Genomic DNA, 225,087 nt, shown 5'->3' with positions numbered 1-225,087 from the left:
TCAGATGGGCCAGGATCGCCTCGGCGATCACCCGGTCGTGGCGCATCACCAGCGGCAGGTCGGCCGCCGCGAACAGGAGCGAATCGCACTCGCGGTTCTGGCGTCCGACCATGAACAGCTCCGGGTTCAGCTCGCGCGCGGTCATCACGATGGACAGGTTGTAGTCGTCGCGGCCGGTTCCGGCCACGATCCCGGAGGCGCTCTCGATGCCGGCCTCGTGCAGGGTGTCCGCCTCGGTGCCGCGGCCCTTGATGCAGTCGGGCGGACAGTCCGCGCCCTCGGGGTCTGTTTCCACCAGGGTTATCTCCACGCCCTCCTGGATCAGCCCGGCATGCACGGCCTTGCCGAAGCGCCCGAAGCCGCACAGGATCCAGCGACCGCAGGGCGGGTCGATCGGCATCGGCAGCGGGCTCCCGGGGATGCTCCCAAGCCACTCGTGCAACAGGTGATGCGCGGGGGAATGCAGCGCGAGGGCGAGGCGCTGGCCGAAGATGTCGAACGGGTTGATGACCTGGTCAGTCCCGAACGAGGCCATGTTCTTCTCTGTGTCGTGGCTCTCGGCACGGCAGATCACGGGGCGCTCCGGGTTAAGGAGTTTGGCGGCAATGGCGATCCGCAGGTTCACCGCATCGTCGCTGGTCAGCGCCACCACACCCTGGCAGTGCGGGTTGAGGAGCCCGGCATCAAGCAGGCGATTGGCGATGCTGGCATCCGCGCACAGACCGGGGATCTGCAGCGGGTAATCCTCCAGAACCAGCTCGTTGATGCGGTCCGGGTTCCGGTCGATCACCACGGCAAAGCCATTGCGCCCGAGCAGGGAACGCACCACCAGGGCCCCGGTGTCGCCATAACCGCACACGATATGGAACGGTCGCTGCAGCTTGCGGATCGTGCGGTCGAACGCATGCTGGCTGACGGCCAGGCGGAAGGCCGGGTCCTGGATCAGTGCGAGGATCTTGCCGATCGCATACAGCCAGGCCACCACCGACAGGTAAACGGCAAACACCGTCCACATCCTCTGCGCCTCGGTGAAGGCGTGGGGGATCTCGCCGAAGCCGATGGTGGTGGCCATGTAGGTCACGAAGTAGAAGGCATGGAAGAAGTCCATGCGCCAAGGCTCCCCCTGATCGTCCACGCCGGGTATCAGCACCAGGCCGAGAACGGAGATCGCGTAGGCCGCCGTCAGCGCAAGCAGGGGTGCCCGCATGCGCCGCAGGAACAGGAACAGCACCTTGTTGATCGTGGGACCCACGGCTCGTGGTGTCTGTAGCGCTCGCGGCCGCCGTCAGCGGCGCAGCGCCACCGTATCCGCGATCAGCAGCAGCACGGAGATCAGGTTGGCCACCATGGCCCCGCCCGCCAGGGAGACGATGCTGGCCATGAACATCGCATCCATGCCCCCGGCATGCACGTGGCTCGCATAGGCCCATACCGCTGCGGCCGCAATCAACTGCAGCACCGCGACCAGCGAACTGGCCAGCAGCAACGCCCCGGTCTGCGTCCGGTCTCCCAGCTTCAGGGCCGTCGCGATGACGTTTACCACGATGGCTGCGAACAGCTCGTACACATTGTGGTGCGCCGGATCATCAATCTCGCCGAGGAAGAACCCGAAGTTCAGCGTGAACGCCAGGATGATGAAAAAGCCGAAGATCACCTTCTCCAGGTTCATGCGCATGCTCCTTGTCGTTCGAGGTAACGGCTCCTGCCCGGCGCCGCGACACGGGCCCCGTCTTCATCCGCCCGCAGCATGGAGCATGGCCCAACAAGCCCCGGATGGCGAGGGCAGGGCGCGGATCTCCCCACGTGCCGAAACGCCAGGGGCCTCGTCATTGCGAGGCCTCGCAGAGGCCGTGGCAATCGGCCGAAGTGCCACGGTTGCGGACCGCTCGTGATTGGGCAGGGAAAAAGGCAAGACGGGACCCCAAATATCTTGCTCCGCCGGCCCCCGGGGCCGCTAATCCCAGAGGTGGCCCCAGCGTTTCCACCAGTCGCGGGCGATCGCGCGGTTGGCCGCGTTCTCGCGTTCGTCGAGGACGGTTCCCAGGCGGATGTACTCGCCCCCGGTTTGCGAGGTCACCGTCGGATCCTGCGAAGCCAGCATCAGGGCGTACAGCGCGAGTTTCAGTTCCCACGGGTCATCGGAATCGAGGTAGGGCACGAGATGCGGGACCGCCGGCGCACCGATCCGGCCGAGCGCCTCGGCCGCGGTGTACCAGGTACGCGGATGCTCCTCGCCCCCGTAGGTCTCGGTGAACGCGCGATCCGACAGGCGTTCGAGGTAGTAGTGGATCTCGTCCCGGAGGCTGGCGAACCCCTCCGCGGGTCCGTCTGCCGCGGCGGCGGGCTGCTCCTGCGGCGCGGCACCCGTGGCGGCGGGTGACTCCGCCGATGGCGGCCCGCCGGCGCAGCCAGCAAGCAGCATCCCGCCGGCCAGCCATGCGGTCAGCCACCAGGCAGAAGAGGGGCAAAACGGCAGGGGTTTGTCTTTCAAATGCCTTCCGATCCACGTATTGCCGAGGGTTTATCCGCACTCAATTTTCGGGGTCCTGTCCCCGATAATGAGCCCCTTGCCGGGAGCCGGCCCCGCCTTGGCACATCGGTACGGTCACTCTACGGTAAACGGCCACGTATGCGACGTCCTGTCGCGGGGCCGCGGCAATCGGTTGGCGTGCTACGGGTGGGGGCCGCTCGTGGTGGAGCAGGGGCATGGGAAAGACCTGCCCCTGAATTGACTCGGAGCTACTTCTCGCCGATGCCAAGGCCGCTATCGACACCGGTCACGGGCACGATGCGGTCGTTCGGATCAAGGAATCGGTCGCTGTTGAATGCGCTTTCCCCGTCCTCGGTCGGCTTCTCGGCCAGTTGGGTGTCGAGGGTATCGGCGGGGCGCCCGTAGAGCCGCTGGACTCCGCGCAGATCGCCGGGCTGCAGGTCGGCGAAGTCCTCGGTGTACCTGAATCCCATCACCTGCCCGGATGGCCCGGGATGGTCCAGGCCGATGGCGTGACCGATCTCGTGAGTCAGCGTATAGCGGATGTCGTACACATCCTTGTTGCCGTCGAATCCGACCTTCCACTCGTGTGCTGGATTCAGGCACACCAGCGACTGTTCGATGGTGCGCACATCCACTTCCGCATCGGGCGAGTAGGAAACGTTGGAGAAATCGTCCGAATCGGGTGCGTAGGCTACGTTGGCGAATGCCCGTCCACGCGGCTGCCCCTGGGCGCCGAGGATGATATCCGCCTCCCGGGTATCGCTTACCTTGTGGAATGACAGACCGGCCGCGCGCTCCCAAACCCGAAACGCCGCCGCGGCCTCGCGATCCAGCGTCTCCATGGAGAGGGCTTCGCCCAGAAGCTCGTCAATCGGTGCCAGATCGCGGCAGTTGTGCGCATCATCGAACCGTAGCGCCTCCCCGGCAAAGGCATAGCTGATGCTGGCCCCCACCCCTAACTGCTGCTCTCCCCACTTCACCTTGTAGCCATCCAGCTTGAGCAGCCGATACCCACCGTCGTCGGCAAGGGCCGGCAGCGGGAGTGCCAAGGGCAGAAAGCCGGCCATTACCAAGGCCAGCGCGGGAAGGTGTGCATGCGTGACTGATCGCACCGCAGTCTCCTGGTCGGGCCCCGTCAAGAGCGCCTTCAGGGCGCGCGAGGCTCCCGCGCAGCGTAACATAACGGACGACTAACGCTTAGGTGTGACACCGAACCGACGAAGCAGTCGGTCACACCCAGAGTCCGAGCGGGGCGTCCTGCGGTCAGCGCACCGTACTCGGCTCAATCTGCGGCGTGGACCCGCGCAGGCGAGACGGGGCGCGTATCCAAAGCCGAGACAATAAGCCCGCAGTGCCGTGTCATTGCGGGCCTCGAAGAGGCCGTGGCCATCGGCTGAAGCCCCACGAATCCGGCTCGCTGGCGCGGGCGCAGGGGTATAACCGAAGCCCTACGGGGGCAGACCTTGCCCTTTGCCCGCGCCTACTGCCCGTGCCGGAAAGCCAGACTGGATTGGAGAGACGCGTTTGATGAATCGATCGTGGCCCGTGCTGGGCCTTTGCATCTCCCTGGTTTTCGCCGGCGCAGCCTGGGCGGACACCACGGAGCTGGACGGCGACTGGGCCTGTCCTGCCGTAATGCAACTGGCAGCCATCGGCTCGAGCCAACTGAATCTGCAGCTCGATACGCGCTCCCGTCTGCATCCGGACGGGCGGTACAAGAGCGAGGGCGATGCCGTGGCCCAGTTCGGCCTGTGGCCGCTCACGCTGATCGCGACCAGCGAGGGGCAGTGGCAGCGCGAGGAGCAGCAGCTCACGCTCACCGTGGAAGCCCTGGACCTGTCGCCCGGCTCCCCATCAGGTGTCGAACTCCAGCGCCACCTGATCCGGCAGATCACTACGCGGCTACCGGAACTCCCGCATACGGAGGTCACACGGATCGTCACCGAATCACCCACGCGCCTCGTGGTCGAGCACGCGTCCGGCGAACAGTACACCTGCCAACGACTGTGAGCCCTCGCGCGGGCGCAGACCGAGATATGCCCCGTCTTCCCCTTTCCTGATTAACCACGAGGGTCAGCCAGTCACGGGGATCCTCCGGGGACGACAATGGCCCGTCGCAGGTCGCTTTAGTCCGGGCCCTTTGGGAATGTCACTCTCCCCGGGGCCCTTGCCCCTGCACTGTCATCCCGGCCGGAGCGAAGCGAAGAGCCGGGATCTCCCCCGTCGGGGCAACCCCAGCCATCGAGATCCCGGATAACCGCTACGCGGTTTCCGGGATGACGAAAAAGAAGGCGCGTGGAGCCGCTGGGCGCGTACCGCTGCGCTGCAGGGCCACCTTCGGCCGCCAGGTGCTGTACACACCGGTCCTTGGACCTGGCTGACGCTCGTGGCTAATCAGTGTTTCTTTAAGGCGGGGCAACGGGCAAGGTCGGAAAATCCGAAGCTGGACCCCCAGACCGTCCGGTCGTCAGGCGGAGCTCTCCGAGGTGTCGTTTGCCTTCTGGTAGGCGCGCAGTCCCCCGGCGATGGACTGGACATTGGTATAGCCCAGATCCTCCAGCTGGGCCGCCGCCAATGCCCCGCGGTTGCCACCATTGCAGAAACAGACCATGGGCGCGCCCTTGTCTGGTGCGACTCCCTCGATCTGACGCGTGATGGAATCCAGCGCTACATTGCGGGCGCTCGGCAGGCTGCCTTTCTGGTACTCCCCGGGCTCGCGCACATCGATGGCCACCGCACCGGATGCCAGGCTGGCGTCTACCTGTTGCGGCTCGATCTCCTTGATGCGAGCGCGCGCGGCTTGCGCCCGACGGAGAAACTCTTCGTCGTGATGATCCATAATGGTTTTCCTTTCGGCGATGGTTTTTCGCGAGGTCAGTGCTGAGAGCAGCCCATCCTCGCCTCGTCGCGAATCAGGTACGGGGCACAAGACCAAGTTCGACCGCGTTCTTGCCCGTGGACAGGAGGTGATCACGATGGGTTTGAGCCAGTGGTGGCCGTTCGGCCGCGTGCCGGAAATGAGCCCCGAGGAACTGGCGCAGGCGATGGAGAACGCCCAGGTGCAAGTGCTGGATGTGCGCACCGGAGTCGAGCATCGTCGGAGTCGTATCCCGGGCGCGCGGCACCTCCCGATCACGCAGTTTTCCAAGCGACGCCTGGCGGACCTGGAACTCGATCCCGATCGTCCCGTGGTGGCCATCTGCCTCAGTGCACACCGCAGCATCCCCGCCGTGCGCAAGCTGCGGGCCCGCGGCTACGAGGCCCGCCAGCTTCGCGGCGGCATGCTCGCCTGGTGGCGGGCCGGGCTGCCATGCGAGCGAGGCCGCGCGGACGCCGGGGACTGAAAGCCGCCCGGCGCGGCCCTTCCGATCAGGAACCGCTTTTCAGGTCCGTTCGCTGCGGGCGGCCGGCCCCGGGCACTTCAATCGGCGTCGTCATCGTCCTGTTTGCCGCCCGGGGTGACGGCGCGTCCCACCGCCCCGGCGGTCTTGCCGGTCGCCTTTACGGTGCCGGTGGTGACACTGACAGCGGCGCTCCCGGCGGTGCCGGCCACCTTCACGGCCGTGCAGCCGGTCGTCAGCGGCAGGATGACGGCAAGCAGCAGGAGCGGGCGGGCGTAGGCAATCATCGGCGGAAGACCTTGTTGATGGTTGCCCACAAGGGTACGCATGACATGCCCGCGAGGCCATGGCAGGCGCGGACGGGCGCTTCGGCCCGGCGGCTGTGCGACTGCATCGCGATCCCAGCCTGGCCGTGACCCACCGGCCTTCCGCAGAACCCGAAGGCACGCCGGTGGTCTGACCGTGGAGACCCCGTGGAGATGTGTCATGTCCCGTTTCGCGCCCCTGTTCGCCTCCCTGTTTCTGGTGCTGCCGATGGCCTGTGCAAGCGCCACGGAGCCGGATACCGAAGCGCTGTTCCATCACGAGCTGGGTCGCCTGCATTCGTCTGAAGTGATCAACCTGCAGGAACGCTTCCAGGGCCATCCGCTGCTGATCATCAATACCGCCAGCCACTGCGGTTACACCGACCAGTTCGGTGGGCTGGAACAGTTGCACCAGGACTATCGGGACCAGGGGCTGAAGGTGGTGGGCTTCCCTTCCCATGACTTCAACCAGGAGGCCGACGACGAGGCCGAGACCGCCCGGGTGTGTTTCGAGAACTTTGGCGTCACCTTCGACATGTTTAGGCCGATCGGTGTGCGCGGCGCGGACGCCCACCCGATCTTTCGCGAACTGGCCCGCCAAGCCGCCGCCCCGCGCTGGAACTTCTACAAGTATGTGGTGGACCGAGAGGGGCGGGTGGTTGCGCACTTCCCCAGCCAGGCCGGCCCCGGGTCCGCCGAGCTGCGCCGCGCGATCGAGAGCATCTTGTAGCCCATCGCGCTGCGGCGCCGCCTGCGGAAAAATAGCGGGAGACTATCTCGCTCATGGTGAATATCAACTGGCACTAATGGCTCGTGGGGCCTAGCTTCAAGGGCAGGTGGACAGTGCAGCCCACCCTGGCCGAAGGTGGCCCTGGGTCGGAACGGCTTGCGGTCCCTGAGGAAAGCCATCGATTACACATGGATGACGGCTTCCGAAACACGAACCAGCTGAACGCAGCGAAAAATGGAGAACGATATGGGTGAGCATCAGAGCATGGGCAAATGCCCGGTCATGCATGGCGGCGAGACCGCCGCTGGCCACTCGGTCATGGACTGGTGGCCGGAAGCGCTAAACCTGGACATCCTCCATCAGCATGACCGCAAGACCAACCCGATGGGCGAGGACTTCGACTATCGGGAAGAGGTCAAGAAGCTCGACTTCGACGCCCTGAAAAAGGATATGCACGCGCTGATGACCGAGAGCCAGGCGTGGTGGCCGGCCGACTGGGGCCACTACGGCGGGCTGATGATCCGCATGTCCTGGCACGCGGCCGGCACCTACCGTATCGCCGATGGCCGGGGTGGTGGCGGCACTGGAAACCAGCGCTTCGCGCCGATCAACAGCTGGCCGGACAACGCCAGCCTGGACAAGGCGCGCCGCCTGTTGTGGCCGATCAAGAAGAAATACGGCAACAAGATCAGCTGGGCGGATCTGATCATCCTGGCCGGTACCGTGGCCTACGAGAATATGGGGCTGAAGACCTTCGGCTTCTCGTTCGGTCGCGAGGATATCTGGCATCCCGAGAAGGACACCTACTGGGGCGCGGAGAAGGAGTGGCTGGCCCCCTCCGACGAGCGCTACGGCGACGTCGACAAGCCCGATACGATGGAGAACCCCCTGGCAGCCGTCCAGATGGGCCTGATCTACGTGAACCCGGAAGGGGTCAACGGCAAGCCCGACCCGCTCAAGACCGGCGAGCAGGTCCGCGAGACCTTCGCCCGCATGGCCATGGACGATGAAGAGACCGCGGCGCTGACCGCCGGCGGACACACCGTGGGCAAATGCCACGGCAATGGCGATGCCGGTGCGCTGGGTCCGGAGCCCGAAGGGGCCGATGTCGAGGAACAGGGCTTCGGCTGGAACAACCCCAACATGCAGGGCAAGGCCACCAACGCCATTACCTCCGGCATCGAGGGTGCCTGGACCAAGAACCCGACCCAGTTCGACATGGGCTACTTTGAGGCCCTTCTCGACCACGAGTGGGAGCTGAAGAAGAGCCCGGCCGGCGCCTGGCAGTGGGAGCCGGTGGACATGAAGGAGGAGGACAAGCCGGTCGATGCCACGGATCCGTCCATCCGCCATAACCCGATCATGACCGATGCGGACATGGCGATGAAGATGGACCCCGTCTATCGCAAGTACATGGACGCGTTCCGCAAGGATTCCGAGTACTTCAGGGATTGCTTCGCCCGCGCCTGGTTCAAGCTGACCCACCGCGACATGGGCCCGAAGACTCGCTACATCGGTCCGGAGGCGCCGCAGGAAGACCTGATCTGGCAGGACCCGGTGCCGGCCGGCAGCACCGACTACAGCGTCGAGGCGACCCGCCAGAAGATCGCCGAGAGCGGCCTCACCATGGCCGAGATGGTCGCCACCGCCTGGGACAGCGCCCGCACCTTCCGCGGCTCCGACATGCGCGGCGGCGCCAACGGCGCCCATATCCGCCTGGACCCGCAGAAGGACTGGGAAGGCAACGAACCCGAGCGCCTGGCCCGGGTGCTCAAGGTCTACGAGCAGCTCTCCGCCGAGACCGGCGCCAGCGTGGCCGATTTGATCGTGCTGGGTGGCAGCGTGGGCATCGAACAGGCGGCCCGGGCGGCCGGATACGATGTCCTGCTGCCGTTCATCCCGGGGCGTGGCGATGCCCGCGCCGAGATGACCGACGCCGACTCCTTCGCGCCGCTGGAGCCGCTGGCCGATGGCTTCCGCAACTGGCTGAAGAAGGACTATGTGGTCAAGCCGGAGGAGATGCTGCTCGACCGCGCCCAGCTGATGGGCCTGACCGCGCCGGAGATGACGGTGCTGCTCGGCGGCATGCGCGTGCTCGGCACCAACCATGGTGGCAGCAAGCACGGTGTCTTCACCGACCGTGAAGGCCAGTTGACCAACGACTTCTTCGTCAACCTGACCGACATGGCCAACACCTGGAGGCCCGCAGACAACGGCGTGTACGAGGTGCGTGACCGCCAGAGCGACCAGGTGAAGTGGACCGCCAGCCGCATCGACCTGGTGTTCGGCTCCAACTCCATCCTGCGCAGCTACGCCGAGGTGTACGCCCAGGACGACAACGAGGAGAGGTTCGTGCAGGACTTCATCCGGGCCTGGACCAAGGTGATGAACGCCGACCGCTTCGATCTGGAGCAATACCAGCAGTAAGCACGGCCTGAACCGGGCAGTTTGCCCGGCATGCAGACCAGGACGCCCGGGACCATCCCGGGCGTTTTTTTGTGCCGGGGCTACGGCTACCGGTGCGCGAATTCCGGGTCGCCCCGACCTTCGGCTCCCGCGACCGCCGGAGGGCAACCGCCCGCGCCTGATCCTCCAGGCCTTTCTGGTCCCTGCGAGCCCGCACCCACTCGGCCTCCGGGTGGTAAACGTCGTCCGTCCTTCACCCAACGCCGGTTTCGACGCTCAGGTCGGGCCGTCCAGCACCTTCAACGAGCCCTTCGAGCCCGGACAAGCTCGTCAAGCCAATCGGTTGCCGGGGTCCGGCCGCGGCAGTTCGGTAGCTAACCGTAACGCCCGTCGATGCGCGGTTTGACCAGCATCGGGGCATAAACCCAGAGAAACCCGGCGAAGGCCGCGATCCACAGGAGTTGCGAGGCGCTCATCCAGCTGGCGGTCAAGGCCGGCCAGAGCAGGGGGCCGGCCACCCGTACCAGCGCCCCGATGGCCAGCAAGCCGAAGAGCAGCCCGAGGACCCGCGGAGGGTCAAACACGTTACGTCCGGTATGGCCCAGGGCGACGCGCGTCATCATCCCCAGGGTCATCATGCCGATGCCCCCGTAGGTGAAGGCGTGCAGCGCGGCAATCGGGCTGAGGGGCGTGAATTCGGCCACGGCCCGCAGGGCAAAGCCGACCACGATCCAGCCGTAGGCCATCATCAGCACCCAGAGCAATGGCTTGCGCCACAGCGCCGGCGTATGCCAGCCCGCCCAGCGCATGCCATGCGCCACGGCCAGCCCAGCCGCCAGCCCCGCCGCGACCGGGGCCCATGGCAGGAACACCTCCACCAGCCAGAAGGCGAGCAACAGCACCAGGGCGAGGCGGTCCAGCCAGTCCCGGTTCACCGGCGTAAAGGCACCATCCAGCCCGCGCTCGATAAAGAACGGGATGACCCGGCGCCCCATCATCAGGATCAGCGACAGCACCAGATAGACCCCGGAGTAGAGTCCCAGGCGCTGGCCGCCATCCAGCAGATCGAAGGCGCCCAGGTAGAACAATCCGTTGCTGGCCCCCAGCAGCGCGATCTTGCCGATCACGGCGAGCTGGGCCCATTGGCGCGTCTGCCATACCGGGCGGGCCAGGGCGGCCAGCAGCCACAGGGTAAAGCCGAGATCGAACAGCGCCATGGCCACCAGGCCGGGGTCCCCGAACAACGCCGCCACCCGGCCGCCGAGCCAGAGCCCGGCCAACACCAGCAGCGCGGGCCCGTGGGTCGTCTGTACCCCGGTCCAGTTGCGCACAGCCGTGAGCAGGAACCCGGCGACCACCGCCATGGCGTAGCCGAAGATCAGGGTATGGCCGTGCCAGGCGAAGGGCCCGCCAAAGGCGGCCGTGGGCAGCGCCGCCATGTCGAATGGGTAGAGCCAGGTCCACAGACCCACGACCAGCACGGCGTACACCCCTGCCAGCAAGAAGAACGGGCGAAAGCCCAGATGGCTCAGGGCAAACCGATACGGTCCCGGCTCTTCGATATTCCGCTTCAACATCGCCCCCTTGGCCCCGCCGGGCTGGTACCCGTCATCTCTACGCGAACCACCCAGCATTCAGGTTCGCACCCGCTCATATAATGCATACGGGTTAAAGCTTTTTGCGAGCCTGGGTTCTTCGTCATTGCGCGGCCTCGAAGAGGCCGTAGCAATCGGTCGGAGTGGCCTGGATGCCGCTCGATTGCCACGGGACCAAAAGCCAGGGATTGACCCCGCGCCTCGCTATCCCGTCGCGCGCATGCCGCCGCCTCCCCCTCCGCCGGGCGGGGGTGTCCAGACGTTGCGAAAGGCCTGATGCGTCTTCGGTGGGAGGTGGCGGGAGAAGCGCAACTCGACACCCCGGTCGGTGCGCACGGCCTGGATCCGGCCCTGCTTCAGCCCGTATTGTCGAGCGACGTCCTCGCAGCCCCTCACGAACCCGGACGGCGGCTTGCCGCGCCGCACGCGGGCAGCGCCATCGCGCAGCTCCACCGAAAACACCAGCCGGGCATGCCAGAGCATCAGCGCAACGCCAAGCCCCAGCAGGGCAAACAGGATCAGGAACGTGAGCAGCATGATGGATTGCGGGACAAGGGTGCGCCCCAGTGTAGCGCACCCCATCCGCGGTTCTTCGCCTCCGCTCGTCGGCGACTCGTCAACGCAATAGCCCATTTACGGGCCCAAAAGCCCCGTTTAAGCCCTGGAAATAGCCCTTCACATTCGCAAAGCCGCGTTAACTCAGTCCGTTACCGTGGTCCGACCCTGTCATTGGCGACACGCTCAACAATTGTTTCGCATATTCAAAGCGTTCCTCTACCTTCTGGCGGTCCTCTACTTCGGGCTGTCCCTCACTAGCCCCACGGGCAATCATTTCAGCGTGCCGTAACAGCGCAGCGCGATCCTCTGGCCGCTGTACGAATCTCGCGACCTCGGCGATCGTTTCCAGCAGGCGGACAGTAACCGCGGTGTTCGAGCGGGACATTTGTCGGATCTGGTTGAAGGCCGCATCTGTGACGTCCACAAAAGTAGACCCTGGAGCAATCACCCTCAGCTGATCCGTACTGTCATAACGATAGGGCGATGGCATGTCTCGCGTAGCCAAACGACTCAACGCGGACGCCAGGTGGTCTACGCACGTAATTGCCGTGAACGGGTCATTCACTCCCGAGGAGAGGGCACGCAGAGCGACCTCTACGAGTTGGGTAACCGCGAACTCGATGTCCTGGCCCGAAGTCCGCTGGTTACCCAGGGCGAAGGTGTTGTTGACCTGATCCGCGGGCACGTCGGCCGCCCTCTCTCCCGGCCAGACCAGCATAAGCGGGCCACCGGAGACCACATAGTCGCCGGGTACTCGCTCCAGTCGAATGACCACATCCTTTTGCATCGCCAACTCGATCAAGGCGTCCGTGTCGATGAACTGAATGTATCCGTCCGCGCTCGCTGGAATGGGACGAGCCTCCCGGTCAAATGCGTCCAGAAATGCCGACTCGGGGGGTGTTGCCGACGTCCGAGACGTCCCCCGCCCGATTTGTTCCGGAAACAGGCGGTCCACCCCGGCGATCAACTCGTCGCTCACGCGCGCCACGATTTCGTTGGCCTGCATCGAAACAGACACGTGGTGAATGAAGTAGATCAGCACCCCCACGCTCGCGACCGCAAAGAGTACGCCGAGCGCGATCGATACATGAGGAACGAAAGCAACCTCCTCCGCGCGCCGGATAGTAAGGAGGACGAGCAAGCAATACAGGAAGGTGGCGACGAACGTGCCCAGCACGACCTGAGTCGTCGTATCGCGCAGGAAATTGCGGAGCAAGCGCGGCCCCAACTGCGACGTCGCCAGCGACAGGGCGACCAGCGTCATCGAAAACACAACTCCAGCGATGGTGATCATTGATCCGGCGATGATCCCCAGCACGGCGCTGGCCCCCTCGGCTCCAGCGGTGAATGTCCAGCCCCACGAACGCAACAACCAGTTCGTCACCGGTCTATCCAGGGCGACGCTTATGAAGGCCAAAAACACCGCGCCCAGGGCCATCATGGTGGGGATGAACCATAAGCTGGATCGAATGCGGTCCCAATACCTGAAAGTCAGTGTTTTCACTATGACGCCTCATTCACTCACATGCTGTCCGCCGGGTTACCGTGGTCCGACCCCGTCTTCCTCCATTCTCCCGACCCCGGGAGATCCTATCTTCCGTGGAGGATGACCAAGGCCGTTAGAAGCATCACGTTCGCGGCGAGGGATGCCCATAGGACGATCGTCTTCCAGTCTGGACTGGGTGGGGCCCCAGTTGTCGAGTGCGACGTCTGAGCCGGGCGAGTCCGGCGGGCGTCAGCACCAGGTTTGGATGTCCCCCCGGTTCGATCACCCCTCGCTTTCTTGTTATGGGGCGTTTGTTTCTCCTGGACATAGTCGCGATCGTAAATCCCCATCTCTGTCTCCTTTTTTGTGCTACTCCGTTTCTACAGCAGAGTACGCCGCGTGTCGTCAGGACCGGAAGGGGCGGGGGAAAAGGGTGAGATGGCGTCATTGCGCGGCCCCGCAGAGGCCGCGCCAATCCGTCGAAGCGGCCCGAGACCCTACCGGTCCCTTCGCGCTGCCGCAGCTGGACCCGATTTCAGAGTAAGAGCCCATTTGTGGCGCGGAATACGCCATTTAAGGCCCTGAAACAGCTATCTATCTTCAGAAAGTCCAGTTAAGACCGTCAGTTACCGTGGTCCGACCCCGTCCTTTTCCATGCAGAGTAAGAGCCCATTTATGGGCCGCAATGCGCCGTTTAACGCCCTCAAACAGCCCTTTGGGTTCAGAAAGCCCCGTTAACACGCCTAGTTACCGTGGCCCAACCCCGTCGATGTGACCTGGTCGAGGTCCTTCACCCGTGCACGCGTCAGAACCCTTTACACCCGATGATCGCGCTTGCGACCGCCCCCCCGTCGGGCGCGTGTAACCTACGGTTTTCCAACGTCAATATAGAGCGGCATCCAGCGGGCATGGATGTTGCAGATTCGTGGGTGAGCGCAGACCCCAAACCAAAACCTGCCTGCGCAGACCCACGAGGTAACAACCATGACTACAAAGACTGTACGGGGCGGAACCCTCGCCCTTCTGCTCGCGGGAGGCATGATTGCCGCCGGCTCGGCCTCCGCCAGCGTCATCAACTGCTCCGATCTCGACGGCAACTTGGGCGACAAGGTCACGCCCAACCAGGGCTGCCAGGTCCTGGAGCCGCTTGACGGCAACGTGAATACCAGCCTCACAGTCGTCAACAATGCCGAGTTCTTTGGCTACTCGGACTGGCTGTTCGACGGCAAGTACGAGGACACCAACGGCAACCTGATCAACGACCCCAATGATCCGGCAACCATCGTGAGCTTCAGCGGCGATGCCCAGAGCGGGACCTGGGAGCTGGTGGTCCTCGACTTCTGGAGCAATTTCGAGAACCTGATGTTCGCGTTCAAGGATGGCGCCGACACCAACATCGTGGCCTACGACATGCTGAACGGCGCCCTGGGCGGGACCTACGCCACCCCGTTGACCGACCCCCCGTTCGATTTGTCGGGCGCGGGCGAGGATCGCGACATCTCGCACATCTCGGTGTACTACCGCGGTAACGGAAATAACGAAGTACCGACCCCCGGCTCGCTGCTCCTGGTCGGCGTCGGCCTCGTGATGCTCGGCTGGACCCTGCGCCGGCGCAAGGATCCCGCCGCCCCGGCCTCGACGGCGTAAGCCACCGCAGCACCCTGTCCGAAGAGGCCGCGGAAGCGATTCTGGGGCCTTTTTCCTGGCGGCCGGCGCAGATCTGCCTCCGGCGGGAGGGGTGCCGGTTTCCCCGCGGCACAAGGTTGTGCCGCCAGAACCGCCCGCCGCAGGTGGGTGAGCCTGATGCAGGCTGCAAAGCCCCTTGCTATCGCAAAGGCAATCAAACCGGTGCAGCGCAGCGTGCGCTGCAAATGCCGGGATTCCATCACCGTCGTCCGACCTGGTCATGTTTCTCCGAGGGCCGAAGACGAGGACTAGACTCCGTAGACACGGGAGCAAAGCGCAACGGCTGACTCCAGTGATCTGATCTAGCGTTCGAACGAAAAACGGGGCCGTCTTGGCCCCGAAAAATCGGCGTCACATATGACGCTCACCTATTCTCACTTTGCCTGAGAATCAGAACGCGACGCGCATACCCCCGCCTACCGCGGTGTAGCTGGGATCGTTCACATTGTCTTTTTCCTTGGTGTAGGCCACCCCCCCAAAGATTCGTACACGATTGCTCAGGTGATGGGTTACTGCAATTGCGGCTGAGTCGGTTTTCTCGGTGTCATCCGGAACTGTATTGCGCGTATGGCCCAAGCTAAGCGTGAAGTCGGTTTCGCCCATGCGATACGTCCCCGCAGCAAAGTAGGTGTTGCCGTCAAACACTTCAACACCGTCTGCATCGTCCAGCACCGCATCCTCGGCCTCGAAATTCAAGCGCCAAGGGCCCTGGCGCCAGTCAGCCCCCAGCTTGGCCACCCGGAGGTTGTCGGCAAAAGCGTCGTTGAAACCATCGAGTATGGATAAGCCTTCGGTCTGGTTGTTCTCGTCGCCTCGCTGATATGCGCCATAGATCTCTGTAGCACCCAAATCAAAAGCGAGTCGTGCAGCAAAAGCCGAGTTGCTATCGTCTTCGTTATCAAGAAATGTTGCGATATCGAAATAAACAGGGCCGAAGTCATTTGTATAGCGGATACCACGATCAAGATAGGATCCGTTTACAAATCCGCCCCAGCCATACCCACCCGGGGAAAGGCGGCCGCCGAGGACCCGCTGCTGCATGAAGGTAGCATTCAACGGGTCCTTGCCCGCCGTGCTGTAGGGGGACGTCAATCGACCGACAATCACACGACCGAAATCGCCAGAAAGGCCAACGTAAATCTCGCGAGGCCCTGAACCGAATCCGGACACGGTGTTGGCATCCTGCTCCATCTTGGCGAGCGCGGTAAGCCCGTTACCGAGATCGTGCCGGACCAATACGCCCAGTCGACCAGGGTTGGACCCATTGGCGGCCTGTCGTGCTCCTCCTCCATCGTACTGGCGGAATCCGCTGTCGAAGCTGTCATCGCCAGACGCGCTCTGGTAGACAATTTGCGGCTGCAGTTGACCGAATAGGGTGACGGACGAATCGGCAGCGGCCATGGCCGGGAACGCGAATACACTAGCCATAGCGGCCACAAGGGTCTTCCTATTCATATAATTATCTCCTTATCTCTTAATGCGTATATACGTATGTCCATATACCTGACGAGGGGCCTGCGAGTTATAGACGAAGAAAAATAGGGTTGCAATGTCTAGTGGCTAACCAGGCCGAATGACTCAACAGTCGCTCACGACGCCTCGCGTTAACGCACGATCGGCCGTTCCTGGTGTGTTAGATTTGGAAGGGATTACGTATCTAGCTGTTCCTGCGCGGTCTTTGCAATCGAGCGGAGTTCCCGTTATCCCCCGGCGTCCTGCGCTCGGCGAGCACCTGGGGGTCGTGGCGGGCTTCGATCGATTTGTTGGTGCCACCCTTTGGCGCGCAGAAATGGCAAGCGAGGGGTGCAAGTGGATCCAGTTTTTAGGGTGGGAACGGCGACATTTGCACCTGTTGTGGTTCAGAGGGTTACCGTGGTCCGATCCCGCTATTCTTTCGAGGGAGGCATTCCGGGTGAGTGACCCTTGGAGGCAGGCGCGAACCCCGGGTGCTGTGGCGCTATGGGTGGTCTTGGCATTCGCGTCGGGCGCAGGCCTGGGCGCGGCCCTTTCGACCTCGGGTGATCCGCAGTACAAGTCCTATGAGCACTGTTTGCTGGAGAACCTGAACGGGCAGTCCGGCGTGCCCGCGTTCGAGGTGATGCGCGCCTGCCGTCGGGTGACTGGCACGGCGGATTAACGCACGGCCTGCTGGCGCGCTGGGTTCGGATGCGCACGGCCTCGATCTCGCCGTATGTAAACTCCATCGCGCGATCGCGCAGAGGCCGTGGCAATCCGCCGGATCGGCCCGAGACCTTACCTTCCCCATTTGTGGTTCCGGACCCTGGACGTAAGGTGGGTGTCGTCTTTCGTCTGGCCTGTCTGGTCATCCCGGAAACCGCACAGCGGATAGCCGGGATGATGGCGTGGCGCCTGGAAGCAGGTGGATGTCTTTTCTCTTCTTGCGCCGGCCCCGCCATCTTTGCGCCCCCAGGAGCAGCGAGGGTGCCATAAAGGCCGCCTTTCGGGCGTGAAATGCCACGTTTAAGGCACAGAAACCGCGCTTCGGGGCAAGAAAGCCTCGTTCCTGCAGAGAGTTACCGTGGTCCGACCCCGTCATGAGTCCGCAGGGCCGAACTGCTTTGCTTGGCTATGCGCTGTACGTGTAGACATACCATGCGCTCTTTTTTGTATTAAGAGAGTCGTAAAGTTTTTGAGCCGGATGATTGTCTTGGGCTGTAAGCCATTGAAGTCTTGCTGCACCCTTTTCCCGGGCGAACTCCAAGCAATGATTGATCAGCCGCTTACCTATCCCGTTTCCTCTATGGGCTGGCAATGTATAAAGGTCGCTCATAACGCCGACCCGAGCTGGAATACTGGATACATACGTAAAATATACAGTAGCAAAAGCCACGGCGTCTCCGGCTTTGCTCCTGAACAGGAAAATGCAGCCATTATTTCCATTTTCGCTGAACTGCGAGAAGAACACTCGATTCTTCTCATCATCAATTTCCTGAACCTTGTAGAACTCCTGGTATTTCCTAATCAGCGGGAGTGCTTCTTCGATGTTCTTACTTGACACTGCTTCTATCACTTGACGAGTCCTCTAAAAGCATAACGCCAACAGCACGCGCGGCTGCGGAATGGAGGCGAAGACGCACGGGACTTCGGGGTCAGACCTTGCCTCTTGCCCTTTTGTGGATCGGCGGGCACGCTAACAACAGGGCGCGGCGGCACCGGACGAGGGTTGTCGACTGGCGCCATGACGAGGTTGAGCCCGAGCCCGGTCGAGGCCTTCCTCAACGCTGCTATCACCATGCGCTACATTGGGCAGAGCGACAAGAGAATGCCAGGGTCGTCGGGACCAAGGCGGGAGTCTGAGAATGGAACTTCGCGAAGGGCGCCGCAGGGCCGTCCGTATGACAGCGGTTGTGGAGGGTCTTTCCGGCGACCCCGAATATCGGACAAGTGGACGAGTGCGAGATGTCAGCCTTAGCGGGCTGTATGTGGAGCTTCCCGACTCAGGTCTCTCCAGGAATACAAGACTGCGACTGATCGTGAGCCCGGAGGAGTGGGGGGATGACCGGGCCCATGTCTGGCATTGCATCGTGATGCGACTGGATGAGCAAGGCGCGGGAGCGATGTTCGAGCCCGACCATCCGTCTGCGGTTGATGGCTTGCTGGATCTGATGCGCGAGAGCATCGGGCTTCCACCCGATTCGCGCTAGCCTGCGTCCTTCCGCGAGCCTATACCTGCGATCGGGTTGTTCCTTCGCCTTGGCAGGGGCGCGAGGTCAGGCTGCCCCCCGGTCCACGGTTTCCCGATGGTACTGCGTCAACGGTGGGGCGTGTAAACATAGGTCTCCTCTATATGAGGGTTGATTGCCGAAGCGCGGTGATTGGGGGGCTGGAAGAGGCCGCGGCAATCGGCTGGAGCGGCACGGTTGCCGATCGACTGTTATGGCCACAGAAGGTAAGGTTTGATCCCCGAGGCACCCTCCGCCAGGGACCGCCTGATCTACTGCTTCGACGATCACGCGATCTACATCTTCGCCATCGGCGGCCACTACGACAGGCTCTGAACCTCTGACGTCCCGTATCGTGGGAGCCGTACGGTCGCTGGCGCGAAAGGCCATATCGAGCCCAAAAATGGCCATATAAGGCCCTAATTCAGCGTTCCAGCACCTTAAAGTATCTTTATTCCAATCGGTTACCGTGGTCCGACCCCGTCACGTGGTAAGGCACCGTCATTGCGAGGCCTCGAAGAGGTCGCGGCAATCCGTCGGAGCGACCCGAGACTCTACCGATCCCCTTTGCGGTGCCGGAGTGGGGTCTAATCTCAGAGCAAGAGCCCATTTATGGGCCGGAATGCGCCGTCTAAGGCCCTGAAACAGCCCTTCAGATTCCACCATCGGTTTAAAGTCAGTCTGTTCCCGTGGTCCGACCCGTTATGTGGGTTATGTGACCGCGCTTCATGGGCAACAGGCAGGGTCTGACCCCGAAGCCGCTTGGAAATGCGGAGATTGATCCGCATAATCTACGCATATATTGCGGAGAATGTCGTGCAATACATCTGGGAACTGACCGGCTGGCCCCACTGGCAGTGGGACGCGGAACATATCGCGCCGATGCTGGCTGCGGCCGCGCGCGAGCAGGGTCGGCTGCTCGGAAGGATGCAGGGATTGGGATTCGCACTGCGCGAGGAAGCGTCGTTTCGCGTGCTGTCGGAGGATATCGTGGATTCCGGCGCGATCGAAGGCGAGCGACTGCCTCTGGATCAGGTGCGCTCCTCGCTTGCATGTCGCCTCGGCCTGGAGGCGGGTGGACTGACCGCTTCAGGGCGGGACGTCGACGGCATGGTCGAGCTGATGCTGGATGCCACGAAGTCCTTTGACCGTGAACTGACAGTGGATCGGCTGTTCGACTGGCATGCGGCCCTGTCTCCGACGGGACGTAGCGGGATGACGCGGATTCCGGTCGCGCGTTGGCGGGATGACGATGAAGGGCCGATGGAGGTGGTGTCGGGTCCCGTTGGTCGGGAGACGGTGCACTTCTCCGCGCCACCGGCCGAGCGAATCCCGGGGGAGGTCGACGCCTTCGTCGCGTGGTTCAAGGCGCCCGGCCCTCTGGATCCGCTAGTGGTGGCGGGGCAGGCCCATCTCTGGTTCGTGACCATTCACCCGTTCGCGGATGGAAATGGGCGTATCGCTCGGGCAATCGCCGATATGGCGCTGGCACGAGCGGATGGTTCGGCGGAACGTTTCTACAGCATGTCCGGGCAGATCCTTCGGGAACGCAGTGACTATTACGCCATCCTAGAGCGGACTCAGAAACAGGGGGACCTGGACATCACCCTGTGGCTGGAATGGTTCCTGGGCTGCCTGCAGCGTTCGCTGAGCAACGCCCAGGATGCACTCGAGCACGTGCTGTTCAAGGCCCAATTCTGGGAGCGCTTCGCCACGGAGCCGCTCAATGCCCGACAGATCAAGGTTCTCAATCGCCTGCTGGACGGATTCGAAGGTGGGATGACCTCTTCACGTTGGGCCCGGATGGCCAAGTGCTCGCAGGATACGGCGCAGCGCGACATTGCGGACTTGGTGGCTCGAGGCGCATTAAAGAAGAACCCGGGCGGGGGACGCAGCACGAGTTACGCCTTGCCGGACACGCTCCGATGACCCGTCTCGTCGCACCCGGTCGACAAGGAATGCGGTAGGGGGCAAGCACCGTGCATGCGCCGTGCGCTCAGGCATCCGCAGGAATCCGGCTGTTACCTTTATTCAGGGCCCTGAACCACGTGCGCCACACCCTCGCGGGCTACGAACTGAGGAGTCATGGGTCAGACCTTGCCTTTTGCCTGAGAAAATAAATCTGTCCCCATTGTTTCATTGGATGCAAAGATACAAAAACTTGTATAGGCTATGAGTATGTCCGGTTCAGGCCCCAAGCCAGTCGTGTTCCGAGCGACGGCACTGGACGATCTCCGTGCTTTCCCCTTGTCGGCTAGACGGGAGGCCGGGCACCAGATCGACCAAGTCCAGCATGAAAGAGACCCCGACGACTGGAAGCCGATACAGTCCGTGGGGAAGGGTGTCAGAGAAATCCGGATCCGAGACGAGGCCGGAGCATTTCGGGTCCTCTATGTCGCCAAGTTCGGGGATGCGGTTTACGTGCTGCATTGCTTCTGGAAGAAGACACAAAAAACCCGCAAGAGCGATCTGGACTTGGCCGCTCAGCGTTATCGCGATTTGCTGCAGGAGATAGGCCAATGACCGAGCACCGATTCGACAGCGTGTGGGATGCGATTGAGAACACCCCGGAAGAAGCGGAGAACCTGAAGCTGCGTTCCGCTCTGATGAGGGCCCTCAAGGACCATCTCGTTCGCTCGGAAATGAAACAGGGCGAGGCCGCGAAACTCTTCGGAGTCACGCAGCCGCGAGTCTCTGATCTGATGCGAGGAAAGATCGACGTGTTTAGCCTCGATGCCCTGGTGAACATGGCAGCGGCCGCCGGGTTGCACGTTGAGTTGCGGGTCCTCGACGCCGCGTAGCTGTGTCCGCATCTCCTGATCGCAAAAGTTCTAGCGTCGGCCTGCCGTGTTATGGGTGGGTAGTCCAGCGATCCATGGGGTAGGTCGCTCTCGTGGAATCACGGGGTCACACCTTGCCCTTTGCCTCTCCCCTGATGCGGGGGCAAAAGGCAAGGTCGGGCAAAAGGCAAGGTCTGACCCCGACCCCCGTCCGGGGGCAAAAGGCAAGGTCTGACCCCGACCCCCGTCCGTCGTTGATGCGCGAGGCGTTGCAGCGCGGCCAACTCACCGGCAACCAGCGTTTTGTGGATGAGGTGGAGCAGATCATCGGCTGTCGCGTTGAGCGGCGGCATCCTGGCGGTCCGCCGTCACGTCAGCCATGAGAAAATAAATCTGTCCCCGTTTTTCTTTCATGGCCAAAGGCAAGGTCTGACTCCGGAGCCCTCGCGTAGGAGCTTGCTTGCAAGCGAAGCTCCTGCCCGCGTCCGGCTTTGGCTGGCGCTTCGCTTGCAAGCAAGTTCCTACAGGGCTTTCGGTGTTCTGAAACGGCCGTCGTCCCGGGAACCGCGCAGCGGTGATCCGAGATCGTGCAGCCGGGTTACTCGTAGTGGCTCCATAAGCGGATCACCTTAACCACTCGCTCGTCTTCGAGCACTTGGTATACCAACCGGTGTTGAATGTTGATGCGCCGCGAGTACGCGCCGGAGAGATCACCCAACGGCTTCTCGAAAGGTGGGGGCTTTCGATACGGATCTTCCGCGATCAGCGTCAGCAGTTCCTGTGCCTTCGGTTTCAGGCCGCTGGCAGCCAGCTTCTTCGCATCCTTTTGAGCCTGCCGGGTGTAGACCAACTTCCATGTCACCAATCCAGCTCCTCGTGGCATTCATCCGCCGGGGTATCCATGCCCTCGCGGATCGACTCGCGCATACCCGGCACCGACAGCAGGTACAGGGTCTCCTGAATCGCCGACCAGTCCGACTCGGATAGCAGGACCGCGTTGTTCCGCTTGCCGGTGATCACAATCGGCTCGTGGGATTCCGCCGTTTCGTCGATCAGCCGGTAGAGGTTGCTGCGCGCCTCTGTAGCCGTAATTCCCGTCATGGCGCACCTCGCAAGTGTGTGGGCTTAGATCAAGAGTACGCCTTGGCGTACGTTCCGTAAACCGTACGGGTACCCCGTCACTGCCAGACACCGCAGAAACTGCGACAACGGGTCGGATCGTTCCAGGAATTATCCTTTCGCCCAGCCTGGAAGGTCATCCCGGAAACCGCGCAGCGGTTATCCGGGATCTCGAGCGCCGGGGCAGGAGCGGACACCAGAGATCCCCGCTCTACGCTTCGCTCCGGCCGGGATGACGGTCTGCCGCCAGGGAGAAGATGGGTGTCCTCTTTCTCCTTTATTGATGGAGTCATGCTTGCGCCGCAGAGAATGCCCACACAGAGACACGCAGGCGATCGCCGAGTGCTGGATCCATGCAGAAGCCAAAAGATTCAATTCCGCCGTTGCTGGCTTGGCGCTGATCTTGCCCGGGAGTTCCTTCGAGCGCCGTGCTGGCCGCGTCCGCCAGTCCGATCTGGAAGCGTTCGGGACCAGTCGTGATAATCACGTAGCAGATGGTTACCGTGGTCCGACCCCGTCCTTTGTTCAATCGGCCGGACTGGCCCGAGACCTTCCCAGGCGCATTGGCGTTGCCGGATCTTACCTGAAAGGTCGGTGTCCTCTTCCTCCGGTACGTCATGTGGGAACGGTGCGCCGGAAGACGCAATTGAACCGAACCTGAAGGATGTCTATAGTTGTACGGTACTTCCGTACGTTTGAGGTCCGGCATGGAAACAGTCAGCGTCAACCGGTTTCGCGAGAACCTGAAGGCCTTCGTGGAAGAGGCCGTCACTACGCACACGCCGCTCAAGGTCACGCGCCGAGCGGGTGAGGCCTTTGTGGTGATGAGTGCGGATGACTGGGAGCGGGAGCAAGAAACGCTCTACGTCCTGCAGAACTCCAGCCTGATGCAGCAGATCGCCAATTCGGCCGCTACCCATCGGAAGGGAGAAGGCTACCGTCCCACGGAAGGGGAGATGGATGAGATCACTGGTATTCGAGGGTAATACCTGGGCCGCCTACGAAACGCTCCGGGAGCGCGACCCAAAGCTGCATCGAGCCCTGCGCCGGATCCTCAAGGAAATGCTCCGGAACGATCCAGCTACGGGAACGGGTAAGCCGGAGCCCCTTCGGCATTCGCTGTCGGGCTTCTGGTCCCGGCGTCTCTCTGCCCGGGATCGCCTGATCTACCGCTTCGACGATCAAGCCATCTACATCTTCGCGATCGGCGGCCATTACGACACGTTGTGACCCGAGCCCATGTTGCCCCTCGCTCGGGGCATCATGGGCAACAGGCAGGGTCCGACCCCGAGCCCCGTTCGTGCCGGGAAGTCCCATTTCGGGTGCGAAATGCCTTGTCGAAGGCTCAGAAACTACCCTTGAGCGCACGAAAGTCCCTTTTCTACAGCGCGTTACCGTGGTCCGACCCGGTTATGTCCTTGTTGGTAGTATTCGCGGTGCCGGATCGGATCGGAAAGGTGGTGTCCTCTTTCTCCGGCTACGTCCCGCGCCCCGCCTTGAGACCATACATCGCGCGGTCGGCTCGCCCCAGCAGTTCGTCTGGATCGCCGTCTCCCGGACCGTAGGCCCAACCCAGAGTCATCGCCAGCGTGACCTCGCCCGCAGCAAGCTGGACCGGCCGGGACACCGCCGCCTGTAGTCGCTTCCCCTCGGCTTCGGTTGAATCCTCGCCAAACAACAGCACCGCAAACTCGTCACCCCCGACCCGGGCCACACAGGCCGGCTCGCTGAGCGCCTCCTCCAGCCGGCGGGCGACCACCCCCAGCAGTTCGTCGCCGGCCGCGTGTCCGAACCGATCGTTCACCGGCTTGAACTGGTCGAGATCGATGAAGCCCACGGAGAACGCTTCGCCGGTCCGTTGGGACCAGGCGATTGCGTCCTGCAGGCGCTTATAGAAAGCACGCCGGTTGGGTAGACCGGTCAGCGGGTCGTGGCTAGCCTCGTGCTGCAGCTGGCGTCCGGCCTCGTCGAGCTGTGACGCCTGCTCGCGCAAATCATGGTGCATGGTCACCAGGGTCCGCCGGGTGAGCAGAATCAGAGCCAACGCGAACACCACGCCGCCCCCACCGAACACCAGCATGAAACGCTGCGTGTGCGCCCCGACTTCGCCTGCGCGCTCGGCTGCCGCTTCCATCTGTGCGCGTTCATGTGCTCGCAACGCCTCGATGGAGCTGTCGAACTCCCGATCAAGATCAAACAGACGCTCGCTCAGGATCGCCATTGCCGGCGCGATCTCCTCGCGGGCCGCCAGGTCCACCACCTGGTCCTGCAGCCTCACGATCTCCGGGATCAGGGCATCCTGTTCCTCGAGTCTTGCCCGCGCCGCATCCTCGGTCACGCGCTCATTGAGGGCCGCGCGCACCTCGCCGACCCGGTTTCCCCAGCGGTGGTACGCCATCATCAGGTCATCACGCTCGAAGGGGTCGTCGGTGATGACCTGATTCACCATGGTCTGGTGGCGATTGTAGGCGGCCTCCAGCAGATCGGACGCCAGCTGGATGCGCTGTCCTCGCTCCTCCGTGATGTGACGCAGCTCGTCCAGCAGGCGCTGGTTCTGCCACAGGCTGTTGCCCACAATCACAATCATGCCCGCCAGCAGGACCACGAAAGCGACCGTGATGGCGTTCAACAACCGCCCGCTGATCCGCTGCACCTTTTGCGAGAACTGCATCGACTACTCCTTCCAAGGGGCGAGTATGGGGAGCCGCCCTCTCATGGGCCAAGCGCCCCGCACTGTCGCGCGGATTCCGGATAGTATCGGATCAAACCGTGATTTCTTACTCGAATGTGAGGCGGAGGGCCAAAGCAACGTCTCCCCCGTCATTCCCCGCCGTTATTGCGAGGCCTCGAAGAGGCCGCGGCAATCCGTTGAAGCGGCCCGAGCCTCTACCGATCCCCTTTGCGGTGCCGGAGTGGGATCTAATCTCAGAGCAAGAGCCCATTTATGGGCCGGAATGCGCCGTTTAAGGCCCTGGAACAGCCCTTCAGATTCCACAATCGGTTTAAAGTCAGTCTGTTACCGTGGTCCGACCCCGTGATTGGGCTCCCTTCAGTTTCCATAATCGGTTTAAAGTCCGTCCGTTACCGTGGTCCGACCCCGTCATGCGGCGCTATGCGCGGTTCGTGGAGCAGGGCGTCCCGGAGCAGGAGCTGTCGCTGATGCGCGAAGCGCTGCAGCGTGGCCAACTCACCGGCAGCCAGCGTTTCGTGGATGAAGTGGAGCAGATCATCGGCTGTCGCGTCGAGCGGCGGCGTCCAGGCCGTCCGCCGGCACGTCAGGCATGAGAAAATAAATCTGTCCCCGTTTTTCACGTTTCCGTCCCCGTCCCCGTTTCCGCGCACCGTCATTCTTTCGTCGCGGCGCCTCGCCCGAATCAATCAGTCCGTGTTTCTCACGTGACTTCCGGCGGCACTGGCGTCCTGATACTATCTACAACCACAATCGACCGACATCCCACTGGTCAACACTATGAACCACTACCCTGGCCGTTATTATACCACTGAGCCATCCAGTTCCCTATTAGTCGATGGCATCGATACCGCCTGCCCGTCCACCCTAATCGACCTTGGGTTCGGATCAGGCTCGCTAACAAAAGCCGCTATCAATCGATGGCCAGAAATAAGGGCCACATGCGTCGACTTAGCCCCAGAGAGGGACATAATCTTCCCCGGTGTTCCTCTATCTAAATACAGATACACCCAAGTTGACGTCCTGACGCCACGGTTTGAGAACCTGTCCGCGCAGAATGATCTAGCGCACGACGTAATTATCAGCAACCCACCTTTCCATCGGCGGACTGTGACCGCCTACATTCGGGATGTCCTCGATAGTGCAGGCCTCTCGAGCGTATTGGAAAGAAGTTCAACCACCTTTGCTTCACATTGTGGATTTCTAGCTCAATCGTTACGAAATCTAAACGAAAACAACGAAGTCGCCATAATTCTTCCCGAAAGCTTCGTTAGCGGCGAATCATACTCTCGAGCCCGCGCTGCGCTCTTGGATCAATATCATCTTCGGAAGGTCACCGAACTCCCGCCGAATTCGTTCTGCGATACTGAGGCGAAGTGTTACGCCCTTTATATTAAAGCTAAGCGTGACCAAGATGGAGTTCACTTACAACGAGCCGGTTCGTTCGAATGTATCCGAATAAGTCCGCGCCAAGGAGCTCACAGGTTAGATTACAAATATTATGAGGGGCTTCCGAATGCACCGATTACTCGTGCCCATCTTGAAGTTTGTACACTAGAGTCAGCGGGATTCGAGGTTCAGCGAGGTCGGCTGTCGGCCAAAGATGCACCAAACCACACCCACGTTTGTCACACCAGTACCATCCGGTCGGCGCAGATCGACACGCACAAGCGTCTGTTCCTCTCCCGGGCCACCGGGTCCCGCCCTAAAGGCACGATGCACATTATGGCCGAACCAGGTGACATTGTAGTCTCTCGCGTAGGCAGCCGCGTCGTTGGCGAAATGGCGCTCGTCACGAGCGGTCAAGCGATACTCACGGATTGTGTGTTCCGAGTCCGCCCTTCGACGGCGTCGGCACTGACCTTGGCCGGGTCCATTGTGAGCGGGGATATAGCTTCGTACCTAAGGCGGATCGCTCGAGGTACATGTGCACGCTACCTCACCAAAGATGACATACGCCATGCCCCTATTGTAAGGCCTTTATCATGACTGAAGAGGACGATGCCACTAAGTACGCTGAGCGAGCTGACTTCCTCGAGGGCGACGAATTATATGGATGGACAGTAGATCACGAATACTTCAGGTCAATCCAGCGAAAGATCATACAGTCTGGTGCGAAGCTTTTGGTTGGGCCCCGAGGGTCAGGAAAAACGCATCACTTTCGGTATGCACATCTCTCCTGTAAAGACAACAAAGGCGGTCCATTAACCGTTTATGTGTCGTTCACACGGTACTACAATTTGGAGCCATACCTCCGAGATTCACGAGAGGCTCTACAGATTTTTCATTCTTGGGTTCTCGCCAAAATTCTGATTGCCGTCCATGAGGATTTTCCTGATAGCTATTTAACCGCATCCGAGGGTCAGCCGGCACTAAATCCCGGTTCACTTCGCGAATTCATTGCGGAGGCAGAGCGTGGGGCAGACCCCTCGGTCATGAACAAAGCTCATCGTTCGCTTTCGATCAGCCAGGTCACTGCGCTATTAGAAACGGTCATGGTGAATCAGCGGCGCAGGCGAGTGGTGTTGATGCTTGATGATGCCGCACTTGTTCTAACCCCTGAGTACATGGTTGAATTTTTTGATATCTTTCGCAGCCTAAAGACCTTAAAGATTTCGCCCAAAGCATCGGTCTATCCGGGGACCACCGAGTATGGACCGAGATTCCACGCAGACCATGATGCAGAGAAGGTGCAGGCTTGGTTAAACGTTAATGATGAGAAATACGGCGTCTTCATGGAAAGGATCGCCCGCGACCGCCTCGGCCTTACCGGGGATCTTCTTGGCGCAGATGTATCTAAATTGCTGGCGTATGCGGCGTTTGGAATTCCCAGAGCGTTCATTACAATGTGCCGGCAATTCATCGATGAACAGTCACAGTCCGTTCAACAGCGATTCAATAAGGTTATCAATGGGCATGTGGGCTTTAGAAAGAGCGAATACTTTTCGTTGGCAGACAAGACGCCTCAGTACCGCGACATCATCAGGGTCGGGTGGGACGTGTTCGAGGGAATGGTAGAAGAGGCAAAACGGCATACAGAAGAATCTATACCCGAACGTAAGGCGACAATAATTGGGCTAGTTAAAAACGATGATCAGAAACGGGAACGTATGATCCGGTTTTTGGTGGAGGCGGGTCTGCTATACGAACTTCCTCCTGTTTCGCATGGACCAGATCGGGATTACGGGCGATTTATGCCGCACTATGGCTTTTTGATAGACCGCCGAGCTTTCGTTAAGGGCCGCGGTTGGAGTCCAGCGAAAATAATCAGTGGGATTGAGGCGCCTGAAAAAAAGCATCCAATAAGGCGAAAAATGGAGAGCATCTTAGATGCCGATTCGCTCCGCAGGATTGAACTAAATCTCCCAGCTTGTAAAGACTGTGGGACAGAGAGAATCTCGGACCATCAAAGCTATTGCCATAATTGTGGTGCGCGGCTGATAGATCCTAGCATATTTGAGGAATGCATGAAGATCCCGGTAGATGAACTGCCTATTACTGAAAAGCAGAAGGAAAGGATAAAGTCCCAGACAGATATTCGGACGCTGGGGGATATTGTTTCGAGCGCGGACCCGGCAAGTGAGCTTCGAAAGGCGCGACATATCGGTGAAAAAAGGGCAAACAAGATCTATCGTCTAGCGAAGTCAGTCGAAGAAGAGTTTTTCTCATAATTTATGAATCTTGTTCATGAGCAAACTTCGCCGCAACTGGCGATAGAGTTCTGTTTTTCGGAAGAAGAGCCGCGTGCCGCGCTGTCGCCAGTGGACGAGTTTATTCGTTCGATTATAAGCATAAACAAATTATGTGAAGATCCGCTTTCAATGCCTAATGAGCTTGGGCACTTGATGGTATTGGGGTATGTGTCAGCCGTAGAGAGTTATATCCGTTCCTTGCTTGTGCGCATAATTGGCGTGGATGAAGCGTCAAACGTTGCATCTGCCAGAGAGCCCATTCCGTTCTCGTCTGCACTAAACCATGATAGGGAGATCATGACAGAGGCGCTATTCGAAGATTTGACGTTTCTGAATGTGAAAAGCATTTCCGAATCTTTGGTGCGTTACTTGGGGTTTAAGCGGGGGCCAGCTGAGCGGATGGTAAAGAATATTGCAACTCAGTACATAAGGGTTTGCCAGGTGCGGCATTGCATTGTACATCGCTTTGGGAAGCTGGGCTCTAAAAATGCGTGGGCGCTTGGTTTTGAGGATCACAAGGAAAATGTTGAAAGGACTATTATTCTGAAATACGACAAAATTCAAGAGATGGCGACTATTTGCGATAACTTTGTACGCTCGCTCAATAATTATTGCTATGGCGTGGTGTTGTCGCGCACCCATCACGACGGCTGGGTTAGGTGGTCAGGCGATCTTAGGAAGGATCGCTCCCGTTTTTCTCAGTATCACGAAATTTTCGCTTCGTGTCGACATCGACCGGCCTCACCGGGAGTCCGTGATGCCTATAATGAATTTCGAGATAAAGTGCTGTCACTACATCCGGAACCGGGTAGCTTCCAGTCGTAGTGCAGGATTGGACGGATGTATAAATAGAGTTGGGGTCTGTGTTCAGATGAGTCGCCAGTGGTCGTTGTCGGTCGTGGCCTGGCCCAGGATCTGGAGGGCGGCGAGGACCTGGGTGATCGACTTAGTGGGTTTGCGCTTGAAGTGGGTGGCCAGGGCGTCGGGGGTTTGGGGGCCGAAGGCGAGGAGGCGGCGGACGGCTTCGACCTGGTCGGGCATGGATTTGGGCCAGGTGGGCTTTTTGGCCGGTTCGGTCGGGGCGTCGGCGGCGGCCTCGGGTTTGGCTTCGAGTGTGGCGGTGGTCTGGGTGGTTTCGGGGGCCTGGTAGTCGGGGCGCAGCCAGCGGATGTGGCCCTGGGCTTCTTCGGCGGCGCGTTCGGCGTTGAGGGCGACGAGCCGGTTGAGGAGTTCTTCTTCGGCTTCTGCCTGGTCGGCGGGCTTGTCCGGCAGCGGGGTGGTGGCGCCGGGGCGGCTTACGAGGCGGTCGGCGAGGTCGTTCCAGCCGTAGGCGTTGAATACGGCGCGGTCGAGCTCGTCGTGCAGTTCACGTAGCAGGGAGACGAGGCCCTGTTCGTGGATAGTGTGTTCCTTCTCGTTCAGTGGCTGTTGGGCGCGCAGTTTTTCCAGCACGTTGTACATGCCGGTGAGGGTGAGGTCCGTGTGTTCGGCCTGGCGCGCCTTGCGGTGGGCGTCGATGCGTTCGGCGAGGTCGCCGATGGTGGCGGCCTGCTGGTCGTCGAGTTCCGGGAAGGGGAAGGTCTCGAAGCAGCGGGATTTGTTGTAGCGGGCATCGTTGCCCATGCCCAGGCGTCCGCCTGCCGCGAGCGCCCAGGCGGCATGGATGCGGCTGGACAGGACACCCAAGGTGGCGGGCCGGTCGATGGCGATGTTCACCAGCATGTTGTCGGGCAGGATGTCCGCGTCGAGGAACTGGAAGACGCGATGCTTCGTGGTTTCGACGGTGGCAATGTAACGTGGCAGTCCGGCAGCCATGGTCCGCCAGTCTCGGCGTGCTTCCCCAAAAAGCCACCAGTAGTCACGGTACGTGGCGCGCTTGTTCTGGTCGCGCTCGGGTTTTACACGTTGGAGCACCCACTGATAGATCGCCGGGAATTGGTCCCTTACCTCGTCGGAAGTGAGACGAAACAGGTCGATGACCCTGACGCCGCGCGGCCTCTGGGTGAGGTCCCGGCCGTTGCGGTACTCGCGGATGACGCGGGCGGTTTGGGGTGTTTTGCCCAAACCGAGTTCCGCTGCCTCGTCCGGCGTCACGATGAAGCCGGCACCGTGCAGTTTTACGCCGGGGCTGCTGATGCCCTGATTGGCTTGCAGGGTGATGGCACCTGCTACGTTGGCGCCGATGGTGAGGTCCGAGAATAGCTTTCCCGGCCTGTGGCTCAGTTCCACGGTGCGGGCGTCGTCGCCGGCGTCCCGTTCGTTGACGACATGGCGCAGGGTGCCGGGCTGGTCTCCGGGTACGCCGACGGTCATGGCAATGCGCACGGCGGCACCGTCGGCGCTGTCCACCCAGGGGTGGTCGGGAATGGCGAAGGCGAGCGACAGGGGCTTCTTGCTGTCGCTCAGATGCGGTTCGAGCACGCGGCGGTTGAAGGTCTGGCGCAGGCTGTTGGTGGTGATGAAGCCGAACCGCCGGGCCTCGCCCTTGCGCACCTTCTCGGCGGCGATGTGCCACCAGTACATGACGAAGTCGGCGGAGTCCGGGACGATGCCCTTGAAGACCTTGCGCACGGCGTCCACGTAGCCGTCGCCCAGGGCGCGGCGCATGGTGGAGGCGCCGATGAACGGCGGGTTGCCGACGATGAAGTCAGCCTCGGACCATTCGGCGCGGCGGGGGTTGCTGTAGTGGTAGACGGGGGTGCGGCCGGTTTCGTCGGGGATGAGTTCGCCGGTGACGGGGCTTTTCTTGTAGCTGATGCCGTCCCAGATGGTGACGGGTTCGCCGTGCTCGTCGGTCATGGGTTCGCGGGCATCAAAGTCGATGAGCGCGTCGCGGCATTCGATGTTGTGGAAGTCGCGCAGGATGGGTTCGGGCAGGCTGAGGCGGCCGTGCAGGCGGTAGTGCCATTGCAGGTAGCCGATCCACAGCACGATTTCGGCGATGGCGGCGGCGCGCGGGTTGATCTCCAGCCCGAGGAACTGGTGCGGGTCCACGGTGAGGCCTTCGGTGTCGAAGGTGGCCTGGCCGGCGCTCAGGTCGCGGATCAGGTTGAGCACTTCGCCTTCGAGGCGCTTGAGGTGTTCCAGCGCCACGTAGAGGAAGTTGCCCGAGCCGCAGGCGGGGTCGAGCACGCGCGTTTCGCACAGCCGGTGGTGGAAGCGGTGCAGTTCGTCCAGGGCCTTGTCGGGCTTGTTCTGCTGCAGCCAGGCCTCGGCGGCGACCTGCACGGTGTTCCATTCGGCGCGCAGGGGCTCGATGAGCGTGGGCATGACCAGGCGTTCCACGTAGGCGCGCGGGGTGTAGTGGGCGCCGAGCTTGTGGCGTTCGCGCGGGTCCAGCGCGCGTTCCAGCAGGGTGCCGAAGATGGCGGGTTCGACGAAGCGCCAGTCGGCCTTGCCGGCCTGGATGAGCAGGCCGATCTGGTCGGCGTTGAGCGGGATGGGGTCGATGTTCTGGAACAGGCCGCCGTTGAAGCGCTGCACCTTGTGCATCAGCTGGCCTTCGTAGCCGCCGGTGTTCATCGTCTCCCATAGGGAGCGCATGGCGTCGGGGAAGTGTTCGGGGTTTTGCTGCAGGCGTTCCAGCAGGGCGGTGAAGCTGCCCTTGGGCAGGAGCTCGACGTCCTCGCTGAACATGGTGAACAGGCAGCGCTTGAGGAAGTGGGCGACGCGTTCCACCTCGTAGCCGTGCTGTTCCAGGGATTTGGCGAGCTCGGCCAGGCGCGCGCTGACCTCGCGGGTGACGCGGGCGGCGTGCTTGCTGGCGTCGAGCTGGTCCGGCGCGAGCCACAGGTGGTGCAGGCGCTGCTGGATCTCGGGGTCGCGCAGGTCTTCCAGGCGGATGCGGTGGCGGCTCGGGTCCGGGTAGGGGACGTAGGTGCCGCCGGAGCGGGAGAACTCGGAGTAGAGCTCCAGGCTGCGGCCGACATCGGTGACCACGATGAACGGCGGGCGGCCTTCGTCTTCCGGCAGGGCGCGCACGTACTGGTCGGCCTGGTTCTGCGCGGCGAGCATGGCCTTGTCCCAGCCCTGGGTGTGCAGGCCCTTGCCGGTCTGCTTGGCCTCCAGTACGAAGCAGCCGCGGCGGTAGAGGTCGATGTAGCCGCGGTTCTCGCTGCCATCCGGGTTGCGGATGGTGACGCGGCGTTCGAACACGTAGGCGTTGTCGGCGGTGTCGTCGCTGGCCGGGTCGGGATGGGGCAGCTCCAGCAGCTTGCACAGCTCGGTGAGGAAGAGCTGGTAGTTGGCGCGCTCGGAGCCGCCGGTGTCGCGCCAGCGCTCGATGAACGCCTCGACCTGCTCGGGGGCGGCCAGGGGCGTTGTGGTGTCGTGATCGAAGAACGCGGCGTGGGCCGGGTTGCCCGGGGTGACTTCCATGTGACGAAGGTCCGTTTTCGTTTGGGGGCTACCTTACCGATCCGTGGCGGTGTTGTCGTCTGTGGCTTCGGTTGGAGATCGCCGCGGCCGCGTTGCGGCCTCGCGATGACGGGGTTTGTGGGGTTTGGATGGTGCGGGTGGGGTGGCTGGCGTGGGAGATCCCGGCTCTTCGCTGCGCTGCGGCCGGGATGACAGGGTGTGGCGCGGCGGCCGGGGTGTTTGGCGAGGCCGGGGAAGACGGTGGGGCGGTAGTCGTGTGGCAGCGGGGCGCGGCCGCGTTGCGGCCTCGCGGTGACGGGGTTTGTGGGGTTTGGATGATGCGGGTGGGTGGCTGGCGTGGGAGATCCCGGCTCTTCGCTGCGCTGCGGCCGGGGTTTGGCGTTGGGGCCTGCCAAATGTGGGGCAGCTGTCCCGTCATCGTGAGGCGCGAAGCGCCGTGGCGTCCGGTGCCCTGGGCACTCGCCAACCCTGAACCTTCCGGTCTGCGTGTCTTCCTGTGAATGCATTCTGGTTCTGGCACGAAGCTCGGGCGCGCGGTTCGCCCTGGCGGGCGCATGATCTTGTTTTCCGCGTGGGCGGTGTGGCGTTCTGACCCGGTCGCGATAACCCATGTGTCGTTTTGCATCATTCCGGAGTGGAGTGTTGCGGTGTGAGCCAGCGGAATCGATCACACTTTGTTTCGATGATGAGACCTTCGTCAGTAGAGGTCATGTTTGGCATCCCCCTTGCTCCTTCTCTGGCGCAGTCAATTGAAAGCCTGACTGGCCCGATTCGGTTGGCTGTGACTCGATTCCAACTTGAAGGAGAGAACCATGATGTCGACTTTCCAGAAAACTGCGATCGCGATGGTGCTGGGTTCCATGTTTGCGCTGGGCGGCCTTGGCGCGGCGCACGCCCAGGCGGGCGGCGACGCCGGCGCAGATACCGGTGCCCCGGAGGCCGGTGCCGGTGCTGAAGGAGGCGCTGGCACTCCCGAAGGCGCTGCCGGTGGCGGCGCGGGTGCTCCGGAAGGGGGTGCTGGTGGCGCCGGTGGCGGCGGCACCATGGGCGGCGGTGGTGCCGAAGGTGGTGCGGCCGGTGGCTCCATGGGTGACCACGACGACGAAGAAGACGACGACGATGACGATGACGAAGGGGCCCCTGACTGGTAACAAGCCCCAGTGCCCTCAACAAGCCGGGCTCCCCGCCCGGCTTTTTTGATTGTCTCCCATCGCCCCGGTGCTTCCTCCCTATAGCCCGGCCGGGCGAGGCCTCTAACCCGTTATCGCGGTCCGACCCTGCCGTTGTTCCCGGTCGGTCGTTGGCTTTGTTGCTCCGGAAGCCGCTCTTTGTCCCAGTGTCGTCATCCCGGAAACCGCGAAGCGGTTATCCGGGATCTCGGGCGTTTGGGGGTTGGGCTGGCGTTGGAGATCCCGGCTCTTCGCTGCGCTGCGGCCGGGATGACGAGGAGTGGCGTTACGGCCGGGATGACGGGGTGTGGGGCTGCGGCGGGGGTGTTTGGCGAGGCCGGGGAAGACGGTGGGGCGGTAGGCGTGTGGCAGCGGGGCGCGGCCGCGTTGCGGCCTCGCGACGACGGGTGGGGTGTGGGGGTTGTTACAGCCAGCCGCGGCGGCGGAAGAGGTAGAGCATGACGGCGACGACGGCGAGCATGATGCCGAGCAGGATGGGGTAGCCGTAGTAGGTGTAGAGCTCGGGCATAGACCAGGGGCTGTCGGGGTGTTCGAAGTTCATGCCGTAGATGCCGACGATGAAGGTGAGCGGGATGAAGATGGTGGCGATGATGGTGAGCACGCGCATGACGTCGTTGGAGCGCTGGTTGATGGCGGACATGTAGGCCTCGATCAGGGTGGCCGCCATCTCGCGGTAGGACTCCAGCAGATCCATGATCTGGATGGTGTGGTCGTAGGCGTCGCGCAGGTACGGGAACAGCTCCGGGGTGAAGGGCTCGAGGTCGTCGCGCATGAGGCGGGCGATCACGTCACGCGTGGGCCAGAGCTGGCGGCGCAGGACGAGGAGCTCGCGGCGCAGGATGTGGATCTCGTTGAGAGTGTGGCGGTTGGGCTGGTCGAGGACGGTCTCTTCCAGTGTCTCCAGGCGTTCGCTGATGTGTTCCAGCACGGGGAAGGCCTGGTCGATCACGCTGTCCATCAGGGCGTAGGCGAGGTACGCGGCGCCTAGACGGTTGAAGTTGCGGTTGGCGTTGCGCATCCGTTCGCGGACCGGCCCGAAGGGATCGGCCGCGCCGCTATGGACACTGATGACGAGGTGGGTGCCCACCACGAACAGGTTGAGCTGGTCGAGTTCGATGTTGCCGTTGTGATGGCGCGGCTGACGCAGGATGGCGACCATTTGCGCGTCGAAGAAGTCCACCTTGGGGCGCTGGCCCTGGTGGCGCACGTCTTCCAGCGCCAGCGGGTGCAGGTCGAAGGCCGCGCCCAGGTCGTGCAATTGGCGCGGGCTGGGGGCCCCCTGCAAGTGCAGCCAGACGAATCCGCCGTCGACGGTCTGCACGCCTTCGCGCAGGGTGCGCTCCGGGTCGAGTTCGACGAGCTGTTCGCGATGGTAGTGCCAGGCGGAGACGGTGGCGTCGTCGGCGTGCGGGTGTTCGGTGGCGTGGGCGCCGTGGCCGGGGGCGGCGCCGGGCTTAAGGTAGGTCTTTTCGAACAGGCGGGTCATCGCGGTTCCTGTGCGGATTTTCTGCCCAGTATAGGGTGCTGAAAAGTGCTGCGCGCGGGGGGCAACTCTGGCAGTCTGGGCGGCGACTGAACGGCCCGGAAGCGGCTGGGTCCCACGGGGTGAGGAACAAGGAGCGCGGTATGGAACTGAAGACCATGTTGGTGCCGGTGGATGGTTCCGCCAACGCCTGGCGGGCGGTGGAAGTGGCCGCGGATCTGGCGTCCAAGTATCACGCCCGGGTGGTGCTGGTCAGCGTGCTGCTGCAAGGCGAGGTGCCGCCGCATATCCGCCAACTCTCGGACCTGCCGGACCCGAACGATCCGCCGCTGGCAGCGGGCGGTGCGGCCGTGGGCGCCGCGGTGCCGCCGAAGGTGCTGCGGGATATCGCGAAGAAGCTGATCGAGCAGGCCCACGGATACTTCACCGATCTGGGCGTGACCGACATCGAGCACCATGTGGAAGACGGCTCTCCGGCCAAGGTGATCCTGCAACAGGCCGAGTATCACGACGTGGACATGGTGGTGATGGGCTCGCGCGGCCTTGGGGGCCTGCAGGGGCTGCTCTCCGGGAGTGTCTCGCACAAGGTGCAGCAGCTGGCGCGCTGTATCGTGGTGACGGTGAACTGAGCCTCTACTCGCGGGGTTCGCGATGTCGCGGTTGTCGATCGATCTGCACGAGTGCTTCCGCAATGGCCGCCGGATCGACGCCGAGCTGAACGGCGCGATCGAGCAGGCCTGCGACAAGCGCATCAAGACGGTGGAGATCATCCACGGCAAGGGCAGCGGGCAGCTGAAGAAGCGCGTGCTGCGCTTTTTGCAGCAGCCCGAGGTCAAGGCGCGCTATCACCGCCTGGAGAAGGATTCGAAGAACCACGGGCGGCTGTTCGTGCACTTCAAGCATTGATCCGTGGCCTCCTACAGTTCTTCGGGGTGCTGTCGGCGCGTGCCTGCATCCGACTTTGGCAGGGGCTTCGCGTGCAGGCACGCTCCCACAGGGGGGCTCCCACAGGGTTGATTGATGTTTCTGGCGGCCGGGAAGGGGCTGTCATCCCGGAAACCGCGAAGCGGTTATCCGGGATCTCGGGCGTTGGGGGTGGGCTGGCGTTGGAGATCCCGGCTCTTCGCTGCGCTACGGCCGGGATGACGTGGTATGGCGCGGCGGCCGGGATGACTTGGTGGGGGCGCTGGCCGGGAGGATATGGGTTGGGGTTCTGTAGGAGCGTGCTTGCACGCGAACCCCACGCCCGCGTCCGACTCTGGCAGGGGCATTCGCGTGCAGGCACGCTCCCACAGTGATATTCCCACCGGGGGGCAACTAAGGCTTCTGGTGGCCTAGTTTGCGGTCGGCGAGTTCGTAGCCGAGGTCGATCATCTCGGCGGCGCGGTGGAAGTCGAATATGCCGCAGGCGTTGACCGGGATCTCGATCAGGTGCTCCGGGTTGTAGGCGGCGATGCGAAAACGCGCGATTGTGCCCTGCATGGCCTCGATGGAGTGGGAGACGATGTCGATCAGGCCCAGCGCGCGGGCCTCCTGTTCGCGGCTCAGGCCGGGGTCAGTCTCGCCCAGGCCCAGCTTGTCCTGCCAGTCCAGCAGCCAGCTGCCGACGCGATCCGGCAGGGCATCTGTCAGGCGATGGTTGAGGAACCCGCTGTCGGGTTCTTCCCGGTCCGGGTCGGGCGCCTTGGCGCGCTCGGGACGGATCAGCTCTTCGCCGACGCGGCCGTTCAGGCTGACGGCCAGGGTGATGTCGGTGTCGTCGGTCAGGGTCGGGGCGATCGGGACCGGGTTCAGCAGGCCGCCGTCCACCAGCAGCCGGCCCTTGTGGCGCACCGGGGTGAACACGGTGGGGATGGCGATGGAGGCGCGGATGGCGTCGAACAGCGAGCCGGAGTTCAGCCAGACCTCGCGTTCGCGTTCGATATCGGTGGCCACGGCGGTGAACGAGATCGGCAGGTCCTCGATGTCCATGTCGCCGAGCATGTCGCGCAGCTTCTCGATCAGGCGGTCACCACGGATCAGCCCGGCACCGCGGAAGGAGAAGTCCAGAAGTCGCCAGACGTCCTGACGGCGCAGGGACTTTACCCAGTCCTCGTAGGCATCCAGCTGGCCGGCGGCGTAGATGCCGCCGACGACCGCGCCCATGGAGGCACCGGCAATGGAGCGGATGCGGTAATCCGAGTGTTCCTCCAGCCAGCGGATCACGCCGATCTGTGCCAGACCGCGGGCGCCGCCGCTGCCGAGGACCAGGGAGATGGACTGGGGCTTTCGCGTCATGGTGGTCGGTGTGCCTGGGTGGAGTATTGGGAAATCGACGGGCGTGCGCTGCGGTTTTCCGTAGCGCGCCCATCATCGATTCGCGGAGCGGCCGGATTCGGTTGGCTTCAAGGATATGTTGGGGGTGTGATCGGGTTTTTCCAGCCTGAAGGCCCGGTTCCAGCGAATGGGTCTCACGCTCCTACCAGGGCGGATGGTATGCGGCGATGCGTGCTATTCGGGGGAGCGGTTCGGGTCGAGCAGGTGGTCGTGCAGGGCCTGGGCGGACTCGCCGGCGGGTTCTTCCACCCGCAGCTGCCAGACGGCGGCGGGGTGATCCGGCGACCATTCGCTGAAGACTACGAGGCCGGCGTATGGGCCGTACCCGCGGATGGTGCCCAGCGTCAGGCGGCCGTCCGGGTCGCCGTACAAGTGCACTTCGAACTCGGGGGCGGGTGGCGGCAGCTTCCAGTAACCGTCGCGACCGGTCTCGCGGAAGGTGGCGTCGGAAGGCTCGGCGTCGTCGCCGAAGTGGCGGCGCAGCAGCGGTACCGACAGTCGGTGCGGCAGCCCCAGGACGGTCTCGATGCCCGTGCGGCCATGGTCAACGGCCTGGGCGGCGGATGCCAGCGGATCCCGCCGGCCCAGCCATTTCTTCAGTAGCTTGCGCATGCGCGGATCATCCGTGTGCCGTCCGCGGTCTGCAAGCGCCGTCCTTCACGTATTGGCTTGGAGACCGTCGGCCGGCGGCGTTACCGTGCGGGTAGGTAATGCAAAGGAGTACGTCATGGGTTTTGCACTGTCCGCGATGCAGCTGTCGAGTTCCGCCTTTGGCCCTGGCCAGCCGATCCCCAAACGCCACAGCGGCGAGGGTGAGGACACCTCCCCGGCATTGCGGTGGCGGGACGTGCCGCAGGGCACCCAGTCCCTCGCGGTGATCTGCCATGACCCGGATGCGCCGCTGATCCAGCCGGGCACCTACGGCTTCGTGCACTGGGTGCTGTACAACCTGCCGCCGGATCTGGATGGCCTGTCCGAGGCAACCGATCTGGGCGCGACCGGCCAGACGGACTTCGGTCGCACCGGCTACGGCGGGCCGATGCCGCCCGAGGGCCATGGAAAGCACCACTACTTCTTCTGGCTGCTGGCGCTGGACGCCGACCTGCAGCTCCCACCCGGCCTGACCCTGTGGCAGTTCCTGGAGCACGCCGAGCCCCACGTGATCGGCATGAACCGCCTGGTGGGCACCTACCAGCGCGACTGAGGTCTTGTAGGAATGCCTTGTGGGAGCCGGCTTGCCGGCGAAGCCCCTGCCAGAGTCGGACGCGGGCAGGGGCTTCGCGTGCAAGCACGCTCCCACAGTGACGCCCCCACCGGCGGGGGCCAAGGCTGGCGGCGGTCTGGAAGACGGCGTCATCCTGGAAACCGCAAAGCGGTTATCCGGGATCTCGGGCGTTGGGGATGGGCCTGGCGTTGGAGATCCCGGCTCTTCGCTTCGCTACGGCCGGGATGACGGGGTATGGCGTTGCGGGCGGGATGACGGGGGCAGCGGTTGGTGCGGGCAGGGGCTTCGCGTGCAAGCACGCTCCTACTGGGCCCTGATCCCGCTTCGGGCCGTTTGGTCTTGACCGGGTGGGGCGGTGGGCGCACGATATGTACCACTTTATGTACGTTTCGGGTGACTGGCGATGACGACGCTGACGGCTACCGAGGCTCGCAAGGGTCTGTTCGATCTGATCAAGGGCGTGAACGAACAGCACGCGATCTACCATATCCGGCATCGCAACGGCGATGCGGTGCTGATGTCGGAAGACGAGTACGCCAGCCTGATCGAGACCCTGGAGCTGCTCTCCGAGCCCGGTTTCCGGCAGGAATTCGAGCAGGGCCGCCGCGAGGCGGATGAGGGCGATACGCTGGGCTTCGAGGAGGTGTTCGGGGAGAAGCAGTGACCTGGACCATTCGGTTCACCCGTCAAGCGGAGAAGGATTTGCGGCGTCTGACGCCGAAGCTGCGTGACAAGGTGAAGCAGATCCTGCGCAACCGGGTGGCGGTTGACCCGTACTGCGGCAAGGCGCTGGTTGGTGATCTGCGCGGGTACTACTCCCTGCGGATCAGCTACAAGGACCGTCTGCTGTACACGATTCGGGACGAGCAGTTGCTGGTGATCGTGATCCGGGCGCGTACGCACTCCGGCGAATAGCCTTGCAGGAATGTCTTGTGGGAGCCGCCTTGGCGGCGAAGCCCCTGCCAGAGTCGGGCGCGGGCAGGGGCTTCGCGTGCAGGCACGCTCCCACAGTGATGCCCCCCGCGGGTGGGGGCCAAGGCTTGTGTCGGTCTGGAAGAGGGCGTCATCCCGGAAACCGCGAAGCGGTTATCCGGGATCTCGGGCGTTTGGGGGTGGGCCTGGCGTTGGAGATCCCGGCTCTTCGCTTCGCTACGGCCGGGATGACGAGGTATGGCGCTACGGGCGGGATGACGGGGGATGGCGCTACGGCCGGGATGACGGCGTATGGCGTTGCGGGCGGGATGACGGGGGGTGCGGTTGGTGCGGGCAGGGGGTGGCGGCGTTGTTGGCTCCATCCACAAAAAAGGCCCGGGCCGAGCGAACTCGGTCCGGGCCTTTTGCGTTCCCGGGCGAGTGCCCGGGGCGGCGGCGTTGCTTAGTAGCGGTAGCCGAAGGCCTTTTCGAACTTGTCGGCGAACTCTTCGGCGGTGAAGTGGTGGTTCTGGGTGCCGGAGTGCGCGATCTTGATCGAGCCGATCAGCGAGGCGATACGGCCGGTGGTCTCCCAATCAAAGCCCTTTTCCAGGCCGAACAGGATGCCGGCGCGGTAGGAGTCGCCACAGCCGGTCGGGTCCTTGATCGCGGCCGGTTCGACCGACGGGATGGTGATCTTCTTGCCGCCGGTGTAGATGTCGGAGCCCTCGCCACCGCGGGTGACGATCATGGCGTCGACCATTTCGGCCAGCTGTTCCAGGCTCAGGCCGGTACGGTCGGCGGTCAGCTGCGCTTCGTAGTCGTTGAACGCGGCGTAGGTGGCGTTCTCCATGAAGCGCTTCAGGTCGTCGCCGTCGAACATTGGCAGGCCCTGGCCCGGGTCGAACATGAACGGGATGCCGGCGTCGGCGAACTGCTGGGCGTGCTCGATCATGCCGTCACGGCCGTCCGGGGATACGATGCCGACCTTGATGCCGTCGGCGTCGGTGACCTTCTGCTGGTGCGAGAAGCCCATCGCGCCCGGGTGGAAGGCGGTGATCTGGTTGTCGTCCTGGTCGGTGGTGATGAAGGCCTGACCGGTGTAGGTGTCCTTCAGCTCCTTGACGAACGTGCGCGAGATGGCGTGCTTGTCCATCCAGTCGGCGTACGGGGTGAAGTCGCCGCCCACGGTGGCCATGATGGTCGGGTCCGCGCCCAGCAGCTTCATGTTGTAGGCGATGTTGCCGGCGCAGCCGCCGAACTCGCGGCGCATGTCCGGGACCAGGAAGGACACATTCAGCATGTGCACCTTGTCCGGGAGGATGTGGTTCTTGAAGCGATCGGGGAACACCATGATGGTGTCGTAGGCCATGGACCCACAGATCAGTGCGGACATTGTTGCTCCTTAGCGTTGGCTGAAATCGTTGTCGTGCGCGCCTTTGCAGGCGGCACAGGACGTCCCGTGGCGCGCGCTGGAAGCCATGATTGCGCGCCGATGGCGGGTCGTGCGATGTGCATAGGGTAAGTATTTGGGCGCAAAACAACAAATCGGGGGGCGATGGAAGCAGGGGTCGCGCTGGTATTTCACCCCCTGTCATCCCGGCCGAAGCGAAGCGCAGAGCCGGGATCTGTGACGTCAGCGGTGCCACCGTGGGAGATCCCGGATCACCGCTGCGCGGTGTCCGGGATGACGGGGATGGGGCGCACCACATGACGCAGATCCCGGCTCTACGCTTCGCTTCGGCCGGGATGACAGAAGGTTGGGGCGGGGTGTCCGGAAGCGCCTCGTTGCGGGGCGCCGCAGGCCGCCCCGAAGGGCGAGCGCAGCGAGTAACCTCCTGAAGCTGAGACCGAAGGCGGATCTTGGAGGCACTGCCAGCTTTCGGAGGTTGCTTCGTCGCTGCGCTCCTCGCAATGACGGGGGCAAAAGCACCGTCATTGCGAGGAGCCGCAGGCGACGTGGCAATCGGGTGAAGCTGGCGGTGCGGCGGGCTCGGGTGGTTCTGGGTGGAGATCGCCACGGCGCTACGCGCCTCGCGATGACGGTGATTGTTGCCTCGTCATCGCGAGGCGCCGAAGGCGACGTGGCGATCATCCGGATGGAACCCCGACGTTCGGCCGATTGGCGCCGGGACGGCCCCGAAGGTCGCGGCGGTGCTGCACGCCACGCAATCACGCTGCGTGCGGTGCCGTTGTGCCGGGGGCTTTGTGGCAGCATGGGGTCATTCCCGCGAGCGAGGGCGTGACTGATGAATCCGCGCGTACTGATACCGATCCTGATCATCCTGCTGTTGTTGCTGAGCCTGTGGTCCATGAGCCTGGACGGCGACGGGGGTATCCTGCCCGGCGCGCCCGATACGGGTGCGGCACCGGCGGCCGAGCGCCTGGCCGCTGGATCAGGATCGGTTGCGCCCCGGGCGGCATGAATACAGCCACGGCGCCCGCCCCGGATGCGCCGCACGCCGGGCGCGAAGTGATCTTCCGCGCCGCCGGGGTGACCAAGGTCTACCGCATGGGCGAGGTGACCATCCACGCCCTGCGCGGGGTGGACCTGGAGCTCTACACCGGCGAGCTGGTGGTGATGCTGGGGGCCTCGGGCTCGGGCAAGTCGACGCTGCTGAACATCATGGGCGGGCTGGATACCGCGTCCGAGGGCGAGGTGCGCTACCGCGACCAGGATCTGGCACAGGCCTCAGAGCGCACGCTGACGAACTTTCGCCGGGACCATGTCGGCTTCGTGTTCCAGTTCTACAACCTGATCGCCAGCCTGACCGCGCGCGAGAACGTGGCGATTGTCACCGAGATCTCGCGCGACCCGATGCCGCCGGAGGAGGCGCTGGCGCTGGTCGGGCTGGAGGACCGCATGGACCACTTTCCCTCGCAGCTCTCCGGCGGCGAGCAGCAGCGGGTGGCCATCGCCCGCGCGATCGCCAAGCAGCCGGCGGTGCTGCTGTGCGACGAGCCGACCGGCGCGCTGGATTCGAAGACCGGTATCCGCGTGCTGGAGGTGCTGCAGCACATCAACGAACGGCTGGACACGACGGTGGCGATCATCACCCACAACGCGGTGATCGGCGAGATGGCCGATCGCGTGATCCATCTGAGCGACGGGCGCGTGAGCGAGATCCACGAGAACGCCACCCGCCAGCCGCCGTCCGCACTGCACTGGTAGCGACGGCGCTCCTGCCCTGTGCGTGCCCTCAACCGCAAGATCCTGCGCGATCTCGGCCACCTGAAGGGCCAGGCGGCGGCCATCGCGCTGGTGATCGCCAGTGGCGTGATGACCCTGGTGATCGCGGTCACCAGCCTCGACGCCCTGACCATCACCAAGGAGCGCTTCTACTCCGAATACCAGTTCGCCGACGTGTTCGCGGAGATCACGCGCGCGCCGGAGAGCGCGGCGGAGCGCTTCCGCGATGCGCCGGGTATCAACCAGGTCGAGACCCGCGTGCAGGCCCCGGTGCGCCTGGAGGTCGCCGGTTTCGACGACCCGATCCGGGGCACCATGCTCTCCCTGCCGGACGGGGGCGAGCCGCTGCTGAACCGGCTCTACCTGCGCGAGGGCCGGCTGCCCGAGCCGGGCCGCGCGCGCGAGGTGGTGGTCAGCGAGGCCTTCGCCGAGGCGCACGGGCTGGGCGCCGGGGATGCCCTGCGCGCGATTATCGACGGGCGCCTGACCGACCTTCAGATCAGCGGCATCGCGCTGTCGCCGGAGTTCGTCTACCAGATCAGCCCCACCGACCTGCTGCCGGACTACGAGCGCTACGGCATCCTGTGGATGAACCGCCGCGCGCTGGCGGCCGCCTACGGCATGGAGGGGGCGTTCAATTCCGTCACCGTGAGTCTGCAAGCGGGCGCCGACCCGGAGCCCGTGATCGAGGCCATGGACCGCGCGCTGGCCCGCTACGGCGGCCTGGGCGCCTACGGGCGCGAGGACCAGTTCTCGCACCGCTTCCTGTCCGAGGAGCTGACCCAGCTGCGCGCCCAGGCGGCGATCCTGCCCACCATCTTTCTCGCGGTGGCGGCGTTTCTGCTGAATGTCGTGGTCGGGCGCATCATCCGCTCGCAGCGCGAACCCATCGCGGTGCTCAAGGCCTTCGGCTATGGCAATGGCGCGATTGCCGCGCACTACGGCCTGCTGACCGGCGGCATCGTGCTGGTGGGTTGTGCGCTTGGGCTCGCGTTCGGGGCTTGGGCCGCGCAGGGCCTGGCCGGCATCTACGCCGAGTACTTCCGCTTCCCGGCGATGAGCTTTCGCCTGCAGCCCTGGGTGATGGTGCTGGCGGTGGCCGTGGCGATGGGCGCGGCCATGCTCGGCACCTTCCGTGCCGTCTGGCAGGCGGTGCGCATGGCCCCGGCCGAAGCCATGCGCCCCCCGGCGCCGGAGCACTTTCACCGCGGCTGGCTGGAGCGGTCGGTGGCCTGGCGCGCAATCGACCAGCCGACCCGCATCATCCTGCGCAACCTGGCCCGCCACCGACTCAAGTCCGTGCTGTCGGTGATCGGGATCGGACTGTCCGGTGGCCTGCTGTTGATGGGCGCCTACCAGCTGAACGCGGTGGACCAGATGCTGGATACCCAGTACGGGCAGGTGCTGCAGATGGACATCGATCTGCAGTTCACCGATCCGGTGCCGGCGCGCGTGGCCGGGGAGCTGCGCCACGAGCCGGGCGTGCTGGCGGTGGAGACCTTCCGCGCGGTGCCGGTGCGCCTGGTCGGCGTGAACCGCGAGGAGCGCGTGCGCCTGCTGGGTCTGGACGCGGAACCGCGTCTGCGCCAGTTGCCGATGGCCGGCGGTCGCGGCCGCCTGCCGGAGGAAGGCATCCTGCTGACCGACTACCTGGCGGAGCAGCTGGGGTTGCGCGTCGGCGACCCGGTAGAGCTGGAGATCCTGGAGGGGCGCCGGCGCACCGTGTCGGTGCCACTGGCCGGGGTGGTGGAGGAGCCGATCGGCGTCGGCGCCTACATGCACCGCCCGGCGCTGAATCGCCTGATCGGCGAGGGGCCGGCCGTCTCCGGGGCCTGGCTGCTGACCGACCGTGCGCAGGAGGCAGCCCTGTTCGCGCGGCTGTCCGATCGCCCGCGCGTGGCCAGCGTGGGGCTGATCGCGGAGGCCGAGCGCAATATCCGCGAGTACATCGGCGAGACCATCATCGTGTTCGCCCTGGTGTTCGTGGCGCTGGCCGTCTCCATCGCCTTCGCCGTGACCTACAACAACGCGCGCATCACCTATGCCGAGCGCGCCCGGGATCTGGCCACGCTGGAGGTGCTCGGCTACTCGCGCGGCCAGGTCAGCTGGATCCTGCTGGGCGAGATCGCCGTGCTGACACTGGCGGCGATCCCGGTCGCCTGGCTGACCGGTACCGGTTTCGCCTGGCTGCTGAACCAGGCCTTCGCGATGGATTTGATGCGTGTGCCGCTGGTGATTACGCCGCAGGCCTACGGCTTCGCCGCGCTGGGCATCCTGGTGGCGGCCAGCCTGACCGCCTTCCTCGCCTGGCGCCGCCTGCAGAGCCTCGACCGCGTGCAGGCCCTGAAGGCGGCGGAGTAATGGCCACGGCACCACTCAATCACCACGTAGGATGTGATGAGCGGAGCGAATCGCATCATCTGGAAGCCGCGGGAATCCACCGATGCAGGAATGTGGCGAAACCGTGGATGCCGGCCATTCGCGAGGCTTCCCGGCGCCGTCTTGATGCGATTCGCTTCGCTCGTCGCATCCTACGTGTGGGGGGCGTGTTGCCCGGGGGTGGCCCCGGGCGCGTCGAGGCGGGATTTGCGAGACTGAAGGCATGGCGATGAAGAAGCGGATCACGATCGGGCTGGTGGTGCTGGCGGGGGTGGCCGCGCTGGTGTGGGCGCTGCGCCCGCAGCCGGTGCCGGTGTCGCTGACCGAGGTGCAGGCCGGGGCGTTCGAGGAGACCGTGCGCGAGGAGGGGCGTACCCGGCTGCGCGAGACTTACACGGTGTCGGCGCCGATTGCGGGCTATCTGCATCGTGTGGCGCTGGAGGAGGGCGACGCGGTCGCGCTGGGCGATACGCTGTTCCGCCTGGAGCCGTTGCCGACGCCGGCGCTGGATGCGCGCTCGCGCGAGCAGGCGCGCGAGAACCTGGCCGCCGCGCGTTCGCGGCTGCAAAGCGCGGAGGCGAATCTGGAGAACCTGCGGGCCGAGGCGCGGTTTGCCGAGTCCGAGTATCGCCGCCACCAGGAGCTGTTTGACCGCGGGGCGGTGTCCGCGACCGAGATGGAGCGCATGGAGACGATGCGTGATCGGGCGCGTTCGGCCGTGCGCGCGGGCGAATCCGCGGTGGAGGTCGCCCGCAGCGAGATCGAGAGTGCCCGGGTGGTGCTGGATATCGCCAGCGGCCAGATGCCGGAATCCGAGGCGGATACCCTGTCCGTGCGTTCGCCCGCCGAGGGCGTGGTGCTGGAGCGCTACCGCTGCTGCGAGGGCACCATCGGCGCCGGCGAGCCGGTACTGGTCGTCGGCGATCTGGACGACCTGGAGGTGCAGGTGGACCTGCTGTCGATGGATGCGGTGCGCGTGGTACCGGGCATGCGCGTGCGCCTGACCGACTGGGGTCGCGATGCGGAACTGGAGGCCTCCGTGCGCCGCGTGCAACCGTTCGGCTTCACGAAAATCTCCGCGCTGGGCGTGGACGAGCAGCGTGTGCCGGTGATCCTCGATCTGGATGCGGTCGAAGCGCGCCTGGCCGGGCTGGCCGTTGGCTATCGCGTGGAGGCCGAGTTCCTGCTGTGGGAGGGTGACGACGTGCTGCAGGTGCCGACCAGTGCGTTGTTCCGCCACCGTGGCGAGTGGTCGGTGTTCGTGGTCGAGGACGGGCGTGCGGAGCCGCGACGGGTCGAGGTGGGCCGCCGTTCCGGGTTCACCACGCAGATCCTTGAGGGCCTGGAGGGGGGCGAGCGCGTAGTTACCCGTCCGGGCGACCGCGTGCAGGCCGGTACCCGCGTCGTCGAAAACTGACCTGCCCATGGCCGAACCCCCGAATGCCTCGCCCGAGGCGCTGGATGACCTGCTGAGTCCGCTGGATGCCGCGCTCGCCACGCGCGGTGCGGCCGTGCTGGTGGCCGAACCGGGGGCGGGCAAGACCACGCGGGTGCCGCTGCACCTGGCGGATTCCGTATCCGGGGGGCGGGTCATCGTGCTTCAGCCGCGCCGCCTGGCCGCGCGCATGGCGGCCACGTTCATGGCCGGGCAACGCGGCGAGCCGGTCGGGCAGACGGTGGGTTACCGCGTGCGCGACGAACAGAAGGTCTCGGCGCAAACCCGCGTCGAGCTGGTCACCGATGGCCTGTTCCTGCGCCGCATCCAGGCCGACCCGCTGCTGGAGGATGTCGGCGCGGTCGTGTTCGACGAATTCCACCTGCGCCGGCCCGAGGCCGAACTGGCGCTGGCCTTCGCGCTGCAGGTGCGCCGCCTGCTGCGCCCGGAGCTGCGGATCGTGGTGATGTCCGCCACCCTCGACGACGAGGCCGTGGCGCGGCTGCTTGCGGGGCCGGAGGCGGACCCTGTGCCCGTGCTGCGGGCTCGCGGGCGACAGTTCCCGGTGGAGGTGCGCTACGCGCCGCCGAAGAAGGACGCCCCACTGGCCGACGTCGTGGCGCAGGCCGTGCGCGAGGCACTGGAGGCCGAGCCGGGTTCCGCCCTGGTCTTTCTGCCCGGCGAGCGCGAGATCCGCGAGGTCGCTGCGCGCCTGGGGGAGACCCTGGAGACGCTGGTCGGCCCCGCGCGGGTGGCGCCGTTGTTCGGGCGGCTGTCGGCGGAGGAGCAGAACCGCGCGGTGCGCCCGGCCCCGCAAGGCGAGCGCAAGGTGGTGCTGGCCACCGACATTGCCGAAACCAGCCTGACCATCGAGGGCGTGCGCGTGGTGATCGACGCGGGACTGTCCCGCGAGCCGCGTTTTGATGCCGCGACCGGGCTGTCGCGGCTGGTGACGGTGCCCGCCTCGAAGGCCGCGGCGGAACAGCGCGCCGGCCGTGCCGGGCGGACCGAACCCGGCGTCGCGATCCGGCTGTGGGCGCGCGCCGAGGAGGTGCAGCGCCCGGACTACGCGACGCCCGGCCTGCAACAGGTCGACCTGCTGCCGCTGGCCCTGGAGCTGGCGGGTTGGGGCGAGGCGGTGGCCGAACTCGACTGGCTGGAGCCGCCACCGGCGCACGGCATGGCCGCCGCGCAGGCGATCCTCGCGGAGCTGGGCGCGGTGGATGCCGAAGGGCGGATCACTGATCACGGCCGCGGCCTGCTGCGCCTGCCGACGCATCCGCGCCTGGCGCACATGCTGCTGCGGGCGCGCGAGCGGGGCCTCTCGCGTCTGGCCTGCGAGCTGGCGGTCGTAGTCGAGGAGCCGGGAATGGCCGGGCCAGGTGCCCCGCTGGAACTGGGGGAACGCCTGGTGCAGGCACGGCGTGCGGGCGGCCGCGCCTGGAAGTCCGGGCTGCGGCGGCTGGAGCAGGCCCTGGCGCGGCTGGAGGACAGGCCCGACGCAGCGGAATCCGCCATGGACGAAGCCACGGCGCTGGGCGTGCTGGCTGCGCTGGCCTGGCCCGAACGCATCGCGCGGCCACGCGGCGGGCAGGCCGGGCGCTTCGTGATGGGCAATGGCCGCGGGGCGTTGCTGCCGGAGCGCGAGCGCCTGGCGCATGCCGAGTACCTGGTCGCGGTGGACTGCACCGACGCCGAGCGCGAGGCCCGTATCCGCTGCGCGGTGGCGCTGGACCTCGCCGTGCTGGAGCGCGAGGCGCCGGAGCTTTTCCACCGCGAGACGCGTTGCGACTGGGTGGAGGACGGGGCGCGGCTGGAGAACGCGCGCATCCGCCGCATTGGCACGTTGGTGGTCGAGCGGCAGATGGTCGCGCTGGACGACCCCGCGTCCACGATCCCGCGCTGGTGCGAACGGATGCGCCGCGAAGGGCTGGCGCTGCTGCCGTGGGATGACGCGGCGACCCAGCTGCGTGCACGCATCCAGCTGCTGCATCAGGCGATGCCGGAGGCAGGCTTTCCCGACATGGATGACGCTGCGTTACTCGCCGGTCTCGAGGACTGGCTGGGGCCGTACCTGGCCGGGATGACGCGGCTGCGCGATCTGGACCGGCTGGACCTGGCGGCGATCTTGCGCGCGCGGCTGGACTGGGGGCATCAGCAGCAACTGGAGCGCGAGGCGCCGGCCCGTATCGCGGTGCCCTCCGGTTCCGCCCACCGGGTGGACTACACCCAGGATCCGCCGGTGCTGGCGGTGAAGCTGCAGGAGCTCTTCGGCCTGGCGGAAACGCCCGCTGTGGCCGGAGGCCGTGTGGCGCTGGTGCTGCACCTGCTGTCGCCGGCGCGGCGTCCGGTGCAGGTCACCCAGGATCTGAAGAGTTTCTGGGAGAACGGCTACCCGGAGGTGCGGCGCGAACTGAAGGGGCGTTACCCCAAGCACCCCTGGCCGGAGGATCCGTGGAACGCGCCGGCCACGCGGCATGCGAAGCGGCGTGGGTAGGCAGTTCAGGTTTGGCGGGGGCTTCGCCTGCAAGCCGGCTCCCACAGGGGGCAGGACAATACGGGACGCCGGGCGTTCTTCCCTGGGTCGTCATCCCGGAAACCGCGGAGCGGTTATCCGGGATCTCGGGCGTTGGGGTGGCCATGGCCGCGGAGATCCCGGCTCTTCGCTGCGCTGCGGCCGGGATGGCGCCGGGGTGATGGGCGCCAGGCAGCATTGGGGCGCGGGGTGGTGTGGACGATGCGGCGGCGGGCGTTCTCCGGTAGTGTCGCGTTCAGCTCTGTTGCGAGTCCCGTGCGAGGAAGCAAACCCCGATGCTGAAGTTTCTGACCGTGATCCTGATCCTGCTGTTCGTCTGGTGGCGCGTCTCGCGCTGGATGGATGTGCGCCGCCGCCGCGCGCGGGGGGAGGATGTGTCCTATCAGGTGGACGTGAAGGGGTTTCGCCCGATCACGGTGCTCAGTGTCATCTTCTTGCTGCTGTACGGCGGCTACGTGATCTGGTTTGCCCTGAACGAGTGGTTCGATCTCCTGTAGATCAGCGTCTCCCTAGTCGATCCCGAGTTTCTTCAGGCGATAACGCAACTGGCGAAAGCTGAGGCCGAGCAGGCGTGCGGCGGCCGTGCGGTTGCCGCCGGTCTGCTGCAGGGCGGTAGCGATCGCCTGGCGTTCCTGCGCGGCGAGCTGGTCGTCCAGGGCGCTCTCCGCGCCGTCGAGGCCGTTCTCGGGTTCGCCGTGGTTCGTGTTCGGGGTGGGTTCGGTGCCCAGACCGTTCGCCGGCAGGTCGATGTTGCCGGCGCGGATCAGCGGCCCTTCGCACAGCGTGGCGGCGCGTTCCAGGATGTTCTCCAGCTCGCGGACGTTGCCGGGGAAGCCGTGCCCCTGCAGGGCCGCGAGGGCGTCGGGTGCCAGCTCCAGGTCGCCGGTCTGCCACTGCTCGCCGATGCGTTGCAGGATGCGCGTGGCCAGGCGTTCGATGTCGCCGCGGCGCGCGCGCAACGGCGGCACCTTCAGTTCGATCACGTTCAGGCGGTAGTAGAGATCCTGGCGAAAGCGGCCCTCGCGCACGGCCTTTTCCAGGTCGTGGTGGGTGGCGCTGAGGATGCGTACGTCGACCGGGATCTCGCGGGTGCCACCGACCGGTTTGATGGCGCGTTCCTGGATGGCGCGCAGCAGCTTCACCTGCATCGGCAGCGGCAGGTCGGCGACCTCGTCGAGGAACAGCGTGCCGCCGTCGGCGGACTGGAACAGACCGGTATGGTCCTGGGTGGCCCCCGTGAACGCGCCCTTGCGGTGGCCGAAGAATTCGCTCTCCATCAGCTCGCCGGGGATGGCGCCGCAGTTGACCGGCACGAACGGACGTTCGGCGCGCGGGCCGAGGCGGTGGATCTCGCGCGCGACCAGCTCCTTGCCGGATCCGGACTCTCCGGAGATGAACACCGGGGCCTGGCTGCGCGCCAGCTTGTGGATGGTGGCGCGCAGACGCTGCATGGGCTCGGACCGGCCCAGCAGCGGGCTGTCATCGGGGGTGGCCGGGATGGCGTCGTCGCCGGGCTCTTCCGCGATCGAGGCAGCCGGCTCCAGGCGCAGGGCCGCGTCAATCAGTTCGCGCAGCTGTTTCAGGTCCACCGGCTTGCTGACGAAGTCGAAGGCGCCCAGCTTCAGGGCCAGGACGGCGGTATCCACGCTGCCGTGGGCGGTGATGACGGCCACGGGGAGTTCCGGGCGTTCGCTCTGGATGTGGCGGACGAGGTCCAGCCCGTCGCCGTCCGGCAGGCGCATGTCGGTCAGGCACAGGTCAAAGTCGTGCTCGGCGATCAGGGCGCGGGCCGGCTCGAGTCGGGTGGCCGTGGTGGCCTCAAGGCCCATGCGGGCCAGGGTGATCTCGAGAAGTTCGCAGATGTCGGGCTCGTCGTCCACGACCAGCACGTGGCGGATACTCATGCGCCTTGTTCCTTTGGCGAATCGGTTTCCAGGGGGGCGAACAGGATCCGGAAGCAGCCGCCGATGGGTGTGTGGACGTATTCCAGCGACGCCCCGTTGTTTTCGCACAGCATGCGCGAGATGTACAGGCCAAGGCCGGTGCCCCCGGCACGCCCGGAGACGAACGGTTCGAACAGGTCCTTTTCCTGTTCGGCAGAGATGCCCGGGCCGGCGTCGATCACGTCCAGACTGACCACTCGCGCGACCTGGCCGGCGCCGCCGCGCAGCACGATGGGCGGGCTGTCGGGCTGATCGTGGCCGCCATGGATGCGCGCATTGCTGCACAGGTTCCACAGGATCTGGTTGAGCTGGGAGGGGTCGAACTGGATCTCGGAATCGGCCGGCTCGATGCGCGCATGCAGGGTCTCTCGCGGCAACTGCAGCGCACCGCAGAACTCCTCGGCGAAGCGATCCAGGGTCTCCTGAAGGTTCAGCCGCTCGCGTCCTCCGGCGTCCCTGCGTGACAGGCTGAGGACGTTGGAGATCAGTTCGTTCACGCGCTTGCTCTGGTTGTTGATGATGTCGAGCAGGCGCTGGTCGTGAGGCTTGAGATCCGGCGATTCGCCGAGCAGCTGTGCGCTGTGGCTGATGGCTCCCAGGGGGTTGCGGATCTCGTGGGCAATGCTGGCGGTCAGGCGGCCGAGGGCCTGCAGCTTGCCGGCCTGGGCCTGACGCTGGAGTTCGGCGGCGTCCTCCAGGATCAGCAGGCTGCCCTGGTCGCCGCGGTCACCCAGCGGGGCCAGACGGATCCGCAGGGCCGGCTGGTTGCGGTCGCCCGGCAGCTGCTGGCTGGTCGTGGGCATGCCGTTGCGCTGCCAGTCGCGGATCACGCGTGCCACCGAGGGCGACAGGGACGACAGGTGGCGTCCCGGCCGTGGGGGGAGCAGGCGGCGCGCGGCCTCGTTGATGGAGCGGATGTACCCCTCCGGGTCGACCGCGATGACACCGGCGCTCATGCGCGCGATGATCTGCGCGTTCAGTTCGGCCAGGTTGGCCAGATCCGCCTCCTGGCGTTCCACCTGGGCGCGGGTCTCGCCGGCCCGGCGGGCGAACTGGCGGGCCAGCAGGCCGGCCGCAAACAGGGTGGCACCCAGCAGCCCCGCCTGGGTGATGGCGGTATCGGCGGGGTGCAGGAATAGTGCGCTCACGCCCTCGGCCAGCAACAGGGCCAGGGTGGCGATCGCGGCCAGGGTCAGGGCGAAGCGTGCGCTGGAGAGCAGCACGGCTGCCACCAGGGCCGGGACCAGCAGCAGGCCAATGCCGGTGCCAACCCCTCCGGAGACGATCAGCAACGCGATCAGGCCGATGCCGTCGCCGGCGCCGCCGATCAAAGCGATACGGGTGAGGCTGGTGGTTTCCGGGTTGTGGGTGCAGCGCCAGGCGAAGGCGGCGGCGACGAGTGCAAAGGCGAGATAGGCGGTGGCGATGACCGCGTAGAACTGGGGGGTGACGAGATGCAGCCCCAGCGGGGTATCCGGGAACAGCCCGAGCAGTAGCAGGACCGCCGCGACAAAGACCCGGTAGAGCGCGAAAAGCCAGGCGGAACGCCGGGTGTCGGCGTCGATCGGCGTGTTCCCCCCGGACTGGTTATCCATGGACGAGGGTCAGTCGTCTTCGGTGCGGGAGTCGGCGTCCGAGCGGTTGCGGTCGACCTCGGCGTGCTGCGGCGAGCAGTAGAGGCGGTCGCCGTCGCGGTAGGCCTCGGCCTCCGGCACGTGCACGCCGCAGAAGGCGCAGCGGATCACCGCGCCGCCCTCTTTCAGGCGTTCGGGCCGTTCATCCTGGTGGACCTGCTTGCGGTTGCTGGTGGAGCGCACGAGGGTGCGCACCGCAAGGAACACGGCGACGATGGCGACGATCAGTAGCAGCAGGCGCATGGCGTGATTCTAGGGAGACGCTGATGAATTTGCACGTCCGCGTAAACGCCCCGTTGTACCGGCAGGATGACGATCGCGGACCCCCGTCGTGGGAGGCCCGCGAGCCCGTTGGCTTTAGCCGGTGTTGCGCATGCCTGCGGCGATCGCGTTGATCGAGCGCAGCAGGGGCGACAGCCACGGGTTTTCGTCGGTGTCGTCGTCGGCCTCGGCGTCGAACTGGCGAGACTCGCGCAGCAGGTGAATCTGGATGCTGTTGAGCGGGTCCAGGTACGGGTTGCGCCGTTGCAGCGAACGCGCCAGCAGGGGCGTTTCGTCCATCAGTCGGTCCAGTTGTGCCACGCGCAGCACTTCGGTGACGGTGCGGCTGTGTTCCTCACGCACCAGGACGTAGATGCGTTCGGCCAGTTCCGGGTCGCTGCACAGGCGGGCGTACTCCGCGGCGGTGCGCATGTCGGCCTTGGTCAGGGCCATCTGGCAGTTGGACAGCAACGAGCGGAAGAACGGCCACTCCTGGTACATGCGCTGCAACTGGGCCAGGCGTTCGGGGTCGTCGCCGCGCCACTGTGCCAGCGCGGTGCCGATGCCGTACCAGGCGGGCAGGGTGTGGCGCGCCTGGGCCCAGCCGAAGACCCAGGGGATCGCGCGGATCGAGCTCTTGGAGCGGTCGGTCTTGCGCCGGTGCGATGGCCGCGAGCCGATATTCAGGAAGCCGATCTCCTGTACCGGGGTGATCTCGTAGAAGTAATCGAGCACGCGCTCGGTGCGGTCGATCAGCTCGCGGTAGGCATCCTCGCCAGCCTGCGCGAGCTCGTGCATGGTGGCGCGGTAGTCGTCGCGATCCTTGCGCGGCGGCCGGATCAGGCTGCGCGAGGCGAGCATGACGCCGGTCGCACCCATGCCCAGCTCGTACACCGCGGTCTCCACGTTGGAGTACTTGTACGACAGGACCTCGCCCTGTTCGGTGAACTTGATCCGGCCCTGCACCGTGGCCGGGGGCTGGGCGAGGATGGATTCATGGGTCGGGCCGCCGCCGCGCCCGACGGTGCCGCCGCGGCCGTGGAACAGCTGGCAGCGCACGCCGAAGCGGTCGGTAATGCCGACGATCTTCTTCTGTGCCTCGTAGAGGTTCCAGCTGGAGGCGAGGATGCCACCGTCCTTGCAGGAGTCGGAGTAGCCGAGCATGACGTCCTGGATGTTGCCGGAGGCGGCCAGCAGTCGTGCATACACCGGGTTGGACAGCAGGCCCTCGAGGACGTCCTCGACATGCAGCAGGTCCTCGATGGTCTCGAACAGCGGCGAGATGCGCAGATGGCAGAACGGGTTGCCTTCTTCGTCGTTGCCCGCGAGACCTGCCAGGCGGCCCAGCAGCAGGACCTCCAGTACATGCGAGGCGGCGTGGGTCATGGAGATCACGTAGGTGCCGATGCCGTCCGGACCGACCTCGCGGCGCATGCTCTGGATCACCTCGAATACGCGCAGGGTCTCGCGGGTGCTCTCGCCCAGGGCCTTGCGGTCCACCTCGGGCAGGTTCTCCACGGCGATCAGTTCGCTCAGCGCCTGCTGGCGGCCGGTCTCGTCCAGCGCGGCGTAGTCGGTGTCCGGTGCCAACTGGCCCAGCAGTTCCGCGATCGCGTCGGAGTGGACGGTGGACTCCTGGCGCACGTCCAGGTGGTGCAGGTGAAAGCCGAAGGTCTCGACCAGGCGGATCAGGTCGGTCAGCGCGCCGCTGGCGATGTTGCGATCACCATGGCTGACCAGCGAGTCGCGGATCAGCTTGAGATCGTTCAGGAAGGCCTGGGCGTCGGCATAGGCGCTGTTGGTCGGCAGCACGGCGGCCTCGCCGCGGACCCGGCGCACCACGGTGTCCAGGGTCTCGCGCAGACGGTAGCGCATGATGTAGAGCTTGCGCCGGTAGGGCTCGCTCTCGAAGCGGTCGGAGGCGCCCTGGAACACCGCGTTGGCGATATTGGAGTCGGCGTCCAGGCTGTCGAGGAATGCCTGCGACGGCTGGCACATGAAGGACGAGTGCGTCAGCACGTTGCGCAGGTGGTTGACCCGCTTGAGGTACTCGCGCAGGACCTGTTCCATCGCCAGGCGGCAGGACAGCTCGGTGACCTCGGGGGTCACGTTCGGGTTGCCGTCGCGGTCGCCGCCGATCCAGGAGCCAAAGTGCAGGAAGGCCGGGATGCGTACCGGCAGGCTGCCGTCCGGGTTGACGCCGTAGATCCGGCGGATGGCCTTCTCGAGGAAGCGGTAGGACTGCGGGATGGCCTCGAACAGGCTCTCCTCGAAATAGAACAGGCCGTACTTGATCTCGTCCTGAACCTGCGGCTTTTTCACCCGCACCTCGTTGGTGCGCCAGAGGATCTGGATCTGGGTCTCCAGTTCCTCGGTGATCAGGCGGCGCTCTTCCTCGCCCAGCCCCGGCTGGTTCAGCCGGTCGGCGGTCTCGAACACGCGGCGCTGGTTCTCCATCGTGGTCCGGCGGCGGGCCTCGGTGGGGTGGGCGGTGAACACCGGCTGGTAGTGCAGCTCGTTGAGCAGGCGTTCCAGCTCCTCGGCGGTGACGCCTTCGCCATGCAGCTCGCGCAGGGTCTGGTCGAAGGAGCCGGTCCACAGCGGCTCGCCGCTGGAGACCTGGGCTCGGCGCCAGCGGTAGAACAGGTCTTCCTCGGCGATGTTGACCAGGCTGAAGTAGATGCTGAAGGCGCGGATCACGCGCTCGGTCAGCGAGGCGTCGAAGTGCGTGATGTCGGCCATCAGCTGGCGGCGCAGGTCCGGATCCTCGTCCTTGCGCAGGCTGACGAAGCCGCGGCGCAGCTTCTCCACCGCGTCGAACACGGCCTGGCCTTCCAGGTCGTGAATCACGTTGCCCAGGAGTTCCCCGAACAGCCGCACGCGGGCGCGCAGTTCCTTGTCCTTGGGGAGGAATCGGTCGTGTTGATCGCTTCGAGTCATATCGGGCCTGTGCGCGCAGGACGACGATCGCCGCTGCCTGGGCTTGCCGGTTGGGGTTCGGGAGGTCGCGAAAAGGACGCGATTATAGCGCAGATGCCGCCTTCGCACGCCGGCTGCGGCGCGGAAGCTGTTCGCGGTACAGGGCGAGATAGGCATCGGCGCTGGCGGTCCAGCCGAAGTCGCGCGCCATGCCGTTGTGCATCAGCTGTTCCCAGTGGCCGTCGCCGCGGGCGGTATACAGCGCCAGGGCGCGCTCCAGGGCGGCGCCGAGGGCGGCGACGCTGTCCGGGGTGAAGCTGAAACCGGTCGCGGTGCCCGCCTCCAGGTTCTCCGGCGTGGCATCCACCACGGTGTCGGCCAGACCGCCGGTGGCGTGGACCACCGGCGGGGTGCCGTAGCGCAGGCTGTATAGCTGGTTGAGCCCGCAGGGCTCGAAGCGCGACGGCATCAGGAACAGGTCGGACCCGGCCTCGATCTGGTGGGCCAGCGGCTCATCGTAGCCGATGTGCACGCCGACCTGGCCGGGGTAAGCGCGGGCGAGGGCGCCGGTGGCGTGTTCCAGGTCCTTCTGGCCGGAGCCGACCAGCGCCAGCTGGATGCGCCCGGCCTCCAGCAGCGGCGTGCAGGCGGCATGCAGCAGATCGACACCCTTTTGTTCGACCATGCGGCCGACATGGCCCAGCAGCGGGGTCTCCGGGTTGGTCTCCAGGCCCATGCGGGTCTGCAGCGCGGCCTTGTTGGCGGCCTTGCCCGCGAGGTCCTCGGCGCTGTAGCGCGCGGCGATGTGGCGGTCGCGCGCCGGATCCCAGTCGCTGTAGTCGACCCCGTTGAGGATGCCGTGCAGGTCGGCGCCGCGGGCGCGCAGCACGCCGTCCAGCCCCATGCCATTTTCCGGTTCCTGAATCTCGCGTGCGTACGTGGGCGAGACGGTGGTGATCGCGTCGGCGAACACCAGGGCCGCCTTCATGAACGAAAGCTGGTCGTGAAACTCCAGAGCCTCCGGGTGCCACAGCTCCGCGGGCAGGTTCAGATCCTGCACGGTGTTTGCCGGGAACAGGCCCTGGTAGGCCAGATTGTGGATGGTGAACACCGTCCGCGGGCGCTCAACGCCGGTGCGCTCCGGGTCCAGCAGCAGTGGCACGAGACCGGTCTGCCAGTCGTTCAGGTGAATCAGCTCCGGCGCCCAGTCCAGCCCGGCCTCGTCGCGTGCCAGGGCCACGATGGCGCGGGCGAAACCGGCAAAGCGCTGGGCGTTGTCCGGCCAGTCCATGCCGTTGCTGGCGCTGTAGGGGTTGCCGGCGCGCTGGAAGTATTCCGGCCAGTCGATCAGGTAGACCGGGAGCCGGGTCCCGGGCAGGCGGCCCTCGAGGATCTGCCAGGGGGCGCCGTCCGGGCCCGGGCGCGGGGTGGCATCCACCAGGTTGCGACAGGCCTCGGGGTAGCCGGGCAGCACCAGACGGGCATCCTGGCGCCGCCGGCGCAAGGCGGCGGGCAGGCTGGCGCTGACGTCGGCGAGCCCACCGGTCTTGACCAGGCCGTGGGCCTCGCTGCTGGCGAACAGGATGCGCATGCAAAAAACCCCCAAGTGCGGAACCGGCAGCGCCGGATGACTTTCTGTTAATTGTAACGCAGGGGCCGGGGCGGCACTCTGGGCTTGGGACAATCGAGGAAACAGGATGACGGCAGGAATGGGTGCGGTGATGGAGAGTGCCTTGCGGGTCGAGGCCCGACGGCTGGCGGACGAGCCCCTGCGCGAGCTGTTCGCGCGCGATCCGGATCGCGTGCAACGGGACGTACAGGAGGTCGCCGGGTTGCGCCTGGACTGGACGCGCCAGCGCCTGGACGGTGCGGCCTGGGATGCCCTGTACGAGCGCGCTGCGGCCTGTGAGGTATCGGAGGCGGTGCGCGCGCTGTTTGCCGGCGAGCGGGTCAATACCACCGAGGGACGGGCGGCCCTGCACACGGCCCTGCGCCTGCCGCGCGACGCCCACTGTGAAGTGGATGGCGCGGACGTGGTTCCGCAGGTGCATGCGCAGCTCGACCGGGTCGAGACGTTCGTGCGGCGGATCCACGACGGGGCCCACCGTGGCTACAGCGGGCGTCCGATCCGTCGCGTGGTGAATATCGGCATCGGCGGCTCCGACCTCGGGCCGCGCATGGTCTGCCGGGCGCTTGCGCCGCATGCACAGGCGCCGGCCGACGGCGTGCCGCTGACCGTGCAGTTCGTCTCCAACGTGGATGGCGCGGCGCTCTCCGCCGTGCTGCGCGAGGCCGATCCGGAAACCACGCTGTTCATCGTCGCATCGAAGACCTTCGGCACCCAGGAGACCCTGACCAACGCCCGTGCGGCCCGCGCCTGGCTGCTGCGGCATGCGCCGGACGACACGGCCGTCGCGCGCCACTTCGTGGCGGTCTCCACCGCGCGCGATCGGGTAACGGAGTTCGGTATCGACCCGGACAACATGTTCGGCTTCTGGGACTGGGTCGGGGGGCGCTATTCCGTGTGGTCCACCATCGGGTTGCCGGTGGCGCTGCTCCTCGGCATGGACGGCTTCCGTGCGTTTCTCGGCGGGGCCCATGCCATGGACGAACACGTGCTCCAGACGCCGGTCTCCAGCAATGCCGCAGTGCGCATGGCGTTGGTGGATTTGTGGAACCAGAACCTGCTGGGGGCGCAGTCGCGCGCGGTACTGCCCTACGACGAACGCCTGTCGCTGCTGCCGCCGTACCTGCAGCAGGCGGAGATGGAGAGCCTGGGCAAGCGCGTGGGGCTGGACGGGCAGGTCGTGACGGATGCAACCGGCGCGGTGGTCTGGGGTGCGGTGGGCACCGATGGTCAGCACGCCTTCTTCCAGTTGCTCCACCAGGGCACGCGCTTCATCCCGGCCGAATTCATCGGCGTGGCCCGTCCCGAGCACGACCTGCCGGCGCAGCACCCGTTGCTGCTGGCCAACCTGGTGGCGCAGGCCGAGGCGCTGGCGATGGGCAAGGACGAGGCCGCGGTGCGCGCCGAGATGGCGGCGGCCGGGCAGTCGCCGGAGGCGATTGATGCGCTGGCGCCGCACCGGACCTTCCCCGGCAATCGGCCGAGCACGCTGATTCTGCTGGAACGCCTGGATCCGGCCACGCTGGGCGCGTTGATCGCGCTGTTCGAGCACAAGATCTACGTGCTGGCCACGCTGTGGGGGATCAATGCCTTCGATCAGTGGGGGGTGGAGCTGGGCAAGCAGCTGGCCGGTCAGGTGCTTGAGGATCTGGCGCCCGGCGCGACCGCCGGCGAGCACGATCCGGCAACCACCGCCACGCTCGACTGGCTGCGCCCGCGGCTTCCGCCGCGGGACTGACCCGCGTCCGTTCCGGCTCTGCTCAGACGGTCAGGGCGTCGTCGGACTCCTCGATCTCGGGGACGTCCGTGGGCAGCGTGATACTGCGGGTCTCGCCATCCAGCCAGTAGCGGATTTCGGCTGGCTCGCCCTCCGGTGTGGCGGAGATCGCCTCGAGGAAGTCCATCGGGGTGGTGGGCGTGCGCCCGTTCACTTTCAGAATCAGGGCGCCGTGGGTCAGGCCCGCGGCGGCGGCGCGGCCCGCGGCACGGCTGACCAGCACGCCGGATTCGTCCGGCAGCTGCAGGGCTTCGCGCAGGTCATTGCGGGCCTCCACAACGGTGATGCCGAGGGCGGTGACGACCTCGTCCTCGCCCGGCGGGGTGTAGTCGAAGGTGACATCGGCCTCCAGGATTTCCGGCGCGACATGGATGGCGGCCCCGCTGCGTACCGCCAGGGCGAGCCCGTCGCTGGGGCGGGTGTCGATCAACCGGGGTTCGGTCTCGCCGGCGATCCGTACCTCCAGCCAGCCGAGATAGGTACCGTTCTCCAGGCCGTCAATGATCACCCGTTCCAGGCGCGCATCCATCTGCTCCAGCAGGTTGATCATCAGGTCGTGGGTCTGCGGGCGCGACAGTGTTATGTCGTGCATGGCCAGCAGGATCGCGCGGGCCTGGTCGGTCCCGATCACGATCGGGACCACCTCGCCGGACGCCGGGTGTCGCAACAGGGCGATGGGCGTGCCGGAGCCGGCATCCACCCCGACGGTGGCCAGTTCGACCGGCAGCAGGCGCTCCGGGTCGGTCGCCATGTCGCGGGCCAGCGCCTCGCCGCCCATGACCAGCAACAGGACGAGCAGGGCGGGCAGGAACAACCGGAAGCGGGGTGTCATCAGGGCAGCCTGGAAATAGGGTGTGTCCCGATCATGGCAGTGCGGTTGCGGGGCGTCCAGAATACCGCCTTGTCCCCCGTGAACGGATCGCTGCGATGACCTCCGACAAGCCCTATGCCCCGGCCGCGGATCAAAACCGCGCGCCGATCCTGGCCCAGCTGCGCGAGCAGTTCCTTGCGCATGGACGGGTGCTGGAGATCGGCGCCGGCACCGGGCAGCACGCGGCGCATTTCGCCGCGGCTTTGCCGCATCTCGACTGGTATCCCAGTGACGTGGCAGAGAACCTGCCGGGCGTGGAGGCCTGGCGACGCGACGCGGCCCTGCCCAATCTGCGGCCCCCGCTGGAACTGGACGTGCTGCGGGATGCCTGGCCGGAGGGACCGTTCGAGTACGTCTACAGCGCGAATACCGTGCATATCATGCACTGGCCGGCGGTGGAGGCGCTGTTTGCCGGCGTGGCCCGGGTACTGGCGCCGGGTGGGCTGTTCGCGCTGTACGGCCCGTTTGCCCACGACGGTTCGCATACTGCCGAATCCAACGCCCGGTTCGACCAGATGCTGCGGGCGCAAGATCCGGGCATGGGCGTGCGCGACCGCGCCGACCTGGATGCCCTCGCCACGGCCGCCGGCCTCGAGCCCGCGGCGGTCATCGACCTGCCGGCCAACAATCAGATCCTTCTCTGGCGCAGGGCTTAACGACCACGAAGGCACGAAGAAAAGTCCGGGGGCTGAAGCGACGCAAGTCGCGCCCCGTACTTGTGGCTCTTTCCAGATCGTTCTTCTTCTCCGTGCCCTCTGTGACCTCCGTGGTGAATACGGGGGGTCAGCAGTCGCCGATGCGCTGGCTGCGCATCTCCATGCGCACGTTCATCGGGCCCATGGGGGTGTCCATCTCGCTGGTCATTTCGCCCTCGGCGCGGTCACCCATGAAGCGCATGCTGCCGTCCATCTGCATGCGTCCGCCCTGCGGGCCGGGGCAGCTCATGGTGTAGTCCATGCGGTCGGCCGTCATGTCCATCTGGTCCAGGGTGCAGCCTTCCGGCGCTTCTATGATGTTCTCGCCGCGGTCGATGTCTTCCTGGGTGACGCACTCGGTGCTGGTCTCGGTCTGGTCCGGCATGCCGCCCATGCCTTCCATGATCATGGTGGTCTGGTTTTCCCAGAGACCGGGCTGGATGTTCGGGGTCTCGGCCTGGACGACGAGCGGCAGGGCAACGAGCGGCAGGGCGGCAAGAAGGGTGCGCAGCATGGCAGTCTCCTGAATCGGGGGTATCGAATGGGTTCAATGGTGCCTGGCGCGTCATGACGGGGCAAACGCGGGTGGCGGTGCCCGCTGGCTGGTACCTTGGGTGTGTGCGAGGGAGGAACTGTAATGGCAATACCGTTATGGCTGGTCGGCGGTGTCGGGGCGCTCGCGCTGGGCGGTGTCCTGTGGCAGGAGGGGCAATTGTCGGGCGGCTCCGCGGGGCATGCGCACTTGGCCGCGCCGCGCTGCGAGGTGCCCATCACCCTGCATCTGGAGGCTGTGGACCCGCGCTTCCGGCTGGAGCGTGACGCGGTGCAGGCGGCCCTGGATGCGGCCGTGAGCATGTGGGACGGGCAGACGCCGGAAACACTTTTCCGTCAGCGCGAGGGCGAGGGCATGCCGGTCCGGCTGGTGTTCGACGAGCGCCAGGCGGGTGCCGAGAGCCGCGACCGGGCGCGCGCGGAGCTGGACCGGCTCAAGCGGGGGATCGCCGAGCGCGAGGAGCGTCTGGATCACCGTCACTCGGCGCTGGCGGCGGATGCCGCGGGCTACCAGCGGCGCCTGGAGGACCTTCAGGCGCGCCAGCGCGAGTACGAAGAGGCAGTGGCCGCCTGGAATGCCGGACGCATGGCGCACAGCGCGGGGAACCGCGAGCGGCTGGAACGGCAGCGCCGGGCGCTGGATGCGGCGCGGGACGACCTGGAGCAGCGCCGCCGCACGCTGGAGCGTCGGCGCGACGAGCTCAACCGCGAGATCCGCGACCTCGAGGGCCAGATCGATGGCTTCAACGAACGGGTCGCGGAACTGAACCGCGAGATCGGCGCGACCGGTGCCTTCGACATGGCGGTCTACGAGCAGCAGGGCGCGCGGCGCTCCATCACCGTGTTCAAGGCCAGTGACGCGGACGAGCTGCGCCTGACGCTGGCGCACGAGCTGGGGCACGCCCTGGGGATCGAGCACGTGGACGACCCGGCCGCGGTGATGCACGCGATCCTGGGCGAGGCCAACGCCGGGCGGCGCGATCTGAGTGACGCCGACCGGCGCGCCCTGGCGGCGGCCTGCGAAGTGGAGCTGGAGCGGTGATGAACGGGGCGGGGCGTATGCCCGGCCCCGGATTCGGCGCTAGAAGTGGTAGCGCATGGCGGCCGACAGGACGTGCACGTGACCCTTGGTCGTCCCCTGCATGTTGATGTCGGTCCCGTTAAAGCTGCGCGTGATGTCGAGATCCTCGCTGGCGATGTGGATGTAGCTGTAGCCCAGGTCGAAGGTGAAGCGCTCGCTGCGGGCGTAGCTGGCGCCGAAGGAGAACCAGGTGCGGTCGCCATCCGGGGTGCGCGTGCCGCGCCCGTTGGTCTGCGTCGGGGTCTGGTCGTACTGGATGCCGCCACGCAGGGTCCAGCGCGGGTTCATCGCGTACTCGGCCCCCACCGCCAGGGCGTAGCTGTTGCGGTAGTTCTGTTCCAGCACCTGCTCGTTGCCCTGGGGCAACTGAATCCGGATCTCGTCGAAGTTCGACCAGTTGAACCAGGTGTACTGGGCCAGGCCCGTCCAGCGATCGCTGAAGCGATGACGAATGCCGATCGAGGCGATATCGGGCAGCTTCAGGTCGGCCTGGCCACCTTGAACGATGGTGTCGCCTACTTGGGCGCGTAGGGGGTCGTTTGTCGATAGCGTCGCGGTGGCTGTGCCCTGGAGGGTATGGGTGACGCCTTCACGGTAATGGATGCCCAGGCGGGTCGCATCGCTCAGGTCGAACAGCATCCCGATGTTGAAGCCGACATCCCAGTTGTCGCCCTCGAGTTCGAATTTCCCGTCGGTGTCCGGATTGAGACCGGCCGGGTCCGGTGTCGCGCTGCGCAGGGTGGCATCGGCGTACTGCAGGTCGAGGCCGCCGCCGATGGAGATCCGGTCGGTCAGCTCGAACGCGATGCTCGGTTGCAGATTGAGCACGCGCAGGTCGGATTCCAGTGAGTCGTAGCGGGCGAAGAAGTCGTCGTTGTACTCATTCTTCAGGCCGAACGGGGCGCTGAGGCCGAAGCCCAGCCAGACTCGGTCGGAGTACTGCTGTGCCCAGTACAGGTTGGGCACCGGGGTCGGGTCGTAGGGGTTGCTGCTGTCGCGCCCGGGGATCTGGGTGCTGCGCTGATTGACCTCGGAGTTGGGCATCAGCAGATGCACACCGGCCTGGAGTTCGTTGCCCTTCAGGCGGGTCATGCCGGCCGGGTTGAAGTAGATGGTGGAGGCATTTGAGGCGACGGCGACATCCCCCGCATGGGCCCGGCCGAGGCCGGACGCGCCCTGCGTCTGGATGTAGAAGCCGGCGGCCATCAGGGTTGCGGGGGCGGCAAACAGGGCGGAGCTAACGGCGATCGAGAGCGCCAGGCGGCGCGACGGTGTCAGAGTCATGCGGTCTCCCCTCGTTTTTTGTTCCAGGGGGCCGCAGCGATGCCGCGTCCGGTGTCGGTCGCAGGCTCCCCCGAGGCGGACCCTACCGCCTCGGGAAGATCACGCCAACCGCATCACATTTTCGAGGTCATCAGGATCAGGCCGATCAGCGCGGCCACGCCGCCACCGATAAGCAGCGCGAGGGTGCGCCGGGTGAAGCGGCCAAGGAACAGCCGCGCCGCGCGCTCGCGCATGCCGAAGGCGTCCTGAACACCGACCAGGGCGGCGATCAGGCCGCCAACCAGCAGGATGATGCCGAGGATCTGGATCATGAGAACTCCTTGGATCGGGTGGATCAGGCCTTTCGGATCAAGCGAAGCAGACCGAGCAGCAGCACGGCGCCCACGGTGGCGGCGGCAAGGCTGCCGATCAGTCCGCCTGCCTGCACCCCGAGCTGGGTGAACAGCCAGCCGCCGAGGAAGGCGCCGATCACGCCAACCACGATATTCAGCAGGATGCCCTGCCCGGACCCGTGTACCAGCAGGCCTGCGAGCCAGCCGGCAATGCCGCCGATGAGCAGGAGGAGGAGAAGGGATTCCACGGGCATGTTGTTGCGCTCCTGGCAAGTGACGGGCGATTGGATCGTGCGGATGTCGAGGTGTTCCCCCTGGGCGTCACCGATCAATTCGCACGCCCGCGCTCGAGTTGTTGATCAGTGTCGCCCTGGGCCTCAAGGATGCCCGCTGGGTTTGGCGGGGCCTTGGGTCTTGTTCCGGGCCGCGGTCGTTCGCTCGGCGATGGGCCGGACTTCGACTGTACAGGGCGTGTCGCCCTTGTGCCCACCGGCACGGGTGAGCCGAACATCCGTGAACGGATACTTGGTGATTCTGCAACCCCTCGAGTGTGGGTATTTTTGAGAACCATTCCGCAAAACCCTAGTCTCGGTATCGGACATTCATGGATCCGTCATGGAATCGGTTGGCGTTTGACGCCGGCTGCCGACGGGAAGGAAACCGGTATGACCGAAGAATCGAAGCGCAAGGGACGGGTCACTCGCTCCGCGCGCTGTGGGCGAGCCTTCCGGGCATTGATCCCGGCGGCCCTGCTGGCGTTACTGGCCGGGTGTGGTTCGGAGAACGGGCAATCCGGAACGATGGTTTCCAACGCGGCTGCGGGCGATCGCCTGGCCTCCGTGGAGGAGACCGGGACGCTGCGCGTGGTGACCCGCAACGCACCCACCACCTGGTACTTTGACCAGCATCTGGAGACATCCGGCACCGAGCACGACCTGGTCGAAGGCTTTGCCCTGGCGCATGGCTGGAAGGTGGAATGGGTCATGGCCGACTCGGTTTCCGGTGTCCTCGAGTCGCTCGAATCCGGCGCGGCGCACATGGCGGCAGCGGGTCTGACCCATCTGCCGTCGCGTGACGAGCGCTTTCGCCGCGGTCCGCACTACATGGAGGTGAGCGAGCAGGTGGTCTGCCATCGCGACTTGTCCGGCCTGCCGGGTTCGACGGACGAGCTGGAGGGCGTCGATCTGGTCGTCTCGGCCGGCAGCAGCTACGTCGAAACCCTGGAGGAGGCGCTGCCGGAATCGGTCGAGTTCGAGGTGCGCGAGATCGGCACCGAGCGCCTGATGGCGCAGGTCGCCCGGCAGGAGATTGGCTGCACCGTGGCTGATTCGCACATCGTGCGCTACAACCGCCGCTCCTTCCCGCATCTCGACATCGCCTTCGATCTGTCCGCGCCGCGCGCGCTGGGGTGGTATGTCGATCCGGAACACGCCGAGCTCGCCGAGCTGGCCGCGACCTGGATGCAGGGCGCCGGTGGCCGCGAGCTGCGCGACCTCGTGGACGAGCGCTATTACGCCTACATCAACCAGTTCGACTTCGTCGACCTGCGCGCGCTGAACCGGCGCATAGAGGATCGCCTGCCCCAGTACCATCCCCACTTCGAGGAGGCGGCCGAGCGCACGGATCTGCCCGCGGATCTGCTGGCTGCACTGGCCTATCAGGAGTCGCACTGGGATCCGGAGGCGCGCAGCCCGACGGGTGTGCGCGGGCTGATGATGCTGACCCGTCGCACCGCCGAGTCGCTGGGCGTGGATCGCCTGGACCCGGTGGAGAGCATCGACGGCGGGGCCCGCTACCTGCAGCGTCAGCACGGGTTGCTGCCGGATGACATCGTCGAACCGGATCGTACCTACCTGGCGCTGGCGGCCTACAACATCGGCCGGGGCCACCTGCTGGATGCGCGCCGCCTGGCGCGCGAGCTGGGACGGGACCCGGATCGCTGGGCCGACATGCGCGAGATCCTGCCGCTACTGACCGAGGAGCGTTATTACAAGGATCTGCGCTACGGCTATGCGCGCGGGTATCAGCCGGTGTACTACGTGCAGCGCATCCGCAATTACCGCGACGTGATCCGCCCGGTGTTCGTGGCCGAGGACGAGATGTCGGATCGGGTCGTCGTCAGCCGCGATTGACCCGTGATCCCTTGCGGTCGCCCATAACGAGGTCGTCCAGCATCCCTTTCCAGTCCGGCTCCAATCGCCCCGGCGTCCACGCGCGGACGTCGGGTGCGGGCGGGGGCCCTTGTTGCAGCCATGCCTGCAGGCGCTCCGTCAGCGTGTCTACATCGCCTTGCGGGTAGCGACAGGCATCGGGGTATTGTTCGCGGTAGGCCAGGGCATCTGGGACCAGCGGTGTGGCACCAGCGGCGCTGGCCTCCAGCACCGCCAAGCCCTGGAACTCGTGCCGGGCGGTACTGACGACGATCCCTGCGCGGCCCAGTAACGCGTCGTATTCGCTGCGGGGCAGCTTGCCATCGGCGATGATCCGGTTCCCCAGGGCCTCGCGCAGCTTTTGCAGGGGTTCGGGGGCGTTCGCCGGCCGCGGCCCCAGCAGGGCAAGACGGAAATCCACGTCCGACCCGGCCAGCGTCAGCATGGCCTCGGCAAAGACCTCCGGGGCCTTGTCGTATTCCCAGCGGTGATTCCAGAGGATCAGGCCCGGATCGCGAGTGCCGCCGGTCACGGCCGTTGGCTGGATCGGCACCGGGAGGATCGCGCTGCGCTCCGTCAGTCGGTCCCGTATCCCGGGAGGTACCGCATCCGGCATGCGCCCGAGCAGGGTCGCCATCCCTTCCAGGAACGAGTCGCGGTTGAACGCCGAGTTGAAGGCGATGCGGTCCGCGGCCAGCGCCGCATAGATCTGCACCATCTGCGGGTCCACCGAATCCACCTGTTGCGGGCCCAGCGGATAGGCAAACTGGTTCTCGTGCACATAGTAGAGCGTGGGCAGGGCGGCGAGGTGGGGCTGGAGTCCGCGCAGGGTGGCGAGATCCACCATCGAGGTGGCGATGACCGCGTCGACTTCCGTGGTCGCCAGTTCGTCCAGCCAGGAGATTGGGTTGCCGCGGATGCGCCAACGGAAGTGGCGCCCCGGCAGTTCCAGTAGCCGCCAGTCGAACGCATCGAAGGTGCTGGTTAACCAGTCCGCCCAGGCCGCGTGGCTGTCGGCGCGATAGGCGGACAGCAGGAGGATGCGCTTGCGATGGTCCGGCACGCCCCTGTACGCCTCCGGTCGGAGAGGGGCCACCGGTGCGGCCCCTCGTGTGATTACCAGGTCAGGACTTTGCCGGCCGACCCCAGCGAAGGCAAGGCCTGCGAGGGCGTAAGCAAGGGGAGGTCCGAGTAGGCCAGATCCGCTTCATCCATTCCGTTCAGCTCAAGCGATTGCCGGCAGCCCATCATCTGGACGCCGTTGTCCATGGCGTTCTTCATGAAGTCGGCGATGCTCTTGCCGCCCTCCATGGGATGGATGTTCTCGGCGACGCCGGTTTTCAGCAGTTCCGTGGCCGGCCCGGTGATCATGATGACAACAAGATCGGCGGTGTCTTCGCTCATGTTGGTTTCTCCTTCGGGGACGTTGGGACGGCGCGGTTATGCGCCCGGTGCCGTCCAGCGCTCGCCGGCCATGGGCTCGTCGACCGGGGTGCCGGCGATGTGGTTGGTGTAGTTGGACAGGGTCTTCAGGCCGATCGCCAGGATCACCTCCAGCATCTGTGGATGCGTGTAGCCGGCGTCCAGGAAGGCCTGCTGGGTGGCCTCGTCGACCCAGCCACGCTGTTCGATCATGGCGCGGGTGAACTGGCGCAGCGCTTCCAGCTTCGGGTCCTCGATCGGCCGGTCCTCGCGCAGCGCATCGACCACGCCGTCCGGAACGCCGGTCATGCGGCCGGTCATGCTGTGCGCGGCCATGCAGTAGTCGCATTCGTGATAGCGGCTGACCGTCAGCAGCAGGGTGCACTGCTCGGTCGGGCTCATGGAGGTCTGCTGCAGCAGGGTATTGAGGGACAGATAGGCCTCCGCCAGGGCTGGCGCACTGGCCATCTTGCGGATCAGGTTGGGGACCATGCCGAAGGTCTGTTCGGCCTGGTCGAAGGCCGGCTTCGCGTTGGGGGCGCTGGCGGCGTCATGCAGGGGGAAGTGTTCATCGCTCATGGTGGACCTCCGGGGGCGGGTTGAGCAGGAGCGCCCCGAGCGCGGGGCCCAGGCGCAGGATCGTGGCCGGATCCTGATCGGCCTTGGCCATCACCAGGATCCCTTCCATCAGCGCCAGCCACTGTTCGGCGGCGGCCGCGGTGTCGGTTTCGGGCGGAAGCTCGCCGTTCTGTACGGCCGCGTCCAGCACGGCGCGAAAATGTGCGGTGACCGCATCCAGGTGCTTCCGGATCGCCTGGCGCAGGGCCGGGTTGTGGGTACCCATCTCCACCGCCAGGTTGCCGAAGGGGCAGCCGGGCAGCTGTCCGGATTCCGTCTGCATCCGCGCCTCGAAGGCATGGATCGCATGGACGAACGCGTCGATGCGAGCGCGGAGCCCGTTGGCGCCCGACAGCCCGGGGATCAGCACGTCGCGCTCGAAGTCCGCGTAGAGCGCATCCAGCATCGCCAGGGTGAGCGCCTCCTTCCCGGGGAAGAAGTGGTACAGACTGCCCTTGCGCACGCCCGCCTGCGCGCAGATCTCGGCAATGCCGACGGAGGCGTAGCTGCGCGTGACGATGAGGTCGCGGGCGGCCTGCAGCAGGGCTTCGCGGCTTGCACCGCGGGTGTCGTTGGGTGTGTTGGCTTCCATGTCTTTGCACCCTAGTTGACCGGTCGGTAAAGTGCAAGGACGACACCTTGAACGGAGAGGAGCCAATGACGCGCGAACGGGGCATGCAGGATGGGGGCGAGGGTGGCGTGGCCATCCCGGTGCACTACGCCGAATCCTGGGAGGATGGCTTTGGGGTGCGTGGCTGGAAGCTGGATCTGCCAGGACGCGGCGCGGACGTGATCGCGGCGACGCCCTTCGCCGGCGAGCGCATCCCGACGTCGGTGTTCGTGCACGACATCGTGGACCATCACTTGTGCGGGTTTGCCCTGTCCGGTTATCGCGACGAGGCCGGGGCATTGATCCAGCTGGCGGAACGCACGGGTTCCGACCCGGTCCCGGACTTCGTTCAGATGATCGACGAGGATTTGATGCCAGGCGCTTTCGAGAGCGATGACTGGCGCGAGCTGTTGCCCGCATCGCTGGTCGCGACGGTGGCGGCGGCCGCGGATACGCGTTCCGGGATGGCGCAGTTGCGCCAGCAGTGGGGTGACGGGGTGCTGCGCGCGCTGTGGATTGCCGGGTTCGTCGAGACCGGCTGGAGACTGGCGGATGCGGCCCGTGCCGGGTGGGAGCGCCACGGCCTGGAATACGCGGCCCGGGGTGCCACTGCGTTGGCGCTGCAGCGGCTGTTCGAGCGGGTCGATGCGAGCGTCCTGGAACAGGGCTGGATACAGGCGGAAGGCGAGTTCCGGGTCGCGACGGATGCCGTCGGCTTTCGTTTCGAGGGGGGCGGTGCGGAGCTCGTTGAGCGTGTCGAGATGATGCGCTGAGGCGCCTCCCGCGACGCAGCCCCGGGTCTAGTCCGGCTCACCCCGTTCGCGGGGGATCTCCAGGGATGGCCGGTGCAGGTGATAGCCCTGCGCCATGTCCACGCCCAGTTCGGCCAGCATCGCGAGGGTCGGGCCGTCTTCCACGCACTCGGCGACGGTGCGTTTGTCGAGACCGCGGGCGACATCGACCATCGCGCGGATGAAGGCCTGGTTGTCGCGGTTGTTGGGCAGGTCGCGCACGAACATGCCGTCGATTTTGAGGATCTGCACGCCCAGGTACTTGAGATAGGCGAAGGTGGAGAAGCCGGAGCCGAAGTCGTCCAGGCACACCGTGCAGCCGGTCTGCTGCAGCGCCTCGATGAAGCGCTGGGCGTCCTGCATCTCGGACACCGCGGCGGTCTCGGTCAGCTCGATGATCAGCCGGCGGGGTTCGACCGCATGCTGTTCCAGCTGCTGGGCGATGTACTGCGGAAGGCTGGGTTCGTCGAAGCTGCGCCCGGAGATGTTGATCGCGATGCCGGCGATCGTCGGGTCGCCGGCCAGGCGGGCGATGCTCTCGCGGATCACCCAGCGGTCGATATCCAGGATCTGGCCGGTCTTCTCCGCGATCGGGATGAACTGGCCGGGCATGGCGATCTCGTCGGGTTTGGTCGGGTCGCGCATGCGCACCAGGGCCTCCAGGTGGTGCAGGTGGCCGTCATCGATGGCGTAGATCCCCTGGTAGTGCAGCTCCAGATGACCCAGTTCCAGGGCCGAGGCGATGCGCTGGCTCCAGGACATCCGCTCCAGCATGTGCTCGGCGGTGTTGCGGCTGCGGTCGAATACCGCCCAGGTGTTCTTGCCCAGGTCCTTGGCCTGGTACATCGCGGTGTCCGCGTGGGCCACCAGATCTTCGACGTTGTCACCGTGCTCGGGGTAATGGGCGATGCCGATGCTGGCGGTGAGCCGGTAGTTCTGGCCGCGGAAGCGGAACGGGATCGAGGCGATCGCGCGACCGACGCGTTCGGCCAGCTCGATCGGTTCCTGATCCGATTCGCGGTCGACCAGGATCGCGAACTCGTCGCCGCCCAGGCGGGCGAAGATGTCCTGGCTGCGCACCAGTGCCGCGATCTCGCCGGCGGCGCGTACCAGCACGGTGTCTCCGGCGCGGTGGCCGAAGGTGTCATTGATGGTCTTGAATTCGTCGAGATCGAAATACAGCAGGGCAAAGCGGCCGTTGCGGCGGCGTTCGCTGTGGATCATGTGTTCCAGGTGCTTCTGGAAGTGATGGCGGTTGTAGAGCCCGGTCAGGGCATCATGCTCGGCCAGATAGACCAGCTGCTGGGCGGTCTGGCGCTCGTGGGTCACGTCCTCGTACAGCCACAGGCGGCCGATGGTGCGCTCGTCGGTATCGTGCACCGGGTAGGAGACCTGAGTCAGGATGCGCCCGTCGTACAGGTCGACCTCGAAGCGTTCGCTGATCTCGTGGGTGTCCAGCACGTGCAGCACATGGCGCGAGGCGTGGTCCGGCCGGGCGAAGCGGTGGGTGGAGTGCTCCAGCACCTCGCGTGAGGCCCGTCCCACCAATTCCAGTTGGTTGTCGATGGCCCACATCCGGCGGAAGGCCGGGTTCACGTATTCCACTCGCCCTTCGCGGTCCTCGAACAGGATGCCGATGCTCATCGCGGAGAGCAGGGCGGCCATGCGCCCCTGTTCGCGCTGGGTCAGTTCCAGCAGGCGGGATTGTTCGTCGCGCGAGGTCTCCAGCTCGGCCAGGGCCTGCAGCAGCGCCTCTTCGTTGCGCTTGCGCTGGGTGATGTCGTGCGAGATCGCCACATACCGGGCCGTCTCGCCGCGGGGTGCGACCAGCTGCAGGGAGATTTCGACCGGCACATCGAAGCCGTCGCGATGCCGGTGGCTGGTATCGAAGCGGAGCTGGTCGCGTATGCCCCGGCGCAGCGGCTCGATCAGCTGACGAAAGCGGCCTTCCGGGAAGTCCGGCTTGATATCAAAGGGGTGCAGGGTCAGCAGTTCCTCGCGCGGGATGCCGGTCTGGTCCACCGCCCCCTGGTTCACGTAGATGAAGCGCAGGGTCTCGACATCGAACAGGAAGACCGCGTCCAGGGTCAGATCGAGGGTGGACCGAAAGGCCTCCAGTTCGTCGGTCTTGGCGCGCAGGCTCTCGCTGGTGGTGACCAGTTCGTCGGCATCGATCACGTGGCCCTGGATGTACCGAAGCCGGCCCCGGTCGTCGTAGGTGCCGGCCCCACGCTCGAAGACCCAGCATACGCCCCCATCCTGCCGCATCATGCGCCACTGGATCTGAAACTGACCGGAGCGCTGAAGGCCCTCCGAGACCTCGCGCCATACCCGTTCGCGATCATCCGGATGGACCAGGTCGCCGAACGTCATGCCGCCCTCGACAAAATCCCCGCGCCGGTATCCGGTGAATTCCTCGAGTGCGCCCTCGGCATTGATCACGTCCCAGGTCGGGTTGTTGCGGCAGCGATAGACGAAGCCGTTGAGGGTGTCGAGGATGCGCAGCAGGTCGTTGCCCTGCTGGGTGCCCAGGGTGCGGGTCAGGCTCATCAATGCGATGCCGGCGAGGAGGGCCGTGAACATGCGCAACAGCTGTACCGGCAGCCCGGTCGCCTCGAGGAAGTCGCCATAGGTTGGCAGCCAGCCGGGAAGCCCCGGATCGACGATCCCCGGGAACGGGGTCAGCAGGGCATAGCCGAGGAAGGCCAGTGCGAGGGTGGCTACGGCCGGATAGTGGCGGCCATGATCGCCGGGTTGCGGGGCGCGCAGGGCGGGGCGCCGCAGCAGGAACCAGAAGGCCAGGCCGACGAGCAGTGCGCCGGGGACGCCGACCAGGTAGCGCCCGCCATTGGCGAGGCCGCGGCCCGGATCCTCCGCCATCCCGATGACGAGCAGCAGCCCGGCAACGATGACCGGGTACAGCCACAGGGCATCCAGGCGGATGCGCGTATGGCTGGCGATCAGGGCGCGCCGTCCGAACTCCAGCAGCGGCACATAGGAGAGCAGTTGCCAGGTGGCGTTGAGCCACAGGTCCCGGGCGGGCGGATAGTGCAGGCCTGCGGCCTGCAGGAATTCGTAGGTGCCATGGACCAGACCGAACAGGGCCAGGAGCCAGAAATGCCGGGCAAATGGCAGCGTGCCATCGCCCCGCGGCAGGATCAGGGCGACCACACCCAGCGAGAAGAACGCCAGGCCGTAGACCAGGTAGAGGATGGTGAAAGCGGCGGGCGAGGGGTCCATCAGCGGCCGACTCGCGAGTCGGGGCGTGGGTCGCCGGAGGCGATGCGGCGAGACGGCCGGGATGAGTGGTCAGGCACGCACATTCCTTTCGGCCACGTTCGGCAAGAGTGAGGCCGGTTTACGGAATTGAGGGTCTAGCTTGCGGGGTGGTGCGGCGGGGATGCAAGTCGCAGCGGGGGAGTGCTGCGGGAGGCCAGCGTCCGGCCCGGATACCCGGGCCGGACAGAGGTGTCAGGATCAGGCCCCGACGTACTCGTCACACCAGCCAGAGGCGTTCACCTGAACACCCTGGAAGTCGGCGTGGAAGCACTGGCCCCATTCGGCGTCGCCGCCGCCCCAGAAGGCGCAGTTCTTGCACTTCTCGCCTTCCGAGTAGTCCTCGTGACCGGCAGCGTCTGCTGCATTGTTCACGTAGTCGTGGCGGTGGCCGTCCTCGGCCTTAGGGTTGTCGGCCTTGGCCGTGGACATCCCAGCCAGACTGATCACCGGGATGGCCGCCACGGCCGCGGATGCCTGACGCAGGAACTTTCGACGGTTTGCATTCGGTTGGTCGGACATGAGGTCCTCCGTTTGCTTCTGAGTGGATGGGTCTTCTTGTTGCTTGGAACAGCGAACTTCGCCCTTTCCGGGTTGGGCGGGTTCACCCCCTTCGAGGTCTTCGGCCGCCGAGGGTTCCCCTGAATTTTTCAGGGATCAGGAAAACCCTTCCGGGGTCGAGCTTCGGCTGAGAGATGCAACTGCGGGGAGGAAAATTCCATTCCGGGCCACGCGTTCCGTGAGCGCGTGATGAAGATCACGCCATGCTGGTCTACCATTAGCGTCTGCTTATTCATGTCGATCAGGAGGTGTGCGATGCAGCACAAGAAGACGATGTCGATGTTGGCCCTGGGTGCATTGGTGCTGGTGCCGTTCGCGCAGGCCAGCGCGGTCGAGCGCGGCATGGAGCCCAGCGTGGCCCTGCTGGGCGGGGTGGTTTCTCCGGACCTCTCCGATGCCAGTTCCGATGCGGCCTATGGGGTCGAGATCGGTGCCAACTGCCAGTTGTTTCAGCCGGCCACCGGGGTGCTGCGTCATCACTTCAGCGTGAGCCGCTACAGCGACGACCCACTGAAGATGACCAGCGCCGAGATCAACAGCCACTGGATGTTCGAGCCGAACGAACGTCTGTCGCTGGGCTTCGGTCCGGGCATTGGTTACGTGCGGGCCGAACTGGACGACGAGACGAACGGCCTGTGGGCGGCCCAGGTGGGCGGCAGCCTGAAGTACCAGCTGGATCGCCAGTGGTTCCTGGGGCTGGAGGCGCGCTACCAGTTCACCGAGAACGACCGTTTCGACGGCCGCCGCGCGGATGCCGACAACATGCGCGTGATGGGCAAGGTCGGGATGCAGTTCTGATCCGTTCGCCGAGGCGACAGGCAGGCATCCAGGGATACACCGATCAGGGTTTCCCTGGGGCTTGCCGTCCCCCGGGTGCCGGGGGACGATAGGGCAACGCTGACACGCGAATGGGTTGCCCATGGCCGAAGTTTCCGACCCCCAGTCCCCCCGTGCGGATCGCGATGTCCCGGCATGGCACAGCCAGAACGCGGATGCCGCGTTCGAACACTGGGGGACCTCGCGCGAGGGGCTGACGGCAGAACAGGCCGAGGAGCGCCTGGCGCACTACGGCCCCAATCAGTTGCGTCCGCCCGAACGGGCGGGTGTTCTCCGGCGCTTCCTGCGCCATTTCCACAATGTCCTGATCTACATCCTGCTGGTAGCCGCGCTGGGGACGGCGCTGCTGGGTCACTGGGTGGATACCGGTGTGATCCTGGCCGTGGTCCTGATCAACACGCTGATCGGGTTCGTCCAGGAGGGCAAGGCGGAGAAGGCCCTGGACGCCATCCGCCGCATGCTCTCCCCGCGCGCGCTGGTGGCGCGCGGCGGCGAGCGGCGCGAGATCCCCGCGGAGCAGCTGGTCCCGGGGGACATCGTGTACCTGCAGGCCGGGGACCGGGTACCCGCGGACCTGCGCCTGTTCGAGACCAAGAATCTGCGCCTGGAAGAGGCCGTGCTGACGGGTGAGTCGGTGGCGGTGGAGAAGGACGCCGCCGCGGTAGAGCCGGAGGCGGACCTGGGGGATCGCCGCGGGATGGCCTTCTCCGGCACGCTGGTCGCCTTTGGCCGCGGTATGGGCGTAGTGGTGGCGTCCGGTGAGCATACCGAGATCGGGCGTATCTCCACCATGCTCGGCGAAGTCGAGGGGCTGGAGACGCCGCTGGTGCGCCAGATGGAGCAGTTCGGCCACTGGCTGGCCGCGGTGATCGTGGTGCTTGCGCTGGCCACCTTTGCCTTCGGCTACTGGGTGCGCAGCTATCCGCTGGACGAGATGTTTCTGGCTGCGGCCAGCCTGGCGGTGTCCACCATCCCCGAGGGATTGCCAGCGATCATGACCATTGCCCTGGCCATCGGGGTGCAGAAGATGGCGCGGTGCAATGCCATTATCCGCCGCCTGCCGGCGGTGGAGACCCTGGGTTCGGTCTCCACGATCTGTTCCGACAAGACCGGCACGCTCACGCGCAACGAGATGACCGCCCAGACGCTGCGTACGGCCACCCGCGAGATCCTCGTCAGTGGCGTGGGTTACGCGCCGCAGGGTCAGTTCTCCGAGGACGAGCGGGACATCGACCCGGATGACGACCCGCTCTTGAGCGAGGTGCTGCGCGCGGGTCTGTTGTGCAACGACGCCCGGCTTTACGAGAAGGATGGCGACTGGGTGATGGAGGGTGACCCGACCGAGGGCGCGCTGATTACCCTGGCGCGCAAGGCTGGGCTCGACCTGCACCTGGAGGGCGAACGGTTGCCGCGCACCGATGTGATCCCCTTCGAGTCGGATCATCGCTACATGGCCACCCTGCACCACGACCACGAGGGGCATGCGTGGATCTTCCTGAAGGGCGCGCCCGAGCGCGTACTGGAGCTTTGCAGCGAGCAGCAGGTGGATGGCGAGACCCGCGAGGCGCTGGATCCGGATCACTGGCACGCGGCGATGGAGGCGGTGGCGGCCCGCGGCCAGCGCCTGCTGGCGGTCGCGGTGCGCGAGGCCGAAGCGGACGGTGGCGAGCTGCGCTTTGACGATGTCGAGGCCGGTGGCTTCACCCTGCTGGCGCTGGTGGGCATTATCGACCCGCCGCGCGAGGAGGCCATCCGCGCGGTGGCTGACTGTCGCGCGGCGGGGATCGACGTGAAGATGATCACCGGGGACCACCTGGCCACTGCGCGGGCGATCGGCGAGCAGCTGGGCCTGGGGCGGGAGGCCGAGGCACGCGCCGGTCACGAGCTGGATGCGCTGGACGATGCCGCGCTGGCGGAGATCGCGGAGCGCACGGATGTCTTCGCGCGGACCTCGCCGGAGCACAAGCTGCGTCTGGTGAAGGCGCTGCAGACGGGCGGACGGATCGTCGCCATGACCGGCGATGGGGTAAACGACGCCCCGGCGCTGAAGCGCGCGGATGTGGGCGTGGCCATGGGCGGGAAGGGTACCGAAGCGGCCAAGGAGGCCTCGGAGATGGTGCTGGCGGACGACAACTTCGCGTCCATCGCCCACGCAGTCGAGGAGGGCCGCACGGTCTACGACAACATCCGCAAGGCCATCCTGCACATGCTGCCGACCAACGCCGGGCAGTCGCTGACCATCATGATGGCCATCCTGATGGGCCTGGCGCTGCCACTGACCCCGGTGCAGGTGCTGTGGGTCAACATGGTGACGTCGGTGACGCTGGCGATGGCGCTGGCCTTCGAGCGCGCCGAGCCGGGGGTGATGCAGCGCCCGCCCCGCGCGCCGAATGCCCCGTTGCTGTCCGGCTTCCTGCTGTGGCGCATCCCGTTCGTTGCCTTGCTGCTGTGGGTCGGCACCTTCGGTCACTTTGTCTACATGGAGAGTCTTGCCGGGGTCGCCGACGAAGTCGCGCGCACGGTGGCGATCAACACTCTGGTGGCCGGGCAGGCGTTTTACCTGCTGAATCTGCGGCTGATCCACCAGCCGGTGCTACCGGGCGGGGAGCTGTTCCGCTCGCGCGCGATGTGGCTGGCGATCGGGGTGCTGGTGGTGCTGCAGCTGGCGTTTACCTATGTCCCGCTGATGCACACGCTGTTCGGGACCACCGCCATCGGTGCGGACGACTGGGCGCGCATCCTGGCATTCGGGCTGGCGGTGTTCGTGATCGTGGAGCTGGAGAAGCTAGTGGTGCGTCAAGTGATCGCGCGCCGGCGTGGGGTGGCACCGCAGGCCGTGTGACAGGTGCCCCATGCTTTTCCGAGTCCATGCAGCCGTCGGTCGTTCTACCGACAGCCCACCAGGGCATCGCCGGAAAGCAGGGCCGTGGCGTTGGCGGCGTCCACCGGTGGGGAATAGTAGTAGCCCTGGGCCAGGGTGCAGCCGAGGGCGCGCAGCGTCGCGGCGTGGGTATGGCTTTCGACGCCCTCGGCCACGGCCTCCAGACCCAGGTTGCGGGCCATGTGGATTACGGTCTGAACCAGGCGCTGGCTGTATTCGTCGTGGTCCAGCCCGGAGACGAAGCTGCGATCGATCTTGAGGATGTCCAGTGGTAGCCGGTGCAGGTAGCTGAGTGACGAGTAGCCGGTGCCGAAGTCGTCCATTGCCAGGCTGATGCCCAGGGCCTTGAGCCGGTGCAGGGTCTCGATTAGTTCGTCGAGATTGCCGAGCGTCGCGGTCTCGGTGATCTCCAGGCGCACCTGGGAGGCCGACACCCCGGTGCCGGCAAGAATCGTCTGCACCTCGTCGACCAGTCCCGGGCGCGTGAGCTGCCGGGCGGAGAGGTTGGTGCTGATGGTCAGCGGCATCTCGGGGTGGTCGATCCCCCATTGCACCAGCTGACAGCAGGCCGTGTAGAGCACCTGCATGTCGATCAGGTGGATTTGCCCGGTGTCCTCGGCGATGGGGATGAAGTCGTCCGGCGCGACCAGCGCGCCGTTGCGCTGCCAGCGCACCAGGCCCTCGAAGCCGGTGATGCAGTCCTCGCCGAGTGACACGATGGGCTGGAAGTGGACGATGAAGTCGCCGCGCTCCACCGCATGGCGCAGGTCGGTCTCGAGGGCCAGACTTTGCAGCGCCTGGGTCTGCATGCCGGGGTCGCAGAACTCGCAGCGGGCCTTGCCCAGTGACTTCGCGCGGTACATCGCCATGTCTGCCTCGCGCATCAGGTCGTCCGGCGTGGCCGGGCGCGCGGGGTCGTCCGCCGCGTTGGTCTCGCGGGCGGGGCAGCTCTGGCCGTAGGGGCGGGTGGCAATGCCGATGCTGACGGTGACGTAGATATCCTGCCCGGCGATGGTGAACGGCTCGTGCAGCACGGCCTGCAGACGTTCGGCCACGCGCAGGGCGTCCACCGGCTCGTGCAGGCCCTCCAGCAGGATGGTGAATTCATCGCCGCCCAGGCGCGCGAGGGTGTCGTCCGGGCGGTTGGCCTCGTCCCCCTTGGGCCGCGAGACGGTGTCGTTCTGGCGCAGGGCGTTCAGCAGGCGCCGCCCGACCCGCACCAGCAGTTCGTCGCCGGCCGGGTGCCCGAGGCTGTCGTTGACGACCTTGAAACGGTCGATATCCACGAACAGCACGGCGAACAGGTTGAAGGGTTCGCGGGTGGCCCGGGCAATGGCATGGGCCAGGCGGTCGTGGAACAGGCGGCGGTTGGGGAGCCCGGTCAGCTGGTCATGGGAGGCGTTGTGGAGCAGGTGTTCTGCGTGGCGGTTGCGCTCGATCACGCGGCCCAGTTGCACGCCGATCTGCCACATCAGCCACAGCAGGTCGGGGTCGGTGGTGGTGGGCTCTGTGGCAAAGAACTCGAGGACGCAGGCGACCTCCTGGCCGACCATGACCGGGAACGCGAATCCGGACCGCAGGCCGCTGGCGGCGGCCTGCGGTGCCCGCGGAAAATTGTCGTCCGCGGCCAGGTCTTCGATCCATGCCGGTTCGCCGTGCGCCAGTACCCGGCCGGGTAGCCCGTGGCCACTGGCAAAGGGCATGTTGTCGGTGTTCTCGCGGAACTCGGTGAATGGCTCGGAGGCGGCGAGGTGCCAGATGCCGGTGGGGTTCAGCTCTCTGTAGTCGCTGTTTTCGTCGTGTCGGGTCAGATAGGCATGCCCCACCGGCCAGTCGAGGTACTGCCCGATGGCCGCGAGGGCCGAGCGCAGAACATGCGCGATGGAGTCCGACTGGTTGGCCGTCGAGGCAATGGTGTTGAGCAGCTCGATCTGTTTCTGCTTGGCGTAGACGTCCTGCAGCCGGGTCTCGGCCAGGGTCTCGGCGCGGCGCCTTGCCTGGCGTTCCTGCTCGACCAGGCCTTGCAGACGGGCTTGTTCGCTAACCGCCGCGAAGTCGTTGGCGCGTCGATTCACGCGCACCCCCGGTGCTCGTTGTGACACGCGCGCTGTTTGGCGTCATGCATGGGCCCCTCCCGGCCGTCCTTGTTTTACTGCATTCCCTGCCATGCGGTGACCGCGCAGCGTCTCATTCGAATGACGCCGGTACAGGCCGACTCATTCCGTGTGCATTGTATCGGGGCTGCGCGGCGGTGTGCGTATGGCTCGGCGTCGGGTTAGCCGTCGGGGTGGGTCACCCAGGGTTCGCCCATGGCCTCTTCCCAGTCGGCCTGGGTGGGGTGGTTGCGGTCGTAGCGTGTCCAGGCCTCGAAGATCTCGTCCGGCCAGTGCGACTGCAGCCAGGCGATGATCGCCTCGACATCCGCCTCCGAGAGCGTGTCTTCGAAGCTGGGCATGGCGCCGCCACGCGCCTCGGCGCCAAAACGGATCATGTCCTTCAGTTGCCAGTACGGGTGGTGCCAGGTATGGGCGCTGCCATCCAGCGGCGGCGGGGGCAGGGTGCCGTCGGGGTTGCGCTGGCGCCAGTCCTCGGCGCCCTCGCGCTGCGCCCCGTGGCAGGCGACGCAGTGCTGCTGGTAGAGGCGCTCACCGCGCTGGAGGACCTCCGGATCGGTGGTGCGCTCCAGGTGGTCGGGGGTCCCGGACGCGCCGCCGAACCCGTCGCAACCGGTCAGGCTGGCGGATGCGAGGATCAGCGCCGCGCTGCCGATCCAGGGGGTGAGCGATGGGTGTCGCCGCATCAGTCCTGAACGTCCGGCTCGCCCGCATTCCCGGCCGGTTCGTCGTCGCCGCGGAAGGCGTCACGCACCGAGCCCCAGGCCTTGCGCGAGCCGTCGCGCACGCCGCCCCAGGCGTCCTTTGCCCCGTCGCGAATACCGCCCCAGGCGCCGGAGGAGCGCTCGCGCATCTCGCTCGACCATTCGGCCAGGCGGTCACGTTCCTCTACCAGTCCGTCGTAGGCGCGTTCGCGGCGCTCGCGAGTCGCGTCGCTCAGGTCATCCCAGCCCTCGCGGAGGTTGTCGCCCAGGCGGCCGAGTTCGCGGTCCATCGCGTCCAGGGTCTCGCGGGTGCGCGAGCGGGTGGCCTCACCGGCCTCGGTGCTTTCTTCCTGGATCTCCTCGCGGGTCTCGGCCCAGGATTCGCGCAGTTCTTCCATCTCGCTGGCGGTGGTGTCGTCCTCTGCGGCGGGCGCATGCTCGTCGGAGTGGAGCGGGCTTGCGGCCAGCAACAGGGCGCAAAGGCTCGTCATCAGGATGTGGCGCAGCTTGAACAGTTTCATGGTGTCTTCCTCCCGGTCCGCGCAGGGCGGCGGACTGATCTGGTCTTTCTGCCATGGTAGGACGTTTGGTGGTCCGGTATGTTCGAGCGCAAGGAAATTTTTGCGAGAGGAACCACGGGATGCGATGGGGATGGCGGGTTGCATGGGGGTGTCTGACGGTACTGCTGGCGGGCTGTGCCACGTCCGCTTCGGCCCCGAAAGCGGGCACTGCGCCGGACGGCTGGGAGTCGGCGCCTACCGCCTTCGAGGCGCAGGCGGTGCCTTCGCAGGCGCCCACGGTGATGCCCGGTGCCGCGGTGATGGCGTGGCTGGCGGCCAGCCCCTGGCATTCTGGACTGGCGGTTGACTACGCCGGGCTGGAGATCGACCAGCCGCGTCCGGAGCGCGCCGAGGTCCGCCTGACCGGGTTGCGCGACGATGCCGTCAGCGCCTACGAATTCCGCCTGGAGCTGGACGAGGTCGAGGCGGGCTGGGTGGTGCAGTCAGTGGAGCGCCGTGCCATATGCCGCCGTGGCCTTGGCGACAGCGGCCTTTGCCTGTAAAGGCTTCGTGGAGGATTCGCCCTTGACCTGGTCCTTCTCGATGCGCTCCGGAGGCTTTGTGCTGAATCCAGGGCAGCCTCTGCTTCAGCGGCGGCGGGCCAGGGTCAGGCCGTCGCCGATGGGGGCCAGCGAGAGGTCGATGCGCTCGTCGGGATGCAGGGCGTCGTTGAAGGCGCGGATCGCGCGGGTGTCGTCGCGCTGGTCGTCCGGGTCGGCGACGGTACCGTGCCACAGGGTGTTGTCGATCAGGATCAGGCCGCCGGGGCGTACCAGGCGCAGGCAGTGTTCGAAATAGTCGGGGTAGCCGGTCTTGTCGGCATCGATGAAGGCCAGATCGAAGCGACCGGTCTCGCCGGCGGCCTCCAGCGCCTGCAGCGTGTTGCGCGCCTCGCCCAGCTCGAGCCGGATGCGTCCGGCGACCCCGGCGCGCTCCCAGTAGCGCCGGGCCGTGGCGGTCCAGTCCGCGCTCTTGTCCAGGGTGACGACCTCGCCGTCCTCTGGCAGGACGAGGGCGATGGCCAGCGCGCTGTAGCCGGTGAAGGTGCCGATCTCCAGATAGCGCTGTGCGCCCATGAGCTTCGCCAGCAGCGCCATGAACTGTCCCTGCTCCGGGGCGATCTGCATGTTCGCCTCCGGCAGGCCGGCCGTTTCGGCGCGCAGCTGCGCCAGTACCTCGGACTCGCGCAGCGAGTGCTCCAGGAGGTAGCGGTACAGCGGTTCATCGAGTCCGATGGAACGATTGGACATTCACGCGCTCCGCGGCTGTGGGTGAGGGATCAGGCGGTCCAGCCACCGGCGCAGGACCGGTGTGGCCAGGACGATCAGGATGACCAGGGTGCTCCACTCGAGCCAGGCGGGCAGCAACTCGCCGGTGGCGCCCATCTGGGTGGCGACGTCGACCCCGGTGCGGGCCAGTCCGGCGTCCAGGGCGAACCCCAGCGCGATGGTGGTGGCCGCGATTCCGGCCAGGTAGAGCACTAGCGCCGGGGTGCCGAGTTCGCGGCGGAACACGCCCAGCGTCGCCAGGCTGGTGATCGGCGCGGCCAGCAGGAACACCAGCACGGTGCCGGGCGAAACGCCGGCCGCGATCAGACCCACGGCGATGGGTGTGGCGGCGGTCGCGCAGAGGTACATCGGGATGCCGATGACGGCCATCACCAGCATCGCCGGCAGGCCCGAGCCCCAGGCGGCCAGAGTGGCCGGCGGGACCAGGGCGAGCAGGGCGCCGGCGACCAGCAGGCCGATCACCAGCCACAGGCGGATATCGTCGAGGACGTCGTGGAAGGCGTAGTGCAGTCCGCTGCGGAGCCGTGCGGAGAGGCGTTTTGGGGCTTCGGGCGTGGCGCAGTCCGTGTCGTTCGCGCAACATCCGCCGCAGGTGTCGGGTTCGGCCCCGGTCGCCTCCGGGTGGTCCGTCGCGGCGCGCGTGCGCCCCACCAGTAAACCTGTCGTGATGGCCGTGACGATGGCGCCAAGGGCGCGGGCCACGGCCATTACCGGGCCCAGCAGGGCGTAGCTGATGGCCAGCGAGTCCACGCCAACACCCGGCGTTCCGATCAGGAAGGCGGTGGTGGGCCCGCGTCCGGCACCGCCGCGATGCAGGGCCAGGGCGGTGGGGATGGCCCCGCAGGAACAAAGCGGCAACGGGGCCCCGACGACGGCGGCGCGCGCCGTGGCCGCCAGGCCGGCGCCGCCGAGCCAGCGTTGCAGGGCGGCCTCCGGGATCAGGGCCTTGACCGCGCCGGCGGCCAGCAGACCCAGCAACAACCAGGGCGCCGCGGTGAGCGCGACGCTTAGTGTTTCGTTGAGGATGTCGGCGATCATGCCTCGATCTTCCGTTGCGCACGGGGCGCCTGCAAGAAGCCCGCCCGCCGGGTGGCGGATCAGCGGCGGCGTTGCGTGTCAGCCGCGCTGGCGCGAGATGCGCAGGACGTCGGACAGCCGCCGCAGGCCGCGCATGATCTGGGCCAGGTGCTGGCGGTCACGTACGGTCAGCAGGAAGGTCATCGCGGTGGAGTGGCCGTCCTGCTCGTTGAACGAGATGTGCTCGATGTTGGAGCCGTGATCCGCGATGACCGCGGCCATGTCGGCCAGCGCCCCGCGGCGGTTGGCGGTGCGGGTGCGTACGGCGGCGGTGAATTGCAGCTGGGGCTCATGCGACCACTCCAGCGCGATGGTGCGGTCGGACCGGTCGCGGCTCTCGTGCAGGACGTTGCGGCAGTTCTCGCGGTGGACCACCAGGCCGCGCCCGGCGCTCAACTGGCCAATGATCGGGTCGCCCGGGATCGGGTGGCAGCAACGGGCGTAATTCAGCACCAGCCCTTCGGTGCCGTTGACCGCGAGCGTGGTCGTAGTGGCGGGCTCTGTGGCGGTCGGGTCGGGGCTTTCCTTGCCGACCATCTGGCGGGCCACCAGCGAGGCCATGCGATTGCCCAGGCCGATATCGATCAACAGCGCGTCCAGGTCTTCCAGCTGCATCGCGTCCAGCATCTGGTCCAGGCGGGCCGGCGAGATGCGGGGCAGGCTGGTATCCATGGATTCCAGCGCCTTTTCCAGCATGCGCTCGCCGAGGGTGCGGGCCTCCTCGGACTGCATGGACTTGAGGCAGTGGCGGATGCCGGTGCGCGCCTTGCCGGTGACCACGAAGGACAGCCAGGCCGGGTTGGGGCGGGCGCCGGGCGAGGTGACGATCTCCACCGTCTGGCCGCTTTGCAGGCGTACCGACAGCGGGGCGAGCTGGCGATCGATCTTGGCGGCCACGCAGCGGTTGCCGACGTCCGAGTGCACGGCGTAGGCGAAGTCGATCGGGGTGGCGTCGCGCGGGAGCACGAGGATGTCGCCCTCGGGGGTGAAGGTGTAGACCTCGTCGGGGAACAGGTCGACCTTGACGTTCTCCAGGAACTCGATGGAGTTGCCGACGCTGTTCTGGATCTCGAGGACATCCTTCAGCCATTCACGTGCCCGGCTCTGGGCCGTGCGACTGGATTCGCTGCCGGCCTTGTACTGCCAGTGTGCGGCGATCCCGCTCTCGGCCACGCGATCCATCTCGGTGGAGCGGACTTGCACCTCGATCGGGGCGCCCTGCGGGCCGAACAGGATGGTGTGCAGCGACTGGTAGCCGTTGGACTTGGGGATCGCGATGTAGTCCTTGAAGCGTCCCGGCACCGGCTTGTAGAGGTTGTGCACCACGCCGAGGGAGCGGTAGCAGGTGTCCACGTCGTCGACGATGATGCGGATGGCAAAGACGTCGAACACGTCTTCGAACGAGTGGTGCTTGTCGCGCATCTTGCGGTAGATGCTGTACAGGCTCTTCTCGCGCCCGGAGATGCGCCCGATGATCCCGGAAGCCTCCATGCGCGAGCAGATCGCCTGTTCGATGTTCTTCATCGGCTCGCGGCGGTTGCCGCCGGCCCGGTGTACTGCGCGTTCCAGTACCGCGGCGCGCCAGGGGTGCTTGGCCGAGAAACCGAGTTCCTCCAGCTCGCGGCGCATGGCATTCATGCCCAGGCGCTGTGCGATCGGGGCATAGATCTCGAGGGTTTCCTTGGCGATGCGGCGGCGCTTGTCCGGGCGCATCACACCGAGGGTGCGCATGTTGTGCAGGCGGTCGGCCAGCTTGATCAGAATCACCCGGATGTCGCGGGTGATCGCCAGCATCATCTTGCGGAAGTTTTCCGCCTGCGCCTCGGCCTTCGACTGGAACTGCAGGTGCGTCAGCTTGGACACGCCGTCCACCAGCTCTGCGACCTCCTCGCCGAACTCGGCGCGGATACGGTCCTTGCTGGTGGCGGTGTCCTCCATCACGTCATGCAGGATGGCGGCGCTGATCGCCTGGTGGTCCATCCGCATCTCGGCCATGGTGCGAGCCACGGCGAGCGGGTGATAGATGTAGGGCTCCCCGGTCTTGCGGGTCTGGCCCTCGTGCGATTCCGCGCCCAGGAGATAGGCGCGATAGACCTCCTCGACCTCTTCCGGCTCGAGGTAGGACTCGAGCTCGGAACATAAATCGCTGATCAGGAATCGGGTCGAGTCGCCCGGTACCGAGGAGGGGGCCCCGGGCGAAGCTGGCTGCCCAGCGGCCATTCAGAAAATCTCCTAGCGCTCGTCGGCTTCCAGCTGTTCCAGATGACGGATGGTGCTGAAGTCCAGCATCTGGTTCTGGGGCCGTTCGTCGTGTTCGTCGAACACCTCGATACCGACCACGCCGGCGGCGATTTCGCGCAGGGCGATGACCGTGGGCTTGTCGTTGTCCTCGGGTACGCGGGCTTCCTTCCCGTGGGCAATGTGGCGGGCCCGGCGGGCAGCCATCAGCACCAGCTGGAAACGGTTTTCGACATTTTCGAGGCAGTCCTCGACGGTGACGCGTGCCATCGGATACTCCGGTCAGTAAATTCTTGAAACTTGCATGTTACGCCGACCCATGCGCGCCCGCCAACAGATTCCCGATCGTGGATGCGGATCGGATCTCCTGTTCCACGGTGCGCAGGCGGTTGGCGCGGAAGATACAGGCCAGATCGCGCACGGCCTGGTCGAAGTCGGCATTGACCACGGTGTAGTCGTACTCGCGGAAATGCGTGCAGTCGGATTCGGCATCCCGCAGACGGCGCTGGATCACGTCTTCCTCGTCCTGCCCGCGGCCGCGCAGGCGGCGTTCCAGCTCGTCGCGCGAGGGCGGCAGGATGAAGATGGAATGCGCATCCGGCACGGCGGCGCGCACCTGGCGCGCACCCTGCCAGTCGATCTCCAGGATCACGTCCACGCCGGCGTCCAGGCGTTCGTCGACACTGGCGAGCGCGGTGCCGTAGAAGTTGTCGAACACCTTGGCGTGTTCCAGCAGCTGGCCGTCCTCGATCATCCCGAGGAAGGTCTCGGCGCTGACGAAGTGGTAGTGCTGTCCGTCGACCTCGCTGGCGCGCGGCGTCCGTGTGGTATGCGAAACCGAGACCTCCACCGCCGTCACCGATTCAAGCAGGGCGGCGACCAGGCTGGTCTTGCCGGCACCCGAGGGCGCGGAAACGATATAGAGGGTGCCGCGAACGGCCGGGGTATTGGCGGTCATGGACGTGTCCGCAGGGCCTGAACGTGATCGGGATCTGGCCGCTTCCGGATGGGCCGCTTGAATCGGGCCACAGGCCGGAAGACCAGGGTCAAGAAGAAGGTTGGTCGGAGTGAAAGGATTCGAACCTTCGACCCCTGCCTCCCGAAGGCAGTGCTCTACCAAGCTGAGCTACACTCCGAACCGAGCCCGCTATTATGCCGAGCCTCCCGGGGCGTGTCCATGCCCCGGGCGCTGAAAATCCTATCGGTAACGGTCGACCCGCCATGCGGCGTGGGTCGCGCCGCGTCAGTGGTCGCGCCCGACGGCGAAACGGGCGAGATCGATCAGGGCCTGACGATGGGGCGAATCGGGCAACGTGGAGATTGCCTCGATCGCGGCGTCGGTTTCGGCCTCGGCGCGAGAGCGGGTGTAGGCCAGGCCGTCGGTTCCGTGTACGGCCTGCAGCACGGCGTCGACCTGATCGCGGCCGCCTTCTTCGATCGCCCGGCGCACGACGGCCTGCTGATCGAGGGAGCCCACGCGCAGCGCATGGATTAGCGGCAGCGTGGGCTTGCCCTCGGCGAGGTCGTCGCCCATGCGCTTGCCGGTCACCTCGTCATCGGAGGAGTAGTCCAGGACGTCGTCGATCAGCTGGAAGGCGGTGCCCAGGTGCATGCCGTAGCGGGCCAGCGCCTGCTCGTCGTGTTCCGGGCGTTCGCCCAGGATGGCGCCCAGCTGGCAGGCGGCCTCGAACAGCTTGGCGGTCTTCGACTGGATCACGTGCATGTAGCGCTGCTCGTCGACGTCGGCGTCGTGGCAGTTCATCAGCTGCATTACCTCGCCCTCGGCGATCACGTTGGTCGCGTGGGAGAGGATCTCCATGACCCGCATGGATCCGACTTCGACCATCATCTCGAACGCGCGCGAGTAGAGGAAGTCGCCGACCAGGACGGCGGCCTCGTTGCCGAAGATGTGGTTGGCGGTCTCGTTGCCGCGGCGCAGTTCGGAGGCATCCACCACATCGTCGTGCAGCAGGGTCGCGGTATGGATGAACTCCACCACCGCCGCCAGGGTCACCGGATCCTGGCCCTGCACATGGCAGGCCCGCGCTGACAGGGTGGCCAGCAGCGGTCGCAGGCGCTTGCCGCCCGAATGGATGATGTAGTGTCCGAGCTGGTTGATCAGCACCACCGGCGAGCTAAGGCGCTCGCGGATGCACTGGTCGACGGCCTGCATGTCGTCGGCCGCCAGTTCTCGGATTGCTTCAATGGGCATGGGGGTAGGCAAGCAGGCTCATGTGAGGTGGTCGTGAGGGGCGAAGGCATGCTAGGGAAACGCTGCCTAATGTACAAGTTCGGGCGCGCGTCGGAGCGGTTTGCGGGCAGGGTGGGCCAAGGGCTGTTGCCGCGCGCCCCGGATCGAAAAAACGGGGTGTCCGCGTGTACCCGTCCAAGAGCGTTCCCGCGGCCTGGCCGCTTCCGGCATTGACCCGAGCGAGAAGCGCTGCTAGCATTTCCGCCCTTTCGCGAGACCAGCTCCCAGTCAGCTGGTCCACACAAGGTATCGCAACGGAGTCCCAGGGAAATGTACGCGATCATCGCAACAGGTGGTAAACAGTACCGCGTCGCCGAAGGCGACGTGATTCGCATCGAGAAGCTCGAGGCCGAGGCCGGTTCCGAGGTCGAGTTCGACCAGGTGCTGATGGTCGGTGCGGGTGACGATGTCCGCGTCGGGGCCCCGCTGGTGGACGGTGGCAAGGTCACCGCCAAGGTCGAAGACCATGGCCGCGCCAAGAAGATCCACATCATGAAATTCCGGCGGCGCAAGCACTCCCAGAAGCAGATGGGACACCGCCAGCATTACACCACCGTGCGCATCACCGGCATCGCCGGCTGATCGCCGCAGGCATTCAGGAGAGCTGAACCATGGCACATAAAAAGGCAGGCGGCAGTACCCGCAACGGGCGCGATTCCGAGAGCAAACGCCTGGGCGTGAAGCGCTTTGGCGGTCAGGTCGTGCGCGCCGGCAACATCCTCGTTCGTCAGCGCGGGACGCAGTATCATCCCGGCGAGGGCGTGGGTTGTGGCAAGGACCATACGCTGTTCGCCAAGGTTGACGGCCAGGTCGTCTTCAAGGTGGGCGGTCCGCACAACCGTCGTTTCGTGAGCATCCAGCCGCAGCAGTAAGCCGGCCGGACAGCGAAGCGTTCGCGAAAAGCCCCGTTCGACGGGGCTTTTTTTGTTCTGTACTTCGGGAAGCAAGCAATGAAGTTCATCGACGAGGCCACCATTACCGTAAAGGCCGGCGACGGCGGGAATGGCTGTGTCAGCTTCCGCCGCGAGAAATACATCCCCTTTGGCGGGCCCGACGGGGGTGACGGCGGAGATGGCGGCTCCGTATGGCTGGTGGGCGACGAAGGCCTTAACACCCTGGCCGATTTTCGCTACCAGCGCCGGTTTGATGCCGAGCGTGGCGAGAACGGCAAGGGGCGCAATCGTACGGGGTCTTCCGGCGAGGATCTGGAGATCGCAGTGCCGATCGGCACTCAGGTGCGCGATGCCGAGACCGACGAGATCCTGGGTGATGTGACCCACGAGGGTCAGCGTCTGCTGGTCGCTCAGGGTGGTTTCCACGGGCTCGGCAATACCCGGTACAAGTCCTCCACCAACCAGGCGCCCCGTCAGAGCAAGCCGGGCACCCCGGGCGACCTGCGCAAGCTGTCGCTGGAGCTGATGGTGCTGGCCGACGTCGGTTTGCTGGGCCTGCCGAATGCCGGCAAGTCCACGCTGCTGGCGCGGGCCTCGGCCGCGCGCCCGAAGATCGCCGACTACCCGTTCACCACCCTGATCCCGCAACTGGGCGTGGTGCGCATCGGGGTCAACCAGAGCTTCGTGATCGCCGACATCCCCGGGTTGATCGAAGGCGCGGCCGAGGGAGCGGGTCTGGGTACACGTTTCCTCAAGCATCTGGCCCGCACCCGCTTGCTGCTGCACGTGGTGGACGTGTCCCCGCCGGACCCGGAGGCCGATCCGCTGGTGGACCTGCGCACCGCGATCACCGAACTGGAACACCACAGCGACAAGCTGGCGGCCCTCCCGCGCTGGATTGTGCTGAACAAGAAGGAACTGCTGGATGCCGAGGAGCTTGCGGCGCTGGGCGAGCGCGTGCGTGCGGACCAGGGCGAGGCGCATCCGGTGTTTACCATCTCCGCGGCGACCGGCGAGGGCGTGGACGCCCTGCTGCAGGCGGTGATGCGCCATGTCGAGGAGGCCGCGCAGGCGGCGGCCGAGGCCGATCGGCGGGGTGCGATGGGGACGCCGGAGGACAAGCCGGAGGACCCCGCGTGACAGCGTCTGCCACACGGGCGCTCCCCGCCATTCGCCGGGTCGTCGTCAAGATTGGCAGCGCGCTGATCACCGCCGATGGTGCCGGGCTGGACCGCCCGGCGCTGGAGTCCTGGGCGCACCAGATCGCGGCGCTGCGCCGGCGCGGGCTGGAGGTGATCCTGGTCTCCAGTGGGGCGGTGGCCGAAGGCATGCGCCGGCTGGGCATGACCGAGCGCCCGCACCAGTTGCACCACGTGCAGGCTGCCGCCGCGGTCGGGCAGATGGGCCTGGTTCAGGCCTACGAGCGCGAATTCGCCAGCCACGATCTGCATGCGGCGCAGGTCCTGCTGACCCACGATGACCTGGCCGACCGCTCGCGCTACCTGAATGCCCGCAGCACCATGCTGGCCCTGCTCGAGATGGGGACGATCCCGGTAGTCAACGAGAACGACACCGTGGCCTACGAGGAGATCCGGCTCGGCGACAACGATACCCTGGCCGCGCTGGTGGCCAACCTGGTGGTGGCCGACCTGCTGCTGATCCTGACCGACCAGGATGGCCTGTTCGATCGCGATCCGCGCAAGCATGCGGATGCCCGCTTGATCCAGGAGGGCCGGGCCTCGGATACCGGGCTTCACCGCTATGTGGCAGCCGATTTCGGTCGCCTGGGCCGGGGTGGCATGGCCACCAAGCTGCTGGCTGCCGAACGCGCGGCACGTTCCGGCACGCATACCGTGATTGCCTCCGGGCGCGAGGCGCAGGTGATGGGGCGGGTACTGAAGGGCGAAGCACTGGGCACCTGGCTAAAGCCGGACCGCGAACCGCTGGCGGCGCGCAAGCGCTGGCTGGCGGACCAGCTGCACTCGCGCGGGCAGTTGCAGCTGGACGCCGGGGCCGCACGCGTGCTGCGCGAATCGGGCAGCAGCCTGCTACCGGTGGGTGTGGTCAGCGTCGAAGGGGATTTTCGCCGCGGCGAGGTTGTGACCTGCGTGGATCCGGACGGGATCGCCGTGGCGCGGGGGCTCACGAACTACGCGGCCAGCGAGATTCAGCGTATCCGCGGCCAGCGTGCCGATCGCATCGAGGCCGAGCTCGGCTACCTGCTCGAGCCGGAGCTGATCCATCGGGACAATCTCGTCCTGCTCTCCTGACCGACGCTGGATGCTGCTGTCCTGCGCGGGCCTGTGGAACGACAGTTGTAGGAGCGTGCTTGCACGCGAAGCCCCTGCCCGCGTCCGACTCTGGCAGGGGCTTCGCGTGCAAGCACGCTCCTACGGGATTTGGGGTGTGCTGACCAGGTATCCGGGTTCCCGGCGGTGGGGGCGGGCACGTTGGTGGGGGTGTGCGTGACGCAGGCCATCCCGGCTCTCCGCCGCGCTGCGGCCGGGATGGCCTTGCAGGTGCTGACCCCAGGCTACCCACTTCCTTCTTACCCCTTCGCGCGCTTCCCGTCTTCCTGTTACACGCGATTGTCTGTGTGCCGTCGGTGGTTAAAGGCCGGGAGACCGCGCTTCAGTTTTCGCCGTGTGTGGCGGTGACTTCCAGGTCCAGGCGCCCGCGCGCCAGACGTGCATGCACGCGTTCGCCGCTGGCGGTCTGATCCGCGGCGCGCAGGACTTCGCCCTCTGTGGTCTGCAGGATCGCGTAGCCGCGTTCCAGCACCGCCTCCGGGCCCAGTGAACGCAGCTGGCGCGCGGTGGCGTCCAGCTGCCGCTGGCGGGCGACGAGGGCCTGGTGGGTGGCCGTTTGCAGTTGGCGTTGCAGGCGGGCGAGGGCCTCGCGCCGCTGCAGGATGTCGTGGTCCGGGCGTACCCGCACCAGGCGCTGGCGCAGGTGATCCAGGCGCATGCGGGCGGATGCCAGGCGGGTGCCGGGCGAGGCGCCGGCCAGACGCAACCGGGCGTGTTGCAACCGCACCCGGGCGCGTTCCTCGATGCGCGACCAGGCGCGCTGCAGGCGTTCGCGCTGGTCGTCCAGGCGTTGGGCATCGCGTTCCAGCATTTGCCGCGGGTGGCGGCGTTCCAGGCGCGTATGCAGGGCGGTCAGCGTCTTCTGGTGGCGCGCCACGCGCTGGCCCAGCAGCCCGCTCAGGCGTTCGCGGGCCCGCGCTAGCTGGTGGCGCAGGGTCGCGGCATCCGGGCTGACGGCCTCCGCCGCGGCGGTGGGCGTGGAGGCGCGCAGGTCGGCGACGAAATCGGCGATGGTGGTGTCGGTCTCGTGCCCCACGCCGCTGACCACCGGGATCGGGCAGGCGGCGATGGCGCGCGCGACGCTCTCCTCGTTAAAGGCCTGCAGGTCCTCCAGGGAGCCGCCGCCGCGGGCGAGGATGAGCACGTCGACCCGGCCCTCGGCCGCGGCCTGTTCCAGGGCCGCGACAATCTGGCCGGCGGCCTGGGCACCCTGCACCGCGGTGGGGTAAAGCGTGACCGGTAGCAACAGCGGGAAGCGCCGCGCCAGGGTGCGCTCGATGTCGTGGCGCACATCGCCCTGGGTGGAGGTGATCACGCCCAGGCGGTGGGTCCAGGCGGGCAGTGGCTGCTTGCGCTCGGCGTCGAACAGCCCCTCGGCGGCGAGCTTTTCCTTCAGGCGCTGGAAGGCGGCCAGCAGGCGGCCCTCGCCGGCCGGTTGCAGGGCCTCGACGATCAGCTGGAACTGCCCGCGGGCGCCGTAGATCCCGGCACGTCCCTGGATCTGTACGGCGTCGCCGTCGGCAAAGCGGGCGGCCTGGCGGGAGCGTCCGCGGAACAGCACGCAGCTCACCGAGGCGTTCTCGTCCTTCAGCGAAAAGTACTGGTGCCCGGATGCGTATTGACGCAGGTTCGATACCTCGCCCTCCACGCGCACGAGGCCGAGCCCGTCACGCAGCAGGCCGTCGGCACACTGATTGAGCTCGGTTACGGAAAAGACGGGGGCGTCGCTCATGGGGGGCTCGATGGTTACAGACGGGTGAAGACGCGCTGGAAGACATCGGTGCCGCGCCCGACGGGGTCGACCCGCAGGCGGGCCTCTTCTTCCGCGAGGGCGTGGAACAGGCCGTCCATGGTGTGGTCCAGCACATGCTCGGCCAGGTCCAGGCGGACGTTTGCCAGAAACGGGATGTCGCGCATCCGCGACTCCAGCTCGCGGTGGGTCGTCATGGCCTCCACGGCGTCCAGGCTGTGCTCGATCGCGGGACGCATGGCCTCAGTCAGGCGCGGCCGCATCTGTGTTTCCAGATGGCGGGTGGCGGCATCCTCGGGCCCCAGCAGGATGCCGCGGGCATCGTCGAGATCGAGCGCGAAGATCGCCCGGATGAAGGGTTCCCGGGCCTGCCATACCGCATCCTCGGCCGCGCGGTTCATGCGCTCCTCCAGGGTGTCCAGCGGCGCGGCCATGCCGAGCCGGCCCAGCGATCGCCGTGTGGTGGCGAGCACCTCGGGCAGGGGGATGCGCACGTCCGGGTTGCCGTAGAAGCCGTTGCGCCGGCTGAGGGTCTCGGAGGCGGCGTGGGTCGCGATGACCAGGGCCTCGTGCACCGCCTCGATCAGCTCGGCGGTCGACAACCCGGCGAATTCCGGTGGCCGGGTGATCAGCGAGCGGAACATGTCCTGACCGAAGCGCCACCAGTCGGCGCGAGCGCTGGACGCAGTGGCCAGGCCGAGGCCGGGGGCCAGCAACAGGGCCAGCGCGGTGCGTCGGGTGATGCGGGCCGTAGGCGCGCGCTCGGACATGGGTCTCGCCTGGCAGGGGGCTCGGGATGGATTCGCATCCTATCAGGGTGCTGTCCGGGCGTCTGCGCACGGCCCTTGCTTGTGTGTCTGTGCTTGTCCCGGAAGGGCCCGAATTCTATACTGAACGGCTATTTATCCGCCCCCGGGGTTTTCTCCCTTGCGTCCCGGCGGGCCTGGCCTGGAGTGGTGCATGCGGATACTCGGTGAAGCCCTTACCTTTGATGATGTACTGCTGATCCCGGGGCATTCGAATGTCGTTCCGCGTGATGTCGACCTGAGTACCCGGATTACCCGCGAGATCACGCTGTCCGCCCCGGTGGTGTCGGCCGCGATGGACACGGTCACCGAGGCCAATCTGGCGATCGCGATGGCCCAGGAGGGCGGGCTCGGGATTGTGCACAAGAACATGTCGGCGGAGGCCCAGGCCGCCGAGGTCCGGCAGGTCAAGAAATACGAAAGCGGCGTGATCAGCGAGCCGATCACCATCGGGCCGGATGCGAGCATCGGCGACGTGGTTGCGCTGACCGACGCCAATCACATCTCCGGCGTTCCGATCGTTTCCGGCAACGACCTGATGGGCATCGTGACTTCCCGCGATCTGCGCTTCGAGACCCGCATGAACGCCCCGGTCTCGGAGATCATGACCCCGCGCGAGCGCCTGGTTACCGTGCCCGAGGGTGCCGACCGCGAGCTGGTGCTGGAGCTGCTGCACAAGCACCGCATCGAGAAGGTGCTGGTGGTCAACGACGACTTCCAGCTGCGCGGGATGATCACGGTCAAGGATATCCAGAAGTCCACCGAGCACCCGAATGCATCCAAGGACGAGCGGGGCCGTCTGCGCGTGGGTGCCGCGGTGGGTGTGGGTGAGGGCACCGATGAGCGCGTGGCCGCGCTGGTCGAGGCCGGGGTGGACGTGCTGGTGGTGGATACCGCGCACGGGCATTCCCAGGGCGTGCTGGATCGCGTCGCCTGGGTCAAGAAGCACTACCCGGACGTGCAGGTGATCGGTGGCAACATCGCCACCGCCGATGCTGCCAAGGCGCTGGTCGCGGCCGGGGCTGACGGCGTGAAGGTCGGAATCGGGCCGGGCTCGATCTGCACCACCCGCATCGTGGCCGGCGTGGGCGTGCCGCAGATCACGGCGATCTCCGATGTGTCCGAGGCGCTGAAGGGCACGGGTGTGCCGATGATCGCCGACGGGGGCGTGCGCTTTTCCGGGGACCTGGCCAAGGCGATCGCCGCGGGCGCCGATTGCGTGATGCTGGGCTCGATGTTCGCCGGGACCGAAGAGGCCCCGGGCGAGGTCGAGTTGTACCAGGGCCGCTCCTACAAGATCTATCGTGGCATGGGTTCGCTGGGCGCCATGCAGCAAGGGTCCTCCGATCGCTACTTCCAGGATCCGAACAGCTCGGCCGACAAGTTTGTGCCCGAGGGGATCGAGGGCCGGGTGCCGTACAAGGGCTCGATCGTCGCCATCATCTACCAGCTGATGGGCGGGCTGCGCTCGTCCATGGGCTATGTCGGCGCACACAACATCGAAGAGATGCGGACCAAGCCGCATTTCGTCCGCGTGACCGCCGCCGGCATGCGCGAGAGCCATGTGCACGACGTGGCGATCACCAAGGAAGCCCCGAACTACCGCATGGACTGACCCGGCCACGATGGCCGGGTATCCCCTCTGACAGCCTCCCGGCCCGCAGGCCGGGATACCGGATGACCTCATGACCCAGGATCTTCACGCCCACCGCATTCTGGTGCTGGACTTCGGTTCCCAGTACACCCAGCTGATCGCCCGCCGCGTGCGCGAGGCCAGGGTCTACTCCGAGGTGCATGCCTGGGACATGCCGGCGGCCGACATCCGTGCGTTCAATCCCACTGCGATCATCCTCTCCGGCGGCCCCGAGTCGGTGAATGTCGACCAGCCCCCGCGCGCCGAGGACGCGGTGTTCGAGCTGGGGGTTCCGGTACTGGGCATCTGCTACGGCATGCAGACCATGGCCGCGCAGTTGGGTGGTCGGGTCGAGCCGTCGGAGCGTCGCGAGTTTGGCTATGCCCAGGTGCGCGCCCGTGGCCATACGCCGCTGCTGCGCGACATCGAGGATCACACTACGCCGGAGGGCTATGGCCTGCTGGACGTGTGGATGTCGCACGGCGACCACGTGACCGAGCTGCCGCAGGGCTTCCGCTTGATGGCCTCCACCGATTCCGCACCCATCGCCGGCATGGCCGATCCGGATCGTGGCTTCTACGGCGTGCAGTTCCACCCCGAGGTGACCCACACCACCCAGGGCCAGCGCATCATCGAGCGCTTCCTGCACGATATCTGCGGCTGCGAAGCGTTGTGGACGGCCGACAACATCATCGACGACATGGCCGCGCGGGTGCGCGAACAGGTCGGGGACGATCACGTGGTACTGGGCCTGTCCGGCGGGGTGGACTCCTCGGTGGTGGGCGCGCTGCTGCACAAGGCGATCGGGGACCAGCTGACCTGCGTGTTCGTGGACACGGGCCTGCTGCGCGAGGGCGAGGGTGACCAGGTCATGGCGACCTTCGCTCGCCACATGGGTGTGCAGGTGATCCGCGTGGATGCGGAGGAGCGCTTCATGAGCGCCCTGGCGGGTATCCAGGACCCGGAGGCCAAGCGCAAGATCATCGGCGGGCTGTTCATCGACGTGTTCGACGAGGAGGCCGCGAAGCTCGACAACGTGCAGTGGCTGGCCCAGGGCACGATTTACCCGGACGTGATCGAGTCGGCCGACTCCAAGACCGGCAAGGCCCACGTGATCAAGTCGCACCACAATGTGGGCGGCCTGCCGGAGAACATGAAGCTGGGGCTGGTCGAGCCGCTGCGCGAGCTGTTCAAGGACGAGGTGCGCAAGATCGGTGTCGAGCTGGGCCTGCCCACCGAGATGGTCTATCGCCATCCGTTCCCCGGGCCGGGCCTGGGCGTGCGCATCCTCGGCGAGGTGAAGAAGGAATATGCCGACCTGCTGCGCCGCGCCGATGCGATCTTCATCGAGGAGCTGCGCAAGGCCGATCTCTACGACAAGACCTCGCAGGCCTTCGCGGTCTTCCTGCCGGTGAAGTCGGTGGGTGTGATGGGCGACGGCCGGCGCTACGACTACGTGGTGGCCCTGCGCGCGGTGGAGACCATCGACTTCATGACCGCCCGTTGGGCCCACCTGCCGTACGACTTCCTCGACCACGTCTCGCGCCGCATCATCAACGAGATCCCCGGCATCTCGCGCGTCACCTACGACATCTCCGGCAAGCCCCCCGCCACCATCGAGTGGGAGTGAGTGGAAAGACCCGCAATGGCGGGTGCTGACCGGCGTCATAGCGGAGGCGTCAGGATCCTGCGTTGCACTCCTTGCCGGTAGCACCACTACCGGCCGTGGGCTATGCCTTGTCTCGGAAGACACGGCGCACTAACGCGAGCGTGTACATTGATCGGCGTTTACCTAGACTGTGCCGAGGTGGACTTCCTGGAATAAACGGATCCCATGTTCAGACGCATCAGGGCGGGTGACTGGATTGTCGTGGTGTTGCTGCTGCTACCGGTGTTGGCGGCATGGCCACGTTGGTGGCCGCGGCCGGGGGCCGGCGCAGCGGAGGTGCTCTCGGCGCTTGGTCACCTGGCCGGGGTGCTGGGTCTGAGCGCGCTGCTGGTCGGCGCCATGCTGAGCGTGCGCCTGCCGGGCCTGGATCGCTGGTTTGGCGGTTTGCCGCGCATCTGGACCCTGCACAGGATACTGGGTTTCTCGGCCTTCATCCTGATCATGCTGCACGTGGTGTGGCTGGCCTTCGGGGCGCTGCCCATTTCCCCGGAAGCGGCCGCCCGGGTGATCTTTCCGCCCCTTGAACACGGGGCGGTATGGATGGGCTGGGGCGCACTGGCGCTGATGGTGATCTTTCTCGCGCCCACCTTTCAGTTCTTCGGCAGGCCGCATTACCAGCGCTGGAAGCGCCTGCACCTGTTGTCGGTGCCCGCGTTCCTGCTCGCGTTCGCGCACGCGGTCATGCTGGTGGAGCATGCGCTGCTCTGGTGGGGGCTCGCGGCCCTGGCGATCGCCGCAGTGCTCTGGCGCAAGCTGCTTTCCCCCCGGCTGGGGCGCCATGATTATATCGTCGAGGCCGTGACCGCCCTTGCGTCCAACGTGGTGGAGATCACCCTCGCCCCGAGGGGCCGGGCCATGTCGCATGCCGCGGGACAGTTCATGTACCTCACTCCCCACGACCCGGGCCTGGAAGCCGGCCGGGGGGAAGAGCACCCCTACACCATCTCTTCGGCGCCAGGCGAGGACGTTGTCCGGGTGGGCATCAAGGCCCTGGGCGACGCCAGCCGGGCATTGCAGACGGTGACACCGGGAACCGCCGTGCAGATCGAGGGCCCCTACGGACAGTTCTTCGAGCGATGCGAGCCGCAACGCAGGCAGCTCTGGTTCGGTGGCGGCATCGGCATTACGCCCTTCGTGTCCGGCGCCCGGGCCCTCCAGCGGGAGCCCGGGGCCGGGCCGGATGTCACCCTGATCTACCTGGCCAATCGACCGGACCGCGCCTATTACATGGACGAGCTTCGGGAGATCGCGCAGGGGCACCCGCATTTCGATGCGCAGATCCATTATTTCCAGGATTGCGGCCCCGTGGACGAAGCGTTCATCCGCGCCCATTGCCCGGACCTGGTGGAACGGGAGATCTACATCTGCGGGCCGCCCGGCATGGTGCATCACCTGAGGGGGCTTCTAAGCCGCGCCGGTGTACCCAGGGGCCGCATTCATACGGAGGCGTTTGATTTCCTATGACCGTGAACAAGATTGCCTACACCGCGTTCGTGGCCTTCTGCGCCGTGATCATCACCCTTTGGGCCGTCAGCGCGCTGGTCGCGGAGACTCGCGAGACCCACGACGATCAGCGCCTGGTGACGGAACCCGAACTCGCTGCCCACGACAGTGCCGAGAGCTGCTGGAAGGCCATCGACGGCCAGGTGTACGACGTGACGGACTATATTCCGCGTCACCCCAGCTCCGAGGACGTGATGCTGGAGTGGTGCGGCCGTGATGCCACGAAAGGCTGGTACAACAAGACGCCCGGGCGTCCGCACAGCCCCAGGGCCGCCGCCACGCTGGAACAGTACCGGGTCGGGCAACTTGCCGATGCCCCGGCACCCCAGGCACGGCCCGAGGCCCCAGCACCCACGCGGCAACCCGCCACCCATCCGCCGGGCCGGGTGCTGCTCGGCCTGTCACCGGGGACGTACCTGGACGGGCGCTATCGAGGCGTGTTTTCGGACCGGGGTGCGATGCAGGTCAATATCCAGTTCGATCTGCGGGACGATCATTTCCACAACGTCCGGTTCCGGTACCTGAGCTACCAGGGGGTGGATTATCTGGCGCTTGAGGAGCACGAGGAACTTCATGCCGTGATGCGCCAGCACCGTCAGGCCATCGATTACCTCGAAGGCCGGCCGCTATCGGCCCTATTCGATCTCTATGCGCCGGAGGAGGTGGTGGACGACATCGACGCCTTTACCGGCGCGACGCTGAGAGGCAACAAGCTGATCTCGGCCATCCGGGACGCGCTCAATCGCGGTGTCTATCAGTGGCCGTGATAGGGCCGGCATCCCCCAGGGCAGGAGTGCGTGCCGCCGGCCATTTGTAGCGCTCCCGCCAGGCCCATGAACCACAGCGGGTAGAGCCCCCGTGAGCGAAGTCCTGGGTCTTGCATGTCAGCCCGGTGTGCGGTCGGCAGTGTCCCCCGAGATTACCCACACCACGCGCGACCACGGTACATCCAGCGCAGTCAGGTGTGCCTGGTTCAAAGAAGGTGGTGGATCTGGCGCTTTTGTTCGCTACCGCGCAGACGGGTGGAGCCATTTCCGAGAAACTTTCCGTTGCTTGTCGGTGGATGCTGATCGGCATCCACCTTTATCCCACCACAGCAACGGGAAATAGCCATGAATACACCAGGCAGTAGTGAACACGCCACCACCGATCGCATCTCGGAGCGCGCTCACGAGACTGTAGACCAGGCCGCCAGGGGCGCCGGCAAGGCCGAAGAACGGATCCGCCATGGGGCGGCGAGCGCGGAGGAGAAAGCCAAGGAGGCCGGGGCGAAGGTCAAGGAGCACTCCGAAGAAGCCCTGCAATCGGTGAGTGGCTTCGTGCGGGAAAATCCTTTGCTTTCCCTGGGTCTCGCATTCGCGGCGGGGACCTTGGTGGCTGCTTTACGGCGCCGTTGATCGTGTTCCGTGGCCACCAGTTAAGGCAGGAGGCCGCGCATTTGCGCGGCCGAATTGATCACGGTGCCGGCCTTGTTCGCTGGCGGATCGACCGCTTGCTGCACCGGGCACGGGCCCTGGCCCGCCGGCCTGCTGTGCTGGCCATTGCCTTTGGGTGTGGCTTGTTGGCCGGTCGCCTGGATATGCCCGGCATCAAATATACCTATGGAATCCTGGCAGGCCAGATGAAAGCCTGGCGGATTGCCTCCAGTCTGATCGGCTCGCCGCTTCGCTGACCGCGACCTATTTCTCGGGGCGCTGCGGTTCTGCTTCCGGGGGTTGCTGCTCTGCAGCGTCAACGAGCGATCTCGCCTGGACGAGCAAGCTGTTCACGCTCGCCCTGCTTTCACGGAACGTGAGGTCCCGGGTGATGTGCCGGAGTCGCCAGAAGGCCAGCGCCGCCAGCACCAGATGTGCCAGCGTTACCGTCAGCAGCGCGCCCGTCAGGCTGAAGGCCTGCAGGCTGGCCAGGGCGACCACCAGACTCGCCCCGGCAAACAGCCAGCCGCCCACCAACAGAAGCGCAATCATCACGGTGAGCCCGAGCATCATCAGCACCGTGTGTCCGAACAGCCGCGCCTCTACCGCAAGAAGGCGAGTGATGTCCGCCGCCAGGGTCTTCAGGATTTGCGTGATGTCCTGGCTGCGGTCGTGACCGCCGTCCTCGTCCTGACTGGGATCCGTTTCCTTCATGGTCGTGCGTCCTCCCGGCTACTCAGCGCGTGTTTCAGGCTGGTCTTGATCTCGCCCCAGATGGCCACAAAGAACGCCGTCAAAGGAATCGCGAGTACCATCCCGATCATACCGTTCAGGGCTGTCCCCCAGAAGAACAGGGAAATAATGACGAGTGCGGGGTGCAGGCCAGAGCGGTTGGACATGATCTTCGGCGTCAGCAACCAGCTTTCGATCAGTTGTATCACTGCGAACGCCAGTACGGTCAGCATCAATAGCTCAATGCCGCCATCCGGCTGAAGGTAGGCCAGGGGCAGAATCACCAACAGTCCGATCAGGGTTCCCAGGAAGGGGACGATATTCAGCAGTCCCAGCACGAGCCCGGCAAGCACGCCGTACTGCAGGCCGATCAGCGTAAAGCTGAGCGCATACAGGGCACCCATGATCATGGCGATCAACAGTTGGCCCTGGAAGAAGGCGGTGATGTATCCCACGAAAACATCCATGAAATAGAGTATTTTCTGCTGAGTGCGCCCTTGGAATATGGATAACAGTTCCGATGCCTTTCCCCGCAGCGAGTCACCCGAGAGCAGCGCGAAGAAGAGAAACAGCGGAACGAAGCTGATACCCGCCAACATCCCCAAATAGGACATAACGGTCTCTCCGGTGACTTCCAGAGAAGACTCGGACTCCCCCCCTTTGCCGGCTTCCAGGCGTTCCGAAATCATCGCGCTAATTTCTGGAAAGTAAAAAGAAAAATGATCCTCCCAGCGCGCCAGGGTCTCGGGCAAGGCGGTTACCAGCTGAACGATCTGGGCGGTCAGGGTGGGGACAAGAAAGAACAACAGGGCGCCGACCCCAAGAAAGAAGATCGCCATCAGCAGCATGATGGCCAGCCATCTGGGCAAGCGAAGCCGGGTCTCGAGAAAATTCACCACTGGATGAAGCACCAGCGCCAGGATGCCTGCGAGCGAGAGCGACAGCAGGAGGTTGTAGAACGTACTCAGTATCCAGCCTAGAGCCCACGCAACAACCGCAATCAGCGCGGTCAACGCCACCAGGGACAGCAAGACCGCCGTATAGCGGAACAAGCGAAGCTCGGCCGCGTTGAACAGTCGTTTATGCGGGCGTAACCCGGCGCGGTCCTGAGCAGCCCTTCTGCCCCCTTCATCGAGGGATTCCTCCGTGTCGTGGGGCATTGTGGGGGCCTGGCTCAGGTCCTTGACGATTTGCCGAAGAAGAACAACCCGACACCGGCCGCTGCGGAGGCCGCGCCCAAGACCAGAAACCAAATCGTGGAGTCCGTGAAACGGCCGGTAACGGCCTCGGTCACCTGGTCGCCGAGGCTTTGGGAGGAACGATACGCAAAGAACAGCAGGATCAGGCCCACAACAATCAAAACAACTGCCAGGATCTTGTTCAGTGCCAGAGTTTTATTAGTCGCCATTTTCAATCGTCCTAATGGATGAGGGGTCGTTAATCCGTTATTCAATGATGGCGTTCGGGAAAAGTCGCGGTGCTGGAAACCGCAACCGTTAATAGTGTCCACCATGTATGGGAGCGTCTACACGGCTAAGCTGGGTCCAAGGTTCCATCGGTACCTCGCGCGATCACCCTGCAGCGTGATCCCTGGCGTAGTAGGAATCCACGGTTGAATGCCAGGTGGCGTCGGCCATGTTGGGCCATTCATCCTTGGGAAACCCTGGTGCGTTCTTTAGCCACTCGGGATCGGCGTCAAGCAAAAATCGCTTGTGCTCCTTGTCGTGCTTCAAGGCCTTCCACGGGATCGCGAATAAACGGTCACCCATGCCTAGAAAACCGCCTGAGGCCAGGACCGCATACCGTATTTCGCCCTCGCTGATGTCAAGCATCACGTCCAGGATCTTGCCGAGCTTTTCTTCCCGCAGGTTGCAGACCTCGTCACCGGTAATGGTGCTGGCGCTCACTAGCGTGGGTCCGACATGCGTGTCGTTGGAGGCTTCTTGGCCACTTTCCGAGCCGGGTGCAGAGCCGATCATTCGGTTTTCTTCTTGGCGTCGCTCTTGAGGTCCCCGTACTTGGCTTGCGCCTTGCCGGCATGCTTTTCGGCCTTACCCTTGACCTCGGTGCTCTTGTCGCCGGTAGCCTTGCCAGCAACTTCTTTTAGCTTCCCTTTGGCTTCTTTCCCATGACCTTTGGTTTGATCCTTGTTCATCCGATGATCTCCAGCTAGTGGTACCGCTCGTTGTCGGCCTCTTCCACGCGGTCAGTAGAGGCAGCTTGAAGCTTCCAAACTAGGGCAAGCCCGGGGATGGGTCTGTGCGCTGCCCAACATATACAGAGGCCCTGGAAGGCCTTGGGATCAAGAGCGCGTGTGCAAGGATGCTGGAGGCGAAGTGGACAGACATTCGCGCTTGTCGCGTTGTCGGAGATCGCCGACAAGGCGCTGTCGCCTGGCACCAATGATCGGGGGACTGCGATCAATGTAACCGGATCAATGGTCCGGCTGTTTACACTTTGGGTATCACCGCTGGAGAAGGACAGGGTGGCGGAAATCACCTATGACCGGGTATTCGTGCCGAGCTTGGAGGTCGACGACTTGTTCGACGACGCATGTACGGCTCTGGCTCGTGACGGTGCCGGTTTCGTTGAAGTTGCGATCCGACTGCAGAAGGCTTTTTGTGCGTTGGCCGAGACCGATGACCAGGCGATGATCGCGGTCGCCAGAAGGCATCCACGCATGGCACTGGCCCGCTCCGAACACGCCATGTCATTGCAGGACGATATCGAGGCAGTGCGCAGGGCAGCAGCATTTTCGGCCGTGTAGTACAGGACGAGCAGAACGCGGCCGGGCGGAAATCGATACAGCGAACACTATCGCGTGCAGGTATGTGGTACTGGAGCTGTGGAGTCCAGGCATAAAAAAGGCAGGGGCTTTCGCCCCTGCCGTCTGGTCATCCCACTAGATCTGGGTTGTGCTTGCGATCAATCGCGGCGTTCGAACTCCGGCGCAGAGCGCAGCTCTTCACGGGTTACGTCAACGCGAAGCTCCCGATCATCCGCCGAGCCGGAGGTGGTCACGTGACCCCAGCCAATGGCGACGTCTTTCTCGCCCATGCCCAGGAATCCGCCAACACCGATCACAATAGCGACGACCTGGCCGTTCTCGTCAATGATCAGGTCATCGACCGAACCGAGATCTTCATCGCTCGTGGTTTTAACATCAGTGCCGATCAGCTCGCTCACGTGCATGCTGTTGGCCGGTGAAGAGTCCATATAGCCGCGGTGTTGCATGCGAGCCTCGTCGCGGGTGGCACGGTAATCTTCCGCACTTTTCGAGTCAGACTGGCCGGCGCGCTGGCCCTGTTCACTCTGGGTGCTCTGCGCTTCGCGATCAACGTCCTGCTCATCGTACTGCTGTGCCAGCACAGAACCTGCGCCGAGGGTGATGGCTGGGGTGACCAAAGCGTAAAAGGCAAATGAATGTAGCTTGTTCATGTGAATCTCCTTCGAAACGGATATCCCGGCTTGGAAAAATGTCCGTTTTAACGGCTTCATCAAAACCTGTCCTTCCTGGCGACATTGCCGGGAGGGGACTGAATCGCCACGTTGCAGCGGATTCAGGATGAGGGTTCAAAATAGGCGCAGGACGTTAACGGGTCTGTTCGCTGGCACACTGACGGCGGCCGTTCGCCTTCTTTGTGGTCGCTGAGTGTTGAAAATGTGAAGGGATTTGCGGTTCTAAAAAGCGATGGGTCAAGGTGCCCCGGCGTGGCGGGTCGGACGACAGGACCTGAACGTACCCGGGAGGGAGCGTGAAGCACCATGGAAATGGCTCTTGCGGACTGCGTATTCGAACGCCGCGAGCCGGTGGTGGGGTGGACCGGGGGCCTTGGCAATAGGTGAGGTGCGTGCGCCAATCCCGGGGTTGTATGCGCGCGGGGTGCATGAAGGCCGGGCGAAGGGCGCCATCGGGGTGGGTTCCGAATGCGCGCATCTCGCGAGCGACGAGCGCGCGCGAAGTGTTTCCCTAGGTGGCCAGCAGCAGGTAGGCGGCAGCCCCGATCACGCCGGCCAGAATCGCGACTGCGATCAGCCCAACGCCGAACAACAGGCGATTGGTGCGGCGGGCGGCGTCTTGGGGACTGGCCGGCGCCGGTCGCTCGGGTTCGGCGTGCGCGGTATCTCGCCCGTGGCGCAGGAGGTCCAGCATCGCGTCGATGCGGTCGTTGTCGAAGGCGAAGGGGTCGAACCGGCGTTGGCCGAAGCGTTGCAGCAGTTGGCGAACGTCCACGGCCGCCGGGACGTATTTCATGGACCATTCGCCGAATCCCGGGGTATCCAGTGACTGCTCGCGCAGCACCCGGACCTCTTCGTGGCGACGATCACGGCGGATGCGGTCGACGGTTTCGCGCACTGCATCCGGGGCACCCTCCAGGCACTGGAAAAAGTGCCCGTCGCCGTAATAGAGCGCGCCGACAATCCCGCTGCGCGGGTTGTTCTGGCGCGACTGCATCAGGATGCGACTGACTTCGGGCTCAATGCCCTGGTTGGACGTGTTTTCGCGAAACGTGGCGCGCGAGGCGTAGACGAGCTGGAGAATGGCGGGCATGCGGACGTCCTTCCTGGGAAGTAAGGAGAAGACCGCCCCCGCTGCGTGGGGTTCACTCAATCATCTGGTTTACGTGTTCCAGACCGATCGCGTCGTCTTCCCAGTTCAGCTGGGTCGTGCCGGGCTTGGCGGCCAGGCGGCGGATGGCGGCAACCGCGTTGCGGTCGATGGAGGCCAGGCGATGCCGCGTGGCGCTGTGACTCTCGATGTTGGCCGCCTGCAGGATGTCGCTGTAGTTGACCGGTTCGCCATCCTCCGGCTCGCGCTTGAGGTTCTCGTGTTCGGCCACTGCGCGGATGATCTCCGGCTCGAAATTCCAGTTTTTCAGCATCGCGCGGCCGATGGGGACATGCGCGGCGTCGGCGGCGGCCTGCAGGGCGCGCGGGTCCTCGTAGATCTCGGGTGTCTTCTCCGCGCGGCGCAGGATCGGGATCATGCCGATGTCGTGCACCAACCCGGCGAGCAGCGCGGTATCGGGGTCCAGGTGCGGGTGTCGGCGGGCTAGCAGATAGCTGATGATCGCCACCTCCAGGCTGTGGTGCCACAGTTCTTCCATGCGTACGCGGATCATCTCGTTCCCGCTCTGGAAGACCTCCTTCATCGACAGCGCAATGATGGTCTGGCGGGCGCGTTCCATCCCCAGGCGCGTGATGGCGGAGCGAATGGTCGCGCAGCGCGTGAGCCCACGATAGGCCGGGCTGTTGGCGTGCCGCACCAGGCGCGAGGCCAGGGCCGTGTCGCGCGAGATCAGGTTGACCAGATCAACAATGGAGCTGGACTCGTCCTGGGTGATGAACAATGCCTGCACCGAGACATCGGGCAGGGTCGGGATCTCGATCTGGTGACGTTCGAGGTCCTCGCGCAGGCGCTCCAGAAACTTTTCGACTTCCGCTCGGGTGGCCAAGGGCAATCCATGTCCGGCTGGGAAATGACGCGCTGATTATGCCATACCCGTCCTCGCGGACGGGGGATCCGCGCCGGTTGACGGGCCGCTGGCCCCTGCCGATGATGAAGGGAGCCGACAGGAGGTCGTGATGCGCCGATTCGTGCTGGATACCAGTGTCTTTACCAACCCGCATGTGGCCGGGCAGTTCGGCGAGGATGCCGAAGACATCCTGCGGACCTTCCTCACCCTGGCGCGCCATTGCCCCGCCGAGTTCTACATGCCGTTGTCGGTGTACGAGGAGTTTCGCGGCATGCGTGACCTCGAGGCCATGGCGGCCGATTTCGAGACCGTGGTCTGGGTGCGTTCGCCGCGGCGCTTCGCCCTGATGCTGCCGAGCGACATCCTCTACGAATTCATCGACGAGGTGCGTACGCGGATTGACCGCGGCCTGCGCATTGCGGAGGAGCATACCCGCCAGGCGGGGGCGGCCGAATCGCTCAAGCCCGAGCTGATCACCCAGCTGCGCGAGCGTTTCCGCGAGGCGATGCGCAAGGGGCTGGTGGATTCGCGCGAAGACGTCGATGCCGTGCTGCTGGCGATGGAGCTGGACGCCGAACTGGCCAGTGCCGACGAGGGCATGCGCAAGCTGGGCAACCGCATGGGCATCAAGCTGGTCACCGCCGACTACCTGCGTCGGGTGATGGAGAATCTCTCCGAGTCGGGCATCCCCGGTCAGGGCGGCGCATGAGGCCGCAAGTCGGGGACTTTCCCGTGTTCGCCTGCAAGCAGGCTCCTACAAAGTAGAACCCGTAGGAGCCTGCTTGCAGGCGAAGAGCTCAGTCGTATTGGCGGTCGCCGGCCAGGGCCGAGGCCAGGGTGCCGGTGATCCGGTCGAACAGGCGCTCGAACTCCAGCAGCCAGTAGCCGTTTTCCTCCTGGCGCGGCGTGTCCGGCAGGAAGCGCACATGGCGCCCGCCGGTGGCCTGCATGTGATCGATGAAGCGCTGGGCCCCGGCGTGTTCGCGGAAGCGACAGCGGTAGGTGTGGCCGACGCGTCCCTCGCGCCGGCTCTTGTCCACCGCGGTCGCCAGCCCGGACAGCAGGGCCGCGCCCAGTTCGCGTTCCACGGCGACGCGCTCCGCGGGTGGGTGTTCGGCGAGAAAGATGGCCAGGCGGGTCAGACGGTTGGTGAAATACTCCGGCGGCAGGTCCAGCAGCTGTTCGGAACACACGCGGATGTCGTTGATGCAGGAACCCCCGGCCACGTACTTGGCGCGGTGCTCGCCATCCGCGGTCTTCAGTACCAGGCCCTCGGCACCCTCGGCATCCAGTTGCCGGATCAGGCGGCCCAGGGCCTCGGTGTCTGCGGGCGTGAACCGTCCATGCAGCGGCGCCGGTGGCAGGTCATGGCGCTCCATCAGTGCAAACTTTTCGTCCTGCGGCACAAAGCCCGGCTGGCCGAGCCGCATCAGGTCGAACACGAACAAGCCGACGTCGTCCGCGACGCGCGGGGTGGAGCCCTCCAGATAGGGCGTGTCCGGCCCGGCGATTTCCGTGCAGAGCACCAGATCGGGTTCCGCCTCGAACACCGCGAGGTCCACGAAATCCGGCACCCGGTCGGTACTGAATGCACAGACAAACCCGCCCCGGCTGAAGGCGACGACCCGGCCTTCCCAGCGCAGGATGCGCACGTTGAAGCCGTCGATCTTCTCCTCCGCCCAGAACGGCTGATCGAACTGGCGCGGCAGCCCGGCCTCCAGCGACTGGATGCGCCCGATGGCCGGGTAGCCGGGGACCACCGAGCCATCCGGAAGCACCACGGAACCGCGCGGGTAGTGATTCACCGGCTCCAGCAGCCGGGCGTATTCCAGCCCGTCGAACGTCAGGGCCTCGGCCCGGTGGTTCGCGATGGCGTCCTGCAGGGTTTCGCCGTCGATCATGCGTTCTCCGGTTCCAGCGTCTTGCGCAGCCCTTGGATCTGGTCCTCCAGGGCCTCGGTGTGGCGGCGGGCCTTGTCGGCCTGGGTGACCAGCCGTCGCGCCATACTGATGATGCGGAGTTGGCGTTCCATCTCGGTCATGCTCAGCGAGCCGAAGGTGCCTTCGCGCAGCAGGGCTGCCTTCAGTTCGGCATAGGCCGTCTCCACCGTGCTTACGGCCTCGGTGGCCGCCAGGTCTCTGCCGTTCTCGCTTTCCAGGTTGGCGAGATCCAGGGCGCGGATCGCTTGCTCCTGCCAGGCGCGGCGCTGTTCGCTGACGATCGGGCGTTCCTCGCCGGTCGAATGGCGGCGAAGCTCGGCGATCTGGTCGGCCAGCACCGCAGTCTCGCGATGATAGCGCGCGATACGTACCGCCTCGGCGATGCCGTGCCCGACCGCCTCGGGCATCGGGTGGTTGGCCGTGCGGGCGGCGAAATCGCTGATGGCAGTAGTCAGCTGTTCCACGGCGGCGCGCCGTGCGTCCAGGGTGCCTGCGGCCGGCGGGTCCGGGCGCAGGGCCTCGCGCGCCATGGAGTGGCTGATGTCGGCCAGGCGCTCGGTTTCCTGCAACAACGACTGCAGCGCCAGATCGGGGACGCCCCCGCTGTGCTTGTCGAGAAAGCGCGGCTGGGCGATATCTTCCTCCCGGGTACGGAAGCGCGTCTGCAGAAAGCGGATCATCGGCGGGGCGACCGGGACCATCAGCGCCACGCCCAGCAGGTTGAAGGCGGTGTGGAACAGCGCCAGCAGCACCGCGGGGGCCGGGGCCTCGCCGGTGCTGCCCCAGATCCAGGCGATCGCGGCCAGGAACCACGGCAGGATCAGCAATGCGACGATCGCGGTCAGGCCGTTGAAGATCACGTGTGCGGCGGCCACGCGTTTGGCGTTCGGGGTGGCGCCAATGACGACCAGCAGGGCCTTCACCGTGGTGCCGAGGTTGGCGCCGATCACTGCGGCGGCTGCGGCCTCCAGCGGTACCGCACCGCTCATCGCGGCGGTCAGGGCCATCGCCATGGAGGCCGAGGAGCTCTGCATCAGCACGGTCAGCAGCGCACCGATGCCGACCATGATCAGGAGCCCGACAAAGCCCGGTCGCGCCAGGGCGGAGAGGTCGAAGGTCGCGCTCAGGCCCTCGAAGGTCTCGCGCAGCACGTCGATCCCGAAGAACAGCAGGCCGAAACCGGCCAGGGCCAGACCCAGGTAGCGCGGGCGTGCGGCCTTCATGAACAGGTAGAGCAGGGCGCCGATGCCGATGGCCGGCAGGGCGAAGGCCTCGATCCGGATATTGAAGCCAATCAGGGCGACCAGCCAGCCGGTCATGGTGGTGCCGACGTTGGAGCCGAAGATCACCCAGACCGACTGGCCGAGGGTCAAAAGCCCCGCGTTGGCGAAGCCGATGGTGGCGACGGTGACCGCGCTGGAGGACTGGACCAGGGCGGTCACGCCCATGCCGGAGGCGAGCGCGCGCGGGCGAGTCCGCGTCCAGACGCCCAGGATATGCTGCAGGGCCTTGCCGCCGGCGGTCTTCAGGCCGTCGGTCAGCAGCGTCATGCCGAGGAGGAACAGCCCGAGCCCGCCGAGGAAGCCGGCGATCAGGGCGTAGGTGCTGACGGCTTCGGCCTCCGGCATGCGAGCGGATTACAGCGTGATGGTCTCGCCAAAGGCCGGCACGTGGGCCTCGGCGCCCAGCTCGTCGCGCAGTCCGGCAGCCAGCGCATCACGCGCCTCCGGCTCGCCGTGAACCAGGTGGAACATCGGCTGGTCGCGGAAGCCGCGTGCCCAGTCCAATAGCTGAGTACGCCCGGCATGGGCGGAGAAGCCGCCCAGGGTGTGGACCTTCGCGTTGACCGCGACCTCGTCGCCCAGCAGCTTGACCCGCTCGGCGCCATCGACCAGCCGCCGTCCCAGCGTACCCGAGGCCTGGAAGCCGACGATGACCAGGTGCGCCTCGCGCCGCCACAGGTTGTATTTCATGTGATGACGGATGCGCCCGCCGTTGCACATGCCGGCCCCGGCGATGATGATCGCGCCGCCGGTGATGCGGTTGATCGCCATGGATTCCTCGACCGTGCGACAGACCTGCAGCCCGGGCAGGTAGCCACTCGGGTCGCCGTTCGCGGCCTTGTGCAGGCGCTCCATATCCTCGCTCTTCAGCGACTTGTGCAGCCGCGCGTAGAGTTCGGTCACCTTGATCGCCATCGGGCTGTCGAGGAATACCTTCTGCTGCGGCAGGCGCCCGGCGTGGTGCAGCATGCCCAGGTGGTAGAGGATCTCCTGGGTGCGCCCGACCGCGAAGGCCGGGATCATCACGTTGCCACCGCTGGCGGCGGCCTCCGCGAGGATCTGCGCGAATTCCTCGATGGTCTCGTCCATCGGCCGGTGGTCGCGATCGCCGTAGGTGCTTTCCAGCAGCACGTGATCTGCGTGTTCCATCCGCGCGGGTTCGTGCATCAGCACGGCGTCGGGGTTGCCCAGGTCGCCGGAGAAGACCAGGTGCCGGTCGCGCCCGCCGGACGGCACGATCAGGTCGACGATCGCGGAGCCGAGGATGTGCCCGGCATCCCGGAAGGTCAGCCGGATGTCGCCGGCAATGGTTTGCGTGTCACCGTAGGGCACGGCCTTGCAGAGTCCCAGAGTGGTCGCGACGTCGTCGATGTCGTAGACCGGCTCGACCAGGGGCTTGTCCGCGCGCCGGCGCCACTTGTTCTCCCACTCGATGTCCTTGCTCATCACGAAGGCGGCGTCCTCGAGCATGATCTCGAGCAACTCCTCGGTCCCCGGTGTGCAGTAGATGGGGCCGTGGTAGCCGTCGCGCACCAGCTTGGGCAGGAGCCCCGAGTGATCCAGGTGGCCGTGGGACAGGACGACGGCGTCGAGCTGACCGGCGAGTTCCGCGAGCGGTTCGCGGTTGGCCTCGTCGGCGTCATTGCCGCCCTGATGCAGGCCGCATTCCAGCAGGATGCGGGCGCCGTCGGTCTCGAGGAGATAGCGCGACCCGGTGACCTCGCCGGTCGCGCCCTTGAAGGTGAGCTGTGCCATGTCTCGAAGTGTACGCACGGAGCGGGCTCTGTGTGCAACCGTGCGGGGTTGGTTCGTTGACCGGGAGCAATTCCGGTCGCGATCCGGTCTCGCGGCGGTTGACCCGCTGGCGGCGGCGGGGGAGGCTGAGGATCTGTGGATACAGGAGACGAGGGGATGCGGCTGATCAGTCCTGCCTTCCGTGACGGCGAAGTGATGCCGACCGAGGTGTCGGCCCGCGATGCCAACGAGCTGCCACCACTGGAGATTCATGAGGTTCCGGATGGCGCACAGAGCCTCGCGCTGATCCTCGAGGACCTGGATTCGCCGCTGGGCGAGGTGACGCACTGGCTGGTCTGGAACCTGCCGCCAGACACGCATCGGGTGGACTCGCTGCATCTGCCGAGTCAGGGGCGCGTGGGCCTGGATGCCTTCGGCAAGGCCGGGTATCTGGGCCCGATCCCGCCGGAGGGCTGCCACCACTATCGTTTCCGCCTGCTCGCCCTGGATGAGGCGCTGGATTTGGCGCCGGGTGCGACGCGTACGCAGTTCGACGTCGCGGCCGAGGGGCATGTGCTGGCCAAGGCCGATCTGACCGGCGGGCTTTGTGCGGGCACCCCGGACTCCGACGCGTCGAACTGATGCCCATCCCCGGACTGAAGCCAGGCCGTTCATCATGAGCCAGTACCGCCCGGAAGCCTTTTTCTCCACCGTCAACCCCACCGTGTTCACCGCCTCCGGGATCATGGTGGTGGTGTTTGTTGCCTTCGGGGTGGCCTTGCCGTCCACCGCCAGCATGGTGTTCGACGGCATCCACGGATTCATTACCGAATACCTCGGCTGGGGCTACCTGCTGGTGGTCACGTTCTTCCTCGGGTTCCTGGTCTGGCTGGGGTTCAGCCGCTACGGCGCGATCCGGCTGGGGCAGCCGGACGACCGGCCGGAATTCGGGTTCGCCGCCTGGTTCGCGATGCTGTTCTCGGCCGGCATGGGCATTGGCCTCGTGTTCTGGAGCGTGGCCGAGCCGGTCCTGCACTATCAGAACCCGCCGACCGGTGATGGCGAGACCGCCGAGGCCGCGCGCCAGGCGATGGTCTACACCTTCTTCCACTGGGGGCTGCATGCCTGGGCGGTGTACGTGGTGCTGGGGCTGTCGGTGGCGTACTTCAGCTTCCGCCACCGCCTGCCGCTGACCATCCGCTCGATCTTCTACCCGCTGCTGGGGGATCGCATCTACGGCCCGATCGGGCACGTGATCGACATCCTTGCGGTGTTCGGCACGTTGTTCGGGCTGGCCACCTCGCTGGGTTTCGGCGCGATGCAGCTCAACACCGGGCTCAACGTGCTCGTGGACATGCCGGTCTCGCACTGGTACCAGGTCGGCATCATCACAGCGATCACGGCGGTGGCCGTCTTGTCGGTGCTCTCCGGACTGGATCGCGGGCTCAAGTGGGTCAGCGTGTTCAACCTGGTGCTGGCGATCAGCTTCATGCTGTTCGTGCTGTTTGCCGGGCCGACGCTGTTCATCCTGCGCTTCCTGCTCGACTCCACCGGCGGCTACTTCCAGCAGCTGATCGAGCTGAGCCTGTACACCGACGCAATCGGCGGCTCCGAGTGGCAGAAGGACTGGACCATGTTCTACTGGGCCTGGTGGATCGCCTGGTCGCCGTTTGTGGGCATCTTCATCGCGCGCATCTCGCGCGGGCGTACCATCCGCGAGTTCATCGTCGGCGTGCTCGCGCTGCCCACGCTGTTTGTGTTCGCCTGGATGGCGATCTTCGGCGGGACCGCGCTGCACATGGAGCTGTTCGATGAAGGCGCGGGCATCGCCGCTGCGGTCGCCGAGGACACCACCGTAGCCCTCTACGCGACCCTGGCCCAGCTGCCGTGGACGACCCTCGCCTCCGGGATCGCCACGCTGCTGATCGCGACCTATTTCATCACCTCCTCGGCTTCGGGTACCTTCGTGGTGGATGCGCTGATCTCGCGCGGCTCGAAGCACTCGCCCAAGCGCCAGCGTGTGATCTGGGGCATTATCGAGGGCGCGGTGGCTGCCACGCTGCTGATCGTCGGCGGCGAACGCGCGCTGGACAGCCTGCAGACCGGCTCGCTGACCGCCGGGCTGCCGGTCGCGATCATCCTGGTCTTCTGCTGCTTCAGCCTGATGCGCGCCCTGCGCCGCGAATACCGCGTCGAGGGCGTGGAGCCGCCCTGGCGTTGAAGGCTACGCGGGGCCGTCCGGGAGCGTGCGCAGCAGGTGTTCGATCTGCTCCGGCTTGATCCCGGCGATGTCCTTGATGGGCAGGGTGACGGCAAAGCCGTTGCCCAACTGGCTCAAGTCCAGTTCCGTGTCCAGCCGCTCCAGCATGCGTCGGGCCAGTCCGGCCTCGAGGACCATCAGTAACACCTTGCGGCCGGACGAGTCTTTCAGGTCCATCACCGGGTTGCGCCGCAGCTGGGCGATGCCCTGACCGTCCAGCAGGGTCAGTCCGGCGGCTCCGACACGCTGAACAATCTCGATGGCGCGATCGGCCTGACTGCGAGGGACTACGGCGACGAGCAGAACGAATTGCATGGCGAAGTCTCCGGCGTTCGGAACGTGTCAGGGCGTATGCGTCAGGTGGCCGACGAATTCCATGCCCTGCAGCGCGGCGGTATCCAGGGTAAAGGCAAGTCCGTTGTAGGGCTGAAACAAGTCCATCTCCAGGTTCAGACGGCGGGCGATGCGTTCGGCCTGCTCGGTCTCCAGTTGCCATACACAGACCGATTCGTTGCCCTGGTAGGTCACACCGAGGAAGGTCATGTGCTCGGGGAAGCCGAGGCCCGAGCCGTGCAACACCGTGCCGTCCGCGCCGCCTTCTTCGTCGGCGATGGCCAGGGCCTGTTCTTCGCGGTCCTGGTCGATGATGGCCACCAGAAAGGTCTCCGCCATGAGGCGTCTCTCCCTGCTGCGGTTCGCGTCAATTACCGAGGTAGCGGCGCAGCACCCGCTGCCACTCGTCGGATTCCAGAATCTCGAGGATAGCCACGTTCATCGGGGCGCGCAGCGGCGAGCCCTGGGGCAGGGCCAGGGCATAGTCCTGGCGCAGGAACTCGACGGGTAGCACCTCCAGTTGACCGGCGAAGTGTTCGCGCACCTGGTAACGCAGCAGCGGGGCGTCATAGACCATCGCGTCGGCGTGCCCGTTGGCGACCGCGTCGAGGGCGGAGCTCAGGTCCGCGTGGTCGCGGTAGGCGAAGCCCTGGTCGTCCAGCCAGGCGGCGGCACTGGAGCCGCCGATGGTGGCGATGCGCTGGCCCTCCAGGTCGGAGACATTCTGGATGCCGGTATCCAGTGAGCTGACGGTCAAGGTGGTGGCGATTGCGGCGGTGAAGGTGGAAACCAGGATCAGGGCCGCGAACATCCAGACCAGCGCGATCGCGCGGCCGGGCAGGGTGCGCGGGGCCTTGTCGCCGTAGCCGACCGTGGTCATGGTGACGGCGGCCCACCAGAAGGCCGAGCCCAGCCCCTGTGCGGAGCTGCCGCCGAACTCGTCGGCGTTGCGGTGACGCTCGAACAGCCACAGCAGTGCGCCGACCAGCAGGAGCAGGCCGGCGAGCGCGAGGATGACCATCAGGAATGGCATCGAGATGAATGCCCGCAGGGCGCCGGCGACCGGGTTGCCCTGCTGGGGCACGGCAATGGACAGCCCGGTGCTGTAGTACGGATGGGTGAAGTCGACGCGCTCGGCGCGCTCGGCGGTCGCGGTGAGGGCCGCGACCGAGACATCGATGCGGTCGTCCCCCAGGCCTGTGATCAATGCCTCGAGGCTGACCTCCCGGTACCCGTAGTCCAGTTCCAGGCGTTCCGCTACCCGTTCCCAAAGCTCGATCGCGATGCCGGTCGGGGCCGCGTCGGCCGCGTCCGGGGCGATCACGAACGGCGACACAAAGCGGGTGCCCACGCGCAGGTTGGAATCGAGGTCGGCGGCGCTGGCCCCCGTCTCCTGGGCCTGGGCGGCGGGGATCGCCAGCAAGGCGGCGAGCAACCAAAGGGCCGTGGCGAGCAGTGCGGAGGGCGCGATCAGGGAGCGGGGCATGCGAGCTTCCGGTGCGGGCTTGGTCGTACCATAACCGGTACGCTGTCACCGTGGCAGTCCGTGTTGCCGCGTCAGGAGAGAGCCCATGCGGGACCCGTTTGCCAACTGGATCGAGGCGCCATCCCGGTCGAACCCGGGCGACGTAGCGGATATCGGGTTCATGCTGGACTGGGCGAGTGACGAGGCCCGTCACCGCGAATGTCTGTTTCTGCCGAGGCTGTTGCCGGAGCGGGACCACTGGCCGGGTGATCTGGGCGCCGCCCTGCACGGGCTGGGAGTGGGGGCGGTACACGAGGCCTCCCGGGCGTCAGCCGCGGCCCTGGTCCCGCCGTCCGAGGTGGATCGGGTGCGGGAGCTCCCGGCGTCGGCGTTCAATCGTGGCCTGCGCAGGCATCGCCGGGTGGAGCCCCGTGCCGGTCGTTTTTACCCGAGGGCGTTCATTGCCGGCCATGCGGGCATCGATGCCGGGGATCGCGAGTTGTTCCGGGTCGGGGCGCTGGAGGAGGACCGCCTGGTGGCGGATCTGAACCATCCACTGGCGGACCATGAGCTGCGGTTGCAGGCGCGGGTCATGGCCCGCCACGCCCACGGGCGTGATGACGACCACTCGGTGGATGTGGCCCGGCTGCTGACGGCCCGCGGGCCGGGCATGCAGGCCCGCTGGCGCGGACGGCCGACCGACTTCTGGACCGACGGCGCGCTGGAACGCGAGGATCCGGACCCCGATGCCGCGTTTTATGCCGAACCCCGCCGGGTACACCACCTGGATGCCACCGCGCGCGCCGAGATCGCCGCACTGTATGGCGCCTGCATCCCGCCCGGTGCGCGGGTGCTCGACCTGATGAGCAGCTGGGAGTCGCACCTGGACCGGGTGGAGACGCCGGAAGCGGTGATCGGGCTGGGTATGAACACGCAGGAGCTGGCGGACAACCCCTGCCTGGCGTCCGCGCATGTGCAGGACCTCAATGTGCAGCCCGAGTTGCCGTATGCGGCGGGGAGCTTCGACGCCGTGGCCTGTACCGCGTCGGTCGAGTATCTGACGCAGCCGGAGGCGGTGTTCCACGCGGTCCGCGAGGTGCTGCGCCCGGGCGGGGTGTTCGTGGTGACGTTCTCCAACCGCTGCTTCCCGACCAAGGCGGTTGCGGTCTGGGAACGCCTGTACGACTTCGAGCGCATGGGGCTGGTGCTGGACCTGTTCCTGCGCGCCGGTTTCGCGGGTCTCGCGACCTTTTCCCTGCGCGGCCTGCCGCGGCCGGCGGATGATCCCTATGCCGGCCGGCTGAAGCATGCGGACCCAGTGTTTGCGGTATGGGGTTATCGATGGGACTGAGGGATGGGCCTTTGCCGACACGGGCGGGGGCTTCGCGGGCAGGCCCGCTCCTGTAATGGCAGGGCTCGCTGAGCCGAGGCAGCCTGCCGGAAAGCGATCGGACCGGACTCGGTTCTCAGGCTGGGCAGGTCTGGCCCCCCGAAGAACGTTTTAACCGGTAAACTGCGCGATGATCCCGGGAAACGCCGATTCATCGGCGTTTCCCGGCGGCACAAGGAGGTGCCGCCGCAATCGACCACCGCAGGGGGTTGATTGTGAAGCAAGCTGCAAACCGCGTTTGCAGTGCAGCGTGCGCTGAGAAAGCCAGGATGGCTTTATTCAGCGCTTCCTTGAAAAGTTGCCCGCGCCGCGGGCCGGACCAGTGGGGAGCGCATGGCCGCAAGCAAGGCCAAATCCGGGGGCAAGGGTGCCAAGGGCAGCAAGACGGCAGAGCCGGCCGCACCGCCGAGCCTGAGTGGGCAACTCCTGCGTGGGCTGCGCGAGGGTGCGCTGCTGATCTTTGGCATGCTGGCGCTGTATCTGCTGGTGGCGCTGGCGAGCTATCACCCGGGCGATGCCGCCTGGTCGACCACCGGCGACGGCGAGGGTCTGCGCAATCTGGGCGGCACCACGGGCGCCTGGTTCGCTGATATCGCTTTTCATCTGCTCGGCTATCTGGCCTACCTGATCCCGCTGGCCGTGGGTGGTATTGGCTGGTGGCTGTTCCGGCATCGCCGCGAGGCGCAGATCGCCAGCCCCATGGAGCTCACCGTGCGCGGGCTGGCGTTGATCGTGGCGCTGATCGCCGGCTCGGCCCTGGCCGCGCTGCACCTGTTGCCGGGCGGGATGCCGGTCCATGCCGGCGGCATCCTCGGCGACCTGTTCGGCGGCTGGGCGGTCGCCGGGCTGAGCCTGGTGGGCGGGACACTGGTTCTGCTGGCGCTGTTCCTGGCCGGGGTGACCCTGTTTACCGGGCTTTCCTGGTTCCTGCTGATGGATCGTCTCGGCCAGCTGGCCGTGCGCGGCTGGGAGCGTGCCCGCGTGGCGATCGACTCGGCCCGCGACCGCCGCATCGGTGCCCGCGAACGGGCCGAACGCGAGACCCGGGTAGAGAAGGAACGCAAGCGTACCGAGAAGCGCATGCCCTCGCGGGTGGAGCCGCGTATCGAGGCGCCGCCACCCAGCCCGCGGGTGCAGAAGGAGAAGCAGGTCCCGCTGTTCTCCGAGGGGACGGGCGCGGATCCACACCCGCCGCTGGCCCTGCTGGACGAGGCGCCGCCGCCGCCCGACGGATTCTCCGAGGAGTCGTTGCAGGCGCTCTCTCGCCTGGTGGAACTGAAGCTGAAGGACTTCGGTGTGGAGGTCGAGGTGGTTGCGGTGCAGCCGGGGCCGGTGATCACCCGCTTCGAATTGCAACCGGCGGCCGGGGTGAAAGCCTCGCGCATCTCCGGGCTGTCCACCGATCTCGCGCGTTCGCTGTCGGTGATGGCGGTGCGCATCGTCGAGGTGATCCCGGGCAAGTCCACGGTGGGGCTGGAGATCCCCAACGAGAACCGCGAGATCGTGGCCCTCTCGGAGATCCTGCGTTCGGATCTGTTCGACTCGAACAAGTCGCCGCTGACCATGGCGCTGGGCAAGGACATCGGCGGCGGGCCGGTGATCGCGGATCTGGCGAAGATGCCGCATCTGCTGGTCGCCGGGACGACCGGTTCCGGGAAATCAGTGGGCGTCAACGCGATGCTGCTGTCGCTGCTGTACAAGTCCACGCCGGAAGACGTCCGCCTGATCCTGATCGATCCGAAGATGCTGGAGTTGTCGGTCTACGAGGGCATCCCGCATCTGCTGTGTTCGGTCGTCACCGACATGAAGGATGCCTCCAACGCCCTGCGCTGGGCGGTGGCGGAGATGGAGCGGCGCTACAAGCTGATGTCGGCGATGGGCGTGCGCAACATCGGCGGCTTCAACAAGAAGGTGCGCGATGCCCAGGCCGGTGGCGAGCCACTGAAGGACCCGTTGTTCAAGCCGGAGGAGGCGATCACCGAGACCGAGGCGCCGGAACTGGAGCCGTTGCCGTTCGTTGTGGTTGTGGTCGACGAATTCGCCGACATGATCATGGTGGTGGGCAAGAAGGTCGAGGAGCTGATCGCCCGGCTGGCGCAGAAGGCCCGCGCCGCCGGCATCCACCTGATCCTGGCCACCCAGCGTCCGTCGGTGGACGTGATTACCGGGTTGATCAAGGCGAACATCCCCACCCGCATCGCCTTCCAGGTCTCCTCGCGCGTGGACTCGCGCACCATCCTCGATCAGATGGGTGCCGAGCACCTGCTGGGTCACGGCGACATGCTCTACCTGCCGCCGGGCAAGGCGATGCCCGAGCGCGTGCACGGCGCGTTCGTCAGCGACAACGAGGTGCATCAGGTGGTCGAGTACCTCAAGTCCACCGGCGAGCCGGACTACAACGACGCAATCCTCGACGAGCCCGAGGCCGGTGCGGCCAGCATCCCGGGGTTGGAGTCGCCCGAGGGGAACGGCAACGAATCGGACCCGCTGTACGATCAGGCCGTGCAGGTGGTCATCGAGTCACGCAAGGCCTCGATCTCGTTCGTCCAGCGCCGGCTGAAGATCGGCTACAACCGCGCCGCGCGCATGGTCGAAGACATGGAGGCCGCCGGCCTGGTCAGCCAGGTACAGTCGAACGGCAATCGCGAGGTCCTGGTTCCCGGCCCGAACGACTGAGCGCCCCGAACCCGAGGGCGTGGTTGGTGTCCATGTCCCTGATCGCGTGACGCGGTTCGTCATCCCTGTGCGACACATTCACGCCGGGTTAAGCCTCGCGGCGCATCATGAATCGCATACTCATCCATCCTGGAGACTGCATGAACGCTCGTCCCCTTACGTGTCCGGGCGCCCTCTGGCGGGCCCTGTCCCTTGGCCTGGTACTGGCCTTGACCGCCGTTCCGGCCCTGGCCGCCGACCGCGGTATGGAGGATGCCCGCGCGGCGCTGGATCGCTTTGTCGATGGCCTGGAAAGCTTCTCCGCCGAATTTACCCAGACCGTGCGCGACGACACCGGCTACGTGCTGCAGGAGTCCGATGGCCGCATGCAGCTGGGGCTGCCCAATCGCCTGCACTGGGAGGTGACCGAGCCGTTCCCGCAGACCATCGTCTCCGATGGGCAGGATCTGTGGATGTACGACCCGGACCTGTCGCAGGCCACGGTGCGCCCGCTGGGGGATGCCTTCGACGCCACGCCGATCGCCGCGATCACCCAGCCGGAGCGTCTGGACGAGCACTTCCGCATGTCACTGCGCCCGGTGCCGGGCGGCGATGCCTTGCGCCTGGTGCTGGTGCCGCGCAACGAACAGGCCGACTTCACCAGTCTGGACCTGGACCTGACCGCGGATGGCGACCTGACCCGCATGGCCTTCCGCGACATCTTCGGCCAGGAGACCGTGATCCTCTTCCACGAAACCGAACGCAATGGCGAACTCGACCCGGGCGTGTTCACCTTCGACCCGCCGGCCGGGACCGACATCTATCGGCCTTGAGCGAGGTCCGCTCGCGGGTTATCTGCCACAAAGCGCACAGAGGCCACGGAGAAAACAAAGGCTTTCAGGGAGCGTAGGATGCGTTGAGCGCAGCGAAACGCATCGGTCGGAAGGCGGCGATATTCCGGGTGATCGATGTTGATGCGTTTCGCTTCGCTCAACGCATCCTACCCATGGGCTGTGATACCCCCTTGGGTTGTCTCCGTGCCCTCCGTGGTTCAATAGCCCTTCTTCGTACCTTCGTGCACTTCGTGGTGAACAAGGCTCTTCGGCTCGAGGGGTTACAATCCCTCCATGAGTGATTCCCCCGAAGGCGATCTGTTCGGCCCCGATCCGGACGTGGCCTCGCCCGAACCCGAACCGGCCCCGGTAGCCCCGGATCCCTCGGCGCCGCTGGCCGAGCGCATGCGTCCGGCGCGTCTCGACGAGATGGTCGGCCAGGACCACCTGGTCGGCGCCGATGCCGCGCTGCGCCAGGCGATCGAGCAGGGCCAGACCCCGTCGATGATCCTCTGGGGCCCGCCCGGCTGCGGCAAGACGACGCTCGCGCGGCTGGTGGCGGCGGCCGGAGCCCAGCGCCTGGTCACGCTGTCCGCCGTGCTGGCGGGGGTCAAGGACGTCCGTGCGGTTGTCGAAGCCGCGAAGGCCCGCCGCCGCAATGGTGTCGGGACGCTGCTGTTCATCGACGAAATCCACCGCTTCAACAAGGGCCAGCAGGACGCCCTGCTGCCGCACATTGAGGACGGTACGCTGACCTTCGTCGGCGCGACCACCGAGAATCCTTCGTTCGCACTCAACAGCGCGCTGCTGTCGCGCGCGCGGGTCTATCGCATGGAGGCGGTCGGGGCGGAGGCCATCGAGGCCCTGATCGACCGGGCCCTCAATGACCCCGAGCGCGGTCTGGGCGGGCGTGGCCTGACGCTGGACCCAGAGGAGCGTCAGCGTCTTGCACGCGCCGCCGATGGCGATGCCCGGCGTGCCCTGAACTGGCTGGAGACCGCCTCGGACCTGGCGCGCGATGGCGCCATCACCGGCGACGCGCTGCGCGCGGTGATGGGGGCGCAGTCACTGGCCTTCGACCGTCAGGGCGATGCCTTCTACGACCAGATCTCCGCCCTGCACAAATCCGTGCGCGGGTCCGATCCGAACGCCGCGGTGTACTGGCTCACCCGCATGCTGGATGCGGGCTGTGACCCGGACTACCTCGGTCGTCGCCTGCTGCGCATGGCCTACGAGGACATTGGCCTGGCCGCGGTTGGCCTCGGTGCGCGGGTGCTGGCGGCCTGGCAGACCATGGAACGTCTGGGCCGGCCGGAAGGCGATCTGGCGCTGGTACAGGCAGTGATCGAACTGGCCTCCGCACCCAAGAGCAACAGCGCCTATGCCGCGCTGAACGGCGCGCGGGCCGCGATCCGCGACAGCGGCAGCGCGGGCGTGCCCCTGCACCTGCGCAATGCCCCGACCGAGCTGATGCGTGCCGAGGGCTTCGGTGCCGGGTATCGCTACGACCACGACGAACCGGACGGGTTTGCGCGTGGACAGGTCTATCTGCCCGAAGGGCTGGAAGAAGCGCGCTTCTACAGTCCGCGCCGGGATGGTACCGAGCGCGCGCTGGCGGAGCGTCTGGAGCGTCTGCGCGCCGGCGGTGAAGATCCCGGGGACGGGGGCTGACGGGGTGACATGAGGATTCGACATCACAAGAGCTGGCTGACGGTCGCGGCGATCCTGTTCGGGATCTCGCTGGCGTGGATCCTGTTGACCACCGAGTGGCCCAGCCTCGGCGTTCCGCTGGGCGAGCTGGAGGTCTGGCTGCTCAGCTGGGGCCCTGGGGCCTACCTGGTATTCGTGCTGGCGTTTGTCGTGCTGGCCCTGTTCCCGCTGCCGAGCACCTTCTGGATCCTGCTGGGCGGCGCCTTGTTCGGCCCCTTCACCGGTGGCGCCCTTAGTCTGCTGGCGGCCACCGTGGCGGCGGTCATCGCCTTCATGCTGGCCCGCACCTGGCTGCAACCCTGGCTGGTCCCGCGCATGGGGCCGCGCAGTACCCGGCTGCGCGAGGATGTAGAGGCCGAGGGCTGGCGTGTGGTGGCCCTGACCCGGCTGGTGCCGGTGTTTCCGTTTGCGCCCACCAACTATGCCCTGGGACTGGTGCGCCTGCCGCTGCCCGTGTTTGCACTGACGACGGTGGTGGCGCTGATCCCGGGCCTGTTCGCCTATGCCTGGCTGGGGCATGCCACCCGCGAGGTGGCCAGCGGGGCCGACAGCGGGGTGCAACTGGGTCTGGCGCTGCTCGCGGTGCTGGCATTGCTGCTGTTGCTACCGCGCCTGGTGCGGCGCATCTGGCTGGGACAGAAGATGCTGCGCTCGGAGTCAGACCCAGGCGAGCAGGACTCCGAGGCCCAGGGCGAAGAACAGCAGCGCGGCGAGCGCGCGTAGCAGCCGCAGCGGCAGGTGGCAGGCGAAGCGCTGTCCCAGCCATACGACCGGCGCATTGGCCACGACCATGCCGATGGTCGAGCCGATCACGACCAGGATCAGGTTGTCGAAGGTCGCGGCCAGCGCGGCGGTAGCCACCTGCGTCTTGTCGCCCATCTCGACCAGGAAGAACAGCACCGTGGTGGTCCAGAACACGCCGTGTTTCGAGGGGGCTGGCAGCTCGTCCTCGCTATCCGGCACCAGCACCCAGGCGGCCATGACGATGAAGCCGAGCCCCAGCCCCCAGCGCAGCCACGCGTCCGGCACGCTCGCGCCGATCCAGACGCCGGCCAGCGCGGCGAGGAAGTGATTGGCCAGGGTCGCCACCACGATGCCCCAGATGATGGGCCAGGTCTGCTGGTAGCGGCAGATCAGGAGCAGCGCGAGGAGCTGGGTCTTGTCGCCCATCTCGGCGATGGCGACGATGACGGTGGAGACGAGCAGGGCTTCCATGATGGTCTTCCGGGCCAGGCGGCCAATGCGGGCAGCGGTGAGGCCAGGGGGTTCCCGGGCCTGCCGCGTCGCGCCCCCCTGAAGCAGGCAAAAGTGTAGAAGGCGGCCCCGTTACCGGCAAGAACGGGCTGCGCCGTGCGCGGGCCTTGGGTAGGATGCGCGCGATGAAAGCCTTCGTACGCTGGGTCGATCGCGCACCGCTGTGGCTGTTTGCCCTGCTGGTGGCCACGCTGGGCCTGGCCCCCTGGATCCCCGAGCCGCATGTCGCGGAGAAGCTGCGCTGGCTGTTGGCCGGCGAGCTGAACCGGTTGTGGGACATCCTCGACCTGGTCATGCACGCCATCCCCTGGCTGCTGATGGCCTTCAAGCTCTACCGGACCAGCGTTACGGCGAGGGGCAGGCCCTGATCCGAGTGTTTCTCCGCGGCTTGTGGGAAATCGACGCCGGGCGTGCCTGCCGCTACGGTTGCAGCACGTTTCAAGCACTCAGGAGAACCCCATGCGCTTTATTGTTGCTGTCACCGCCGGTACCGACGACCCCACCCGTGCGACGCTCGGCATGATCGCCGCCAACGTGGCCAAGCAGCAGGGCCATGACGTGACCGTCTGGCTGCAGGGCGAGGCCGTGAACATCGCCAACCGCAATGTCTACGACAAGATCGTCGGCCACAACATGCCGGCAATGAAGGACATCGTCGATTCACTGGTCAGTGAAGGCGTCCCGTTCTGGGCCTGCGAGGCCTGCGCCAAGGGCCGCGACGTCGGCGAACACAACTTCCTGCCGAACGCCGAGATGGCCGGCATGGGCCAGTACGTGCAGGCCGTCGCCGAGTTCGACCGCTCGATGAGCTTCTGATCGTTCATCGTTGCTCGCGGGCGGGGGTGTGATCCCCCGCTCGTTCTGATCTCCCGCCCCTGCCAGTGCCCCGAACTGGCACATCGCGTGCTTGTTTGTTCCGCGAGGCATCCGCGGATCATGAGCATGAGTCAGAATCTCCCCCAGAATACCCCGTCCCCGAGCGTTTCGTATGAAGAGGCTATTGGCGATTTCCTGGTCGCCTCGCGCAAATGCGAGGTAGTGAGCCTGGAGCGCCTGCTGGAGGCCGTGCAACTGGTCGGGCGCATCCGTGCCCTGGTGCATCAACTGCAGCGTGAACGCGGCGCTTCCAGCCTCTGGATCGGCTCGGCTGGCCAGCGTTATGCCGAGGAGCTGGGGCAGTATCGAACCGAATCCGACACCACGGCGGCGGCCTTTCGCGAACACCTTGATGGCTGGTTACAGCCGGGGGCCTGTGCCCATGCACGCGGCCGGTTGCTGGGACGCATGGCACTGGCCTTGCACGGACTGTCCGGGCTGCCCAGCCTGCGCGAGGAGGTCAACGAGCGCACGCTTTCGCCAATGGAGGCGATGCGCGGCTTCAGCGAACTGATCCGTTCGCTTCTGGGCGTGGTATTCGAGGCTGCGGACTCGGCTACCGACCCGGAGGTCTCCGGTGCACTGGTCGCTCTTTTGAACTTCATGCAGGGCAAGGAGCTTGCGGGTCAGGAGCGTGCGATCGGCGCGGCCGGCTTTGGCCAGGGCGTGTTCGACGGCGAGTTGCGTCAGGCCCTGCTGCACCGCATCGATGCCCAGGAGCGTTCGTTTCACATCTTCTCCGAGTTTGCCCCGGAATCGGCCTGCGGTGCCTGGCGTCAGTTGCAGGGCGCGAGCTTCGCGGCCGAGGTCGAGCGCCTGCGCCGTCAGGCCTGCACCCAGGCCGATGGCCAGCCGGACCCGGCGCGGGCCGAGGCCTGGTTTGCCTGCGCCACCGCGCGGATCGACGCGATGAAGGAGATCGAGGACCGGCTGGAGATGCATCTGAACGAGTGCTGTTCGGCGCGTATCGCGGCGGATCGCGCGGACCTGGGTGCGGTGCGTGACCGTATCGCGCAGCTGGCCGAGTCGGAGCTGCGTGACAGCGTGCCGTATGCGGTGTTCTTCGGTGCGCCCGAGGGGCTGGATTCCGACGGCGTGGGCGGCGATAACCCGCTCAATGTGCCGATCGTCGGACATTCGGTGATGGACCTGGTGCAACGCCAGGCCAGTCGTCTGCAGTCGGTGGAGGACGAGCTGCAGGCGGCGCGCCAGGCCTTGGCCGAGCGCAAGACGATTGAGCGAGCCAAGGCACTGCTAATCCAGCATCGCGGCCTGACGGAGGACCAGGCCTACAAGCTCCTGCGCCAGACTGCGATGAACCAGAACCGGCGTCTGGCCGAGGTGGCCGAGGCGACCGTCGCCATGTCCGACCTGCTGGGGAAGGGCCTGTAGGAGCCGCCTTGGCGGCGAAGCCCCTGCCAAAGTCCGGCGCGGGCAGGGGCTTCGCCGCCAAGGCGGCTCCTACGGCGGGTTAGGTCGCCCTCTGGCAGCGCACTATTGCAGGTCAACTGCACCGCAAGTGCGCCCCAGGCTGGTGCCTTAGGGATCGGCTTCCGGACTTCGGGCTTCCCGCAAGCGTTCGACCCGGTGTTCGAAACCATCCGATTTTTCCGCGCCACGTGGCGATTGTTTCCCGCATGGTCGCCTAGCAACGGCTAATTGGCACACCTCCTGCAGGAGTATGGGCAAGACGAGCCAACGGCGGTTCGTCGCCTGACAACAGGGAGACCCGATGACCGGGGCTCCCGTGAGACTGGACAAAGGCGTCCATCACCCGGCTGCACAAGCGGCCGGGCTGATGCGACGCCTTTTGTCGTTTTTGGGATGTGTTTGCTGACAAGGGGAGTGAACCCGTAATGACCGATCAAACGAACGACACGAAGAACACCTCCGGCCTGTCGCGCCGGCGTTTCCTGGGCGGCATGGCCGCCGGAATCGGCGCCACGGCAATGGGCCTTTCGGGCGCGGCGCCCTGGGGCTATGCGAAGGCCGGCAATGGCAAGCCGGAGACCACCGAGGCGAAGCTCGGCTTCATCGCGCTGACGGATGCCGCACCGCTGTTCATTGCGCTGGAGAAGGGCTTTTTCGCCGCTCACGGCATGCCCGATGTGCAGGTGCTGAAGCAGTCCTCCTGGGGCACGGTGCGCGACAACCTGGATCTGGGGTCGCAACGCGGCGGAATCGATGGATCGCACATTCTCACGCCAATGCCCTACCTGATCCATCGCCGGGGCACGCCGATGACGATCCTCGCGCGACTGAACCTGGCCGGGCAGTGCATCTCGGTCGGGGACGAGTACGCGGACCTGAAGGTCGGCACCGACACCACGGAGTTCAAGGGCGCCCTGGCCGAGAAGGCCGCCGGCGGTGACGACATTCGTGCGGCGATGACCTTCCCGGGCGGGACCCATGATCTGTGGATCCGCTACTGGATGGCCGCCGGCGGGATCGATCCGGACCGCGACATCGCCACCATCGTGGTCCCGCCGGCGCAGATGGTTGCCAACATGCGCGTCGGGTCCATGGACACCTTTTGTGTCTGCGAGCCGTGGAACATGCAGTTGATCAATCAGGGCATCGGCTACACCGCCAACACCACCGGCGAACTGTGGCACAACCACCCGGAGAAGGCGCTGGGCATGCGTGCCGACTGGGTGGAGGCTCATCCGAACGCGGCGCGCGCCCTGACCATGGCGGTGATGGAGGCGCAGATGTACTGCGAGGACCCGGCGAACAAGGAGGAGGTCGCCGAGATCTGCTCGCGCCGGCGCTACATCCACGCCCCGTACGGCGACATCATCGACCGCATGCAGGGGAACTTCGACTACGGCACCGGCCGCGTGGTCGAGGACCACCCGGACCAGATGCGCTACTGGAAGGACCACGCCTCCTACCCGTTCAAGAGCCACGACCTGTGGTTCCTCACCGAGGACATCCGCTGGGGTTATCTGCCGCCGGATCTGGACATGCCGGCGCTGGTGGACGAGGTCAACCGCGAGGACATCTGGCGCGAGGCGGCCGCCGAGCTCGGTATCGACTCTGCCGACATCCCCGCGTCCACCTCGCGCGGCAAGGAGGCCTTCTTTGACGGCAAGGTCTTCGATCCCGAGAACCCGCAGGCCTATCTCGACAGCCTGGACATCAAGGCGATCGCGTCCTGACGCGGTGGCCCGACGACACCCGAAAAAACGATTCAAGAGGATTCCGCCATGAGTGCCATTCTCGACCGCACCATGACCTTCGGCTCCGGGCGCGAGCGCCCGGTGGTCGAGGCATCGCCCACCCGGCCCGTGGCCCGGAAGGCCACCACCATTGCGGCCAGACCCCAGCCGCGCCCCGGGGCAGATCCCGGGGCCTGGGCCCGGCGCCTGCGCAATACTGCCGCGGTCGTGGTGCCGCCGGTGGTCGTCACAGCGCTTTTTTTGCTTATCTGGGAGATGATGGCGTCCTCCCCGGGAGCCGTGTTGCCCGCCCCGAGCCAGGTGATTACCGACACCTGGGAACTGATCGTCAATCCCTTCTATGACTACGGCGGCAACGACGTCGGCATGGCCTGGCAGTTGCTGGCCAGCCTCGAGCGCGTGGCCTATGGCTATGCGCTGGCGGTGGTCGCCGGCATTGGCCTGGGCGTGCTGGTGGGTCAGTCCACCTGGGCGATGCGCGGTCTGGACCCGTTGTTCCAGGTGTTGCGCACCGTGCCGCCGCTGGCCTGGCTGCCGATCTCGCTGGCCGCGTTCCAGGCCAGCAATCCGTCGGCGATCTTCGTGATCTTCATCACCGCGATCTGGCCGATCATCATCAACACCTCCGTCGGTATCCGGAACATCTCGCAGGACTACGTGAACGTGGCCCGCGTGCTGCGCCTGAACGGCTTCGAGTACTTCACCAAGATCATGCTCCCGGCCGCCGCGCCGTATGTCTTTTCCGGTTTGCGCATCGGGATCGGTCTCGCCTGGCTAGCGATCGTGGCCGCCGAGATGCTGATCGGTGGTGTTGGTATCGGCTTCTTTATCTGGGATGCCTGGAACGCCTCCATGCTCAGCGACATCGTGCTCGCGCTCGTCTACGTCGGCCTGGTCGGGTTCTTCCTCGACCGTCTGGTTGCCATCGTCGGCAACTGGGTTACCCGTGGCACGCAGGCCGGCTGAGCCGGCCCCTTACAGGAGAAACATCATGACCAGCTATCTCTCCATTGAACACGTCCACAAGACCTTTGGCGAAGGGCCTTCGGCTACCGAGGTGCTGCGCGACGTCGACCTGCACGTGGACCGCGGCGAGTTCATCTCCATCATCGGCCACTCCGGCTGCGGCAAGTCGACGGTGCTCAACATCGTCGCCGGGTTGCTGGAGACCAGCACCGGCGCGGTGATCCTGGACGGGCGTGAAGTGAGCAAGCCGGGACCGGATCGCAGCGTGGTGTTCCAGAACCACTCGCTGCTGCCCTGGCTGACGGTGCGCGACAACGTCGCTCTGGCGGTGGACAAGACCTTCAAGGGCACCAAGTCGGCGGCCGAGCGGCGCGAGTGGATCCTGCAGACGCTGGAGATGGTCGGCATGGGCCATGCACTGGACAAGCGCCCGGACGAAATCTCCGGCGGCATGAAGCAGCGTGTCGGCATCGCCCGGGCACTGGCGATGGAGCCGAAGGTACTGCTGATGGACGAGCCGTTCGGGGCGCTGGATGCGCTGACCCGGGCCCACCTGCAGGACGAGGTGATGCGCATCCAGTCGGATCTTGGCAACACCGTGCTGATGGTTACCCACGACGTCGACGAGGCGGTACTGCTGTCCGACCGCATCGTGATGATGACCAACGGCCCGGCCGCGACCATCGGCGAGATCCTGGAGATTGACCTGCCCAAGCCGCGCGAGCGTCTGGCGATGGCCGACAACCCGCAGTACAACCACTACCGGGCCGAGGTCCTGCGCTTCCTCCACGAGCGTCACAAGAACCCGGAAGCGGAGGCTGCGTAATGAACACGTCAAACGACAAGCCGCGGCTGGTCCTGATCGGCAATGGCATGGCCGGGATGCGCACGGTCGAGGAGCTGCTGAAACTCAAGCCCGACATGTACGACATCACCGTGTTCGGGGCCGAGCCCTGGGGCAACTACAACCGCATCATGCTCTCGCCGGTGCTGGCCTCGGAGAAGACCGTCGACGAGATCATGCTGAACGACGATGCCTGGTATGCCGAGCGCGGGATCACCCTGCACAAGGGCAAGCGCATCGAGCGGATCGACCGCGTAAGCCGCCGGGTGATCGCCGAAGACGGCACCGAGGCGCCGTATGACCGGCTGTTGCTGGCGACCGGCTCGGATCCGGTGATGATCCCGGTACCGGGGGCCGACCTCGACGGCGTGGTGGGCTTCCGCGACATCCACGATGTTGAAGCGATGCAGGCCTCTAGCCGTGAGCACAAGCGCGCGGTGGTCATCGGCGGTGGCCTGCTGGGGCTGGAGGCCGCCAACGGCCTGATGCGCCAGGGCATGGACGTGACCGTGGTGCATCTGATGGATCACCTGATGGAGCGCCAGCTGGACCCCGCGGCGTCCGGCATGCTGCGCGCCTCGCTGGAGGAACGCGGCCTGCAGTTCCGCATGGCGCACCAGACCCAGGCCATCCTCGGGAACCAGCGGGTGACCGGCGTGCGCTTTGCCGATGGCAGCGAGATCGCCACGGATCTGGTGGTGATGGCGGTCGGCATCCGCCCCAACACCGCGCTGGCCGAGTCCGCCGGGCTGCACTGCGAGCGCGGCGTGGTGGTGAACGACACCATGCAGACGTATGACCCGGCGATCTACGCGGTCGGCGAGTGCGTGCAGCATCGCGGTACCACCTATGGCCTGGTCGCGCCGCTGTGGGAGCAGGCCAAGGTCTGCGCCAATCACCTCGCGGAATACGGTATCGGGCGTTACGAGGGCTCGATGACCTCGACCAAGCTGAAGGTGACCGGGATCGACCTGTTCTCCGCCGGCGACTTCACCGGTGACGAGACCACCGAGGATCTGGTGTTCCAGGACGCCGCGCGCGGCGTCTACAAGCGCCTGGTGCTGAAGGACAATCGCATCCAGGGCGCGGTGCTCTACGGCGACACCCTGGATGGCTCCTGGTACTTCCAGTTGATGCGCGACGGCACGCCGGTCGCCGACATCCGCGAGAACCTGCTGTTCGGGCAGGCGCATATCGGCGACTCCGGCCACGGCGACGAGGCCTCGCGGGTGGCGGCGATGCCGGACAACGCCGAGATCTGCGGCTGCAACGGTGTGTGCAAGGGCGAGATCGTCCAGGCGATCAGCGAGCACAAGCTGTTTACGCTGGAGGACGTGCGTGCCCATACCAAGGCCTCGAACTCCTGCGGCTCCTGTACCGGGTTGGTGGAGTCGCTGCTGGCGACCGCGCTGGGCGGCGACTATTCCGACGCCCCGGCGAAGAAGCCGGTCTGCGCCTGCACCGACCACAGCCACGACGAGGTGCGCGCGGCGATCACCCGCGACGGCCTGAAGACCATGGACGCGGTCTTCCAGGCCCTCGACTGGCGGACCCCGAACGGCTGTCACGTCTGCCGCCCGGCGCTCAACTATTACCTGCTGGCGGCCTGGCCGAAGGAGTACCAGGACGACGCCCAGTCGCGCTTCATCAACGAGCGCGCCCACGGCAACATCCAGAAGGACGGGACCTACTCGGTGATCCCGCGCATCTGGGGCGGGGTGACCACGCCGGCCGAGCTGCGCGCGATCGCCGAGGTGGCCGAGCGTTACGAGGTGCCCACGGTCAAGTTCACCGGCGGCCAGCGCATCGATCTGCTGGGCGTGGAAAAGAGCGACCTGCCAGCCATGTGGCGCGATCTCGGCAAGGCCGGGTTCGTCTCCGGCCATGCCTACGGCAAGGCCCTGCGCACGGTGAAGACCTGTGTTGGCTCCGAGTGGTGCCGTTTCGGCACCCAGGACTCCACCGGCCTTGGCATCCAGCTGGAACGGATGAGCTGGGGCTCGTGGACCCCGCACAAGTTCAAGATGGCCGTTTCCGGCTGCCCGCGTAACTGCGCCGAGGCGACGATCAAGGACCTGGGTGTGGTCTGCGTGGACTCCGGCTACGAGCTGCATGTCGGAGGTAACGGCGGGGTGAAGGTTCGCGCGACCGACTTCCTCTGCAAGGTGGAGACCGAGGCCGAGGTGCTCGAATACGCCGGGGCCTTCATGCAGCTCTACCGCGAAAGCGCCCGCTACCTGGAGCGCACCGCGCCCTGGATCGAACGTGTCGGGCTGACGCAGGTGAAGGACCGCCTGGTGGACGACGCCGAGAACCGTGCCGCGCTGTACGCCCGCTTCCTTCAGTCGCAGGAGGTGGCGCAGGTGGACCCCTGGGCCGAGCGGGCCGCCGGCCATGCGGCGCACGAGTTCATTCCCATCCGGCCGGTGGATGGCCCGCCGAAGGGCCCGCGCCCGGAGGTGTCGGCATGAGCTGGATCGCGATCTGCCATCTCGCCGAGATCCCGCCGCTGGGCGCGCGGGTCGTCGCCGGCCCGCAGGGTGACATCGCCGTTTTCCGCACCGCGGACGACCGCGTCTTCGCCCTGCGCGACCAGTGCCCGCATAAGGATGGGCCGTTGTCGCAGGGCATCGTCCACGGCGAACGTGTGACCTGTCCGCTGCACAACTGGGTGATCGACCTGCAGTCTGGCGCGGCCACGGGCGCGGATTCGGGCTGCACACATGCCTTCCCGGTCCGTGTGACCGAGGGCCAGGTGTGGCTGGACCTGGCCGCCTCCGCCACCGATTCGGACGCGGCGCCGGTGGTTGACTGCCGCGAGGCGGGCTGAGATGGCCACATCCGACGCCGTGACGCGCACCACCTGCCCCTATTGCGGGGTTGGCTGTGGTGTGGAGGTGACTGCGACACCGGGAGCCGAGTTTCCGGTGGCGGTGCGCGGCGACGCCAGCCATCCGGCGAACGCCGGGCGCCTGTGTTCCAAGGGGGCTGCGCTGGCCGAGACCCTGGGGGACGAGGGGCGGCTGTTGCACCCGGAAATCGAGGGGGTGCGGGTCGACTGGGACGCAGCACTGGATCATGTCGCGGGAGGCTTTCGCGACGTGATCGACCGGTATGGGCCCGACGCGGTGGCGCTGTACGTCTCCGGGCAGATCCTGACCGAGGACTACTTTGTTGCCAACAAGCTGATGAAGGGCTTCGTCGGCTCGGCTAACATCGATACCAACTCGCGGCTTTGCATGTCCACGGCCGTGGCCGCACACACCCGGGCCTTTGGTGTGGACGGCGTACCGGGTAGCTACACCGACTTCGAACAGGCGGACCTGGTCGTGGTGGTCGGCTCGAACATGGCCTGGGCGCATCCGGTGCTGTTCCAGCGCCTGCAGGCCGCCCGCGCGGCGCGCCCGGAGATGAAGCTGGTGGTGATCGATCCGCGGCGCACGGCCACTGCCCAGGCGGCCGATCTGCACCTGCCGCTGGCGCCGGGCACGGATGCCTGGCTGTTCAACGGCCTGCTGGATCACCTGCGCCGCGAGGATGCGCTGGACCCGGCATTTCTCGAACGCCATGTCGATGGCTTTGCCGACGCCCTGGCGGCGGCCCGCGCCTCCAGCCCGTCGATTGCCGTGACCGCCGAGACCTGCGAACTGGACCCCGAGGCGGTGGCCACCTTCTTCCGCTGGTTTGCTCGAACGGAGCGGACGGTTACCGCGTTCTGTCAGGGCATCAACCAGTCCGACAGCGGCGTGGACAAGGCCGGGACGATCCTCAACGTGCACCTGGCCACCGGCCGCATCGGCCGCCCGGGCATGGGCCCGTTTTCGCTGACCGGTCAGCCCAATGCGATGGGTGGGCGCGAGGTTGGCGGACTGGCCAGCCAGTTGGCCGCGCACATGGGCTTCGACGAAGTGTCCCTGGATCGCGTAAGCCGCTTCTGGAATGCACCGAATCTCGCCCGCAAGCCGGGGCTCAAGGCGTTGGATCTGTTCCGCGCGGTCGAGTCGGGGCAGGTGAAGGCGATCTGGGTCATCGGGACCAACCCCTTGTTCAGCCTGCCCGAAGCCGAACGCTTCGAGCGGGCCCTGCGCGACTGCCCGCTGGTCGTGGTCTCCGACTGCGTGCGCGAGACCGAGACAACCCGCGTAGCCGACGTGCTGTTGCCGGCGACCACCTGGGGCGAGAAGGACGGCACGGTGACCAATTCCGAGCGGCGCATCTCGCGCCAGCGCCCGTTCCGGGAACCCCCGGGCGAGGCGCGTCACGACTGGTGGGCGCTGGCCGAGGTCGCCCGCCGCCTGGGCTTTGCCGAGGCCTTCCCCTATACGCAGCCGGTGGAGATTTTCCGCGAGCATGCGGCCCTGTCCGCGTTCGAAAATGACAGCACGCGGGACTTCGATATCGGCGCGCTGGCCGCGACCGACGCGGCCGTCTTTGAGGCCCTCGAACCGGTGCAGTGGCCGCTGCCCGCCGGAGCCGAGGCGGGAACGGCGCAGCTCTACGCCGATGGCCGCTTCTTTACGGCCAACGGTCGTGCGCGGCTCGCCGCCGTGACCCCGCAATCGCCGACCGACACGATCGATGCCGAATACCCTTTGCGCCTGAACACCGGCCGCATCCGTGACCAGTGGCACAGCATGACCCGCACTGCGAGTACCCCGCGCCTGAGTGCCCACCAGCCGGAACCCTTCGTCGAGATCCATCCGGTGGATGCCGGCCTGTTCCGTGTGCAGGCGGGTGATCTGGCCGAGGTGACCAGCCGACATGGGCGTTTACTAGCGCGGGTGCAGGTGAGCCGCGAGCAACGCCCCGGCAGCGTGTTTGTGCCGATGCACTGGAGCCGCCCGATCGCCCGCCTGGCGCGGGTGGATGCCCTGGTGCCCGCGCATGTCGATCCGGTCTCCGGGCAGCCGGCGTTCAAGCACACGGCCGTCTCGGTGCGCCCAGCGGCGATGGACTGGCACGGCTTCGTGCTGAGCCGCGAGCCGGTGAGTCTCCCGGAGGCCGACTACGCGGTGACTGCGCGCGGCCCGCGGCATCTGCGCTTCGAACTGGCCGGACGCGGCGCGCCACCCGAGATCGCCGACTGGCGGGCACGGCTGGATGGCCCCGGCGAGTGGCTGGAGTTCGCCGACCCCGCGGGCGGGCGCTACCGCGCCGCGCGCATCCACGAGGGCCGGCTTGCCTGCGTGCTGTTCGCGGGTCCCGACCGGGGCCTGCCCGAGCGCGAATGGCTGGGCGGTCTGTTCGCGGCCGAGTCGATCACCGATGACGAACGCATGGCCCTGCTCACGGGCCGTCCGCCGAATGGACAGGCCGCGCGCGGGCGCCTGGTCTGCGCCTGTTTTGGCGTCGACGAGACGCGCATCCGCACGGCGATCCGCGAGCAGGGGCTGGCGAGCTGCGAGGCCGTGGGTGCCTGCCTCGAGGCCGGCACCAACTGCGGCTCCTGCCGCCCCGAGATCCAGACCCTGTTGAATGAAGAATCCGAGGCGCCCACGGATCCCGTGGCGCGGGAGGGATGAGCATGGAACACCTGCCGATCTATATGCAGTTGCACGGCCGCGAGGCCCTGGTGGTCGGGGCCGGTCCGGTGGCCACACGCAAGGCGGCGCTACTGCTGGAGGCTGGGGCGCGGGTGCGCCTGCGGGCCCCTGAGTACAGTGATGCCGCCGAGCGCTTGTTGCGCGAGCACCCGGAGTCGATCACCCGCGAGCCGGGTGCCTACCGAACCGAGTACCTGGGGCAGGTGGCGATCGTGATCGCCGCGACCGACGACGAGACGGTGAACCGCCAGGTCTCGGAGGACTGTGTTGCGCGCTCGATCCCGGTGAATGTGGCGGACCAGCCCCACCTTTGCAGCTTCATCCTGCCGGCCATCGTCGAGCGCGGCCCGCTGACCATCGCAATCGGCTCCGGTGGCCGCGCCCCGGTCCTGGTGCGTCTGCTGCGCGCGAAGATCGAGAGCCTGATCCCGGCCGGCTACGGGCGCCTGGCGGAGCTGGCCGGTCGCCTGCGTGACCGGGTGCGCGCCCACTTCGACAGCGTGAACGCGCGGCGCGCCTTCTGGGAGCGGGCGTTTGCCGGGCCGGCCACCGAGCTGGCCCTGGCCGGGCGCATGGACGCGGCGGCAGAGCGCTTGGAGCTGGAATTGAATGAGGCGGATGCCGCCACGCCGGGCGAGGTCTACCTGATCGGCGCCGGGCCGGGCGATCCGGATCTGTTGACCTTCCGCGCGCTGCGCCTGTTGCAGCAGGCGGACGTGGTCGTCTATGACCGGCTGGTGTCCTCCGAGGTGGTGAACCTGGCCCGGCGCGAGGCCGAGCGTTTCTATGTCGGCAAGGAGCGCGATCACCACTGCGTGCCACAGGCGGAGATCAGCGCGCTGCTCTCGCGGTTGGCGCGCGAGGGCAAGCGCGTGGCTCGGCTGAAGGGCGGCGACCCGTTCGTGTTCGGCCGCGGCGGCGAGGAGCTGGACGTGCTCGCCCGCGACGGCGTGGCCTACCAGGTGGTGCCCGGCATCACCGCGGGCAGTGGCTGTGCCGCCTATTCGGGCATCCCGCTAACCCACCGTGATCATGCCCAGTCGGTGCGCTTCATTACTGGCCATACCCGCGATGGCCGGCTGGACGTGGACTGGTCGCAGCTGACGAACACCCGCGAGACGCTGGTGTTCTATATGGGCCGCAAGGGCGTGGGCGAGATCTGCCGGGGCCTCAAGGGTGCGGGCCGTGCCGGGCGGACCCCGGCCGCGATTATCGAGAACGGCACGACCGCCCGTCAGCGTGTCGTGACCGGCACGTTGGATACCCTGGCCGCCCGCGCCGAGCGCGAACAGGTCGGCTCGCCCAGCCTGATCGTGATCGGCGAGGTCGCCGCCTGCCACCAGCGCCTGGCCTGGTTCCGGCCGGATGCCGGGTCGGCCACGACGTTCCCGCAGCTGATGCCGGCATCCGGTGTCGTGACCGCGAGCGCGGCGTGAGCGGATTGGAGGATCGTACGCATGCGGTCTCTGGCGAGCTGGCCGGCGTCCGAGTCGCGCTCCCGGAGAGCCGTGCACTGGAGGTGTTTGCCGGGCTGCTGGAGCGGCGCGGGGCCGAGGTGTGGCGCTGCCCGCTGGTCGCCATCCACGACAGCCTCGACCAGGCGGCCATCGAGTCCTGGCTGGCAACCGCCATCGATGCCCCGTTCGATCGGCTGATCTTCCTGACGGGGGAGGGGTTTACTCGGCTGACCGGCTTTGCTCGGCGCGCCGGGTGCGAGGCTACCTGGCTGACGGCCGTGGCCGGAACCCCGACGCTGGTACGGGGCCCCAAACCCGGCCGCGCGATGAAACCGTTCGGTGTGCGGCCCGACGCGGTGGCGGCGGCACCGACCACCGAGGGGATCATCCAGACCCTGTCCAGTCAGGACCTGCACGGAGAACGTATCGGTGTGCAGCTCTACGGTGCGGAACCTAACCGTCGTCTGCTGGATTTCCTGGAGCAGGCGGGTACGGAGGCGTTCCCGGTCTGGCCCTACCGCTACGCGGATGCCGCCGAGACCGGGCGCGTAAGCGAACTGATCGAGGCCCTGATCGCAGGGGAGGTGGATGCGATCGCCTTTACCAGCCAGGCCCAGGTCCGGCGTCTGCTGCGGGTCGGCCAGGCCGAGGATCGTCAGGATGCATTGCGGGAGGCGTTGCGGCGCATCATCGTCGCGGCGATTGGCCCCGTGGTGGCGGATGAACTGCACGCTCACGGTATTACCCCCACTGTGGTACCGGATGGTCGATACTTCATGAAACCGCTGGTCTCGGCGCTGGCCCGGCACCTGCAGGCCGTCGTATAGGGAACTTGTGGTGCGGCCGGATGGCCCACGGATGGAGTCTTCTTCGGTGATCACGTGCCATGAAACATCCATTTCCGCGGCGTTCACGCCGATCCTTCCTGCGCTGGATGGCCGGGTCCGCGGTGGCGGTCGGCGCGGGGTGGCCCCTTGTCGGTGGGACCGCCGAGGGGCGTGAGCCGCAGCGCAAGCCGATCCCCTCTTCCGGGGAGGAGATCCCGGTGATCGGGATGGGAACGTGGATTACCTTCAATGTGCCGGAGGATCCGGAAGCGCTGGCGGTGCGTACCCGGATCCTGGATACCTTTGTCCGCCGTGGCGGCGGGATGATCGACTCCTCGCCGATGTACGGGCGCGCGGAGGCGGTGGTCGGTCACGGCCTGCGCGAGCTGGCGCATCCCGAGGGTGTGTTCTCGGCGACCAAGATCTGGACGCGCAGCACCTCGACCGGCCGCGACCAGCATGCGGAGTCGCGGGATCTGTGGGGTGTCGACACCCTGGGCCTGCAGCAGGTGCACAACCTGCAGAACTGGGAGGCGCACCTGGAAACCCTGCGCGAGCGCCGTGAGGCGGGGGAGGTTCGCTATATCGGCGTGACTACCTCGCACGCGCGGCGCCACGATGAGCTGGAGCGCATCCTGCGGCGCGAGGACCTGGACTTCGTGCAGCTCACCTACAACATCCTGGATCGCGAAGCGGAACAGCGCCTGTTGCCGCTGGCGCGGGAACGCGGGGTGGCGGTGATCGCGAACCGCCCGTTTCGGCGCAAGGCGCTGATCAACCAGTTCGAGGGGCATCCGCTGCCGGACTGGGCGGCGGAGATCGAATGCGAGAACTGGCCGCAGCTCCTGCTCAAATTCATCGTCTCGCACCCGGACGTGACCTGTGCGATCCCCGCGACCTCGGTGGTGGCCCACATGGAGGAGAACATGGGCGCGCTGTACGGCCCCATGCCGGACGCCGGGATGCGCAGCCGCATGGTCGCGTATGTGCAGGACCTGTAGGGTTGGCCTCCGAATCCTTGCGACCGGGGAGCCGACATGCTGCCGTTTGAGGCCTCGACCTGGCTGGCTATCCTGGGCCAGTACAACACCGCGATCTGGCCCCTGCACGGGATCGGTGCACTGCTTGCCCTGGTGGCTGTGGGGCTGGTGATTCCGGGTTCGCGTGCGGCTGGTCGTGTCATTGGCCTGCTGCTGGGCGTGCTGTGGATCTGGACCGGGGTGGCCTTCTTCGGTGGTTCGCTGGCGCCGTTCCACTTCGCCTCCGAGTGGCTGGCCGGAGTGTTCGTGGCCCAGGGCCTGATGCTGGTGTTCGCGCTGACTCTGATGGGCCAGGCCCGCTTCGGCTGGCCCGGCAGGCTGGGGGGAGGGGCCGCGATGGTGGTGATCGCCCATGCCTTCGTGGGGTACCCACTTCTGGACGCCGCGCTGGCCGCAACGCCCTGGACGCAGCTGCAATATGTCGGCGTGGCCCCGGGACCGGTGATGCTGCTGACCCTGGGACTGCTGTTGCTGGTGCCGTCGCGTCCGCCCCTGGTGCTGGCGATCATCCCGCTGCTGTGGGCGCTAGTCACCGGCTACATGGCCTGGGGCCTTGGCCAATGGCTGGAATTCCTGCCGGCCGCCCTCGGCGTGGGGGCGTTCGTGCTCCTGCTGCTGCGGCGCTTCGGAGGTGCGGCTCGGGCAGGCCCGCGCCCGGGTGTTTGACCGGGCCGCCGGTTGGTCTGCGAACGAGTTGGGTTTAGGCTCGCGTGCTCTCGGTATTGAGGAGGCTGTCATGTCCATCGAAGTGATTCATCGCCCGGACCACGACCACCTGGAACGCCTGGGGGTGTTCGACTGGCCGGTCTGGGAGAAGGAGGTCTCGACCTTCCCCTGGCGCTACGACGAGCGCGAGGTCTGCTACATCCTGGAGGGGCAAGTCACGGTGACCCCGGACGGTGGCGGCGAGCCGGTCACGGTCGGCGAGGGCGACCTGGTCACCTTCCCCGAGGGCATGGACTGCACCTGGGAGATCCACCGCGACATCCGCAAGCACTATCGCTTTGGGTGAAATGACTCTGGCCTGCGCTTGGGCCGGGGTCCCTGCGAGATCGCCACGTCGCTGCGCTCCTCGCGATGACGACGAGTCTGAGTGCTGTGGATGAGGGACGCGGCGCATGGCCCGTTGAAGGGTTGTCGCCAACCGGTCAGCGGGCGAGCCAGTGGGTGTCGAGGGGGGTGTTGAAGGTCTCCTCGACGCGGCGGAGGTAGTAGAGCATGTCGACGGGCAGGTTGATGCCGTCGTGCATTTGTAGCGGGTAGAGGTCGGCGGCGATTACGCAGTCGGCGATCGACGGGTGGCCGAGGTAGAAGCGGTTGGCGGCCAGGTGCTTGGCCAGTTCCGGCAGGTGGCTCAGTTTGGCGAGCTGGTTGTAGCCGTCGTAGCGGTCGTTGGCCAGCTCCTCCAGCGACAGGCCGAAGCGGTGCTGCACATGCGCCTTGAAGTCGGCCAGGGCCTCGGCGCTCTCGCCGATGCCGTGAAAGCCCGGCGCCAGCGGGGCGTAGAGTCGGTCCAGCACGATCTCCACCTTGGCGCGCCAGTCCACCAGGGCCTGCCAGGCGTCCTCGGCGATCACGCCGTCGGACAGCGGCTCGCCGGTCGGGAACAGGTGGTCGATATCGCGCAGTGCCGTGACGGTGTCGGTGTGCAGCGTAGCGTCGTCGGTCTGCAGGATCGGCGACTGGCGGGCCACGCCCAGTTCGAAGAAGGTCTCGTCGTCGAACCAGTCCAGCGCGCGGGTCTCCAGCGCGACGCCCTTGTAGCCGCAGGCCAGGCGCAGGCGGTCGGCCTTCGCGTCGTGCGGGAAGTGGTAGAGCGTGGCCACGCGGTTACTTCACGCGCTGGGCGTGGTTCAGGATGAAGTCCCACTGGTCCCGGGTGATGGGCATTACCGACAGGCGGTTGCCGCGGCGTACCAGCGGGCAGTCCTCGAGCTGCGGCTGCTGCTTCAGCCAGTCGAGCGTGATGATGTCGCCGAATTTCTCCTCGAAGGCGACATCCACGCGCAGCCAGCGCGGGTTGTCCGGGTCGCTCTTTGGGTCGTAGTGCGGGTCTTCGGGGTCGAAGGCGCAGGCGTCCGGGTAGGCCTCTTTCTCGATGCGCAGGATGCCGACGATGCCCGGCGGCTTGGCGTTGGAGTGGTAGAAGAAGGCGAGATCACCCTTCTTCATCTCGTCGCGCATCATGTTGCGCACCTGGTAGTTGCGGATGCCGTCCCACGGCTCCACGCCGACGCGCTCCAGGTCGTCGATGCTGAACTCGTCGGGCTCGGACTTCATCAGCCAGTAGGCCATGCGGGCTCCTTCAGGGGTTTAGTCCAGCGTATTGTGCCGCGCGCGGTCTGGAAGCGCATGCCAGCCCTGCTCGGTGACAACGCCATCCAGCGGGACGTCCCAGGGCTGGGTTGGCAGCGTCGGGACGCCCTGCAGCGAGTGGGCCACGCCGATCAGTTTCGGCCGGTGGATGCCGAAGCGGCGCCGGGCGAAGTAGCGATCGTAGTAGCCCGCGCCCATGCCCATGCGGTTGCCGGCAGTGTCGAACGCCACCAGCGGCATCAGCACCACCTGCATCTCGCGGCGCCAGATGCGCGGGGCGTCCGGGCAGGGCTCGGCGATGCCGAAGCCGTTGTGGCACAGCGGCTCATCCGGGGCCCAGGTGTGGAAATGCATGTGCCCGGGGCGTTTGTCGTCCATCACCGGCAGGGCGATGCGGGTGCCGCGCCGGGCCAGGGCGACGGTCAGTGGGGTCAGGTCGACCTCGCCGCGCAGGCCGCGATAGGCGCCGACACAATGCGGCTTCCAGCGCTCGAACCAGCGCAGCAGATGTCCGCAAATGGCGGCAGAGTGGTGGTCGAGCTGGGCGTCCGACAGAGCCGCCCGAGCGCGGCGCAGGCGCAGACGCAGGGCACGCAGATCGTCGGGCGATAGCGAATCTTGAACGGAGTCGGTTTCCGCAGACATAAAGGAAATCGGGATCAATTAAAGAAGTGGACGCGCCCCGCAGGCGCCGGCGTGGCCCTTGACCTTGAACCTAGGGCTCAGGTGGGAGAAGTCTCCGAATCTTTAGGCTTTCCGCTCGAAGACGGACATGCACAGCGAAACGGAAGTACTCGGTCCCGTGGTGAAAAATTAAGGCTCAAGGGTACCACCGGGCCACAATCGAACGCCGCAGTGACGCGTCCGAGTTCATTATGAACCAAACCCCCCGGGGTGCGCGCAACCCCCGTGGCTGTAGGGGATCCATCGCGGGCCTCAGCACTGCTCCCAGGGCAGGCCGTGGTAGCGCCAGCCGCTGCGGGTGGAGCGCTTGTGGTTCTCGTCCAGCGGCCCTTCAAAGCCCTCGTCCACCGAGAAGACATGCTCGATGCCGGCATCCACCAGGGCCTGCCCGGCATCCAGTGTGCGCTTGCCGCTGCGGCAGATCAGGTACAGGGCCGGGGCTTCTTCGCTGTGATCGCTGACGCCGCCCAGCAGCAGCTTGCGCACCTGGGGCACGAACTGTGGGTTCACGGTCCAGTCGGGTTCGTCGATCCACGGGATGTGGATGGAGCCGGTCGGATGGCCGACGAACAGATACTCCATGGTCGAGCGGACGTCGATCAGCAGGTCGCGCGGGCGTGCCTGCAGGCGCTCGTAGGTCTCGACCGGCGAGATGCGTTTCGGGGCGGGGCGGGGGGTGTCGGTGGTCATGGTGTTTTCCTGGGGGCGGGCGCCGTTCCCTGGCACCCGCAATGCTTACATGGCGAAGTCGAGGCGTTCCTGGACCCGGTCGATCCCGGCCTGGGCGCATTCCTCGTCGAGATCGCCGCCGGGCGCACCGGACACGCCGACCGCACCGAGCATGCTACCGGCCGCTTCGATTGGCAGGCCGCCGGCCAGCATGATGATGCCGTCCACGTGGTTCATCTCCATGCGTATGTCTTCGCGGTTGTCGCGGAAGTTGGCCGAGGTGGTGCCGGACATGGTCACGGCCCGGGCCTTGTCGCCGGCAATCTGGATGGTCTGCACGCCGGCCATGCGATCGCGCAGGACCACCTGATCGTTGCCGGTCCGGTCGACCACGACGACCGCGGTCTGGTAGCCCATCTCGCGGCAGGCCTCGACGGCGCCCATGGCGATGTCGTTGGCCAGTTCCAGGGTCATGAAGCGCTGGCTGTAGACATCGGCCTGTGCGCTGCTGGCGAGGCCAAGGCACAGGGCCGCGGCGGTGCCGGTCACCAGGCGGGTCAGGGAATTCGGCATGGGTTTCCTCCTGTTTGGTTTCTTGTGCTGCATATCGATCATGGCAGATAGGGGACGTGGTTGCCGAGCGTGCCATTCCGCCCGTCGCCGACCGGCCGCCGGGTGGGGGAACAGGCGACAGGCGGGCATGGCGCGGCTACACTACGCGCATGTCGGGAAACAGCTTTGGGCGACTGTTCGTCGTCAGTACTTTTGGTGAGAGTCACGGGCCGGCCCTGGGCGCGGTGGTGGACGGTTGTCCGCCCGGTCTGGAGCTTTGCGAGGCGGATCTGCAGTTTGATCTCGATCGCCGGCGGCCGGGCCAGTCGCGCCACACCACCCAGCGTCGCGAGCCGGATCAGGTCCGTATTCTGTCGGGGGTGTTCGATCGGCGTACCACGGGTACGCCGATCGGGCTGCTGATCGAGAACGTCGATCAGCGCTCCAAGGATTACGGCGACATCCAGGACCGCTTCCGCCCGGGGCACGCGGACTACACCTACCATCAGAAATACGGCGTGCGCGACTATCGCGGCGGCGGACGCAGTTCCGCGCGCGAGACCGCGCTGCGGGTGGCGGCCGGCGGCATCGCGCGGCGCTATCTCGAGCAGCGCTACGGGATCACCATCCGCGGCTGGTTGTCGCAGCTCGGCCCGATCGAGCTGGAGCCGAAGCAGCCGGAGATCGCGAACGACAACCCATTCTTCTCCCCGGATCCGGACAAGGTCGCGGAGCTGGAGGAGTACATGGACGCCCTGCGCAAGTCGGGCGATTCCATCGGCGCGCGGGTCACCGTCGAGGCCACCGGCGTGCCCGCCGGCTGGGGCGAGCCGGTATTCGACCGCCTGGATGCCGAGCTGGCGCATGCGCTGATGAGTATCAACGCGGTGAAGGGCGTGGAGATCGGCGCGGGTTTCGAATCCGTGACCCAGCGCGGCACCGAGCACCGCGACGAGATCACCCCCGAGGGCTTTCTGTCCAACCACGCCGGCGGCGTGCTGGGCGGGATCAGTACCGGTCAGGCGGTGCAGGCCAGCATTGCCATGAAGCCGACCTCCAGCATCCGCCTGCCCGGGCGCAGCATCAACACCGCCGGCGAGCCGGTGGAGGTGGTGACCAAGGGGCGGCACGACCCCTGCGTGGGCATCCGCGCCACCCCGATCGCCGAGGCGATGATGGCGCTGGTGTTGATGGACCACGCCCTGCGCCACCGTGCGCAGAACGCCGATGTCCCGGACTCGGGGCTGGAGCTGCGCGACCATCCCGGCGAATGACGCGGCCTCCGGCCGTGTCGTCCTGATCCTCTAGCGGTCCCGTCATGGCAGTGACGCAGAACGCGCGCCTGTCCGCGGTCTACTTCTTCTATTTCGCCAGCCTCGGCGCCTTCATGCCGTTCTGGGGGCCGTACCTCTCCGAGGAGGGGTTCAGCGGCGCCCAGATCGGCGAGCTGATGGCGATCGTGCTGGCGACCAAGATCATTGCGCCCAACGTCTGGGGCTGGCTCGCGGATCGCGCCGGCGCGCACATGCCGATCGCCCGCTGGGGCGCGCTGGGCGGGGCGGTCGCCTTCACCGGCGTGCTGCTGTACACCGGGTACTGGTGGCTGGCGGTGGTGATGGCCGCCTACAGTTTCTTCTGGAACGCGATCCTGCCGCAGTTCGAGGCGACCACGATGCGCTCGCTGGGCCGGGATGCACATCGCTACGCGCTGGTCCGGCTGTGGGGCTCGGTCGGCTTCATCGTGGCGGTGGCCGTGCTCGGCTGGGCCTTCGACCGGATCGCGGTGGCCTGGCTGCCGTGGATCGTGCTGGCGGTCCTGATCGCGGTGGTGGCCGCGTCGCAGTTCGTGCGTGAGCCGGCGCGCAACCTCGACGAGGACAATAACGCCCCGCCCCTGATGACCGTGCTGCGCCGCCCCGAGGTGATCGCGCTGTTCGTGGCCTGCTTCTTCATGCAGGCCAGCCACGGGCCGTACTACGCCTTCTTTACCCTGTACCTGGAACAGGCCGGCTACTCGCGTTCCGTAGCCGGGCAGCTGTGGGCGCTGGGGGTGGCGGCCGAGGTGGTGCTGTTCCTGTTGATGCCGCGGCTGATCCTGCGTTTTGGGGCCTGGTTGCTGGTGTCGGCGGCGCTGGTGCTGACCACGCTGCGCTGGGGGTTGCTGGCGGCGGTGCCGGATTCTCTGCCGATGCTGCTGTTCATCCAGATCCTGCATGCGGCCAGTTACGGGGTGTACCACGCGGCGGCGATCTCGCTGATCCACTATTTCTTCCCCGGGCGGTTGCAGGGGCGCGGGCAGGCCCTGTATTCGTCGCTGGCCTTCGGGTTGGGCGGTGCCTCGGGATCCCTGGTGGCCGGCTATCTGTGGGATGGCATCAGCCCAGCCTCGGTGTATGTGTTCGCGGCGTTCCTGGCAGCGGCCGGGGTGATTGCCTCGGTGTATGGCGAATGGCGTTTCCGCACCCCGGTGCGAACCCTGTAACTGGCGTGCCGGGGCAAAGCTTCGTAGGGTGCGCGTAACCCGATGGATCGATAGCACTGGATGGAACAAAGATGATTCGAATTGCGATTGCGGGCGCCGGCGGGCGCATGGGTCAGAACCTGGTGCAGGCGGTGGACGAACACCCCGATGCCCAGCTGGGGGCGGCCAGTGAGCGGCCCGGCAGCGAGACCATCGGTCAGGCGGTGGGCGCGGAGGGCCGGGTGCGCCTGGTCGAGGATCTGGCGACCGTCACCGACGATTTCGATGTGCTGATCGATTTCACCTCGCCGCAGGCGACCATGCAGCACCTGGAGCTGTGTGCGAACGCCGGCAAGGCACTGGTTATTGGCACCACCGGGCTGGATGCGGAGCAGGAGCAGCGCCTGCAGGCGGCGGCAGGGGATCTGCCGATCGTCTATGCGCCGAACATGAGTGTCGGGGTCAATCTGACCTTCAAGCTGGTGGAGCTGGCTGCGCGGGCGCTGGGCGACAGCGTGGATGTGGAGATCCTGGAGGCCCATCACCGGCACAAGGTGGACGCGCCCTCCGGTACCGCGCTGAAGCTCGGGCGTGTGGTCGCGGAGACCCTGGGCCGCGATCTGGAGCAGGACGCCGTCTACGGGCGCGAGGGCCAGACCGGAGCCCGTGACCGGCGCACCATCGGTTTTGCCACGGTGCGCGGCGGCGACATCGTCGGCGAGCACACGACCCTGTTTGCAGGTGATGGCGAGCGTGTGGAGATCACCCACAAGGCCTCCAGTCGCACGGTGTTTGCCTCCGGGGCGGTGCGTGCGGCCGTCTGGCTGGCCGGCGCTGGCAATGGGCTGTTCGACATGCAGGATGTGTTGGGGCTGCGCGACCTCTAGCCGGTTGGGGCTCCGTTTGGCGAAGGCAAGGCCTGGTTCGTCGTCCGGTGTTTACGGTGCCTTCGTCGGGCCGCCAGGCTTGTTGTGGCTGGCCCTGGTTCATCCTCTGGTGTTTACGGTGGCTCCGGTCCGCATACTGCCCGGCGCTGACTCGCCAGCGCGCCCCGAGGCACTTTCTTGCTTGCCCAAGAAAGTGCCCAAAGAAGGGCACCCGGATTCCGCCCGGGAACCTTGCTCCAGGGCCCTCGGCCCGGCGGCGCTGAACTCGCTGCGCCTTCGGCTCCGCTCAGACATCCAGCGCCTTCTCCCGGCCCGAGCACCCTTCCGCAAGGGGCTCCATACGGGAGGCGAAGGTCAAAACCGACGGTATCCGGTAGGGTGCGGTTGAGCGCAGCGAAACGCACCGTTCCCCACGTCGTGCGAAACCCTGATGCGATTCGCTGCGCTCATCACATCCTACGCCCCCCGGCGCCCGCTTCGCGGGCGCGTCATGCAACGGCCACAGGCCGAGCGTGCCGAAGATGTCCGAAGACCTAGCCATCATCCACTGGCAAGAACGCTGGGATAGCCGTTGGTTGGACCTGCCTCCCCGTTGTCGTCGCGCCGAGTGGAGAGGCTTTTCGCGGGACGATTCTAAATAGACACGGGGCGCTGGATGTCTGAGCGGAGCCGAAGGCGCAGCGAGTTCAGCGCCGCCCGCGAAAAGCCTCGGAGCGAGGGAAACCCCGGCCCGCGCAGCGGGCCGGGGTCGCGGCAGTCGGGCGTGTTTCTTGGGTACTTCTTTGCACGAGCAAAGAAGTACCTCGCGGTGCGCTCGCGAGAGAGCGCGTGGCAGGCGGCCGGACGAAGCCACCGTAAACACCGAGCGATGAACCAGGGCCAGCCTGAAAAGGCCAGGCTAGCCACGGAGCATCGGCTTCATACCTGGGCCGGGTAGGCGGTGTTCGGGCCCCGGAAAGCGGGCGGCGAGTGGCGGGCGGAGACGCCGGAAGTGGGGATCTCGTTGGACGCCGCGCGCGGCGCTCGCGTACACTTGAAGGCGTAATCGTATCCGTCCTCCGAGCACCGAATCGTTGCCGAAAAAGGGGTTCACACCCCGGTAGAATGGTGCGGACGAGGGCGGGTCGCAGATCCCGAACGAATCGCAGTACCGCCGCCGGCGAATCGCCTGGCGGCCCCGACCCAGACCACCCGGAGGTCCCCCTGTGTCCGCGCCTGCTCTGCTCGTCCTGGAAGATGGCACTGTGTTTCATGGTCAGGCGATTGGCGCCCTGGGCCAGACGGTTGGCGAGGTGGTGTTCAACACCGCGATGACCGGGTACCAGGAGATCCTCACCGATCCGTCCTATCACCGGCAGATGGTCACGCTGACCTATCCGCATATCGGCAATACCGGGACCAACCCGGAGGACGACGAATCTTCGCGGGCCCATGCCGCGGGGCTGATCATCCGCGATCTGCCGCCGCTGGTGTCCAACTGGCGCTCGCGCGAGTCGCTGCCGGACTACCTGCTGCGTCACGGCATCGTGGCGATCAGCGGGATCGATACCCGCAAGCTGACCCGCATCCTGCGCGAGAAGGGCGCGCTGAACGGCTGCATCCAGGCTGGCGACGTGGACGAGGGCGCGGCCCTGGCGGCCGCGCGCGAGTTCCCCGGGATCAAGGGCATGGATCTGGCGCGCGAGGTGACCACGCGCAGCCGCTACGAGTGGCTGGAAGGGACCTGGCAGTTGGGCGAGGAGCCGGCGCGGGTCGATGCGAAGGCCGCCGACTATCACGTGGTGGCTTACGACTTCGGCATGAAGCAGAACATCCTGCGCATGCTGGCGGATCGCGGCTGCCGCGTGACCGTGGTCCCGGCCGAGACGCCGGTGGACGAGGTGATGGAGCTGAAGCCCGACGGGGTGTTCCTGTCCAACGGGCCGGGCGATCCCGAGCCCTGCACCTATGCGATCGAGGCGATCCGGGATTTCTGCGAGCGCAAGCTGCCGCTGTTCGGGATCTGCCTGGGGCATCAGTTGCTGGGTATCGCCAGTGGCGGCAAGAGCGTGAAGATGAAGTTCGGCCACCACGGGGCGAACCACCCGATCCGGCACGAGGCCAGCGGGCGAGTGATGATCTCGTCGCAGAACCACGGCTTCGCGATCGACGAGGACAACCTGCCGGAGACGCTGACGCCGACGTACCGGTCGCTGTTCGACGGCACGCTGCAGGGCATCGCCCGCACCGACTGCCCGGCGTTCAGCCTGCAGGGGCACCCCGAGGCTAGCCCGGGGCCGCATGACGTGTCCCCGGCGTTCGACGACTTTGTCGAGATGATGCGCACGGCGCGCAGCTAACGCCTTCCCCCCGATTTTCCGACCGAATTTCCGATTTCGACAGCCTGCGAGAGCCGTCACATGCCCAAGCGTACCGACATCCAGAGCATCCTGATCCTCGGGGCCGGCCCGATCGTGATCGGTCAGGCCTGCGAGTTCGACTACTCCGGCGCCCAGGCCTGCAAGGCCCTGCGCGAGGAGGGCTACCGGGTGATCCTGGTGAACTCCAACCCGGCGACCATCATGACCGACCCCGAGATGGCGGATGCCACCTACATCGAGCCGGTGGACTGGCAGACGGTCGCCCAGATCATCGAGAAGGAGCGCCCGGACGCGGTGCTGCCGACCATGGGCGGGCAGACCGCGCTGAACTGCGCGCTGGACCTGTCCCGGGAAGGCGTGCTGGAGAAGTTCGGTGTAGAGATGATCGGTGCCAACGAGGCGGCGATCGATATGGCCGAGGACCGCGACCACTTCAAGGCGGCGATGGCTGATATCGGCCTGGATACCCCGACCGCGATGCTCGCGCACTCCTGGGAGGAGGCGCAGGAGATCCAGCCGAAGATTGGCTTTCCGGTGATCATCCGGCCGTCGTTCACCCTCGGTGGTTCGGGCGGCGGCATCGCCTACAACCGCGAGGAGTTCGAGTACATCGTCAAGAACGGGATCGATCTCTCGCCGGTGAACCAGGTGCTGCTGGAGGAGTCCGCGCTCGGCTGGAAGGAGTTCGAGATGGAGGTGGTCCGCGACAAGGCGGACAACTGCATCATCATCTGCTCGATCGAGAACCTCGATCCGATGGGCATCCACACCGGTGACTCGATCACCGTGGCCCCGGCGCAGACCCTGACCGACAAGGAATACCAGATCATGCGCGACGCCTCGCTGGCGGTGTTGCGCAAGATCGGCGTGGAGACCGGCGGCTCCAACGTGCAGTTTGCGATCAACCCGGAAAACGGGCGCATGATCGTGATCGAGATGAACCCGCGGGTGTCGCGTTCCTCCGCGCTGGCCTCCAAGGCGACCGGCTTCCCCATCGCCAAGGTCGCGGCCAAGCTGGCGGTGGGCTACACCCTCGACGAGCTGAAGAACGACATTACCGGCGGCCTGACGCCGGCCTCGTTCGAGCCGTCCATCGATTACGTGGTCACCAAGATCCCGCGCTTCACCTTCGAGAAGTTCCCGCAGGCGGATGCGCGCCTGACCACCCAGATGAAGGCGGTGGGCGAGGCCATGGCCATTGGCCGCACCTTCCAGGAGTCGTTCCAGAAGGCGCTGCGCTCGATGGAGACCGGCATGGACGGCCTCGACGAGCGCATCGATCTGACCGCCGATGACGTGACCGATCAGCTACGCACGAAGCTCGCCAACCCCAGCCCCGAGCAGGTGCTGTACGTGGCCGATGCCTTCCGTGCCGGTTTCTCGATCCAGGATATCTTCGACCTGACCGCGATCGACCCCTGGTTCCTGGCCCAGATCCAGGAGCTGGTGGACGTCGAGAAGGGCGTGAAGGACCGCATCCTGGGCGAGATCAGCGCCGAGGAGATGTACCGTCTGAAACAGCGCGGATTCTCCGACCTGCGCCTGGCGAAGCTTGTGAACGATACCGAGAAGGCGGTGCGCAAACACCGCCATGGACTGGGCGTGCGCCCGGTGTACAAGCGGGTGGATACCTGTGCGGCCGAGTTCGCGACCACCACGGCCTACATGTACTCCTCGTACGAAGAGGAGAACGAGGCGGATCCCACCGACAAGCAGAAGATCATGGTGCTGGGCGGCGGGCCCAACCGCATCGGTCAGGGCATCGAGTTCGACTACTGCTGCGTGCACGCCGCACTCGCGATGCGCGAGGACGGGTACGAGACCATCATGGTTAACTGCAACCCGGAGACCGTCTCCACCGACTACGACACCTCGGACCGGCTGTATTTCGAGCCGCTGACGCTGGAGGACGTGCTGGAGGTCGTGGCGACCGAGAAGCCGGCCGGCGTGATCGTGCAGTACGGTGGCCAGACGCCACTGAAGCTCGCGCGGGACCTGGAGGCCGCCGGCGTGCCGATCATCGGCACCAGCCCGGACTCCATCGACCTGGCCGAGGACCGCGAGCGCTTCCAGGCCCTGCTGAACAAGCTGGGGCTCAAGCAGCCGCCGAACCGCACCGCGCGCAGCGAGGAGGAGGCCGAGAAGCTGGCCGAGGAGATCGGCTACCCGCTGGTCGTACGTCCGTCCTACGTGCTCGGTGGGCGCGCGATGGAGATCGTGCGCGACCGCGAGGACCTGCGCAGCTACATGAAGAACGCGGTGTCCGTCTCCAATGATGCCCCGGTGCTGCTGGACCGCTTCCTGGATGACGCCATCGAGGTCGATGTGGACGCGATCTCGGATGGCGAGAACGTGATCATCGGCGGGATCATGGAGCACATCGAGCAGGCCGGCGTGCACTCGGGCGACTCCGCCTGTTCCCTGCCGCCGTTCTCGTTGTCCATGGAACTCCAGGACGAGATGGTCGAGCAGGTGCGCAAGATGGCACTGGGCCTGAAGGTCGTCGGCCTGATGAACACCCAGTTTGCGATCAAGGGCGACGATATCTACGTGCTGGAGGTGAATCCGCGGGCCTCGCGCACCGTGCCGTACGTCTCCAAGAGCGTCGGACGGCCACTGGCCAAGATCGCCGCGCGTTGCATGGTCGGGCAGACCCTGCCCGAGCAGGGCGTGGGCGATGCGGTCTATCCGGACTATTATTCGGTGAAGGAATCGGTGTTTCCGTTCGCCAAGTTCCAGGGCGTGGACCCGATCCTGGGGCCGGAGATGAAATCCACTGGCGAGGTGATGGGGGTCGGGCGCAGTTTTGCCGAGGCGTTCGCCAAGAGCCAGCTGGGAGCGGGCGTACTGTTGCCGTCCACCGGCAAGGCCTTCGTGTCGGTGCGCGAGATCGACAAGCCGCACGTGGCGGAAGTGGCCCGGCGCCTGGTGGAGTTGGGCTTCGAGGTCCTGGCGACGCGTGGCACGGCGAACGTGCTGGAGGAAGCCGGCATTCAGGTGACGCGCGTGAACAAGGTCACCGAGGGTCGCCCGCACATCGTGGACATGATCAAGAACGACGAGATCAGCTTCATCATCAATACCGTGGAGGGGAAGCAGTCGACCTCCGACTCCTACACCATTCGCCGCGAGGCGTTGATGCACAAGGTGGGCTATACCACCACGATCGCCGGGGCCAAGGCCACCGTACAGGCCCTGGATCACCTGGGGGCGAATGACGTCTTCCGGCTGCAGGACCTCCACCAGGAAAATCTCGGAGGGAAAAGCGCATGAACAAGACGCCCTTGACCGTGACTGGCGCGGAAAAGATGAAGGAAGAGCTGAAGAAGCTGAAGGGCGAGGATCGCCCGCGCGTGGTCAACGCGATCTCCGATGCGCGCGAGCATGGTGACCTCAAGGAGAATGCCGAGTACCACGCGGCCCGCGAACAGCAGAGCTTCATCGAGGGCCGCATCCGCGAGCTGGAGTCGAAGCTCTCCAACGCCCAGATCATCGACGTGGCCACCCTGCCGCAGACCGGCAAGGTGGTGTTCGGGACCACCGTGGTGCTGGAGGCGACTGCGGACGGGCGCCAGGTCACCTACAAGATCGTTGGTGACGACGAGGCCGATATCAAGAACAACATGATCTCGGTGTCCTCGCCGATTGCGCGGGCGCTGATCGGCAAGGAAGAAGGCGACGTCGTGACCGTGCAGGCCCCGGGCGGGGAGACGGAATACGAGATCCTGGAGGTTCGCTACGTCAACTGATGACGTGGCGGGTCCCGGTCGCGCTCAGGGGCGCAACCGGGCGGTGGGGTCAGGCCGGGTCCAGGGAGACCTTCGGGTCATCCGGGTTGCGGCGGAACAGGGTGGCGACATAGCCGACGCGTTGCACTCGCGCGGCGCCAGTGCGTTCACAGAGCTCTTCCACGGTGCCGTTGCGGACCTCGCGGTCGCCGATGTTCACCTTGATCTTGACCAGCTCGTGGTGGGTCAGCGCCAGCTCCAGCTCCGCCAGTACGGCATCAGTCAGCCCATTGCGGCCAATGGTCACGATGGGCTTGCGCGGATGGGCGAGGCTGCGCAGATGGCGGCGTTGCGCGTCGGTCAGATTCACAGGAGGCCATTTTCAGTGTTTAAACATCAAAATTGTAGCATGCCGTCCGCAGCTGCGAGGCCGCTCAATGCCCAAGCGTAGCCGCTCCAGTCAGCGCTGGCTGAAGGAGCATTTCGACGATCCCTACGTCCAGCGGGCCCAGCAGGAGGGTTACCGCGGGCGGGCGGTGTACAAGCTGCAGGAGATCAATGAGCGCGACCGGTTGCTGAAACCCGGCATGCGCGTGGTGGACCTCGGTGCGGCACCGGGCGGCTGGACGCAGTACGCCGCTCGGAAGATTGGCCGCAAGGGCGTGCTGATTGCCACGGACATATTGCCGATGGACCCGGTGCCGGGCGCGGAGATCGTCACCGGCGACTTCCGCGAGGACGCCGTGCTGGACGCGATACTTGCCCTTGTGGGCGATGAGCGTGCCGATCTTGTGCTTTCCGACATGGCCCCCAACCTGACCGGGACGGGTGCGGTGGATCTGCCGCGTTCGATCCATCTTTGTGAACTGGCGCTGGACTTGGCGACACGCATTCTGAACCCCGGGGGCGCATTTCTGGTCAAGCTGTTTCAGGGTGAAGGTTCGGATGCCTATCTGGCCGAGGTGCGTCGGCGGTTCGGCTCGGTAAAGGTGCGCAAGCCGAAGGCATCGCGGCCACGGTCACGCGAAGTGTACGTATTGGCGCGCGAGCCCCGGGATGTGTAAAGCTGCCAAAAGCTAACGATTAAATGTTCTTCGAGGTGTCGTTTTGAACGGTCTGGCCAAGAATCTGATCATCTGGGCGGTAATTGCCGTCGTCCTGATGTCCGTCTTCAACAACTTCGGCCCGCAGCAGCAGACGCAGGATGTTCGGAGCATTACGTACTCCGAGTTCATCCGCGACGTGCAGGGCGGTCGCGTGGACAACGTGACCATCAAGGGCGAGAAGATCGAGGGTACGACGATCGAGGGCCAGGCGTTTACCACGGTGAACCCGAACGACCCCGGTCTGATCGGCGACCTGTTGCAGAACAACGTGGAGCTGAATGCCCACGAGGAAGCCGAGCGCTCCCTGCTGATGAGCATCCTGATTAGCTGGTTCCCGATCCTGTTGCTGATCGCCGTGTGGATCTACTTCATGCGCCAGATGCAGGGCGGTGGTGCCGGTGGCAAGGGCGCGATGTCCTTCGGCAAGTCCAAGGCCAAGCTGATGTCCGAGGACCAGGTCAAGGTCAGCTTCAATGACGTGGCCGGCTGCGACGAGGCCAAGGAGGAGGTGACCGAGCTGGTCGACTTCCTGCGCGACCCGTCCAAGTTCCAGAAGCTGGGTGGCCAGATTCCGCGCGGCGTGCTGATGGTCGGCTCTCCGGGTACCGGCAAGACGCTGCTTGCCAAGGCGATTGCCGGCGAGGCCAAGGTACCGTTCTTCAGCATCTCCGGTTCCGATTTCGTCGAGATGTTCGTTGGCGTGGGCGCCTCGCGCGTGCGCGACATGTTCGCCGAGGCCAAGAAGCACGCCCCCTGCATCATCTTCATCGACGAGATCGACGCGGTCGGCCGCCAGCGTGGCGCCGGTATGGGCGGCGGTCACGACGAGCGTGAGCAGACCCTGAACCAGCTGCTGGTCGAGATGGACGGCTTCGAGGGCACCGAGGGGGTTATCGTGATTGCCGCGACCAACCGTCCGGACGTGCTTGACCCGGCGCTGCTGCGCCCGGGTCGCTTCGACCGCCAGGTGGTGGTGCCGCCGCCGGACGTACGCGGTCGCGAGCAGATCCTCAAGGTGCATATGAAGAAAACGCCGATCTCCGACGATGTGCGTCCGGATCTGATCGCGCGGGGCACGCCGGGTTTCTCCGGCGCGGATCTGGCCAACCTGGTCAACGAGGCGGCGTTGTTTGCGGCGCGCTCCAACAAGCGCCTGGTGGACATGTCCGACTTCGAGCGCGCCAAGGACAAGATCATGATGGGCGCCGAGCGCAAGTCTATGGTGATGTCCGAGGACGAGAAGAAGCTGACCGCCTACCATGAGGCCGGCCACGCGATTGTTGGCCTGACGGTGCCGGAGCACGACCCGGTCTACAAGGTCAGCATCATCCCGCGTGGGCGAGCCTTGGGTGTCACCATGTTCCTGCCCGAGGAGGACCGCTACAGCCACTCGAAGACGCGTCTGGAGAGTCAGCTGGCGAGCCTGTTTGGCGGGCGTCTGGCAGAAGAGATTATCTTCGGCAATGACAAGGTGACCACCGGAGCCTCGAACGATATCGAGCGCGCCACTCAGATCGCCCGCAACATGGTCACCAAGTGGGGCCTGTCGGAAAAGCTCGGCCCGCTGGATTACGGTGAGGAAGAAGGGCATCCGTTCCTGGGTGGGCAAATGGGCAAGTCGAAGCCGATGTCCGACGACACTGCGCGCCAGATCGATGCCGAGGTCCGTCACATCATCGATGCGAACTACCAGCATGCGAAGCAGATCCTGGTCGACAATATCGATACGCTGCACGCGATGGCGCGGGCACTGATGAAATACGAGACCATCGACGACAAGCAGATCGCGGACATCATGGCCGGGCGCGAGCCCCGCGAGCCGGCGGATTGGGATAGCGGCGGCGGTTCCGGTGGCTCGGCGCAGGCCAGCGACGAGGCCGAGGGTGGTGCCTCGGATGCCGATGGCGACGCCAAGGACGGCTCCGATGGCCGGGGTGACGATGACAAGGGTGTGGTCGGCGGTCCTGCGCCGCAGTCCTGATCCGTCCACTTCGTGACCGGGCTTGGGTCCGGTCGCCGCCACTGGCCGCCAGGCCCTCGTCCTGGCGGCCTTTTTCGTTGGGTACTCACAGGAGAACGCCGATCGTGCCGACTGACGCACCGGTACTGCAATGCGGGGGGCACGCCCTGGACCTCGGGCAGCCGCGCATCATGGGGATTCTGAACGTTACCCCGGACTCGTTCTCCGACGGTGGCCAGTACGCGCGGGTGGAAGATGCGCTGACGCGGGCCCGCGCCATGGTCGCGGAGGGGGCGGAGATCCTTGACGTGGGCGGCGAATCCACTCGCCCCGGTGCGGCGCCAGTGGCGCTGGAGGATGAGCGTCAGCGGGTGCTTCCGGTCATCGAAGCCCTGCGCGCGGAACTGGATGTTCCGCTGTCCGTGGACACCATGAAGCCGGAGATGATGCGCGAGGCGGTTGCCGTCGGTGCCGGGATGCTGAATGACGTGAACGGCTTTCGCGCCGAAGGGGCGCTGGCGGTCGCGATGGGGGCAGCCCGCGAGCGTGGCGTAGCGCTTTGCGCGATGCACATGCAGGGCGATCCGCAGTCGATGCAGCGGGCGCCGCATTACGACGATGTGGTGGACGAGGTGCGCGCCTTCCTCGAGCAGCGGGTGGCGGAGTTGTTGCGTGGCGGCGTGCCGCGCGGCCAGATCCTGCTGGATCCGGGCTTCGGCTTCGGCAAGACCCTGGAGCACAACGTCGCGCTGTTTCGCGGCCTGCCGCGCCTGGCGGCCTCCGGCTTGCCGCTGCTGGTGGGCGTCTCGCGCAAGTCGATGATCGGTCAGCTGCTGGATGACCGTCCGGTCGCTGACCGGGATCCCGGCAGTGCCGTGGCGGCCCTGCTGGCGGCACAGGCCGGTGCGCGTGTCCTGCGTGTGCACGATGTCTCGGCGACCCGTGATGCCCTGGCGCTATACTCAGCGTTGCGACCGGATGGTGGCGACGGACAGGACAATCGAGGGAACTGATGGGCAAGTATTTCGGAACCGACGGCATCCGTGGGCGCACCGGCGACTGGCCGATGACGCCGGAGTTTGCGCTGCGCCTCGGGTATGCCGTGGGCGAGGTGCTGGGCGAGAACGGCCACCGCCAGGGGCCAGTCCTGGTGGGCAAGGACACGCGCGTGTCCGGCTACATGTTCGAGTCGGCGCTGGAGGCCGGGCTGTCCGCCGCCGGGCTGGATGTCGCGTTGCTGGGACCGATGCCGACCCCGGCCATCGCCTACTTGACGCATACCTTCCGTGCCACTGCGGGCGTCGTGATCAGTGCCTCGCACAACCCATTTCACGACAACGGGTTCAAGTTCTTCACCCCCGAGGGCGACAAGCTGCCGGATGCGACCGAGGCGGCCATCGAGGCGCGTCTCGATCAGCCGGCACAGCCCATCAACAGTGCGCGTCTGGGCAAGGCCGTGCGCATCCAGGATGCCGCTGGACGCTACGTCGAGTTCTGCAAGAGCGCGATCCCGGCGCGTTCCGAGTTGCGCGGGATGAAGATCGTCATCGATTGTGCCCACGGCGCGACCTACAACGTCTCCCCGCACGTGTTCGAGGAGCTGGGGGCGCAGGTCGAGATCCTCGGCGCCAGTCCGGACGGCTACAACATCAATGACGGGGTCGGCGCCCTGCATCCGGAGAACGTCGCCGAACAGGTGCGGGCGACCGGGGCGGATCTCGGGATTGCGCTGGACGGCGACGGTGACCGGGTGATCCTGGCCGATGCCGATGGCACCGTGGTCGACGGGGACCAGATCCTCGGTATCCTGGCGCTGGCGCGGCAGCAGGCCGGGGGCTTCGACGGCGGTGTGGTCGGGACCCTGATGACCAACCTGGGGCTGGAGCAGGCCCTGGGGGCCGCCGGCATCCCGTTCGTGCGTGCGAAGGTCGGGGATCGCTATGTCCTGGAGGAGCTCCGCCGTCGCGACTGGACCCTGGGCGGCGAGGGGTCGGGTCATATTGTCTGTCTGGAGCACACCACGACCGGCGACGGTACGGTGGCGGCGTTGCAGGTTGCACACCTGATGCACCGTACCGGCCAGCCGCTCTCGGCGCTCGCAGCGGCCATTCCCAAGCTGCCGCAGTGCCTGATCAACGTGCCCGTCAGCGGTGCCGCGGCCGGCTGCCTGGAGGCCGAGCCAGTGCGCGCCGAGGTCGCCGCGGTGGAAGATCAGCTCGGCCAGCGTGGCCGGGTCCTGCTGCGTCCCTCCGGTACCGAGCCCCTGGTGCGGGTGATGGTTGAGGGCGAAGATGTCGACGAGACCCGCTCGGCCGCCGAGCGCATCGCAGACAGCATCCGGGCGGCGATCTGATCGCCGCTACGACGCCTCGCCTGCGCGCCCCGCGATGGCTTGGTTGATTTGCTACCGGTGCGCCGGTAACATCCCGCCGCTCTAATCATCATGATCGGACCCCGTGTATCTGCGGGGTTCGGCCGATCGCAGGAGGAAGATCCGCATGCGCACGCCGCTGGTCGCCGGAAACTGGAAGATGAACGGTTCGCGGGACGCGAACCGCGCGCTCCTGTCCGCCCTGAAGGGCAGCCTGGGCGACATCCGGGGCGTGGACGTGGCGGTTTGCCCGCCCGCGGTCTACCTCGCCGAAATCGCGAACGACCTGTCCGGTGGCTCCATCGCCGTCGGCGCGCAGGATTGTTCCGACCAGGAAAAGGGTGCCTACACCGGCGAACTGGCCGGCTCCATGCTGGCCGAGGTCGGTTGCCGCTATGTGATCGTCGGGCATTCCGAGCGCCGCGAGCGGCAGAACGAGGACAATGCCTGGGTAGCAGCCAAGTTCGTTGCGGCGCAGGCCGCCGGGCTGACGCCGATCCTGTGTGTGGGCGAGCAGAAGGCCGACCGAGAAGGCGGGCGCACCGAGACTGTGGTCGCCGAGCAACTCGATGCGGTCCTGGATGCGGCCGGAGTCGAGGCGTTCGACCGCGCCGTGATCGCCTACGAGCCGGTTTGGGCGATTGGCACCGGTTTGACCGCCACGCCGGAACAGGCCCAGGAAGTGCATGCATTCATCCGCAACCGTGTTGCGGGTCGTGACCCGCAGGTCGCAGCCGATCTGCGCATCCTCTACGGGGGCAGCATGAAGGCCGATAATGCGGCCGGCCTCCTGGCGCTCGAGGACATCGACGGCGGTTTGATCGGCGGTGCCTCGCTGGATGCCGACGCATTTTCCGCCATTGCCCGCGCCGCGGGCGAGCAGGTCGCGGCATGATTTACGGCCTGCTCCTGGTGGTCCAGGTCGCGGTATCGCTTGGCCTGATCGCGCTGATCCTGATGCAGCACGGCAAGGGCGCCGATGCCGGCGCGGCCTTCGGCAGCGGCGCTTCGGCGACGGTGTTCGGTGCGGCCGGGTCGGCCAACTTCCTGAGCCGCTCGACGGCCGTGCTGGCGGTGGTCTTTTTCCTCAACAGCCTGACGCTGGCGTATCTGGCGGCATCCAGCCCGGAGGCCGAGAGCCTGCTGGACCAGATGGAGGCGATGGAAGAAGAGGGCGATGGTCCGCCGGACCTCCCGGCCGAAGTGCTCCCGGGGCAAGAGCCCCCGGGTGGCAGCGGCCCACAATCCGGCCGGCCGGCCGATGTGCCCGATTGAGATCCGGTACCTGTACGAATTGGCAGATGTGGTGGAATTGGTAGACACGCTATCTTGAGGGGGTAGTGGCGCAAGCCGTGTGGGTTCGAGTCCCACCATCTGCACCAAATACTCGTTGCCCCGGGCCGCTGAATATCTGTCGGCGCCCGGAGTAATCAGCAATAAAAACAGCATCTTATAAAATTACGAATACTTGACACCGTTTTTGGGCATCACCTAGACTCCGTGCCCGGTGTACGGCTCTGCCGCGTCTCTGCGGGACCGAGTCGTACCCGCGCTTTCAACCAGCAACGCTGAACGGCTCGCCGGCGCGCTCGATCCACGCGACGCCTCGCGAACCTGCCCGCCTGAGGCGGCGTACGGGAGAGAGAAATGCTGGAAGGTTATTTACCCATCCTGCTGTTCATCGCAGTAGGCATCGTGATCGGCGTCGTGCCGCTGGTGGTCGGTATGGCCGTGGGTCCGCACAAGCCGGACGCGGCGAAGAATTCGCCCTACGAGTGCGGCTTCGAGGCCTTCGAGGATTCGCGGCTGAAATTCGATGTCCGCTTCTACCTGGTCGCGATCCTGTTCATCATCTTTGATCTCGAGATCGCGTTTCTCTTCCCGTGGGCCGTGTCGCTAGACACCATTGGCCTGTTCGGGCTTCTTGCGATGGCCCTGTTTCTTGTCATTCTGGTCGTCGGTTTCATCTACGAGTGGAAGAAGGGGGCGCTGGAATGGGAATAGAAGGCGTTCTTGAGAAGGGCTTCGTCACCACCTCGGCGGACAAGCTCATCAACTGGGCCCGCACCGGGTCGCTCTGGCCGATGACCTTCGGTCTCGCGTGCTGCGCGGTGGAGATGATGCATGCCGGTGCCGCGCGCTACGACCTCGACCGCTTCGGGATCATCTTTCGGCCGAGCCCGCGCCAGTCGGACGTGATGATTGTGGCCGGCACCCTGGTCAACAAGATGGCGCCGGCTCTGCGCAAGGTCTACGACCAGATGCCCGAGCCGCGCTGGGTGATCTCCATGGGGTCCTGCGCCAACGGGGGCGGGTACTACCACTACTCCTACGCGGTGGTGCGCGGTTGCGACCGCATCGTGCCGGTGGATGTCTATGTGCCGGGGTGCCCGCCGACGGCGGAGGCGCTGCTCTACGGCATTATCCAGTTGCAGAACAAGATCCGGCGCACGAACACGATCGCGCGCTGACGCACCCGGGGTAGCAGATGGCTGAACAAGACAACTGGACCGACGCCCTGCGGGCGGAACTGGGCGATGCCCTGGAAAGCCTGCACGAGGCGAACGGCGAGATTACTGTCGATATCGCACCGGGCTCCTGGCGCGAGGCAGGCGAGAAGCTGCGCGACGCCCTGGGCTTCGAGATCCTGATCGACCTGTGCGGGGTGGACTACCTCGAATACGGGCAGGACGAATGGGGCACCGACTCCGCCACCAATACGGGCTTTTCCCGCGGAGTCGAAGCGGCGACCTCCGGGCGTTTCACCTTCGATGATGCGCCGGAAGATTCCAACTGGGACGGCCCGCGGTTCACCGTGGTGGCTCACCTGCTGTCGCTCGAGCATAACCGCCGCGTGCGGATGCGCGCCTGGCTGAGCGACGAGGAGTTCCCCGAGGTCGAATCCCTCGTGGATGTCTGGGCCTCGGCCAACTGGTTCGAGCGCGAGGCCTTCGATCTGTTCGGCATCCTGTTCTCCGGGCATCCGGACCTGCGCCGCATCCTCACGGACTACGGCTTTGTGGGGCATCCGTTCCGCAAGGACTTCCCGCTGATCGGGCATGTCGAGATGCGTTATGACGCCGAGCAGGCCCGTGTGGTGTACCAGCCGGTGACGATCGAGCCGCGCGTGCTGGTGCCCAAGGTGATCCGCGCCGACCATCGCTACAGCGAGGGCGAGAAGCCGGGCGAAGGAGCCGAGAATGCCTGAGATTCGCAACTTCACCCTCAACTTCGGGCCGCAGCATCCCTCCGCCCACGGCGTATTGCGCCTGGTGCTGGAGATGGATGGCGAGGTGGTGCAGCGGGCCGACCCGCACATCGGCCTGCTGCACCGCGGCACCGAGAAGCTAGCGGAGAGCAAGCCGTACAACCAGTCGATCGGCTACATGGACCGTCTGGACTACGTGTCCATGATGGCCAACGAGCACGGCTATGTGCTTGCGATGGAAAAGCTGCTGGGCATCGAGGCCCCGCTGCGCGCGCAGTACATCCGGGTGATGTTCGACGAGATCACCCGCATCCTGAACCACCTGATGTGGCTGGGCGCGCATGCGCTGGATATCGGCGCCATGGCGGTGTTCCTGTACGCCTTCCGTGAGCGCGAGGACCTGATGGACTGCTACGAGGCGGTGTCGGGTGCGCGCATGCACGCGACCTATTACCGCCCCGGCGGTGTCGCGCGGGACCTGCCCGGCACGATGCCGAAGTATCAACCGTCCTCCTGGAAGTCGCAGGAGGTGGTGGATGACCTGAACAAGATCCGTCAGGGCTCGTTGCTGGACTTTATCGAGGCGTTTACCGAGCGCTTCCCCGGCTGTGTGGACGAGTACGAGACCCTGCTGACCGATAACCGGATCTGGAAGCAGCGCACCGTCGGGATCGGTGTGGTCGACCCGGATCGTGCCAAGCAGCTGGGCTTCACCGGCCCGATGCTGCGCGGCTCGGGAATCGAGTGGGACCTGCGCAAGAAGCAGCCCTACGAGGTCTATGACCGTCTCGACTTCGACATCCCGGTGGGCACCAACGGCGATTGTTACGACCGCTACCTGGTGCGCATCGAGGAGATGCGCCAGTCCAACCGCATCATTCGTCAGTGTGTGGACTGGCTGCGCCAGAATCCGGGCCCGGTGCTCCTCGAGGATCACAAGATCACCCCGCCGAAGCGCGAGGAGATGAAGGCCGACATGGAGGCCCTGATCCACCACTTCAAGCTGTTCACCGAGGGCATGTGCCTGCCGGAAGGCGAGGCCTACGCGGCGATCGAGCATCCGAAGGGCGAGTTCGGGGTCTACCTGGTCTCGGATGGTTCCAACAAACCGTATCGTCTGAAGGTCCGTCCGCCGGGCTTTGTGCACCTGTCCGCGCTGGACGAGATGGCGCGCGGCCACATGCTGGCCGACGTGGTCGCCATCATCGGGACCCAAGACATCGTATTCGGGGAGATCGACCGCTGATGGCTGCCGAACAGAAAACTGTCGCCTTCCACAAGCACGCCGCGAAGAAGGTCGAGCTGAGCGCGCACGAGCGCGAAGAGATCGATGCCTGGCTGGCGCGCTATCCCGAGGATCAGAAGCGCTCGGCCGTTCTGGGTGCTCTGCGTGCGGTGCAGCACGAGGATGGCTATCTCTCCACCGCGAAGATGGACGCCGTGGCCGACTATCTCGGGTTGCCGGCGATCGCGGTGTACGAGGTGGGTTCGTTCTACTCCATGTACGAACTGGAGCCGGTGGGCAAGCACACCATCATGGTGTGCGACAACATCTCCTGCATGCTGCGCGGCGCCGAGCCGATCATCGAGCACCTCGAGAAGCGTCTGGGCATCAAGCGCGGCGAGACTACACCGGACGGCAAGTTCTACCTGAAGCTGGAAGAGGAGTGCCTTGCAGCCTGTTGCGGCGCCCCGATGATGCAGGTGGACCACAAGTACTACGAGAATCTCACCCCCGAGCGGGTCGACGAGATCCTCGACGGTCTGGAGAAGTAGCATGGCCAACCAGATCTGCTTTGCGACGCGTTACCTGGATAACGCCGCCGCGCTCGAGACCTACAAGAGCGTCGGCGGCTATCAGGCGCTGGAGAAGGTCTACAAGGGCAAGATGGCCCCCGAGGACGTGATCGAGGAGGTCAAGACCTCCAACCTCCGCGGCCGCGGTGGCGCGGGTTTCCCGACCGGTCTCAAGTGGTCGTTCATGCCGCGCAACAGCCCGGGGCAAAAGTACATCGTCTGCAACTCGGACGAATCCGAGCCGGGGACTTGCAAGGATCGCGAGATCCTGATGTACAACCCGCACGCCCTGATCGAGGGCATGGCCATCGCCGGCTATGCGATCGGCGCGACGGTGGGCTACAACTACATGCGCGGCGAGTTCATGGACGAAGTGAACACGCGTTTTACGGCCGCGCTGCAGGAGGCCTACGAAGCCGGCTACCTCGGCAAGGACATCTTCGGCTCGGGGGTGGACTTCGATCTGCATCCGTCGCTGGGGGCCGGTGCCTATATCTGTGGCGAAGAGACGGCACTGCTGGAATCGCTGGAAGGCAAGAAGGGCCAGCCGCGCTTCAAGCCCCCGTTTCCGGCCAACTACGGCCTGTACGGCAAGCCGACCACGATCAATAACACCGAGTCGCTCGCCTCGATCCCGTCGATCATCCGCAATGGCGGCCAGTGGTTCGCGGATCTGGGTGTGCCCAAGTCCGGGGGCGAGAAGCTGTTCTCGGTGTCCGGGCATGTGAACAAGCCGGGCAACTTCGAGATCCCACTGGGCACTCCGTTCCAGGATCTGCTGGAAATGGCCGGCGGTGTACTGAACGGGCGCAAGCTGAAGGCGGTGATCCCGGGCGGATCATCGGTGCCGGTGGTGCCGGGCGACGTGATGCTGAAGGCCAACATGGACTTCGATTCCATCGCGCATGCCGGCTCCATGCTGGGTTCCGGGGCGGTGATCGTGATGGACGAGACCGCCGACATGGTGAAGTCCCTGCAGCGGATCTCTCGCTTCTATTTCTCCGAGTCCTGTGGCCAGTGCACGCCCTGCCGCGAGGGGACTGGGTGGCTCTACCGCATGCTCACTCGCATCGTCGAGGGCCAGGGCCGACCCGAGGACCTGGAACGGCTGGACGACGTGGCCAGCAAGATCGAGGGCCATACCATCTGCGCCCTGGGCGACGCCGCCGCCATGCCGGTGCGCAGCTTCGTCAAGCATTTCCGCCACGAATTCGAATACTACATCCAGCACGGCCGGAGCCCGGTGGCAGACGCCGCCTGACGCTCTACCGCGCCATCGCATCAGGAATCGAGCATGAGTCAGGATCAGAAACAAGATCTGGTCAGCATCGAGATTGACGGCCGTACGGTGGAGGCGCCCAAGGGCGCCATGCTCATCGATGTCGCCGATGATGCCGATATCCGCATTCCGCGGTTCTGCTACCACAAGAAGCTGTCGGTGGCGGCCAACTGCCGTATGTGTCTGGTCGAGGTGGAAAAGGCACCCAAGCCGCTGCCGGCCTGCGCCACGCCGGTGATGGACGGCATGAAGGTGTACACCCAGTCCCCGCTGGCGCTGCGCGCGCAGAAGGGGACCATGGAGTTCCTGCTGATCAACCATCCGCTGGACTGCCCGATCTGTGACCAGGGCGGCGAGTGCGAGCTGCAGGACGTGGCCATGGGCTACGGCGAGAGCGTGTCCACCTATACCGAAGCCAAGCGCGTGGTGAAGGACAAGGACATCGGTCCGCTGATCGAGACCGAGATGACCCGCTGCATCCACTGCACCCGTTGTGTGCGCTTCGGCGAGGAGATCGCCGGGGTGCGCGAGCTGGGCGCGACCGGACGCGGCGAGCACATGCGCATCGGCACCTACGTCGAGAAGACCGTGGCCCACGAGCTCTCCGGCAACGTGATCGACCTGTGCCCGGTGGGGGCGCTGACTGCCAAGCCGTCGCGCTACAGCGCGCGTGCCTGGGAATACGCGCAGGCGGCGACGATTGCCCCGCATGACGCGGTCGGCTCCAACCTGTTCCTGCATACCGACGACGGCCGTGCGATGCGGGTCGTCCCGCGCGAGAACGACGCGGTCAACGAGACCTGGATCTCCGACCGCGATCGCTTCAGCTACACCGGTCTGTATGCGGAGGATCGACTGACCCGCCCACGGATCAAGGTCGACGGCCAGTGGCAGGAGGTCTCCTGGGAGACCGCATTGAGCTACGCCGTCGAGGGCCTGAAGGAAGTGGCCCCGGATCGCATCGGTGCGCTGCTGTCGCCCTCGCTTTCGCTGGAAGAACACTACCTGGCGCAAAAAGTGCTGCGGGGCATGGGTGTCACCGACATCGATCACCGCGTGAATCAGCGCGATTTCCGCGACGAGGCGGCGGCCCCGCTGTTCCCGTATCTGGGGGTCGCAATTGGCGAGCTCGAAAACGCGGATGCCGTTCTGCTGGTGGGCAGCAACCCGCGTCGCGAGCAGCCGTTGCTGGCACACCGCCTGCGCAAGGCGGCCTCGCGTGGTGCACATGTGAGCCTGATCAACGACATGCTGCTGGACCTGACCTATCCGGTTCAGGCCCAGCTGGTCGGCGACGAGCATGACCAGGTCCTGGCGCTCGCCGGGATCGCCGGGCAGCTCGCCGCGGCCGGCAAGTCGCTGCCCAAAAAGCTGGAGAAGATCGTCAAGGCGGCCGCGACAGACGACGGCGAGACGCGGGAAGCCTTCGAACGTGCAGCCCGGGCGCTGCTGGACGCGAAGCGAGGCCATGTGCTGCTGGGCGCCGCTGCAATCAACGGGCCAGCCTTTGCCACGTTGCGGGCCCTTGCAGGCTGGATCGCCAAACATACCGGTGCCAGCCTGGGCTACCTGCCGCAGGGCGCGAATGCCGCGGGTGCCTGGCTGGCTGGCGTCCTGCCGCATCGTGGCCCGGGTGGGGCGGAGCTGGATGTCGCCGGTACGAATGCCGCCGAGATGCTCGAGCAGGGACGCGATGCATTCGTGATCGCCGGGCTGGAGCCGGGCCGCGATGGGGTCGATCCGGCGGCCTTCCAGGCAGCCCTGGAGCGTGCCGGTCTGGTGGTCGCCCTGAACAGCTTCGCCACACCTGAACTGGAGGCTGTGGCAGATGTGCTGCTGCCGATCGCCACAAGCTTTGAGCAATCCGGGACCTTCGTGAACGCCGAGGGCCGTTGGCAGAGTTTCCGCGCCGCCTCGCGCGCCCCCGATGACGCCCGGCCGGGCTGGAAGGTCTGGCGCGTGCTCGGCAATCTGCTCGACCAGAGCGGCTTCGATTACCTGGATTCGCCCGCGGTGCGGGACGAGCTGAAGGGCCAGCTGGCGGATGCCAGCTTCGATACCGGCGTGAACCTCAACAAGGTACAGGTAGAGGTGCCCGAGGGCGGCGCGGGCGACGGGCTGTACCGTGTGCAGGCGGCCGCGCTCTACAGCGGTGATCCGCTGGTGCGCCGTGCCGAGCCGCTGCAGACCAGCCCCGAGGGGCTGCTGGCCGAGAGCGTGCTGGTGCATCCCGAGTCCGCCGGCGAGCACGCCCATGGCAGCCGCGTGCGACTGCGTCAGGGCAAGGCCGAAACGGAGTTGACCCTGTTGCTGGACGATTCGGTGCCGCCGGGTCTGGCCGTGACCTTTGCGGGTTCCGCGGCCATGGGGGCCCTCGGCCTGCCGAACACCACGGTCACGCTGGCGCGGGCCTGAGGGACTTAAGACATGTTCGACTGGATGATGAACCTCTTCTACAGCCTTCCGACGGTCATGCAGATCCTGATCGGCATTCAGCTGATCGTGATCCCGCTAATGCTGGCCGTGGCCTACACGACCTTCGCCGAACGCAAGGTCATCGGTTACGCCCACGTGCGCATCGGCCCGAACCGGGTGGGCCCGCGCGGCTGGCTGCAGCCGATCGCGGACGCCCTGAAGCTGTTGACCAAGGAGGTCATCCTCCCGACCAACGCCAATCGCTTCCTGTTCCTCAGCGCCCCGGTGCTTACGATTGCGCCGGCTTTGGCGGCCTGGGCGGTGGTTCCGTTTTTCGACGGCGGGGCCCTGGCGGACGTGAACGCCGGCCTGCTGTATCTGCTGGCCCTGACCTCCCTCGGTGTGTACGGCATCATCATCGCGGGCTGGGCCTCGAACTCGAAGTACGCGCTGCTGGGCTCGCTGCGCTCGGCCGCGCAACTGGTCTCCTACGAGATCGCGATGGGCTTTGCCCTGGTGGGCGTGCTGATGGCTGCCGGCACCCTGAACGTGGGCGGGATCATCGAGGCGCAGTCCGGGAGCATGTACCACTGGTTCCTGCTGCCGCTGCTGCCGATGTTCTTCGTGTACTTCATCTCCGGGATCGCGGAGACCAACCGTGCGCCCTTCGACGTCGCGGAGGGCGAGTCCGAGATCGTGGCCGGGTTCCATGTGGAATACTCCGGCATGGCGTTCGCAGTGTTCTTCCTGGCCGAATACGCCAACATGATCCTGATCTCGGCGCTGACCGCGATCCTGTTCCTGGGGGGCTGGCTGTCGCCGTTCCAGGGCATCCTGCCGGCCGCCGTGTTCGACTGGCCGGTGATCGGGGCGCTGCTGGATCACGGGATTCACTGGTTCCTGTTCAAGACGGCGGTGTTCCTGTTCGCCTTCCTGTGGTTCCGCGCCACCTTCCCGCGCTATCGCTATGACCAGATCATGCGCCTGGGCTGGAAGGTCCTGATCCCGGTGACCATCGTCTGGCTGTTTGTCGAGGGCGTGCTGGTCGCGTTCAACGTCGGCCCGTGGTTCGCCTGAGGAGATCGTGATGAAAGCCGTGCGCCGTTTCTTCAAGAGTTTCCTGTTCTTCGAGCTGCTGCTGGGGCTGCGCCTGACCGGGCGTTACCTGTTGAGCCGCAAGTTCACCGTGCAATACCCGGACGAGAAGACGCCGATGTCGCCGCGCTTCCGCGGGCTGCACGCCCTGCGCCGTTATCCCAACGGCGAAGAGCGCTGCATCGCCTGCAAGCTGTGCGAGGCGGTGTGCCCGGCGCTGGCAATCACTATCGACTCCGAGGAGCGCGACGACGGCACGCGGCGGACCACGCGCTACGACATTGACCTGTTCAAGTGCATCTTCTGCGGCTTCTGCGAAGAGGCCTGTCCGGTGGATTCCATCGTCGAGACGCACCTGTTCGAGTACCACTTCGAGAACCGGGGCGAGCAGATCATGACCAAGGACAAGCTCCTGGCCATTGGTGACCGCTTCGAGAAAGAGATCGCGCAGGCCCGCGCGGTCGACGCCCCCTACCGGTAACGCAGGGAACGCCTCATGACCTTCGAGCTTGTCCTTTTCTACCTGTTCGGTGCGATCCTGCTGGGAGGGGCGCTGGCGATGATCAGCGTGCGCAACCCGGTGCATGCGGCGCTGTTCCTGGTGCTTTGCTTTGTTGCCGCCGCGGCATTGTGGGTCATGGCGGAGGCCGAGTTCCTGGGCATCGTCCTGGTGCTGGTGTACGTCGGCGCGGTCATGGTGCTGTTCCTGTTCGTGGTGATGATGCTGGACATCAACCTCGCCAAACTGCGCGAGGGCTTCGCCGAGTATCTGCCGGCGGGGATCGTGGTCGCGCTGGCCATGGCCACCGTGCTGGTGCTGGTGATTACCCGCTACATCACCATGGACGCCCCCGAGCGGGCCGGCCCCGAGTACGCCAACACCGAGGCCCTGGGCGCGATCCTGTACACCGAGTACGTCTATCCGTTCGAGATCGCCGCGGTCATCCTGCTGGTCGCGATCATCGCCGCGATCTCGCTGACCATGCGCAAGCGGCCGGATAACAAGTCGATCGACCCGGGCAAGCAGATGGCGGTCTCCCGCGAAGGGCGGGTGCGCATGGTCGCCATGCCGTCGGAGAAGAAAGAAGCCCCGCGCCGGGGTGCGCAGGGGTCCGGGGCGAACGCCCCGGGCAGGGACGACGGCTCGAAGTAGGCACACCGAGTACACAGGCATCCCGGCCGCGCGCCGGGACCCGGACACCGGGGGCGGCCAACGTCCCCGAAAGAACTCAGGGCTAGAACATGATTACGCTAGAGCACTACCTGGTGCTGGCCGCGCTTTTGTTTTCCATTAGCGTGGCCGGGATCTTCCTGAACCGGAAAAACGTGATCGTGCTGTTGATGTGCATCGAGCTGATGATGCTCGCGGTGAACATCAACTTCATTGCCTTCTCGTTTTTCCTGCAGGACCTCGCGGGCCAGGTGTTCGTGTTCTTCATCCTGACCGTCGCCGCGGCCGAGGCGGCCATCGGCCTCGCCATCCTGGTGTTGCTGTTCCGTAATCGCGGAACCATCAACGTCCAGGACATGGATGCAATGAAGGGATAACCGGCCATGGATACGATCTATCTACTCATTGTTCTGGCGCCGCTGTTCGGCGCGATCGCCGCTGGCCTGTTCGGTCGCCAGATTGGCCGTGCCGGAGCGCACACCGTCACCATCCTGGGGGTGGCGGTGTCGTTCATCCTGTCTGTGGTGGTCTTCTGGGCCCATGTCTTCGGGGATGCCGGGGTCTACAACGAGACCCTCTACACCTGGCTGGTGTCGGACGGCATCCAGTTCGAAGTCGGGTTCCTGGTCGACAACCTGACCGCGATGATGATGCTCGTGGTCACCTTCGTCTCCCTGATGGTGCACATCTACACCATCGGGTACATGAAGGACGATCCGGGCTATCAGCGCTTCTTTGCGTACATCTCGTTGTTCACCTTCTCCATGCTGATGCTGGTGATGGCGAACAACTTCATGCAGCTGTTCTTCGGCTGGGAGGCCGTGGGCTTGGTCTCCTATCTGCTGATTGGCTTCTGGTACAAGCGCCCGACCGCGACCTACGCGAACATGAAGGCGTTCATCGTGAACCGCGTCGGGGACTTCGGCTTCCTGATCGGCATCGCCGCGCTGGTGTTCTATACCGGCAGCCTCAACTACACCGAGGTGTTCGCCGAAGGCCAGGCGATGAGCGAGGCCACGATCACCATCTGGCCGGGCTGGACCTTCGGCCTGCTGGATCTGGCCCTGATCTTCCTGTTCATCGGTGCGATGGGGAAATCCGCCCAGGTGCCGCTGCATGTCTGGCTGCCGGATTCCATGGAAGGCCCGACGCCGATCTCCGCGCTGATCCACGCGGCCACCATGGTGACCGCGGGCATCTTCATGGTCGCGCGCATGTCGCCGCTGTACGAGTTCTCGGTCGCGGCGCTGTCGTTCATTCTCATCATCGGCGCGATCACTGCGTTCTTCATGGGCCTGATCGGTCTGGTGCAGAACGACATCAAGCGCGTGGTCGCCTATTCGACGTTGTCCCAGCTGGGTTACATGACCGTGGCTCTGGGGGCGTCGGCGTACGCCGCGGGGCTGTTCCACCTGATGACCCACGCCTTCTTCAAGGCGCTGCTGTTCCTGGCGGCCGGCTCGGTGATCATCGCCATGCACCACCTGCAGGACATGCGCGCGATGGGCGGCCTGCGTCGGTACATGCCGATCACCTACGTGACCGCGCTGATTGGTTCGCTGGCCCTGATCGGCTTCCCGTTCTTCTCCGGGTTCTTCTCCAAGGACGCGATCATCGAGGCGGTGGGCTATTCCGAAACCCCGGGGGCCACGTTCGCCTACTGGCTGGTGCTGGCCGGGGTGTTCGTCACCGCGCTGTACACCTTCCGCATGTTCTTCATGGTGTTCCATGGCGAGGAGCGCTATGACCAGGCACACAAGTACATGCCGGACCACGGCGACGAACACGACGATGAGCATGGCGATGACCACCACCACGGTCCGTTGCAGCCGAAGGAGTCGCCGTGGGTGGTGACCGTGCCGCTGATCCTGCTGGCGATCCCGTCGGTCGTGGCTGGCTACTTCATCGGTCCGATGTTGTTTGGTGACTTCTTCGCCAACAGCCTGTTCGTGTTGCCGGAGCAGGATGTGCTGGCGACCAAGGGCGAGACCTACACCGGGGTCATCGGCTTTGTACTGCACGGTCTGATGCTGCCGGCGTTCTGGCTGGCAATGGCCGGCCTGGCGACCGCCTGGTACCTGTACATGAAGCGCCCGGAACTGCCGGCGTTGATCGCCGAGCGCCTGAAGCTCGGGGTGCGCATCCTCGAGGACAAGTACGGCTTCGACCGCTTCAACGACTGGTTCTTTGCCGGGGGGTCGGTGCGTCTCGGGCGGGCGCTGTGGCGCTATGGTGACGCGCTGATTATCGACGGCTTGCTGGTCAATGGCACGGCGCGCTCGATCGGCTGGATCTCGTCGCGTGTCCGCCACATGCAGTCCGGCTTCCTCTACCACTACGCGTTCGTGATGATCATCGGCCTGCTGGTCCTGATGTTCGCCTTCGTGATCTGAGCGGCTTCGACACCCATGCGCTCGAAGCCCATCGCTGTTTCAAGGAACGACCATGTTTGCTGACTGGCCTATCTTGAGTCTGTTGATCTGGCTGCCGATTCTCGGTGGCTTCCTGGTGCTCGCCGCCGGGCGCGACGCGCCCCGTGTGGCGCGTCGGCTCGGGCTCGCGGTGGCCGTAGCGACCTTTGTCGTCAGCCTGCCGCTCTGGTTCGTGTTCGAGCGGGGGACCGCCGAGATGCAGTTCCAGGAGCTGGCCTCCTGGATCCCGGCGTTCAACGTGAACTACCACCTGGGTGTGGACGGCATCTCCATGCCGCTGATCCTGCTGACCACGCTGATCACCGTGGTCGTCGTGGTTGCCGCGTGGGAATCGGTGAAGGACCGCATTGCCTACTACATGGCCGCGATGCTGGTGATGGAAGGCCTGATGATTGGCATGTTCGCATCGATGGATGCGGTGCTGTTCTACGTGTTCTTCGAGGCGATGCTGATCCCGATGTTCCTGGTGATCGGGATCTGGGGCGGTCCGCGGCGCGTCTACGCCACCCTCAAGTTCTTCCTCTACACCTTCCTCGGTTCAGTGTTCATGCTGGTCGCGCTGATCTGGATGTACATCCAGTCCGGCAGCTTCCTGATCCAGGATTTCCATGCCCTGCAGATCGGCCTGACCGCGCAGATCCTGATCTTCCTCGCGTTCTTCATGGCGTTCGCGGTGAAGATCCCGATGTTCCCGGTACACACCTGGCTGCCGGATGCCCACGTGGAGGCGCCCACTGGCGGCTCGGTGATCCTGGCCGCGATCATGCTGAAGATCGGGGGCTATGGCTTCCTGCGCTTCTCGCTGCCGATCACCCCGGATGCCAGCGCCGTGCTGGACACCATGATGATCGTGCTGTCGCTGATCGCGATCGTCTACATCGGCCTGGTGGCACTGATCCAGAGTGACATGAAGAAGCTGATCGCGTATTCGTCGATCGCGCACATGGGCTTCGTGACCCTGGGCTTCTTCCTCGCGTTCTACATCTACTCCAACACCGGTGACTGGGAAGGCGCCTCGCTGGGGATCGCCGGCGGCATGGTGCAGATGATCTCGCATGGCTTCATCTCGGCGGCGATGTTCCTCGCGGTCGGCGTCCTGTATGACCGGTTGCACAGCCGGCAGATCGCCGACTACGGCGGCGTGGTGAACACCATGCCGTGGTTCGCCGCGTTCTTCGTGCTGTTCGCCATGGCCAACACCGGCCTGCCGGGCACGTCCGGGTTCGTCGGCGAGTTCATGGTCATCCTGGCCGCGTTCAAGGCGGATTTCTGGATCGCCTTCCTCGCCGCGACCACCCTGATCCTGGCCGCTGGCTACACCCTGTGGCTGGTCAAGCGCGTGATCTTCGGCGCGGTGGCCAACGAGAACGTGGCCGGTCTTTCCGACATGAATCGCCGCGAGTTCTTCCTGATGGGCGTGCTGGCCTTCTTCACGCTGCTGCTGGGCGTATGGCCGGCCCCGCTGCTGGATGTGATGAACGCGACCATCGACCACCTCGTGGCGCATATCGCGCAGTCGAAGCTCTGAAGGGGCGCCTGACATGAATTTCGAGATCCCCAATTTCCTCCCCGCCGTGCCCGAGATGTTCGTGCTCGGGATGGCGTGCCTGATCCTGGTGATCGACGCGTTCCTGCCGGATTCGCGGCGTGATGTCACCTACGGCCTGGTGCAGGCGACCCTGGTCGCGGCGGCGGGTCTGACACTGTGGATGATGGGGCCGGAGACGGTCCTGACCTTCTCGGATACCTTCGTGAAGGACCCGATGGCCGACATCCTGAAGGTGGCGGTGTACGTGACCAGCTTCCTGGTCTTCCTGTATTCGCGTCCGTACCTGATGGAGCGCGGCATCCACAAGGGCGAGTTCTACGTGCTGGGCCTGTTCGCGGTGCTCGGCATGATGATCATGATCTCGGGACACAACTTGCTGACCCTGTACCTGGGCCTGGAGTTGCTGTCGCTGTCGTCCTACGCGCTGGTCGCGTTCTGGCGCGACAACTCGCGCGCCACCGAGGCGGCCATGAAGTACTTCGTGCTGGGTGCGCTGGCATCCGGTTTGCTGCTCTACGGCATGTCCATAATCTATGGCATGACCGGTTCGCTGGATATCGCCGTGATCGCCGCCGAATTGGTGGCTGCGGACGAGAGCATGAACGTCCCGCTGGTCTTCGGTCTGGTGTTCCTGGTGGTCGCCATCGCGTTCAAGCTGGGGGCGGTGCCGTTCCATATGTGGGTGCCGGACGTCTACGACGGTGCCCCCACGGCGGTCACGCTGTTCATCGCCACGGCGCCGAAGATTGCGGCATTCGCCTTCCTGATGCGGCTGCTGGTGGAAGGCATGGGTCCACTGCACGCCGACTGGCAAGGCATGCTGATTATCCTCGCGGTCCTGTCGCTCGCAGTGGGCAACGTGATCGCCATCGCCCAGACCAGCATCAAGCGCATGCTGGCCTATTCGACCATTGCCCATATCGGGTTCCTGTTCATGGGGATCCTGGCGGGCACCGACAGCGGGTACGCCTCCGCAATGTTCTACGTGATCGTCTACGCGATCACGGCCGCCGGTGGTTTCGGAATGATCGTGTTCCTGTCGCGCAAGGGGTACGAAGCGGACCAGATCGATGACTTCAAGGGGCTCGCCAAGCGCAACCCCTGGTTTGCGTTCATCATGCTGCTGCTGTTGTTCTCCATGGCCGGTGTACCGCCGACGGTCGGCTTCTACGCCAAGCTGGCGGTGATCCAGGCCGCTGTGGGCGCGGAACTGGTCTGGCTGGCGATCGTCGCGGTGATCTTCTCGATCATTGGTGCCTTCTACTACCTGCGTGTGGTCAAGATGATGTTCTTCGACGAACCCCAGGAAGGTGCGGAGGAGCCGGTCCAGCCGTCCGGTGCGCTGGCCGCTGCGCTTAGCATTAATGGGCTTGCGGTACTGCTGTTGGGAATTTTCCCGGGTCTGCTGCTGTCTTTAACCCACTACGCAATTATCGGGTAACTCGTGACACAGTGGATTCCGTTTGATGTTCTAGTCTGGGGGTATGTGGTGGTGGCGTTTATCAGCGCCAACCTGCCCTGGCTCAGTGATCGTATCGGCCTGATGGTGTTGCCGGAGAGTGGCATCAAGGGTCCGTGGACCCGTATTGGCGAATGGCTAGTGCTGTATATCGTGATCGGCGCAATCGGGAAGGGGCTGGAGTTCCAGGCGACGGGCGGCATCCATCCGCAGGGCTGGGAGTTCTACGTGATCACCCTGTCGCTGTTCGCGATGTTTGCCCTGCCCGGATACATCTGGCGCTACGACCTGCGCCCACACCTGCGGGCTGGCCAGCGCCGGGCACGATAAATAATCGGCGACAGGCCTTGCGGGGCGGGTCGCCGCTTTGGTATAGTTCTGCGTCTCGGATGCGGGGTGGAGCAGTCTGGCAGCTCGTCGGGCTCATAACCCGAAGGTCGCAGGTTCAAATCCTGCCCCCGCTACCAATTGTCAGAGAGGCCCCGTACGGGGCCTTTTTGTTAAGGACCGATGGTCCGGTCGCAACTGCTCGCGGTCGGCCCGCCGTCCTTAAGGCCGCGCTCCCGCGCGCCTCGCAGCGGATGTTTCGCTGCAGTCATCTTGAGAGGTGTACGAGGGGCGTTCGGCGCCCTTTTTTTGTTTCTGGGTCCCGCCCGCGGGACGGAGTCGATCGAGACGCCCTTGTCGCAGAAGGCTGAACAACTGAAAACACTGCTGACCCCGGTTGTCGAGGGGGAAGGCATGCAGCTGTGGGGGCTGGAGTACCACTCCGGTTCCACGCCGCCTGTCCTGCGGATCTATATCGATGGCGAGAATGGCGTCACTGTGGACGATTGCGCGCGCGTCAGCGATCAGGCCGGTGCGGTCATCGAGGTCGAGGAGGCTCTGAAGGGGAACTACACCCTGGAGGTGTCCAGTCCCGGTATCGAACGCCCTCTGTTTACCCCCGAGCAGTTCCGGAGCTACATCGGTCATCCGGTGAAGGTGCGTCTGGCATGGCCGGAGCATGACCGCCGCAATTTCCGTGGCGTACTGCTGTCGGTGGAAGACCCGATGATCGAGGTGGAAGTGGACGGCATGGCCTACGAGCTGCCGCTGGCCGCGATCCACAACGCGCGTGTCCTTGAGCAGCTATAAAAAATAGCTGTAGTCCAGGGCGCTGCTACGCTTTTTGTTGAATCGGCAGGCAACTGCCGAGTGCGGAGAGGCAAGACATGAACAAGGAGATCCTGCTGGTCGCTGATGCTGTGGCGAACGAGAAAGGAGTGGAGAAGGACATCATCTTCGAAGCCCTGGAATCGGCCCTGGCGATGGCGACCCGCAAGTACCACGGCGGCAAGATGGACGTTCGCGTGAGCATCGACCGCGAGGAGGGTGATTACGAGGCCTTCCGGCGCTGGACCGTGGTGGACGACGAGGACCCCGAGTTCGAATCCCCGGAATACCAGACGCTGCTGTCCTATGCCCAGCAGAAGAATCCGGATGCCCAGGTCGGCGACGTGATCGAGGAGCCGGTCGAGGCCGTGGACTTCGGTCGCATTGCGGCCCAGGCCGCGAAGCAGGTCATCGTGCAGAAAGTACGCGAGGCCGAGCGAGCCAAGGTCGTCGCGGAGTACCAGGATCGCGTTGGCACGCTGGTCATGGGGATCGTCAAGCGTACGGATCGCAATGGCACCTATGTGGACCTCGGGAGCAACGCCGAGGCCCTGATCCCGCGCGAACACATGATCCCGCGCGAGACCGTGCGTACCAATGACCGGCTGCGCGGCTATCTCAAGGAGATCCGCCCCGAGGCCCGCGGCCCGCAGTTGATCCTCAGCCGCACCGCGCCGGAGTTCCTGATGGAGCTGTTCAAGCTCGAGGTACCCGAGGTCGGCCAGAACATTATCGACATCATGGGCGCGGCCCGTGACCCGGGTATGCGTGCCAAGATTGCGGTGCGCTCCAACGACCCGCGTCTGGATCCGGTCGGCGCCTGCGTCGGCATGCGCGGCTCGCGTGTGCAGTCGGTGTCCAACGAGCTGGCCGGCGAGCGCATCGACATCATCGTCTGGGACGAGAATCCGGCTCAGTTCGTGATCAATGCGATGTCGCCGGCGGAGGTCCTGTCGATCGTGGTCGACGAGGACAAGCAGTCGATGGATATCGCGGTCGAGGAGGACAAGCTGTCGCTGGCCATCGGCCGTGGAGGCCAGAACATCCGCCTGGCCTCCCAGCTGACCGGCTGGGAACTGAACGTGATGACCGAGGAACAGGCGGCCGAAAAGAGCGACGCCGAGGCCCAGCAGTTGGTCGCGTTCTTCATGGAGGCCCTGGATGTCGACGAGGAAGTTGCCAGCATCCTGGTTCAGGAAGGCTTTACGACCCTGGACGAAGTGGCCTATGTGGAAGAGGCAGAACTGCTGGCGATCGAGGAGTTCGACGAGGCCATGGTCGAGGAGCTGCGCAATCGTGCGAGCGACGCGCTCCTGACCAAGGCCATCGCGGCCGAGGGTGGCGATGGCTATCAGCCCGCGGAGGATCTCCTCGGCATGGAAGGCATGAGCCCGGCGCTGGCGAACAAGCTGGCGTCACATGGCGTGTGCACCATGGAGGACCTGGCGGAGCAGGCATCCGACGACGTGGTCGAGATGACCGGCCTGGATACGGAAGAGGCGTCGGCGCTGATTATGACGGCGCGCGCCCCGTGGTTCGAAACCGGGGAGTAAGCCCCGGTCGCTCGTCTCGCGGACGCGTATCACAGGCTGTCGGTTGGCCTGAAAAGAATCTGGAATGGAGGTAGGCGCCATGGCGCAAATGACAGTGCAGCAATTCGCGGAATCGGTGGGAACACCGGTTGACCGCCTCATGGTTCAGCTCAAGGAGGCGGGCGTCGAGGTCGATGGTCCGGAAGCGGCGATCACCGATGCCGAAAAGCGCAAGCTGCTCGATCACCTCCGTCAGGCGCATGGCGAGGGCGACGCAGGGCGCGTGACCCTGAAGCGCCGGACCCAGGCGCAGACCCTCAAGGTCAGTTCCGGCCAGGGGCGCTCCAAGACGGTCAACGTCGAGGTGCGCAAGAAGCGGACCCTCAAGCCCAAGCCGGCCGAGGCGCAGCCCGAGGCCCCGGTGGAAGAGGCCCCGGTGGCCGAGGAGCAACAGGCCCCGGCGCCCGAGGCCCCGGAAGAAATCCGTGCCGCCGGCCAGGCGGAAGAGACGGCCCCCGAGGCCCCGGTCGAGGACGAGACCCCGGTCGCCGAAGAGGTGCCGGTCGAGGAGCCCAAGGCTGAAGAGCCGGTCGTCGAGACTCCGGCCGAGCCGGAACCCGAGGTGGCCGAAGAGGCGCCGGTCGAGGAGCCCGCTGCCGAACCGGAACCCGTGTCCGAGAAGCCGAAGCGTCCGCTCAGCCGTACCGAGCAGCTGGCGCTGCAGGTGGAGGCCGAGCGCGAAGCCCAGCGCAAGGCGTCCGACGCGCGCAAGCAGGAAGCCGTTGAACGCGAAGAACGCCAGAAGCGTCGGGCGAAAGAGCTCGAGGCCCAGGAGGCCAAGCGCGAGAAGGAAGAACAGACACGGTTGGAGCGCGAAGCCGCAGCGCGGCAGGCCGCTCCGGCGGCTGCCCCGGCAGCCGATGCCAAGGCCGGCAAGGGCGCCCGCAAGGGTGGGCGTAAGGACGAGCGCAAGGAGCTGCATGTCGCCGGGGACCGCCGCGGTCGCCGCAAGAAGGGCGAGAGCCGCAAGGCCCAGTCCGCTGCGGCTCAGGCCGTGACCAGCAAGCACGGCTTTGCCAAGCCGACCGCGCCGGTGGTGCGGGATGTCGAGGTGCCGGAAACCATTACCGTGGCCGACTTGGCCCAGGCGATGGCGATCAAGGCGCCGCAGCTGATCAAGGCCCTGATGGGCATGGGCGTGATGGCCACCATCAACCAGTCGATTGATCAAGACACCGCGATGCTGGTGGTCGAGGAGATGGGGCATAACCCGATCGCCGCGAAGGAAACCTCGGTCGAGGACGAGATCGATACCGGTCTCGAGCAGAATGCCGAGGCCCGGCCGCGGCCGCCGGTGGTGACCGTGATGGGTCACGTCGACCACGGGAAGACCTCGCTGCTGGACTATATCCGCAAGGAGAAGGTCGCCTCTGGCGAGGCGGGTGGGATTACCCAGCACATCGGCGCCTACCACGTTAAGAACAACCACGATGGCGTGACCTTCCTGGATACCCCGGGGCATGCCGCGTTTACCGCAATGCGTGCCCGCGGCGCCCAATCCACCGACATTGTGATCCTGGTGGTTGCGGCGGATGACGGCGTGATGCCGCAGACCATTGAGGCGATCCAGCATGCGAAGGCTGCGGGTGTACCGATGGTCGTGGCGGTCAACAAGGTCGACAAGCCCGAGGCCGAACCGGATCGGGTCATGAACGAACTGGCCCAGCACGAGGTGATCCCCGAGTCCTGGGGCGGCGATACCCAGTTCATTCAGGTCTCTGCCCATACCGGCCAGGGGATCGACGATCTGCTGGAGTCCCTGGGGCTGCAGGCCGAGGTGATGGAGCTGAAGGCCCCGGACGAGGGTCCGGCGCGGGGTGTGGTCATCGAATCGCGCCTGGAGAAAGGCCGCGGCCCGGTCGCGACCATTCTGGTCCAGTCCGGCAAGCTCAAGCACGGCGACATCGTGCTCTCGGGCAAGGAATACGGCCGCGTGCGGGCGATGTTCGACGACACCGGCACGGCCGTGAAGGAAGTCGGCCCGTCGATGCCGGTCGAGGTCCTGGGCCTGTCCGGGGTGCCGGACGCTGGCGACGAGGTGCTGGTGGTGGCCGATGACAAGACGGCCCGCGAGGTCGCAGAACATCGCGACACCAAGCAACGGGAACGCAAGCTGGCCGCGCAACAGGCGTCGAAGCTGGAGAACATCTTCAACCAGATGCAGGACGGCCAGATCGCGACCGTGAACATCCTGATCAAGGCGGATGTGCAGGGCTCGGCCGAGGCCCTGCGCGAGTCGCTGATCAAGCTGTCCACCGACGAGGTCCGCGTGAAGGTGGTCTCCGCCGGCGTGGGCGGGATCTCCGAGTCCGACATGAACCTGGCGATGGCCTCCGAGGCGATCGTGATCGCGTTCAACGTGCGTGCCGATGCGGGCGCGAAGCGCCTCGCGGCGGAGAACGAGATCGACGTGCGCTACTACTCGGTGATCTACGAGGCGATCGACGACGTGAAGCAGGCGCTGTCCGGTCTGCTGTCGGCCGAGATCCGCGAAGAGATCGTCGGCCTGGCGCAGGTGCGCGACGTGTTCAAGGCCTCGGGCTTTGGTCAGGTGGCCGGCTGTCTGGTGATGGAGGGCGCGGTCAAGCGGGGCAACCCGATCCGCGTGCTGCGCGACAACGTCGTAATCTACGAGGGCGAGCTGGAGAGCCTGCGTCGCTTCAAGGACGATGTGAACGAGGTCAAGGCCGGTACCGAATGTGGTATCGCGGTGAAGAACTACAACGACGTGAAGGCGGGTGACCAGATCGAGGTCTTCCAGCGCGTCGAGGTGGCCCGGACGCTCTGATGCCCGGTAACCGCGACTTCCATCGTTCCGACCGTGTCGGGGAGCAGATCCAGCGCGAGCTGGCCGAGCTCATCCGCATGGAGGTCAAGGACCCGCGGGTCGGCATGATCACGCTGGCCGGGGTCGAGGTGTCGCGCGATCTGGCGTATGCCCGAGTGTATTTCACCCAGCTCGGCGGGGCCGAGAAGGGTCAGGAGGCGCAGAAGGGCTTGAACAGCGCCGCCGGTTTTCTGCGTCGGGCCCTGGGGCAGCGCATGCGTCTGCGCTCGGTGCCGCAACTGCGCTTCATCTATGACGATACGCCCGAGCGCGGTGCGCACCTGTCGTCACTGATTAACCAGGCGCTGGCCGAGGATCGGGCGCATCATGCCGACGATCCCGAGACCCTGGATGGGGACGGCGCGGCAGATGACGGTGGCTCCGACAAGCGACGCGATCCGGACGAGGGACCGGAACGCGGGGCCTGAGCCCGGGCGTTTGCGGCCGGGCGGTTCATCCATGGCGAGCAAGCGTCGCGACGTCGACGGCATCCTGTTGCTGGACAAGCCGCGGGGGCGCAGTTCCAACCAGGCGCTGGGCCGGGTCAAGTATCTGTTGCAGGCGAAGAAGGCCGGTCATACCGGGGCACTGGACCCGCGGGCGACGGGCCTTTTGCCGTTGTGCTTCGGGCAGGCCACCAAGGTCTCCGGCTGGCTGCTGGATGCGGACAAGCGCTATGTCGCCGAGGCGCGCCTGGGTGTGGAGACGGACAGCGCGGACCTCGATGGCGCAGTGATCCGCGAGGCGGCGGTGCCGCCCATCGAGCCGGCCACCCTGCGCGAGCTGGAGCGGCGGTTCAGTGGCGACCAGGCGCAGGTCCCGCCAATGGTCTCGGCCCTAAAGCATCAGGGCAAGCGCCTGTACGAGCTCGCGCGTCAGGGGGTGGAGGTGGACCGCCCCCCGCGTCCGGTGCAGATCCATTCCCTGGAGATCGAGCAGATCGCGGCGGATGGCCTGCGTTTGAAGGTGCACTGTTCCAAGGGGACCTATATCCGTTCGCTGGTTGCCGACATCGGGCATGCGCTCGGTTGTGGAGCGGCGGTGGATACGTTGCACCGGGTCGGGCACGGCCACTTCGATGCCGCCGCGATGGTCTCGCTGGAGGCCATTGAGGCGGCCTTCGAGGCGGGCGGGGTCGCCGCCATCGAGGCCTTGCTGCAACCGGCGGAGGCGGCGCTGGCGCACTGGCCGTCGGTCACGCTCGACGCCGCCGCCAGCGCCGCCATGCGCCATGGCAACCCGGCCGCGCCGACCGCCGTGGTCGGGCAGGCCCCAGGGGCGGCGGATGCGCCGTACGAAGGGGATACTGGCTGGCCCCTGGTGCGGATTTTTGATGATGGTGGCCGCTTCCTGGCGGTCGGTGTTCGCGACCCCGACGGGCAGATCCGGGCGCGGCGTTTGTTCGTGCCGGCGGCGCACGCGCCGGCCTGAGCGTGCCCGGTCTCTTTCTGTTCACGTCGTCGTGCGTCGTGCTACCATTGCCCGCCTATCGCCAGCGCCACTGGTCGGTTAACGGTTTAGAAATTTTTCAGGAGTCAGGTTTTCATGTCGCTCACCACCGAAGAAAAATCGGCCATCGTCGAGAAGCACAAGCGCGATCCCAACGACACCGGTTCGCCGGAAGTCCAGGTCGCGCTGCTGACGGCCCGCATCCAGCATCTGATGGGGCACTTCGACAAGCACAAGCAGGATCATCACTCGCGCCGCGGCCTGTTGAAGATGGTCAGCACGCGCCGCAAGTTGCTGACCTATCTCAAGCGTCATGACCAGGAACGCTATCAGGCCCTGGTTCAGGAGCTTGGGCTGCGCCGCTAAGGCCGGCATGACGGGCCCGCGCCATTGGTGCGGGCCCGTTCGCTTTCGGGCCGGCACCAATGGGTCGCGAGAGCCAGAATTCAGGCATCAAAGTCGCAAGAACACGGGAAACGGGAAATAACGTGGCATACAAGAAGTCATTCCAGTACGGAAACCATACGGTCACCTTCGAAACCGGTGACATCGCTCGTCAGGCCAGTGGCGCCGTCATCGTCAATATGGCCGAGACCGTGGTGCTGGTCACCGTGGTGGCTCGCAAGGAAGCCGACCCGGGCCGAGACTTCTTCCCCCTGACCGTGAACTACCAGGAACGCACCTACGCGGCCGGCAAGATTCCGGGTGGATTCTTCAAGCGCGAGGGGCGCCCGAGCGAGAAGGAAACCCTGACTTGCCGCCTGATCGACCGACCGATCCGTCCGCTGTTCCCGGAAGGCTTCAAGAACGAGACCCAGGTGGTCGCGACGGTTATGTCGATCAACCCCGAGGTGGATCCCGATATCCCCGCGATGCTCGGGACCTCGGCCGCGCTGGCGCTCTCCGGCGTGCCCTTCGCCGGTCCGATTGGCGCCGCGCGGGTCGGTTACCGCGCCGGTGAATACCTGCTGAACCCGACCTACAGCGCCCTGGCGGATTCCGACCTTGATCTTGTCGTGGCGGGTACCGAGAACGCCGTGCTGATGGTGGAATCCGAGGCCAACCAGCTCTCCGAAGAGGTGATGCTGGGTGCGGTGATGTACGGCCACGAGCAGATGCAGGCCGCGATCCAGGCAATCAAGGAACTGGCGGCCGAGGCCGGCAAGCCCGCGTGGGAGTGGCAGCCGACGGCGTCGCTCGAATCGCTCGAGGAGCAGATCCAGGGGGTGGTCGGCGAAGAACTGGTAGAGGCGTACCAGATCGCCGAGAAGCAGGCGCGCACGCAGCGCATTGGCGATCTGCGCGGCAAGGCCGTGGAGGCCCTAGTCAGTGAAGACGAGTCCGGGCCCAGCCTGGATGACGTGAAGACGGCCTTCCACGACCTGGAGTACCGCCTGGTCCGTGATCGTATCCTCGACGGCAACCCGCGCATCGATGGCCGCGACACCAAGACGGTACGCCCGATCCACGTGGATACGGGCGTGCTGCCGCGTGCGCACGGCTCCGCCGTGTTTACCCGGGGCGAGACGCAGGCGATGGTGGTGGCCACCCTCGGCACCGATCGCGATGCCCAGATCATCGACGCCCTGGAAGGCGAGCGCCGCGACCGTTTCATGCTGCACTACAACTTCCCGCCTTACTGCACCGGCGAAACCGGCTTTGTCGGGTCACCCAAGCGCCGCGAGATCGGCCACGGGCGCCTCGCCAAGCGTGGCGTGCAGGCGGTGATGCCGAACGAGGCGGACTTCCCCTATGTGCTTCGCGTGGTCTCCGAGATCACCGAATCCAACGGGTCCAGCTCCATGGCCTCTGTCTGCGGTACCTCGCTGGCGCTGATGGATGCCGGCGTGCCGCTGAAGGCCCCGGTTGCAGGTATTGCGATGGGCCTGATCAAGGAAGGCGATCGCTTCGCCGTGCTCTCCGACATCCTCGGCGATGAGGACCATCTGGGGGACATGGACTTCAAGGTGGCCGGCACCAACGACGGCGTGACCGCGTTGCAGATGGACATCAAGATCGACGGGATCACCCGCGAGATCATGGAGCGGGCGCTGGCCCAGGCCCGTGAAGGCCGCATGCATATCCTCGGATGCATGAACGAAGTGCTGCCGCATCATCGTGACGAGATGTCCTCGCACGCGCCGCGCTTCATTACGATGAAGATCAACCCGGACAAGATCCGCGACGTGATCGGCAAGGGCGGGGCGACCATTCGCGCACTGACCGAAGAGACCGGCGCGACGATCGACATCCAGGACGACGGCACGGTGAAGGTCGCCTCCACTGATCAGGCGGCGGGCCTCGAGGCCAAGCGCCGTATCGAAGAGCTGACCGCGGATATCGAGGTCGGGCGCCAGTACACCGGGAAGGTGGCGAAGATCATGGACTTCGGGGCGTTCGTCTCGATCCTGCCGGGCCGTGACGGTCTGGTCCACATCTCGCAGATCTCCGACGAACGTGTCGAGAGCGTCGGCGATTTCCTCTCGGAAGGGGATTCGGTGACGGTGCGGGTCCTGGAAGTGGACAAGCAGGGCCGCATCCGTCTGAGCATGAAGGCGGTCGAACCCGAGTCCTGATCGGACTCGCTTCGATCACGGGCGTTGCTTTTTCCGGCGCCCGGCCATTCAGACTCGGGACGCGTGGGCATGGACCTCGTCAGCATTCGCAAAAGTTACCGGCGCTACGCTCGCCACTACGATGCCACCTTCGGTCGAGTGTTCGCGACCGGGCGGGCCAGCGCGCGGGAGACCCTGGCGCCGGTCTCGGGCAAGCGCATCCTGGAGGTCGGGGTCGGCACCGGGATCTCGCTGCCGGATTATCCGGATGACTGCGAGGTGGTGGGGATCGATGTATCCCGCGAGATGCTGGAGGTTGCGCGTGGGCGCCTGAACGGCGGTCTGCCGGCGGTATCCGGCCTGTGCGAGATGGATGCCGAACAGCTCGGCTTCGCCGACAATAGCTTTGATGCGGTGGTCGCGATGTATGTGGCCACCGTGGTACCCAACCCCGATGCCCTGTTCGCCGAGATGTGGCGAGTCTGCCGCCCCGGGGGACGCTTGCTGGTGGTCAACCACTTTGCCTCGCAGCAATGGTTGTTGCGCGGCGTCGAGCGCTGCCTGCGGCCGCTGTCGAAGGCCGTTGGGTTCCGGCCGGACATGGAATACGAGGACTTCGTGCGCGTGACCGGGCAGGAGCCCTGCATGGTCGCCCCGGCCAGCCTGTTCGGCTACTGGAAACAGGTCGAATTCCGCAAGCCTGTCTGAACGTTCGTCCTCGCATGGCGCCGCCACGAGCACCGTGATTGCGAGGAGCGTAGCGACGAAGCAACCTCCGTCCGTATCCCCTGCGTTTTGTTCGGTTCGGTTGCCTGGCCGCCCAGGAAGGCCGCCATGTCGCCACATTCCTTGCGATGGCAGGGCTTGTGACAAGGCCATGGCTGGTCAGCGGCGGGTGAACAACGGCAGCTCGTGGCGCCGCGCATTGGCGGCGAGAAACTGCCCGCGGCCGTCCCGCTCGGCATCCAGCCCGGCCTGTTCCGTTGAAGGTTCCCCCAGGATTGTTGCCAGGAACACCTCCAGTTCCCGCCCGTCCACCCGCAACCTGCCGAAGGGCGTGCCGTCTGCGGCCGCATACCAGAACAACCGTGGCTGCCAGTTGCATCCCTGGATCTTTGGGTGGCGGTAGAGTTCGATCAGGCGCTGTTCGAGTGCGTCGGACATGGGAACCTCGGTCGGGGCGGGCCGGACGAAACGCTGTGGGCAGAAACGTCGACTGTCGCCAAAAGGCGTTACTGTAGAACAACACCATCCCCGCGTCAGAGGACCCGACGAATGGCCATCGACTGGAAGCAATACGATTCCGCCCCGTTTTACGACGAACTGATCGAGAAACCTGGCCAGCCACGCCCTCCGGCTCGGGCACTCGCGGAATACCTGGCCTCGCTGGACGCGGGCGAGATCCACAGCCGCAAGCAGGCCGCGGACAGCGCGATTCTCGAGATGGGTATCAGCTTCACGGTCTACACCGAAGGCGAGAACATCGACCGCGCCTGGCCGTTCGACATCATCCCGCGGGTCATTGCGCGCAAGGAATGGGATCAGGTCACGGCCGGCCTGGAGCAGCGCCTGAATGCCCTGAATCTGTTCATTGACGATATCTACAACGAGCAGCGGATCTTCCAGGACAAGGTGATTCCGCGCTACGTCCTGAACCAGTCAAAGAACTTCCGCGAACAGTGTGTTGGCATCAAGCCGCCGCAGGGCGTCTGGGCACACATCTGCGGCTCGGACCTGGTGCGCGACGGCTCGGGGCAGTTCTACGTGCTGGAGGACAACCTCCGCGTGCCCTCCGGCGTGTCGTACATGCTGGAGAATCGGCAAGTCACCAAGCGGGTGTTCCCGGAGCTTTTCGAGAGTTCCAGCATCCTGCCGGTGGATGAATATCCCACCCAGCTGTTCGACATGCTCGCCTCGATCTCGCCGCGTCCGCAGGACTACCCGGAGATCGCGGTGCTGACGCCGGGGATCTACAACTCGGCCTACTTCGAGCACTCCTTCCTCGCCCAGCGCATGGGCGCGGAGCTGGTGGAGGGCGCGGATCTGGTGGTCGGCGACGACGACTGCGTCTACATGCGCACCATCGATGGTCTGGAGCGCGTCGACGTCATCTACCGGCGCATCGACGACGAGTTCCTGGATCCGGAGGTCTTCAATCCGGATTCGATGCTGGGCGTGCCCGGGCTGATGCGCGCCTGGCGCCAGGGCAACGTGGGGCTCGCCAACGCGCCGGGCGCGGGCGTGGCCGACGACAAGGTGATGTATGCCTTTGTGCCGGACATTATCCGCTATTACCTGGATCAGGAACCGATCATCCCCAACGTGCCGACTTATCTCTGCGTCAACGAGAAGGATCGTGCCTACGTGCTGGATCACCTTGACGAGCTGGTGGTGAAGCCGGCCAATGAGTCCGGTGGCTACGGCATGCTGGTCGGCCCGCACGCAACCAAGAAGCAACGGGCCGAGTTCGCCCAGCTGATCAAGAAAGACCCGCGCAACTACATCGCCCAGCCGACGCTGGACCTTTCGGTGGCCCCGACGCTGTGCGGTGACGAGATCGAACCGCGGCACCTGGATCTGCGCCCGTTCGTCCTGCAGGGGGTGCGCACCGACGTGACCGCCGGCGGGCTGACCCGCGTGGCGATGCGCAAGGGCTCGCTGGTGGTGAACTCCTCGCAGGGCGGGGGCAGCAAGGACACCTGGATCGTGGACGAGGAGAACTAAGATGCTCTCGAGAGTCGCAGAACGCGTGTACTGGATGGCGCGCTACGTTGAGCGTGCCGAGAACACGGCGCGCATGGTCATGGCCTTCAATCTGCTGGCGCTGGACATGCCGAAATCGGTGCAGCTGTCCTGGAAGGGGCTGGTGGACGTCACCGGTAACGAGGCCCTGTTCGACAACCACTACCAGCGCGAAGATGAACGTAACTGCGTGAAGTTCCTGCTGGCCGATGCCGACAACCCCAGTTCCATCCTCAACTCCCTGCGCGCCGCGCGCGAGAACGTTCGCACCACGCGCGATCTGGTGCCCTCCGAGGCCTGGGAGGTGATGAACGAACTCTATCTGTTCGCGCGCGACCATATCGATCAGGGTATCGGCAAGCGCGGGCGTTTCGAATTCCTCTCGGACGTGATCCAGCGCTGCCAGACCCTGACCGGGCTGCTGGCCGGAACCATGAGCCACGATGCCGCCTACGACTTTATCCGCCTGGGGCGCAACCTGGAGCGGGCCGACATGGGGACGCGGCAGATCGACGTTGGCGCACTGCGCCACCTGAAGAAGGACGGCGAGGACCCGGGCCCCTACGAGGGACTGCTGTGGACCAGCATCCTGCGTTCGGAGAGCGGCTTCCAGATGTATCGTCAGCATGTGAAGCGGCGCATCAACGGCGTGGATGTGGTGCGCTACCTGTTGCAGGACACCGCCTTCCCGCGGTCGGTTACCCACGCCCTGACCCAGGTACAGGACGCGCTGGAAAAACTGCCGAACAACGAACTGCCCCTGCGCCTGGTGATCCAGGGGCGCCGTCACGCGGCCGATGCGCACGTGGACGAATTGATCAAGGAAGAGGCCCTGCACGCCTTCATCGACGTGCTGCAGCGGGATATCGGAGATATTCACGGCGCGAACGCCGAGACCTGGTTCCTGGCCTCGCCGGCGCAGGTGCAGACTCAGGCGGCGTAGCGTCGCCGCGCTGCGGTGTTCAGCGCCGCGGCTTTTTCGTCTTGGCCGAGGAAGACCCCGCCGTCTTGCCGGAGCCGCGGCTGACGCGCGTCCCGCGCAGCTTGCGTTCGTGGGCGGATTCCCAGTCGAAGCGCGGCAGGTCGGTGAAGGCCTTCTTGATGTTCATGTCCCAGGCCTGGGTGAGCGACCGCAGGTAGTCGTCGTCCGTCTCCAGGCACAGGTAATGGTCGAAGGTCAGGGTGCCGCGCTCATAGACCATCACCTCGATCGGTGGCCCCACGGTCAGGTTCGAACGGATCGTCGAGTCGATGGAGACCAGGGCACAGCGCGCGGCATCGCCCAGCGGGGTGGTCGGGTCGATGATGCGGTCCAGAATCGGCTTGCCGTATTTGCTCTCGCCGATCTGCAAGAAGCGTGTCTGCTGCGAGGTGGTGATGTAGTTGCCCTGCGGGTAAACCATGAAGATCGCCGGCGCGTCCTGGCCGATCTGGCCGCCGATGATCAGCGTGGCCTCGGCCTTGATGCCGGAGCGGGACAGTGCCTCGGAGTGCTTTTCCGCCTCTTCGCGGTTGAGCCGGCCCAGATAGTCGGCCGCATCCGACATGCGCTCCACGGTGGCCAGGCTCTCGTCGGCACCTTCTTCCATGTCCCGTTTGAGCTGCTGTACCACGGATTGCGTAGTGGCGAGGTTGCCGGCAGCGAGGACCACAAAGACCCGCTGACCCTCGATCTCGAAGGTGTGCATCTTGCTGTAGGTGCTGACCTGGTCGACGCCGGCATTGGTGCGGGAGTCGGAGGCGAAGACGAGACCGTCGTCCAGATCGATGGCGACACAATAGGTCATGGGGACGCGGGTTTCCGGGCAAGGGGGTGACGGCATACTAGGGCTGGGGTCGGGGGGCGTCAACGCGCCAGGCGGATGGTTGCGCCCAGAACATATATCGAACCGATGCCCTTGGGTGACGGTCTCTTGCTTCGTTGAACCCCTTCCTCACTGGAGGTCCCGATGCTTCGGCGCTGGTTCTTGTTCCTGATCATCCTTGGATTTCCCCCCGTAACCGCGAGCGCCGACACACTGGCCCCGGATGCGCTGATCGAGCGCATGCAGGCGGGTGGGCTGGTGATCTACTGGCGGCATGCGGCCACCGACCGCAGCCAGCGGGACACCGACCTGTCCGACATGAGCCGTTGCGAGGGGCAGCGCAATCTCGACGACCGCGGGCACGAGCAGGCGCGTCAGGTGGGCGAGGGCTTCGAACGCCACGCGATCCCGGTCGAGCGCATCCTGAGTTCGCCCTTCTGCCGCAATGTCGACAGCGCCCGGATTGCCTTCGGCGAGGATTCCTGGGAGGTCCGTGACGACCTGTTCAATGTGCCGCCCGTGCGTGACCGTCAGCGCCAGCAGGAGTTACTCGATGCATTGCGGCGCTATCTGGTGACGGCGCCGGGGGATGCCGGGAAGAACGTGGTGATCGTGGGCCACAACATCAATCTTCAGCAGGCCGCCCGGGTGCGCATCGACGAGGGTGAAATCGCCGTGTTCGAGCCCGGCAGCGACTCGCCCCGGGTACTCGGGGTGCTGACGCCCGACGATTTCGACTGAGCCCCGGGAGACTGTGAGGCGCGGGCCCGGTGGGTGCCGGGTACCGCGGCCGCAGAGCGTCCGCACACAAGGGAAACACCGAATCCATCACTCGCGAGGAGGACGGCATGCGAAATGGGATGCTGAGCGCAATCCTGGCCCTGTTGCTGGTGGCGTTCGCTACCGCAGATGCGGAGACGCTGGCACCGGATGCGCTGATCGAGCGTATGCAGGCGGGTGGGCTGGTGGTGTACTGGCGGCATGCGGCGACCGATCGTTCGCATGACGACTACGACCTGTCCGACATGGACGATTGCGAAGGACAGCGCAATCTGAGCACGCACGGGCGCGAGCAGGCGCGCCAGGTGGGCAAGGGCTTCGAGCATTACGCGATCCCGGTGGAGCAGGTACTGACCAGCGAGTTCTGCCGTAACTGGGAGACCGCGCACTATGCCTTCGGTGACTACGAGATTCGGACCGAGCTCTACAATCTGCCGATTATCCAGGACGATGAACGCCGCGAGGACCTGATCGAAGGCCTTCGGGGGCATCTAAATACTCCGCCCAGGGATCCGGAGAAAAACATCGTCGTTGTGGGCCACGATCTCAACCTGCGCCACGCCGCGGATGTGGAAATCGAGGAGGCGGAAATGGCGGTGTTCGAGCCACACGCCGACGGCCCGCGCCTGCTGGGCACGCTGCAGCCGGACGATCTCGGCAAGCGTTGAGGGGCGTTGGGTCCGACCGGTCGCACCCTGGCCCCGCTATGCGGGGCCAGGGCTGGAATGGTGCCTAGTAGAGGAAGTCGGGCAGGTGCTTGCGCAGGGTGGTGGCGTCGGTCGACTTGGTGATGTTCTTGGCGACCTCGGCGGTGACGCTATGGGCGACGGTCGGGTCCAGCATTTCGCGCAGGGCGCCCAGGAACGAGGGGGCGGCGACGATCACCAGTTTTTTGAAGGTGCCGTCGTTATGGGCGGACTTGAGGCGTTCGGCCACCTGTCGGGCAAAGCGGTTGCGCTCGTTGGCGGCGGGGTCGGTGCTGTCCTGCATGGCGTGGCGGGCGTCCCCGCTGGCGCTGCTCCAGCTGCGCCCGGGACGATCCGAGACGAGATCCTGATTGTGGGCGCGGGATTCGCTGTGCGAGAGCGTCTCGCTCTCGTGCATCCCCTGGCAGGCACGGCCCTCGCAGGTGAAGATGCGGGCTCGTGCGGCGTCGGCGACAACGATCCAGACAGTATCCATGCAGATCCTCCTGTAGCGTATTCGGTGGCCCGACCGGCCGTTTCCTGACGTACCGGGCCGCTGTGGCGCCGGCCCGACAGGCATCGGCCCCATCTCCGAGTGTAGATGTTTTGCCGGTTTGCGGGTGCGGCTTGGCATGACGAAACGTACGTTCCGTGCGGGCGCGCACGGCTTGCCACGCGGTACCCTGAAGCCTCTCCCGTTCGTGCGCCGTGTTGCCCAAGGAAAAGACCCCATGAGCGTCCTCACCTGGCTGGGTATCCTCGTCTGCCTGTCCCAATCGGCGATTCTGTCCGGACTCAATCTCGGACTGTTCTCGCGCAGCAAGCTGGAGCTGGAGGTCGAGGCGCAGAAGGGCGACCGGCGCGCGGAGCGCCTGCTGGCCCTGCGCGCCGATGCCAACTTTGCCCTGGTGACCATTCTCTGGGGAAACGTCTCCGTCAACGTGCTGCTGGCGTTGTTGTCGGGTTCGGTGATGGGCGGCGTGGCGGCATTCCTGTTCTCTACCGTGGTGATCACGATCTTTGCCGAGATTCTGCCGCAGTCCTACTTTTCGCGGCATGCCCTGCGGGTCGCGGGGGCGCTGTATCCACTGCTGCGCTTCTACCAGATCCTGATGTACCCGGTGGCACGGCCCACTGCCTGGGTGCTGGACCGCTGGCTGGGGGGCGAGGAGATTCGCTTCTTCCCCGAGCGGGATCTGCATCACCTGATCGACCTGCACATGCAGGCCCACGGCAGCGAGATTACCCGGGTCGAGGGGCGGGGCGCGCGGAATTTCCTCGAGCTGGACGACATCCTGGTGCAACACGAGGGCCAGGCGCTGGCCCCGGACAGCGTGATCACGCTGGACTTCGAGGCCGGGCGTCCGGTGTTCCCGGCGATCGAGCCCCGTACCGATGATGCGTTCCTGCGTCGACTCAATGGGCCGGGTCGCAGCTGGATGGTGGTCATCGATCCCGAGGGCGAGCCGCGCACGGTGATCCGGGTCGCGGATTTTACCCGCGAGGCGCTGTTTGCGCCGGAGCGGTTCGATCCCCACCATCACTGCCATCACCCGCTGGTCGTGCGTGATGGCAGCCACCGGCTGGGCAGCCTGGTACCCCATTTCCGGGTGCGCCCGGCCAGCAGCGGCGACACGGTGGTTGGGGACGACGTGATCCTGCTGTGGACCGATAGTCAGCGCCGGATATTGAGTGGGTCGGATATCCTTGGGCGCCTCTTGCGTGGTGTCGGCCGAGAGGCCCCTGCGGACACGCCGGCGCCGGTTTGATTGCCATGCCGGGAGGACGAATGGAGTTCAGGAGCGTGGGAGGGGCGGGGATTGCCCCCTATCTGGAGGATGTTGCACGCCTGCGCATCGCAGTCTTCCGCGAGTGGCCATATCTCTACGACGGCAGCGCGGAGTACGAAGAGCGGTATCTGCAGGACTACGTCGACTGCCCGGACAGTACGCTGGTACTCGCGCTGGAAGGTGATCGCGTCGTGGGGGCCTCCACTGCGCTGCCGCTGGCTGCGGCCGAGGCGGAGTTCCAGACACCGTTCCGCGCGCAGAACCTGGATCCCGCGGCGTACTACTACCTCGCGGAGTCAGTGCTGGAGCCGGAGTTTCGCGGCTAGGGAGACGCTGATTGAATCGCGCGCTCGCGCTCGAGTCGCTTTTGCGTGCGAACAAGGCGCGGCGACTGCCTCTGCACAAGGGAGCCGCAACGCTGTTCGCGCGCAAAAGCGGCCGAGCCCCTGCATTCAATCGCTTGTGGGGTTGGTGCCCCCTGTTCCCCGATCCTGCGTTGCGCCGCTTGCGGGTAGAACCACTACCCGCTGCACGACGCGCCTTGTCTCGGAAAACAGGGGGCACCAACGCGAGAGCGCGATTCAATCAGCGTCTCCCTCGGGAGCCGGGCACCGGTTCTTCGACGAGCGCGAGGCGGCAGCGCGGCGCCTGGGCTTTGCCCATGCCACCTTCTGCGCGGTGGTGCGCCCGGAGGATCACCCGCGACGCCCGGCCGGTTACCGGCCCCTGGACGGGTTCTGGAAGAAGCGCGGCTACCGGCGCGCCGAGGGGCGGGTTGGCCACTTCCCGTGGCCGGATATCGGCGAGAGGCAGGAGAGCCTCAAGCCATTGCAGTTCTGGTGGCGCCGGCTCTGACCCGATGCCGACTCCAGCCCGCAGTCGTTCTACGCCTTCGAGTCGTCGCCGCCCCGGTCGTTCGTGTCAAGCAACCCGGCCAGCCCGGCAAACGGGTTGTGGGTGGCCGAGGAGGTGCTCGCCGTATTCCCGCTGCCCGGAGTGGCGTCGGTGTAGCGCTGGTGTTCGTTGTCGTGGCAGTACAGGCACAGCAGCTCCCAGTTGCTGCCGTCGGATGGATTGTTGTCGTGGTTGTGGTCGCGGTGGTGCACGGTTAGCTCGCGCAGATTGACGCGGGTGAATTCGCGCCCGCAGCGGCCGCATACCCACGGATACATCTTCAACGCTTGCTCGCGGTAGCCCTGTTCCCGTTCCGCCTGATCGCGGCGGCTGCGGGCAACCAGGTCGTCGAGGCGGTTGGGGGTCGAGTGGCTCATAGGGCGTTCTCCGAAGGTTGGCTGGGTCCACCGTAGCGCCAGCGCGCGGTGGTGGCCAGAGAAACCCGAGTCAGTGCTTTTCGCGCAGGTACTGCGCCAGGGCGTCGGGCGAGCGTTCGTGGCCCGAGGGGAGGCTTCCTTGGGGGTCCCGCAGCCAGGCGGCGATGTCGTCGAACGTGGTCTCGGCCCCGGTATACCGGGTCAGCATGTGATAGCCCTCGGGGTACAGCGCGGCCCGATGGTCATCGGATCCCTGGGCGCTCAGGGCCTCCAGCAGGCGCGCCAGGGGCAAGGGTGGCACCAGATCGTCGCGCGCTCCGTACAGCGTCAGGCTCGGTGGGGGCAAAGCCGGGCCCGCCTCCAGCGCGTGGGTCATCAGGGTGGTCAGGCCGTCCAGGGCATCGATGCGGGCATCACGCAACACCAGCGGGTCGTCACGCATCTGTTGTAGCACCGCGGGGTCATCGGTGGGGTGGATGTCGAGGTCAGCGGCCATCTCGCCGTCCAGGCGCCAGCCGGGCGCCAGGCGCGTCCCGAGCCACAGGCCGAAGCGCTGATACCAGGGCATGTCGCCACGGCTCCAGACCGCCGGGGCGATCAGGACCGTGCCGGCGACCCGGGGCGATGCAGTGGCGGAATCGGTCGTTTCCTCCATCGCCAGCAGCGCGACAGCGCCGCCCATGCTCTTGCCGATCAGGTAGGGCGTCTGGTCGGGGTAGCGCTCTTGCAGCAGCCGGAGTGCGGTGCGGGCGTCCTCGGCCAGCAGGCGGTGACCGGACCAGTAGCCAGCGTTGCGCGTGGCTCCGAAGCCGCGCTGGTCATAGGCATACACCGCAATGGCGTGCCCGGCCAGCGCCTCGCCCAGCGCCTGCATGCTGCCACCGTGGTCGTTGAAGCCGTGCAGGGCCAGCACAACCTGCTCGGGGGTGTCCGGCCCCCAGCGGTGCAGCGGCAGCCGGTCGCCATCCGTCGTGTGGATCACCTCGGAGGCGATCATCGGGGTGCGGGTCTCGTCACCGGAGGGGCTGGGTACCGTCCCGGCACAGCCGGCGAGCGATAGCGCGAGTGTCGGCGCCAGCAGACGCAAGGCCCTGCTAACGAGCATCGGACTCGTCGTCGCCTCCGTTGGTCGTGGTCTGCGCGCCGGGCGGGAACAGGAATTCGCCCGGACGTTCGCGCAGGTGGCGACCATAGGCGCGAACGACGCGGCCAAAGGTCCCGATGCGCACGCCACGGGCGCGCAGCGCAACGTACAGCGCGAGCCCGAAGCTGACCCACAGGTTGACCGCCCCGATCAGCAGCACGAACCCCAGAAACAGGACGAACATGCCCAGCCCGGGCGCTTCGCTGGCGGTGACATAGCCGAGGTTGGCCGAGGCAAAGGCGACGTGCTGGATGTCCAGGGGCAGGTTCAGCAGGTAGCCGACATATCCGGTCACTCCCAGAAGCACGCCGAACAGGAAGTTGCCGATCAGTGCACCGTAGTTGTGGCCGATCCAGTCGGCCAGGCGGTGGCGTGCCCCGGTCGGCAGCAACCGGCGCAGCAGCGGATGCTCGCGCAGGCGGCCGGGCAGGTCGAGGTAGGCGCAGCGGTTGTCGAAGAAGCCCGCAATCAGGCCGGAGACGAACAGCCAGACTCCGGCGATCGCGGCAAAGAATAGCGCCAGGCCCATGATCGGGTGCAGCCCGTCCACGAGGTAGTCGACCTCACGACCGGACAGGACTGGTGCGCTGAACAGACCCGCCGCAAACAGACCGATCAGGATGGCGGTCGGCAGCGCGATGCCCACGTTGCCGAGTACGGCGGCGAACTGCGAACGGCCCACCCGCATCAGGAGATCGGCCATCGTTCGTGGATCGGCTGTGCCGCGTTCGCTTTCTTCGATGGCGGCGGCCAGACGCGCGGCGGTCATGGCCGGCTGCTTGGTGGCCACGGTGAAATGCAGGATGTGGATCAGCACAAAGCCGAGGCCGTAGTTCAGGCTCACCCACAGGGTGTTGACCGCGTGGGACAGTCCCAGGGATTCGATCTGGATTTTGATCAGGGCCATGACCGCGATGATCAGCCCGGCGCCGGCTCCGGAGCGCAGCATCTGGAAGTATTCGCCGCGCGACTGCGTGATGTAGTGCTCGCCGGTGTCGCTGACTTGCTGGGTGATGCTGCGCGAGACCAGCTTGATGTTGTCCTGCCACAGCGCGCGTACGCCGTGCTGGCGGGCGCTGATGGTGATGAGTTCGCGGAACACCCCGACCGAGGCCGCGCGCGTGTCGCGGTCCGCGTCCGGCTCCAGCAGGTCCAGTAGCTTGTGAATGCGGCCGAGGGTCTGGTCCAGACGTTCCAGAAGGTGGGTGAGCGACAGGCTGTTGCCATGGGTGATGGCCAGCTGGCGCAGGCGCGCGATCTGCTCGCTGCACTGCTCCAGTAGCACCCGGGCATGGCGGTCATCCATGCGCTCGTGATCGGGGTCTTCCAGCGCGGCGCGGTAGTCACGCACGTAGGCGGAGATCTCGCGCTCCTGGGCGACAAAGGCCGAGTTGTGCTCGGCGATCGATGGGTCCAGGCGCAGCAGTTCCGGCTCCAGCTCCTCCGCGGCCACCCAGATCGACAGCATCTCCAGGGCGTAGAGGATCTCCTCGCGCGCCCGTTGCAGGACCCCGGGGTGTTCCCCGGTCAGGCAGCCCAGGGCCTCCAGCAGGCGCCACCAGGCATCATCCGGCAGGGCCGCAACCCAGGCGGCGTCATCGGTCTGGTGAAACACGTGATAAAGCACGTCTTTCAGGTCGCCCCGGTCCATCGGGCGCGGATTGATCCGCTCGTAGATCAGCTCCGCGGCCTCGCGGAAGAAACCCTTGCGCGAGAACAGCCCGATCCCGGTGTACAGCGTCAGGTGCCGGGCGTCCTCCAGCCCGTCCTCCAGGCGCTCACGCAGCCGGTCCTGCAGGCGCGGGTTCTCGCCCAGGGCGAGGGTTAACTGCTCAATACGGGAGATCACCGGCGCGACATTGCGCGGGTCTTCCGGGCGCAGCCAGTCCACGAGCTGGCGCAGGGTCTCGGCCAGATCGAGATCGGCGTCTTCCACGCTGGCGAGGAGGTGTTCCGCATCCTGCTTCGGCATGACAATCCCTGTGGCTGCGGGGTTGGCGTTGCATTATACGAGCGTCTTCCCGGGACGTGTGGCCGCCCGAAGGCCGGCCCCTGAAGGCACTCAACGTTGAGCTTGGCGCGCGCTGCGTTCACAATACGTCCTCCAATTCTCCCGCGTGTGCACGCGAGCCCGCCCATTTCGGGGCGGCTTGCATGAGGCGTGCGCGAATTCCCGCGCGGGTTCGGGCCGCAACGTGCGGGAACCATGGGCCGCGGGCCCTGGCCCAGAGCGAATCGATGATCCAGCTGCGCACCTACGTCTACATGGATTCCCTCCAGCCGCAGCTGGCGGAATACATGGCTACGGTCTCCCAGGGCTTCCTGCCCGTTCCGGGAGACTCCTGCCTGTGGGTGGAAGTGTCCCCGGGGATGGCGGTGCACCGCCTGACCGACGTCGCACTGAAGGCGACCAACGTGCACCTCGCGCAGCAGGTGGTGGAGCGCGAATTCGGCTCCATGGTGATTCACCATCGCAGCCAGAGCGAGGTGATCGAGGCCGGCCGGGTGCTGCTGGAGCGTCTCGGTGCCAGCCAGGAGGACCGCCAGCCCTGTCGCATCCCGTGGCAGGAGACCATCCGTGGGATGACCCCGGACCACACCGTGTTGATCAACCGCCAGAACCGCCGCGGGAACATGATCCTGCCGGACCAGAGCATGTTCATCCTCGAGGCGGAACCGGCCGGCTACATCATTTATGCCGCGAACCAGGCACTGAAGGCATCCAATGTTTCGCTGATCGACGTGCGCGCAGTCGGCGCTTTTGGTCGCTTGACCCTCGCGGGACGGGAAGGCGACGTGGACGAGGCGGCGCGTGCGGCGATCCACGCGCTGCACAACCCCGCCGGGACCTGAGATGCATCGCGCCCAGCTGCTGGACCTGCTCGCCCGACACCAGACGACCTTCATCGAGGAGGCCGGCTACGTCCGCCGCGCCCTGGAGTTCGTCAGCGAGCACCCGGACTGCTTCCACTGCGATCTCCTGCCCGCGCATGTAACCGGTTCCGCCTGGGTGGTCAGCCCCGACCGTGAGCAGGCCCTGTTGCTGCTGCACGGCAAGCACCACCGCTGGTTCCAGCCCGGCGGGCATGCCGACGGCCAGGCCGACATCCTGCAGGTGGCGCTGCGCGAGACCCACGAAGAGACTGGCCTCGCCCCCGAGCAGATCCGCCTGGTGGAAGAGGATGTCTTCGATCTCGATATCCACACCATCCCGGCCAGCCCGCATTTCCCGATGCACGAGCACATCGACGTGCGCTTCCTGCTGGAAATCGACGACCGCCTGCCGGTGCCCGGCAGCGACGAGTCGAACGACATCCTCTGGGTGCCGCTGCAGCACGTCTCGCGCTACAACAACTGCCGTTCCCTCTGGCGCATGGTGGAAAAGACCCGCCGTCTACGCACGTTCCGGCATACGCACCCGCGCTGACCCAATCCCTCGGGGCTCTTCCGGGCGGCGTTCCCGCGGGCATGACGGGACGCTATAGTCGCGGTTGGTTCCCTTGATGGATGCCCGCGTGTCGACACGATTCCTGCCGCGTCTGTGCCTGCTGCTGTCTCTGCTTCTGCTGTTTCCGCCGGCGGGTGCCGGAGAGGTTGAATCGCGGACGTTGACAGTCACCGATCCGGCCGGCGTCGACCTGGGCGTCACCGTGTACCCGGCCACTGGCGATCGGCTCTACCTGTGGCTGCTTCCGCAGGCGGGCGAACACGCCAACCATGCGCGCTTCGGGCACGAGCTGGCGGCGATGGGCGTGGAGGTCTGGCAGGTCGATCTGCTGGATGCCCATTTCCTCCCGCGCACCAATGAGAGCATGCGCAGCCTGGATGGCGTCAGTGTGGCCGCATTGCTGCGCGCGGCGCACGCGCAGACCGGCAAGCAGGTGATGCTGGTCGCCTCGGGCCGCCCGGCGATCACCGCCCTGCGCGGCCTGCGTCAGTGGCAGGAGGACGGCCCCGAAGCGGCCTACGTACTCGGTGCGGCGCTGGCCTTCCCCAACCTGATGGTCGACACGCCGGTGGCGGGTGCCCACGCCGAGTTCGTCGATGTGGTGCGTGCTACCAGTCTGCCGGTCTTTCTGCTGCAGCCCGCACAGGGCGTCTATCGCTGGCACCTGGACGACATCCTGACCGACCTGCGCCGCGGCGGCAGTGCGGTGTTCGTGCAGACGGTCCCGGATGTGCGCGACTTCTATTACCTGCGCCGCACCGATCCCGAGCCGGAGGAACAGGCCGCGGCCGAGCGCCTGCCTGCGCAACTGCTGCAGGCGGGCCGGCTCCTGGCCAGCGTCCCGCGCCCGCTGGCGGCCGCGCCGCTGCCGGAGGCCACCCGTGCGATCGAAGTCGGCCGCGGGCTGGTGGCGCGCGATCGTCCACGGCCGGTCGCGGACTTCGCGCTGACCGATCACCTGGGTGACGAGCAGTCGCTGTCCGATTACGACGGCCAGGTGGTGCTGCTGAATTTCTGGGCCAGCTGGTGTCCGCCCTGCGTGCACGAGATCCCGTCGATGAACCGCATGGCCGAGACCCTGGGCGAGGGCTTCGCCATCGTATCGGTCAATTATCAGGAAAGCGCCGAGCACATCACGGCCTTCATGCAAGAGGTGCAGGTGGATTTCCCGGTCCTGATGGACTTCGACGGACGGGTGGCTGCCGATTGGCGCGTTTTTGCCTTCCCCAGTTCGTTCATTCTCGATCGTGACGGCCGCGTGCGCTATTCGGTCAACAGCGCCATTGAGTGGGACGACCCCGATGTCATCGCCACGGTCGAGGCCTTGATGGCGGAGCCGAAGTAGCTGATTCGCTGCCTGGCGGAGTCACCGCCGATTCGCCACCCATTCCGTCCTTGCGAGCACCGCGAAGTAATCGGGTGGGGCTGTGCCCTGGTCTGGCCGATGGCGTCGCTGCGCTTGCAACGACGAGGCAGGTGTCCTCTCGGGCTAGCCGTCGGTCTCGCCCTCGACCGTGGTCAGGCCGAAGGCGTGCCACATCTGCATGCCGCCGCGGTACCACTTGAGGCGCTCGGCCGGGTAGCCGAGGCCCCCGAATCGGCTTCCGGGAGGATTGTTAATATCCGGTCTCCTGCATGTTGTATGTGATAGCCTTCACAAAAATGAAAGGTCGCGGGTTAGGGGGCTGATGGACAGGGGAGTGGAGTATGACCGGGCGCGCATGCCCAGGGTCTTTGTCGGGAAGTGGGCACGGGTCACTTGCGGCGTTTTGCTGCCATGGATCCTGTCGGTCCCCGGCTACGCTGCAACTCTGGACCAGCAGCGCGAACAGGCCGTTGCACTTGCCCAGGAAGGGCGGGTGATCGAGGCCGCCGAGCGTTTGCGTGCGCTGGAGGCCCGCTCCCCGAATCAGCCCCGCCTGCAAGCGGACCTGATTGTTGTGTTGCGTCTGGTCGGGGACAACGCCGCGATCGTCTCTCGAACCCAGGACCTCGATCCCGAGTCCGTCCCGGACTATGCCCACATGAGCTGGGCCTTCGCCCTGCGTGACGAAGGCGAATTTGCGGCAGCGGCGACTATCCTGCGCGACTCTAGGAAAAGGCTGGGTAGTTCCGCGCAGATCCTTTTCGCCGTGGCCAGCGCCGAGGCAGGTGATGCAGCAACGGCGCGCCAGGCCCTTGCGGAAATTGACCCCTTGCCCGAATCGGTTCAGGAGCTGGCTCTGATGGCGTATGGCTTGCGCCAGTCGGATACACCGCGTCAGGCTCTGGCAATGGCCAATCGTGCGCGCGCGCGCGATCCACTGCATCCTCTTGCATTCCAGGAGCAGACCCTTTCCCTGTGGACTCTTGGCGCCAGCAACCGGGCGTTGTCCGCGATGCAGGAGCGGCCGGATCTGTTCGAGGACGGTGTTCGCTATCAGGCCGAGGCGGATGCGATCGCGGCGGATATCCGGCAGGCACTGGATATCCGCTCCGAGCTGGAGGCCGAAGGACGCCACGAAGAGCGGGACCGGGAGCTGAATCGGGTCCTGGCCAGCGCGGACGAATTTCTTTCGCGCATCCCGGAGGCGCATCCGCAGCATTTGCGGGTCCGTTTCGATCGAATCGCCTTGTTGCGGGAACTCGAGCGAATGCCGGAGACGGTCGCGGCATTCGAGGCACTACCGGACCGCACGATCGCACCGGCCTATGTGCGTCGGGCGGCGGCCGATGCCTACCTGGCTGAAGAGCAACCCGAAACGGCCCTGCCCCTGTACGAGTCCCTGGTTCCGGAGGACGAGCCGCCGGAGGTCTCGTTGCTGCTGGACCTCTATTACACGCACATCGCGCTCGAGGAATATTCCGCGGCGGCGGCTCTGCTTGAGCGCGCCCAGCGCCACACGCCGGTCTGGCTGGAAATCGATCCGGATCGTGATCCGATCCCCAACTGGGAGCGGGTCGACGTCGATCAGCTTCGGGTGTACGACGCGGCCTATCGCCAGGATCTCGATCGAGCCTGGGAACGCAGTGGAGAACTGGTCCGTCAGGCTCCGGCCCACACCGGTCTGCGGAACACCCAGGCGCGCATGGCTCGCTGGCGCGGCTGGCCGGCGCGCTCGCGTGACATCACCGAAGTGGCGGAGCGCTGGGCGCCCGATGCACGGGATACGCGACTCAATCGGGCGGAGAATGCGCGCGACCTGGGCGAGCACGACACCTGGGTCCAGGAAGTCGAGTCCCTGCGGGCCGATTATCCCCGGAGTACGGATGTTCAGCGCCTGTCCGAAGAGCTGGAAGACCGTGGCCGCCCCTCCATCGAGAGCGAGGTCGTTTTTGGCCGGACATCGGGTGGCGAAGGGCTGGTAAGCGGTGATCGCGACCGGGAATGGCGTACCCGACTGAATTCGCCCTGGTCCGATCATCCACTTCGGGCCTTTCTGGAACATCGCTACACCACGGCGTCATTCGGCGATACCGATGGACGCTATGACCGCATTGGTGCGGGCATCGAGTGGGACGCGCGGCGCCAGCAGGCCTGGTTGCGCTTCGATCGTGATCTCAAGGGGGATGCCAATCCCGGGATCGCGGCCGGATGGTCGCGGTGGCTCGGTGACCACTGGCGGATCGGCGTCGAAGCGGACAGCTACTCGATGGAGACGCCCTTGCGGGCGATCGATGCGGGTCTGAAAGGCTGGTCGGCCTCAGCTTCCGTGGACTGGCGGGCCCACGAATCCCTCTCGGCGTATGCCAACGTGGGCCTGTTGTCGATTGATGACGGCAATCACCGGAGCTCGCTGGGCGGGGGCGTCACACGACGAGTGTATGCCAGTGCCCACCACACGACCGATGTGGGCGCCGATTTCTTTTTCCAGAACAACAGCCAGCCGGGCGGACCCTATTTTAACCCGGAGCAGTCGGCCAGCACCTCCGTTCGGGTGGACCACGACTGGATTACCTGGCGTGACTACGACCGGGCCTTTACGCAACATTTTCACGCCGCGGTCGGTACGGGCTACCAGTCCGGGTTTGGCAGTGACCCGACGGTGGCGCTGCGCTACGAGCATCGCTGGGATCTGGATCGTCGCTGGTCCGTCGACTACGGCCTCGGCTGGGGTTCCACTACCTACGATGGTGACCGGGAAGACCGGCTGTTCGGGCTTGTGCGCCTGCGAGGGACCTTCTGATGCGTCGTCTTATGATCATCCTGCTGATGCTTGCGGGGGTATCGCATGGCCTGGTGCATGCGCAGGACGCCTTCACCATCCCGGGTGGGCACTTCCTCGCGCTTTCCTATCATGATGTACGCGACGACGTGCAGCCGGGGAGGGATGCGGACCCGTACGCCGTCAGCACGCAGCGGCTGGTGGAATGGTTTGACTGGATGGAGCGGCAGGGGTGGCGGCCGGTTTCGTTGCAGCAGATCGTTGATGCCCGCGAGGGAAGGGAGCCGCTGCCGGCCAATGCGGTGCTGCTGACCTTCGATGATGGTCTGGCCAGTGTCTACAGCCACGTGTTCCCGTTGTTGCAGGCCTATGAGTATCCGGCGCTGGTCGCGCTGCAGACCGGTTGGTTGGAGACCGTCTGGGCGGGCGAGGATGTCACCTACAACCCCGAGACATTCGCGGATGTCGCGAGCCCCGAGCCGGCAGCAGATCAGCCCCCGCCCGGGACCGTCACGTACAACGAAGCGCCGCTCGGAGCCGAGGGCTTTCTGGCGCTGTCCGAGTTGCGCGAGATGCAGGCATCGGGGCTGGTGGAATTCGCCAGTCACAGTCACGACCTGCATCGCGGCATCCTGGCCAACCCGCAGGGGAACGAGCAGCCAGCGGCCATTACGCGTCGTTATGACCCGGAAAGCGGCCGTTACGAGGACCACGACACGTTCCGTCAGCGGATCCTCGATGACATGCGGGCCAGCAGTGCCTCGCTGGAGGCGATGGTAGGTGTTGCGCCGCGCGCCATCGTCTGGCCCTACGGCGCTCACAGTGCGGAGGTGGACGCACTGGCGACGGAGGCCGGGATGCCCTGGTCGATCTCGCTAGGCGCGGACCCGGTCAACCACCCGGAACAAGCGCGGGTCAACCGCTTGCTGATCAGTGGAGATCCGCGGCCGGTACAGATTGCGCAGAGCGCGCGTCCCGAATCCGCGACACGTGCGACATCGCCGCAGCCACAGCGGGTGGTCCATGTGGATCTTGACTACGTCTACGATCCCGATCCGGAGCAGACCAATCGCAATCTCGGTGTACTCCTGGACCGCATCCAACGGATGCAGGTCCGCACGGTCTACCTGCAAGCCTTTGCCGACCCGAACGGTGATGGCAACGCGGATGCGTTGTACTTTCCGAATCGGCACCTGCCCGTGCGTGCCGACTTGTTCAATCGCGTCGCCTGGCAGCTGCGGACGCGGGCCGGGGTGCGTGTGTATGCCTGGATGCCTCTGCTCTCGTTCGATTTGCCCGACCGGGACCTCCATGCCGCGCTATCGGTGCGCCGGCCCGGACCCGAAGGTGCCCCCGTTCCGGCGGACCGCGACTATCGCCGCTTGAGCCCGTTTCTCCCCCGGTCTCTGGAGATTGTCGGCGATATCTATGCGGATCTCGGGATGGCGGCAAGCGGTATCGCCGGGGTGTTGATCCACGACGACGCCTATCTGGCCGCCGACGAGGACCTGGCGGCCTGTCAGGGCGGAGCGCGCTGGCCCGGAACGGACCGCCCGCTCTCGGATTGCACTCTGCGGCCGGAGGAGAAGACCCAGGCCCTGATCGATTTCGGGGACGAGGTGATCGGCCGGCTGCGCTATTTCACCAATCTGTCTCTCGAATTTCGCACCGCGCGCAACCTGTATGCGCGGGTGATTCTCGAACCGGAAGCCGAGGAGCGGTTCGCCCAGGCGCTGCCCGCTGCGGTCGAGGCATACGACGAGGTCGCCATCATGGCCATGCCCTGGCTGGACGGGACCGAGCTTCCGCCGGATGTCTGGCTGGCCCGACTCGCGGATGCGGTGGAGGAGCAGATCGGGGGCTTCGAGGACGTTGTATTCGAGTTGCAGGCGCGTGACTGGCGCGGCGAAGGCCGCTGGCTGGAAGCGACGCTCTTGCGCGACTGGATGGAGCAGCTTGTGCGGCGCGGGGTGCTGAACTTCGGGTACTACCCGGACGACTTCCTGCGGGATCAGCCGGAATTCGGCCCCACGTTCGAGGGCATGTCTCTGAATGCCTTCCCTCATCCGCGATAGGGAGTCGGCATGACCTTCAACGCCCTGACCAATTTTGCCTTCTTCTACCCGCTAATCATGGCCTGGGTCTGGATCATTGGGGGCGTCTGGTATTACCTCCGCTGGGAGCGCCGCAAGGGGGCCGACCCCGATCATCCGCCCGACAGTGGCAGTCTGGCTGCGTGCAGCATCATCATTCCTTGCTTCAACGAGGCAGAGGTGATTCGCGACACGATCCATTACGCCCATGCGAGCGAGTACCACGACTTCGAGATCATCGCCGTCAACGATGGCAGCAGCGATGCAAGCCCCGAGATCCTCGAACAATTGACCCACGAGTATCCCCGTCTGCGCGTGGTGCACCTGGCCAGCAATCAGGGCAAGGCCGTTGCCCTGCGGACCGGGGCACTGGCGGCGCAGAACGACTTTCTGATCTGTATCGATGGCGACGCGTTGCTGCATCCGAACGCCGTGGCCTGGATGATGTTCCACCTGACTTCGGGTCCCCGAGTGGGCGCCGTTACCGGTAACCCGCGCATCGTCAACCGCAGCAGCCTGCTGGGCAAGCTTCAGGTTGGGGAGTTCTCGGCCACCATCGGTCTGATCAAGCGCGCCCAGCGAGTCTACGGGCGCATATTCACCGTCTCGGGAGTGATCGCGGGTTTTCGTCGCACGGCCCTCGATCGGGTCGGGTACTGGAGCAGCGACATGGTCACCGAGGACATCGATATCTCCTGGCGGCTCCAGCTTGACCACTGGGATATACGATACGAGCCCAATGCGCTGTCTTACATCTACATGCCGGAGACTCTGGCAGGACTTTGGCGTCAGCGCCTGCGCTGGGCTCAAGGGGGGGTGGAGACGGTGCTCCGCCACGGCGCCAGTCTGTTCCATTGGCCCAAGCGGCGGCTATGGGGCGTGGCCCTCGAGTATGTGGTCAGTATCGTCTGGGCCTACGTCATGTTTGTCATCATCCTTGTGGCCTTGCTGGGTCTGGTTATCGAGCTTCCGGAAGGCTGGATCCAGCCGGGGCTTCTGCCGCAATGGGCGGGCGTAATTCTCGGACTGACCGCGCTGATGCAGTTCCTTGTCAGTTTGATGATTGATCGTCGCTACGAGGTCGATGGCCGGTTTTTCCGCAATTATTTCTGGGTGATCTGGTATCCACTGGCGTTCTGGCTGTTGTCCATGGTCACCACGGTCGTGGCGGTCCCGCGCGCCCTTCTCAAGCGTTCCGGAGAGCGTGCTCGATGGATCAGCCCGGATCGCGGGCTGCGGCCCCCGGAAGAATGAGCCCATGAAGCACTTGCGACCGCGTGTTCCCAAAATGATCGACCGCTCGGATCTGGAGCCGAGTAGAAAGCGCTATATCAGTCAGTTGGTCAGTCTCGTTGGATGGGGCATCTGGATCTACCTGTTCACACCCCTGATCGCATTGGTCGGGTGGGCGCTGGGCGTGGAGTTGTTCGAGCGCTACATCCTGGATGACCCCATGGGCACGTTGCGGGCAATTCAAACGTACGCCATCACGATTGTCTCGGCGGGCGTGATCTTCATAGGGTGGGCCGGTTACAACTGGTTCCGCTTTTACAACAAGGAACGTCGGCGCGCACCGGAACCGGTCGGGACCGAGGAGTTGGCCCGGCATTTCGGCATCGATCGTGACGAGGCCGAGATTATCGCAACGGCTCGCATTGTGACGGTTCATTTTGATGAGACCGCACGGATCGTCGATGTCCAGACCATGGTTCCGCGAGCTCCATCGGAGCTCGCAGGCGATTCCGACGAATCCAGTGACTCTGACCCGCCGGCGGACCCGAATGGGGAGCGCCGCTACGGCTGACTGGCGGTGGTTTCTTTGTACGCCCGTTATTGGTCGGCCTTGCCGCCCGCGGGGTTACCTACACGCCGGATTGCTTCGCAGCGCTCGCAATGACGAGATGGACGTGAACGGGCTAGTCGCTGGTCTCGCCCTCGACCGTGGTCAGGCCGAAGGCGTGCCACATCTGCATGCCGCCGCGGTACCACTTGATGCGCTCGGCCGGGTAACCGAGGTTGGTCAGGGTGCGGATGTTGGTGGGTGACTGGCCGCACCAGGGGCCGTTGCAGAACAGCACCAGGGTCTTTGCCCGGCTGAAGTCGTAGAAGTCGCCGTCGAAAATTGCGCCGAAGTCTTCGGTCAGCACGTTGCGCACGTCGTCCGGGTCCGCGCCGGAGGCAAAGTGCAGGCGGTCCCAGGGGATGTTGACGGCGCCGGGGATGGTGCCGCGGCGGTATTCGCGCGGGGTGCGCGAATCGATGATCACCAGGTCGTCGTGCTCCGTGGTCTGCTGGAGGTAGTCGATGAACTCCAGCTCGCCCAGGGTCTCGACGCCGGGCCCAAGGCTCATCGGCTGGATACAAAACGGCGGGCAGGGCCGTGCGATCTGTGCGTAGTCGAGGTCGATGGTTGCGAAGGTGTCCTGGTCGCGGGTCACCGTTACCAGTTCGTCGCCGTGGCGCACCTCGAACTCGGCCATGTCGGTGGTGATGCCGACCTCTGTTTCCGCGAATGCCGGAGCGCTCAGGAACAGGACCGCCGCTGCGAGCAGGTTTGATCGCACTTTTGGTGCGGTAAAGGGTGCTTTCATGGGGGAGGCTCCGCTATGTCTCTCATACCTCGAACGTAGACTCGAACTGCGGCGATTGCGCGAAATAATGCCTGCCCGCGTGGGCATTTCCTGACCCGGTAACGTCCTGCACAAGGGGGCGCGCGATCCATCTGGTGGGGGGTGACCGATGATGTACGGACGCCTTGATATTCGGGGGGTCGTGCAGGTCTGGTAGGGTGCGCGCTCGCTCGCGCGGGGCAGGTGCGCGCAGGATTGCGTCCAGAGGAAGGAAGGTGTTTGTGTTGCGAGGAATGCGTACGTTCTGGGTGGCCGGCATTGCGCTGGTGGCCACCGGGTGTTCCATCACCCAGTCGATCGAGCCGCTGGATGCGGTGGATGTCAGCCTGGTCTGCGTGCTCGACAACCCCGAGATCCACATGGCTGGATTTCAGCCCGAGATGCGCGAACTGATCGAGCAGCGAGGCATCCGCACGGACGTCTATTCCGGTTCCCGCCCTGCACGGTGTTCGCATTACCTGGAACACACCGCGAACTGGAAGTGGGATCTGGCAATGTACCTCTCGTACGCCGATCTTCGCGTCTATGACGCCCAGGGCCTGGCGGGGCAGGCCACCTACGATGCCCGCAGCGGTAGCGGGCGGATGGACAAGTTCGGGCCGACCCGAGAGAAGCTTGCGCCGCTAGTGGACGAGCTGTTTGCGCAAGTGAATGCCGTGGAGTTGATCCGCGGAGGTGAACAGGCGGATCAGGAACGCGTTGAAGACTCCGACGGCCGTTCGGTCGAGGCGCGACTGGAAGAGCTGGATCGCTTGCACGACCGGGGGCTGATTACCGAAGCGGCCTACGAGGAGCGTCTGCGCGCCATCCTGGCGGATCTTTAGCACACCCCGCGCGGCGCCGCGCCCTTTCCGGGCCGCTATGCGTCGTCGTCCAGCAGGTCGCGGATCTGGTCGGTCACGCCGGGTTCGGTCCATTCGATGGCGCCGAACAGGTAGTAGCGCAGGCGGCCCTTGCGGTCGACGACGTAGCTGGTGGGGTAGGCCATCGCGCGCCAGTCGTCGAGGGAGTCCTGTTCCGGATCGAGGAGGATGGTGAACTCGGTCTGCACCTCGTCCTCGATGAAGCGGCGGATAGTGTCCTTGTCCTCTCCCAGGTTCACCGCCAGGATGCGAAAGCCTTGGTCGCGCAGTTCGTCCTCCAGCAGTTGCATGGACGGCATCTCGTGCACGCAGGGCGGGCACCAGCTGGCCCAGAAATTGATCAGCACCACCTCGCCGCGATAGTCCTCCAGTCGATGGATATCCCCCGCCAGGTCGGGCCGCTCCAGCGGCGGGGCCGCCACGGGTTCATCCAGGGCGTTGAGCTGTGCGTCGGTGCCGCTTGGGGTGCGTACCGTCAGGTCCGTGTCCGCTTCGGCCACGGCGGGCGTCCGTTGATGAGGCAGCCGCGTCAGCAGGTCCATGGCGAAGATCATCTCGCGGTGGAAGGTCTCGCTGGCGAGCCGCTCGGCTTCCGTCGCATCGGGGCGGAAGAAGAAGCGGTCGCGGATCCCGGGAAGCAGCCGCGCACCCACCGCGCTACTGCCCTCGGTCAGCCCGCTGCGAATCCGCCCGAGATGCTGGCGCTGGGGCGACTGGGCCGGTTGCAGGATGTACACCGGCAGATTAGTCAGCCGGACGATGGGTTGTAGTTCGGCCTCATCGGTATCCACCCCGGTATGCAGAAAGGGGCTGGTCATCAGCAGTCCGGCCAGGTAGTCGGCCTCGGGGTGGGCTTGTTGCCACTGGTACAGGCCGGTGAGCAGCCAGGGCAGGGCACGGTCATGCCCGAAGGCATAGACCGGTCGTCCGGTATCGGTGTGGGTTGCCTCGATCAGGTCCGTCACCGTGGCGGTGGGCATGTCGTCGAAGCTGGATGCCGCCTCGGGCAGGAAGTGGCCGCTGAACGGATCGACCAGCCAGGTCTCGACCCCGGCCGCCTGCAGCGCCAGCGCCTGTTGTCGATGGCCGTCCTGCAGGCCGTGTTCGGAAGGAAACCACAAAAGCACGGCGTCGCCATCGGCGCGATAGCGTTCCACCGGGATCTCGGCCCCGCCGGCCTCGATCGAGGCGGTGGCGTCGACTGCGCCCGTCGGGCCGTTCGCCTCCTGCGCCGGTGCGGCGAACGGGATCATCAGCAGGGCCGCGAGGGCAAACAGGCGTACGAGGATGCGGTGTGTCATGGAAACCTTGGTGAAGGGGCTCGGGAATAGACGCGCGAGAGCTTGATATTGCTCCACGGATCTCCTGCGGGGTGTCAGGATTGTGTTCGCCGTCGGGGATTCCGGTCCCTACAACGCGGGCATGCCTGCAACGGATATGGGTTCGGCGGGGGCGATGATGATGCGGTCACGTCCGCCGTCCTTCGCGGCATACAGGGCCTGGTCGGCGCGTCCCAGCAGCGAGTCCATGGTGTCGCCGGGGTGGAAGCTGGCGATCCCGGCCGAGCAGGTCTGGCCGTTGGGCATCGCGGTGCGCAGGCGTTCCAGCACGCGGCGGGCCTGCTGCGCATCAATGTGCGGGAATACCACCACGAACTCCTCGCCGCCAAAACGTGCCAGTAGGTCCGTGGGCCGCAGGATGGGACGCCAGGCATCCACCATGTCCTGCAGCAGGGCATCGCCGGCTGCATGGCCGTGGGAATCGTTGAAGCGCTTGAAGTGGTCAATATCCAGGAATGCGAGGTTGAGCGGGCCCTGGGTGCGTTCGGCGCGGGCGATCTCGCGGGTTAACTGTTCTTCCAGGTGGCGCCGATTGCCGGCCCCGGTCAGCGGGTCGGTACGCGAGAGGTTCTCCAGGCGCTTGGCCTGGTGCTGGGTCTCGCGCAGCAATCCAGCCATGCGGTACAACACCAGCAGGAACAGCAGGATGGAGGCGATCGCCGCAACGCGAATGATCTCCATCTCGCTGCCCGCCGTGAACAGGATCACCATCGGCACCAGGACGGACGCGGCGCCCAGCACGAGCAGACGCCGGCCGGAGAGTTCGGCGTGCGAGGTGTGTGCGCGCGGTTCGGTCTTGGCGGAAGGATGCCATGCCGCCGCCACGATGAGGGAATAGGCAATCAACCAGAAGGCATCGGTCAGTCCGCCCGCGGTGTACCAGCCGGTGGAGTTGCCGTGGGCGTAGAGCAGGTCGGCCGTCAGATAGGCGAGCATCCCCAGGAGGAGGAAGCTGTGGGCCGTGATGCCGGTTCGGTGGAGGAACACCAGGCGCAGGACCAGGGGCAGCAGGATCAGGTCCGCGACCGGATAGCCCGTGGATACCAGCAGTTGCAGCCAGGTCAGGTCGGGGTCGTAGGTGTAGGGTGCGATCAGCAGGGCCCACCCGAGCACCGCGGCCGAAATGCCCACGATCAGGGCATCCACAAACGCGCCGTCGTCGCGTGCGGTCTGGCTTCCCAGTTGCCACAGCGCGATGGCGAACAGCGGGTATACCGACAGGTAGAAGATATCCGCGGCTGAGGGGAAGGGTTCCAGGCCCTGCAGATCGAGCCAGTACCAGATGCCGTGGCCGATGGCCGCCAGCGTCAGTGCGGTGGCGATCAGGCCCCAGGCGGTCGCGGCGAATGGCCTCGGCCGGCGCAGTGCGGCGATGCCGACAGCGAGGGCAGCGCTTGTGGTGCCCAGCACGTAGAGACTGCTGGCCAGCAGGCCATAGGGCAGGGCGACATAGGTTGCGGTCAGCAGGAGGCCAATGCCCAGAAGAACCTGCCAGGTATCCGGCCGAACGGCCCGGGCGCCGCGATGGTTTCCCCCGTCAGCGCAGTGCGTGTCGTCGTGCTGGATACTGGCCCATTTCCCCATAGACAATATGGTGACAGACCGATTGCGGGTTGTCCCGTTTCGGCATGCCTCTTGAGCCGCTCAGCCGGGCGCCACGGGCTACAAATAGCCCGTGGCGCCCGGCAGGTTACGTTACAGGCCGATCAGTTCGGCGTGGACACCGGTCGCGGTTACCGTGTCCAGCAGCTTGCGGCTGTCGACCCGTTCCGGATCGTACTCCACCACCATCAGGTGGGGCCGTTCGTCGTGACTGGAGGCGGCCATGACGCCGGGGAGTTCACGCAGGGTGTCCTGGATGCGCTCGCGGGCCGCGTGGTCGGTGTTTTCGTCGATGTGGATGGTGACATCCGCCATGTGATTGCTCATTGGGGGTTCCTTCGGCTGCTGGGCCGTGTGCCTTTACCCTGAATATAGACACTGTACGGGGTGGCTCAAGCGGAGGCCTGGCCGGCGGCGGAACAGGGGGCTATGGTGGAGGGATGGACGCCAAAAGGAGAATCACGATGCGAGCGATCTGGCTGGGACTGGCCCTTGCCGCGGTAGGTAGTACCGCGCAGGCCGAAGAACTGACGGGCGACACGCTGCTGGAGGCCGCCAACGCCGAGATCACCAACATCGACAAGGAGGGCCTGCAGGAGTGGATCGCCAGCGAGCCGGACCATGTCGTGATCGACGTGCGCACCCGCACCGAGATCGAGCACACCGGCGGGCAGATCCGGTCCAGCGAGACGCTCAATATCCCGCGTGGCTGGATCGAGTTCGAGGTGCCCGGCGAGATCCCGGACAAGGACACCCCGATCGTCGTCTATTGCGGCCAGAACCTGCGCAGCGTGGCCGCCGCGCAGACCCTGCAGCAGATGGGCTACACCAACGTGCAGAACTACCCCGGCGGCTTCTTCGAGTGGCAGGACGCGGGCCTGCCACTGTACGTGCTGGACAAGGCGCGCGACTCGTTCCTTTATGACCGGCCGCAGGAGGTGACCGATGGCGTGTGGTCGGCGATTGGCGCGACCCAGCCCTCCACCTACGAGAACTCCGGCCACAACAACAACCTGTCGTTCATCATCACCGAGGACGGCGTGGTGGTGATGAACGCCGGCGACAACTACCTGCTGGCTAAATCACTGCACGAGGAGATCCGGAAGCTTACCGACCAGCCAGTGAAATACGTGGTGCTGGAGAACGCCCAGGGCCATGCCATGCTCGGCATGACCTACTGGCAGGAGCAGGGCGCCACGGTGATCGCGCACAAGGATGCCTGGCGCGAGATCGAGGCCAACGGCCAGGCCAGCCTGGAGGGTGCGCCCAACCGCACCCGTGACAAGGCGTTCATGACCGAGCTGGGTACGCCGGATGTGACCTTCGCCACGCGCCTCGACCTGGACATGGGCGGCGAGACCATCCAGATCCGCTACCTCGGACCGGGCCATGCCCCGGGCGATATCGCCATCTGGGCGCCCGCGCGCAAGGCGCTGATTACCGGCGACCTGGCCTTTCACCAGCGCATGCTCCCGATCTTCGATTACACCGATACCGCCGGCTGGATCGAGACCTGGCATGAACTGGAGGCCCTGGATGCCGACTACATCATCCCGGGCCACGGCGAGCCGGTGAATGACTTCGACGTGCTGCGCCGCTACACCCACGACTACCTCGTGCATCTGCGCGAGGAGGTCCAGCGCATCCTCGACGAGGGCGGCACGCTGAACGATGCCTACAACATCGACCAGTCCGCCTACCGCCACCTGGACACCTACGGTGAACTGCACCGCCAGAACGCCGGCCGCGTCTTCCGCACCATGGAGTTCGAGGACTTCTGAACCGGAATCCGGGTGCGGTGACCTGGTCATTGCGAGCGCAGCGAAGCAATCACCATCCATAACCCGGGCCGCCCATCCGCGGCCCGCCCCCTCCAGGGTATTGATCGGGCCTGTGCAGCGCATGGGCTCGATCGTTTTCCCGCGATGTATCGTGGCCGGCGTATGGCGTTTCGCATATGTTCGCGCTAAATTAGAACGAACGTTCGGTTCGGTTGTGGTGATGACGGAAAATCCGAGGCAATCGGTGCGCGGTGCCGCACTGCGCAAGCTCGTGCTGGATACCGCCCTGGAGCGGTTCAGTCGCGATGGCTATTTCAATACCTCCATCCATGACATCCGTCGCCAGGCCGGGGTCTCCATCGGCTCGATCTATCACCACTTCGGCAACAAGGAGGCGCTGGCCAAGGCGCTGTACGACGACCTGCTGCAACGCATGGACGCCGGCCTGGCCGAGGTAATGAGGCGCGAGAGTGACTGCCGTGCGCGCTGTGACGGGATCATCGCGTTCCTGTTCGTGGCCGCGATCGAGGCCCCTCAGACCCTGCGCTTCGTGCTGGAGGCGCGCCACCGCGAGTTTCTTCCGGACGAGCCACCGGTGTGTTCCTCGCAGCCGTTCCAGCGCATGCGCCAGTGCATCGAGCAGGGCATCGAGTGTGGCCAGGTACGACCGATGGAGGTTCCGGTAGCCGCCACCGCCGCATTCGGCGGCGCGATCCGCCTGTTGCACCTGCACCTCGACGGTGTCCTGGAACAACCGCTGGCGCACTACCTGGCCGAGACACAGGAGGCCGCTTGGCGGGCTATTGCCGTGACCCCGGTGGATCCATCCAATCCCGCTTCAACCCCGAAGGAGAGTCCCCAATGAAGATCGTTGCATCCCTGTTCCTGCTGCTGGCCCTGTCCCTGACCACCCTGAGTGTCCACGCCGACGTCCCCACCGATGCGCTTGCCCTGGAGGGCGTCGAGCAGGGCCGGGTGGTCTTCGACCTCAACAACACCGACCCGGAAATGCTCGCCCTGTACCTGATGGTGATTCGCGAGACGCATGAAGACTTGACCGACCAGGGTGTGGAACCGGACATGATCCTTGCCTTTCGCGGGCGGGCCGTGACCATGGTGTCCGAGGACCGCGAACGCTTCGATCTGACCGAGTTCGACCACCTCGACGCCATCGAGGAGCACGTGGCTGCGTTGAAGGAGAAGGGCGTTCGCATGGAGTCCTGTGCCGTGGCCACCCGCCTGTTCGGGGTCGAACATGGCGAGCTGCTGCCCGGCATCGAACCGGTGCGCAACACCTTCGTCTCCCTGACCGGCTATCAGGCGCAGGGCTACGCGGTCATCCCCATCTACTGAGTCCGATTGATTCAGGCTCCGAGTCCGGGGACGAGACACCCGGACCTAAACCACGAAAGGAGGAGTATCCATGCGAAACCGAATAGTGATCCTGCTGGTGGCCCTGCTGCTGCCGCTCGGGCTGGGTTCGACGGCCGCCGCCGAGGGCCTGGACAACCGTGAGGCGACCCAGGGCATCGAGACCATGCGGGCGGTCTACGACATGCGCAAGTCAGACCCGAACGTGATGCTCGCCTATTTGCGTGGCATCGCCACCAACCACGAGAACCTGATCAAGGAGGGTGTGGAGCCCGATCTGCGCATGGTCTTCATCGCCGAGGCCGTCAAGTTCATCACCACGGACCCCGAGCCGGAGATCGCCATCGACCACGGCGACACCCTGGAAGAGATCGCCACGGCCGTCGACCGCCTCGATGAGCTGGGCGTGAAGATGGAGGTCTGCGCCGCCGCGACCCGCGCCTACGGGGTGGACAACGACAAGGTGCTGGAGCCCATCCAGCCGGTCCGCAGTGGGTTCATCGCCGTCATGGGGTACCAGAACCAGGGCTACGCACTGGTCCCCGTCTACTGAGTTCCCGTCGGCCCTCACACGGGCCCGTTCTTGTCGTCGCAGGGAGGCGACGACTTTTTTGCCGGCAGCGGAGTGGAAAACCGCTGCGAACCCGTCCGGGGGACGTCGGGCGCACGGGGCATCCGCGACCCGGTCTCCCTGATCATCGATCCCTCCTCTATCGGCCTCGAGTGACGCCCTCCACTCGGCCCCGTGCTTTTCGAATACCATGCTGCGCGAGATTCGGGAGTTGCTCCGGCGGGAAACCTTGCGGGCGGGGCGGTGTCCCAGCCTCGCGTGCTGCCAAACGGCATTGGCGCGAAGTGATTTCGCACCGTGGGCGCCCCGGACGATCGAACCGGGGCGCCCGCGGCCCTCACCGAATCCATGGGATCAACGCAATGTCCAGCAGCCGTGATCTGCTTGACGGACTGGCCCACCTGACAGGGATTCGCAATGCCCAGCGTCTGGAATACAGCCTGCTCAAGACGCTGGACGACATCTACGAGAATGCCTGCATCTGGGCGATTCAGCTTGATGTCGAAGGCCAGCCCCGGAGCCTGCATACCTTTGATCGCAAGCACGATGCCGTGATGACGGTGCCGTTCGACCCCAAGGATCAGCCGGTCCCTGACGGGTTGCTGGAGCAGGCGTTGGCAACCGGTCAGCCGGTTGCCGAGGCCGATGCGTCCGGTCGTCGGGTCTCGGACTTTCCGATGTCCGGGCTCAACGAGTTCAGTATCTGCCTGGTGTTTTCATTCGATGGCGACGATGCTGACGAGTCCCTGGATGCCCGCCTGGTCAAGAGCTTCCTTTCGGTGTATCGCAACTTCGTCAAGCTGATTGATGACGCCCAGACCGATGAGCTCACCGGTCTGCTTAACCGCAAGACCTTCGACGACAATTTTCGCGACCTTGCGACACTGGAGCGCAGCGTCCACCGGCCGGGCCTGGCGGAGGACCGCCGCCAGGAGGCCGATCCCGAGGAGACTCAGATCTGGCTGGGCGTGATCGACATCGACGACTTCAAGAAGGTCAATGACGGATTCGGCCATGTCTACGGCGACGAGGTGTTGATTCTGCTCGCGCGGCTGCTGCAACAGAGTTTCCGCGACAATGACTTGGTCTATCGCTTTGGCGGCGAGGAGTTCGTGGTGCTGGCCGAGCTTGCCGGTGCCGACAGGGCGGCCGCAGCCTTCGAACGCCTGAAACACGCGGTCGCCGCCTACACATTGCCGCGAGTCGGCCGGGTCACGACCAGCATCGGCGTGACCCAGTTGCGCCCCTACAAGACCGCCAGCGTGGTGCTGGACGAAGCCGATCAGGTCCTGTACTACGCCAAGGCAAACGGCAAGAACCAGGTCTGTTTGTTCGACCGCCTGGTTGCCGAAGGCGCGATTCAGCCGCCCACGATCAGGACCGGGGAAATCGAACTGTTCTGACCGCGCTTGTCAGCCGCTAACCGCGCGCTAGGCGGCGGTTGAGTGCGTAGACCGACAGCGGCGCGAACACCAGCACGATGCCCAGTGCCCAGGCCAGCGACCAAAGTGCCGGCTCAAGGGCCGGACCATCGGCATTCATCAGTGCGCGCGCCGCGTCGGCCAGCAGCGACACCGGGTTGGCCTGCACGAAGCCCTGCAGCCACGGTGGCATCGTATCCACCGGCACGAAGGCCGAGCTCACGAAGGTGACCGGGAACAGCGCGGTAAAGCCGAACAGCTGCACGTGCTCCGGGTCGCGTGCGATGACGCCGACCAGCACCATCACCCAGGAAAAGGCCACGGCAAAGGTCAGCACCAGCGCCACCATCGCCAGTAGATGGGCCCATGAAGTCTCGAGGCGAAAGCCCAGCAGGAATCCGACGACCAGCAACAGGGCAATACACAGCAGCTGCTTGACCACGTCCGCCAGGATGCGCCCGGCCAGCGGCGCCCAGCGCGGGATGGGCAGGGCGCGAAAGCGGTCGAACACGCCGCGGGTCAGGTCGGTGTTCAGGCCGTGGCCCACGTACACGGTGACGAACAGCATGTTCATCACGATCACGCCTGGCAGCACGAACGCCAGGTAGTTCTCTGGCGAGCCGGCAATTGCCCCGCCGAATACGAACAGGAACAGCACCAGAAACAGGATCGGCTGGATGCTGTAGTCGCCCAGCTCCCAGGGGTTGCGCCGCACCTGCACCAGGCTGCGCCAGGCCAGCGCCAGGGTCTGATCGAGGGCCTTCATGGCGTGTCCTGCGCGTTGCCCGACTCTTCGCGGCTGGCCCCGCTGCGCCCGGTCAGGGACAGGAACACATCGTCCAGACTGGCGCCGCGCAGCCCCAGCTCCGCGACCTCGATGCCGGCGGCGTCCAGCTCTCGCAACAATGCGGGCAGCAGGGCCGGGTCCGACACCGGTACGCTGATCGTTTCGCCCTCCACACGGGGCGGGGTGCCCACCATCGCGGCGACCCGCTCGCCGGCTGCCGCGGCCTGTTCCGCGCGGGCCACCATCAGGAACAGCGAGCGTCCGCCGACCCGGGCCTTCAGTTGTGCGGCGGTGCCTTCGGCGATCACGCGTCCGTGGTCCAGTACTACGATGGAATCGGCCAGGGCGTCGGCTTCCTCCAGGTACTGGGTAGTCAGCAGCACGGTTGTGCCGTCGGTCTGCAGTTGGCGGACACGCTCCCACAGGTCGCGGCGGGCCCGCGGGTCGAGGCCAGTGGAGGGCTCGTCGAGGAACAGGATGCGCGGGCGCCCGACCAGGCTGGCGGCCAGATCCAGCCGACGCCGCATCCCGCCGGAGTAGGTCTGGGCCGGGCGCTGGCCGGCCTCGCGCAGGTCGAAATCCTGCAACAACTCGTCAGCGCGGGCCCTGGCCTCACGGCGTTTCAGGCCCAGCAGGCGGCCGATCAGGATCAGGTTCTCCCGTCCGGTCAGCTTCTCGTCCACCGAGGCGTACTGGCCGGTCAGGCCAATGATCTCGCGCACCCGAGCGCCGTCGCGAGCCACATCGAAGCCGCCTACACGGGCGACCCCGGCGGTGGGCGTCAGCAGGGTGGCGAGCATCCGCACCACGGTTGTCTTGCCGGCGCCGTTTGGCCCCAGCAGGCCCAGTACGTGGCCGGCCGGCACCCGCAGATCCACGCCGTCCACGGCCCGCGTACCGCCAAAGTCGCGCACCAGGCCTTCCACTTCGATGGCGTTGTCCAAACTCGTCTCCCTGTTCGATGCCCTTGCTGAGACGCCGTCTGGCCGTACCGGTTCCTCAGCGTGTCCCTCAGTCGTCTTGCCGCACCTTCAGCAGGTCGCGGATCTCCGTCAACAGTTTCTGGGTGCCGCGGGTTCCTCCGGCTTGGCCTCTTCCTTGCGCTGCAGGCGGGCGATCCCCTTGATGGCGGCGAATACCACCACGGCGATAATCAGGAAGTCCACCACGCGCTTGATGAACAGTCCGTAATTGATCGTGACCGCCGCCACGCCGTTCTCCGCCTCGCGCAGCACGATCGCGAGTTCTCCAAAGTCGACCCCGCCGATCAGCAGGCCGATGGGTGGCATCACTACATCGGATACCAGTGATGACACGATTTGGCCGAACGCCAGCCCGCTGATGACACCCACGGCCATGTCGACCACGTTGCCACGCGCCACAAACTGCTTGAACTCGTTCACGATGCCCATGGCCCCTCTCCCGTCGATGGATGTTGCTCGATCTATAGGCCACAGCCGGGGCGGTTGCTATGGAAGGACGGCGGGGAAGGTCCCAGTTTGCACGGGGGATACGTCAGTCCAAGTGCCGCGACGTTGCGCTCGACGCGCGTGATTTTGCGGCGCGACGCTGTGAATAGATGCATGGTCTATAAAGGTTATAGCGGAGCGTTGTGGATCCGCTCCAGAGGAGGGGGCAATGAAACGACCAGAATCGGCATATCCTTCGGCCATCGGACGTAATCCACTGGGTGCCCATTTCGCGGCCGGGCTCGCGGTGGTCCTGTTGTGGTATTTCGCCTCAGTGGCCCAGGCGTCGATGGGGCCGGATTTCACCGAGCTGTTTGCTGACAGCGACTTTATCGAGATCATCGAGCGTGACGAGGGGCTCGAGACCCGGCCGACCGGGTATGTGCACCCGGATGCCGAGCCGGATCATGTATTCCGGATCGATCTGGACGAGGGGCAGGTGCCGATCGGGCAGGGCGTGGTCTACGACGGCTTCCTGATCGACGGGAAACTGCCCGGGCCAACCTTGCGGGTGACCGAGGGCGACATCGTGCGCATGGAGATCACCAACAGCGGCGATGTGATGCATGGGGCGTCGATCCATGCCGCCTATACCCAGACGTCGAAGCACGTGGGAAACATCCTCCCCGGGCAGACCAAGTCGGTCACCTTCCGGGCAACCACGCCGGGCGTTTTCATGTATCACTGTGCCCCGGGTGGTCATGCCATCCCGATGCACGTGATGTTTGGCCAGTACGGGATGATCGTGGTCGAGCCGCGCGATAAGTCCTACCAGCTGGAGGCGGATCTGGGACAGGAGCCGGACCTGAAGCTGTACATGCTGCAGCACGAGCTGTACGCCAGCGGCAAGGAGGCGGTGGAAGGCGATGTCAGCTATACCGCCTTCAATGGCGAGCTGTTCCGCTATGTGGAGAATCCCATCCCGGTCCGTCCGGGCGACTACGTGCGCATGTACTTCCTGAATGTCGGCCCCAACCTCCTGTCCACCTTCCATATCGTGGGCATCCTGTGGGACTACGTGTACTGGCAGGGGCACCCGGAAGCGCAGTGGCCCGGCGGGCAGACGGTAACCGCGGGCCCCTCGGACTCCTGGGTGATCGAGTTCCGCATCCCGCCGGAGGAAGGCGTCTACACGATGCTGGATCATGGCGTCGGGGCCACCAGCCGTGGTGCCATCGGGCTGCTGGATGCCCGAGCGGACGCGGACACCTCCTCCGAGATCCTGGCCGAAGGCCCCTCGCACGAGCCGGCAGAGCGTGCGGAACGGATCAGTGAAGCGCGGCGTGTCCTCGCGCCGTTCGGCATCCCCGCGGCGGAGGCCAACCCGGTACCCGCCCGGGCGGATCGCCCCGTCCGGTTCGGGGCGGATGTGGACGAGGTCGTGATCGAGATGAAGGGCAATTCCTTCTACCCGAAGGTGGTCGAGGTGGCGCCGGGCACCAAGATCACCTGGGTGAACGAGGATGTCTTTACCTATGGTTTCGGGGAGACCTCGGGTGCGCACAATGCCGTCGCCATGCGTGGCCCGCAATCGTTCGCCACGGCGATGCTGGGCCACGCCGAGAGCGACAGCGTCACGCTGACCGAGCCGGGCACGTACGACTACATCTGTGCCCCGCACCCTTACATGGAAGGCCGCATCATCGTGCGCGATCCCGGGTAAGTCAGCGCTGAGTCAAGCCATCCTGGCCTTCTCGGAGCACGGGGGCTGCAGCGTGCCGTAACAAAATGCCAGCCTATCAGGGTTTCCTGAACACTCGGCAGGCCTGCTGGACGCGGCTCGATCGCAATCGAGCCGCGTGTGGCGGGTTGGTGGCGAGGGTCAGGTTCCGTGGGCGCTGCGGGAGTCGTCCGGCGCCTGGTCGCGGTCGTGCATGCCGTAGTCGCGCACGACCTCGGCCACGCGCAGGCGGTAGTCGGCGAAGATGCCGCCGCGGCCGGCCGCCTGCACCTGGCGGTGTTCCTCCAGGTTGCGCCATTCCCGAACGGCGGCTTCATCCCGCCAGAAGGACAGTGACAGCACCTTGCCCGGTTGGCTCAGGCTCTCGAAACGCTCGATGGAGAGGAATCCGTCGACGTCCTTCAGGTGTTCGCGCAGACTCGCGGCCGTATCCAGGTAGTCCTGTTTGCGTTCGGCGTGTGGTTCTACTTCGAAGATTACGGCGATCATGGTGGGCTTTGCTTCGGCCGGGATGAAGGGCCGATTAAACCACGTGAATGCCGGTGCTGGGGATGGGGTTCAAGGGGCGAGGAGCCCGTTGGATTGATTACAGCGCCCCCCGGACTCCGCCATCCCGGCCGGAGCGAAGCGCAGAGCCGGGATCTCCTGCGTTGGCGACTCCCCCAACGGCGGAGACCCCGGCTCGCCGCTGCGCGGCGTCCGCGACGAAGGGCAGGGGCGCGGGCGGTTGGAGGGCTGGTGATGAGTGGGCTTCAGGCTGTATCGGGGGTGCTCGCGGTCGGCGTCTCGCGCCGGATCAGGTGGTCGACGTAGAGAAAGCCGAAGGGCACCACTCCAAGGAACAGGACCAGCAGCCATTTCCAGACTGTCCACCCGCTCAGGTGGCTGGCGATCAACGACGTCGCGCCATAGACGATGAACAGGATGCCGTGCACCCAGCCCACGTAGGTCACCGCCAGTGGCATATCCGCGTAGGTGCGTAGCGGCATGGCGACAAAGAGCAGGGTGACGAGGGAAATGCCCTCGACAATGCTGATCAGGCGGAAGAATTTCATAGGGCTGGCCCGGCGGCATGGGAATCGGCGCGGAGGGTAGCACACGGGGCCCGAACGCCTGATAACCTTCCGGTACGAGAAGCCTTTGCTCCGGTAACCAGGAACCCGCATGAGCACCAAGCCGCACTGGGAAGACGTCTACCAGACCCGCGCCACCGATGCGGTGGGGTGGTATCAGGCGGAGGCGCGGACGTCGCGGGCCCTGATTTGGGCGGTGGCGCCGGCCCCCGATGCCGCGATTGTCGATATCGGTGGCGGTGCCTCGGTCCTGGTGGACGAGCTGCTGGCAGAGGGCTATCGCAACCTGACGGTGCTCGATCTGTCCGGGGCGGCGATCGAGAAGGCGCGCGAGCGGGTCGGGGAGCGCGCCGCGGCGGTCGCATGGCAGGAAGCGGATGCACTGGAACACGCGTTTCCGGAGGCAGCGCTTGATGTCTGGCATGACCGCGCGGTGTTTCACTTCTTGATCGCCGCGGATCAACGGGCCCGATACGTGCAGCAGGTGCAGCATGCCCTTCGCCCGGGTGGGCATATCGTAATCGGGACCTTTGCGCTGGATGGCCCGGAAAAATGTTCCGGCCTGCCGGTGCAGCGGCATTCCCCAGAGACCCTGCAGCACGCGTTCGGTCCGGGTTTTGCGCTGGTGAAGTCGCAACGCGAGGTCCACGTGACCCCGGGCGAGACCGAGCAGCCGTTCAACTGGTGCGTGTTCCGCAAGAACGACTGATCCCGAGTGCTCCACGTTCAGCGGTGCCGCCGCGGCGATCAGCGGCGTTTGACCTCCGCGGCATGGGCCTTGGCCCGGGCGCGGATCTCCTCGAAGAACAGCATTTCCCAGCGGGTGTTGTGTTCCTCCCGCGACAGGGCCCCGGTGTCCTGTTGCTCGCGTTCCAGGCGCGCATCCGCCGCGCCCTCCGCGTCATCCAGGATCTGCTTGAAGCTCTCTCGTGCCGCGGCCGCCTTCGGATCGATCCCCTGGCGCTGCAGGACATCGGCCAGCAAGGCTCCCCCTTTCTTCCACTTTGACCACAACCTCATGCGAACTCCTTCGGGACCACACGGAAGCACGCACGTGTGTGTTCGAGCCCATCCTGCCCGCAAGCGCTTGCGGTCGCCACCCCGCAGCCATTGTGCCGCCCGAATCGGCGTCGGCCGCGTGAAACCCGCCGGGTCCGGCGCTGCCGCAGCCCCGTGCATCAAGGTCACGCGATGCGGTAGGCGGAGGCCAGGTCGCGTACGCGCGAGGCGATGTCCGCGACCTCCTGGCTGGCGGTCGCCGTCTGGCGGGCCCCGTTGGCGGTATCGCCGGTGATGTCATTGATGGCGTAGATATTCCGGTTGATCTCTTCGGCCACCGCGTTCTGTTCTTCCGCCGCGCTGGCGATCTGTGTGGTCATGTCGCTGATTCGGCCGACCGCTTGGACGATGGATTCCAGCGCTTGCCCGGCGCGTTCGGCGTCGTTGCTGGTGGCTTCGGCCATTTCGCGGCCGCGGCCCATCGCGGTGACGGCGTTGCGGGTGCCCGCCTGCAGCGACTCGATCATCGCCTGGATATCCGCCGTGGAGTCCTGCGTGCGCGAGGCGAGGGTACGCACCTCGTCGGCGACCACGGCGAAGCCGCGTCCCTGTTCGCCGGCGCGGGCGGCCTCGATGGCCGCATTCAGGGCCAGGAGGTTGGTCTGCTCGGCAATGCCGCGAATGACGTCGAGCACCGAGCCAATCTGCTGCCCCTTCTCGTCCAGGTTGCGCACGGATTCCTCGATGGTCGCGACTTCGCCCGATAGGCGTCCGATGTCGCTGACCACCGTGCGCACCACTTCGCCACCCGCGCGGGATTCCTGATCGGCTTCCTGGCTGGAGGACGCGGCATCGGAGGCATTGCGCGCGACCTCCTGCACCGTCGCGGCCATCTCGTTCATCGCCGTCGAAACCTGTTCGGTCTGCGAGCGCTGCTGGTCGATGTTCCCGTTGGTCTGGGTACTGACGGCGGACAGCTGTTCCGCGGCAGAGGCCATCTGGTCCGTCAGCGTGCGCAACTCGCGGATCGAGTCCTGGAATTGGTCGAGCATGCTGTTCAGGGCGCCTGCAGTGGCGCCGATCTCGTCGTCGGAGCGAACGTCGACCCGGCGCGAGAGGTCATGGTGCTCGGCGATCTCCGTGAGTGTCTCGCGCATCCGCGAGATCGGGAGTGCCACCGAGCGATATGTCCACACCCCGGTGACCACGACGATGATCAAGACCACCAGCATCAGCGCGCCGCTGCGCACCAGAACCTGGGTGTAGAACGCCGATACCCGCTCGGCCTCGGTCCCGGCAACATCGATCTGCAGGTCGACCAGCTGGGTGATCTGGTCGCTGATCGGATCGATGGTGTCGTACAGGGGACCGTTGAAGGCGTCGAGCTCGCCCTGGACATCGCCGGACATCCCGCCAAGAGCCCCCTCCAGACGGTCCAGGTGGGCGTTGGCTGCGCGGAACAACCCGCGGGCACCATCGGCCAGTTCCTGCTCACGGGGCGTCAGGGTCGTGGCCAGGTAGGCGTCCCAGATCTCGGCGATCTCCTCTCGTGCCTCACGGACGTCGGCGAGTGCCTCTTCCGCCGTCATCCGTCCGGCGTCCGCCTTGTTGACCGCGTCGATGACCAGCACCGCATAGTTGTCGGCGATGGTCTTCAGCTGCTGCAGGGGCACGACGCGGTCGTGATAGATGTTTTGCACGCCCTTTTCGATGTTGGCTGTGCCGCGGGCGGCCAAGGCCGCCAACAGCAGGAGCGCGGCCACGGGTACCACGATGGTGATGACCAGCTTGGATCGAACGGAGAGCGAGCGGAAATTCATGGGCGGTCCTTGTGTGGCCAGTATTGGGAGCAGCCCGCAACCTCGGGCCATGACCACAGTAAACGGCCTGGCCGGCCAAACCTTGAGGTGGATCACCCGTTGCGACGTCCGCTAGAGTCCGCCGCCAGCCGGTTCGAACGGGTGTCGGGCCTGCGCGGTTGGCGGCGTATTTGTTAGGGGTTCCGCGGGGTTTGCTGCGGGGCCGACTGACGAAGCAAGAGGCAAGGTTTGAACCCAAAGGTCGCGAAGGTCTCGCGTTCTACTTCATCTCGCGGACGGTCCGGACGACAGGGTCTCGCGGATGCGCCGCACGTCGCGCACATACTCCAGCATGGCTGTCATGGCATCGGCGAACAGGTAGGCGCCGAACAGGACCATCCCGCCCGCAAACAACCCGGCGAGGGGCCACAGGATCGCCGTCAGGATGGCCAGTCCCCAGCTCGCCGGTTCCACCAGCTCGGCTTCAAGGCCGAACGCGGCCACCGCAACGCCCGCAAAGGGCTCGACCGCCGTCAGGGAGATGACCGACAATGCCAGTGCGAGCAGCACGAAGGCAATCGCCAGCAGTTCGCCGACCAGCCGTGTGCAGACGACAACGCAGGTGATGGCGGGATAGTCCCGCGTCGCCAGCGCGCCCAGTGCGCGGGCCCTTCGCCACAGGAGAACGACCCAGGCCAGCACCGCAACGGCAAAGAGGGCCTGCAGCAACACCAGGGATGCGACCGGCCAGGGCACCTGCGGCGTTTCCTGTGCCAGTGTCCAGAGCGTCACCGATGTCAGTAGCCCGCCCAGGCCCGTCAGGACCGCCATACCGCGCAGCCCCCATCCCGCCAGCCGCTGCAGGGGGAGTGCACCCTCGGTCCCGCCGGTTGTCTCGTCGTTCACGGCCGTCTCCATGTCGTTCGCATACGGCCACACGATAGTGCCCGAAAACCGGCCCCGTCAGGTCGCGGGAGAGCGCCCGGGTCAGTCTTTCTTGCCGAGCAGGTCGGCGAAGCCGTGGTTAACGTCCCGGTGGCCTGCCTCGTCGGCGCGTACCGCGCGGATCACGTCGGACAGGCGGGCATCTTCCGCAAGGTTCCAGTACTGGATCGCGCGTTCCGGCGCGGCGACGTTATCGAGCCCGCCGGACTCCACTTCCTCCAGGTACTCGGTATAGCTGACGACCGCTTCCTCTTCGAAGTAGCCTACGATCCGGTGCGCCGTACGCGACGAGATGATGTAGATCATAAAGAACAACGTGTAGAAGAAGCCCTGCGCCAGGATGATCAGGAAGCGCTCCAGCCAGTTGGGCGAGGTGATCTCGATGAAGGTGAGCAGGTGCATGCGCTCGTTCTCGGCCTCGTCCATCAGCGTGCGGATCCAGCCGTGGTCATCCTCCATGCGCCGCAGCGAGCGCAGGTGCTGCAGCGTGGCGCCCACCATGCCGGGGACGCCCGCAACCGTCTCCAGGACCACGGCGCGGTGTCCGTAGCGCCGGGCAAAGAAGGTGTCGGCGAAGAATCGCATCAGCGAGGTAAAGCCCCGCGCGACGCGGTCGGAGAAATCCCGGGGTTCGTGATGGCGGCTCAGGTCGATGTCGTGGTCGTTCGGCATGCTGCCCCTAACGCTGATCAGTGCGCCGTTTCAGGCGGCAGGTATCCATGGAGCATAGAACCCGCCGTCTGAAATGTCGTGGGGCCGCTTCACAGAGCGTGAAACCCCATGCATGACAGAAGCCCGGACCGGGTTTCTGATGTCCAATGTCGAGGTTGTGGATGCAGCGGTGCAATCGGGGGAACCGGGAGCCGAGAAGGCGGCCTCAGAGAGAGGCGAACATCAAAGGAGAGCGCATGGCGAACGAAACGAGCAAGCCGCAGCTGGAGATCAGCGTGAACGCGGCGCGCGAACTGGTCGATATCGGCCTGGCCGTGTTGCTGGATATCCGTCAGCCCTTCGAACTGGAGCTGGAAGGCGCGGTAGAAGGTGCTGTCCCTGTGCCCCTGTTCCGCCTGAAGCAGCTGCTGGGTCGCGAGCTGTCCGAGGAGGAACAGGAACTGCTGGATGCGGACGAGCCGGACGAGCGGGATTTCCAGCACTTCATCTCCCTGATCAACCGCCACCACGTCACCCAGGACCAGATCCTGCTGTGCCTGTGCAACAGCGGCCGCCGCAGCCTGCGTGCCGCAGAGCTCCTGCGGGACCTCGGGTATGCACGCTGCCTTTCCGTCCGGGAAGGTTTCCGCGGCTGGACCAGCAAGGGAGACACATGATCCATGGGCATGTTCGCCCGTGCTGATCGCGGATATGGGCTATCTAAGGAGGTGAGTGGGGGCGATTTCGCCTCAATGGTCACTGTTTCGGGCCCTGACCCGGGGCCGACCCCGTCATGACCGTCAATGGGCGCCGGCCGGGTGATTCTACGGAGGGGCGCTGCCATGCTTCGACTGCCGGCCGTTCCGTTTGCCCACCAATCCTGGTGCTGCCGACTGCGCATCGTCGCGCTTGTCGGGTTGGCTCTGCTTGTCGGAAGCCCTCTAGTGGCGCATGCGGATGGCGCCGAAGACTGGCTGGCCGCCATTGCCGAATCACCGCTGGGCGAGCCGATTGCCGTTACCTCCACTGTGCAGGGCGGCGTCGTCGAGGGGGCGGTGCACGCCCGGCTGCCGTATTCGTTTGCGCTGGTGGCCAGTGAGCTGGAAGCGCTTTCGGCGTGGTGCGAAATCACCGTCCTGCACATCAACATCAAGAGCTGCGTCTACCGCGAGGGGGCGGACGCCTTGCTGCACCTGTACGTGGGCCGTGCGCGTTACGAGCAGGCAGAGTATGCAGAGCGTGTGGAGCTCGTCAGGCGGTCGGCCCAGATGGGTGAGGACTGGCTGCTGATCGAGCTGGAGGGCGATCGTGGGCCGTACGGAACCCGGGATTACTCCATCGTCGTCCACGTCGTGCCGCACGACACGGGGACCCTCGTCAAC

Annotated in this window: 212 protein-coding genes, 3 tRNA genes, 1 other RNA gene and 6 pseudogenes (2 of these 222 cut by a window edge); 132 read left to right on the top strand and 90 right to left on the bottom strand. The window is 65.8% G+C overall.

Annotated elements, in window-relative coordinates:
* The 4 genes from D575_RS0113125 to D575_RS0113110 all read right to left on the bottom strand — a co-directional run.
* Positions 1 to 1,252, bottom strand: the 5' portion of a protein-coding gene (locus D575_RS0113125; protein WP_018146379.1) for a TrkA family potassium uptake protein. It extends 467 nt beyond the left edge of the window; only the first 1,252 of its 1,719 coding nucleotides appear in the window; its start codon is at positions 1,250 to 1,252; its stop codon lies off the left edge, out of view.
* A 33-nt stretch (positions 1,253 to 1,285) separates the two neighbouring features.
* Positions 1,286 to 1,669: a DUF6394 family protein gene (locus D575_RS0113120; RefSeq protein WP_018146378.1), complete on the bottom strand. Its 384-nt coding sequence runs from the start codon at positions 1,667 to 1,669 to the stop codon at positions 1,286 to 1,288.
* 285 nt (positions 1,670 to 1,954) lie between these two features.
* The gene (locus D575_RS0113115) at positions 1,955 to 2,422 is read right to left on the bottom strand and encodes a HEAT repeat domain-containing protein (RefSeq protein WP_018146377.1); all 468 of its coding nucleotides are present in this window, start codon (positions 2,420 to 2,422) and stop codon (positions 1,955 to 1,957) included.
* Between the two features lie 317 nt (positions 2,423 to 2,739).
* A complete protein-coding gene (locus tag D575_RS0113110) occupies positions 2,740 to 3,561 on the bottom strand; it encodes a matrixin family metalloprotease (protein ID WP_018146376.1) in 822 nt (273 codons plus the stop codon).
* A 460-nt stretch (positions 3,562 to 4,021) separates the two neighbouring features.
* Between D575_RS0113110 and D575_RS0113105 the strand changes: the two genes are divergently transcribed.
* A complete protein-coding gene (locus tag D575_RS0113105) occupies positions 4,022 to 4,504 on the top strand; it encodes a hypothetical protein (RefSeq protein WP_196799828.1) in 483 nt (160 codons plus the stop codon).
* A gap of 457 nt (positions 4,505 to 4,961) precedes the next feature.
* Here the strand turns inward: D575_RS0113105 and D575_RS0113100 are convergent, their stop codons facing one another.
* A complete protein-coding gene (locus D575_RS0113100; protein ID WP_018146374.1) occupies positions 4,962 to 5,333 on the bottom strand; it encodes a rhodanese-like domain-containing protein in 372 nt (123 codons plus the stop codon).
* Between the two features lie 136 nt (positions 5,334 to 5,469).
* Here D575_RS0113100 and D575_RS0113095 point away from each other — a divergent pair, with 136 nt between their 5' ends.
* Complete coding sequence (locus tag D575_RS0113095; protein ID WP_018146373.1) at positions 5,470 to 5,838, top strand: rhodanese-like domain-containing protein; 369 nt, start codon at positions 5,470 to 5,472, stop codon at positions 5,836 to 5,838.
* 77 nt (positions 5,839 to 5,915) lie between these two features.
* On the opposite strand, the gene D575_RS0113090 is transcribed toward D575_RS0113095, so the two are convergent.
* Positions 5,916 to 6,122, bottom strand: a complete 207-nt coding sequence (locus tag D575_RS0113090) for a hypothetical protein (protein ID WP_026182161.1) — start codon at positions 6,120 to 6,122, stop codon at positions 5,916 to 5,918.
* Between the two features lie 199 nt (positions 6,123 to 6,321).
* Between D575_RS0113090 and D575_RS0113085 the strand changes: the two genes are divergently transcribed.
* Positions 6,322 to 6,870, top strand: coding sequence for a glutathione peroxidase (locus D575_RS0113085; protein WP_018146371.1), 549 nt, complete (start codon positions 6,322 to 6,324; stop codon positions 6,868 to 6,870).
* Positions 6,871 to 7,104: 234 nt separating this feature from the next.
* Positions 7,105 to 9,297 (top strand): catalase/peroxidase HPI, encoded by a 2,193-nt coding sequence (gene katG, locus D575_RS0113080; RefSeq protein ID WP_018146370.1) that lies wholly within the window; start codon positions 7,105 to 7,107, stop codon positions 9,295 to 9,297.
* Between the two features lie 353 nt (positions 9,298 to 9,650).
* On the opposite strand, the gene D575_RS0113075 is transcribed toward katG, so the two are convergent.
* The 3 genes from D575_RS0113075 to D575_RS0113065 all read right to left on the bottom strand — a co-directional run bounded on the left by D575_RS0113075 (position 9,651) and on the right by D575_RS0113065 (position 12,933).
* Entirely contained in the window at positions 9,651 to 10,853 is a 1,203-nt protein-coding gene (locus tag D575_RS0113075; protein WP_018146369.1) for an NnrS family protein, read from the bottom strand.
* A 222-nt stretch (positions 10,854 to 11,075) separates the two neighbouring features.
* Complete coding sequence (locus tag D575_RS0113070; RefSeq protein WP_018146368.1) at positions 11,076 to 11,408, bottom strand: DUF3634 family protein; 333 nt, start codon at positions 11,406 to 11,408, stop codon at positions 11,076 to 11,078.
* A gap of 157 nt (positions 11,409 to 11,565) precedes the next feature.
* Positions 11,566 to 12,933 (bottom strand): DUF2254 domain-containing protein, encoded by a 1,368-nt coding sequence (locus tag D575_RS0113065; RefSeq protein ID WP_018146367.1) that lies wholly within the window; start codon positions 12,931 to 12,933, stop codon positions 11,566 to 11,568.
* A 1,020-nt stretch (positions 12,934 to 13,953) separates the two neighbouring features.
* Between D575_RS0113065 and D575_RS0113055 the strand changes: the two genes are divergently transcribed.
* On the top strand, positions 13,954 to 14,562 hold the full coding sequence (locus tag D575_RS0113055; RefSeq protein ID WP_018146365.1) for a PEP-CTERM sorting domain-containing protein: 609 nt from the start codon (positions 13,954 to 13,956) through the stop codon (positions 14,560 to 14,562).
* A gap of 429 nt (positions 14,563 to 14,991) precedes the next feature.
* Here D575_RS0113055 and D575_RS0113050 read toward each other — a convergent pair whose 3' ends face one another.
* Complete coding sequence (locus tag D575_RS0113050) at positions 14,992 to 16,056, bottom strand: porin (protein ID WP_018146364.1); 1,065 nt, start codon at positions 16,054 to 16,056, stop codon at positions 14,992 to 14,994.
* A 514-nt stretch (positions 16,057 to 16,570) separates the two neighbouring features.
* Between D575_RS0113050 and D575_RS14600 the strand changes: the two genes are divergently transcribed.
* Entirely contained in the window at positions 16,571 to 16,738 is a 168-nt protein-coding gene (locus tag D575_RS14600) for a hypothetical protein (RefSeq protein ID WP_231367519.1), read from the top strand.
* Positions 16,739 to 17,188: 450 nt separating this feature from the next.
* Here D575_RS14600 and D575_RS14315 read toward each other — a convergent pair whose 3' ends face one another.
* Positions 17,189 to 17,632 carry a GNAT family N-acetyltransferase gene (locus D575_RS14315; protein ID WP_081612147.1) on the bottom strand — a complete coding sequence of 148 codons (444 nt, stop codon included), beginning with the start codon at positions 17,630 to 17,632 and terminating at the stop codon, positions 17,189 to 17,191.
* A gap of 289 nt (positions 17,633 to 17,921) precedes the next feature.
* Between D575_RS14315 and D575_RS0113040 the strand changes: the two genes are divergently transcribed.
* The 6 genes and pseudogenes from D575_RS0113040 to D575_RS14595 all read left to right on the top strand — a co-directional run.
* Positions 17,922 to 18,266: a PilZ domain-containing protein gene (locus tag D575_RS0113040; RefSeq protein WP_018146362.1), complete on the top strand. Its 345-nt coding sequence runs from the start codon at positions 17,922 to 17,924 to the stop codon at positions 18,264 to 18,266.
* Between the two features lie 270 nt (positions 18,267 to 18,536).
* Positions 18,537 to 18,620 (top strand): annotated as a pseudogene (locus tag D575_RS14485) (Txe/YoeB family addiction module toxin); the annotation flags it as partial.
* 480 nt (positions 18,621 to 19,100) lie between these two features.
* Positions 19,101 to 20,213, top strand: a complete 1,113-nt coding sequence (locus D575_RS0113030; protein WP_026182159.1) for a Fic family protein — start codon at positions 19,101 to 19,103, stop codon at positions 20,211 to 20,213.
* A gap of 243 nt (positions 20,214 to 20,456) precedes the next feature.
* Positions 20,457 to 20,807 carry a type II toxin-antitoxin system RelE/ParE family toxin gene (locus D575_RS0113025; RefSeq protein WP_018146359.1) on the top strand — a complete coding sequence of 117 codons (351 nt, stop codon included), beginning with the start codon at positions 20,457 to 20,459 and terminating at the stop codon, positions 20,805 to 20,807.
* Entirely contained in the window at positions 20,804 to 21,085 is a 282-nt protein-coding gene (locus tag D575_RS0113020; RefSeq protein ID WP_012982512.1) for a helix-turn-helix domain-containing protein, read from the top strand. The genes D575_RS0113025 and D575_RS0113020 overlap by 4 nt, the downstream gene beginning before the upstream one ends.
* A 224-nt stretch (positions 21,086 to 21,309) precedes the next feature.
* A pseudogene (locus D575_RS14595) lies at positions 21,310 to 21,447 on the top strand (transposase); the annotation flags it as partial.
* 215 nt (positions 21,448 to 21,662) lie between these two features.
* Here the strand turns inward: D575_RS14595 and D575_RS0113015 are convergent.
* A complete protein-coding gene (locus D575_RS0113015) occupies positions 21,663 to 21,926 on the bottom strand; it encodes a Txe/YoeB family addiction module toxin (protein WP_018146358.1) in 264 nt (87 codons plus the stop codon).
* Positions 21,923 to 22,165, bottom strand: a complete 243-nt coding sequence (locus tag D575_RS0113010; protein WP_018139194.1) for a type II toxin-antitoxin system Phd/YefM family antitoxin — start codon at positions 22,163 to 22,165, stop codon at positions 21,923 to 21,925. The genes D575_RS0113015 and D575_RS0113010 overlap by 4 nt, the downstream gene beginning before the upstream one ends.
* 725 nt (positions 22,166 to 22,890) lie before the next feature.
* Here D575_RS0113010 and D575_RS0113005 point away from each other — a divergent pair.
* Both D575_RS0113005 and D575_RS14305 read left to right on the top strand, forming a co-directional pair.
* A complete protein-coding gene (locus tag D575_RS0113005; protein WP_026182158.1) occupies positions 22,891 to 23,169 on the top strand; it encodes a type II toxin-antitoxin system Phd/YefM family antitoxin in 279 nt (92 codons plus the stop codon).
* Positions 23,144 to 23,413 (top strand): Txe/YoeB family addiction module toxin, encoded by a 270-nt coding sequence (locus tag D575_RS14305; RefSeq protein WP_081612146.1) that lies wholly within the window; start codon positions 23,144 to 23,146, stop codon positions 23,411 to 23,413. Before D575_RS0113005 ends, D575_RS14305 begins: the two co-directional genes overlap by 26 nt.
* A gap of 247 nt (positions 23,414 to 23,660) precedes the next feature.
* Here D575_RS14305 and D575_RS0112995 read toward each other — a convergent pair whose 3' ends face one another.
* Positions 23,661 to 24,854, bottom strand: a complete 1,194-nt coding sequence (locus D575_RS0112995) for a diguanylate cyclase domain-containing protein (protein WP_018146355.1) — start codon at positions 24,852 to 24,854, stop codon at positions 23,661 to 23,663.
* A gap of 431 nt (positions 24,855 to 25,285) precedes the next feature.
* Here D575_RS0112995 and D575_RS0112990 point away from each other — a divergent pair, with 431 nt between their 5' ends.
* The 4 genes from D575_RS0112990 to D575_RS14425 all read left to right on the top strand — a co-directional run bounded on the left by D575_RS0112990 (position 25,286) and on the right by D575_RS14425 (position 29,389).
* A complete protein-coding gene (locus D575_RS0112990) occupies positions 25,286 to 25,468 on the top strand; it encodes a hypothetical protein (RefSeq protein ID WP_018146354.1) in 183 nt (60 codons plus the stop codon).
* Positions 25,469 to 25,652: 184 nt separating this feature from the next.
* Positions 25,653 to 26,861, top strand: coding sequence for an N-6 DNA methylase (locus D575_RS14695; protein WP_081612145.1), 1,209 nt, complete (start codon positions 25,653 to 25,655; stop codon positions 26,859 to 26,861).
* A complete protein-coding gene (locus D575_RS13705) occupies positions 26,858 to 28,543 on the top strand; it encodes a zinc ribbon domain-containing protein (protein WP_155985188.1) in 1,686 nt (561 codons plus the stop codon). The genes D575_RS14695 and D575_RS13705 overlap by 4 nt, the downstream gene beginning before the upstream one ends.
* Before the next feature lie 3 nt (positions 28,544 to 28,546).
* Positions 28,547 to 29,389 carry a hypothetical protein gene (locus tag D575_RS14425; RefSeq protein WP_155985187.1) on the top strand — a complete coding sequence of 281 codons (843 nt, stop codon included), beginning with the start codon at positions 28,547 to 28,549 and terminating at the stop codon, positions 29,387 to 29,389.
* A 42-nt stretch (positions 29,390 to 29,431) separates the two neighbouring features.
* Here D575_RS14425 and D575_RS0112980 read toward each other — a convergent pair whose 3' ends face one another.
* Entirely contained in the window at positions 29,432 to 32,941 is a 3,510-nt protein-coding gene (locus D575_RS0112980; protein ID WP_018146352.1) for a DNA methyltransferase, read from the bottom strand.
* Between the two features lie 812 nt (positions 32,942 to 33,753).
* On the opposite strand from D575_RS0112980, the gene D575_RS0112975 reads away from it, so the two are divergent.
* On the top strand, positions 33,754 to 34,092 hold the full coding sequence (locus D575_RS0112975; RefSeq protein WP_018146351.1) for a hypothetical protein: 339 nt from the start codon (positions 33,754 to 33,756) through the stop codon (positions 34,090 to 34,092).
* A 442-nt stretch (positions 34,093 to 34,534) separates the two neighbouring features.
* Here D575_RS0112975 and corA read toward each other — a convergent pair whose 3' ends face one another.
* A complete protein-coding gene (gene corA / locus D575_RS0112970; RefSeq protein WP_018146350.1) occupies positions 34,535 to 35,617 on the bottom strand; it encodes a magnesium/cobalt transporter CorA in 1,083 nt (360 codons plus the stop codon).
* 140 nt (positions 35,618 to 35,757) lie between these two features.
* Here corA and D575_RS0112965 point away from each other — a divergent pair, with 140 nt between their 5' ends.
* Together D575_RS0112965 and D575_RS0112960 are read left to right on the top strand one after the other, a co-directional pair.
* Positions 35,758 to 36,243, top strand: coding sequence for a universal stress protein (locus tag D575_RS0112965; protein WP_018146349.1), 486 nt, complete (start codon positions 35,758 to 35,760; stop codon positions 36,241 to 36,243).
* A 22-nt stretch (positions 36,244 to 36,265) separates the two neighbouring features.
* Complete coding sequence (locus D575_RS0112960; protein ID WP_018146348.1) at positions 36,266 to 36,520, top strand: Smr/MutS family protein; 255 nt, start codon at positions 36,266 to 36,268, stop codon at positions 36,518 to 36,520.
* Positions 36,521 to 36,931: 411 nt separating this feature from the next.
* On the opposite strand, the gene D575_RS0112955 is transcribed toward D575_RS0112960, so the two are convergent.
* Both D575_RS0112955 and D575_RS0112950 read right to left on the bottom strand, forming a co-directional pair.
* The gene (locus D575_RS0112955) at positions 36,932 to 37,891 is read right to left on the bottom strand and encodes a patatin-like phospholipase family protein (protein WP_018146347.1); all 960 of its coding nucleotides are present in this window, start codon (positions 37,889 to 37,891) and stop codon (positions 36,932 to 36,934) included.
* 213 nt (positions 37,892 to 38,104) lie between these two features.
* Positions 38,105 to 38,542: a hypothetical protein gene (locus D575_RS0112950; protein ID WP_018146346.1), complete on the bottom strand. Its 438-nt coding sequence runs from the start codon at positions 38,540 to 38,542 to the stop codon at positions 38,105 to 38,107.
* Positions 38,543 to 38,657: 115 nt separating this feature from the next.
* Here D575_RS0112950 and D575_RS0112945 point away from each other — a divergent pair, with 115 nt between their 5' ends.
* The 3 genes from D575_RS0112945 (at position 38,658) to D575_RS0112935 (ending at position 40,070) form a co-directional block, all read left to right on the top strand.
* The gene (locus tag D575_RS0112945; protein ID WP_018146345.1) at positions 38,658 to 39,134 is read left to right on the top strand and encodes a YbhB/YbcL family Raf kinase inhibitor-like protein; all 477 of its coding nucleotides are present in this window, start codon (positions 38,658 to 38,660) and stop codon (positions 39,132 to 39,134) included.
* A 424-nt stretch (positions 39,135 to 39,558) separates the two neighbouring features.
* Positions 39,559 to 39,819: a type II toxin-antitoxin system Phd/YefM family antitoxin gene (locus tag D575_RS0112940; protein ID WP_018146344.1), complete on the top strand. Its 261-nt coding sequence runs from the start codon at positions 39,559 to 39,561 to the stop codon at positions 39,817 to 39,819.
* Positions 39,816 to 40,070, top strand: a complete 255-nt coding sequence (locus D575_RS0112935) for a type II toxin-antitoxin system RelE/ParE family toxin (protein ID WP_018146343.1) — start codon at positions 39,816 to 39,818, stop codon at positions 40,068 to 40,070. Before D575_RS0112940 ends, D575_RS0112935 begins: the two co-directional genes overlap by 4 nt.
* A gap of 460 nt (positions 40,071 to 40,530) precedes the next feature.
* On the opposite strand, the gene D575_RS0112930 is transcribed toward D575_RS0112935, so the two are convergent.
* Complete coding sequence (locus D575_RS0112930; protein ID WP_018146342.1) at positions 40,531 to 41,463, bottom strand: carbohydrate kinase family protein; 933 nt, start codon at positions 41,461 to 41,463, stop codon at positions 40,531 to 40,533.
* An 853-nt stretch (positions 41,464 to 42,316) separates the two neighbouring features.
* On the opposite strand from D575_RS0112930, the gene D575_RS14480 reads away from it, so the two are divergent.
* From D575_RS14480 to D575_RS0112900, 6 genes are all read left to right on the top strand, one after another.
* Complete coding sequence (locus tag D575_RS14480; RefSeq protein ID WP_018146341.1) at positions 42,317 to 42,493, top strand: hypothetical protein; 177 nt, start codon at positions 42,317 to 42,319, stop codon at positions 42,491 to 42,493.
* Entirely contained in the window at positions 42,490 to 43,239 is a 750-nt protein-coding gene (locus D575_RS0112920) for an ABC transporter ATP-binding protein (RefSeq protein WP_018146340.1), read from the top strand. The genes D575_RS14480 and D575_RS0112920 overlap by 4 nt, the downstream gene beginning before the upstream one ends.
* An 18-nt stretch (positions 43,240 to 43,257) precedes the next feature.
* On the top strand, positions 43,258 to 45,618 hold the full coding sequence (locus tag D575_RS0112915; RefSeq protein ID WP_018146339.1) for an ABC transporter permease: 2,361 nt from the start codon (positions 43,258 to 43,260) through the stop codon (positions 45,616 to 45,618).
* A 241-nt stretch (positions 45,619 to 45,859) separates the two neighbouring features.
* Positions 45,860 to 47,053 (top strand): efflux RND transporter periplasmic adaptor subunit, encoded by a 1,194-nt coding sequence (locus D575_RS0112910; RefSeq protein ID WP_018146338.1) that lies wholly within the window; start codon positions 45,860 to 45,862, stop codon positions 47,051 to 47,053.
* Positions 47,054 to 47,060: 7 nt separating this feature from the next.
* Complete coding sequence (hrpB, locus tag D575_RS0112905; protein WP_018146337.1) at positions 47,061 to 49,568, top strand: ATP-dependent helicase HrpB; 2,508 nt, start codon at positions 47,061 to 47,063, stop codon at positions 49,566 to 49,568.
* Positions 49,569 to 49,882: 314 nt separating this feature from the next.
* The gene (locus tag D575_RS0112900; RefSeq protein WP_018146336.1) at positions 49,883 to 50,104 is read left to right on the top strand and encodes a hypothetical protein; all 222 of its coding nucleotides are present in this window, start codon (positions 49,883 to 49,885) and stop codon (positions 50,102 to 50,104) included.
* Between the two features lie 12 nt (positions 50,105 to 50,116).
* Here the strand turns inward: D575_RS0112900 and D575_RS0112895 are convergent, their stop codons facing one another.
* The 5 genes from D575_RS0112895 to glgA form a co-directional block, all read right to left on the bottom strand.
* Positions 50,117 to 51,511 (bottom strand): sigma-54 dependent transcriptional regulator, encoded by a 1,395-nt coding sequence (locus D575_RS0112895; protein WP_018146335.1) that lies wholly within the window; start codon positions 51,509 to 51,511, stop codon positions 50,117 to 50,119.
* Entirely contained in the window at positions 51,508 to 53,145 is a 1,638-nt protein-coding gene (locus tag D575_RS0112890) for a PAS domain-containing sensor histidine kinase (RefSeq protein WP_018146334.1), read from the bottom strand. Before D575_RS0112890 ends, D575_RS0112895 begins: the two co-directional genes overlap by 4 nt.
* Before the next feature lie 9 nt (positions 53,146 to 53,154).
* On the bottom strand, positions 53,155 to 53,427 hold the full coding sequence (locus D575_RS0112885; protein ID WP_018146333.1) for a PP0621 family protein: 273 nt from the start codon (positions 53,425 to 53,427) through the stop codon (positions 53,155 to 53,157).
* A 114-nt stretch (positions 53,428 to 53,541) separates the two neighbouring features.
* Positions 53,542 to 56,385 (bottom strand): phosphoenolpyruvate carboxylase, encoded by a 2,844-nt coding sequence (gene ppc / locus D575_RS0112880; protein ID WP_018146332.1) that lies wholly within the window; start codon positions 56,383 to 56,385, stop codon positions 53,542 to 53,544.
* Between the two features lie 82 nt (positions 56,386 to 56,467).
* Positions 56,468 to 57,955 carry a glycogen synthase GlgA gene (glgA, locus tag D575_RS0112875; RefSeq protein ID WP_018146331.1) on the bottom strand — a complete coding sequence of 496 codons (1,488 nt, stop codon included), beginning with the start codon at positions 57,953 to 57,955 and terminating at the stop codon, positions 56,468 to 56,470.
* A gap of 130 nt (positions 57,956 to 58,085) precedes the next feature.
* Here glgA and pgi point away from each other — a divergent pair, with 130 nt between their 5' ends.
* A complete protein-coding gene (gene pgi, locus D575_RS0112870) occupies positions 58,086 to 59,729 on the top strand; it encodes a glucose-6-phosphate isomerase (protein WP_026182157.1) in 1,644 nt (547 codons plus the stop codon).
* A 22-nt stretch (positions 59,730 to 59,751) separates the two neighbouring features.
* On the opposite strand, the gene D575_RS0112865 is transcribed toward pgi, so the two are convergent.
* Positions 59,752 to 60,600, bottom strand: a complete 849-nt coding sequence (locus D575_RS0112865; protein WP_018146329.1) for a bifunctional nuclease domain-containing protein — start codon at positions 60,598 to 60,600, stop codon at positions 59,752 to 59,754.
* A gap of 95 nt (positions 60,601 to 60,695) precedes the next feature.
* On the opposite strand from D575_RS0112865, the gene D575_RS0112860 reads away from it, so the two are divergent.
* On the top strand, positions 60,696 to 61,295 hold the full coding sequence (locus D575_RS0112860) for a DUF938 domain-containing protein (protein ID WP_018146328.1): 600 nt from the start codon (positions 60,696 to 60,698) through the stop codon (positions 61,293 to 61,295).
* Positions 61,296 to 61,422: 127 nt separating this feature from the next.
* Here D575_RS0112860 and D575_RS0112855 read toward each other — a convergent pair whose 3' ends face one another.
* Positions 61,423 to 61,848, bottom strand: a complete 426-nt coding sequence (locus tag D575_RS0112855) for a DUF3617 family protein (RefSeq protein ID WP_018146327.1) — start codon at positions 61,846 to 61,848, stop codon at positions 61,423 to 61,425.
* Between the two features lie 123 nt (positions 61,849 to 61,971).
* Here D575_RS0112855 and D575_RS0112850 point away from each other — a divergent pair, with 123 nt between their 5' ends.
* The gene (locus tag D575_RS0112850) at positions 61,972 to 62,928 is read left to right on the top strand and encodes a matrixin family metalloprotease (RefSeq protein ID WP_018146326.1); all 957 of its coding nucleotides are present in this window, start codon (positions 61,972 to 61,974) and stop codon (positions 62,926 to 62,928) included.
* 39 nt (positions 62,929 to 62,967) lie between these two features.
* Here D575_RS0112850 and D575_RS0112845 read toward each other — a convergent pair whose 3' ends face one another.
* The 3 genes from D575_RS0112845 to D575_RS0112835 all read right to left on the bottom strand — a co-directional run bounded on the left by D575_RS0112845 (position 62,968) and on the right by D575_RS0112835 (position 64,837).
* Positions 62,968 to 64,251: an OmpP1/FadL family transporter gene (locus D575_RS0112845; RefSeq protein ID WP_018146325.1), complete on the bottom strand. Its 1,284-nt coding sequence runs from the start codon at positions 64,249 to 64,251 to the stop codon at positions 62,968 to 62,970.
* A 113-nt stretch (positions 64,252 to 64,364) separates the two neighbouring features.
* On the bottom strand, positions 64,365 to 64,562 hold the full coding sequence (locus tag D575_RS0112840) for a DUF3185 family protein (protein WP_018146324.1): 198 nt from the start codon (positions 64,560 to 64,562) through the stop codon (positions 64,365 to 64,367).
* Between the two features lie 23 nt (positions 64,563 to 64,585).
* The gene (locus D575_RS0112835) at positions 64,586 to 64,837 is read right to left on the bottom strand and encodes a GlsB/YeaQ/YmgE family stress response membrane protein (RefSeq protein WP_026182156.1); all 252 of its coding nucleotides are present in this window, start codon (positions 64,835 to 64,837) and stop codon (positions 64,586 to 64,588) included.
* A 411-nt stretch (positions 64,838 to 65,248) separates the two neighbouring features.
* On the opposite strand from D575_RS0112835, the gene mltF reads away from it, so the two are divergent.
* Positions 65,249 to 66,715, top strand: coding sequence for a membrane-bound lytic murein transglycosylase MltF (mltF, locus tag D575_RS0112830; protein WP_018146322.1), 1,467 nt, complete (start codon positions 65,249 to 65,251; stop codon positions 66,713 to 66,715).
* Here mltF and D575_RS0112825 read toward each other — a convergent pair.
* From D575_RS0112825 to D575_RS0112810, 4 genes are read right to left on the bottom strand one after another with little or no spacing between them, the layout of a single operon-like run.
* Positions 66,702 to 67,796 (bottom strand): DUF3524 domain-containing protein, encoded by a 1,095-nt coding sequence (locus D575_RS0112825; protein WP_018146321.1) that lies wholly within the window; start codon positions 67,794 to 67,796, stop codon positions 66,702 to 66,704. The genes mltF and D575_RS0112825 overlap by 14 nt on opposite strands.
* Before the next feature lie 53 nt (positions 67,797 to 67,849).
* The gene (locus tag D575_RS13700) at positions 67,850 to 68,137 is read right to left on the bottom strand and encodes a DsrE family protein (RefSeq protein ID WP_018146320.1); all 288 of its coding nucleotides are present in this window, start codon (positions 68,135 to 68,137) and stop codon (positions 67,850 to 67,852) included.
* Between the two features lie 36 nt (positions 68,138 to 68,173).
* Positions 68,174 to 68,734, bottom strand: coding sequence for a carboxymuconolactone decarboxylase family protein (locus D575_RS0112815; RefSeq protein ID WP_018146319.1), 561 nt, complete (start codon positions 68,732 to 68,734; stop codon positions 68,174 to 68,176).
* Positions 68,724 to 69,365 carry a TetR/AcrR family transcriptional regulator gene (locus tag D575_RS0112810; protein ID WP_018146318.1) on the bottom strand — a complete coding sequence of 214 codons (642 nt, stop codon included), beginning with the start codon at positions 69,363 to 69,365 and terminating at the stop codon, positions 68,724 to 68,726. Before D575_RS0112810 ends, D575_RS0112815 begins: the two co-directional genes overlap by 11 nt.
* Before the next feature lie 65 nt (positions 69,366 to 69,430).
* Between D575_RS0112810 and D575_RS0112805 the strand changes: the two genes are divergently transcribed.
* The gene (locus tag D575_RS0112805) at positions 69,431 to 70,156 is read left to right on the top strand and encodes a hypothetical protein (RefSeq protein WP_018146317.1); all 726 of its coding nucleotides are present in this window, start codon (positions 69,431 to 69,433) and stop codon (positions 70,154 to 70,156) included.
* A gap of 27 nt (positions 70,157 to 70,183) precedes the next feature.
* Here the strand turns inward: D575_RS0112805 and D575_RS0112800 are convergent, their stop codons facing one another.
* Both D575_RS0112800 and D575_RS0112795 read right to left on the bottom strand, forming a co-directional pair.
* Positions 70,184 to 73,414: an EAL domain-containing protein gene (locus tag D575_RS0112800; protein WP_018146316.1), complete on the bottom strand. Its 3,231-nt coding sequence runs from the start codon at positions 73,412 to 73,414 to the stop codon at positions 70,184 to 70,186.
* A gap of 237 nt (positions 73,415 to 73,651) precedes the next feature.
* Complete coding sequence (locus tag D575_RS0112795; RefSeq protein WP_018146315.1) at positions 73,652 to 73,972, bottom strand: high-potential iron-sulfur protein; 321 nt, start codon at positions 73,970 to 73,972, stop codon at positions 73,652 to 73,654.
* A 294-nt stretch (positions 73,973 to 74,266) separates the two neighbouring features.
* Here D575_RS0112795 and D575_RS0112790 point away from each other — a divergent pair, with 294 nt between their 5' ends.
* Together D575_RS0112790 and D575_RS0112785 are read left to right on the top strand one after the other, a co-directional pair.
* The gene (locus tag D575_RS0112790; protein ID WP_018146314.1) at positions 74,267 to 74,809 is read left to right on the top strand and encodes an outer membrane beta-barrel protein; all 543 of its coding nucleotides are present in this window, start codon (positions 74,267 to 74,269) and stop codon (positions 74,807 to 74,809) included.
* A 121-nt stretch (positions 74,810 to 74,930) separates the two neighbouring features.
* Complete coding sequence (locus tag D575_RS0112785) at positions 74,931 to 77,690, top strand: cation-transporting P-type ATPase (protein WP_018146313.1); 2,760 nt, start codon at positions 74,931 to 74,933, stop codon at positions 77,688 to 77,690.
* 44 nt (positions 77,691 to 77,734) lie between these two features.
* On the opposite strand, the gene D575_RS0112780 is transcribed toward D575_RS0112785, so the two are convergent.
* From D575_RS0112780 to D575_RS0112770, 3 genes are all read right to left on the bottom strand, one after another.
* Positions 77,735 to 79,810, bottom strand: coding sequence for a bifunctional diguanylate cyclase/phosphodiesterase (locus D575_RS0112780; protein ID WP_018146312.1), 2,076 nt, complete (start codon positions 79,808 to 79,810; stop codon positions 77,735 to 77,737).
* A gap of 194 nt (positions 79,811 to 80,004) precedes the next feature.
* Positions 80,005 to 80,529 (bottom strand): cytochrome c, encoded by a 525-nt coding sequence (locus D575_RS0112775; protein ID WP_018146311.1) that lies wholly within the window; start codon positions 80,527 to 80,529, stop codon positions 80,005 to 80,007.
* Positions 80,529 to 81,068 (bottom strand): hypothetical protein, encoded by a 540-nt coding sequence (locus D575_RS0112770; protein ID WP_018146310.1) that lies wholly within the window; start codon positions 81,066 to 81,068, stop codon positions 80,529 to 80,531. Before D575_RS0112770 ends, D575_RS0112775 begins: the two co-directional genes overlap by 1 nt.
* A 281-nt stretch (positions 81,069 to 81,349) precedes the next feature.
* Between D575_RS0112770 and D575_RS0112765 the strand changes: the two genes are divergently transcribed.
* Positions 81,350 to 81,610 (top strand): hypothetical protein, encoded by a 261-nt coding sequence (locus D575_RS0112765; protein WP_018146309.1) that lies wholly within the window; start codon positions 81,350 to 81,352, stop codon positions 81,608 to 81,610.
* Positions 81,611 to 81,694: 84 nt separating this feature from the next.
* Here D575_RS0112765 and D575_RS0112760 read toward each other — a convergent pair whose 3' ends face one another.
* From D575_RS0112760 to ispB, 7 genes are all read right to left on the bottom strand, one after another.
* Positions 81,695 to 82,357, bottom strand: coding sequence for a class I SAM-dependent methyltransferase (locus D575_RS0112760; protein ID WP_018146308.1), 663 nt, complete (start codon positions 82,355 to 82,357; stop codon positions 81,695 to 81,697).
* On the bottom strand, positions 82,358 to 83,434 hold the full coding sequence (locus D575_RS0112755; protein ID WP_018146307.1) for an SO_0444 family Cu/Zn efflux transporter: 1,077 nt from the start codon (positions 83,432 to 83,434) through the stop codon (positions 82,358 to 82,360).
* Positions 83,435 to 83,512: 78 nt separating this feature from the next.
* Positions 83,513 to 85,693, bottom strand: coding sequence for a bifunctional GTP diphosphokinase/guanosine-3',5'-bis pyrophosphate 3'-pyrophosphohydrolase (gene spoT, locus D575_RS0112750; RefSeq protein ID WP_018146306.1), 2,181 nt, complete (start codon positions 85,691 to 85,693; stop codon positions 83,513 to 83,515).
* Between the two features lie 12 nt (positions 85,694 to 85,705).
* Entirely contained in the window at positions 85,706 to 85,981 is a 276-nt protein-coding gene (gene rpoZ / locus D575_RS0112745; RefSeq protein ID WP_018146305.1) for a DNA-directed RNA polymerase subunit omega, read from the bottom strand.
* Between the two features lie 37 nt (positions 85,982 to 86,018).
* Positions 86,019 to 86,669 carry a guanylate kinase gene (gene gmk / locus D575_RS0112740; RefSeq protein ID WP_018146304.1) on the bottom strand — a complete coding sequence of 217 codons (651 nt, stop codon included), beginning with the start codon at positions 86,667 to 86,669 and terminating at the stop codon, positions 86,019 to 86,021.
* 101 nt (positions 86,670 to 86,770) lie between these two features.
* Positions 86,771 to 86,847 (bottom strand) — tRNA-Pro (locus D575_RS0112735).
* A gap of 107 nt (positions 86,848 to 86,954) precedes the next feature.
* Positions 86,955 to 87,923: an octaprenyl diphosphate synthase gene (gene ispB, locus D575_RS0112730; RefSeq protein WP_018146303.1), complete on the bottom strand. Its 969-nt coding sequence runs from the start codon at positions 87,921 to 87,923 to the stop codon at positions 86,955 to 86,957.
* A 309-nt stretch (positions 87,924 to 88,232) separates the two neighbouring features.
* On the opposite strand from ispB, the gene rplU reads away from it, so the two are divergent.
* The 4 genes from rplU (at position 88,233) to proB (ending at position 91,125) form a co-directional block, all read left to right on the top strand.
* Entirely contained in the window at positions 88,233 to 88,544 is a 312-nt protein-coding gene (gene rplU / locus D575_RS0112725; RefSeq protein ID WP_018146302.1) for a 50S ribosomal protein L21, read from the top strand.
* 29 nt (positions 88,545 to 88,573) lie between these two features.
* Positions 88,574 to 88,834, top strand: coding sequence for a 50S ribosomal protein L27 (gene rpmA / locus D575_RS0112720; protein ID WP_017941884.1), 261 nt, complete (start codon positions 88,574 to 88,576; stop codon positions 88,832 to 88,834).
* Positions 88,835 to 88,912: 78 nt separating this feature from the next.
* Positions 88,913 to 89,995 carry an Obg family GTPase CgtA gene (gene cgtA, locus D575_RS0112715; RefSeq protein ID WP_018146301.1) on the top strand — a complete coding sequence of 361 codons (1,083 nt, stop codon included), beginning with the start codon at positions 88,913 to 88,915 and terminating at the stop codon, positions 89,993 to 89,995.
* Positions 89,992 to 91,125 (top strand): glutamate 5-kinase, encoded by a 1,134-nt coding sequence (gene proB / locus D575_RS0112710; RefSeq protein WP_018146300.1) that lies wholly within the window; start codon positions 89,992 to 89,994, stop codon positions 91,123 to 91,125. The genes cgtA and proB overlap by 4 nt, the downstream gene beginning before the upstream one ends.
* 361 nt (positions 91,126 to 91,486) lie before the next feature.
* On the opposite strand, the gene xseA is transcribed toward proB, so the two are convergent.
* Both xseA and D575_RS0112700 read right to left on the bottom strand, forming a co-directional pair.
* Positions 91,487 to 92,896: an exodeoxyribonuclease VII large subunit gene (xseA, locus tag D575_RS0112705; RefSeq protein ID WP_018146299.1), complete on the bottom strand. Its 1,410-nt coding sequence runs from the start codon at positions 92,894 to 92,896 to the stop codon at positions 91,487 to 91,489.
* 14 nt (positions 92,897 to 92,910) lie between these two features.
* A complete protein-coding gene (locus D575_RS0112700) occupies positions 92,911 to 93,684 on the bottom strand; it encodes a DUF4197 domain-containing protein (protein ID WP_018146298.1) in 774 nt (257 codons plus the stop codon).
* Positions 93,685 to 93,874: 190 nt separating this feature from the next.
* On the opposite strand from D575_RS0112700, the gene guaB reads away from it, so the two are divergent.
* From guaB to D575_RS0112670, 6 genes are all read left to right on the top strand, one after another.
* Complete coding sequence (guaB, locus tag D575_RS0112695) at positions 93,875 to 95,335, top strand: IMP dehydrogenase (protein ID WP_018146297.1); 1,461 nt, start codon at positions 93,875 to 93,877, stop codon at positions 95,333 to 95,335.
* Positions 95,336 to 95,405: 70 nt separating this feature from the next.
* The gene (gene guaA / locus D575_RS0112690) at positions 95,406 to 96,983 is read left to right on the top strand and encodes a glutamine-hydrolyzing GMP synthase (protein ID WP_018146296.1); all 1,578 of its coding nucleotides are present in this window, start codon (positions 95,406 to 95,408) and stop codon (positions 96,981 to 96,983) included.
* 204 nt (positions 96,984 to 97,187) lie between these two features.
* The gene (locus D575_RS0112685; RefSeq protein ID WP_018146295.1) at positions 97,188 to 98,486 is read left to right on the top strand and encodes a ferric reductase-like transmembrane domain-containing protein; all 1,299 of its coding nucleotides are present in this window, start codon (positions 97,188 to 97,190) and stop codon (positions 98,484 to 98,486) included.
* Positions 98,483 to 99,292, top strand: a complete 810-nt coding sequence (locus tag D575_RS0112680; RefSeq protein ID WP_018146294.1) for a cytochrome b5 domain-containing protein — start codon at positions 98,483 to 98,485, stop codon at positions 99,290 to 99,292. The genes D575_RS0112685 and D575_RS0112680 overlap by 4 nt, the downstream gene beginning before the upstream one ends.
* Positions 99,293 to 99,637: 345 nt before the next feature.
* The gene (locus tag D575_RS0112675) at positions 99,638 to 99,922 is read left to right on the top strand and encodes a YqjD family protein (protein WP_018146293.1); all 285 of its coding nucleotides are present in this window, start codon (positions 99,638 to 99,640) and stop codon (positions 99,920 to 99,922) included.
* Positions 99,923 to 99,963: 41 nt separating this feature from the next.
* On the top strand, positions 99,964 to 100,197 hold the full coding sequence (locus D575_RS0112670) for a hypothetical protein (protein WP_018146292.1): 234 nt from the start codon (positions 99,964 to 99,966) through the stop codon (positions 100,195 to 100,197).
* 7 nt (positions 100,198 to 100,204) lie between these two features.
* On the opposite strand, the gene D575_RS0112665 is transcribed toward D575_RS0112670, so the two are convergent.
* From D575_RS0112665 to D575_RS0112645, 5 genes are all read right to left on the bottom strand, one after another.
* A complete protein-coding gene (locus tag D575_RS0112665) occupies positions 100,205 to 100,654 on the bottom strand; it encodes a hypothetical protein (protein WP_018146291.1) in 450 nt (149 codons plus the stop codon).
* Entirely contained in the window at positions 100,651 to 101,832 is a 1,182-nt protein-coding gene (locus tag D575_RS0112660; protein WP_018146290.1) for an AI-2E family transporter, read from the bottom strand. The genes D575_RS0112665 and D575_RS0112660 overlap by 4 nt, the downstream gene beginning before the upstream one ends.
* A gap of 14 nt (positions 101,833 to 101,846) precedes the next feature.
* Complete coding sequence (locus tag D575_RS0112655) at positions 101,847 to 102,080, bottom strand: DUF3185 family protein (protein WP_018146289.1); 234 nt, start codon at positions 102,078 to 102,080, stop codon at positions 101,847 to 101,849.
* Between the two features lie 163 nt (positions 102,081 to 102,243).
* Positions 102,244 to 102,651 (bottom strand): PRC-barrel domain-containing protein, encoded by a 408-nt coding sequence (locus D575_RS0112650; protein ID WP_018146288.1) that lies wholly within the window; start codon positions 102,649 to 102,651, stop codon positions 102,244 to 102,246.
* Positions 102,648 to 102,827, bottom strand: coding sequence for a CsbD family protein (locus tag D575_RS0112645; RefSeq protein ID WP_018146287.1), 180 nt, complete (start codon positions 102,825 to 102,827; stop codon positions 102,648 to 102,650). The genes D575_RS0112650 and D575_RS0112645 overlap by 4 nt, the downstream gene beginning before the upstream one ends.
* A 96-nt stretch (positions 102,828 to 102,923) precedes the next feature.
* Here D575_RS0112645 and D575_RS0112640 point away from each other — a divergent pair, with 96 nt between their 5' ends.
* Positions 102,924 to 103,439, top strand: a complete 516-nt coding sequence (locus D575_RS0112640) for a DUF2254 family protein (protein WP_255349315.1) — start codon at positions 102,924 to 102,926, stop codon at positions 103,437 to 103,439.
* 158 nt (positions 103,440 to 103,597) lie between these two features.
* On the opposite strand, the gene D575_RS0112635 is transcribed toward D575_RS0112640, so the two are convergent.
* The 3 genes from D575_RS0112635 to D575_RS0112625 form a co-directional block, all read right to left on the bottom strand.
* On the bottom strand, positions 103,598 to 104,110 hold the full coding sequence (locus tag D575_RS0112635; protein ID WP_018146285.1) for a PRC-barrel domain-containing protein: 513 nt from the start codon (positions 104,108 to 104,110) through the stop codon (positions 103,598 to 103,600).
* Positions 104,111 to 104,642: 532 nt separating this feature from the next.
* Positions 104,643 to 105,224 (bottom strand): BLUF domain-containing protein, encoded by a 582-nt coding sequence (locus D575_RS0112630; protein ID WP_018146284.1) that lies wholly within the window; start codon positions 105,222 to 105,224, stop codon positions 104,643 to 104,645.
* A gap of 52 nt (positions 105,225 to 105,276) precedes the next feature.
* Positions 105,277 to 106,128: an HDOD domain-containing protein gene (locus D575_RS0112625; RefSeq protein ID WP_018146283.1), complete on the bottom strand. Its 852-nt coding sequence runs from the start codon at positions 106,126 to 106,128 to the stop codon at positions 105,277 to 105,279.
* 130 nt (positions 106,129 to 106,258) lie between these two features.
* On the opposite strand from D575_RS0112625, the gene D575_RS0112620 reads away from it, so the two are divergent.
* A complete protein-coding gene (locus D575_RS0112620; RefSeq protein WP_018146282.1) occupies positions 106,259 to 106,858 on the top strand; it encodes an RNA ligase partner protein in 600 nt (199 codons plus the stop codon).
* Positions 106,859 to 106,946: 88 nt separating this feature from the next.
* On the opposite strand, the gene D575_RS0112615 is transcribed toward D575_RS0112620, so the two are convergent.
* From D575_RS0112615 to D575_RS0112605, 3 genes are read right to left on the bottom strand one after another with little or no spacing between them, the layout of a single operon-like run.
* Positions 106,947 to 108,050 carry an RNA ligase gene (locus D575_RS0112615; RefSeq protein WP_018146281.1) on the bottom strand — a complete coding sequence of 368 codons (1,104 nt, stop codon included), beginning with the start codon at positions 108,048 to 108,050 and terminating at the stop codon, positions 106,947 to 106,949.
* Positions 108,047 to 109,717, bottom strand: a complete 1,671-nt coding sequence (locus D575_RS0112610) for a Na/Pi cotransporter family protein (protein ID WP_018146280.1) — start codon at positions 109,715 to 109,717, stop codon at positions 108,047 to 108,049. The genes D575_RS0112615 and D575_RS0112610 overlap by 4 nt, the downstream gene beginning before the upstream one ends.
* 9 nt (positions 109,718 to 109,726) lie before the next feature.
* Positions 109,727 to 111,127: an MBL fold metallo-hydrolase RNA specificity domain-containing protein gene (locus D575_RS0112605; RefSeq protein WP_018146279.1), complete on the bottom strand. Its 1,401-nt coding sequence runs from the start codon at positions 111,125 to 111,127 to the stop codon at positions 109,727 to 109,729.
* Positions 111,128 to 111,283: 156 nt separating this feature from the next.
* Here D575_RS0112605 and D575_RS0112600 point away from each other — a divergent pair, with 156 nt between their 5' ends.
* Together D575_RS0112600 and D575_RS0112595 are read left to right on the top strand one after the other, a co-directional pair.
* Positions 111,284 to 111,748, top strand: coding sequence for a YbhB/YbcL family Raf kinase inhibitor-like protein (locus D575_RS0112600; protein ID WP_018146278.1), 465 nt, complete (start codon positions 111,284 to 111,286; stop codon positions 111,746 to 111,748).
* Between the two features lie 34 nt (positions 111,749 to 111,782).
* Positions 111,783 to 113,327, top strand: a complete 1,545-nt coding sequence (locus tag D575_RS0112595) for a BCCT family transporter (RefSeq protein ID WP_018146277.1) — start codon at positions 111,783 to 111,785, stop codon at positions 113,325 to 113,327.
* A gap of 3 nt (positions 113,328 to 113,330) precedes the next feature.
* Here D575_RS0112595 and D575_RS0112590 read toward each other — a convergent pair whose 3' ends face one another.
* Genes D575_RS0112590 through D575_RS0112580 form a run of 3 tightly spaced genes read right to left on the bottom strand, consistent with a single transcriptional unit; the run spans position 113,331 to position 115,185 of the window.
* On the bottom strand, positions 113,331 to 113,681 hold the full coding sequence (locus D575_RS0112590; RefSeq protein ID WP_018146276.1) for a hypothetical protein: 351 nt from the start codon (positions 113,679 to 113,681) through the stop codon (positions 113,331 to 113,333).
* A 27-nt stretch (positions 113,682 to 113,708) separates the two neighbouring features.
* On the bottom strand, positions 113,709 to 114,038 hold the full coding sequence (locus D575_RS0112585) for a hypothetical protein (protein WP_018146275.1): 330 nt from the start codon (positions 114,036 to 114,038) through the stop codon (positions 113,709 to 113,711).
* Between the two features lie 28 nt (positions 114,039 to 114,066).
* Entirely contained in the window at positions 114,067 to 115,185 is a 1,119-nt protein-coding gene (locus D575_RS0112580) for a transporter substrate-binding domain-containing protein (RefSeq protein WP_018146274.1), read from the bottom strand.
* Positions 115,186 to 115,270: 85 nt separating this feature from the next.
* Between D575_RS0112580 and D575_RS0112575 the strand changes: the two genes are divergently transcribed.
* The 5 genes from D575_RS0112575 to D575_RS0112555 all read left to right on the top strand — a co-directional run bounded on the left by D575_RS0112575 (position 115,271) and on the right by D575_RS0112555 (position 122,475).
* The gene (locus tag D575_RS0112575; protein ID WP_018146273.1) at positions 115,271 to 116,515 is read left to right on the top strand and encodes a methyltransferase domain-containing protein; all 1,245 of its coding nucleotides are present in this window, start codon (positions 115,271 to 115,273) and stop codon (positions 116,513 to 116,515) included.
* 372 nt (positions 116,516 to 116,887) lie between these two features.
* Positions 116,888 to 119,230 carry a DNA translocase FtsK gene (locus D575_RS0112570; RefSeq protein WP_018146272.1) on the top strand — a complete coding sequence of 781 codons (2,343 nt, stop codon included), beginning with the start codon at positions 116,888 to 116,890 and terminating at the stop codon, positions 119,228 to 119,230.
* A 140-nt stretch (positions 119,231 to 119,370) separates the two neighbouring features.
* Entirely contained in the window at positions 119,371 to 120,042 is a 672-nt protein-coding gene (gene lolA, locus D575_RS0112565; RefSeq protein ID WP_018146271.1) for an outer membrane lipoprotein chaperone LolA, read from the top strand.
* Between the two features lie 294 nt (positions 120,043 to 120,336).
* Positions 120,337 to 121,713 (top strand): replication-associated recombination protein A, encoded by a 1,377-nt coding sequence (locus D575_RS0112560; protein WP_018146270.1) that lies wholly within the window; start codon positions 120,337 to 120,339, stop codon positions 121,711 to 121,713.
* A 9-nt stretch (positions 121,714 to 121,722) separates the two neighbouring features.
* Positions 121,723 to 122,475, top strand: coding sequence for a TVP38/TMEM64 family protein (locus tag D575_RS0112555; RefSeq protein ID WP_018146269.1), 753 nt, complete (start codon positions 121,723 to 121,725; stop codon positions 122,473 to 122,475).
* Here the strand turns inward: D575_RS0112555 and D575_RS0112550 are convergent.
* A complete protein-coding gene (locus D575_RS0112550; RefSeq protein WP_018146268.1) occupies positions 122,410 to 122,967 on the bottom strand; it encodes a TMEM165/GDT1 family protein in 558 nt (185 codons plus the stop codon). The genes D575_RS0112555 and D575_RS0112550 overlap by 66 nt on opposite strands.
* Positions 122,968 to 123,131: 164 nt before the next feature.
* Between D575_RS0112550 and D575_RS0112545 the strand changes: the two genes are divergently transcribed.
* The 14 genes from D575_RS0112545 (at position 123,132) to D575_RS0112480 (ending at position 138,753) form a co-directional block, all read left to right on the top strand.
* Positions 123,132 to 123,374: a hypothetical protein gene (locus D575_RS0112545; protein WP_018146267.1), complete on the top strand. Its 243-nt coding sequence runs from the start codon at positions 123,132 to 123,134 to the stop codon at positions 123,372 to 123,374.
* Positions 123,375 to 123,465: 91 nt separating this feature from the next.
* Positions 123,466 to 123,822 (top strand): DsrE family protein, encoded by a 357-nt coding sequence (locus D575_RS0112540; RefSeq protein WP_018146266.1) that lies wholly within the window; start codon positions 123,466 to 123,468, stop codon positions 123,820 to 123,822.
* Between the two features lie 126 nt (positions 123,823 to 123,948).
* Entirely contained in the window at positions 123,949 to 125,274 is a 1,326-nt protein-coding gene (locus tag D575_RS0112535) for a nitrate regulatory protein (RefSeq protein WP_018146265.1), read from the top strand.
* A gap of 464 nt (positions 125,275 to 125,738) precedes the next feature.
* Positions 125,739 to 127,043 carry a CmpA/NrtA family ABC transporter substrate-binding protein gene (locus tag D575_RS0112530; RefSeq protein WP_018146264.1) on the top strand — a complete coding sequence of 435 codons (1,305 nt, stop codon included), beginning with the start codon at positions 125,739 to 125,741 and terminating at the stop codon, positions 127,041 to 127,043.
* A gap of 48 nt (positions 127,044 to 127,091) precedes the next feature.
* Positions 127,092 to 128,030, top strand: coding sequence for a nitrate ABC transporter permease (ntrB, locus tag D575_RS0112525; RefSeq protein WP_018146263.1), 939 nt, complete (start codon positions 127,092 to 127,094; stop codon positions 128,028 to 128,030).
* 25 nt (positions 128,031 to 128,055) lie between these two features.
* Positions 128,056 to 128,856 carry an ABC transporter ATP-binding protein gene (locus D575_RS0112520; protein ID WP_018146262.1) on the top strand — a complete coding sequence of 267 codons (801 nt, stop codon included), beginning with the start codon at positions 128,056 to 128,058 and terminating at the stop codon, positions 128,854 to 128,856.
* Complete coding sequence (gene nirB, locus D575_RS0112515; protein ID WP_018146261.1) at positions 128,856 to 131,345, top strand: nitrite reductase large subunit NirB; 2,490 nt, start codon at positions 128,856 to 128,858, stop codon at positions 131,343 to 131,345. The genes D575_RS0112520 and nirB overlap by 1 nt, the downstream gene beginning before the upstream one ends.
* Complete coding sequence (gene nirD / locus D575_RS0112510; protein ID WP_018146260.1) at positions 131,342 to 131,704, top strand: nitrite reductase small subunit NirD; 363 nt, start codon at positions 131,342 to 131,344, stop codon at positions 131,702 to 131,704. The genes nirB and nirD overlap by 4 nt, the downstream gene beginning before the upstream one ends.
* Before the next feature lies 1 nt (position 131,705).
* The gene (locus D575_RS0112505) at positions 131,706 to 134,396 is read left to right on the top strand and encodes a nitrate reductase (protein WP_026182155.1); all 2,691 of its coding nucleotides are present in this window, start codon (positions 131,706 to 131,708) and stop codon (positions 134,394 to 134,396) included.
* Between the two features lie 2 nt (positions 134,397 to 134,398).
* The gene (gene cysG / locus D575_RS0112500) at positions 134,399 to 135,853 is read left to right on the top strand and encodes a siroheme synthase CysG (protein WP_026182154.1); all 1,455 of its coding nucleotides are present in this window, start codon (positions 134,399 to 134,401) and stop codon (positions 135,851 to 135,853) included.
* Positions 135,850 to 136,701 (top strand): uroporphyrinogen-III synthase, encoded by an 852-nt coding sequence (locus D575_RS0112495; RefSeq protein WP_018146257.1) that lies wholly within the window; start codon positions 135,850 to 135,852, stop codon positions 136,699 to 136,701. The genes cysG and D575_RS0112495 overlap by 4 nt, the downstream gene beginning before the upstream one ends.
* Before the next feature lie 59 nt (positions 136,702 to 136,760).
* The gene (locus D575_RS0112490) at positions 136,761 to 137,702 is read left to right on the top strand and encodes an aldo/keto reductase (protein ID WP_018146256.1); all 942 of its coding nucleotides are present in this window, start codon (positions 136,761 to 136,763) and stop codon (positions 137,700 to 137,702) included.
* A gap of 36 nt (positions 137,703 to 137,738) precedes the next feature.
* Positions 137,739 to 138,407: a DUF6064 family protein gene (locus tag D575_RS0112485; protein ID WP_018146255.1), complete on the top strand. Its 669-nt coding sequence runs from the start codon at positions 137,739 to 137,741 to the stop codon at positions 138,405 to 138,407.
* Between the two features lie 70 nt (positions 138,408 to 138,477).
* A complete protein-coding gene (locus D575_RS0112480; protein ID WP_017941843.1) occupies positions 138,478 to 138,753 on the top strand; it encodes a cupin domain-containing protein in 276 nt (91 codons plus the stop codon).
* A gap of 136 nt (positions 138,754 to 138,889) precedes the next feature.
* Here D575_RS0112480 and D575_RS0112475 read toward each other — a convergent pair whose 3' ends face one another.
* The 6 genes from D575_RS0112475 to D575_RS0112455 form a co-directional block, all read right to left on the bottom strand.
* On the bottom strand, positions 138,890 to 139,567 hold the full coding sequence (locus D575_RS0112475; RefSeq protein ID WP_018146254.1) for a glutathione S-transferase family protein: 678 nt from the start codon (positions 139,565 to 139,567) through the stop codon (positions 138,890 to 138,892).
* A gap of 4 nt (positions 139,568 to 139,571) precedes the next feature.
* Positions 139,572 to 140,036, bottom strand: coding sequence for an EVE domain-containing protein (locus D575_RS0112470; RefSeq protein ID WP_018146253.1), 465 nt, complete (start codon positions 140,034 to 140,036; stop codon positions 139,572 to 139,574).
* Positions 140,037 to 140,054: 18 nt separating this feature from the next.
* On the bottom strand, positions 140,055 to 140,702 hold the full coding sequence (locus D575_RS0112465) for a 5-formyltetrahydrofolate cyclo-ligase (protein WP_018146252.1): 648 nt from the start codon (positions 140,700 to 140,702) through the stop codon (positions 140,055 to 140,057).
* A gap of 31 nt (positions 140,703 to 140,733) precedes the next feature.
* A non-coding RNA gene (gene ssrS, locus D575_RS14265) (6S RNA) lies at positions 140,734 to 140,919 on the bottom strand.
* A gap of 74 nt (positions 140,920 to 140,993) precedes the next feature.
* Entirely contained in the window at positions 140,994 to 141,431 is a 438-nt protein-coding gene (locus D575_RS0112460; protein WP_018146251.1) for a rhodanese-like domain-containing protein, read from the bottom strand.
* Positions 141,432 to 141,476: 45 nt separating this feature from the next.
* On the bottom strand, positions 141,477 to 141,983 hold the full coding sequence (locus D575_RS0112455; protein ID WP_018146250.1) for a heme-binding protein: 507 nt from the start codon (positions 141,981 to 141,983) through the stop codon (positions 141,477 to 141,479).
* A gap of 149 nt (positions 141,984 to 142,132) precedes the next feature.
* On the opposite strand from D575_RS0112455, the gene aroC reads away from it, so the two are divergent.
* The 3 genes from aroC (at position 142,133) to dapB (ending at position 145,310) form a co-directional block, all read left to right on the top strand.
* Positions 142,133 to 143,236: a chorismate synthase gene (gene aroC, locus D575_RS0112450; protein ID WP_018146249.1), complete on the top strand. Its 1,104-nt coding sequence runs from the start codon at positions 142,133 to 142,135 to the stop codon at positions 143,234 to 143,236.
* A gap of 44 nt (positions 143,237 to 143,280) precedes the next feature.
* Positions 143,281 to 144,444, top strand: coding sequence for an MFS transporter (locus tag D575_RS0112445; protein WP_018146248.1), 1,164 nt, complete (start codon positions 143,281 to 143,283; stop codon positions 144,442 to 144,444).
* A gap of 71 nt (positions 144,445 to 144,515) precedes the next feature.
* On the top strand, positions 144,516 to 145,310 hold the full coding sequence (gene dapB / locus D575_RS0112440; RefSeq protein WP_018146247.1) for a 4-hydroxy-tetrahydrodipicolinate reductase: 795 nt from the start codon (positions 144,516 to 144,518) through the stop codon (positions 145,308 to 145,310).
* A 286-nt stretch (positions 145,311 to 145,596) separates the two neighbouring features.
* Here dapB and D575_RS14590 read toward each other — a convergent pair whose 3' ends face one another.
* A complete protein-coding gene (locus D575_RS14590; RefSeq protein ID WP_081612138.1) occupies positions 145,597 to 145,854 on the bottom strand; it encodes a hypothetical protein in 258 nt (85 codons plus the stop codon).
* 661 nt (positions 145,855 to 146,515) lie between these two features.
* Between D575_RS14590 and carA the strand changes: the two genes are divergently transcribed.
* Genes carA through greA form a run of 3 tightly spaced genes read left to right on the top strand, consistent with a single transcriptional unit; the run spans position 146,516 to position 151,419 of the window.
* Complete coding sequence (gene carA / locus D575_RS0112435) at positions 146,516 to 147,649, top strand: glutamine-hydrolyzing carbamoyl-phosphate synthase small subunit (protein ID WP_018146246.1); 1,134 nt, start codon at positions 146,516 to 146,518, stop codon at positions 147,647 to 147,649.
* A gap of 60 nt (positions 147,650 to 147,709) precedes the next feature.
* On the top strand, positions 147,710 to 150,943 hold the full coding sequence (gene carB / locus D575_RS0112430; RefSeq protein WP_018146245.1) for a carbamoyl-phosphate synthase large subunit: 3,234 nt from the start codon (positions 147,710 to 147,712) through the stop codon (positions 150,941 to 150,943).
* The gene (gene greA / locus D575_RS0112425) at positions 150,940 to 151,419 is read left to right on the top strand and encodes a transcription elongation factor GreA (RefSeq protein ID WP_018146244.1); all 480 of its coding nucleotides are present in this window, start codon (positions 150,940 to 150,942) and stop codon (positions 151,417 to 151,419) included. Before carB ends, greA begins: the two co-directional genes overlap by 4 nt.
* A gap of 49 nt (positions 151,420 to 151,468) precedes the next feature.
* Here the strand turns inward: greA and yhbY are convergent, their stop codons facing one another.
* Complete coding sequence (gene yhbY / locus D575_RS0112420; protein ID WP_018146243.1) at positions 151,469 to 151,768, bottom strand: ribosome assembly RNA-binding protein YhbY; 300 nt, start codon at positions 151,766 to 151,768, stop codon at positions 151,469 to 151,471.
* Positions 151,769 to 151,835: 67 nt separating this feature from the next.
* Between yhbY and rlmE the strand changes: the two genes are divergently transcribed.
* From rlmE to D575_RS0112265, 31 genes are all read left to right on the top strand, one after another.
* Positions 151,836 to 152,462, top strand: a complete 627-nt coding sequence (gene rlmE, locus D575_RS0112415) for a 23S rRNA (uridine(2552)-2'-O)-methyltransferase RlmE (protein WP_018146242.1) — start codon at positions 151,836 to 151,838, stop codon at positions 152,460 to 152,462.
* Positions 152,463 to 152,505: 43 nt separating this feature from the next.
* Positions 152,506 to 154,485 carry an ATP-dependent zinc metalloprotease FtsH gene (gene ftsH / locus D575_RS0112410; RefSeq protein WP_018146241.1) on the top strand — a complete coding sequence of 660 codons (1,980 nt, stop codon included), beginning with the start codon at positions 152,506 to 152,508 and terminating at the stop codon, positions 154,483 to 154,485.
* A 104-nt stretch (positions 154,486 to 154,589) separates the two neighbouring features.
* Positions 154,590 to 155,477 carry a dihydropteroate synthase gene (folP, locus tag D575_RS0112405; RefSeq protein ID WP_018146240.1) on the top strand — a complete coding sequence of 296 codons (888 nt, stop codon included), beginning with the start codon at positions 154,590 to 154,592 and terminating at the stop codon, positions 155,475 to 155,477.
* Entirely contained in the window at positions 155,477 to 156,817 is a 1,341-nt protein-coding gene (gene glmM / locus D575_RS0112400; RefSeq protein ID WP_018146239.1) for a phosphoglucosamine mutase, read from the top strand. The genes folP and glmM overlap by 1 nt, the downstream gene beginning before the upstream one ends.
* Before the next feature lie 145 nt (positions 156,818 to 156,962).
* On the top strand, positions 156,963 to 157,730 hold the full coding sequence (tpiA, locus tag D575_RS0112395; protein ID WP_018146238.1) for a triose-phosphate isomerase: 768 nt from the start codon (positions 156,963 to 156,965) through the stop codon (positions 157,728 to 157,730).
* Positions 157,727 to 158,110: a preprotein translocase subunit SecG gene (gene secG / locus D575_RS0112390; protein ID WP_018146237.1), complete on the top strand. Its 384-nt coding sequence runs from the start codon at positions 157,727 to 157,729 to the stop codon at positions 158,108 to 158,110. Before tpiA ends, secG begins: the two co-directional genes overlap by 4 nt.
* A gap of 22 nt (positions 158,111 to 158,132) precedes the next feature.
* Positions 158,133 to 158,217 (top strand) — tRNA-Leu (locus D575_RS0112385).
* 265 nt (positions 158,218 to 158,482) lie between these two features.
* Positions 158,483 to 158,839, top strand: coding sequence for an NADH-quinone oxidoreductase subunit A (locus D575_RS0112380; RefSeq protein ID WP_018146236.1), 357 nt, complete (start codon positions 158,483 to 158,485; stop codon positions 158,837 to 158,839).
* Entirely contained in the window at positions 158,830 to 159,306 is a 477-nt protein-coding gene (locus tag D575_RS0112375; RefSeq protein ID WP_012982122.1) for an NADH-quinone oxidoreductase subunit B family protein, read from the top strand. The genes D575_RS0112380 and D575_RS0112375 overlap by 10 nt, the downstream gene beginning before the upstream one ends.
* 17 nt (positions 159,307 to 159,323) lie before the next feature.
* Positions 159,324 to 160,043: an NADH-quinone oxidoreductase subunit C gene (locus D575_RS0112370; RefSeq protein ID WP_018146235.1), complete on the top strand. Its 720-nt coding sequence runs from the start codon at positions 159,324 to 159,326 to the stop codon at positions 160,041 to 160,043.
* Positions 160,036 to 161,289: an NADH-quinone oxidoreductase subunit D gene (locus D575_RS0112365; protein WP_018146234.1), complete on the top strand. Its 1,254-nt coding sequence runs from the start codon at positions 160,036 to 160,038 to the stop codon at positions 161,287 to 161,289. Before D575_RS0112370 ends, D575_RS0112365 begins: the two co-directional genes overlap by 8 nt.
* A complete protein-coding gene (gene nuoE / locus D575_RS0112360) occupies positions 161,289 to 161,819 on the top strand; it encodes an NADH-quinone oxidoreductase subunit NuoE (protein WP_018146233.1) in 531 nt (176 codons plus the stop codon). Before D575_RS0112365 ends, nuoE begins: the two co-directional genes overlap by 1 nt.
* Before the next feature lies 1 nt (position 161,820).
* On the top strand, positions 161,821 to 163,101 hold the full coding sequence (gene nuoF, locus D575_RS0112355; RefSeq protein WP_018146232.1) for an NADH-quinone oxidoreductase subunit NuoF: 1,281 nt from the start codon (positions 161,821 to 161,823) through the stop codon (positions 163,099 to 163,101).
* Between the two features lie 33 nt (positions 163,102 to 163,134).
* Positions 163,135 to 165,534, top strand: a complete 2,400-nt coding sequence (nuoG, locus tag D575_RS0112350; protein WP_018146231.1) for an NADH-quinone oxidoreductase subunit NuoG — start codon at positions 163,135 to 163,137, stop codon at positions 165,532 to 165,534.
* Positions 165,535 to 165,546: 12 nt separating this feature from the next.
* Positions 165,547 to 166,611 carry an NADH-quinone oxidoreductase subunit NuoH gene (nuoH, locus tag D575_RS0112345; RefSeq protein WP_018146230.1) on the top strand — a complete coding sequence of 355 codons (1,065 nt, stop codon included), beginning with the start codon at positions 165,547 to 165,549 and terminating at the stop codon, positions 166,609 to 166,611.
* A gap of 10 nt (positions 166,612 to 166,621) precedes the next feature.
* On the top strand, positions 166,622 to 167,110 hold the full coding sequence (gene nuoI / locus D575_RS0112340) for an NADH-quinone oxidoreductase subunit NuoI (protein ID WP_018146229.1): 489 nt from the start codon (positions 166,622 to 166,624) through the stop codon (positions 167,108 to 167,110).
* Between the two features lie 15 nt (positions 167,111 to 167,125).
* Complete coding sequence (locus D575_RS0112335) at positions 167,126 to 167,782, top strand: NADH-quinone oxidoreductase subunit J (protein ID WP_018146228.1); 657 nt, start codon at positions 167,126 to 167,128, stop codon at positions 167,780 to 167,782.
* A gap of 89 nt (positions 167,783 to 167,871) precedes the next feature.
* Positions 167,872 to 168,177 carry an NADH-quinone oxidoreductase subunit NuoK gene (gene nuoK / locus D575_RS0112330; protein WP_018141813.1) on the top strand — a complete coding sequence of 102 codons (306 nt, stop codon included), beginning with the start codon at positions 167,872 to 167,874 and terminating at the stop codon, positions 168,175 to 168,177.
* Positions 168,178 to 168,183: 6 nt separating this feature from the next.
* A complete protein-coding gene (gene nuoL, locus D575_RS0112325) occupies positions 168,184 to 170,193 on the top strand; it encodes an NADH-quinone oxidoreductase subunit L (RefSeq protein WP_018146227.1) in 2,010 nt (669 codons plus the stop codon).
* Between the two features lie 52 nt (positions 170,194 to 170,245).
* Positions 170,246 to 171,760 (top strand): NADH-quinone oxidoreductase subunit M, encoded by a 1,515-nt coding sequence (locus D575_RS0112320; protein ID WP_018146226.1) that lies wholly within the window; start codon positions 170,246 to 170,248, stop codon positions 171,758 to 171,760.
* Positions 171,761 to 171,773: 13 nt separating this feature from the next.
* Positions 171,774 to 173,222, top strand: coding sequence for an NADH-quinone oxidoreductase subunit NuoN (gene nuoN, locus D575_RS0112315; RefSeq protein ID WP_018146225.1), 1,449 nt, complete (start codon positions 171,774 to 171,776; stop codon positions 173,220 to 173,222).
* A gap of 3 nt (positions 173,223 to 173,225) precedes the next feature.
* On the top strand, positions 173,226 to 173,570 hold the full coding sequence (locus tag D575_RS0112310; RefSeq protein WP_026182153.1) for a DUF2818 family protein: 345 nt from the start codon (positions 173,226 to 173,228) through the stop codon (positions 173,568 to 173,570).
* Between the two features lie 60 nt (positions 173,571 to 173,630).
* Positions 173,631 to 173,707: transfer RNA gene (locus D575_RS0112305), tRNA-Met, on the top strand.
* Between the two features lie 214 nt (positions 173,708 to 173,921).
* Positions 173,922 to 174,377: a ribosome maturation factor RimP gene (rimP, locus tag D575_RS0112300; protein WP_018146223.1), complete on the top strand. Its 456-nt coding sequence runs from the start codon at positions 173,922 to 173,924 to the stop codon at positions 174,375 to 174,377.
* 77 nt (positions 174,378 to 174,454) lie between these two features.
* A complete protein-coding gene (gene nusA / locus D575_RS0112295; protein ID WP_018146222.1) occupies positions 174,455 to 175,948 on the top strand; it encodes a transcription termination factor NusA in 1,494 nt (497 codons plus the stop codon).
* Between the two features lie 64 nt (positions 175,949 to 176,012).
* Positions 176,013 to 178,775 carry a translation initiation factor IF-2 gene (infB, locus tag D575_RS0112290; RefSeq protein WP_196799827.1) on the top strand — a complete coding sequence of 921 codons (2,763 nt, stop codon included), beginning with the start codon at positions 176,013 to 176,015 and terminating at the stop codon, positions 178,773 to 178,775.
* Positions 178,775 to 179,242 (top strand): 30S ribosome-binding factor RbfA, encoded by a 468-nt coding sequence (gene rbfA / locus D575_RS0112285; RefSeq protein WP_018146220.1) that lies wholly within the window; start codon positions 178,775 to 178,777, stop codon positions 179,240 to 179,242. The genes infB and rbfA overlap by 1 nt, the downstream gene beginning before the upstream one ends.
* Positions 179,243 to 179,273: 31 nt before the next feature.
* A complete protein-coding gene (truB, locus tag D575_RS0112280) occupies positions 179,274 to 180,245 on the top strand; it encodes a tRNA pseudouridine(55) synthase TruB (protein ID WP_018146219.1) in 972 nt (323 codons plus the stop codon).
* A gap of 114 nt (positions 180,246 to 180,359) precedes the next feature.
* Positions 180,360 to 180,629, top strand: coding sequence for a 30S ribosomal protein S15 (gene rpsO / locus D575_RS0112275; protein WP_018146218.1), 270 nt, complete (start codon positions 180,360 to 180,362; stop codon positions 180,627 to 180,629).
* A gap of 122 nt (positions 180,630 to 180,751) precedes the next feature.
* Positions 180,752 to 182,839, top strand: a complete 2,088-nt coding sequence (gene pnp / locus D575_RS0112270) for a polyribonucleotide nucleotidyltransferase (protein ID WP_018146217.1) — start codon at positions 180,752 to 180,754, stop codon at positions 182,837 to 182,839.
* A gap of 69 nt (positions 182,840 to 182,908) precedes the next feature.
* Positions 182,909 to 183,526, top strand: a complete 618-nt coding sequence (locus D575_RS0112265) for a class I SAM-dependent methyltransferase (protein WP_018146216.1) — start codon at positions 182,909 to 182,911, stop codon at positions 183,524 to 183,526.
* Positions 183,527 to 183,703: 177 nt separating this feature from the next.
* On the opposite strand, the gene D575_RS0112260 is transcribed toward D575_RS0112265, so the two are convergent.
* Positions 183,704 to 183,982, bottom strand: coding sequence for a hypothetical protein (locus D575_RS0112260; RefSeq protein WP_018146215.1), 279 nt, complete (start codon positions 183,980 to 183,982; stop codon positions 183,704 to 183,706).
* A 111-nt stretch (positions 183,983 to 184,093) separates the two neighbouring features.
* On the opposite strand from D575_RS0112260, the gene D575_RS0112255 reads away from it, so the two are divergent.
* Together D575_RS0112255 and D575_RS0112250 are read left to right on the top strand one after the other, a co-directional pair.
* Positions 184,094 to 185,542: a circularly permuted type 2 ATP-grasp protein gene (locus D575_RS0112255; protein WP_018146214.1), complete on the top strand. Its 1,449-nt coding sequence runs from the start codon at positions 184,094 to 184,096 to the stop codon at positions 185,540 to 185,542.
* A 1-nt stretch (position 185,543) separates the two neighbouring features.
* Complete coding sequence (locus D575_RS0112250) at positions 185,544 to 186,503, top strand: alpha-E domain-containing protein (RefSeq protein WP_026313083.1); 960 nt, start codon at positions 185,544 to 185,546, stop codon at positions 186,501 to 186,503.
* 19 nt (positions 186,504 to 186,522) lie between these two features.
* On the opposite strand, the gene D575_RS0112245 is transcribed toward D575_RS0112250, so the two are convergent.
* The gene (locus D575_RS0112245; protein ID WP_018146212.1) at positions 186,523 to 187,347 is read right to left on the bottom strand and encodes a proteasome-type protease; all 825 of its coding nucleotides are present in this window, start codon (positions 187,345 to 187,347) and stop codon (positions 186,523 to 186,525) included.
* Between the two features lie 162 nt (positions 187,348 to 187,509).
* On the opposite strand from D575_RS0112245, the gene D575_RS0112240 reads away from it, so the two are divergent.
* Positions 187,510 to 188,106, top strand: coding sequence for a histidine phosphatase family protein (locus tag D575_RS0112240; protein ID WP_018146211.1), 597 nt, complete (start codon positions 187,510 to 187,512; stop codon positions 188,104 to 188,106).
* A 107-nt stretch (positions 188,107 to 188,213) separates the two neighbouring features.
* Entirely contained in the window at positions 188,214 to 188,813 is a 600-nt protein-coding gene (locus D575_RS0112235) for a histidine phosphatase family protein (protein WP_018146210.1), read from the top strand.
* Between the two features lie 64 nt (positions 188,814 to 188,877).
* On the opposite strand, the gene D575_RS0112230 is transcribed toward D575_RS0112235, so the two are convergent.
* Entirely contained in the window at positions 188,878 to 189,327 is a 450-nt protein-coding gene (locus D575_RS0112230) for a host attachment protein (protein WP_018146209.1), read from the bottom strand.
* A 235-nt stretch (positions 189,328 to 189,562) separates the two neighbouring features.
* On the opposite strand from D575_RS0112230, the gene D575_RS0112225 reads away from it, so the two are divergent.
* From D575_RS0112225 to D575_RS14250, 3 genes and pseudogenes are all read left to right on the top strand, one after another.
* The gene (locus tag D575_RS0112225; RefSeq protein WP_018146208.1) at positions 189,563 to 190,600 is read left to right on the top strand and encodes a DUF21 domain-containing protein; all 1,038 of its coding nucleotides are present in this window, start codon (positions 189,563 to 189,565) and stop codon (positions 190,598 to 190,600) included.
* Positions 190,601 to 190,620: 20 nt separating this feature from the next.
* Positions 190,621 to 190,948, top strand: a pseudogene (locus tag D575_RS0112220) (hypothetical protein); the annotation flags it as partial.
* A 273-nt stretch (positions 190,949 to 191,221) separates the two neighbouring features.
* Positions 191,222 to 191,476 (top strand): annotated as a pseudogene (locus D575_RS14250) (hypothetical protein); the annotation flags it as partial.
* Between the two features lie 29 nt (positions 191,477 to 191,505).
* Here D575_RS14250 and D575_RS0112210 read toward each other — a convergent pair.
* From D575_RS0112210 to D575_RS0112200, 3 genes are all read right to left on the bottom strand, one after another.
* Positions 191,506 to 191,892, bottom strand: a complete 387-nt coding sequence (locus D575_RS0112210) for a YajD family HNH nuclease (RefSeq protein ID WP_018146206.1) — start codon at positions 191,890 to 191,892, stop codon at positions 191,506 to 191,508.
* Positions 191,893 to 191,962: 70 nt separating this feature from the next.
* Complete coding sequence (locus D575_RS0112205; protein ID WP_038032303.1) at positions 191,963 to 192,997, bottom strand: alpha/beta fold hydrolase; 1,035 nt, start codon at positions 192,995 to 192,997, stop codon at positions 191,963 to 191,965.
* Complete coding sequence (locus D575_RS0112200) at positions 192,987 to 195,008, bottom strand: site-specific recombinase (RefSeq protein ID WP_018146204.1); 2,022 nt, start codon at positions 195,006 to 195,008, stop codon at positions 192,987 to 192,989. The genes D575_RS0112205 and D575_RS0112200 overlap by 11 nt, the downstream gene beginning before the upstream one ends.
* Before the next feature lie 266 nt (positions 195,009 to 195,274).
* On the opposite strand from D575_RS0112200, the gene D575_RS0112195 reads away from it, so the two are divergent.
* The 3 genes from D575_RS0112195 (at position 195,275) to D575_RS0112185 (ending at position 197,829) form a co-directional block, all read left to right on the top strand.
* Positions 195,275 to 195,889 (top strand): BMC domain-containing protein, encoded by a 615-nt coding sequence (locus D575_RS0112195; RefSeq protein WP_018146203.1) that lies wholly within the window; start codon positions 195,275 to 195,277, stop codon positions 195,887 to 195,889.
* Position 195,890: 1 nt separating this feature from the next.
* The gene (locus D575_RS0112190) at positions 195,891 to 196,463 is read left to right on the top strand and encodes an NUDIX hydrolase (protein WP_018146202.1); all 573 of its coding nucleotides are present in this window, start codon (positions 195,891 to 195,893) and stop codon (positions 196,461 to 196,463) included.
* A gap of 76 nt (positions 196,464 to 196,539) precedes the next feature.
* Entirely contained in the window at positions 196,540 to 197,829 is a 1,290-nt protein-coding gene (locus D575_RS0112185; RefSeq protein ID WP_018146201.1) for a TlpA disulfide reductase family protein, read from the top strand.
* Positions 197,830 to 197,973: 144 nt separating this feature from the next.
* On the opposite strand, the pseudogene D575_RS14420 reads toward D575_RS0112185, so the two are convergent.
* A pseudogene (locus tag D575_RS14420) lies at positions 197,974 to 198,072 on the bottom strand (rhodanese-like domain-containing protein); the annotation flags it as partial.
* Positions 198,073 to 198,253: 181 nt separating this feature from the next.
* Between D575_RS14420 and pgaA the strand changes: the two are divergent.
* From pgaA to pgaD, 4 genes are read left to right on the top strand one after another with little or no spacing between them, the layout of a single operon-like run.
* Positions 198,254 to 200,650, top strand: coding sequence for a poly-beta-1,6 N-acetyl-D-glucosamine export porin PgaA (pgaA, locus tag D575_RS0112180; RefSeq protein WP_018146200.1), 2,397 nt, complete (start codon positions 198,254 to 198,256; stop codon positions 200,648 to 200,650).
* Complete coding sequence (gene pgaB / locus D575_RS0112175; protein WP_018146199.1) at positions 200,650 to 202,704, top strand: poly-beta-1,6-N-acetyl-D-glucosamine N-deacetylase PgaB; 2,055 nt, start codon at positions 200,650 to 200,652, stop codon at positions 202,702 to 202,704. The genes pgaA and pgaB overlap by 1 nt, the downstream gene beginning before the upstream one ends.
* A 9-nt stretch (positions 202,705 to 202,713) precedes the next feature.
* Complete coding sequence (pgaC, locus tag D575_RS0112170; protein WP_018146198.1) at positions 202,714 to 203,976, top strand: poly-beta-1,6-N-acetyl-D-glucosamine synthase; 1,263 nt, start codon at positions 202,714 to 202,716, stop codon at positions 203,974 to 203,976.
* A gap of 34 nt (positions 203,977 to 204,010) precedes the next feature.
* The gene (gene pgaD, locus D575_RS0112165; protein WP_018146197.1) at positions 204,011 to 204,526 is read left to right on the top strand and encodes a poly-beta-1,6-N-acetyl-D-glucosamine biosynthesis protein PgaD; all 516 of its coding nucleotides are present in this window, start codon (positions 204,011 to 204,013) and stop codon (positions 204,524 to 204,526) included.
* Positions 204,527 to 204,638: 112 nt separating this feature from the next.
* On the opposite strand, the gene D575_RS0112160 is transcribed toward pgaD, so the two are convergent.
* On the bottom strand, positions 204,639 to 205,313 hold the full coding sequence (locus D575_RS0112160; protein WP_038032300.1) for a rhodanese-like domain-containing protein: 675 nt from the start codon (positions 205,311 to 205,313) through the stop codon (positions 204,639 to 204,641).
* A gap of 272 nt (positions 205,314 to 205,585) precedes the next feature.
* Between D575_RS0112160 and D575_RS0112155 the strand changes: the two genes are divergently transcribed.
* Positions 205,586 to 206,176, top strand: coding sequence for an Sbal_3080 family lipoprotein (locus D575_RS0112155; RefSeq protein ID WP_018146195.1), 591 nt, complete (start codon positions 205,586 to 205,588; stop codon positions 206,174 to 206,176).
* 35 nt (positions 206,177 to 206,211) lie between these two features.
* Here the strand turns inward: D575_RS0112155 and D575_RS0112150 are convergent, their stop codons facing one another.
* The 3 genes from D575_RS0112150 to D575_RS0112140 all read right to left on the bottom strand — a co-directional run bounded on the left by D575_RS0112150 (position 206,212) and on the right by D575_RS0112140 (position 209,484).
* The gene (locus D575_RS0112150) at positions 206,212 to 207,516 is read right to left on the bottom strand and encodes a redoxin domain-containing protein (RefSeq protein ID WP_018146194.1); all 1,305 of its coding nucleotides are present in this window, start codon (positions 207,514 to 207,516) and stop codon (positions 206,212 to 206,214) included.
* A gap of 108 nt (positions 207,517 to 207,624) precedes the next feature.
* Positions 207,625 to 209,139, bottom strand: coding sequence for a GGDEF domain-containing protein (locus D575_RS0112145; RefSeq protein ID WP_018146193.1), 1,515 nt, complete (start codon positions 209,137 to 209,139; stop codon positions 207,625 to 207,627).
* Between the two features lie 111 nt (positions 209,140 to 209,250).
* Positions 209,251 to 209,484 (bottom strand): hypothetical protein, encoded by a 234-nt coding sequence (locus D575_RS0112140; RefSeq protein WP_018146192.1) that lies wholly within the window; start codon positions 209,482 to 209,484, stop codon positions 209,251 to 209,253.
* 137 nt (positions 209,485 to 209,621) lie between these two features.
* On the opposite strand from D575_RS0112140, the gene D575_RS0112135 reads away from it, so the two are divergent.
* The 5 genes from D575_RS0112135 (at position 209,622) to D575_RS0112115 (ending at position 214,283) form a co-directional block, all read left to right on the top strand.
* On the top strand, positions 209,622 to 210,938 hold the full coding sequence (locus tag D575_RS0112135) for a rhodanese-like domain-containing protein (RefSeq protein ID WP_018146191.1): 1,317 nt from the start codon (positions 209,622 to 209,624) through the stop codon (positions 210,936 to 210,938).
* Positions 210,939 to 211,158: 220 nt separating this feature from the next.
* Positions 211,159 to 211,803 (top strand): TetR/AcrR family transcriptional regulator, encoded by a 645-nt coding sequence (locus D575_RS0112130; RefSeq protein WP_018146190.1) that lies wholly within the window; start codon positions 211,159 to 211,161, stop codon positions 211,801 to 211,803.
* On the top strand, positions 211,800 to 212,291 hold the full coding sequence (locus D575_RS0112125; protein ID WP_018146189.1) for a DsrE family protein: 492 nt from the start codon (positions 211,800 to 211,802) through the stop codon (positions 212,289 to 212,291). The genes D575_RS0112130 and D575_RS0112125 overlap by 4 nt, the downstream gene beginning before the upstream one ends.
* Before the next feature lie 70 nt (positions 212,292 to 212,361).
* Complete coding sequence (locus D575_RS0112120) at positions 212,362 to 212,862, top strand: DsrE family protein (protein WP_026182152.1); 501 nt, start codon at positions 212,362 to 212,364, stop codon at positions 212,860 to 212,862.
* A gap of 380 nt (positions 212,863 to 213,242) precedes the next feature.
* Positions 213,243 to 214,283 carry a GGDEF domain-containing protein gene (locus D575_RS0112115; protein ID WP_018146187.1) on the top strand — a complete coding sequence of 347 codons (1,041 nt, stop codon included), beginning with the start codon at positions 213,243 to 213,245 and terminating at the stop codon, positions 214,281 to 214,283.
* 16 nt (positions 214,284 to 214,299) lie between these two features.
* Here D575_RS0112115 and D575_RS0112110 read toward each other — a convergent pair whose 3' ends face one another.
* The 3 genes and pseudogenes from D575_RS0112110 to mscL form a co-directional block, all read right to left on the bottom strand.
* Positions 214,300 to 215,067 (bottom strand): ABC transporter permease, encoded by a 768-nt coding sequence (locus D575_RS0112110; RefSeq protein ID WP_018146186.1) that lies wholly within the window; start codon positions 215,065 to 215,067, stop codon positions 214,300 to 214,302.
* Positions 215,064 to 216,032, bottom strand: a complete 969-nt coding sequence (locus D575_RS0112105; RefSeq protein ID WP_018146185.1) for a daunorubicin resistance protein DrrA family ABC transporter ATP-binding protein — start codon at positions 216,030 to 216,032, stop codon at positions 215,064 to 215,066. Before D575_RS0112105 ends, D575_RS0112110 begins: the two co-directional genes overlap by 4 nt.
* Before the next feature lie 67 nt (positions 216,033 to 216,099).
* Positions 216,100 to 216,500: pseudogene (gene mscL, locus D575_RS13695) on the bottom strand (large-conductance mechanosensitive channel protein MscL).
* A 226-nt stretch (positions 216,501 to 216,726) separates the two neighbouring features.
* On the opposite strand from mscL, the gene D575_RS0112095 reads away from it, so the two are divergent.
* A complete protein-coding gene (locus D575_RS0112095) occupies positions 216,727 to 218,220 on the top strand; it encodes a plastocyanin/azurin family copper-binding protein (protein WP_018146183.1) in 1,494 nt (497 codons plus the stop codon).
* A 159-nt stretch (positions 218,221 to 218,379) separates the two neighbouring features.
* On the opposite strand, the gene D575_RS0112090 is transcribed toward D575_RS0112095, so the two are convergent.
* Positions 218,380 to 218,727, bottom strand: coding sequence for an antibiotic biosynthesis monooxygenase (locus D575_RS0112090; RefSeq protein WP_018146182.1), 348 nt, complete (start codon positions 218,725 to 218,727; stop codon positions 218,380 to 218,382).
* A 263-nt stretch (positions 218,728 to 218,990) separates the two neighbouring features.
* Positions 218,991 to 219,293, bottom strand: a complete 303-nt coding sequence (locus D575_RS0112085) for a DUF3817 domain-containing protein (RefSeq protein ID WP_018146181.1) — start codon at positions 219,291 to 219,293, stop codon at positions 218,991 to 218,993.
* Between the two features lie 109 nt (positions 219,294 to 219,402).
* On the opposite strand from D575_RS0112085, the gene D575_RS0112080 reads away from it, so the two are divergent.
* On the top strand, positions 219,403 to 220,020 hold the full coding sequence (locus D575_RS0112080; RefSeq protein ID WP_018146180.1) for a class I SAM-dependent methyltransferase: 618 nt from the start codon (positions 219,403 to 219,405) through the stop codon (positions 220,018 to 220,020).
* A 38-nt stretch (positions 220,021 to 220,058) separates the two neighbouring features.
* On the opposite strand, the gene D575_RS0112075 is transcribed toward D575_RS0112080, so the two are convergent.
* The 4 genes from D575_RS0112075 to D575_RS0112060 all read right to left on the bottom strand — a co-directional run bounded on the left by D575_RS0112075 (position 220,059) and on the right by D575_RS0112060 (position 223,726).
* Positions 220,059 to 220,331: a hypothetical protein gene (locus tag D575_RS0112075; protein WP_026182151.1), complete on the bottom strand. Its 273-nt coding sequence runs from the start codon at positions 220,329 to 220,331 to the stop codon at positions 220,059 to 220,061.
* Between the two features lie 164 nt (positions 220,332 to 220,495).
* Positions 220,496 to 222,130: a methyl-accepting chemotaxis protein gene (locus tag D575_RS0112070; RefSeq protein ID WP_018146178.1), complete on the bottom strand. Its 1,635-nt coding sequence runs from the start codon at positions 222,128 to 222,130 to the stop codon at positions 220,496 to 220,498.
* Positions 222,131 to 222,394: 264 nt separating this feature from the next.
* Positions 222,395 to 223,027 carry a hypothetical protein gene (locus tag D575_RS0112065; protein WP_019612536.1) on the bottom strand — a complete coding sequence of 211 codons (633 nt, stop codon included), beginning with the start codon at positions 223,025 to 223,027 and terminating at the stop codon, positions 222,395 to 222,397.
* Positions 223,028 to 223,096: 69 nt separating this feature from the next.
* Complete coding sequence (locus D575_RS0112060) at positions 223,097 to 223,726, bottom strand: alternative oxidase (RefSeq protein ID WP_018146176.1); 630 nt, start codon at positions 223,724 to 223,726, stop codon at positions 223,097 to 223,099.
* Positions 223,727 to 223,962: 236 nt separating this feature from the next.
* On the opposite strand from D575_RS0112060, the gene D575_RS0112055 reads away from it, so the two are divergent.
* Together D575_RS0112055 and D575_RS0112050 are read left to right on the top strand one after the other, a co-directional pair.
* Positions 223,963 to 224,382 (top strand): rhodanese-like domain-containing protein, encoded by a 420-nt coding sequence (locus tag D575_RS0112055; protein ID WP_018146175.1) that lies wholly within the window; start codon positions 223,963 to 223,965, stop codon positions 224,380 to 224,382.
* A gap of 165 nt (positions 224,383 to 224,547) precedes the next feature.
* Positions 224,548 to 225,087: the 5' portion of a hypothetical protein gene (locus D575_RS0112050; RefSeq protein ID WP_026182150.1), read on the top strand. Its footprint extends 390 nt past the window's final position; the window shows 540 of its 930 coding nt (coding positions 1–540); its start codon is at positions 224,548 to 224,550; its stop codon lies beyond the right edge, outside the window.

Origin of the sequence: Thioalkalivibrio sp. AKL6, assembly GCF_000376905.1 — a bacterium.
In the GTDB taxonomy this organism is placed as follows: domain Bacteria; phylum Pseudomonadota; class Gammaproteobacteria; order Ectothiorhodospirales; family Ectothiorhodospiraceae; genus Thioalkalivibrio; species Thioalkalivibrio versutus.
This window is presented reverse-complemented; position numbering and strand designations above follow the sequence as displayed.

Coding starts and splice junctions, on each gene's coding strand:
- nuoH (WP_018146230.1), top strand. CDS start 165,547: ATGTTCGACTGGATGATGAACCTCTTCTACAGCCTTCCGACGGTCATG.
- D575_RS0113120 (WP_018146378.1), bottom strand. CDS start 1,669: ATGAACCTGGAGAAGGTGATCTTCGGCTTTTTCATCATCCTGGCGTTC.
- D575_RS0113055 (WP_018146365.1), top strand. CDS start 13,954: ATGATTGCCGCCGGCTCGGCCTCCGCCAGCGTCATCAACTGCTCCGAT.
- ppc (WP_018146332.1), bottom strand. CDS start 56,385: ATGACTCGAAGCGATCAACACGACCGATTCCTCCCCAAGGACAAGGAA.
- D575_RS0112930 (WP_018146342.1), bottom strand. CDS start 41,463: ATGTCCGCACTGATCTGTGGGTCCATGGCCTACGACACCATCATGGTG.
- D575_RS0112960 (WP_018146348.1), top strand. CDS start 36,266: ATGTCGCGGTTGTCGATCGATCTGCACGAGTGCTTCCGCAATGGCCGC.
- D575_RS0112185 (WP_018146201.1), top strand. CDS start 196,540: ATGGATGCCCGCGTGTCGACACGATTCCTGCCGCGTCTGTGCCTGCTG.
- D575_RS0112145 (WP_018146193.1), bottom strand. CDS start 209,139: ATGGGGAAATGGGCCAGTATCCAGCACGACGACACGCACTGCGCTGAC.
- glmM (WP_018146239.1), top strand. CDS start 155,477: ATGGGCAAGTATTTCGGAACCGACGGCATCCGTGGGCGCACCGGCGAC.
- D575_RS0112545 (WP_018146267.1), top strand. CDS start 123,132: ATGAAAGCCTTCGTACGCTGGGTCGATCGCGCACCGCTGTGGCTGTTT.
- D575_RS0112685 (WP_018146295.1), top strand. CDS start 97,188: ATGTTCAGACGCATCAGGGCGGGTGACTGGATTGTCGTGGTGTTGCTG.
- guaB (WP_018146297.1), top strand. CDS start 93,875: ATGCGGATACTCGGTGAAGCCCTTACCTTTGATGATGTACTGCTGATC.
- D575_RS0112580 (WP_018146274.1), bottom strand. CDS start 115,185: ATGCCCCGCTCCCTGATCGCGCCCTCCGCACTGCTCGCCACGGCCCTT.
- D575_RS0112470 (WP_018146253.1), bottom strand. CDS start 140,036: ATGGCCTACTGGCTGATGAAGTCCGAGCCCGACGAGTTCAGCATCGAC.
- rlmE (WP_018146242.1), top strand. CDS start 151,836: ATGCCCAAGCGTAGCCGCTCCAGTCAGCGCTGGCTGAAGGAGCATTTC.
- D575_RS0112570 (WP_018146272.1), top strand. CDS start 116,888: ATGGCCGCAAGCAAGGCCAAATCCGGGGGCAAGGGTGCCAAGGGCAGC.
- pgaD (WP_018146197.1), top strand. CDS start 204,011: ATGATCGACCGCTCGGATCTGGAGCCGAGTAGAAAGCGCTATATCAGT.
- D575_RS0112760 (WP_018146308.1), bottom strand. CDS start 82,357: ATGTCCAATCGTTCCATCGGACTCGATGAACCGCTGTACCGCTACCTC.
- D575_RS0112920 (WP_018146340.1), top strand. CDS start 42,490: ATGAATACAGCCACGGCGCCCGCCCCGGATGCGCCGCACGCCGGGCGC.
- D575_RS0112365 (WP_018146234.1), top strand. CDS start 160,036: ATGCCTGAGATTCGCAACTTCACCCTCAACTTCGGGCCGCAGCATCCC.
- D575_RS0112260 (WP_018146215.1), bottom strand. CDS start 183,982: ATGTCCGACGCACTCGAACAGCGCCTGATCGAACTCTACCGCCACCCA.
- D575_RS0112240 (WP_018146211.1), top strand. CDS start 187,510: ATGCTTCGGCGCTGGTTCTTGTTCCTGATCATCCTTGGATTTCCCCCC.
- D575_RS0113115 (WP_018146377.1), bottom strand. CDS start 2,422: ATGCTGCTTGCTGGCTGCGCCGGCGGGCCGCCATCGGCGGAGTCACCC.
- ntrB (WP_018146263.1), top strand. CDS start 127,092: ATGAGTGCCATTCTCGACCGCACCATGACCTTCGGCTCCGGGCGCGAG.
- gmk (WP_018146304.1), bottom strand. CDS start 86,669: ATGACCGCCAATACCCCGGCCGTTCGCGGCACCCTCTATATCGTTTCC.
- D575_RS0112375 (WP_012982122.1), top strand. CDS start 158,830: ATGGGAATAGAAGGCGTTCTTGAGAAGGGCTTCGTCACCACCTCGGCG.
- D575_RS13700 (WP_018146320.1), bottom strand. CDS start 68,137: ATGAGCGAAGACACCGCCGATCTTGTTGTCATCATGATCACCGGGCCG.
- D575_RS0112795 (WP_018146315.1), bottom strand. CDS start 73,972: ATGTCCGACCAACCGAATGCAAACCGTCGAAAGTTCCTGCGTCAGGCA.
- D575_RS0112640 (WP_255349315.1), top strand. CDS start 102,924: ATGGGTCTGTGCGCTGCCCAACATATACAGAGGCCCTGGAAGGCCTTG.
- D575_RS0112230 (WP_018146209.1), bottom strand. CDS start 189,327: ATGGATACTGTCTGGATCGTTGTCGCCGACGCCGCACGAGCCCGCATC.
- D575_RS0113100 (WP_018146374.1), bottom strand. CDS start 5,333: ATGGATCATCACGACGAAGAGTTTCTCCGTCGGGCGCAAGCCGCGCGC.
- mltF (WP_018146322.1), top strand. CDS start 65,249: ATGACCGAAGAATCGAAGCGCAAGGGACGGGTCACTCGCTCCGCGCGC.
- D575_RS0112965 (WP_018146349.1), top strand. CDS start 35,758: ATGGAACTGAAGACCATGTTGGTGCCGGTGGATGGTTCCGCCAACGCC.
- D575_RS0112140 (WP_018146192.1), bottom strand. CDS start 209,484: ATGAGCAATCACATGGCGGATGTCACCATCCACATCGACGAAAACACC.
- D575_RS0112480 (WP_017941843.1), top strand. CDS start 138,478: ATGTCCATCGAAGTGATTCATCGCCCGGACCACGACCACCTGGAACGC.
- D575_RS0112800 (WP_018146316.1), bottom strand. CDS start 73,414: ATGGACCCCTCGCCCGCCGCTTTCACCATCCTCTACCTGGTCTACGGC.
- D575_RS0112835 (WP_026182156.1), bottom strand. CDS start 64,837: ATGCCCGTGGAATCCCTTCTCCTCCTCCTGCTCATCGGCGGCATTGCC.
- D575_RS0112210 (WP_018146206.1), bottom strand. CDS start 191,892: ATGAGCCACTCGACCCCCAACCGCCTCGACGACCTGGTTGCCCGCAGC.
- D575_RS14695 (WP_081612145.1), top strand. CDS start 25,653: ATGAACCACTACCCTGGCCGTTATTATACCACTGAGCCATCCAGTTCC.
- D575_RS0112610 (WP_018146280.1), bottom strand. CDS start 109,717: ATGCCGGAGGCCGAAGCCGTCAGCACCTACGCCCTGATCGCCGGCTTC.
- D575_RS0112505 (WP_026182155.1), top strand. CDS start 131,706: ATGGCCACATCCGACGCCGTGACGCGCACCACCTGCCCCTATTGCGGG.
- D575_RS0112950 (WP_018146346.1), bottom strand. CDS start 38,542: ATGCGCAAGCTACTGAAGAAATGGCTGGGCCGGCGGGATCCGCTGGCA.
- D575_RS0113085 (WP_018146371.1), top strand. CDS start 6,322: ATGTCCCGTTTCGCGCCCCTGTTCGCCTCCCTGTTTCTGGTGCTGCCG.
- D575_RS0112865 (WP_018146329.1), bottom strand. CDS start 60,600: ATGACACCCCGCTTCCGGTTGTTCCTGCCCGCCCTGCTCGTCCTGTTG.
- D575_RS0112860 (WP_018146328.1), top strand. CDS start 60,696: ATGACCTCCGACAAGCCCTATGCCCCGGCCGCGGATCAAAACCGCGCG.
- D575_RS0112980 (WP_018146352.1), bottom strand. CDS start 32,941: ATGGAAGTCACCCCGGGCAACCCGGCCCACGCCGCGTTCTTCGATCAC.
- D575_RS0113050 (WP_018146364.1), bottom strand. CDS start 16,056: ATGAATAGGAAGACCCTTGTGGCCGCTATGGCTAGTGTATTCGCGTTC.
- D575_RS0112335 (WP_018146228.1), top strand. CDS start 167,126: ATGACCTTCGAGCTTGTCCTTTTCTACCTGTTCGGTGCGATCCTGCTG.
- nirB (WP_018146261.1), top strand. CDS start 128,856: ATGAACACGTCAAACGACAAGCCGCGGCTGGTCCTGATCGGCAATGGC.
- D575_RS0112975 (WP_018146351.1), top strand. CDS start 33,754: ATGATGTCGACTTTCCAGAAAACTGCGATCGCGATGGTGCTGGGTTCC.
- D575_RS0112520 (WP_018146262.1), top strand. CDS start 128,056: ATGACCAGCTATCTCTCCATTGAACACGTCCACAAGACCTTTGGCGAA.
- D575_RS0112990 (WP_018146354.1), top strand. CDS start 25,286: ATGCGGCGCTATGCGCGGTTCGTGGAGCAGGGCGTCCCGGAGCAGGAG.
- ispB (WP_018146303.1), bottom strand. CDS start 87,923: ATGCCCATTGAAGCAATCCGAGAACTGGCGGCCGACGACATGCAGGCC.
- xseA (WP_018146299.1), bottom strand. CDS start 92,896: ATGAGCGACGCCCCCGTCTTTTCCGTAACCGAGCTCAATCAGTGTGCC.
- secG (WP_018146237.1), top strand. CDS start 157,727: ATGATTTACGGCCTGCTCCTGGTGGTCCAGGTCGCGGTATCGCTTGGC.
- D575_RS0112265 (WP_018146216.1), top strand. CDS start 182,909: ATGGACCTCGTCAGCATTCGCAAAAGTTACCGGCGCTACGCTCGCCAC.
- D575_RS0113105 (WP_196799828.1), top strand. CDS start 4,022: ATGAATCGATCGTGGCCCGTGCTGGGCCTTTGCATCTCCCTGGTTTTC.
- rbfA (WP_018146220.1), top strand. CDS start 178,775: ATGCCCGGTAACCGCGACTTCCATCGTTCCGACCGTGTCGGGGAGCAG.
- D575_RS0112465 (WP_018146252.1), bottom strand. CDS start 140,702: ATGTCTGCGGAAACCGACTCCGTTCAAGATTCGCTATCGCCCGACGAT.
- D575_RS0112815 (WP_018146319.1), bottom strand. CDS start 68,734: ATGAGCGATGAACACTTCCCCCTGCATGACGCCGCCAGCGCCCCCAAC.
- D575_RS0112595 (WP_018146277.1), top strand. CDS start 111,783: ATGAGCCAGTACCGCCCGGAAGCCTTTTTCTCCACCGTCAACCCCACC.
- D575_RS0112245 (WP_018146212.1), bottom strand. CDS start 187,347: ATGACCTATTGTGTCGCCATCGATCTGGACGACGGTCTCGTCTTCGCC.
- katG (WP_018146370.1), top strand. CDS start 7,105: ATGGAGAACGATATGGGTGAGCATCAGAGCATGGGCAAATGCCCGGTC.
- nuoI (WP_018146229.1), top strand. CDS start 166,622: ATGAAAGCCGTGCGCCGTTTCTTCAAGAGTTTCCTGTTCTTCGAGCTG.
- D575_RS0112885 (WP_018146333.1), bottom strand. CDS start 53,427: ATGCGCCTGCTGCTACTGATCGTCGCCATCGTCGCCGTGTTCCTTGCG.
- nuoL (WP_018146227.1), top strand. CDS start 168,184: ATGGATACGATCTATCTACTCATTGTTCTGGCGCCGCTGTTCGGCGCG.
- D575_RS0112770 (WP_018146310.1), bottom strand. CDS start 81,068: ATGAAACTGTTCAAGCTGCGCCACATCCTGATGACGAGCCTTTGCGCC.
- D575_RS0112060 (WP_018146176.1), bottom strand. CDS start 223,726: ATGCCGAACGACCACGACATCGACCTGAGCCGCCATCACGAACCCCGG.
- D575_RS0112110 (WP_018146186.1), bottom strand. CDS start 215,067: ATGAAGGCCCTCGATCAGACCCTGGCGCTGGCCTGGCGCAGCCTGGTG.
- D575_RS14590 (WP_081612138.1), bottom strand. CDS start 145,854: ATGATGGCTAGGTCTTCGGACATCTTCGGCACGCTCGGCCTGTGGCCG.
- D575_RS0113095 (WP_018146373.1), top strand. CDS start 5,470: ATGGGTTTGAGCCAGTGGTGGCCGTTCGGCCGCGTGCCGGAAATGAGC.
- D575_RS0112235 (WP_018146210.1), top strand. CDS start 188,214: ATGCGAAATGGGATGCTGAGCGCAATCCTGGCCCTGTTGCTGGTGGCG.
- D575_RS0112850 (WP_018146326.1), top strand. CDS start 61,972: ATGGCAATACCGTTATGGCTGGTCGGCGGTGTCGGGGCGCTCGCGCTG.
- nuoN (WP_018146225.1), top strand. CDS start 171,774: ATGAATTTCGAGATCCCCAATTTCCTCCCCGCCGTGCCCGAGATGTTC.
- hrpB (WP_018146337.1), top strand. CDS start 47,061: ATGGCCGAACCCCCGAATGCCTCGCCCGAGGCGCTGGATGACCTGCTG.
- D575_RS0112455 (WP_018146250.1), bottom strand. CDS start 141,983: ATGCCGAATTCCCTGACCCGCCTGGTGACCGGCACCGCCGCGGCCCTG.
- D575_RS0112080 (WP_018146180.1), top strand. CDS start 219,403: ATGAGCACCAAGCCGCACTGGGAAGACGTCTACCAGACCCGCGCCACC.
- corA (WP_018146350.1), bottom strand. CDS start 35,617: ATGACCCGCCTGTTCGAAAAGACCTACCTTAAGCCCGGCGCCGCCCCC.
- truB (WP_018146219.1), top strand. CDS start 179,274: ATGGCGAGCAAGCGTCGCGACGTCGACGGCATCCTGTTGCTGGACAAG.
- D575_RS0112095 (WP_018146183.1), top strand. CDS start 216,727: ATGAAACGACCAGAATCGGCATATCCTTCGGCCATCGGACGTAATCCA.
- D575_RS0113110 (WP_018146376.1), bottom strand. CDS start 3,561: ATGGCCGGCTTTCTGCCCTTGGCACTCCCGCTGCCGGCCCTTGCCGAC.
- nuoE (WP_018146233.1), top strand. CDS start 161,289: ATGGCTGCCGAACAGAAAACTGTCGCCTTCCACAAGCACGCCGCGAAG.
- D575_RS0112460 (WP_018146251.1), bottom strand. CDS start 141,431: ATGACCACCGACACCCCCCGCCCCGCCCCGAAACGCATCTCGCCGGTC.
- dapB (WP_018146247.1), top strand. CDS start 144,516: ATGATTCGAATTGCGATTGCGGGCGCCGGCGGGCGCATGGGTCAGAAC.
- D575_RS0112995 (WP_018146355.1), bottom strand. CDS start 24,854: ATGCAGTTCTCGCAAAAGGTGCAGCGGATCAGCGGGCGGTTGTTGAAC.
- D575_RS0112530 (WP_018146264.1), top strand. CDS start 125,739: ATGACCGATCAAACGAACGACACGAAGAACACCTCCGGCCTGTCGCGC.
- D575_RS0112765 (WP_018146309.1), top strand. CDS start 81,350: ATGCCCGGTGCCGCGGTGATGGCGTGGCTGGCGGCCAGCCCCTGGCAT.
- D575_RS0112190 (WP_018146202.1), top strand. CDS start 195,891: ATGCATCGCGCCCAGCTGCTGGACCTGCTCGCCCGACACCAGACGACC.
- D575_RS0112490 (WP_018146256.1), top strand. CDS start 136,761: ATGAAACATCCATTTCCGCGGCGTTCACGCCGATCCTTCCTGCGCTGG.
- D575_RS0112785 (WP_018146313.1), top strand. CDS start 74,931: ATGGCCGAAGTTTCCGACCCCCAGTCCCCCCGTGCGGATCGCGATGTC.
- D575_RS0112560 (WP_018146270.1), top strand. CDS start 120,337: ATGAGTGATTCCCCCGAAGGCGATCTGTTCGGCCCCGATCCGGACGTG.
- D575_RS0112845 (WP_018146325.1), bottom strand. CDS start 64,251: ATGACTCTGACACCGTCGCGCCGCCTGGCGCTCTCGATCGCCGTTAGC.
- D575_RS0112115 (WP_018146187.1), top strand. CDS start 213,243: ATGTCCAGCAGCCGTGATCTGCTTGACGGACTGGCCCACCTGACAGGG.
- D575_RS0112775 (WP_018146311.1), bottom strand. CDS start 80,529: ATGCGGCGACACCCATCGCTCACCCCCTGGATCGGCAGCGCGGCGCTG.
- D575_RS0112160 (WP_038032300.1), bottom strand. CDS start 205,313: ATGAAAGCACCCTTTACCGCACCAAAAGTGCGATCAAACCTGCTCGCA.
- D575_RS14305 (WP_081612146.1), top strand. CDS start 23,144: ATGAGATCACTGGTATTCGAGGGTAATACCTGGGCCGCCTACGAAACG.
- D575_RS0112075 (WP_026182151.1), bottom strand. CDS start 220,331: ATGAGGTTGTGGTCAAAGTGGAAGAAAGGGGGAGCCTTGCTGGCCGAT.
- D575_RS0112635 (WP_018146285.1), bottom strand. CDS start 104,110: ATGAACAAGCTACATTCATTTGCCTTTTACGCTTTGGTCACCCCAGCC.
- aroC (WP_018146249.1), top strand. CDS start 142,133: ATGTCGGGAAACAGCTTTGGGCGACTGTTCGTCGTCAGTACTTTTGGT.
- D575_RS14425 (WP_155985187.1), top strand. CDS start 28,547: ATGAATCTTGTTCATGAGCAAACTTCGCCGCAACTGGCGATAGAGTTC.
- D575_RS0112805 (WP_018146317.1), top strand. CDS start 69,431: ATGACGCGCGAACGGGGCATGCAGGATGGGGGCGAGGGTGGCGTGGCC.
- cysG (WP_026182154.1), top strand. CDS start 134,399: ATGGAACACCTGCCGATCTATATGCAGTTGCACGGCCGCGAGGCCCTG.
- D575_RS0112675 (WP_018146293.1), top strand. CDS start 99,638: ATGAATACACCAGGCAGTAGTGAACACGCCACCACCGATCGCATCTCG.
- D575_RS0112200 (WP_018146204.1), bottom strand. CDS start 195,008: ATGCCGAAGCAGGATGCGGAACACCTCCTCGCCAGCGTGGAAGACGCC.
- rplU (WP_018146302.1), top strand. CDS start 88,233: ATGTACGCGATCATCGCAACAGGTGGTAAACAGTACCGCGTCGCCGAA.
- D575_RS0112535 (WP_018146265.1), top strand. CDS start 123,949: ATGAGTCAGAATCTCCCCCAGAATACCCCGTCCCCGAGCGTTTCGTAT.
- D575_RS0112910 (WP_018146338.1), top strand. CDS start 45,860: ATGGCGATGAAGAAGCGGATCACGATCGGGCTGGTGGTGCTGGCGGGG.
- greA (WP_018146244.1), top strand. CDS start 150,940: ATGAACAAGACGCCCTTGACCGTGACTGGCGCGGAAAAGATGAAGGAA.
- D575_RS0112055 (WP_018146175.1), top strand. CDS start 223,963: ATGGCGAACGAAACGAGCAAGCCGCAGCTGGAGATCAGCGTGAACGCG.
- D575_RS0112655 (WP_018146289.1), bottom strand. CDS start 102,080: ATGGCGACTAATAAAACTCTGGCACTGAACAAGATCCTGGCAGTTGTT.
- D575_RS0112840 (WP_018146324.1), bottom strand. CDS start 64,562: ATGATCCAGATCCTCGGCATCATCCTGCTGGTTGGCGGCCTGATCGCC.
- D575_RS0112945 (WP_018146345.1), top strand. CDS start 38,658: ATGGGTTTTGCACTGTCCGCGATGCAGCTGTCGAGTTCCGCCTTTGGC.
- D575_RS0112575 (WP_018146273.1), top strand. CDS start 115,271: ATGCGGGACCCGTTTGCCAACTGGATCGAGGCGCCATCCCGGTCGAAC.
- D575_RS0113025 (WP_018146359.1), top strand. CDS start 20,457: ATGAGTATGTCCGGTTCAGGCCCCAAGCCAGTCGTGTTCCGAGCGACG.
- D575_RS0112155 (WP_018146195.1), top strand. CDS start 205,586: ATGCGTACGTTCTGGGTGGCCGGCATTGCGCTGGTGGCCACCGGGTGT.
- spoT (WP_018146306.1), bottom strand. CDS start 85,693: ATGGCCGCTGGGCAGCCAGCTTCGCCCGGGGCCCCCTCCTCGGTACCG.
- D575_RS0112955 (WP_018146347.1), bottom strand. CDS start 37,891: ATGACGCGAAAGCCCCAGTCCATCTCCCTGGTCCTCGGCAGCGGCGGC.
- D575_RS0112810 (WP_018146318.1), bottom strand. CDS start 69,365: ATGGAAGCCAACACACCCAACGACACCCGCGGTGCAAGCCGCGAAGCC.
- infB (WP_196799827.1), top strand. CDS start 176,013: ATGGAGGTAGGCGCCATGGCGCAAATGACAGTGCAGCAATTCGCGGAA.
- D575_RS13705 (WP_155985188.1), top strand. CDS start 26,858: ATGACTGAAGAGGACGATGCCACTAAGTACGCTGAGCGAGCTGACTTC.
- D575_RS14480 (WP_018146341.1), top strand. CDS start 42,317: ATGAATCCGCGCGTACTGATACCGATCCTGATCATCCTGCTGTTGTTG.
- D575_RS0113010 (WP_018139194.1), bottom strand. CDS start 22,165: ATGACGGGAATTACGGCTACAGAGGCGCGCAGCAACCTCTACCGGCTG.
- D575_RS0112550 (WP_018146268.1), bottom strand. CDS start 122,967: ATGGAAGCCCTGCTCGTCTCCACCGTCATCGTCGCCATCGCCGAGATG.
- D575_RS0112940 (WP_018146344.1), top strand. CDS start 39,559: ATGACGACGCTGACGGCTACCGAGGCTCGCAAGGGTCTGTTCGATCTG.
- D575_RS0112700 (WP_018146298.1), bottom strand. CDS start 93,684: ATGTCCGAGCGCGCGCCTACGGCCCGCATCACCCGACGCACCGCGCTG.
- carB (WP_018146245.1), top strand. CDS start 147,710: ATGCCCAAGCGTACCGACATCCAGAGCATCCTGATCCTCGGGGCCGGC.
- cgtA (WP_018146301.1), top strand. CDS start 88,913: ATGAAGTTCATCGACGAGGCCACCATTACCGTAAAGGCCGGCGACGGC.
- D575_RS0112380 (WP_018146236.1), top strand. CDS start 158,483: ATGCTGGAAGGTTATTTACCCATCCTGCTGTTCATCGCAGTAGGCATC.
- D575_RS0113070 (WP_018146368.1), bottom strand. CDS start 11,408: ATGCTGCTCACGTTCCTGATCCTGTTTGCCCTGCTGGGGCTTGGCGTT.
- D575_RS0112755 (WP_018146307.1), bottom strand. CDS start 83,434: ATGATCGCCGACATCCTCAACGAAACACTAAGCGTCGCGCTCACCGCG.
- D575_RS0112615 (WP_018146281.1), bottom strand. CDS start 108,050: ATGATCGACGGCGAAACCCTGCAGGACGCCATCGCGAACCACCGGGCC.
- nusA (WP_018146222.1), top strand. CDS start 174,455: ATGAACAAGGAGATCCTGCTGGTCGCTGATGCTGTGGCGAACGAGAAA.
- D575_RS0112790 (WP_018146314.1), top strand. CDS start 74,267: ATGCAGCACAAGAAGACGATGTCGATGTTGGCCCTGGGTGCATTGGTG.
- pgi (WP_026182157.1), top strand. CDS start 58,086: ATGGAGAGTGCCTTGCGGGTCGAGGCCCGACGGCTGGCGGACGAGCCC.
- guaA (WP_018146296.1), top strand. CDS start 95,406: ATGACCCAGGATCTTCACGCCCACCGCATTCTGGTGCTGGACTTCGGT.
- D575_RS0112855 (WP_018146327.1), bottom strand. CDS start 61,848: ATGCTGCGCACCCTTCTTGCCGCCCTGCCGCTCGTTGCCCTGCCGCTC.
- D575_RS0112620 (WP_018146282.1), top strand. CDS start 106,259: ATGCGCCGATTCGTGCTGGATACCAGTGTCTTTACCAACCCGCATGTG.
- D575_RS0112585 (WP_018146275.1), bottom strand. CDS start 114,038: ATGGCGGAGACCTTTCTGGTGGCCATCATCGACCAGGACCGCGAAGAA.
- rpoZ (WP_018146305.1), bottom strand. CDS start 85,981: ATGGCACGCGTCACCGTCGAGGACTGCCTCGAAAATGTCGAAAACCGT.
- D575_RS0112250 (WP_026313083.1), top strand. CDS start 185,544: ATGCTCTCGAGAGTCGCAGAACGCGTGTACTGGATGGCGCGCTACGTT.
- glgA (WP_018146331.1), bottom strand. CDS start 57,955: ATGCGCATCCTGTTCGCCAGCAGCGAGGCCCACGGCCTGGTCAAGACC.
- D575_RS0112895 (WP_018146335.1), bottom strand. CDS start 51,511: ATGAGTATCCGCCACGTGCTGGTCGTGGACGACGAGCCCGACATCTGC.
- D575_RS0112630 (WP_018146284.1), bottom strand. CDS start 105,224: ATGCCCGCCATTCTCCAGCTCGTCTACGCCTCGCGCGCCACGTTTCGC.
- D575_RS0112320 (WP_018146226.1), top strand. CDS start 170,246: ATGTTTGCTGACTGGCCTATCTTGAGTCTGTTGATCTGGCTGCCGATT.
- nuoF (WP_018146232.1), top strand. CDS start 161,821: ATGGCCAACCAGATCTGCTTTGCGACGCGTTACCTGGATAACGCCGCC.
- D575_RS0112195 (WP_018146203.1), top strand. CDS start 195,275: ATGATCCAGCTGCGCACCTACGTCTACATGGATTCCCTCCAGCCGCAG.
- D575_RS0112680 (WP_018146294.1), top strand. CDS start 98,483: ATGACCGTGAACAAGATTGCCTACACCGCGTTCGTGGCCTTCTGCGCC.
- D575_RS0113090 (WP_026182161.1), bottom strand. CDS start 6,122: ATGATTGCCTACGCCCGCCCGCTCCTGCTGCTTGCCGTCATCCTGCCG.
- D575_RS0112605 (WP_018146279.1), bottom strand. CDS start 111,127: ATGGCACAGCTCACCTTCAAGGGCGCGACCGGCGAGGTCACCGGGTCG.
- tpiA (WP_018146238.1), top strand. CDS start 156,963: ATGCGCACGCCGCTGGTCGCCGGAAACTGGAAGATGAACGGTTCGCGG.
- D575_RS0112660 (WP_018146290.1), bottom strand. CDS start 101,832: ATGCCCCACGACACGGAGGAATCCCTCGATGAAGGGGGCAGAAGGGCT.
- D575_RS0112900 (WP_018146336.1), top strand. CDS start 49,883: ATGCTGAAGTTTCTGACCGTGATCCTGATCCTGCTGTTCGTCTGGTGG.
- D575_RS0112150 (WP_018146194.1), bottom strand. CDS start 207,516: ATGACACACCGCATCCTCGTACGCCTGTTTGCCCTCGCGGCCCTGCTG.
- nuoK (WP_018141813.1), top strand. CDS start 167,872: ATGATTACGCTAGAGCACTACCTGGTGCTGGCCGCGCTTTTGTTTTCC.
- nuoG (WP_018146231.1), top strand. CDS start 163,135: ATGAGTCAGGATCAGAAACAAGATCTGGTCAGCATCGAGATTGACGGC.
- pgaC (WP_018146198.1), top strand. CDS start 202,714: ATGACCTTCAACGCCCTGACCAATTTTGCCTTCTTCTACCCGCTAATC.
- rpmA (WP_017941884.1), top strand. CDS start 88,574: ATGGCACATAAAAAGGCAGGCGGCAGTACCCGCAACGGGCGCGATTCC.
- pgaB (WP_018146199.1), top strand. CDS start 200,650: ATGCGTCGTCTTATGATCATCCTGCTGATGCTTGCGGGGGTATCGCAT.
- lolA (WP_018146271.1), top strand. CDS start 119,371: ATGAACGCTCGTCCCCTTACGTGTCCGGGCGCCCTCTGGCGGGCCCTG.
- D575_RS0113075 (WP_018146369.1), bottom strand. CDS start 10,853: ATGTTGAAGCGGAATATCGAAGAGCCGGGACCGTATCGGTTTGCCCTG.
- D575_RS0112540 (WP_018146266.1), top strand. CDS start 123,466: ATGCGCTTTATTGTTGCTGTCACCGCCGGTACCGACGACCCCACCCGT.
- D575_RS0112065 (WP_019612536.1), bottom strand. CDS start 223,027: ATGGAGACGGCCGTGAACGACGAGACAACCGGCGGGACCGAGGGTGCA.
- D575_RS0112125 (WP_018146189.1), top strand. CDS start 211,800: ATGAAGATCGTTGCATCCCTGTTCCTGCTGCTGGCCCTGTCCCTGACC.
- D575_RS0113005 (WP_026182158.1), top strand. CDS start 22,891: ATGGAAACAGTCAGCGTCAACCGGTTTCGCGAGAACCTGAAGGCCTTC.
- D575_RS0112890 (WP_018146334.1), bottom strand. CDS start 53,145: ATGGATAACCAGTCCGGGGGGAACACGCCGATCGACGCCGACACCCGG.
- D575_RS0112135 (WP_018146191.1), top strand. CDS start 209,622: ATGCGAGCGATCTGGCTGGGACTGGCCCTTGCCGCGGTAGGTAGTACC.
- D575_RS0112120 (WP_026182152.1), top strand. CDS start 212,362: ATGCGAAACCGAATAGTGATCCTGCTGGTGGCCCTGCTGCTGCCGCTC.
- D575_RS0112600 (WP_018146278.1), top strand. CDS start 111,284: ATGCGGCTGATCAGTCCTGCCTTCCGTGACGGCGAAGTGATGCCGACC.
- D575_RS0112445 (WP_018146248.1), top strand. CDS start 143,281: ATGGCAGTGACGCAGAACGCGCGCCTGTCCGCGGTCTACTTCTTCTAT.
- D575_RS0112650 (WP_018146288.1), bottom strand. CDS start 102,651: ATGATCGGCTCTGCACCCGGCTCGGAAAGTGGCCAAGAAGCCTCCAAC.
- nirD (WP_018146260.1), top strand. CDS start 131,342: ATGAGCTGGATCGCGATCTGCCATCTCGCCGAGATCCCGCCGCTGGGC.
- rpsO (WP_018146218.1), top strand. CDS start 180,360: ATGTCGCTCACCACCGAAGAAAAATCGGCCATCGTCGAGAAGCACAAG.
- D575_RS0113020 (WP_012982512.1), top strand. CDS start 20,804: ATGACCGAGCACCGATTCGACAGCGTGTGGGATGCGATTGAGAACACC.
- D575_RS0112225 (WP_018146208.1), top strand. CDS start 189,563: ATGAGCGTCCTCACCTGGCTGGGTATCCTCGTCTGCCTGTCCCAATCG.
- D575_RS0112205 (WP_038032303.1), bottom strand. CDS start 192,997: ATGCTCGTTAGCAGGGCCTTGCGTCTGCTGGCGCCGACACTCGCGCTA.
- D575_RS0112070 (WP_018146178.1), bottom strand. CDS start 222,130: ATGAATTTCCGCTCGCTCTCCGTTCGATCCAAGCTGGTCATCACCATC.
- D575_RS0112130 (WP_018146190.1), top strand. CDS start 211,159: ATGACGGAAAATCCGAGGCAATCGGTGCGCGGTGCCGCACTGCGCAAG.
- D575_RS0112590 (WP_018146276.1), bottom strand. CDS start 113,681: ATGCAATTCGTTCTGCTCGTCGCCGTAGTCCCTCGCAGTCAGGCCGAT.
- D575_RS0112255 (WP_018146214.1), top strand. CDS start 184,094: ATGGCCATCGACTGGAAGCAATACGATTCCGCCCCGTTTTACGACGAA.
- D575_RS0112085 (WP_018146181.1), bottom strand. CDS start 219,293: ATGAAATTCTTCCGCCTGATCAGCATTGTCGAGGGCATTTCCCTCGTC.
- D575_RS0112090 (WP_018146182.1), bottom strand. CDS start 218,727: ATGATCGCCGTAATCTTCGAAGTAGAACCACACGCCGAACGCAAACAG.
- D575_RS0112555 (WP_018146269.1), top strand. CDS start 121,723: ATGAGGATTCGACATCACAAGAGCTGGCTGACGGTCGCGGCGATCCTG.
- D575_RS0112370 (WP_018146235.1), top strand. CDS start 159,324: ATGGCTGAACAAGACAACTGGACCGACGCCCTGCGGGCGGAACTGGGC.
- D575_RS0112645 (WP_018146287.1), bottom strand. CDS start 102,827: ATGAACAAGGATCAAACCAAAGGTCATGGGAAAGAAGCCAAAGGGAAG.
- D575_RS0112665 (WP_018146291.1), bottom strand. CDS start 100,654: ATGAAGGAAACGGATCCCAGTCAGGACGAGGACGGCGGTCACGACCGC.
- D575_RS0112485 (WP_018146255.1), top strand. CDS start 137,739: ATGCTGCCGTTTGAGGCCTCGACCTGGCTGGCTATCCTGGGCCAGTAC.
- D575_RS0113040 (WP_018146362.1), top strand. CDS start 17,922: ATGGAACTTCGCGAAGGGCGCCGCAGGGCCGTCCGTATGACAGCGGTT.